This window comes from Algicola sagamiensis DSM 14643 (genome assembly GCF_000374485.1).
Classification (GTDB): Bacteria; Pseudomonadota; Gammaproteobacteria; order Enterobacterales; family Alteromonadaceae; genus Algicola; species Algicola sagamiensis.
The window spans coordinates 115,344-346,029 of record NZ_KB894493.1 but is presented as its reverse complement, the minus strand read 5'-3'; the positions used below and the strand labels follow the sequence as shown (position 1 = coordinate 346,029).

Here is a 230,686-nt window from a genome sequence, read left to right as displayed (position 1 = left end):
AAGATAATCAGGTAAAAATTAATGGCTATCGTGTTGAGCTTGGAGAAATCGAAGCGTGTCTTCTTGACCACGAACAAACATGCCATGTTGTGATGGATGCACCCATGCATCCCAAAACAGGTCAGCGGCATATTGTTGCTTATATCCTTCCTGAAGAGTCGAATGAAGCAGTGAATGAAGATGTACTGCAAACTCAGTTGAAAGACATTGTTCAGGATAAACTTCCTTCGTATATGTTGCCAAGTTACTACGTATTTTTGTCTCATATGCCATTGACAAGTAATGGAAAAATTGACCGGGCAGGATTGCCAACACCTTGGCCGGAAGGGGGAGTAGAGCGTGGTGGGCGTGTAGAGCCTGAGAACGACATTCAAAGGAAATTACTCCAAATATGGTGCGATCAACTGGAACACGATGACTTTGATGTGACCAGTGGTTTCTTCGATATTGGTGGGGACTCACTACATGCAGTTGCTTTATTGGGTGCGCTTCGTGAGGCATTTGATGTCACACCAGCTCAGGAGCAGGACATGATTGAAGGCTTGTTTATGAATGCAAGCATTCAAACCTTCTCCCAAATCATAGAAGCGCTGGTTGAAAGTGAGTCAGCAGAAGCAAAGCTAGCGGAGGTGGTATGAGCACAGCTGCTGGGAACAAACACTTTGATTATATCGTTGTTGGGGCGGGTTCATCAGGCTGTGTGATGGCCGCCCGGCTCTCAGAAGATACAACAAAGTCTGTCTTACTCATAGAAGCGGGTCCTGCTTCTGATGTGCATGATCCGAAAAGTCCGTTACGAGACGCCTCGCGTTTAGTGCTTGAGGGGTATAACTGGGACTATCAAGCTAATTTAACTCGAGAAGATCGACTGACCAACTTATATAACGGTCCGAAAGTAGACCAGCCTAACCCGACCGGACGTAAGTTATTCGGGTATAAAGTTGGTAAGGTTGTTGGTGGATCGTCAGCAGTCAATGGGGCGGTTGCATTGCGAACTTTCCCCAGTGACTTTGAAAAGTGGGCATCCATGGGGTGTCCACAGTGGTCTTGGGAGAATGTCCTTCCATGGTTTCGTCACCTGGAAACGGATGTAGATTTCCCTGAGCATCCAGCGCATGGCCAACAAGGTCCCATGCGTTTAAGGCGTCCATCGGATGAAGAGTTACACTCGCTCGATGCAGCATTTTCTCAAGCCTGTCAAGACGAAGGGATCCCCTATACCGATGACTTGAATCAAGGGGAAGCGCAAGGTGTTGGGCTTGTACCTGCCAATGTTGGTGATAAAGCTGAGCGGTTCGATGTCAATCGTTCCTACCTCGAAGAAGCCAGAGAACGCGCAAATTTAGCCCTCATTACAGAGGGGCAAGTTGCCAAAATTTTATTCGACGGTAAAACAGCGACAGGCGTTCAAATCGTTCGGGAAAACGAAACCGAAGAATTCCATTCTCCACAAGTGATCTTGTGTGCTGGAGCAATTGGGACAGCAGCTATTTTGCAACGCTCTGGAATTGGTGATGCAAAACACTTAAATGCACTCAATATCCCCGTCATTGCTGACTTGCCAGCCGTTGGAAAGAATTTGATGGATCATGTATCTGTCGTGTTATGGGCGCTCCCAAAAGCGGGTGTGTGTACACATGGTTTGCCATGGCGTCAGGTTGCAGCGCGAATCGACAGTGGTTATGACAACCAAGTCGATGTGCAAATTGGACTACTGAATAATATGGATAGTGCAACCGTCCCGAGTTTCCGTGACCGAGTGGCCTATCCAATGCTCGTTGGGGCCTCTGCAATGCTGATGAGGCCTGAAGTCAGAGGTAATGTTTTTATTGATTCACAAGACTCACAGTCCCTTGCACAAATTGACTTACCGTTGCGAGAGAACGAAGCAGATATTGCGCGGCTCGTTGGTGCAGTCCGAAAAATGTGGCGTGTTTTAAAGCACCCTGAAGTGAGTGTATTTCTTGATGGAGTCCAATTTTGGACAGATGCGATGATTGACAATGATGTGGTGATGCACAATGCCATTAAGAATCTCGTGAATCCAGGTTGGCATGCATCGGGAACTGTACGAATGGGGCAACCTGAAGACCCACAAACCGCAGCACACCAAGATGGGCGGGTACAAGGTATCGACGGTGTAACGGTTGCAGATGCTTCTTTATTTCCTGCAATTCCATCTATGCCGACCAATCTCACTACCATCATGATGGCAGAAAAGGTCGCAAATATGCTCATCGAGAGGGGGAATCAATGAGTTCACCAACGTGCGTCATTTACGCATTTCCGCATGCTGGTGCAGGTGCGGGCGTTTATCGACCTTGGCAAAACAAAGCGAAAGATCATGCTTCTTTTGTTTTTCAACCCGTAGAAATACCAGGAAGAGGGAGTTTAGGCAATCAAAGCAGTATTCAAGACTTAACCTTACTTGCTGAAGTTTTGGCAGAAAACATTGTTGCGGACTTTCGACGCCAACAAGAAAAAGGGATCACTAAATGGATGACATTCGGTCATAGTTTTGGTGGGGTGATCAGTGCTGTCGTCACGGAAGTGCTGCACAGAAAGTACCAAATGCTGCCTATGCGAAGTGTGATCTCAGGCGCGATTGCACCGTGTGTTCAAGATTTGGATGATTTACACACTTGGTCTGATGCACAGATCCTGCAAAAAATGAAAGATGATCAGGCAACCCCTTTAGCAATACTCAATGAACCTGCGCTCTCTCGTCGTTTAGTGGCACAGTTGCGTGATGACTATATCGTGCGGAGTCAGTTTGTGACGATGGGTCAACTTCAGGTTGCACAACCACTCACATTGATTTCTGCAACACAAGATGTCCACATCCCGTTAGAAAAGATGACCGCTTGGGAAAATCATACTTCTGCAACGGCAACATTAGTCAGAATCGATGGTGATCATTTCGCGATTTATCAACACTGGCATGTTGCCGAACAAGCATTTATTCAACCGAAGGAGTAACAGATTGTGAAAACGACTCAGGATCAATTTTCCGATTTTCGAGCGACATGCCGAGAATTTCTTGAGCGAGAGGGGGCACCCCATCAAGCTGATTGGGAAGAAAAAGGACTCGTCGATCGAAGTTTTTGGGAAAAAGTAGGTCGTGCAGGACTATTGGGCATGGGGGTTTCGCCAGCACTTGGCGGTCAAGATAAAACTGACTTCCGATATGCACAAGTCTTCACGGAAGAAATGATCCGTGCGGGGATCACAGCACCCATCATTATTTCTCATAACGATGTCATTGCAAGTTATCTCAACGCTTTTGGTACACAAGAACAACAGGAGCGATGGTTGCCTGATTTGTGTGCTGGGCGAAGAATTGCAGCCATTGCAATCACGGAGCCAAGCGGTGGCTCTGATTCTACCGAGATCAAAACAACGGCGGTGCGTGAAGGAGATTATTATCGTTTAAATGGTAGTAAAACTTATATCACCAATGGGATTAATGCCGATTTGGTTTTGGTGGCAGTGAAAACAGATGCAGGACAACGCGGCCAAAATATCAGCTTATTTGTTGTTGAGCGAGAAATGGAAGGATTCACCCGTGGGGACGCACTGAAAAAACTAGGCTGGCATGCCAGTGATACAGCTGAGCTTTATTTCAATGACTGTCTCGTTCCGAAAGAAAACCTATTGGGCCGTGAGAATCTAGGTAGTTTCTACTTTATGACGGGCATGACCCGCGAACGTATGAGTATTTCAACCGTTGCGGTTGCCAGCGCCGAAATGGCGATGCAAGAAACAGTGAAGTACGTCAAAGAGCGAAAAGCATTCGGCCAAGCCATTGGCTCCTTTCAATACAACCGTTTCGTCCTTGCTCAGCTGGATACCGAAGTCAAAATTGCTCGCGTATATCTGGATGACGCCATCCAAAAGCTCAATCAAGGTAAGTTGAGTTTGGAAGATGCCGCCCGCGTAAAGTGGTGGACGACTGAGTTACAAGTCAAGGTGGCAGATCGTTGTTTACAGTTGCACGGTGGTTCTGCCTATATGAGTGATTCAAAGATAGGAAAAAACTGGGTGAATAGCCGAGTGCAGAAGATCTATGGCGGAACCAGTGAGATCCTGCAAGAAGTGATCAGTAAATCAATGGGCCTATAGCCCCTAAGGAGAAATCGTGGAAGGTTTGATTGAAGAAGTAAGTATGCTTGAAAATAATGAAATAACCAAAGATCAATGGCGAATCGAAACTGCCACGCTCAACCAATGGCAGTATGTTACAGAATGGGCAACATTAGAGGGATGGGATATTGGACTAGATGATGCCAGCAACTTTTTTAATGTGGATCCAGAAGGATTCTTTATTGGCTTTTTGAATGGAAAGCCTGTTGCTGCGGTATCGGTTGTCAATTTTGGTGAAGATTATGCGCATATTGGACACTATCTCGTCGATAAAAATATGCGAGGTAAAAGCTGGGGTCCAAAATTATGGAAAGAAGCGCTAAAACATGCAGGCGATCGTCCAAAAGGAGGGGATGGAAACCTCCAATACGAACGAAGTTATGGTAAATGGGGGTTTGTGACCCATTACCAGTCACTGAGGATGATTGGCATTATTGAGGAGGAAGTAACTGCAAAGGACAATACAAATATTGAGCGTATTGATATTGAGAACCTCAATGCTGTTGTTGCATACGATCAGGATACAGTTGGTTATTCACGTCGCTCATTACTGCAAGACTGGTTTACCGGAGAAGGGCGAGTTGGTTATTTGATGCGTTCTGAAGATGGCTTATCTGGATTAGTTGGGCTTCGAAAATCTACAGATGGTTATCGTGCTGGACCCTTGTATGCAGATAACTTAGAAACACTCCAAGTTTTATTTCAGCAAATACTTTCAGAGCTTCCTGCTGGCGCACAGTTGACCGTCGATGCACCCGAGACCGATGGTGGAGAGTTTATACAACTTGCAGAAAGTTATGGTCTTAGAGAAGTATTCCGTACAAACCGAATGTACGAAGGTGACATCGTGGAAGCGAAAGTTCAGCGTATTCGTGCCATTGGTTCATTGGAGCTTGGTTGATCTGAACCCATAAAGCTATGCCATCGCAATCCATACGGTGACAGTTGATCGCGCACATTGAATGGAAAATAAAGTTGGGAAAGATTTAACTTGCTGATATTAAAATAAATAGCCGCAAATAAGTTAGGTGTTTTAATCAATTTTCGCATGTTAGTTTGGATAATTCAGCTTGATGTGAAAGCAGATAAGTTGATTGACAAAATATCGTGAAAAAACATTGCGTGAATACTGTCGATTTGTCGATTGTATCTCGCAATCACTTTTTAGAAATTCAATGGGCGTATCGCCCTTTAAGGAGAAATTTTGGAAGATTTGATTGAAGAAGTTTCTGTGCCTGAAAGTGAAGCTATAAACAAAGACCTATTTCGGATAGAAAATGCGTCGCTAGCTCAATGGCAATATGTGATTGAGTGGGCAGCCAAAGAGGGATGGAATATCGGTTTGGGTGATGCTGAACACTTTTTCAAAGTTGATCCAGCAGGCTTTTTTATTGGCTTTTTAAACGATAAACCCGTATCTGCAGTTTCGTTTGTCAATTTTGATGAAAGCTACTCGCATTGGGGGCACTTTATTGTGGATCCCAAATTAAGAGGACGAAACTATGGTATCAAGTTGCTGGATAAAGGGTTAACACATGCAGGAAGCCGAAGTATTGGTGGCGATGGTAATGTGCAGTATGAACGTGGTTACGGTCGATGGGGTGCAAAAACGCATTATCAAACGTTAAGGCTGGTTGGTGTCATTGATAAAAATCAGCTCTTTTTTGAAGATAATTTCGAGTGCATCACATCGGATAACCTTGAGGAAGTGATTGACTACGACAAGCAATGTCTTGGTTATTCAAGAAGAGCTTTACTCAATCAGTGGTTCTTTGGAGAAGGACGACATGGGTTTTTAGCACGTTCGGGGGAAAATATTGTCGGGATCCTGGGTGTAAGAAAATCCATTGAAGGGTACCGAATAGGCCCATTCTATACAGAAAACGATACTCTGATGAAATCACTGTTCCAAAAAGGGATCAATTCGTTACCAGAAGGCTCACAATTAACGGTTGATGCCCCACAAGCGAATGATGGGACATTTATCCAATTTGCCACAAGCCTTGGCATGAAGGAGGTTTTTCGTACAAATCGAATGTTTATTGGCACTGAGCTACCGCAATCAAGACTAGAATCCATCCATGCGATTGCAACCTTGGAGCTTGGTTAAATAGATAGGTTATCTCGCTCATCCGAATGATATTTTGATGAGCTATGAAGAGGAAATCAAAATGGAAAACGAAACACCAACCATCTTTGAATGGATGGGAGGCCGGCCTGTTCTTCGGCGTTTATTGAAGAAGTTTTATGCAAAAGTAGAAGTTGATGAAATGCTAGCGCCTTTATTTAAGCATATGCCCCCTGACCATCATGAGCATGTCGCGATGTGGTTTGAAGAAGTCCTTGGTGGGGAGCCACTCTACACTGAGGAGCGGGGTGGTTTTAAAAATATGATTAAAATGCACCGAGGTCGGGCGATCAAACCAGAACAACGTGACCGTTGGGTTGAATTAATGATGGAAACGGTCGAGGAAGTTGACTTACCTCAGGATCCAGAATTCCGAGCGGCATTTGTCGGCTATATTGAATTTGGCTCCCGTCGCGCACTGAGTAACTCACAACCTGGTGCACCAATGCCAACACGAGAGACGATATTGAAATGGGGCTGGGGAGTTGCACCTCCGGGTACACCTTAACAAATCAAATGGAAGCGCTGCATGTTATTTGCTGTGAGTGATTTACATGTATCTCATGCCGGAAATCGCGCTGTTGTATCTGCGTTTTGGCCTGAGACGGAACATGACTGGCTGATCCTGGCAGGCGATATCGCTGAACAAGAGTCAGATTTTGAGTGGGCGATCAGCTTACTGGCTGATCGGTTTGAAAAAGTGATATGGACACCTGGAAATCATGAGCTTTGGAGTACACCCAATGATAAGTTGAAATTACCAGGAGAGCTCAGATACAAGCACTTGGTCAAGATTTGTCGACGATATGGTGTTGCGACACCAGAAGATCCATTCCTGCGTTATACCTGTCAGGATGGCTCCCACGTCACAATTGCCCCTATTTTTACTTTATATGATTACTCATTTAGAAATGCAGCCGATCATACTGCGTTGCAAGCAGTGGAAAGAGCAAGGCGTTCAGGTGCGATGAGTTCTGATGAGTTTTTCTTAAAAGCATTTCCATACCAAAGTGTAATGAATTGGTGTGATGAAAGAGTTGCTTATACAGACGAGCGGCTTCGCCAGCTCGACTCGGAAGAACCAATTGTTCTTGTCAGTCATTTCCCCTTAATCAAAGAGGCGACGAATGGACTGAAAAACCCTGACTTTGCAATTTGGTGTGGGACGAATAAAACGCGTAAAATGGTAGAGCAGCTGAATGCAAAACTCGTGATATATGGTCATTTGCACCTCCCGAGCGTGGATATATATGAAGGTGTGATCCATGCTGAGGTTTCTTTAGGCTATCCGAAGGAGCGTGAGAATCAGCCACCCAACTCATTTTTGGTTGAGTTGGAAACGCTTTTGTATGATGCAAAGGGTGAGAACTATTCACCTCAAATGGACCATCTGCGAAGTGTTGGTTTATAACCGCTGCTTCTACAAAGATGCAGATATAATAAAACAAACGAATAGAGTCACTTGATGATGAACGAAGAAAAAACTCAACAAAAACCTCGTATCCTAATTGGTGTAACCGGATCCGTCGATATTGCATTATTACCCCGATACTTGATGGCCATTAAATCAAATATCAATTGTACGTTAACGGTCTTGATGACACCCAATGCAGGGACCTTCATTCCACCAGAAACTCTGGCGCTTTACGCGGACAGAGTGATCAGTGGTGAAAATCCGAAGGACTGGCCGACAGATAAACCATCACGAATTGTCGCTGATCACGATATTGTTGCGGTCATGCCCGCGACGGCAAATACGCTTTCAACGGTTGCACATGGTGGTGCCACGAATCGTTTAACAACAGTGATTATGGCTGCGGGTTATTCAGTATTATTCTTCCCGGTCATGGGGGCTGTGATGTGGGAAAAACCAGCCGTTAAAAGAAATATCGCTCAGCTCAAAGAGGACGGTTATCATGTGATTGAGCCACTTTGGCATGAAAATTTTGACGCATCACTCCAGAAGATGGTTGGCCATCCATCCTTACCAGAGCCAGAAACCGTCATTGCACTCATTCGAGATCATTTGAAGTAATTTCTATAGGGGAAAGAAAAACGGTCTTGGTGATGAAGTTCATTTTGAGCAGCTAAAATCGTGATGTGCAGGTGTCCTTGTTTGTTTTTTGAGGTAAGATAGTGCGGAAAGTTAAAATCGTGAACGACAAGGCACGAATACAGGCATCTGGCAGTGAGTACACTCAGCTCAGGTGACTGACTTTAAACGATATTGTGTTGCAGTAATCTACTCTGTTCGCACGGCCTCTCTGTCGCGTGATCCGAGTAGATTTTATGAATGAAAGGATAATGTCCCATCATGCAAGCTTCTGATGCTTCGATAACCCAAGTTAATTTCCAACAGGCATGCCAACAATTGAACACGGTTCAAGACTTTGTTCGCTGGACTGCATCTCGCCTCTCAGAATATGGTGCCTATTTTGGGCATGGGACTGATAATCCATGGGATGAAGCAATCTACTTAGTCACTCATGCGATTCATCTCAACGATGCATTATATCCTGCCATCCAAAATTCGAAGGTCACTGAGGATGAAAAATCAACACTGGCAGCGCTCATCGAGCAGCGTGTTGTCGGACGTGTTCCTACGGCTTACTTGGTGAACCAAGCTTATTTTATGGGTTTACCATTCTATGTTGACGAGCGTGTTTTGGTGCCACGTTCACCCATTGCTGAATTATTAGAAAATCAACTGGAGCCTTGGTTGAAAGGACGCTTTGTCCATCATGTTCTTGATCTTTGCACAGGCTCGGGTTGTATTGCTATTGCAGCTGCACATGTTTTCGAAGATGCGATAGTGGATGCTGTGGATTTATCTCCAGAAGCATTAACCGTTGCAGAAATGAATATTCACTCCTTAGGAGTCTCTGACCGAGTTTTCCCCATGCTGTCTGACGGTTTTGATGCACTAGGTGAGCAGAAATATGACGTGATCCTCTCAAACCCGCCTTATGTCGATGAAGAAGACATGGAGAGCCTGCCGGATGAATACCGACACGAGCCAGAAATGGGGTTGGCGAGTGGAGCGGATGGGTTGGAGTTACCTCGCCGAATTTTAGCGCAAGCAGCAGATCATATGACGGATGACGGGGTGATGATCTTGGAAGTTGGAAACAGTGAAGTGCACCTTCGTGCACAATATCCGGATGTTCCATTTGAATGGGTAGAGTTTCAAAAAGGCGGTCATGGTGTGCTTGTGATCACAAAGGCTCAACTAGAACAACATCGTCATCTTTTTCAAGGAGCATAATCATGGCTGGTAATACAATTGGTAAAGTATTTCGCGTTTCTACATTTGGAGAGAGTCACGGGCCAGCGCTAGGTGGTGTCATCGATGGTTGCCCTCCAGGGCTGGATATTTCTGAGTCAGACTTACAATATGACTTAGACCGCCGCAAACCAGGCACTTCACGGTATACGACAAAACGCCGTGAGGCCGATGAGGTCCGCATTCTTTCTGGCGTATTTGAAGGAAAAACCACAGGAACATCGATAGGCGTTCTTATTGAGAATACTGACCAGCGTTCAAAAGATTACTCTGCTATTCAGGACTTATTCCGTCCAGGCCATGCAGATTATACCTACCATCAAAAATATGGTCATCGCGATTATCGTGGGGGTGGTCGTTCCTCTGCCCGAGAGACCGCGATCCGAGTTGCAGCTGGCGCAATTGCAAAAAAATATTTGAAAGAAACCCTTGGTATAGAGATTCGGGCTTGCTTAACCCAGCTCGGCCCAGTTCAAGCAGAACAACTTAATTGGTCACAAGTCGAGGAAAATGCATTTTTCTTCCCAGATAAAGATAAATTAGATGATTTGGATACCTATATGCGAGATCTGATGAAAGCAGGGGACTCTGTTGGCGCGAAGATCCAGGTGGTTGCATCAGGTGTCCCAGTTGGCTTAGGTGAGCCAGTTTTTGATCGACTTGATGCGGATCTTGCGCATGCACTCATGAGCATTAATGCCGTCAAAGGGGTTGAAATTGGAGATGGGTTCGATGTTGTTTCACAAAAAGGAAGTGAACACCGAGATGAAATGACACAGGATGGTTTTCAATCCAATCATGCGGGTGGAGTTCTTGGGGGGATCTCAACTGGACAAGATGTCATTGCTTCCATTGCCCTCAAGCCAACTTCCAGCATTACTGTGCCTGGAAAAACAATGACGAAAACGGGTGAATCAGCGGAAGTTATCACGAAAGGACGTCATGACCCATGTGTTGGTATCCGTGCAGTGCCCATAGCAGAGGCGATGATGGCGATTGTTCTCATGGATCATTATTTAAGAAATATGGCACAAAATCACCAAGTCAAAACAGATACGCCTATTCTAAAATAATGATACTTGAAAGCAGTGCTTAACAGCGCTGCTTTCAATACTAGGTGATGGGAGGGTGTATGTTGAGTGCTGATCAACGTCAATTTTGGATGGTCAGTTCAGTATATTTCTTCTTCTTTTCTGTTTTAGGTGTTGTTTCTCCTTACTTGAGTATCTTTTTAAGTGGTGAAGGGTTCTCTTCGGAAGATATTGGGATCCTGCTTGGTGTCGCGACGCTCATGCGTGTGATTGGTCCTTCACTTTGGGCGCAAATTGCGGATAAAAAAGGACAGTTACATCGCCTGATTCAAATTGGTGGAATGCTTGCAGTCATCAGTTTTGGCTTTATTTTTTTCTTCAAAGATTTTTGGCCGCTCTTGATTATCTTAGCCTTGGTGAATTTATTTTGGACTGCAATTTTACCGCAGATGGAAGTCATTTCACTTGGGATCACACAAGGTACTGATCGAAATTACAGCCAGATCCGCTTATGGGGATCGCTCGGTTTTATTGTTGCTGTTCTCCTTGCTGGTGTCTGGCTGGAATGGTTTGGCTCGCATCGATTGCCAGAGCTGATCATGTTGCTCATGATTTGTTTGATTCTCAACGCCTTTTTTTTGCGTTCTAGCCCTGTTACACCTCAAAGTACTTCTAAGAAAAACTCTCTGATTAAAAGAATGTGCACGACGCCATTCATCATTTTCTTTTGTTATGCTTTTTGCTTGCAACTCAGTACTGCGCCTTTCAATAGTTTCTTTGGGTTATTGCTGACTGAGCACCTGAATTTTTCGGGATATTGGGTCGGTGCTTTAATTACTGTCGGTGTTTTCGCGGAAATCGTCGCTTTTCTATATGCGAGTCGATTTTTTAGTCTCTGGTCAGTGAAATCAATATTGATAGTTTGTGTTTTCTTTACCATATTACGGTGGTGTATTCTTGGCTTTGTGCCGCATATCATCCCATTGCTAGTCTTCAGCCAGTTGATCCATGCACTCAGTTTTGCCATGACCCATGCAGCCGCAATTCAGTTTATTCATGACTATTTTGAACCCCATCAACTCAGTCGTGCACAGGCATTTTATGCTGGTCTTGTCTATTCTGGAGCGGGAGCTATTGGCGCTTATTTGGCTGGCATGACTTGGCAAAATGGGGCAGGGGCCCTTTGGACATACCAATGGGCCGCTCTTGTTGCGCTTGTTTCGCTGCTCTTTGTACTGATGATGTCCAAAGAACAGCCTGAGCCAGATTCAACGCATAAAGGCTTTCAAGACGAGGCTCAGTAATGAACGTCGATAGGGTGGGTAGACAAACTGGCCGCTATTAATCTTGCCTTTTTGGTGAATGGGTTTCGCTTTACTGAATGTTAAAAAGCCTTCATGTCCATGGTAGTGGCCCATACCAGATGCACCGATACCGCCAAAGGGAAGATCTTCCTGACCGACATGCATCATCGTGTCATTGATGGTCACCCCACCACTGTGAGAATTTTCCATCCAACGTTGAATGGTTGAGTTATCATTTGAAAAAAGATACAAAGCAAGTGGTTTCGGACGAGTTGCAACATATTGCAATGCTTGCTTTGTGGATTCGTAAGGGACGATTGGTAGAATAGGGCCAAATATTTCGTCTTTCATGAGCTTTAATGATTCGCCAGCATTTACAATCAACTGTAAAGGGAGTTTTTGTTTTTCACGATAGGCGGAATAGTCATCCTCAAGGCATGAAATAATGATGGCATCGGTTTGACTAGCTTCATCTAGACAGTCGAACAATCGCTTTCGTTGTCTATCATTGATGATGCTTGTGTAATCCGGGTTATCTTCAACGGTTGGATAAAACCGCTGAAAATTAGCTTGAATTTCTTTGACAAGATGATCAATTTTGTTTGCTGGACAAAGAATATAGTCAGGCGCAACACAAGTTTGCCCTGCGTTTGCACACTTGCCAAACAAGATCCTTGGAACCGCTTCTTTGAGGTTGGCATCTGGTGCGATAATTGTGGGTGATTTTCCGCCTAACTCTAATGTGACAGGAGTCAGGTTTTCGGATGCCGCTCGCATGACATGTCGGCCAACTGAGGTTGCACCCGTAAATAGTAAGTGATCAAATGGCAGTGTTGAAAACGCAACACCCACATCTGCTTCCCCTTGGATCACTCTTACGTAATGTTCACCAATCGTATCATGAATGATCCGTTTAAGAACTGCATTAAAGTTCGGGGTATATTCAGATAGTTTCATCATCACCTTATTGCCGGCTGCGATTGCGGAAATTAATGGACCGACGGATAGCAATAGTGGGTAGTTCCAAGGAACGATGATGCCGACAACCCCAAGCGGTTGATACATGATTTTGTTCTTGGCAGGTTGAAAAAGCAGGTGAACTGGGCGCTTTTGAGGCTTGACCCATGATTTGAGGTGCTTCACCGTATGTTTGATGCTGTTGATTGCAGTCATCAATTCTAGTAATCGAGTTTCATGATGGCTTCGATGGCCAAAATCCTGGCTAATCGCTTCACAGATTTCGTCTTGATGACGCAAAAGCCCATCTTTAAGCTCTAGAAGAATTGCTTTTCGTTTTTGATGGCAGGGGTAGGACTCTTTCTGGAAGTCCTCTCTTAATTTATCCAATTTATGTAGTAGTTTGCTTTGGATTGGATCATTCGTCATCGCGGGTTCGGCATGCATAGTTAGTCTCCTCAAGCGTGCTCAAATTTTATAACCCAGCATTGATAAAAGAACAAGCGGGATAAGGATTTTTATAAGATTTTTAAATCAATGTCGTGGCTATCGAACTAGACTCGACTGACTTTTTACTTTCTACCGATAAACCAGTAAAATGCGGTCGTTTTGTAGTGAATAGATGTCTACCCCATGCAGCATAAAATTGAAGAGATTATTCATCTGTTTAATCAGACTTTTGAGTCAACCTTTCAGACACGGTTAGTCAAAGGAGATGATGAACCAATATATTTACCAGCAGATGAAAGCAATTGCTATCACCGTGTGGTGTTTGCGCATGGTTATTATGCCAGTGCACTCCATGAGATTGCGCATTGGTGTATTGCTGGGGCTGCGAGGCGACTATTGGAAGACTATGGGTATTGGTATTGTCCAGATGGCCGTGATGAAACTCAGCAAGCCAAATTTGAAGTTGTTGAAGTCAAGCCACAGGCTGTGGAGTGGGGGCTGGCTGTTGCTGCTGGATTTCCATTTCAAGTCAGCTGTGACAACCTAAACGGTGTAGAGCCTGATCGCTTGGCATTTCAAAAGAAAGTTTACGACCAAGTGGGCATCTACCTCAGTCAAGGCTTTCCGCCTCGCGCAGAGACGTTGATGAAGGCGCTCGCAAAACACTATGGCATATCGATGCCGTTATCAATCAAAGATTTCGAATTTAAAGGTCGAGTTGAGGATGCAGAAATTACGTGTCGGCTTCATCGTTAATCCAATCGCAGGTTTAGGTGGGAGTGTAGCGCTCAAGGGGACGGATGGTGAATCTATCCTACAACAGGCAAAAGCGTTGGGGGCACAACCAATGTCTCCTCATCGTGCGAGTAAAGCACTCTCGGTACTTTTGCCTTATCAAGCTCAGATGGAAGTTTTTAGCGCTTCCTCTGGAATGGGATATGAACTTGCCAAGGAAATGGGCTTTATTTCCCATGAAGTCTATCGACCAGCCAGTGATGAGACTTGCCCAAGCGATACAGAATCCGCAATTAGAGCAATGGCAGGATTGGTTGATCTGATTTTATTTGCAGGGGGTGATGGCACAGCAAGAAACATTTGTCATCAACTGGAAGAGTTGGAAATTGAAGTTCCTGTGATTGGCATTCCCGCTGGTTGTAAAATTCATTCAGGTGTTTATGCGATCACACCAAAAGCAGCAGGGCTTGTTGTTGAAAAGATGCTGAAAGGTGAGTTGGTTTCTATCCAGCAAGCCGATGTCATGGATATTGATGAATCTCAGTTTCGAGATGGCATTGTGAAAGCAAAACGATACGGTGAAATGACAACACCGTGTGAGCTTCAATATATTCAGCAAGTTAAAATGGGTGGTAAAGAATCAGAAGAGCTGGTCTTAGATGATTTAGCTGCATTTATTGTCGATGAAATGGAGGTAGGGACCCGCTATGTGATGGGGTCAGGCTCAACCGTTGCTGCCGTTATGGAAACACTTGGTGTTGAGAATACGCTTTTAGGTGTAGATATCATTGAAGATGAACAACTAGTCGCCAGTGATGTGACCGCAAGTCAATTAATTGAACTTACGCAAGGTCGCCCTACGAAACTGATCATCACACTCATTGGTGGACAGGGGCATATTTTTGGCCGTGGAAACCAACAGCTTAGTCCTTCGTTTATCCGACAAATCGGCAAGGAAAACATAATGATCCTTGCAACAAAACAAAAAATTCAGGCATTAGAGGGAAGACCCCTCATTGCGGATACAGGTGACGAACAACTTGATCAGGCATTATCTGGATTGATGAAAGTTGTCACAGGTTATCAAGATTACGTCATGTACCATGTAGGGATGGGAGAAAAAGGTTGTTAGATACATTTATTGAAAAAACGAATCAAGTATTTGATGCATTAGTTGAAAACGGAACGGATGATGAGTTGTTTGCAGGCGGTTATTTAAGAGGTCACTTTGATTTGGCACTTGGTCAACTTCAAATCACAGCGGAAGATTTTACAATCGAAACTTTGCTTTCGGATGTTGAGCAAAGCTTGTTGAAGGCGATCGACCAAGGGGAACTCAATGCGCAAGACATTGTGCTTGTCAGAAGCCTGATGGATAAAATTACAGCATTGACTCCTGCATAAGCAGGAGTCTAACTCGATTCTTTAATCTCGAAAGTGAATCGTTCCTTTCGCAATCTCATATCTTTCTTAGTTTCAATAAACGCCAGCTAAAAACAGTGATAAAAGCTGCTGCATAGCCTAAGAAGATAACGCTCATCCAGCCTGGCATCGACAGCCCAATAAACTGCCAATCAATATTGCCGCAATCACCCGTTGGATTAAATACTTGTGGGAACCATTCATGAAGTGGCATCCAGCTTGGATAATTAGGCAGAAAATCGCAAGTTAAAAAGAAGTGATCTTCTGGATTTGCCTGAATATCTGCATGTTCCTGCGCAATTAAAAAGCCCCAAATTGCAGAAACGCCCCAAGAAACCCAGGCAACAACGCGAACAATAAAGTTTTTTGGCATAGTCATGCCGACCAGTCCGGCAAAGATCAACCCCATGACTGCGGTGCGCTGATAAACGCACATAATGCATGGTTTTAAATCCATGCCATATTGAAAAAATAAAGCAGCAGCTTCCAGGGTAAAGGCGGTGATAAACAAGGCAAACCAAGCGAGGCGGTAGGTAGGCCACTTTTCGAGAGATAGGTTCATTTTATACATCCCCAAACAACACGGCAAGGGCGTTGTCCCTTGCCGCATATTCATTGATTTCTATTAATGGTGTGCGTCTGTTTTGACTTCTGCAGCAGGTAGACTACTTGCATGTTCAATCCAGCCCCAATCATAGAAATTCTGAGTCCAAGACTCAAGTGATGTATAGGTGAAAATCATCCCGACAATGGTTAAGACGATTGTATATGGGAAAGCCATAATCACCATTCGCCCATAAGAAAGCCGGATGAGTGGTGCAATCGATGATGTTAACAAGAATAAGAAGGCAGCCTGTCCATTTGGTGTTGCAACACTGGGTAAGTTCGTGCCTGTATTAATTGCTACAGCAAGCATATCAAACTGATCACGTGTGATCTGTCCATCAGCAAGCGCTTTATATACTTCATTGATGTAAACCGTCCCGACGAAAACATTGTCAGAAACCATTGATAAGACACCATTGGCAATAAAGAACATCAGCAGCTGCATCTTCCCATCGTATTGCAGCACAGCTGTAATGACAGGTTTAAAGAGTCCTTGGTCAACAATAACCGCAACAATGGCGAAGAATACACAAAGAAGTGCGGTGAAGGGGAGTGCCTCTTCAAATGCTTTTCCGATTTGGTGCTCATCCGTGATGCCAGCTGTTGTCGTCGCCAAGATAATGACGGATAGTCCAATTAAGCCAACCGCAGCTAAATGGAATGCAAGTGCAACGACAAGCCATAAAGCGATCAGGCACTGAACGAACAGGTTTACTTTTTCACGAATACAACGCTGTTTATCTTCCTCTTTATCGTATTCTTCCAGTATGTGCCTGACGGACTCAGGGAGCTGAGCACCGTAGCCAAAGACCTTAGTTTTTTCTAGAAAGAAGGTTGTTAAGAGGCCCGCAAAAAATACAGGGAACGTAATCGGAGACATTCGAATAACGAATTCGATGAATTCCCAACCTGCTTTTTGCGCAATAATCAGGTTTTGTGGTTCACCAACCATTGTACATACGCCACCCAATGCGGTACCAATCCCTGCATGCATCATCAGATTTCGCAGGAAAGCACGGAAGCCATCAAGATCTTCTCGCTTCATACTTTCTACTTGATCGTCGTTACTCAAGTCATGATCACCGCCACCGGCTTTCATTCCAGAGACAACTTTGTGGTAAATCGAGTAGAAACCAACAGAAACACTGATGATGACTGCGATCACAGTCAACGCATCAAGGAATGCGGATAAAAACGCAGAAAAGAAGGTAAATGCAACGGATAGTGCAACTTTGGAGCGCAATCGGATCAAGAGCTTCGTGAAGGTAAATAACAAGAGGTTCTTCATAAAGTAAATCCCTGCGACCATGAAGATCAACAGGAGGAGAACTTCCAGGTTTTCCGTAATTTCGTGTTTAACATGCCCCGGGGTCGTCATACCAATGAGTAAGGCTTCAAATGCGAGTAAACCACCGGGTTGCAGTGGATAACATTTGAGTGCCATGGCGAGCGTAAAAATAAACTCGAGTACGAGTACCCAGCCTGCCAAATAAGGATTGAAATAAAAAAGAATGGGGTTTATCACCAAAAACGCGAAAATCGTATTCTTATACCATTCTGGGGCATTCCCCATAAAGTTCTTATAGAAAGCTGCGGGGATTGAATATTGCATGATGATATTGATACCTTCCTGCACACATATTATTTAGATGGTGGAACCATACACTCTGCATGTCATGTTTTTCAAGTAAAAAACGAATAATTCTCTATGCTTAACTCGATATTAAAAAATTAGGTACGACATAATTGTAGAGAATTTTTTCGGTTTGTAGGAAGTTTCTTGCGAAAATTAAAGGAAAAGAATAAAAATAGTACTTTAGTTTTAAGCTCTGAGTGCTTGAGCAAGCGCTATCATCTGGTACAATCAGTGAAGGTGAATGAATCATTCGAAAACGAGTTACAACGTAAATGAATATAATTAAAGCACAAAGTCCAGCAGGGTTTGCCGAAGAATATATCGTAGAGTCGATATGGAATGGAAAATTTGCCCCGGGCTCTATTTTACCTGCTGAGCGCGAGCTTTCTGAGTTAATTGGTGTTACACGGACAACGTTACGTGAAGTTCTTCAACGTTTGGCCCGTGATGGATGGTTAACGATTCAGCATGGGAAACCGACAAAGGTCAATAACTTCTGGGAAACTTCTGGGCTGAATATCTTAGAGACACTGGCTCGTTTAGATCAGGACAGAATGCCTGAATTAGTTGATCAGCTTTTATCCGCAAAAACAAATATCAGCGCAGTTTATATCCGTGCGGCGATCAAAAATAATCAAGAAAAAGTACTTGAAGCATTGAGTAAAGTTGAGCACATGGGTGATGACCCGGTTGATTTTGCACATCGAGATTATCAGTTGAATCATGATTTGGCCCTTGCTTCAGGCAATGCTATCTATGTCTTGACGCTGAATGGGTTTCGCAGTTTATATAGTAAGATTGCATCTTTTTACTTTAGTAACCCGGAAGCAAGAAAAATCGCAAATAATTTCTATCACAAGTTGAAAGATTATGCGAAGCAAGGCAAACATGATGAAGCCGTTATTTTTGTCAGAAAATACGGATTAGAAAGTGGTGGTGTTTGGAACAGTATGCGCAAGGATATTCCAGCAGATTTAATGGAAAGATAAAATCCAGGTGTATTGATACATAAAGGTTGAAGAGATCAATACACCTTGACTGAATCTGGTAACATGCCAATTTGCTGTGAGCCAATTAAAAAGCCCAGCATGACAGAACATACTGGGCTTTTTATGCGCCAAGCTTGAAAAAAATTGAGCTAGAAACTTGATGTATCTTTAAACAGACCAACTTTTAAATCTGTTGCGGTATAAATGACACGGCCATCGACTTCTACAAACCCATCGGCAATGCCCATAAAGAGTTTGCGTTTGATGACACGTTTCATATCAATCTTATAGCGTACACGTGTAGCACTAGGGAGGATTTGGCCAGTAAATTTCACCTCACCAACACCGAGCGCTCGACCTCTTCCTTCACCACCTGACCAGCCAAGGAAGAAGCCAACCAACTGCCACATTGCATCGAGGCCAAGGCAGCCAGGCATGACAGGGTCACCAATAAAATGACAATCAAAAAACCAGAGATCAGGTGAAATATCTAATTCAGCAATAATTTCTCCTTTATCGTACTCTCCACCAACATCAGCGATATGGGAGATACGATCCAGCATGAGCATATTTGGTGCTGGAAGCCGACTATTACCTTCCCCAAATAATTCCCCTCGGCTACATGCAAGAATTTCTTCTTTATTAAATTGATTTTTGGTATTAAACATTGAATTTCGTCCTGATCGATAAGCAGGGATACTTTAGCGTACACGTGTTAGCTTAACAACTCTGACGAGTGAATTTTTTATGAAATTAAATAAGTTGGGTACAAAGGTGCTTTCATGCACTGACAAAGCATAGCTGTTTGTAGAAAAGCTGCGTGGAGAATTCAATGATGTTTTGATGAAATGATAAAAAGAATAGATCACAGTATGGATATCAAGAGGGGCGATCAACGACAACCCCCATCATCATGCTTATCTGGTACTATTCGTATCGAACAGAGAAAATATTTTCCCCACGAAAAATAAAGTCTTGTTCCAAATCAGCAATCATTTTTAGAAATAGCTTTGCTGTCCCTTCTGTAGGAAGCATCCAGTCGTGCAACTCAACGATTGAGAGGAAAAACAGATCAAACCAGGATGTATCTCCAGTGAATAGATCTTTTTCTCCACCTTCGATATCAACTTTGAGTAGAAATGGTTTTAGTTTTTTATCGGTGGTACTATCCAGTAAGTCAGTCATTGAAATGACATTCACAACTTCACCTTCATCACTGTCATCACCAAGTCGATATGCCCATTCTCCATCACCTGGATCCACGAGCTTTTGCTGACCAGATTGATTCGATATCGCATATTGCACGTATTCAGTATTCAGATCTGCGGTATTTTCCTTCAGTAGAGAAAAGTTCTCTGGATCGGGTTCTACGTGATGATTTTTGCATCTGGGAACATGCACTAAAACTCAGCGCTGATGCACCAATACTTGCACCGCAATCAACAATGAGTGGAATGTACCCTTCGTCAAGGATGGTCTGATATTGCTCGAAAACCTGATTACTTCGCTTTAAAAATGATAAGTCGTAGTCATGCTGTTTGAAAGTTTGCTGAATAACGCCTTCATCAGCAAAGCTGTCTCGATACACAAAAATTCTGCTTTCGACCTGTGGACGTAAGAATTCAAACTTTTTAGTTTTTTTGATGGTGTATTTTTTTCTTCTTCTTTGAGGGTAAGTTCTATTTTTTTAGGGTTTATTGGCCATAAGCGACTCAGGTTTTTCTTTTTATTGTGGGATCTTATCATGTCATGAATGACTATTTAAGTTGTGATAAGAAGTAAAAACCCCCAACCAGGAACTGGCAGAGGGTTTGTTGGATGATTGATGGACCGAGATTAGAAGTAAGTTGCGTACAGCTCAAGACCTTCTGCATACTGATCAGAAGTCAGCATCAAATAAACGTAACCACTTTGAGAAACAGGTAGCTCAATATATTCATGGCTATCAGAGCTTTCTGATTTTGCACCATATGTTGATGTGCTTGGCCAGTTTCCTTCAGAGACATATAGATTGACATTCGCATTTGTTTCAGACTGAGGAGTTAACCATACTCGGACAGTGCTATAGCCTTCCGGAACATAGAAATCAACATAACGTCTTTGATGAATATCAAGGCGTATTGGTGCTCTATCTTCAACTCTGACAGGTGATAAATCGTCTTGGCCAGATGGTGAAGTATTTGTTTGATCTGAATTTCCGTGATCTGTCGGCTCATCTGGTGTAACGGTTGTATCTGGCTCCTGTGGCGTCGTTGTCACTGGCTCAGTTGTTCCAGTGGATTGAACGTTTGCAATAAGTTGAACGTTATTAAACGCGCCTCGTCCTGCAACACTGATGTAATAGCGTCCTGGTTGAATAGAATCAATTTTCACAGTTTCATGACTGCTACCAACTGATGGGCTAGAGTATTGAGCATCATAGTAATGAGCCTTTCTCTCATGGCTGATATATAAATCAGCATCACCATCACCAGCTATTGTAAATGATAATGAAGTCGCATTCTCAGGTACATCAACGAAATAGTACTTTTGGCTATATGGTTCGCCAGATAAACGAACTGGGTGGTTTGCAAGTAGGGCAGTGACGTTTTCATTATTACCTTGATCCGGTTGCCCTGTATTTTGATCCGGAACTGTTGGTGCAGGTGTCGGTGGCTGTTGAACAGAACTATCAGAAGAGACGCTCTCAAGCCATGCGCTAAACTCATTATCATAGCGGGATGCTACACGTTTGATCTGTGATGCCCAACCTTTGTAATTTCCAGAGCGACTCAATGCAAGTAATGGTTGAACTTCTTCAGGATGCTTCTCAAATAAGAAACGAACACCAAGATAACCCCAGCGGTAAATACGATTGATGTCATTGTTATATGAAGTTGCAACCACTTGAGAAAGTGTATATGTCTTCTCTTTCGCTAGGCGGACAGCCTCCGGGTAGTCTTGTTGGTGGGCCATGTACTCGGCAAATCCTTCTAACCACCACACGATATAGCCTTCTTTTAAGTTATGGCTAAATCCACCCTTTTGGTTATATCGACCATCTAGGTAATGGACATATTCATGCTCAAGATTCCAAACGGCGAAGCCGTGATGGTTGTCCTGGCGGTATGCAACAAATCGAGCTTGATTTCCATCTTTTGCTGGATCGCCTTCCAGATATTGACCACCATTATTCGTTGTATTTCCAAATAGGAAGCTCGAATAAGTGACATAATCCTTATTGGAGTCAAATACTGCAACTTCAACGGTTTTGTTTTTATCGTTCGCCACGGGTGCATGGTTGGTTTGGACAAGCTGGTGGAATCGTGATTCCTGCTTGGTCAGTTTTTCACAGCTGTCCATTGCTTGCTGCTTCGTCATGTTTTGTGCTCTGACGATTGCAGGTCCATGACAACGATGTCGTAATGTCATGACCTTGGATTCAAGCTTTTGTTTGGCATCAGAAAGCCCAAGACCTGCCGCTTTATCACGAGCGTAGTAGGTCACCATTTCTGCTATACCGACCCAAACTTTGTCACTTTTACCTCCAAGTGGATATCGTGTCAGGAGATCTTGATAGATTTTCAGAACAGTATCCTTGGTACGCTGATCTCCGATCCCCATAAGGCGACCTAATTCTCGAGATGCATTTGCAACGATGAATTCCGCATCCGTACCAATCGCCCAATCGTTTTTCAAAACAAATTGATAGATTGAATTCACATAGCGTGGGTTTGCCGCAACGTGATCATAGTATGCTTGTCGCCCTGAATGACCAGCCATTGCGCGGAAAAGGTTATTCAATGCACCAACATATTGGGTTTCTTTCGCGGTATCCTGATTAAAGCTATCCAGTAAACGAACCATACGAGCCATATTATCTTGTAGTCGTTTCACGTTATCTGTCATGATCGTCATACTATTTAAAGCTGCAACCTGATCACGACCAAGATTTTTTGCGTGTAGATTGTTTAAAAAAGCAGTAATGTTTTTGGAAATCGCGATATCTAATTCTTTCGGATAATCTCCAACTTCATTTTTGATACTATAGCGGACATAGTATGCTGCACGAATAAACTCACCTAAGTTTGTGATCTGCTTCGCTTGTTCATCTTCTCCACGATAGGATGCAATGAGCCGTTTTAGCTCTTGATTCACTTCAATGACTTGCTGATCGGTATATAGCTTTTCGAATATTTCTTTATTTGCACCGAACCAGCTACCATAGCAGCTATTATCTGCTGTTTTGATTGCTGCAAGTTGTGAAGCGCCAGAAGCACCAGCAATTGTTTGAGCATCACATTGACCAGCAGCTTGTGCGTTCATGAAAGGAAAGCCAAGCGAAACGAGAAGAGAAAGCTGCGTCAATCGGAAATACTTTTTCATTATACGTACCTCTAAGGTAAACTTTGTGTTAATTCCGAGGGCATTTATACAGGAGTGAAATGTGAATTCAAAGTAAATATTTACATAATTTACATTTATTTTGTTTTTTCGAAACGAAGATCGGTAAAATTGCGTATAAAATCGCAAGGTTAGAATATTCACTCTAAATAATATATTTGAGCGCATCCATGCGCATTTTTCTTGAAATGGTTATTCTTGGACATTTTGGGAGTGTTTTAGCCACCACTGTATTGATCAAATTTCCATCTTCCTTCAATGCTAAAGTCTGAGTAATTCAGCCATAATTGATGTCCTTCTCTATCTATTTGCTGTCTCAATTGAAGTAATTCTATGAGTTGAGGTGCAGTATGAGGTACAGAGAAAGCGTAATCACTCCCAAATGATGCCTGACAAATTTGCTGACCTGTTTGGAAAGTGCCTTTTTGTGTTGTGATTTTCCAAGTATTTTCTGAGAAGTGATAACATGCATAAGCAAATTGCTTGTCGCAGGATATATCATTAAAACGACCGTCTTGATTCAGCACGGCACAATGTTCGCGACCGCCTGTATTATTTGGCTCGCCTTCAGCCCAACTCCAAATCATTGCTTTCATTCGGCTATCATAGAATCTTAATGGTTCGACACCTATGATCCCAAGTCCACACTGTATTGCCTCTTGTGCAAATGAATCTGTGATGGGATGATTCTTACCAAACCAATCTGTTAATCGCGTTGCATCTTCATAAATACGCACGAGACGTGTTTTAACTTGCTGGGCTGTTAAGCCATTGACCGTACATTCGGGAAAGCCAGAAAAGGAGCCATTTTTGGTGGTCCAAAGGTAATCATGAACATAAGAAGACCAAAGATGATTCTCGCAATCTCCACCAATCAGCAGGATTTGCTTCCCTGTTTGTAGGATGGCTTCTTTAGATAAGTGCAGAGGGAAACGATTACATCCGTCTGGACGATATACCCATTGGCCAATTCGATTTTCAATAAGTTTGATCGCTTCTCGGTAGTGCCCATCTAAATGATCTTCCATGTAAATCGTCAGTAGCGCATTGCGATGTTGTGGCTGTTTTAACCAGTTCGCGATTTCTTTTAAGGCATCATCTAAACGGCGATCAAAGACACTACAACCGATATGTTTATCGGTCCCATGGCATAGTAAGACTTCTTTCTTAAATCGAGTCCCTAATGTCCAGTGGATATCAAGCTCTAAGGCACGAACGCCCATATTCAGCTGTTGGGTCAGACTCAGTTCATGATTGGGATCCCAATAACTGCCAAGATTCGCGTAGGCATCTGAGTTATAACTATTATGGGTATACAAAAAGCTTGCCTGACTGATGGGGAGTTGGAAATCGAGTTGACTTTGCAGGGTGATCGCACGGTGCATCCAACTCTGATAATAATCGTTGGCTGCTGCATATGATGTCATAGAAACGACGAGCAATAATAAATTAAGAATTTTGTGTTGATTGAAGTGATGTTGAATCGTTTTATATCGATAGTGCATGTGGGGTGTTCCTACATTTGTTTATTATTATGTATGCGAGAACAGCTTGCCCACTCAGTGTAACGAGAATGTAATTTATAAAATATGAACTTTTTTTGAACATGCCGATGTCAAGGTGTGAAAGAAAAAATAAGGTTCCACGTTCTTGATCACAATAGACCCATGTGCGCTAAAAGAGGCAATATGATGATCCGAGTTCTATTTATAATGTTGTTTTTGTGCTCCTGCACGATGGAAGCCTTACCGAGCTTAAAGCTCTCCAAGGAGCTGGAGTGGCTCAATGTTTCTCGTCCACTGACTGAAAAAGACCTACAAGGTAAAGTCGTTCTTCTGGATTTTTGGACCTATGGCTGCGTCAACTGTATTCATGTCATTCCGGATCTTCATCGATTAGAAGAGGAGTTTGGGGAACACCTGGCCGTTATTTCTGTTCATTCTCCAAAGTTTGATAATGAAAAAAATACAGCACTATTGAAGCGTGTTGTGCGTCGTTATGAGATCCAGCATGCGGTTGCAAATGATATTGAGTTTAAATTATGGCGGCGTTATCAGGCCCGAGCTTGGCCAACGTTTGTGCTGTTTGACCCCAATGGCGAACATGTAGGAAACTTATCAGGCGAAGGGCATTACGAGACATTACATAAGGCGATTACAATCTTGCTGGAAGAGCACAAGTACCGTTTATCCAGTAAACCACTCCCGATAGATCTAGAAAGCAAGCCGGATACTTTTTTGGATTCACCGGGTAAAATTACGTCTGATGGGCAACGTGTCGTTATTGCAGATTCACTCAATCATCGGATTGTGATCACAGACAAACAGGGTAAAGTGACTGACTTGATTGGCGGCACAGGATCTGGCTTTACGGATGGTAGCTACCAGAAAGTGAAGTTCAATTCACCTCAGGGGGTCACTCTGGATGGGGAAATGTTGTTTGTCGCAGATACGAACAACCATGCTATCCGCCAAATTGATTTGAAGAAAAGGACAGTCACAACGATTGCTGGAACGGGTAAATTGGGCCGTGGTTATGGGATTTACGCCGACCCTAAAAGAACAGATCTCCGCTCCCCTTGGGGACTCGCCAAGCGTGGGCAGGACTTATATATTGCGATGGCAGGAACGCATCAGATCTGGAAGCTATCTCTTTCAGAAAATAAATTAAGTGTCTATGCAGGAAGTGGTTATGAAGATATTACCGATGGTAAGTTAGATAAAGCGGCTTTCAGTCAACCGTCGGGGTTGAGCTTTGCGGGTGATTTGCTGCTCATCGCTGACTCAGAAGATTCTGCGGTTCGCGCGATTAATGTCAAGGAAAAAAGAGTGAAGACATGGATTGGTACGGGGTTGTTTGATTTTGGAGATAAAGACGGCTATTGGCAAAAAGCACAACTTCAACATCCGCTTGGTGTCTATGCGGTTTCACCTCAAGAGGTCTGGATCTTGGATACCTATAATCATAAGCTCAAATATATTGACGCCAATGACAGAACGGTGAAGAGTATTACTCAAGATGGATTCACACTGTCTGAGCCTGGAGGTTTGACTCGCTTAGGCGATAAGCTATTGATTGCAGATACCAATCATCACCGGATTGTTGCCTATGACATGAAAAAGAAGATATTCCGCGAGTGGTCAATTCAACACACAAAATGAGAAGATAATATCTAATAAATTTAAGCGATTAACTTGATAGAGGTTAATCGCTTTTGATATTGCAAAGAAACGTCTATTCTTATCTTAAGTTTTTAGCCTAAGTTTTGAAATGCAAACAAATTTAGATTTATAAAGGGGAAACAATGGAAGCTTTAAGTCAAATCGGTTTAGAAAAAGAAGGCTCAGATAATCTTGCAGAAAAACTCAATGAGCTTCTGGCAAACTATCAAATTTTGTATATGAATGTTCGTGGTTTTCATTGGAATATTCGTGGTGAATCATTCTTCGAGTTGCATGCAAAGTTCGAAGAAACTTACAATGACTTGTTAATGAAAGTCGATGAAATTGCAGAACGTGTATTAACACTAGGCTCTGTGCCAGTCCATGCTTACTCAGATTACATTAAAGACAGCACGATTGAAGAGTCGGAAAACCTGACTAATGGCGCTGAATGTGTGAGCTCGCTCCTCAAGAGCTTCCAAATTTTATTACGTATGCAACGTGAGATCTTGGATGATGCAGCTGAGCTTTCCGATGAAGGAACAGCATCTTTGATGAGTGATTACATCAAAGAGCAAGAAAAGTCGATTTGGATGCTCAACGCTTACCTTGGGCACTAAAGATTAATGTGAAGCACTTTCTTCCTGCAGCAATGGCCAAGGATTGGTAAATTGCTCATTGGTGAGGAAGTCTTCGTCCGTTAAACTATCTAAAAATGCCAATAAATCTGACTTTTGTTCATCAGTCAGAATAAGCCCCACCACAAACTCACTTTTATAAGGGTTTGCTGAGCCAAAGCCTTTATTTGGTCCTTCAAGAATGGTTCTGCCACCATCCACATAATGCTCAAGTACATCTTCCAAAGTCGCGATTGAACCATCATGCATGTAAGGGGCTGTGACACGTATATTGCGCAGCGTTGGCGCCCTGAATTTTCCCATATCGGATGCGTTCAACGTAAATGTATATAAGCCACGGTTGTCTTTTGGGTAGCTGCCTTTTCCATCGAGGTTATATAGGCCGTTGTTGTGAAACTCAGAAGGAACAGTACGCGAGTTCGCATGGACACTACTGTCCGAAAAATTAAACCCACCGTGGCAATGAAAACATTCAGTTTTTTCAGAAAAAAACAGTTTCATCCCGCGTTTCGCACTATCAGAAATGGCTTGATGCTCCCCTTGAAGATATTGATCATATGGGGAATTAAATGACAACAAGGTGCGCTGAAAACTACTAATCGCTTTGATCATATTATTGATTGATATTGGGTTATCTTCATTCGGGAATGCTTTTGAGAAATAAGATTGATAGATAGGTACCTGTTGCAATCGTTCCACAAGCTCCTTTTCCTGACCAGCCATACCCATCTCAGGTGGTTCTTCGCCGAATAAAGGGATCAGCATTTGATGTTCAAGTTGTGTGAGTAGTGGGTTCGCCCAGGTAAAATTTGGGTTGTAAGCAACATTGGTTAAAGACATCGCATTTCGAGGAGTGAGATTACCATGTAGACCCTGGCTTAATGTTCGTGGTTCACTAAATGCCAATTTTTGAATATGACAGGTTGCACAGGAGATCTGCTGATTTTGAGACAAGCGTGTGTCGTAAAATAAAAATCGGCCCAAGTTGACTTTCGCTGGATGCATTGGGTTATCTTCAGGAACAGGTGGTGGCGGGATTTCTTTTGGTAAATCCCAGGTAAAACTCTGATGTTGCCAAACATGATAGGCTGCAATCCCACCAACAAAAAGACTGGACATGAAAGCCAAGAGGATCGTAATGAAACGCATAGAAAGCCTATATTTTGGTTGATTGAAGTGCAGGGTGAACGGGTGTTTTTGTTTTTAACCAGGACAATGCCTTTAACCAAGACAGCGTCGTTTGGCACCAGCGCGGCTCCATATCTTCGGCACAAGTTCGTTGAGGGGGCGCAATCGATAGTGTCTGCTTGAGTAAATGTGCAATATCAATTGTTAAAACATCGTTTTTTGGTGAAAACTGATCAAGCTGAACTTGGATCCGATTGGGGACGCGACAATGGTTGATTTGGCCGATTTCTCCTTCACAGCCAAGACTACCTAGATGAAATCGATAAGATTTTTGATTTGATTTTAACTCTAACCGCATAAACTTATAACCACCATTCCAGTGCCAGTGCATGCTGGTATCATCGAGTGGTGCTGTCGCCAGCAATGGATCCGCATGATTTTCTTGAAAAGGGACGCCAAGGTTAAATCGAATTGACTGGTAATTGTTTTTCGGCAGGGAGCCTATGATCGCAGGTGTATTCTCGGATTGTTGCTCACAAGAGGTCATTGCTTGGCGAAAGTCGAGTAATGCAACGGCACGATTTTGATGAGTGACCTCTGGATTGAATTGCAAATCATGCCATTTTCCAGAAAAGTCCTGAAGGGCTACTTGATGAATAAAAAGCCGAAGATCAGTCAGGTGAAATTGACTGTTACGACAAAAATCAGCGAGATGTACTTGTGTCTTGATATGGTACTCTTCATCCTGCTGAAGACACCCGGTTAGAAAAAAAACACTGATAACAAAAATCAATGTGTAATAAAATAGGTGCATATTCTATCGTATTCTTAGAATTTTATATGATCTTTCTTATTGAAATATAAGCGGAAAATATTTGTTCAATCTAGGTATAGTGCAAGATAGCAGCCTGGTCAATCCCACCAAACATCGACAATAAAATTCTAAATGGTTCTATTTTCCTATTTAAGTGCATGGATTTTCGACAATAAAAATTAACTTTTCATTATCATGTAAAAAACAGTTTTTGGTTGCTATTTCGTCTTAATTTTCTTTGTTTTCATAATGAAAAATAAAAAAACATAGTGAATAGAAAAAAAGACAGAATTGTTAATTTGAGATGAGTGTATTTGAAAAAATATTGTTAATTGCCTAAACCTAAAACCACTCACTCATAAATAATGGTGAGAATTTTGATTAGCAAAAGGAAATTAATGATGAAAACGGTTTCTTTAACAACATTCGGTTGTGTTTCTACCCTTTCTTTTATATCTCTCAGTGTTTCAGCTGCAATTGAGCTTTTACATTATCAAACAAAAGCAGAAAAATCAGACCTGCAACGTTATATAGTTCAATTTGCTGAGCCTAAAGTTGCTTTAGCGCAAGGTGAGTTACAAGTGATGTCTCAGGGGCAGCTTTCACCTATGGCCATTGAAGCATTTGCACAATCAGTTCAAGGTCAAGTAGAACTGATCCTTCCCAGTATTGGTGGTGCAGCGATATCCATGAAGCCAACTGAAATCCAGTCTTTATCAAAGAATGCACAAATTAAGCTGATTGAAGTCGATCCAAAACGTTACTTATTAGCGGAAGAAACACCCTATGGGATCACGATGGTTCAAGCACCTGAGGTGAGTGATGCGAACGCAAGTAATAAAAAAGTGTGCATCATGGATACGGGTTATGATCTGGAACACGAAGATTTGATGAACAGTGGCATAACCGGTGATGATGGATACGGTAGTCATGATACAGGCGATTGGTTCAACGATGGACATGGTCATGGAACGCATGTTGCTGGAACAATCGCAGCGGTTGGGAATAACAATAAAGGTGTCGTTGGTGTTAACCCCAGTGGCACTGTTGGTCTGCACATTGTGAAAGTGTTTGATGATGATGGCCGCTGGGCATATGGCTCAAACCTAATTGCAGCCATTGACCAATGTAAAGCAGCAGGGTCGGATGTGATCAGCATGAGTCTTGGTGGTAGTGGATCAAGTCAGGCAGAAGGGGGCGCATTCCAACAAGCGCTTGATGCAGGTATCTTGTCGATTGCGGCAGCAGGCAACAGTGGAAATAGCAATAAATCCTACCCAGCATCCTACGACGCGGTCATGTCCGTGGCTGCGGTGGATAGCTCAGAAAAAGTCGCTAGCTTTTCGCAATATAACAATCAAGTTGAAATTGCAGCCCCGGGTGTTAGTGTAAAATCTACATTGCCAAATAATCGTTATGCGGCTTGGAGCGGTACATCCATGGCAACGCCACATGTCTCAGGAGTTGCTGCACTGGTTTGGTCAAACTTTTCTGAGTGCTCGGTCGGCGATATTCGCCAAGCGCTTAACACCACAGCCAAGGATAAAGGTGACGCTGGCCGTGACAACAAATACGGCTGGGGGATTGTTCAAGCGAAATCCGCCTATGACCACTTAAGTGCTACCACAGACTGCGGCGAGCCACCAAATGATGACGATATCTTGAAAAACGGCAAGCCAGTCCGTGATTTAGCGGGTGATTATGACAGTATGCGGTATTGGAAAATGGCAGTTCCAGCAGGCGCAACGTCACTCAGCTTCGAGACCGCAGGTGGGGAAGGGGACGTTGATCTCTATGTGAAACGCGGGAGCAAACCCACACTCATGGACTACGATTGCCGTCCATTCCAAAAAGGCAACGACGAGACCTGTAACTTCACGGATCCACAATCAGGAGACTGGTATGTGATGTTACGTGGTTATCGCGATTATAAGAGTGTGACTTTAGTCGGTAAGCACGATGCGGATGGTGATGACCGGGGTGGAGAAACCCATACGGATGTCTCTGGTGCCAAGGATGGATGGGTTCGCTATGAAGTCACGATCCCAGCTGGGGCAACCTCATTCAATATTGAAACAAAAGACGGTACAGGCGACGCGGACCTCTATGTTAGAAAAGGCGCAGAACCCACCACTGGCGAATACGATTGCCGCCCATATAAATGGGGCAATGCAGAGCAGTGCTCCTTTAGCAACCCAGATGCTGGCAAATGGTACATCGGTGTCCGTGGCTATGCGGCATTTGAAGGACTCACTGTCAGCTGGACATACGAATAATCATCATTAACGATTATTTTTCACGACTTAGACCCAGAGCCTGCTTGATAGCAGGCTCGACATTTTATGTGTGGCGTGTCTTTATTTTCTATAACAAGAGATCAAAATAGCTGCTTGATGTCGAACAAGTGACAGAAAGTGTGTACTAGCGGTATTGTAATCCCCCCATTTTTAGCAGTAGTTTTTCGTATATATGCTTAAGCTACGTTTGTATAGATCTTTATTTAGAAAGGTTTTGCATGCCCTTTGGGAATAGCAAACAAATTCATATCGTATTTCTGCAAGATTCAAGCAATAGGATCTTCGAAAAAAATATGTATACTTCCTTCTACCGAAAGAAGGCTGGTATATTTTGAAAATGGGTTGACTGATATTTGAGCTGGTAGTGCCAGGTTAGTGTGGATAGCTGCCTGTATTCATACAGATTAAACCTGAATGAGGAAGTAAAGGAGAAGTTTTGGTTGATGTAATTTTATGGGGTTTAATGATTTTTAAGGTAGTTTTTGTTTTGGCGTATGTTGCATTAGGGTTGACACATAGCCATGAGCTAAAAAAGGAAATCAATTATCAAGGAAGCACGATGCAATTATTGTCTGTTATTCAAAATGATGCTATTTCCATATTGGGGAGTAAGTCAGTCGATTTTACAACAAGCTATAGCTTTGATAAGTATATAAAAATAAAACGATATTCTAGAATTACTTTTATGTTTATTTCGATTTCAATGGCTTTCTCTATCTCTACTATTCGTCTCGGTTAATTCTTGAAAAATGACACCATATGACAATATTTATGTCGCAGCCTTTTAAAGGTTGCGGTTATCTTTATTTCTTTATCAAAAAATTAATCTTTGAGTTTAGCTGTTTTATGGATATTATTATTTTTCGTCGCTAATGAATAAAGAGAAGAAAGTACGTTTGGCAGTTGCTTTCTTTTTAAGAAAAAAAGTATTTCAATTCTTTGAATAGGGGTTGTTTATGAACTGCCATGGGGTAAAACTCTTTTGTCTGTTTTCAGTCGTGTTTTCCTTGTTATTCACTTTTTCTCCCAATCTTACCGCATCTTCTCCCACACCTGCACAGTTGCAAAAATTTCGCTCTCTTTCTAAACAGCAACAACAAGAGTTAATGAAGCAAATGGGCTATTCGGAAAAAAGCGGATCAATTGGTCAGCGCTTCCAAAAGAAGTTAAAGCCTTCTCCGATGGACCCGAAGTTTTTAAATGAAGATCAGCTCGAGGATGATCAGCTACACAAGCAAGATGCAAAAAAGGAGCTTTTGCCTTTTGGTTATAGCATTTTCAATGGGCAAGGGAAGCCGTCCTTTCAGATTCCTGAAAATATCCCCGTACCAGATGATTATATTGTGGGTCCAGGGGATGTGTTTCAGCTGTATGTTTATGGAAAAGATGCAGATGAGTTTGAGCTAATTGTCAGTGGGAGCGGCAGTATCGCAATCCCTAATTTGAAGCCGATATCGGTCAGTGGCATGTCATTTAAAGACGCGAAGGCTTTGATTTCTTCATTTTACGAAAAGCAACACTTAGGTGAGAAGGCTTATGTGTCTCTCTTGGAACGGCGCAGTGTCCAAGTTTATGTGGTGGGTGAAGTAAAGCGACCTGGGACTTATGAGCTCAGTTCATTGTCGACGGTCACCCACGCTTTATTCTCCAGTGGTGGGCCGACTAAGGTTGGGTCACTGCGCAAAATCACCGTCAAAAGACATGGAAAGGTTGTCGCAAGATATGACTTTTACGACTTCTTGCTCAATGGTGTCGTTAAAAATGACATTCGTCTGGAGCCAGGCGATGTGATCCATATCCCAGTCGCTAAGCGTCAGGTGATCCTCGATGGCGCATTTAAGCGGCCAGCCATTTATGAAGTCAATGAAGAAACACACCTCAGTGAGTTGATCCAATTGGCTGGCGGCTCTAGCCAAAACAATCAAGGGGCGAACTTATTTATCAGCCGCTATTTAGAAAATGGTGCGCAGGAGAGTTTTCAAATCCAGTTGAAAGATTCACCACGCTTTGCTGTTCAGTCCGGTGATTATGTGGTTGCTTCAGAAAAATCCAATATCATCAAACAGTCAGTTTGGGTGTTCGGCCATGTCCAGAACCCTGGGTTTTATCAATGGCGCCCCAATCTCACCTTTCAAGAGCTTCTTAAAGAGGTCTCATTACTTTCAACAACCGACGAACAGTATGTTGTCGTTATTAATGAAAAAAATGGCTTAAGACATATTGGGTTAAAAGCGATTGATCTGACAAAAAAAGAGGCTTTCCTCTCTCAACTCTTACCAAATGACAAGGTGATTTTCTTTAGTGCAGTGGAAGGGCAAATCCCACAAGAATTGAAAGGCCTTGGAAAGTTGGAGGAGGACGACGCTAAAGCTGATCTTCACTCAGAAGACAAGGAAAAGAAACAAAAAAAGAATAAGAAGAAAATCCAGAAATCGAAGAATAAAGAAGAAGATGAAGAAGAGGTAGAGCCAGTTGATAACTATATAGTTTCAATGAGCTTTTTGGAACCTAAGCAACGTTTTGAACTCTTTGAGAAAACCAAATTTTACACCCGTGAACAGCTGATTTATCCAATTCTAAAACTCATTGAAATTCAATCGTCACCAATGGAACGACTAAAAACATTTGAAGTAAGAGGCTCTGTGAAGTACCCCGGTTTTTATCCCTTAACTGAAAATGCAACAATTGATGTGGCACTTCGAGCAGCGGGTGGGTTGATAGATGGGGCTTACATTCCAAAAGGTCACTTAAACAGAATGTATTTTTCCCGTGAAAACAGTAATGCTGTCCGGAAATATCTGGAAGTGAGTCTACAGGTTGGGACTCCGGGGCGAGAAGAAGTGCTCCAGCCGAAGGATGTTTTAAATATCTTCAACACGCCAAATTATGTGAAAGAGCATTCTGTGACGCTTCAGGGAGAGGTGAAGTTTCCTGGTGTATATACTATTTCTCCCGGTGATGGACTGAGAGAAGCCGTTTTGAGAGCTGGGGGTTTTAATGACGCAGCATCATTAAATGGCGCTGTATTTACGAGGAAACGACTCATTGAAAAAGAAGAAAAATATACTCGAAAAATGGCAAATACCCTCAGCAAAGAGTTGGCATTGATCTCGATGCAACCCGATTACTCTTCGTTACAGATCGGTCAAATCAAGGAACTAGTGGATAGCTTAAATGATTTGGAAGCGGTGGGGCGACTCGTTATCAATCTGGATTTACTGATGGCTCAGGAAGCCCCCGATATTGTTTTGGAAGATGGGGATGTACTTTATATACCTTCTGTCACCAGTGAAGTGAATGTGATTGGGGAAGTACAGGTTTCCACTGCTCACTTATATCATCAGAAGTGGTCTGTAGATGAATACATTCAAAATAGTGGTGGATTACGTTCTCAGGCAGACAGCGAACGGATTTACGTGATTAAACGCAATGGTTTGGTTGTGTTACCAGAAAAGTCGAATTGGTTTAGCTATGGTAAACGCTTGGAAGTTTCTGCTGGGGATACCATTGTTGTTCCACTCGATGCGGGACATTTACCAAGCCTGACCTTATGGCAAAAGGCGACACAGATTATTTATCAATCTGCGGTCGCTGTTGCAGCAATCTCGAATCTGTAAGCTGAGGGAGACGGAGCGTGTTCTTGAAATTCAGGTTGATACAGACAACGATTGTTCTTATTGGGCCGATGGTAGGAAGTTGTTTTGCATCGCCATTTATCGAAACTGATGAAATGAGGCTCAGACATGCGATCGATGTCCTATCCAGTCGTGGGCTCATCAATATGCCGACGAACACTTATCCGCTTAATTGGGGGGAAGTGAAAAAACAACTTGATTCAATAGAGTTGAAAGAGCCAGCAGGTGTGGTTCGTGCTGCAATGCATACGCTAAAATCTCGGTTCCATTATGAGCAGCAACATCATTTCCAAAAAGGATTTCTACTCCAATCCGGTGATCGTGGTTATCATTTTCAAGGCTTTGGCCCTAGAAAAAGTGTCAAACAGTCACTGACTGCTTTTACCGAGTACACTTGGGAAAACTTCTCTGGTCGTTTATCAGTCACTTGGAATAACGGGGATGAACTCCCAAACCATAAGCGCACATTTGATGGAAGCTTCTTGGCGATGAACTCAGGCAACTGGATATTATCGGTTGACCAAATGTCTCGCTGGTGGGGACCCGGGAATGATAGTGCATTACTTCTGAGTAATAATGCTCGGCCATTGCCTGTGGTGAGCATCACTAGGCGAGAAAATTTACCCTTTGAGAGCAGTTTTCTCCGGTGGGTGGGTTCATGGAGGTTGACGACTTTTTTGGGGAGAGCGGAGAACAGTGGCTTTGTACCAAATACACTTGTATGGGGGATGCGGTTTGGTTTTCGTCCCATTCCCTCACTAGAGATCGGTTTAAACAGGATTGCACAATGGGGTGGTGATGATCGCTCTCAAAACATGAGTACATTTACGAAGGTCCTGCTAGGTCAAGACAATGATGGGGGGGAGCAACCAGGTAATCAGCTTGCTTCGATGGATGTCGTATTTCATGGTTATCCGTGGTTTGAAATTCCGATTTCTGCATATATTGAATTGGCAGGTGAAGATGAGTCTGGGTTTGCACCTTCAAAGAAGTTCTTTTTATATGGCTTAAATTACACACCAAATTGGCTCAATAGTTCGGTCACCAAGTTCTTTATTGAAGCCTCGGATACCGTCGCTTCACAATATGATGTGGCCTATGAGCACCATATATTTAAAAGTGGATATCGTCGCTATGGACGTGCATTAGGCAGTACATATGACAGTGACAGTCAGTCCGTTGTTTTTGGAATGAACCAAAGCCTCGAGTCAGATCTGACTTACTGGGCAAAACTTCGCTGGATAAAACTAAACCAGGGGAGTGGTGATCGCGACCATCACGGTATCACGAAATTGCCCGTTGATTCCAAAGGAATAGAGCTTGGTCTTGAATACCCAGTCTTTAATGGATTGCTTCATATGAACCTCAGTTACCAAACAGAAGAAATTAACCCAATCGACAGTCGCTTTTTGTATTTTTTGAAGTATGAGTACCATTTCTAGCCTTGATTCATAACGTGAGGAAGGATGAAGCGTACATGAGGATCGTGGGCAAAAAAAAAGCCCACTCAAATTGAGTGGGCAGAAACCAATAACAAGTTGAAGGAAGGAAGTTAATCCAAGGAGGTGATACAGGACCACACTCCATGTAATCTGTGCCGAGTTAAGAAATCTCTTAACCATTGCGCTAGCTCAGAGTACGGTGCGTATATTAGAAGGAATTTAACGAACCGACAAACGAAAAAAATTATGGTTTTGCATAAGAAAAACTAATGTATTGTTTGTCCTTGATACTTTCTCCCGAATTTCATTCCTTTTAGTTGAACCCTTATATCACGTGTGATTTAGGGTATTGCTACTTTTTCATTCTTTATTTTGACAAATTAATGACTGTTTAATTTAATTTTTGTGATTAATATTTTTTGTGCGGCATTGTTTGCCCTTTGAGGAAGGAATAAATCGCTTAATCAAGCTTCAATATGGAAAAAGTGCATAATCAGAACCACAATAGGACGAGATATTTGCTTGACTCAGGAAAATGACCATTGCGAATAAAGTGCCTGATTATTTTCATTATTTCACTTTACTTTCAATCTATGCCTGTCAATGGGAAGGAGATCCGTTTGGCAAATGGGGAGTGGCCACCATATCTTGGAAAAGGGCTACCAAAGTATGGTGCCATTTCGCATATTGTCACAGAGGCTTTTCATCGTGTAGGGTTGAATGTGCGCTATGAATTCTTTCCTTGGGTGAGGGCGCTGCATGTTGCGCATGAATCATTTGATGGCACGCTTGTTTGGGCGAAAACACCTCAACGTCAGCAAAACTTCTTTTATTCTGAGCCTGTGATGATTGATAAAGTCGCGATTTTTTATCACAAAGACAAGCCCATCCGCTGGAATGACATTGAAGACTTAAAGCCCTATCGTGTTGCAATTATGCGAGGCTATAACAACGGAAATGAAATGGCTAAAGCAGAAGCCTCTGGAGAATATAATTTTGTCACTGTAACCAGCGAGACTCATGCGCTAAAGATGTTGTTTCACCGTAGAATCGATATTGCCGTGATTGATAATACTGTTGGCCTTGAGTTGATCCGTAAAGACTATTCAAAGAAAGAGCAGTCTTTATTTATCGCCCACCCGAAGAGTGTGGTTGCAAGACCGCTCCATGTTTTGCTCTCTCGAAAGTTTGCGATTAATGAACTTTATATCAGCAAATTTAATGTGGCATTGCAGGAAATGAAAAAAGATGGAACATATGATGTGATTTATCAAAATATGCTGAGCGGTAAATATAAGCCACTTTCAGCAAAGGATTGATGACACAATATACCTACGGATGAGTATTCTGTGGGTTAGATCAAACAGTGCATCGATCGAACCCACACAAAAACGACAGCAATATTTACTGATAGTTTTTCATCAATACAGCTTGCGTATCTTGTGCAAGTGTATTCAAGCCAAGTTCCGTATAACTATGGACCATGATTTCCAACGCTTTTTTGGCATAGATACTGTTTGGGTAATATTCGACGATATATTTGCCGCGATTCGCTGCAGCTAGATATGCGCCTCGACGGATATAGTAATCTGCAACTTTGAGCTCGTAGCTGGCAAGTTTATTTTTCAAAAAGACCATACGCTGTTTGGCATCTTTGGCATATTTACTTTTTGGATACTCTGTTACAAGACGCTTAAAGTCATCAAAAGCCTGACGTGTCACTTTGACATCACGATCAGCGCGGTCGATATCAAATATGTCTTGCACAAAATCGTCAGTAGCTTGAATATTCGTCAATCCACGCATGTAAATGACATAATCTACATTGGGATGATTTGGATTAAGTCGAATAAAACGATCAATAAATGCGAGCGCTTGCGCGGTTTCGCCTGTTTTGTAGTAGGAATAAATCAGATCCATTTGCACTTGTTTACTGACTGCACCATACGGAAAACGTCTATCAATTGCACTTAAAATCTCGATTGCCCGCGAGTAAAGGCCAGAATTCATTGCCTTTTTCGCGTCCTGATACAGGTTTTCTGCCGCTTTACGAGCAACTTTATCTTCTTCATTATTGTTTGAGCTACATGCAGTCAGGCCAAGTGTGCCTAAGACGATAGCGATAATCAATGTACTGCGATTAATGAATTTCATAGTTTTCCTGTGTTAGTTAGGACCTGCTTTGCATTCACAAGTCAAATCCAGCGAATAAGGAATCTGTGTTCCTTATAACACTTCTGTGAATTTTTCCTGTAGACTATCTAGCAGTGAAGTTTACCCAGATAATATGCTCGCATAAAGATTAAATTGTAGTTATGAGCCAACAATTTCAACTGACAGGCATTGTGCCTGAAGAATTAACCGGCAAGCGCTTAGATCAAGCAATTGCAGAAATGTTCCCTGAATATTCGAGAAGTCGTCTAAAAGAGTGGATTTTAGACGATCGGGTATGGGTTAATGATAACCTGCTTAATATACCTAAAACGAAAATGATGGGTGGTGAGTCGGTCCGCATTGAAGCAGAGATCGAGGCAGAACAGCGATGGGAAGCCCAAGATATTCCATTGGATATTATTTACGAGGATGAAGATATCCTTGTCATTAATAAACCCGTTGGTTTAGTGGTTCACCCTGGCGCAGGCATTGCAGATGGAACATTGCTTAATGCTTTGTTGCATCATGACCCTGCATTAAGTGAGGTGCCGAGGGCAGGGATCATTCATCGCCTGGACAAAGAAACAACGGGCTTGATGGTTGTGGCTAAAACTGTGCCAGCACAAACGCAACTCGTGGCGATGCTCCAAGATCGTGAGATAACCAGAGAATATGAAGCTGTTGCAATTGGCACGATTGCGGCGGGTGGTTCAGTCGATCAGCCAATCGGTCGTCATCCAACAAAACGGACGCATATGGCGGTGATCGAAACAGGAAAACCTGCAAAAACTCACTACCGTGTTGCTGAGCGCTTTCGCCATTACACGCGCCTTCGCTTAAGGTTGGAGTCCGGCCGTACACACCAGATACGCGTCCATATGGCACACCTGAAACATCCATTGGTGGGTGATCCGCTTTATGGTGGATTGCGCCGTTTACCGAAAAAAGCGACTGATGAGTTGATTGAGCAAATCAAATCATTTAAACGGCAAGCATTGCACGCGGTTCGTCTCCAATTTCATCACCCAATCCATGGCGACTGGATGGAGTTCGAAGCCCCTGTCCCTGAGGATATGCAAACTTTAATTCAAACAATGCGAGAAGAAACAAAACTGTTTGGACTCGACGAAGAGTGACAGTATGACGCATGAATTGCGCTGGATTGTACCGAATTGGCCCGCTCATTTGCGGGTCAAAGCTCGTTCCACAACACGCGTTGGAGGGCAATCAGCGCCTCCGTTTGATGCTTTAAATTTAGCACACCATGTCAATGATAACGCGACTAATGTGGAGGAAAACCGCAAAATTTTATCCGAATATTTACCAGCAAAGCCGCTTTGGCTGAATCAAATCCATTCCACTCAGCTTGTTGAAAATAACGCGGCAGCATCACAAAATCAGGAAGCGGATGCGAGCTGGACAAACAGCCCCAATCAGGTTTGTGTTGTGATGACAGCCGACTGTTTACCTGTCTTGTTAACCGATGAAGGTGGACAAGTTGTTGCAGCGGTTCATGCGGGATGGCGAGGACTTGCAGATGGCATAGTTGAAAAGACGATTCAAGAAATATTACCAAATTCACAAGGAAAGTTGATGGCCTGGATGGGGCCAGCAATTAGCCAAAGGGCATTTCAGGTGGGGTCTGAAGTCAAAGCAGCCTTTGCACATATAGAAGACTTTGCTCATGCATTTATGCCTGATGAACAAGAAGCAGATAAGTTTTATTGCGATTTGTATGCTTTATGTCGCAAAGTTTTGAATGCTCATGGGGTAGAAGATGTATACGGCGGCGAGTATTGCACATATACGCAATCGGAACTTTTCTTTTCTTACCGTCGTGTTCATCAGACAGGTCGTATGGCAACGATGATCTGGATTGATCCAGCACAAACTTAACGACATTTTGTTTGAAATTTTTGTTTGAAAAGTAAAAAGTGCGTACCCATGAAATAGTTAGATGACTATTCGAGGTTTGATTATGCGACTTGACCGATTAACGACAAAATTTCAAATGGCGATTTCTGATGCACAATCGTTGGCATTAGGACGTGACCACCAATATATCGAGCCAATCCACCTCATGCAGGCTTTGCTGAATCAGGAAGGCGGTTCAACTCGTCAATTGCTCCAAGAAGCCCAAATTCCAATTCATGAGCTGAGATCTAAGGTTTCAGAAGCTTTGGACAAAGTGCCATCTGTCAGTGGTATCGGTGCAGATGTTCAACTTTCTAAAGAAATGGTGACGCTGTTTAACCTGTCAGATAAAGCGGCACAAAAAAGAAAAGATGAATATATTTCCAGCGAAATTTTCATCCTGTGTGCTATTGAAGATAAAAGCCGACTTGGAGAGATCCTTCGTGAATTGGGTGGTAGAAAAGAGAAATTGGAAGCATCACTCGAAAAAATACGTGGTGGGGAGCAAGTCAAAGATCAAAATGCAGAAGATGTCCGACAAGCATTAGAGAAATTTACGATTGACCTCACTGCAAGAGCAGAGCAAGGAAAACTTGACCCTGTGATCGGTAGAGATGATGAGATCAGACGTACAATTCAGGTCCTGCAACGCCGTACGAAGAATAATCCAGTCCTCATTGGTGAACCGGGTGTTGGAAAGACTGCAATTGCTGAAGGTCTCGCGCAACGGATCATTAATGGGGAGGTGCCGGAAGGCTTGAAGGACAAACGTGTTTTATCGCTGGATATGGGGGCCTTGGTTGCAGGTGCGAAATATCGCGGTGAATTTGAAGAGCGCCTTAAGTCAGTCCTTAAAGAGCTAGCGAAGCAGGAAGGACAAGTGATTTTGTTCATCGACGAGATCCATACGATGGTTGGCGCCGGAAAAACCGAAGGTGCAATGGATGCAGGGAATATGCTCAAGCCTGCTTTAGCCCGTGGTGAGCTTCACTGTGTTGGTGCGACGACTTTAAATGAGTATCGTCAATATATTGAAAAAGATGCAGCTTTGGAACGACGCTTTCAAAAAGTACTTGTTGATGAGCCGTCTGTTGAAGATACAATTGCCATCCTTCGTGGCCTAAAAGAGCGGTATGAGCTGCATCATTCAGTAGAAATTACGGATCCAGCCATCGTGGCCGCAGCTTCTTTATCTCATCGTTACATTAGTGATCGTCAGCTACCCGATAAAGCGATTGATCTGATTGATGAAGCAGCATCCAGCATTCGGATGGAAATTGATTCCAAGCCGGAAGTGATGGATAAGCTGGAGCGTCGGATCATCCAGTTAAAGTTAGAAGACAACGCGCTGGATAAAGAAACCGATGAATCAAGCCAAAAACGTCGTTCACTCATTCGAGATGAAATCCGAGAGCTTGATCTGAAGTACAATGAACTGGAGGAAGTCTGGAATGCAGAAAAAGCAGCGCTACACGGGACTCAGCATATCAAGGGTGAATTAGAGCAAGCCCGGTTAGATCTTGAAATTGCAAGGCGAGCGGGTGATTTGCAACGGATGAGCGAATTACAATATGGCCGAATCCCAGAGTTGGAAAAACGACTCGATTTAGCATCTCAAGCAGAGATGCAAGACATGAGCCTGTTAAAACACCGAGTGACGAACAATGAAATCGCTGACATTCTCTCTCGCTGGACTGGGATCCCCGTGAGCAAAATGCTTGAAAGCGAAAAAGATAAGCTACTTCGTCTTGAACAAGAATTGCATAAACGCGTTGTGGGCCAGGAAGAAGCAGTCGCGGCAGTGTCGAATGCAATCCGGCGCTCCCGGGCTGGGCTGTCCGATCCAAACCGGCCAAATGGTTCATTCTTATTTTTAGGGCCTACAGGCGTTGGTAAAACAGAATTGACGAAAGCGTTGGCATCATTCCTTTTTGATACGGAGGATGCACTTGTCCGGATTGATATGTCCGAGTATATGGAGAAACATGCCGTGGCTCGTTTAATCGGTGCACCGCCTGGATATGTTGGCTACGAGGAGGGCGGCTATCTAACAGAGTCTGTGAGAAGGCGACCTTACTCAGTCATTTTGCTTGATGAAGTGGAAAAAGCCCATCCAGACGTTTTCAATGTTTTGCTGCAAGTATTGGATGACGGCCGGTTGACTGACGGGCAGGGGAGAACGGTTGATTTTCGAAATACCGTGATCATTATGACTTCAAACATTGGCTCTGAACTTATCCACGAAGGGATTCAAAATAATCATTTTGATGAGATCAAAGGAACCGTGATGGAGTCGGTCCTACAGCATTTTCGACCAGAGTTTGTGAATCGAATCGATGATACAGTGATTTTTCATCCGCTTGCTCAGAAAAATATTCGTCAGATTGCGAATATCCAATTACAAAGCTTATTTGCGCGTCTTGCCGAGAAAGGGTTTGATATGACGTTGACAGATATTGCATTGGATAGACTGGCAGAAGCAGGATTTGATCCAGTCTTCGGTGCAAGGCCATTAAGAAGAGTGATCCAGCAACAAATAGAAAACGCGTTGGCACAATATATGTTGTCCGGAGATATCGTGCCAGGACAGGCCTTTGTCGTTGATGTGGATGAAAGTGGGTTTTGCATCAAGCAATAGTTTAAAATTAAGTCAATGGGTCTGTATGAATGATGGAAGTGATTTCTGGGGATTGGAAATTATGTTATCTTTCATGCAGACAATGAATCGAATAGATAAGAAAGGGTTGTATGACGGAGCACAAACTGACAGCACGAGCAAAGAGAAAGGGGATCTATATTCTTCCAAACTTGCTCACGACAGCTGGATTACTTTCTGGTTTTTATGCCATCGTTGCCTCCATGAATGGTCACTATGAAAAAGCAGCGATTGCTATTTTCGTAGCAATGATTTTTGATGGCCTAGATGGACGTGTTGCACGTTTGACCAATACACAAAGTGCCTTTGGGGCAGAATATGACAGTATGGCAGATATTGTATCTTTCGGGATCGCGCCAGCTTTGGTGACCTATAATTGGGCCTTAAGTGAAACGGGTAAATTTGGTTGGGTTGCCGCTTTTGTCTTTCTTGTATGTGGTGCATTACGTTTAGCGCGCTTTAACACCATGACGGAAACCGCAGATAAACGTTTTTTCCAAGGTCTCAATATTCCTTCCGCAGCAGCAATTCCGGCGAGCTTAGTCTGGCTCAGCGCTGAGTATGGATTGAATGGGCATGACTTCGCTTACATCATTGGTGTGATGTCGATCGTGATTGGTATCTTGATGGTGAGCAACTTTAAATATCACTCCTTTAAACAAGTCAATTGGCGTGAAAAAGTAAGCTTCCTGACAATCTTGCTTGTTGTTTTGACGTTGATCGTCATCGTGTCGAAACCAGCGGAAAGCTTATTTATCATCTTTGTTGCTTATGCGATCTCTGGCCCAATCACGACATTCCGCTCAGTGAAAAAGTTAAAGCTAGAGCATGTGGTTGGTGATAGTGAAGTGACTGATGAACATGACGATGAACATGAGTCAGAAAAACAGTCGCCCGACACTGACCAGCCGTCACGCGAGAAGAATCAAGAATCATAACAAACAACGCCGCATTTCGCGGCGTTTTTTTTAGGAGAAAAAAATGGATAAAAAAGACCTGCTGATACCACAATTTCTTCATGAATATTTACTCAAAGCATCCCTTCGAGAACCTGAAATCTTACAAGAACTTCGTCTGGAAACAGCCAGAGATCCAGCCGCTGTGATGCAAATTCCTCCTGAGCAAGGGCAACTACTCAGCTTTTTGGTACAACTGATAGGTGCTAAGAAGACGTTGGAGCTGGGAACGTTTACTGGCTACAGTACTTTGAGTGTTGCATTAGCAATGCCAGAGGATAGCTTAACAATCGCATGTGATCTGAGTGAAGAATGGACTGCAATGGCAAAAAGGTACTGGGAAAGAGCCGGTGTCAGCCATAAAATCGATTTACGCATCGCGCCAGCATTGGAAACGCTGGATAACTTATTGGAAACAGGACATCAAGATAGTTTTGACTTTACATTTATCGATGCAGATAAACAAAGTTATATTGCCTATTATGAGCGTGTATTGCGCCTTACTCGGCCAGGCGGATTAATTGCGATTGATAATGTCTTTCTATTTGGGGAAGTTGCCCGTGATATTCCGAAATATCAAGATGAGCAGAATGGCTTCACTTCTGAGCAAATCCAGACTGTGCGTCAGCTTAATCGAATGATCTTAGATGATCCAAATGTGACGCTGACCATGCTGCCCATTGCAGACGGTTTAACGCTGGTGAGAAAAAATTTATGATAAATTAAAGCCTTGATTAACTTTTCTTCGGGTTTATTATCCTTTCGGAAATTCGCCATTCAGCCTTTTCTGAAGTGTGCTTTCATAGAAACTAGAAAAGGCTGGGCAAAAATTAGGTATCTATTTACAGTTGAAGCGCATTAAACTCATTGAATGAAGAATATCTCTTGTTATCTTCTTAACCTGAAACACGTTTTTTGGTATAAATACCGCCAATCTAGATTAATAAGAAGGGGATACCCCGTGGAATTTCTTTACGAGTATGGTTTGTTTCTCGCTAAAGCAGTAACAATCGTAATTGCTATCGCGGCCGTGATTGGTCTTGCTGCTGGCGCAGCAATGAAACCAAAAGCCAAAAAAGGTGAGCTAGAGCTAACCAATTTATCTGACGAAATGCGTGATACTGCACAATCACTGACATTGGAGCTTGCGCCTAAATCACAACAAAAGCAGATCAAGAAAGAACAAAAAAAGCAAGAAAAAGAACGGGAAGAGTCAGAAAAACACCGATTATTTGTACTGGACTTTAAAGCGGGTATTCAAGCAAGTGAAGTCGATAACTTGCGCGAAGAAGTCACGGCACTTCTGAGTGTCGCGACAGAGAACGACCAAGTACTTGTTCGGTTAGAAAGTGGCGGTGGCGTTGTTCATGGTTATGGATTGGCAGCTTCTCAGCTTCAGCGGATCAGAGATAAGAAGATCCCTTTAACGGTTGCAGTAGATAAGGTTGCAGCGAGTGGAGGCTATATGATGGCTTGTGTCGCTGATAAAATCATTGCTGCACCTTTTGCTATTATCGGTTCAATTGGCGTCCTTGCACAAATCCCCAATTTTCATAAGTTACTTAAGAAGCATGACATTGATTTTGAACAGGTCACAGCAGGTGAGTTTAAACGGACACTCACCATGTTTGGTAAAAATACAGAGAAGGGCCGTGAGAAGTTTCAGGAAGAATTAGAAGAAGTACATACGTTATTCAAGCAACATATTATTGAAAACCGGGAACTCGATATTGATGATGTTGCAACAGGCGAGCATTGGATGGCAACACAAGCTTATCAAAAGGGATTGGTGGATGAGCTGATGACGTCGGATGAATGGCTTCTTAGTCAAGTCGAAGAACGCGAAATCTTTAGCCTGCATTACACCAAAAAGAAAGGGGTTGCAGAAAAAGTAGGCCTGGCAGCTTCTGTCATGGTTGAAAGCAGTATGGACCACCTCAGTAAAATCTATTCTCGCTACTCTTCTCGATAAACCCTATCACACCTCCCTGATCTCATATCAGGGAGGTGGTTATTGATAACCGCTTTTATGGTAATGATTAGGGTCTGTTGATCTATCCATGAAAACTAGTCGTTCTTATTACCCCCATGAAGGGACTATTTCCTATCTTTTCTATTTAACTCCTCCTTTATCATTTGTTTTTTAAGACTTTTTTACACGTCATTGGATTGGGAATGACACAGATCCTCGATATGATGCTTGTGAGAGAAATGGGCGGCGGGAATAGATCAGACTGTCATGAGCAGGCATCTACTGATTTTTTGGGAGCAATCGCCCAGTCGGGATGTGTTGTATTGAACACAAGGTGAAGTGTATGCAGGTGAATCACAAAGACAATTATCGACTTATCTTTGCGGTTCAGTATACAAACTCGAGTTCATGGATCCAGTGCATGTTCATTCCTGTCGTTCAAATGGCTTTGAAGTATGCAGTAAAGAGAAGTGACCCACCAACTTGTTTCTTTCCCAAAAAGTTAATGAAAACAGTGTGCTAAATGCCTGTTAGAAAATAAAAACTTACCTTTATTCAGGGTATTTTTGTTCACATATTCGTGACGGGACCGTCTTTCCTCTGCCGCTATGCACAGCTAATGGAGGAAAGATGACTTTTACCCACGCAAACCAACCAGAACATCAGCAGCACTATCGTAAGGAATTTTGGCAGATTTGGATTGATCATCATCAAAAAGTACGTGCTTGTTGTTTTCAGTGGTTGAAAGGGAATCATAGTCTCATTGACGAAGCAATGGCTCAAGCTGGTGAAAAAGCCTATCGCTATTTTGTAGAAGAAAGAGAAGAAGTACACAACCCTTTTGCTTGGCTTTGTAAACTCACTTATCACATCTGTATTGATATCTATCGTGATTACCAACAACAACGTTTTATTGTTGAACATGTGAGTGCACTTCCGGACACATTTTACTTTGCTGCGAATCAAAGTGAAGCCATGGAAGATCAAATTGAACGGGAAAATTTACTGGAAGACTTGCTGAACCAAATCGGTCACTTACCACTGGATATGAGACAGGCATTACAGTTTCGTTGCCTGGAAGGCATGGATTATGAAGAGATGTCCCAACATCTTGATATGAATCAGGCGAACTTAAGAAAACGTGTTCAGCTTGCCAGAGAACGGTTGAAGGAACAATTTCACTTATTAATCAAATAAAACGTTCACAAAAATTAGATAGTGACGTCTTACAAAAAATAGAGGCAATCACGCCAAAACTAAACCCCATCAGCACTCTCTGGGACTGATGGGGCGGAGCCTGCCTAATGATTGAAAACATAAAGCAATGGTTTGTTGTGTATACCCATGCGAATGCAGAAAAAAAATTCAGTGAAGCGGTCACTCAACTTGGGTTGGAGTCGTATTTACCCCTCACGGAAGAAGTGCATATCTGGAGTGATCGGAAGAAAAAAGTCACCGTACCTGTTTTTAAATCTTATGTCTTTATTCAAGTCGATTTACATGGATTACATCAAGTGAAACGACTCCCGGGCTTTTCTCATTTGATCCGTTTTGGTGAATATCCAACGGCGATCCCAGCAGATGAAATTGAAAAAATGAAAACGATCCTGGCCCATCAATCCGCAGTTCAATCGAATACAACCCGTTTAGTGAAAGGCGATCGTGTTCGTATCTTCAAAGGACCAATGTCGGGCCTTGAGGGAGTGTTAACCGAAGACCAAGGGACCCAGAAAGTTGCGATTGCCATTGAAAAGCTAAATCAATCCATTTTATTCCAGATCCCAACAGATTCAGTATTGAAAATCGAGGAGGCTGCATGAGCATATTAACCAAATCACTCAAAGAAAAACTCAAAAAACAGCTCGTTCATCATGAAGGACTCAAAACAGACCTTTATCTTTGCCCTGCCGAAAAGTGGACAATTGGCGTCGGACGAAACCTATCAGACTGTGGGATCAGTCAACACGAAGCATTGTATTTATTGGATAACGACATTATCTGGATTGCAAATAAGTTGTGTCAGGAAGTGTCATGGATTCCCACACTGACAGAAGCGCGGCAGATTGTCCTACTAAATATGGCTTTTAACCTTGGTGTGCAGGGATTGTTAGATTTCAAGCAAATGTTCGCTGCTTTAGAGGTTGAAGATTATGACACTGCAGCAGATGAAATGTTGGATTCTCGATGGGCTGTGCAAGTCGGGAAAAGAGCATTAGAGCTGTCGGAAATTATGCGTACAAATATTCTCTAAGGTGCTGATATGACACTTCAAGTCACAAAGCAGACTGAAATTGAGCAACAGCTGGCTCATGCTGTATTTCAACTGGGTTGTTATTTGCAGGAGGAAACTGATCGAAGTGTATTGGAATCGGCTATGGAAGCACTTCTTACAAAGCTCGATCAATTATTACAACGCCCTCAATTTCGCCTAATTCGGTCTCTCTTTGAGCTATCTAAAGAAGAAATGCGGTTGTTGGCTTTCGTATATATTGAAACATTAGAGCCAGAGTGTATCGGGCCTTATTTTCAACTGAGCTGGATTGAGCGAAGTGGCATGCTTTCTTTAGAACGCTGTTTTCAATTGATATGGAGTCAGCATTTTGAGAAGTCAACAAAACTAGATCAATTACAGCGTGACTCTTCGCTTTTGAAGTGGCGTTTATTACTTCAATCGAAATCAACAATGCCATTGTTAGAGCCTGTATTTCTTGCACCCGATGTTTTTCACTTCTTGCTCTCAGATCGAGCTTGCGAAACATCTGTTGCATCCTTCGATACAAGTGTAATGATGGATCCACTTAGCAAGCAATGCGTCCATTCAGTGCCATTGAAGATGTCGATGTTTCTTGCCTTGTTTCAGTTGCCTAAACAACCCCTCATCATGCTGAGCGGTGCAAACAAAGTCGATCAAAAAGCTTGGGTCCAACTATTTGTTGATGAGAAGACACAGAACGGTCATTGGTTTCATATTGAGAGAAACATTGAAGATCCTGATTTACTCAGAGATATTTTCCGACAGGCTTTACTGAGCGAACAAACAGAGCCAATCGTGTTAGATTGGCCAAGCCTCATTGATGACTGTAGGCATCACCCACGTTGTAAAGAAGTATTGTTCGATTTTTTACATTTCAGGCAAGTGACTGTGATCACGCGGGAGCTTGAACAATCACAACCTGACTTTCAAGGACCGATAAAAACAGATCTTGTCACACTGGATGCGTTATCAACAAAGCAGCTAGCATCATTTTGGGAATTGTGCGCAACACATGGTGCCCCACTGGCAAAACAGTCCTGCGTCGAATTAGCGCATCTGTATCCTTTGCAATTATCGCAATGTCTTCGGGTGTATCAGGAAGCAATTAAACTGCCTACCTATGAGTCAATGAAAGCATTGTGTTTACAACAGCTTTCGAAGAATATCGGGCCACTTGCATCATTGGCTCGCCCTCAAGGAAAGTTGTCGCAAATGGTCTTGGCGAGTGAGACAAAGGAACAGTTGATTGAAGTGATCGATCGGGTCATGTTAAGCCCGATCCTCAAAAATGAAGTCGTGAATGCAGCCTCAGGTTTGCAAGGCTTATTTTGGGGAAAGCCAGGTACCGGAAAAACGATGGCCGCAGAAGCAATTGCGGCGCAACTTCAGCTTCCGCTTTATAAGGTCAATTTGGCAAATATAGCGAGTAAATGGATTGGTGAAACAGAAAAACACTTAGCGCACCTATTTGATACAGCTGAGCGGCAAAATGCAGTACTTCTTTTTGATGAAGCAGATGCCATATTTGCGAAACGTAGTGAAGTGTCTTCCAGCCAAGATAAAAATGCAAACATGGGGGTGAGTTTTCTTCTGCAACGAATGGAGACTTACACCGGATTATTACTGCTCAGCACAAATATAAAGAATAATTTGGACGAGGCTTTTCTTCGTCGTTTTCATGCAGTTATCGAGTTTCCGATGCCGAAGGTACAAGAGCGTGAAGCGCTTTGGCAAATGGCCTGCATTGGTAAAATTCGTTTTGGACCTGATGTAAGCGTCCATCATCTTGCTGAGTTATTTGAATTTAGTCCTTCGCAAATCCGCAATATTACTGAGCGTGCCATTTTGTTCGCACTCGTTGCACAAGAGCCTGTGATCTCAAAGCAACATCTAGCACGCGCCATCCGCCGAGAGTTGGATAAGCAAAGTGCAGGCTTTATGGCTTCGCAGAAACTGTCCAGTTGGATCGCGTCTTAAAAGCAGCAACATTGAATTCTTAATAGTGAGTAAAACTATGGACCCTTGTATTCTTTTTCACCTGAAAGATTGTCTTAAAAAAATGATCCAGGAGCGTGTGCTTTCTTTAGAGTGTGAGCAGGATGTTTCAAAAGTTCAGTTAAAGTTTGTGGCGCCAGATAGCAAATTTGTCGATGGACTCACAAGTGATCCTGCAATTAACTGTTATTTAATCGGTTTGTCAGAGGATATGCAGCGGCGTCAATCAGAGCCACATCGTTCCACACTTCATTTGAATAAAACAATGCGCGTTTGGAAAAAGGAGCCTCGATTTGTTGAAGTGCACTACATGATCACGGTTTGGAATAAAGACCCGGGGAGTAGTGCGGATATTGAACATATTATTCTTGGTTACTTAATCAGTGGATTAGGCAGCTTGGATTTTATCCCAGATGATTTATTGGATGAATTTGATTTAAATGTACAACCTTACGGGATCCGGATGACTCTCTTCGGTTCCACAAATAGCGAAAAAATCGGGGGGCAAGTCTGGCAGGCCATGGAGTCAACGCCAAAACCTGTCCTCATGCTCACGCTTTCTGTGCCTGTCTCAGTGAGCCCACTCAAATTGGTCCCTGTTGTCCGTGAAATTGAACGCGCAGTCAACCCAACGACTGAAGAAAACAAATAGGCTTTTTTTCTTACGATTTTCATTCACAAAAATTGGGTCTATCCGTCTATTTCGTAGATAGATAAACAGACATCATCGCATTGGGGCTGATGGGGCGGAGCCTGAAAGAATTTTAGGGTCGAAGTTTGGAAGTAATCATTATGCAACAGGCAAATCGAAGAGTGGCTTACTTAGCGTTGAGGCAAGAGCAATATGATACGTTCTACCTTTGCCCACACGCAAAATATCATTCTATCGGGGAAGACCCGAGCGCCCATCAATTAAAAGTTGGATTGTTAAAAGGGCATCTGGACATTTCGGATGATTTTGATGCACCACTTGCCGAAGATTTGATCTCGGCATTTGAGGGAGGCGAATGCGAATACTTTTAGATACGCATGTGGTTTTGTGGACATTGGCTGGTGCCGATCGGATCCAAGCGATTCAGCCCATATTACAATCGCCACATAATGATATCTATGTCAGCGTTGCTTCCTGGTGGGAGATCGCGATAAAAATCGGGATCGGGAAGTTGAATGCTGATCTTCAACACCTCCGTCAGGCATCCGAAGAAAGTGGCATGATTGAGCTGCCGGTGAAAGGTGAACACTCGGAAGCACTTTTAACACTTCCCCCGATTCATAAAGACCCATTCGATCGAATACTTGTCGCCCAAGCGATGACAGAGCCAATGAAACTCATGACCGCCGATAATCAGCTCGACAATTACAGCGAGTTGGTTTGGAAGATTTGAAAAAACGAAAGCGAGATAATTGATGGAAACGAATGACAGAATTAAAGAACTTGAACTTGCCTTTTCCAGTGGGAAAAAACCAACGCAAACAGATTTTGGAAACCTCATTGACGGTTTAACGGATGCGGACTTGTTGGATAAAGGGACAATTAAAGTGGCGCAGTTACCTGAAGCTTCAACAAGTGAGAAGGGGACTGTAAAGCTGGCTGAAAACGATGTGAAAGATGAAGATATTGATGCCCTAAAAACAGTCACCAACTCAGCGCTATACCAGGAAAGTAATGGGAAAACGACAGGGAAATTGAAAATAGACCGATTACCTGATGCAAAAACGGATTCGAAAGGTGCTGTTTTTTTCTCAGAAAATAGTGTTATTGAAGAAGACTTTCATTCACCAAGAGCGATCTCAAACTCTGCTTTATATCAACAAAAAGATGGTGAACTAGACAAAACTACTGGCATCGTAAAAATTGAGCGCTTACCCGATGCAAGTCAGGATGCCAAAGGCATCGTTCGATTTGCAGATAATGGGGAGCTGATTTCAGCAACAGCCAATTTATCGATTTCTCCAGATACTCTGATCAATAGTGGGAAAGTCAAAGAAGGGCTATTACCCGTTGCTTCCGACTCTACCTTAGGATTGACCGAATATGCAACCCAAGATGAGCTAGAAGCAGCAACAGCCAATTTATCGATTTCTCCAGATACCCTGATCAATAGTGGGAAAGTCAAAGAAGGGCTTTTACCAGTCGCTACAGGTTCTACCTTAGGATTGACCGAATATGCGACCCAAAGTGAGTTAGAGTCAGGAACTGCAAATTTATCGATTTCTCCAGATACTTTGATCAATGCTGGAAAAGTGAAAGAAGGGCTTTTACCTGTTGCTTCAGATATTGCTCAAGGGATCACGCGATTTGCAACAGCGGATGAGCTAACAAGAGTCGATGCAGGTTTGGCAGTATCGTCTGATAAGTTAATGGATAACTTAACTAAAAAAGTAAAGCAGGGGCTTTTACCTGAAGCATCTGATGTGATGAAAGGGGTTACTCGCTTTGCAACAGCGGGAGAGTTAATAAGAGTCGATGCGGGCTTGGCGGTATCGTCAGATAAGTTAATGGATAACTTGACCAAAAAAGTTAGGCAGGAACTTTTACCTGAAGCATCTGATGTGATGAAAGGGATCACTCGCTTTGCAACAGCGGGAGAGTTAACAAGAGTCGATGCAGGTTTGGCGGTTTCGTCAGATCAATTAATGGATAACTTGACTAAAAAGGTAAAACAGGGGCTTTTACCTGAAGCATCTGATGTGACGAAAGGGATCACTCGCTTTGCAACAGGTGTAGAAGTCAGCTTAGGCACAGATGATGTTGTTTTAACGCCTGCAAATATTCAAGGAAAAGTCATGGATATGTGTTTTACATTTGTTGAAGATACGGGACAGGAAATCAGTTTAGGTGACATCGAAGATGGCAAGATCCTGGCGACTTTTGTTAACGTCTAACTGAGGTGGCATATGCTTTATTACAAACATAATGGCCGTGTTAGGAAAATAACCAGACTTTATACCAAAGAAGGCGGTCATTTAAAGCGGTTGTTGGGCTTGTATACTCGATCGGGTACAGGACAAGTGCGTTGGCTTGGAACAGGGGAAGTTGAAGTCCCGAATAATACGCACATCACACTACTCACGGATAATCAGTTTGTCGATTATGATCCAAATCATACCGATAAAGATAAGGAAGCGAGCAATCTTTATCGGTTATTGGAAGACAATGGTCTTTCATTCACGGCATTAGATTCTCTCAATCAACACACTCTTGAGCGGCGCTTGAACTTATCAAGCCGATTTATCTTTCCTAATTATGAAAAGAATAATGATTTGGATGAATCATCACAAACCCTACTCAGAAAGTTTGTGAGTCAAGGTGGGAAACTTTTTGTGTTCTCAAACGAGCTTTCTTTGAATCAGAACTTTCTCAGCGCATGTTTTGGATGGAGCCTTAGCTTTTCGCAAAACAATAGTATTTCTATTCCTCGGGTTATGACTGGTGGTTTTTACAACAGTATGCCAGGAAATATACCAGGGCAGAATGACACGTTTTTACTCAGTAGTGCAAGTTTACCAGCGGGGAGTCAACCCATCTATCAAGTTGATATTAGCACTCAACTCTATAGTGCAGTTGTCAAAATTCCATATGGCACTGGAGAAGTCTGCTACTTCGGTTGGGATTGGTTTAACGCGCTTCCCGTTGGAACCGAAGATGGTGGCTGGGGAACGGTTCTTGATCTTCTTTTGAGAAATTAGCGACTGTTTATTTTTCATCAGCAGCGAGGATCTTAGAAAGGTAAACAAGCCCTACTATGATTGAGAGGAAGACATGATTTCAAACGAAGAGTCTTACTTCAATATTGCAACTTTGTTTCCATCACCGAGAAGTTGTTGGACCGATACAGAGCGAGCAAAGCAAAACATAATCCCACTTCCGTTGTTACCTCCGATACCCGAAGAAGGAAATATCCACAGTATTTTGACCATCAAGCGCTATATCCAAGTTATGCAAACGTACTTGATAGAGTGTGTAGCGTATGATGGGATTGATATCAATCAGCCGTTACCTGTCATGATCTTGGCTGGGGTACCTGGAGATGCAATCCGGATGCTTCGGATGTTACAAGGATTGAGAGAATATCCGCAGTTTGAGGATATATCGATGCACTTCTTGATTGTTGCTCCGACTTCAAATAAATCAGCGAGAGGTGAATCGACGATAGATGAAATTGCAAGACACCCAGAAGTTCTTCCTCTTGTTGAAGCGAAACAGTGCTCCATCAGTAGTACAATCACTGATTTTATAGCCGATCATGTCCCTGGTAACAATCCGATGGTTGTACTTGAGTTGAACTGGTTGGCTCAATATCCTCAGACTTTGATGTTTATGCATTATGGGGAGATTTATCAAGGAACTGCTTTTCAGACAGCGACAGCTGACGAAAATGTTTTTTCTTTGGATCACTGGCCACAATGGCGAAAACCACTTGCAGCAAAACAACCAAAGTTGGGTTCTCAGTGGTCTCTTATCGAGGACTTGGAGCAATGGCTACAATCCTTTCAGGCTGAAATACAACCCCAGTTAAAACAGCAGATTCATGCCTATCAACGCTATCTGCATCACCAACCGATTATGCTTCCCATCGAAGCAATGCAACAGGTTCAACTTTTGTCCTCCTGGCATAGGCAGGGGTTATGGCTCTCTAGTGGTCAGGGATGCCAAAACCCCGACGCCTATTTACAAACAGAAGAACCCAAAGACTGGGCAGAAATGTTCAACTGGGAACCGATACAAAACGTTCTAGGTGAACAGGCTAAGGTTTTATCTCATCAAGAAAGATCACCTGAAGGGGTGAACACTTCTATTGAAACATTTGGGGTATTTACACAAGAGGCGACAGAAGAAGAACGATTCAAAATGACGGAACATGCGTTCTATCATCACCAATGTCTTCATTCGGCAGGGATACAAACTCAATTATTGTCACCTTGGCTTCACGATATCAAGTCGATGAACTCCGCAACAGCCCGTTTTGTGTTAGACCAAAGCGGCTTTGCACCCTGTATTCTTCAGGCATATCTACCGACTTTACAAAGCGAAGGTATCCCAGTTCGAGAACGAAGCCTTTGGTGCCAAACCTTAGATCAAGTCTGGGAAAATTATGTTCCACTTCAGCAAAACCTGAGCTTTGCAGCAAGTATTGCTGAGTTAAGTCTGCAATGGTGTCACTGGCCCCTTGCAAAACGGGCATTACTGACATTGATGATGGCGATGCCATCTCATGTCGAACTTCTTTCCGACCTACTTGATACTGCGATAGCAACGGCGGATCGTGATTTGGTAGGACTGGTCAAGCAGGCTTTATCACTGCATGAAGCTAGCGAAGACATTCTATCACTTCAAACGAAAGTGAATGACTGGCACGACATGAGCCGAGGTTTTGCTTGGGAAGAAATGTTGCACCTAGAGCCGCTTGATATCCGGCATACGCGAGCATTTTGGCTACAATATGCAGATCCAGATATACCAACGCTGACGAGAACTTATGTGATCGATGGCCTCTCTGAGGTGAGGCAGCTCATTGAGTCGATGCGGCAGGATAAAGCGCGTGATGATTTTGCTGTGATCCATCCATGCTTTGGTTTCATCGGTGTGACGAGCCTTGAGCGCTTTGAAGAGGAATCGGCACACTTTTCTTTTTGGATTGGTAAGGATTTTCAAAATCAGGGTTATGGCACTGATGCAGCAAGGTTGTGTATCGAGCAAGCCCAAAAACTCGGCTTTATTGAAATCAATACCTCTGCTTGGCAGCATAATCACCGTTCGAGGCATGTGCTGAAACAGCTTGGTTTTGTGAAATCGGCTGAGCAAGGAGAGGGGATTGAGAGAGAAGTCATATACCAACTATTTATCGAAACGAAGGTATTCTTATGACACAGACATCCCAACAATTAGATGATTTGAACCAATTGATTACGATAGAAAAAGACAATCAAGCCGAGGGTGTGACTATCCGAGGCTCCTTGCGCGTCAAAGGGGATTTAACGACGGAAGGAAAGTATATTGGGTTAGAAACAGCAACGGAAGAAAAAGAAGGCGTCGTGAAATTTGCAAACCCGGATGATATTGATTCTGGTGCAAACTTTCGAGTAGTCTCCGCAAATCACCTAAAGATAACAGAAGAAACAGCAAAAGCTTACACGGATGAGCAAGTCGGAAACATCTCCGGCGGAAATTATGAGGCAGGAGAAGGGATCAATATTCAAGAAAGTACGATCTCTGTTGACCAAAGTTGGCTTCATCAAAAAATCCGTGAGACATTGCGTAATCTTGGGCTGGAGTTTCCCTATCGTGTAACAGTACCGGGCATGAAGCCAACTTCTTCTGATAGCCGATATGGATCCTTTGAGCTGGGTGACTATCTTTATTTAACCGTGAATGTCGGGAATGAACGTAGACTGATCCGACTACAAAGTGGTTCATTGGATGAAGGTTTTGCTGGCCAAGGTTTCTTTACTTTACCTGTTGGTTTGAAGTTTGTTGTCGCACAAGGAAAAGTATTTGGTTTTCTCTTTAACCGTCAATCCAGTCGATATGAAGTTTATAAACTGAATTTATCTGGTCCCGTCAGTGTTGATAAAGTCGCAACAAATGACTCTTTGACTAGTACAGGTAACGGTGTTCATGAAGTATTTGCGTATGGTGATAAGATCTATATTTCTCTGATTGATAACGGTAGTCCTGCAACTGGAACAGGGATCATGCTGTTTAATGCGGTCACAGAAACAATCGAAGTGGATATCAAAGTCTATGATAACGGCAAACAAATGTATGGCGTTGTTCAGGATAGCGAAAGCAATATCTGGGCGGTTGGATCTGGGACTTTGCTAAAGCTGGACGCTGTATTAGATATCGTTGAACAATATCCTCTTTCTCATTATTTGACCGGTGTTTATCAGTACCAAGCAAATAGAATTTTGAATTATATGGATCGAGATGGTGCGACAGGTGTGAAAGTCTATATGGGAGATGTAGATACATTCATCAATGATTTAAAAGCGAATGGTCAACTCAGTCAGACAGTGACTTTACCATTGATCAATGCATTGACAGGTTTATCTGTTTACGGGGCAACAAGGCTAGGCCAGAAGGTTGGTGTTGCTTATTACATCACTGATAACACAACTTATGAGCATTACTTTGCACTCTATGATTTGGCAACGGGCCAACTAGATACCAGCTTTAATGATGGTCAGCCTTTGTCTTTAGATAAATCGATATACTCAAGCTACTGGCAACGTAGTTATACCCATATTATTGCAACCAATCGCGAATTAGTTTACGCCTATCAACCAAACGCATCTGATATGTCACTTGAAATCATCATGTAAATCCACCTCCTAACTTATCAATAATGAGGCGTTGTAGATATCCCCCAAGTGTTGTTCCTCATCGAACTAAAATATAAGGAAAAAAAATGAGTACACTTGCAAAAGAATCCGACAAAGTCATCTCTGAAACCAAAAAATATGGTTATAAAAAGTCCACAGCCAAATGGCTCTACGGCAAATTAGCGACGACACCAGAACCAAAACCTGATTCTTACTTTGCCGTTGGTGGTTCGGCTTTTACGGATTATAACTGGCGTGCTGAAGGAAATGGCATTATAGGTGAAGTACCAAAACAACTGGAAAATGATTGTGGTGTTTATGCGACGACCTTGATTGCACAAAAGTTTAAGGATGATTCAGGTATTAATGCAACTGCAAGGACGGAAACAAACTTGGGGGATAAAACGACCTCGCTCAATGTTGGAGAAGCTTATTTTATTGAAGCAGGTCCGACAGTGAAGAAGAAAAGCCAAACCGTCTTTAAAATCCATGCACCTTGGGATAATAAAACCTGGGTGAAGAAGAACCTCACCAACTTCCACGTCGCAGCCGTTGTTGCAAAAGATGGCGATAGTGTCATCACCTCAGAAGTGAACGCAGCCTTTAGCGGACAAAACAAACCTTGGTTCCAAATGTACGATAAGAGCAAGAGCTTCTATCGCACCTTCAAGTCGGAATACAGCGGCCTAGATAAGCTGGGTAAGAAGGTGGATCCGGTGGTGAAGCGCTTTACGGTGAGTTGAAATACGCTAAATCTTGTAAATCAAACAGCGATTTCACTAAGGTAATATAACATGCAGAAATATATTCAAGATGAAGATGCAATTGAAGATGCTAGGGTTGAAAACTCTATCAATGTTAAAGCCCGATTTCGTCCTGTTAATAAAAGCGCTACGGGAAGCCCAGGAAAAAATACCCTTGATGAAGGAGGCAATGAGGGGGTCCCTTTAGGAAGCCACAATCTGGCCGGGAGTATTCAAAGGGTTGGTCGATTGCTCAAAGCAGCCTCTGATAATAATTATCAGAAAATATTAAGAACAGCTCAGGATTCAGATACAGCTTCCTTTGTTAAACCATGGAATGCACATCAGCTAAGAGATAATTGGGGAGGGCTTGGAACATATGAAAATGTTACGCATTGGTCTGAAGATTATGAAACAGGAGACTGGAATGGCGGTGTTGAAAAAAGGCTTGATGGCATTAGAAAGGAAGTCAGTATAAGAAACTTGGATCAACCACCAAGATCTGCACCAGTTCCAAAAGCTTGGAATAATAGGCATCGGCTAGAAGTTCAATATAATGTCGAGTATAAAAAGCATGACGATATCCGAGCAGGCCTACCCAAATTGAATACTTTGAATGTTGCAGACCAAAATAATCTCATCAAATTAATGTCCTTTCTGCCTGTAAAAAGTAGTTATAAGTTTTTGACATCAAAGGTAGATGATAAAGAAACATTGGAAACACGTGAAACCAAGGAAAAAGTTCACAGTATGATTAATACATAGTTTTTATCTGTCTTGAGATTCTTGATAGATAAAGCGAGCTTTAACTGGATGTAACCAACCGATTAAGACTATTTGATCGCAGCACATTTCTAATGAACAAGAGGCCTATCAATGCTCAGCCCAATGCACGCGCAATTAAATAAATCCGGTAAAAAACCCACAGAGGCGGGCGCACATGGTGATTGGAAACAACAATTTGCAGGAAAGAATACGAAAATCCCGAATGGGTTGGGAGGGCATATTATTGGTACGGAAGCGGATTTAGCGGCAACTTATGTCACCCCTGTAAATTATAATTCAGGAACCTCAACAACGAATGCTGTTCGTCCGCTTGGTCAAGCAATGTCGAAAGTGTGTGGTTATCGGCATGTTGCTGGGCATATGGTGAATAATCACTTGGGTGGCTCAGGTTCCAAGATGGAAAATATCACGACGTTCAGTCATCAAGATAATATGGACCATAAGATGATTGAGGCGCCAGCGAAAAATGCGGTCAGTGCATCAGGTCATAATATTGTGTATTGGACAGCAGTCACAAAGCGCGCTGACTTTGATGTTGGTGTACATAAAGTTGAAAATATGGCGTCCGAAATAGTCGCTGGGTTTTACGATGAAAGTACAGCGACTTTGACCTCCGCCGCAATCTCAGTCGGGCCAGCTGGCAATACCGGCGCTTGGGTCACGAAGCCGACAAACGTGAAAATGAAAACAACGCCGATGACAGGCACAGTTTGGGCAACCGGAAAAGTAGGAAGAAAACCAGCAACACCACCAGCCGAGACATTCTTGGGGGCCGCGGATAACGGTGTCAACATCACCATCGATGATTGGGAAACGGCACTGAATACCCTAGGAGCAAATGGTTGGGATGACTTCTTGGATGATCTCAATACTGCCTATAGAAATAGTTTTAATCAACCAATGCTAGGCGCTCAAAAAAGTGACTTTATGACCTTAGTGAATGCTGAAGTGGACCTGATTGCCAATGTTGCTACAGGAGCGACGCCATATGGGACTTGGTTTAACCAGTTGATTTTTGATCTTGGGTTTTAAGTATTTTGTGTCTCTTGTGAATACCAAATCCCACGAGCTTCAAAGGCATATGCCCAGAGTAATCCGTAATGGGTAAAGAGGAGCGTATTATAGAATGCATAATGGTAAATGATGTCGGAGTGAAGGAAGGCCGTTTCCGGATCTGCAAAATAGATATCTTCCCACTGGTAATACATTGTATGGAGAAGATCGATAAAAAAAGGATATTTCCAGAACGACTGTTTGCCAAATTTGATCCCAAAGATGAATGCGATCATGCCGAGAAATCCGAAATATTGCATTACCCAAAATCCATAATCCCATAGGGCATAAGAATGGGCAATTTCCCCAGAAAGCGTGTCCTCGATATCAAAAGCGATAACCACCGTCCAAAAAGGGATCATGCCAAATAACCAGAGTAATCGCCACGGCTTAAAATCAGTGACTTTTAACATATTTTTCTTTTTTTACTGCAAGAGAAGAAAAAAACAACACTGGCATCATCTCAAAGTCTCCTTCATAGAACAAGGTATTCATTCTCCTGATATTGCTTCGCTAAAGCGGTGCTGACTACAAATTGAGTGTAGCAACGATATCTTCTGTATAAGTTAGGTTTTTGAAGGTGAGAGAAAAAGCTCAAAAAATTGAGTCACAAAATATCAAGTTGTACGTCATACCATTGACAACAAGAATGAAGCAAAACACATCAACTGGGACTGATGTGGCGGAGCTTGGAAAATTTATTCACAACCAACTTTGAGGTGTGGGCACAGCCCGCTGATATTTCTCACTCCAGGCACAGCACAGTGGGTATTTCCCGACCAAATTGTGACCCACACCTCATCCAACTCCAACCTTTTTTAAAGCGAAATAAGCAACATAAAACGGGTTGATTTTTCATCGGTGACCCATAGGCCCTGTTTGTTACACGATAAGCATACCTGCCTTCGTCACCACTTCATCTCATTTACAAATCTTTGTAAGGAAGATCTATGGCACAGAAGAAAACGCCAGGTGTTTATGTCGAAGAAAAATCACTTTTGCCTCCATCGGTGGCAGAAGTTGCGACGGCAATTCCGGCATTTATTGGGTATACCGAATTGAGAACGCTTGATAAGGATGATCAACCGGAAGTTCGACCCACACGGATCACAAGTATGGTGGAGTATGAAGCGGTATTTGGTGGCCCATATCATGAAACTTTTAACATTTTGGAAAATGGGGAAACGAAAGAGCTTTATATTGAAAATGCTCAGTCCACCATGCCAAAAATATTTCTGTATCAATCGATTCAGCACTTTTTTGCAAATGGCGGTGGTGCCTGTTACGTATTGAGCATTGGTGCTTATCCTAGTGCAGGCTCAGCGGCAGACCTTGTGAAAAAGGACTACGAAGCTGCGATTGATATTTTAGAAGAAGTGGACGAAGTCACATTAATCTCAACACCAGAAACAATCGGAATGACGGATGTTGATCACTATAGTATCCATGATAAGTCACTCGCGCATAGTGAAAAAATGATGGATCGTTTTTCGCTTGTTGACACGATGCATATCTCGGAAGATGCAACAAAAGATGATATTACCGAATCTGCTGAAGTCATGCGTGAGAAGGTCACTCAGGGCTTAAAGTATGGTGCAGCTTATTATCCTTACATGCGCACAACAATGGCAAGAAGCTATGTAGACAGTGGCGTAAGTTTGGGATTTGCCGTGTTGGGACAAAAGTTACTGTCTGATTACGCGGATAAGCTACAAAGCATCTTCGGTGGTGAGTTGAATCAAGGTGGCTTTCTTGTGACGGATGGGACACCAAACTACGGCCGATCATTTCCAATCTATATTCAGCTTTCTGAGACTTTGTTAGTCGATACGCAAGGCTTTAAAGTCGATGAATATGGAAATCGTGTTGCAGGTGAAGATCCTTATGGCATTTTTGATGATGGCGCTGGTAATCCGTTGGATTATCAAGGCTATTTGATGAATGCTGTTGGTAGCAATGTCAAAGTTGATCCAAACGAAACCAAAACGATTGCAATGGAAGAGCACTCTGGTCTGACACTCAGCGATATTGGTTCATCTCACTCACGACTGAATGGTGCTGAACAGTACACAATGATTGTTGCATTACTGAATCAAAACTACCTGATCTTACCGCCAAGTCCTGCAATTGCCGGTGTGATGGCGAAAGTGGATGCGGATCGTGGTGTCTGGAAAGCTCCTGCAAATATTGCTTTAGCAAGTGTGCTTGAGCCGACAGTAAAAATTGATCACGGTGAGCAAGAAGCACTCAATGTCCATGAGTCAGGAAAGTCCATTAATGCAATTCGTTCTTTCACAGGAAAAGGCACTTTGGTTTGGGGGGCGAGAACACTTGATGGGAATAGTAATGAATGGCGCTATGTTCCTGTCCGCCGTCTTTTCAATATGGTGGAAGAATCAGTTCAAAAGTCGACTCACTTTGCTGTATTTGAGCCAAATACGCCGTTTACCTGGTTGAAGATCAAAACCATGATCGAAAGTTATCTGGAAAACCTTTGGAGACAAGGCGCATTGTTTGGTGAATCCGCTGCACAAGCGTTTTTCGTGAATGTCGGTCTTGGTCAAACAATGACGGAAGATGATATCAATAATGGTTACCTCAAGATAGAAATCGGTCTGGCAGCTGTTCGCCCAGCAGAATTTATAATCCTGACGTTCTCACACAAAAGTTTGGAAGGCTAACTCTTCTTCACTCCATGAAACTCATTCTATGAGTCCTTTTATGCTCATTATTTATAGGAAAACATATGGCTCAGAAAAAGACACCCGGTGTGTATGTCGAAGAGAAGTCTCTTCTACCGCCATCGGTCACTGAGGTTGCGACTGCCATTCCGGCATTTGTTGGGTACACCAACATTACGAAAGATTCAGAAGATCAGGACATCACCAATAAACCTGTTCGTATCACAAGTATGGCTGAATTTAATGCAATATTTGGGAGTCGTGCAGCAGAAACATTTATCGTGAAAGCACCTGTTGACGGGAATTATTCAGTCTTACGTAAAATAGAACAGATTGATGCGACAGATGATAGTACAGCTAATGCAACAGACGTTGATCCGCAAGATGGTGCGAGACTGAAGCCGCAATATCTCCTGGCATTTGCAGTTGAACACTATTTTGCGAATGGTGGTGGTGCTTGTTATATCATTTCAACAGGCGCAACGACTGCAACACCATCGAAAGATGATTTTATTGATGCATTGGCGGTGATTAAGAAAGTTGATGAAGTGACGCTGATTCATTTTGTGGATGCCCACGGCATCGAAAGCAATGGAAAAACGGATCTTGTTGCTTACTACGACTTACAATCTCAGGCAATTTCGCAATGTAGCATGCTGAAAGATCGTTTTACGCTGATTGATGTTGTCGAACAGGCGGATGGCGCGTTAGCTTCAGAGAAAATCAGCAAAGATGTTGAAGCAATGCGTAATTCGGTAATAGGGGATTTAAAATATGCGGGGAGTTATTACCCCAATGTTCTCAGTACATACGCAAGGCACTATGAGTTAGATACAGTTACTGTTTATGTCGAAAACCCGGAAAAACAGGGGATTTATGAAGCCATTGAGTTGTACAAGCTAGGTGGATTGGATGCGAATGGTGACGCAAACCCATCTGAGCCTAAAACGAATACAGATATTTTCAACAAAGTTCTTCAAGTCCTTGGTAAAAACTATGTTATTTTGCCGCCTTGCGCAGGCATTGCAGGGGTAATGGCAAAAGTGGATGCTTCTCGTGGTGTTTGGAAAGCGCCGGCGAATGTTGCAATGACTTCTGTTCAAATGCCAATGAAGAATATCAAGAACTCAGACCAAGAAAGCCTCAACGTCGATACGAATGGTGGTAAATCTGTCAATGCGATCCGTTATTTCACGGGTAAAGGAAATCTGGTTTGGGGTGCGCGTACACTCGCGGGCAACGATAATGAGTGGCGTTATGTGTCCGTTCGCCGTTTCTTCAATATGGTCGAAGAGTCGATTCAAAAGTCCACTCAGTTCGCAGTTTTTGAGCCGAATACACCATTCACATGGCTGAAAATCAGAACCATGATTGAAAGCTACCTGGAAGGCTTATGGCGTCAAGGTGCACTGTTTGGTGAATCTGCGTCACAGGCATTTTTCGTCAATGTTGGACTGGGTCAGACGATGACCGAAGATGATATCAATAATGGGTATCTCAAAATTGAAGTGGGTCTGGCAGCCGTTCGTCCTGCTGAGTTTATCATTCTTACATTCTCACATAAGAGTATCGAAGGTTAAGCCTTCTTTATCTTTCATTTCTTCTTTATTTAATCAACTGATGGAGCAATCCGAATGGCAACAACTGCTGATGAAATTGCAAATGAATACCCGATCCCCGTCTACCGCTTTGTGGTGAACTTCGGCGAAGAAAGTATTCCATTTTCTGAAGTCTCAGGTTTAGACATTGGCGTCGAAACAATCACTTATAAAGATGGGTTGGGTAAGAAACATATGCCAGGTCAACCCACAGATGTGAATATCACGCTCAAACGTGGTCTGGTTCGCAAGAAAAGCCAATTCTATGATTGGATCTCGTCGATTAGCCTCAATTTGGTCAACAAAAAAGACATTACGATCTCATTGACCAATGAGACAGGAGATGAGCCGCTTGTGACTTGGAAAGTGATCAACGCATTTCCGAAAAAGCTGACTGCACCAAGCATCAATGGCGGCTCGAACGAAGCAAGTGTTGAGTCTCTTGAGATGATGGCGGACGATATCAAAATCGAATTCCACTAATTTGATCTCTACTGAATCAAATTCAGCTGAGTTGAATTTTAAGATTATCTCCGTGGCTGTCCTCCGGTGTTTTGCTGTCGCCGGAGTGTTTATGACCAAACAACAGATGAGGCGGAATGATGCTGATCGATCCTGGCCTGCCTTTACCAAATTACCGATTTATTGTCTCAATTACCTCTGCTGGTATTCCCAATCTGATTGATATGCAATTTCAAGAAGTGAGTGGGCTCAAAATGACACGGTCCATTACAGAAAATGGCAGCATGACGAGTTTATCAAACCAGCAAACCAAACAAACACTGACGCTCAAACGCGGTGTATTTACTGCCCCCAGCCCGCTGATGCTTGGCAATGTTGCTGAGTCCTTGTTCTGGGATACCCGACTGCTCCGTAAAGATATCTTGGTCAGTATATTGGATGAATCTGATACGCCCGTGAATGCTTGGCTCGTGACGAACGCTTATCTGGAGTCTTGGACCTGGGATAGCCTGAATGCAGATAGCGGCAAGCTTCTGATGGAATCCATGGAATTTAAATACAGTGGGCTCAAATATATACCGATCAAACTCACGAAGACTGGATAAAGGAGGGAAGCGTGAATATCTGCTGCGATGAAGTCAAAGTGAAAGCCAAAATTGAAAAGAAGGAACTTAAAGGGGAGCCTGTAGAAGATATGGAAACGATGCAAGGTGATATGGTCGCGCTCTCCAAGGAAATGCAAAAGCAATCGGAAGACTGGCAGACGATCATCAATGAAAAAATAGAAGCAATGAAAGATTACATTGATGACGCAATTGAGCGCAATGAACTGAAAAAGAGGCCCTAAGTATGTCTATTGTGAACGACCCAACCCGATTGTTTTTACCCATGATGAAAGTCACAGGTTATAGCAAGATTGAACGGGGAGTTGGCGATGCGATTGGCAGCGTTACACTGCCTTATGACCCCAAAAATATGGAATCTGAGTTCGTAAATTGTATCTGTGACCACAACACGATTGGTGGTGAGAGTGGGGAAAGTAGCTTTAAAAAGTCAAATTCATCTGAGATTGAAGTGACCTTTTTATTGGACGATACAACCTTTTCCAATATCGTTGCATTTGGGCTTCCTAATAATTTGATCCCGGATAGTGTTGATAAAAGCATTAAATCATTGCTGAAAATATGTCACTCCGTCGATGGAAAAATTCATGAGCCACCTTATTTGACACTCAAACCGCTCAGCATGCCACTTGTGAATACTGCGGCAGGTGGTTTTAGTGGACGCCTGATGAGTTTGAAAATCCAAAATGAAATCGTGGATGTGCTTGGGAACCGGATCAAGGCGCAGGTGAAGTGCCGATTTAAAGAATGCTTGTCTGACAAACAGATTAAAAGTATTACAGGGAAGTCATCCCCAGATTTAACTCATGTATTTCAAGTAAAAACAGGTGATCGTTTAACTTCAATCGCAAATAACATTTACGGAGATGCAGAATTTGTATCCAGTGTTGCGGAGTTTAATGAATTGGATACTATCCGCAAAATGAATGTTGGTGCTTTCATGAAATATCCCCCAATGGAGAGGTGATCCCCGATGAGTGTCATGAATGAAGTGAAAGTCCTTGTGGGAGGCAAAGATCTAACACCAGAAATTAGCATTATTTCCGTTAAAACCGATTATCAGGTGAATGGGATCCCGGCTTTACATATAAAAATCAAAGATGGCGATTTTACCAAACAAACGTTTGAACTGGCAGATGGGGGAAAGTTTGAGCCGGGTAAAACGATTGAGGTCAAAGCCGGGTTTGTCACAAAAGTCGAAACAATTTTTGAAGGGATCATCACTGGTCAACGAATGGGCTGGGAGCAACGAACCTTTCTGGAAGTCATTGCCCATGGTGATGCGATCAAAATGACAGAAGGACCAAGGACTTACCTTGTCAATGCAAAGACCAAAGATAACGACTTAATCAAAAAACTGATCGATACAAGCAAAGCGAAGTCCGGGAATATCGCGAAAAGTGATATCGAGCATTACCAATTTTTTAGCTATCAGCAAACGCTGTGGCGAACCATGATGGCACGAGTACTGACCAATGGTTTTGTATTTGTACCAACTTTTAAAGACAATCAGGTCGTTGATCTCAAAGGGTATAAACCCAAAGCACACGAGATCAAAGTCGGCCTCGATAATATCAAATCCTATGATCTCAATCTGGATACATGCTCGCATATTAAAACAATTGAGTCGAAAGGTTGGGATATTTCGAAACAGGATTATCATCCAAAGGCAAAAGGTGCACCAGATGGATTTAAGTCTTTTTCAAAAGCAGACAAAGTCTTATCAATCCCTGATGTTTTGTTACAGCCAGCAATCCCTGTACCACAAAAAGAGCTCGCAGCGCGGGCAAAAGCCCAGGCAAATTATCGACGATTGGATCAGTATCAGGGGCAAGTTGTGTGTGTTCCCTCTAAAGATAACCCCTTTACCGATATCAAACTCATGGAAGCATTGAAGCTTCAGGGAATTGGGAAAACTTATGCAGGCGAATATCTGATCACCGGGATCCGACATACGTACAATAAAGATCAATGGCTCATCACTTTTATACTTGGCTTACCCTTGCGGAAAACACTGCTATCTGGCTGGGATGATGTGCCACCAATCCCAACGATGGTCGGAAAAGTTGCAGACTATAAAGATGACCCTGAAAAATTACAGCGAATTCCTGTGATGCTCAAGACCTTCTCCGAGGATAAACATGTCTGGGCACGATTATTGACGACATCCACCGGAAAGCCCGGGAAAAAAGAGGGCTTTTTCTTCCCACCCAAAAAAGATGAAGAAGTACTCGTCGGGTTTATTGGCCAGGATAGCCGCCAGCCTGTCATTTTAGGCAGTATGCATAATCCGAAAACTGAGCCGCCATATCAATTCGACAAGAATAATTTCAAGCAAGGAATTTATTTTAAAGAAAAAAATATGTCCGTGGAGTTTGATCAAGAAAAATCCACGATGCACGTGGTGAGCGGTAAGAAAACCACAGCGGATATCAATGATGAGAAAGGGTTCGTATTCACTCAAGATAAAACGACATTGACACTGCATCAGGATGTGACCTTGAAGAGCGGTGGAAAGGTGATCCAGGAAAGCAAAGCGGACTATCAAGTGAAAGCCAGCGGTAAAGCCAAAATCAAAGCAAGCAAAACGGAGATTGAATAATGAGCCAAACAGAATTTATCGGCCAGGGGTGGCAGTTTCCACCCACTTTTAAAAGTGCGAAAACAGGGCCGCAGATGGCCACAGGAGAATCGTTGCTTCAGCAGTCAATCTATCTGCTATTACATACTTTGGTTGGTGAAAGGCCATTGCAACCAACATTTGGTTGTGGCTTGAACAACTTTCTTTTTCAATCTGGCGATCCATCAATCCTGGCGGATTTAAAGGAAGAAATTGCCAATACAGTGTTATTGGGTGAGCCGAGGATCACTTTGTTGGAGATTATGTTTGATAGCAGCGAATTGAATGAAGGGATCCTCAATATTGAGCTGGAATACGAAATCAAGGAAACAAACAGCAGAAGCAATATGGTCTTTCCTTTCTATCTCAATGAGAAATCAATATGAGTGCCAACCTTCCCATTGTGGATAATGACATGGTGACTTTTCTCCCTGTTTTTGGCAAAGCGATTGCGGTCGTACCACCCGGACAAATTAAAGCGTCTGGCACCATGACAATCATGGGGAAGAAGGTATGTATCGAAGGGGATGAGAAAAGTGTCAAGGTAAGCAACTGTATGTATATGGCACCGCCGTTTGTTGTTCCTGGCATGGGTGAGGTAACGATTAAGTTAAAGCCGAATAATTTGACAAAAAAAGGGCTGCACAAAAAGAAGCTCATCTTGAAAGGGAGTATGTTCGACGCAACCTTTAAGGTTACATCCCCTGCAAAGCAACCACCGCCACCCGCAGGGAGTGGCGCACCAGATCCATCACCGCAATATAAAGGCCAAGCGCAGTTCGTGCCTTCTCAATTTATCTGTACATCTAAGTAGAGGTGGACGATCCGTCCAGAATATGGTCATGAAGCAAGACGATTCTAATCCAATGGGAAGTCAGAGCTCGCTCGGGCATACCCAACAGACACGGGGCAGTGACACGCTGTTACCGAGTTATTTTTCAGTCGAAGAACGCTCCCTAACGGGTTGGTTCGACTATCTCAGAGAATATTCCGATCACATTCGCTTTTATGATGGGCAAACAGGTCAATCGCAAGGAAGTTGGCAAAGTGGGATCCCAAGCCAAGAGGAAGTCAAGGAACTTGAAAAACTCCTTCACGGAGAAGTTGTAGATGAATCCATCATAAGACTGGCTTCCAGAGCGGATATTGCATCAATGTTGGCATTCTTCGAAATGATGAAGAGTCCATGGGGACAATTTGATGAATATACGGATCGACATCTATCGCATTATTATCGCGATGTCCTGGGATTTACAGAGCAACCCCCAAGGCCGGATAAGGCCCATCTAGTCTTAACATTGGAAGATGATGTGCCCTCGATGACGCTTAAAGAAGGAACCCAGTTTTTTGGTGGCGAAGATGCATCAGGGAAGGAGCTGATCTATGAGACGAAAAGCAACGCTGTGTTAAATCATACGTTAATCGAAAGGGTCTTATCCATGTCCTTAGTGGATGTGAAGATCCAAAGCGATGAAACAGGGCTTGAAACAAGTTACGCGAGGTATCTACTGTCTCGCTGCTTTGACTCTGATGCTGAATTGAGTTTCCCAGAAGAAGGGTGTTTGACCTTTGGAGAATCCGAAATTGATGACTCTGGACGTGGTGTCTATCCGGAGATTGGATTTTTAATCACCTCAACGGCGCTCAACTTGGTTGGCGGAGAACGTGAAATAAAATTACGCTGGGTACTGACGAATAGTGCAGCTTTTCAGTCTGAACAAATGGCTCAGTGGTTTCATGTCTATATCTCTACGGCTGAAGGTTTCCAACTCATCGACTCGAGCTTAATCAGCAAAGCAACAGATGGTGATTTATTGATAAAGCTTGATGCACTGTTTCCATCAATAATGCAATATATTGATGAAAATACGCCGCATTTACCGACGATGCCCTCACTGATCTTCAGACTAAAAGCGCAGTATTATGAAGAAGTTTTTCGTGGTTCGGACACGTCAGAAAGCCCATCGGAGCAGACATTTCAGCCAAGCGATTTGGTGCGGCCAATGTTCTCTTCAGTTCTGATGAATATCAGTGCAAAAAAAGTTCCAGGTTTGTTGATTGAAAATGACCTTGGGCCGCTTGATGCCAGTAAACCTTTTGAGCCTTTTGGGCCAACCCCAAAACTGACCTCCAAGTTCCATTTCACACATCCTGAGCTGTTAGTCAAAGACGTTTCCAAAGTGTATTTAAACTTTGAGTGGACAGGTCGGCCACTCAGCTTCGACAATTTTTATAAACCTTATAGCTTTTATCGTTATTTTTCACTCAGCCAGGAAGGGTATATCCATACTGATGGTCTATGTAAACCAACAGTTACTGAGCCAAATGACATCACCTGTAGTGAACTCATTCCAGATAAAGAAAAAGGTGAAACGATAAAATTACCGGACAATTTTGAAAAGTTGTTTGAGCATTATTGCAATTGTTTAGCTTGGCCTGAAAATCAAGTTGATATTCATACATCTGATCATAAAGAAGGATTGAAGGAAAAGCAGTCCATCTTTACTCAATATGCGACTTTATCTGGTAGCCATCATCCAGATGACAGTTATGCAGATAATATCGACCAATATGGTTTGTCGCTTCTCAATGATCAACAAACGATGTTGATGTATTGTCGCTATGATCAACTTTCATTCGAAGCGGATGGTGCAACCGAGTGGCCGAAGTACTTTTCACTAACACTTACAAATAATGATTTTGGTCATGCAGATTACCCACTCGTTCAACAATATATCAGTTTTGTTACTGCGAATATGGCGGAGCCAGAACTGATCCAGGTTCCGGAACCTTACACGCCGACGTTGGCAACGGTCAGTATCGACTACGAATCAACAGTCGAAGTGAAAGCCAATATGACAGAACAAGATCATCATGCAATTCAACAAATCCATCCGCTTGGCCGTAGAGATGTAAAAGAAACGAGTGAAGACAGTATTGCCTTGCTCCCTCGGTTTTTAGACAACGGGTGCTTATATATAGGAATTGCAGGGTTAGAAACCCCAAGCCATATTCGTTTGTACTTTGAGATGGATCCGGTTGATGGGAGTAATACCAGTGATGAAGTGGTGATCGATTGGCAATATTTGTACAGTGGGAATTGGAACTTCTTTGGCAAAGGCCAAAGTGATGGCACCAAAGCACGGATCACGGAAGACTCAACGCTCAATCTTCTCGACTCAGGGATCGTTGATTTTGAAATTCCCAAAATTGATTATCAGGAACACTTTATCCGTGATGGACGCTTCTGGATCAAGATTTCTTTGACGGATGAATCCTTGAATACAGCAGTTGCATTGTATTCAAGGATCCGCCATATCGAAGCGCAAGGTGTGATGGTTGAGTTAGTGGATGTGGATCACGATGCATCTCATTTTGAACAACCACTCGCTGCTCAAAGTATTGCAACCATGGTGCCACCAGATCCGCGTATTCAAGAAATCAAACAAAGTTATCCGTCATTTAGCGGTCGGATCCAAGAGCAGTCCAGAGATTTGAATATTCGCTCAAGTGAACGGTTACGTCATAAAAATCGAGCGTTAACAGCCTGGGATTATGAACACCTGGTTTTGGCTGAGTTTCCAGAAGTGTATTTGACACGATGTTTCCGTGAATCAGATGTGCTGCCACAAGGTCAAGTCAGTGATAATGTTTGTTTGGTCGTCGTTCCTGTCAATCATAATCCGGATGTGATCCAACCAAAGGTACCTCTGTATCTGAAGCGCAGAATACAAAGTTATATCAATCGGGTTTCCCCACCCAGTGTTCCTGTCAAAATTGTGGATCCAGTATATGAAGAGGTTCAATTCGAAATCACCATGAGTATTTCTTCTGATTACGATATTGATAGTGTGCTGGGTCAGCTGACGGGGGCAATTAATGCCTTCTTGACGCCTTGGAGCCAAAGGAATCTGCAACAGATGGGACAGGCTCCCCAGAAAGTCTACTTTTCTGAAATTGCGCAGCTATTAGAAAAACACCCAGCAGCAGAGATGATATATGACATCAAGCGCTTGGGTGATAACGAAGATCGGGCATATATCGAACCGGATAGACCGAGCAAGATCCTTGTCCCTTCTGCACATCACAATATTACGCTTTTGACAGGGTCAAAAGATATCTACGAAGGGATTGGAAAGTGGCGTATCGAGGTTGATTTCAAAGTCTCCTAATCTTTTCTCATCTTCAAAAAGCACAGCGTTCTCATTTCTTCATTCTTAAGCAGGATCACGATGACTACAGAAAATTCGAATATGCTTGCCCCGGCACCAGCGTATGGGGACGGCCGAAATATGGAATATCTTAAGGATCAGGCGATATCCATTCTTCAAAAAGTGACTGGGGATTCTTGGACAGATCATAATCTGCCAGACCCGGGGATCACCTTTATTGAAGTGCTGGCGTTTGTCATTGCAGATTTAGGTTACCGTTTATCGTTTCCAATGACCGATTTGCTGGCACCAAACCCAGAAAATGAAGACGATAAAGCGAGAACGCCTTTCTTTATGTCTTCGGCGCTGTTACCGAGCAACCCAGTCACAACGGCAGATCACCGACGGATGCTCATGGATGTACCCGGTGTTCGTAATGTATTTTTAAATTGGAAAAAACAACAGGTGAAACCTTCGGAAGAGGCAGAACTTGTTCAGGTATTGACAGGCTGTTGTCATGTGCAGGTGGATTTAGAGCCAGGTGCCGATAAGGCCAGTGTTTATCAAAATATCCGCAATCGTTTTCTAGATAGCCGTAACGTTAATGAAGACCTCTTGACGATCCATGCCTTTCATAAACAAACAATTGGTGTGAATTTACATTTGTCTTTTTCTGAAATCGAGAATATTCCAGAGACAATCTCGGAGCTTTATTTTCAGATTTATCAGGAAGTTTGTCCACCTGTTCCACGATACACTTATGATGAATTAGAAGCACAATCCATCCATCGTGACCAGATCTTCGAAGGGCCAATGCTGGAAAATGGTTTGATCAAAGAAGATGATGTGGATGCCATTTTGGTGCCTGACTATATCTATGCATCAGATGTGCTGGCTAGAATCGAGTCGATCAAAGGACTAGAAAAAGTTTTATCTTTCAAATTCCGAAAATATGCGGTGGATGATGATACGACAGGTTCGGACGAAGATTTTCGTTGGCGGGTGCTAATTAATCCATCGGATGAAGAAAATCAGGAGGTTCCTGATCCGGTTCGAGATGAGGATGCGCTTCATAAAAAAGTTGCACAATTGGATTATATTTTTGGGCTACTTACGCCTGATAGTATTTCTCACTTCAAGCATGGTTTTTTAAAACCAGGCCGATTGGATATCGAGATTGGTGGGCAAACCCATATTCTGACCGAAGAAGAAATCGACAGTATTTGTTCACGTCTTAAGGAAAAAGTAGAAGCTTCCATTAATACCAGCTCTGAACTGCCTGGACATATTACTGAGTATATTTCGGGACGATATCGGCACTTATCGCAGTATTTATCAATTCAACATGAATTCCCAACCTTATATAAATTGGCAGAACGCCGTCTGGATGGCGTAATCGAAGGGAATGAACTTGCTCAGATCATCCAATTTAAAGGCTTTTTATCCTTGTTCGATCAAGTGTTGGCTGATGAGTTTGCGCAGCTTGAGCAACTCAAAGTCATGCTGGCATTACCAGAAAAGCAAGACTTCCATCGACTCGGTATGATTTATGAAAAAATGCTATCCGGTATCGGCTTGCTAGAGAAAGACGTGGATCTGTTTTGGCTTGGGATCAATCAATTACCTTTGACAAAACGAAGCCAACCCATTCTAGATATCAGCGGGACGAAAAACCTTTTGGGGCAGTATTTTGGACAATATGAAGCAGAAGGTTTCCAATCCATAGCTGAACCCTTATTTAGCACAAATCAACTCGATCGTTTAAAGCGATCTTGCAACCACTTGGTGAGTCGGTTCGCAGAGCAGTCGGTCGACGCCAACATTCTGAAATATTTTACGTTATTTCAAAAGTATATTGGCACGCTAAAAAATAGCCGCTTTGAGATTCAACAGGAAAATGATGACATCTTGTTGGAAAAAATCGTTTGCTTGAAGCAAGTGATTGATCAGGTCATGACCTTGTGGGACTACCCCAAGATCAGCCAGTTTCGATCGGGGGGGTTTAATTATCTTCGACCCAATCCACAAGTCAACCAACTCTGTCATCTTTCACTGCGTATTCAACGTCAACTTGGTATTTTTACACCAGGGAGAATGCCTTTATCAACGAATAACTACGAGGGCTTTTATCTCCTTGAAAGCGAGCTAATTCGCCATCGAAAATTACAAGATGAAGAGCCAGATGCTCCACCATCGTTTGATCCTGTAGAGATCCCGACAGCCATATTACCGAATCACATTTATTTTGTTGTACCGAACTGGATTGCAAGAAGAAAGCAGTCTCATTTTTCTGAATATATGCAAGAAACAATGTTACAGCAAAGCCCGGTTCATCAAAGCGTGAGGGTACTGTCATTGGAAAGAGAGCAGATGAATTCATTTGAACTGCTTTTTTATGCCTGGCTTAACGCAATGACACATCGACCATTGTTCAATGTGCCAGCGAGTGATCGGGAAAGATTCCAACTAGAACGCATAGAAGAACTTTCTGAATTACTCCGCCAGTTTTGCAAGGATCCTAGCACTATCGATTCAGTGCCAGAAAAGCTTGCTGCTATCCGGGCTAGGAATGCAATTGGTCATGCCACAATCAATCAAAATTTTCATGTTGCTTTTGAGCAGATTGAAAGCCTCAAAGCAACGTATCCGATTTCTCAGGCAACAATCCAGCCTCAATGTCCGGATACACCGATAGCCAAGCCATTTACCGTAAAAGTTCAAAATCCACTCTAGAGAAGGCAATGTAATGAGCAATATTCATGATGATCAAACAAGATCCAAGTTAAAAGAAAAGTTTGAGGATAACAAAACCCCCACTGGTGAAGATTTTGCCAATTTGATAGAAGGCGCACTGAACTTAAAGGATGATGGTGTTGCGATTGAAGAAAGTAAAATCACAATGGAGAAATCACTTGAGGTCAATGAGGGGGATTTGATTGTAAGTGGTAGCCAAAGCCTTGGTGGGGAGTTAACGGTTGACAGTCACTTGATGGCTTCAAAGTGTTTTGAAGTCAGGACGGAAGGAAAAGCAACGCTTGATGGAAAAATGCATATCAAAATGCCAGCAGGCCCCCAAGCATTTGATGGCGATCCATTATTATTTCATGTGGAAGGTGATACACAAATCGACGGTGATGCACAAATAAAAGGCAATACACAATTCGATGGTGATACACAAATTGATGGCAATGCGACGATTGGGGGGAGGTTGAATGTAGGAGATGTATCTTCACTGAAGCACGCCCTACAACTGGATATAGATGGTGGTGATCACGAGACACCTTTTTTAATCAAAGAAGGCGAAGCACAACTTGTGACAATGACGGATGCCGGCAAAGTTGGCATAGGTGATATCACGCCTGAAGCATTACTACATCTCAGCCAAGACGGCGGAATTGATGAGCCATTACTTCGCGTTGATGAAAAAGGGAATGATGATAGGCCTTCTTTATTTGTTGCCGGAGATGGTCTAGTAGGGATTGGGAAGTTACACCCCGAAGCACATCTAGATGTTTCAAGTACACATGGGGATCTCACAGATAAAGATATCTTTCGCGCCTCGAATGGTGGGGCGACACAATTGGCGGTCGCGAAAGGTGGACAGGATGAAATTCAGCTGAAATCTGATCATATTCATATTGCCGGCGACACTCAAGTGGATGACAACCTGACCGTTGAGGGCTACCTTCAGTCGCTGACTGGGGCGGATGTCATTCAAACGGGAGCCGATGTCAATCAGACCGCGACCACAATCCGCTCGAATAATACGAATGCATCCCTAAAAGTACAGCATCAAGTTGATTCGGAAACCACCAACACACTGCTCATGGCAAACCAAAATAAGGTTGGTGTTCACACAGATACGCCAGAGGCTGCTTTCCATGTTGCAAGCGAAGCGCAAATGGATGGGGATGTGCATACGAAATCAGCGCTGCGAGTTGATGGTGATTCACAACTGACTAGCCTGACAGCAAGCCAAAATGTTTCGATGCAACAAACCTTGTCAGTGCAAGGAGCAACCGATCTTCAGAGCACTTTAAATGTGACGGATACGACGACATTGTCAGGTACTTTGAATGTTGCCCAGTCAGCCCATCTTCAGTCTGGGTTAATTGCTGATGGTGGCACCGATTTAAATGCGGGTTTGGATGTTCAAGGTTTGACGACAATGACGCAAACGGATGGTCCGTCAGATGATGGTGTGTTGACAGTCACCGCTTCTGAGGCTGCGAACCGGGCATTGAGAGTTCAACATGATCTTGGTGATGGGGGATTTGAAACGATCCTTACAACAAAAGATGGTCGTGTTGGCGTACGCACTGATATGCCAGCAGTTGATTTACATGTCAATGGGCAGTTACAAGTCGACGCGCATGCAGCAATGAAAAGCACAATGCAGGTCGATGGAAAGGTAACACTTGCGGATCAGCTAGAGGTGATGGGAACGTCACAACTAAGTCAAACACTCCATGTGACTGGTGCAACTCACTTATCCGATACTTTACAAGTGGATAACGCAACAACACTTGCAGATACATTCAATGTGCAAGGTGAATCTAACTTTGGCCAGGATGTAGGTGTTCAAGGGCATGTGATGATCACACAGGAAGACGAAGGTGTTGCTTTGACAGCTGTTTATCGTCCAGCCCCAGAAGGTGATCCAGAAACATTCTTCACTGCAAAATCAGGTCAGGTCGGGATCTGCACGGATTCCCCTGAAGCAGCTCTGCATGTTGCAGATGATCTCCAAGTGGACGGAGAAACAACCCTCAAAGAAAAACTCTATGTTGAGAAGACTTCTGACTTTGCTGGTACCAGTATGATGTCTGATGTACAAGTCAGAAAGACGCTGGATGTCGTTGAGAGTACGAGATTGCAAGCGACATTAGATGTGCAAGGAGCAGCTCAGTTTCATTCACCGGTCCAGTTTGATGCGGGCATCTCAATCGAAAACGGTGCGCGACTTAATTCACCAGAACACCAAGAATATGTGGACATGCATATTCGTCAGTCTCATCCGCACTTTTGGGGACTCCGTGTTGACCAAAGTAATGAAGGGATGGCCAGTTTTGTCGTTCAGCATAATAAAGTGGGCGTGAATACAGATTCGCCGCAGTTTCATTTAGATGTGAATGGTGAAACTCAATTGATGGAGACGTTGTGGACGAGAGCCGATGTCTACCATAATGCGCCAGTGTATGCGCAAGATAATATCTATTGCGAGCAATCGATAGGGTTTTCGATGAATAACCCAACCGCGCGTATTCATATCCGTGAAGGTGCCAGTGAAATCGCTTTACGCATTGATAGTGGTGTGGAAGAAATGTTACGCCATGTGGTTATTCGTCAAGGAAAAGTCGGTATCGGCAGACTTATCCCAACCAAGGATTTGGATGTGGGTGGTGATGTGGAAATTTCTGATGAACTCGATGTATTTGGCCGTGTTCACTTCCATGCAACGTTAGATGTTGACCGTGATGTTCAGTTAAAAGAAGATCTAACGGTTCGAGATACAACGAAGTTATATGGCCAAACGACCGTTGGTCATGTGGATGAGCTGGGTAGTGAACTTTATCCAAAAGCAGAGCTATTCATTGCCAACACACGTATGAGCGAAGCTTTCCGTATTCAATCCAAAAATGACCCAGGCTTGGTATTCAAAAATGGTTATTTAGGCTTAGGCATTGATGACCCAACGGTCACTTTGGATGTTGATGGTGCGACCCACTTGCATGGTAGTGTTCGCATGGATGAAGGAGCAGAAATCAACGGTTACTTCAAAGTCCACGGTGATAGCGCTAAAGCAGAGTTCTTTTGTGATGCGGAAGTGTGGGAGGATATGATCCTGCATGGAGATCTGACGGCCAAAGATGATGTTGAAATTCATGAAGATCTGATGGTTCAGGGCGATACAGAGCTGCTTGCTGATCTGCGTGTGGATAAGAATACGAAACTACTTGGCAACTTGACGGTTGGCTATGAAGACAGTCACATTGAGTTGAACGCACCGACGAAAGTGACTGAAGATCTGGAAATTAAAGGGAAAACAGCGATTCAGAAGAGCCTGCGTGTCGCGGAAGACTTCAGTACAGGAATGGGTCCTGGTGATGCACACTGTCATTTGAGAAATCGTAAAGATCAAGATGCGTTTGTTGTGGATCAACAAACCCCCACGGATACGTCTCGCTTATTCACATTAAATAAAACAGGCCAACTTGGCTTAGGAACGGTAACACCGCAATCTACGTTAGATATTGTTGGGGATGGGTCTTTGAGTGGTGACCTTACTGTTCAAGGGCAATTAATGGTGGGTCAGTCTTTATCCGTTGATCACCATTTAGATGTGGAATCTCTTGCTATAGCGGAGCATTTTACGCTGAATGATGGGCCAACTATCTACAATATTTCAACAGCAGATAACCTTGGTGGTGATAGTGCTCAAGATGGCATTTTACCGACTCAGGCTGCTGTAAAGTCTTACGTTGATCAGATGGTACTGCCATTTGGACGTGGTGGAAAAACACATATCATCACAAATCAGGATGAGTTTGATACAGTATTTCATGGGATTGAAGATAAAGTGATCACAGAAGACACAACCATTATCCTGCTTCCCTTTAAAACTTTTGACTTCGAGGTTGGGGCTTATCAGCTAAGAAATTCGGTTCGCTTAAAATCTGGTGTATCCATTATCGGATTTAATGAAAAATCGACCATCATTGAAAAAGCAGGTAAAAATCATCGCTTTAAATTGATGGGGCAATCCGATGCACCAGTCCGTCAAGTTCACCTTTCTGGTTTCACATTTAATGGGAATGGTCATCGCGATGGTTTTCAGGCAACACATGACGGTGGTGCGTTTTATCTTGAGCACGCCCAACATTGTCAGCTGAATTGCTTGATTGATAATCATCAGACCTGGGGTAGTGGTGGTGCAATTTATGCTGCACTGCAAACCGGTGATTTTCCTTATACAGCGAGTCACATTGAGGCCAAACATATTCATCGTTGTTATTCGCTTGATCAAGGTTCTGGTTCGAATACACAACTCAATGAAGGTGGTGCAGCCTTTGGCTTATATCGCTCGGTTATCCACGCCTATAACTGCTCAGCTGAATTAGGAGGAGGTTTATCTCGCTGCAAAGAATGTGTCGCAGAAACAACTAGCTGTATGGCAAGCCGTGGTGGTGGTGGTGCTTATCGTTGTCCTCAATTACAACTCAAAGCAGTGGACTGTAAAGTGTCACTGACCAATTCCAATGGTCGAGGTGGTGCAGCCTATTATTGCAGTGACCTGATTTGTGAAGGTTTGTGGATGGGTAATAATGCTGCTGATGGTCCACACATTTATGCATCGAACAGCTTGACTGGTGATTTGGAAGAACGTCATTACTGGAAAGGTGACTTCGTAGGGCGACGTATCGACAATACGGCAAGTGTATGGCGCTCACATAACGAATAATCCGATTCCTTTTTCATAATTTATACGAATCAAAGTCAAAATATCAATATCTAACAAACTTCAACTCTTTCAAATCTAAAGTGTGTTCTATGAACTTCCATATCCGTCAATTGTGTTTTGATTTATGCCTGTCCTATGTTCAGGATGAGCCTGAGCTGGTGGACAGACAATTTCAGCAGTTTGTGATGAATGAACTGGCGTCTTTGGATTTGGAAAAGGTTGAGGAATTTTGTCGAACCCAGGAAATGGAACTTCCTGCTGACATGGTTATTCCATCTTTGGAAGTCGAATTACCAGATGTTCATCTCGAAGAGGCTGGTATGTCTTTACTCATCCTGATCCGTCAATACATTATTCCAGCATTAAAGCAGGCATTGCAGCAAGCGATCCTTCAAAAACTCTTTGAAGTGTTCTCGCGTCGTAGAAATCAGTCCAGTCAACCTGACAGCAGTCAAGCAAATCATCTTGCTGTTCCAGAGCAAAATATGAAACATAAGGTGGATACAAAGCCGAATGTTTTACCAGATGCTTCACGCCAAAATCTATTCGAGTTGCTTAAATCTCAGCTGTTATATGGTCGCTCAGCCAATCCAGATCACCCATTTGGGGAGGTTAATTATCAGCAGTTTTCCTACTTACTCGATCAATCATTGCAGCAAAATGGACTACCTTTGCCAATGTTAAGACAGTGGTTAGGGTTGCCACATGTACAACGCCGAATTTGGTCCTGGATACACCAAAGTGAATCATTTTACTTATTACCAACATTGCTCAAGCGGATTTTTCCCCATTCAGTCGTGAATCAGTGGATGTTGTATCTTGGAAATTCAGCAATGGGACAGTCACTGAAAGGGAAGATCTGGCGTGCAGGACTGACATTCTTATTGCGAACATATTTCTGCACATCCACATTCGAGCGCTGGGGGTTATTTTTGCGAAGTTTTACTTTGGAAGCCGGAGCTGATGTGACCCAGCAAGAACTCATGGAGGCAATGCGAGCGCTTCGTGCTTGTTTAACTGAGTTAGATATGGCGCAGCAACAATGTGTGCGAACGCAAGAAGCACTCCAGTCCTGGTTTACGATTGTCACAATGCAACATGTGTCGCAAAAAGACCTGTTGAGTCTTCGCCGGATCATCATTCCAAACAGTTCTGATGTTTTGTTGCATGGGATTGAAGTATCGAAGAAGTACCTTAAGCCGCATTTTAATTTCGAATTGATCAGACATGCACTCGCACAGGTTTCTGCACCATTAACTGTTCTTAGTCAGTTGAACTGTATGCCTGAAACCTTTATCAAGCACCTTCAAGCTTTTTATATCCTTGCGATAAAAACGGCTGTTTTTCCAGCTGATCTAAAACAATTGATCGAATCAAAGTGCCAATCATGGTTAGCAAGCGCATTGAGACCACATGCAGAAGCACAAAAGATACTCTTAAAAATACGAGCGTGTTTGTACTCGATTGAGTCTTCGCCGCAAGACAACATTCATATCGAAGAACTTTCCAGCCATATCACTGAGCTGAAAGAAAATCGAGCCGCTGGCTTCGAAACGAAGCAATTTTTAACACAATTGTATAGTGCCATTGCACAGCAACAATGGGAAAAAATTGGGTCACTTCAACAAGTCATTGATACGTATATCGCACAGCTGACAGCCATTCAAGAGGAAGAGGCGCGCAAAGCACAAAGAAGCACGCCATTCGTTTCTATTGAGTTCAAAGATATCTATGTTGCCTGTGATGAGCAATCACCAAATGCAATGTCGAAGGCAGCTGCGCAAGCATTGATTCATTTTTATCAGTTACTCTGTAGACCGACTTTAACTCATACGCAGCTTCAAACTTGGAAACAAAAAAGGTACACATGGTCTCAAGATGTCATACTTCCTTCTTTGCCAGTTATGATGATGGATGCACCATCTGGAGTTGTTATTCAAGAAAATATTGAACAACAAGAACAAGTATTCAAACAGCGGCAGGAGCAAGCGGTTTGTGAGGCAATATGGGTAACATTTGTTGAAGCCACGCAGCACTTGTTACAACATGTGATAAAAGAAAGTCACCCAGTATTGATGAATAAAATGATGCCATCAATTCAGTCACTCAACCAGGATCGAGTCATTGAAGTAAATCGGCTTTCTGTTTATCTCAAAGAGATATTGATGGCTTGCCTATTTTGGCAAAAACAAGAAAGCAGAGCAGAGTCAGGGAGTGCAGTTCGGTTGCTCCACTTCTCTCGGTATATCGAGAAATTGGAGTCGATGATCCAGCAATTGTTTGAACTGGGACAAAATGATCCAATTACATACCAAATGACGCAGCAGTGGTGGTGGCCAATCTTCCATGCTGTCCGTTCTCAAGACAAACAAGTTCAGCAAGAAGCAAATATGATTGAAGCGATACATGCTTGGGCATTTTCACCTGTACTGCCAACAAAAAGTGAAGTATTAGAGACTTGCCAAACATGGGTATCAGAATGTCATGAACAATCGATACAGCAAAGTTTAAAACGAATGAGTGATGTGCGTCTTCAAACGAAAAAGCAATGGTCTCAGCTTGATTTACAGTCAATCCGAGACAAAATAAACGCACGACTTGCTCAGGTACGTCAATGGGAATCAGAGCAATACACAGGCTTACCCACAAAAGATGCCGGGCTTGTGATCCTCTGGCCATTTCTACAATTGTTCTTTCAGCGAAATAATTTGTTAAATATCGAATCAGATACAACAGCAGACACCGATAAGATCGGCCATTTTATGGATGAGCAAACACAAGAAAAAGCATTCGCATATCTCGTTGAAATGTCTGGTTTGGTATTTGAAGAACAAGAAGTGATGGGCACGGCGAATTTAATGTTGGGCTTGCCACCAGAAACCAGCCATGAAGCACTCATAGAATTGTCTAACGAAGAAAAAGAAAGCGTAACCGCATTCCTGCAATCCGTGATCGGCCACTGGCAAGCATTAAAAAATATGCCAGTTGGTTCGTTTCAACAGATGTTTATACAAAGACATGGTTTGTGTATTCAAACCCAGCACGGCTTTGCAATTGAAGTCGAGCGGCAGTCGATGGATATTCTTCTAACCAAACTCCCCTGGGGCCTTGGAACAATCACAATGCCATGGCTGGATCATCAACTCCTAGAAATCCACTGGCCGTACGGTTTTGACTGAAAAAACCTCACTCTTTGTTACTCGCCGTTCATTTGAAATAAATACGCGATAACCCAAATTCACTTCTCGCATCGTGATGGAAATGTTTACTGCCAAACCGCGAGAGCTTCCGAAAGATTAACACGCGCAATCAGGGTTTAAACCCGCGCGGATAGAATCATAGAGGATACTTATGTCTCAATTGACTCATCTAGCAGATATCATTACAAAGCATGAAATCATCAAAACTTACTATGACTCAATCAAACAACAGGTGAAGTCCAACCAATTTGAAGAAGATAAAGCAATTCTAGAAAGCCTGGATCACAAGTTTCGCCATCAAATTCAAGCCTTTTTAGAGGAAGTTCAGCAAGTCCTGACAGAGAAGAACTATCAACATGGTCTAACGCAAGAAACGGTTACTTTATCGGATGAGCCTGAGAAAGAATACATTATTCGGATGGATCTTGCTGTCTCAGATATGAAGATACCATCAAGAAGTATCAATCAACCTGTGTTTTCCAACAATGTGATCAGCTTCCAGCGCATTGGCCAGACCGATCATATCAGCTGCCAATTTTCGAATCATTTTGCAGAAAGTGATGTATTCCAACTCATCCTAGAAGAAGGGGAGTCCTTCTGCCATTGCCATGATGATCATGCTGATTACGAAGAAGAGTTATGCAACAAAATGGACGATTTTATGACATTCATATTATTAAGTCGCCGCTCTGGGTTGCATGTACCGACTTAGTGTCTTATAAATCAATGATTTACATACTTTCGGTTAGGGGGTGTGGTAAAATTTAAAAACATGAAAATGTGTACCAAAAAACCGATTTGTGTACAAAATTTTACTTGATATGTGTACTTTGAGTTGGAATAGGTATTTTAAATACAACCTTTTTATTAGTTTGGTTACTAAAAAATCATATAGCATCTGTCGTTGTGGTTTTTTATGTTAAGTGAAATTCTTAAAGAGCTTTCAAATTCTCTCAGCATTGAGCCTTTAACTATCAATAGCGAAGGCTTTTGCTCGATAGTCATCGATGAGAAAGTCGCAATATTCCTCCAAGTCAACAGTGCTCAGGAAGTTATTCTTTATTCGAACTTAACGCTGAATGCATTGGAAGACACAAGTCTACTCAACCAAGCAATATTAGAAGCAAACTTTTTTGGGTTAGGGGCCAACGGATTCACAATTGGTATGAACCCCAAAAACCAGCAATACATTATATACCGTCGTATCTATGAATCTGGGTTGAATGTAGAGCGCCTTGAGCTGCTGCTTAACCAATTGGTTATAGCAATTGAGTTTTGGCAAAATATTCTCAACCAACCGGAAGAATTTTTATCTTCCTATCAGACGCAATCAGATAGTGAGTCACACATCACGCCATTTAATCGAGTGTAGAAAATAGGAGTTAAGTTGTCCCTATGACAAATACAATTTCATCGAATCAATATCAACTCAAAGATTTCTTTGATATTGCAGCATCATCCGACAATCGCGTTATCGCGAAAGAAGGTCAGGTCAAAGTCGCTTCGACAATGGATAAAGGAGCCGTGATAAGTTCAATGTGTAATCTTGTTGATGGAAAGTCAACAGATGCTTTTTTGAATGAAAACCTGAAAACAGGTGAAGAATTGGGTGCCGCATTGCGACATGAATTTGGCCAATGGGGAGCGCGTGCATCCACTTTGATTCAGTCGAAAACAGAAACGGGAACACCGATCACTCAAAGGGATATTGCAGATATCAAAAAACTATTACCTCAGCTGATGAACAATCATGAACGATTTGAAAATCTCAGCCGTTTGTTAAATGAAGTTGCAAAAGATGATCGCTTTATTGAAACGTTAAGAGAAGTGGCCCCAGGAGAGATAGAAGGCGGTGCAGAAGGCTTGGGCAAGTATTACCTCAATAGTTGGGTCCAGTCCATCCGAAGAGCATCCAGTGATTCAGACCCTATGGTCCAACAACTCGCTTCGAATAACAATCTAGCCAATGCAAAATTAATTAGCAAAGCTGCTGCAAGCTTACTCGTGATCCCAGGTATTGTGTTTGCAATGAAAAATATTGCGAATGTAACAGATAAAGAGGCTTCGCATGGTGCTATCTTGTCGGTAACTGGTGATCAAAATTCAAAATATTCAAATGATATTGCAAGTATTATTTCTAATGCACTGTACTCAGGTCATGATGTGGATGCAACATATCAAGCTGTCCATCTAACGACCTATACTGCTGCATTACCGCTTAGCCAAGTATTGCCATTTTCTGGCCTGGGCGTCGCACCTGCCGTCAATGAAGCTATCGCTCAGCAAACCTCAAATATCGCATTGCAAAATTCCTATGGTGTTTCACTGAGTGGAACAAGGTTTGGAGGCGCATTTTTATCTGGCGTCGCAGCTTCCGAAACAAATAGGCAACATACGATCCGCCAAGATTTAGATGTTATGCCAAAAATGCTTGTTGGCTATAAGGAACATGAACAAGTGTTTGACTTACAGACAAATGAAAGAGTCGTTCGTGCATTATTACTCTATCTAGGCCCAGCAGAAAACAGGAACATGAGTCATGAAGACGCTCCGGTTATTGAGCAGCACTTTGAGAGAACACGCATGGCTTTGAAAAAAGAATTTGGCTCTTTGCCAAGTGAGGATCTCAAACAACATGTGAAAAGTCCAAAAGAAGGACTGCGTAAAAATGACAAAGCTCTGATTGAATCTCTCAGTTATGGTGCAATGCACAACCCAAATCTAGGGAATATTCAAGTACATTCTCAGCTAAAAGAAGACTTAACACGGGACTTATCCAAAGAGCAAGTGACGAAAAATATGCTTCCAAAAGATGTAAGAGCGATTGAACGTTCTGAACTTCTTCAAGGTTATCCTCAGGAAGATGGCAGTCTGGGCGCACCAAGTGTTTTGCGTATGCTTTATGCAGCAGAAGGCTGGCTAGGTTAAATTTTACCTTTCTAAAGGAGAGAGACAAGGATGTTTAGTTCTCTCCAAAGCGAACAATTTCCCTAAAGTACTGAACGAATTTACTGAAGCATGCCGTTGGGTGCTTGAGTCATTATTGTTCAAGGACGATGTGCTTCGTGTGCAACTCTTGTGATGAGTTCAGATATACTCGCTTGAGGTGCTTAAAAAAACAATTCACAAGTCGAGCATATCATCGTCATTCATCACGGATTATAGGTACATATATTATTATTGGCTCAATGATTCTATCAGGGTATTTATGAGCTTAATCGTGTACCAACTGAAATTTTGACCTCCTATTCCCATCCAACCACTATCTTTTCAAAGTTTTCTAACAACCACTGACAAAGTCAGCACATCAATACTTGTTTATTGAATTCATCGATTAGATAGCTGCCAGAATCGGGTGCGCGATGCGTGCCCGCCTTCCTTACCCATTGAATCAGCATGAAACAAAATCATAAGATGAGTTCAGAATGACGTCCAAGATCGCAAAAGGTGTATATAACACTTAGACAGTTCGCTTATCTATTTGTGAAAGAGTCGTGGCATGAAAAAAGGGTGACCAAGAGGCCACCCTTTTTATTGAACAGAATAGTGAGTTGTTCAATTAAGAGGCTTGTGTTTTTGCACTGCTACTGCCATTTTCTGCGGCATAAAAGACTTCTTCATCAAGTTCGCCTTCCGTTTTCGCAACAACACAGGAAACCATACAGTCACCGGTAACATTAACTGCTGTTCTTGTCATATCCAGCAAGCGGTCAACACCGATAATCAACGCGATCCCTTCAACAGGTAGATTGACTTGTTGCAGGACCATGGTGAGCATGATCAGACCTACACCAGGAACACCAGCTGTACCAACCGATGATAGGGTGGCTGTAAGGACAACCATGAGGTAATCGGTGAGCGTCAGATCAACATTAAATGCCTGCGCGATAAACACGGTTGCAACACCTTGCATAATAGCAGTTCCGTCCATATTAATCGTTGTTCCCAATGGGACGGTAAAGGATGCAATCGTATTGCGAACACCCATTTTTTCCGTTGCTGTTTCCATAGTAACTGGCATCGTTGCACCAGAGCTTGATGTACTAAACGCAAACAGTGCGGCATCTTTCATCTTCATGAGGAAAACAAGCGGATTGAGCTTTGCAATAGTCTTTAAAATGGTTGGATAAACAACAAACGCATGAACGAACAGGACGCCAATGACAAGGAAGAAATACTTCATAATGCCAGCAATTGCATCTAGGCCAACTGTTGAGAATACACGGGCAACAAGTGCAAATACACCGTAAGGTGCTAAGTACATCAGGATGCGAACGAGCTTAATGATGACTTCGTTCAGATCTTCAAAGATATTGGCAATGCGTTGTCCTCTCTCCCCAGATAGGGCAATCGCTAAGCCAAATAAGATTGAAAATACAATGACCTGAAGCATTTTGCCTTCTGCCATTGCTTTGACCGGGTTGGTCGGGAACATATCAATGATCGTCTGCACGAGTGATGGGGCTTCTTTCGCCGCAAATGTTGTTTTTGCAACATCAACATGCACATCAGCGCCTGGCATGACAACCAAAGCCGCCGCGACAGCAATTGAAATTGCAACCGCAGTCGTCAACAAATACAAACCAACAGCTTTGCCACCAAGCCGACCAAGTTTGGATGTATCTGTCAGCCCACAAATCCCGCATACAAGAGAGACAAAGACTAACGGTACGACGATGAGTTTCAAGCTGGCGACAAAAACAGCAGCAATGATTTTCAGTATCCCTTCAAACAGGGCACTGTTGATTACACTCTGTACGTTTGTGTAATTAGCCGGATCCGCGCCGAACATTTGCAATATTGCGCCATGCTCGAACGTTAAATTGTATAGTAACCCTATTGCCGCGCCGAGAAACATGCCAATCAAAATTTTGACCGTCAAGCTCATCGTTGGCTTGGGCATGCTGCGCGTTAATTCTTGATTCATTTCATCTGTCATAGTGAAAATTATCTTTCTAGATTTTCTTAAAACGGCGTTCAGGGTATCAGGTCATGAAGCAGAAATAAAATTTTCGCATAAAAATGCATAAATTCTAGTCAGTATTGGCTGGTTTTTGCGTGATTTGATTTTCTTTTACACATTTGAGACCCAAGCAAAAGTCGGTCAAAAGCTTGAATTTGGCTTTTTGTTAAAGTTCATTTGATTACAAAGGGTTGCAAAAAAGTAAAATATTAGTTTATTTGCTAATTTTACGCTCATATAAAAGAGGTAGAATGAAGGATTTAAGCTAGGCTTAAAACAGCTAATTAAAGCTAGAATATTTTCATCATTAGTATGACTATTCATGAAAATCATTCATGCTCAACATCGTCGTTTTATTTTTGAATATTTGGCTTGGAAGCATGCAACACAAGGGGGCCTTATGGAGTCTCTAAAAATTAGTGATTATATGAATCACAGACCAGTCACGTTTACATTAGATATGCCTGTAGAAGAAGCGGTTGAACGATTGTTGCAGAGTCACCAAACAGGTGGGCCTGTCATTGATCAGTCAAAAAAAGTCGTTGGGTTTTTATCTGAACAGGACTGTATGGAAAAAATGCTGGAGTCCACTTATCACAATGAACTCACAGCAAAGGTGTCAGAAATCATGTATTCGGAAGTACTGGCTGTCAAGCCGTACAACAATATCATCGAGCTATCTCAGATGATGTTGCAAAATAAACCGAAGATTTATCCTGTCACCGATGATGACGGTTATCTTGTCGGCGTAATCACGCGATCGGATGTATTAAAGGCAATCGACATACACCTGCATGCCTGCTTTAAAAACGCGGTTTAAGTTGATTTGAAAATTAATGGTCAGCTATGGCTTTTTCTATCACTTGATTTTGAGTGCATGATGAAGCCATCATTTCTTTTTAAAAATATCCTGAACTGATACCCTGTCACGGTATGTATATTCAGTTGTGAACCAATGCGATCTAATATTAGACAACGACTGCGCGACCGTATAAATCAATTCTGTACTCTTTTGTAATTAACTTTCCTCAATCATTGATACAAATCACGATGATCAAACAATTTATGTACCTAAATTGACTAATGTTTGTAGCTGACTTACTGTAGCCGAGCTGTATTGAGTTCTCATATTCAAAAAAGCACATCTACTACTATAAAAACAACGAAACGAGTATGACGCCATGAATAATATTAAGAAACAAGCACTTTGTTTACTTGCGACAACTTCTATTCTATCTAGTACCGCGATTGCGGATAATTACATTACGTCCATTGAATATTTGAGAGACTCAGGGAAATATCCTCCAAAAATCTGTGAGATGGACTTATTTACGATGGCTGGGTTAGTACAAGTCGAATTTCTTTTATCAGACTTATGGCTACCTAAAGAGGTATGTGACCGAGCAAAACAAATTGGTCGAAAGTTTGAAAAAGACCTTTCACGTTGGAATGTTGATACTTTATGCGGATATGTTGTTGTCGGAACAGGGAACGACCGCTCCACAGGCGATCTGGCGCCTGGGTGCAATAAAACATCCCGTATTAAGAAAAATTACCAACTAGACAGACGAGGCAATACCTGGGAATGCGATGGCTCCGTCAGCACTAGCACACCAACAGATGGTCGTTATCCGCTACATATCACAACACAAACACACTTTTCTTGCCAACTGGTTGACTATGGTGTGATTTTTACTTCTGAGGAGTTTTAAGATTCTTGAAGGACGGTCTATGAAAAGACTGTCCTCGCTCTATTTTTGCCTAAAAAGATTCTGTTGAAAGCGCATATTTCAGAGAACTCCAGAATAAAACCCCTAAAGTTTCAATTAGTTGTTAACGATATAGTTGTGATTGTAGGCTAAGCGCAGTAAAATGGCGGGCTTCAATTGGATGGGGACGTGGTAGTCATGAGTATTTCTGTCAGTGTGCTGGCTTTAAAAATTAAAAATGCATTAAAAAAAGACCAGTTTCGTTTTCAGCGAAAGCTTAATGATTTAAAAAAACAACAAGATGCTGACAAACAGGCTCAGGCGCTGGCTTCTCTTTCCTCGCAAATAGAAAAGTCAGTTGCACTTTGTGAGCAACGCGCGTCTTCCATTCCAAAAGTCACTTATCCTCAACAACTCCCTGTTTCTCAGAAAAAAGATGAAATTGCTGAGGCAATTCGCGATCATCAGGTCGTCATTATTGCAGGTGAAACCGGCTCAGGGAAAACAACCCAAATTCCAAAAATATGCATGGAAGTTGGGCGCGGTATCTCTGGTTTTATCGGGCATACACAGCCGAGAAGAATCGCCGCACGTTCAGTTGCAACCCGTATCGCAGAAGAGATGAACTGTGAATTAGGCTCTCATGTCGGCTATAAAGTCCGTTTTACAGATAAAGTAAAGTCAGACAGCTTGATTAAATTGATGACAGATGGGATTTTATTGGCCGAGATCCAGCAAGATAAGTTTTTGGATCAGTACGATACCATTATCATTGATGAAGCCCACGAAAGAAGCTTAAATATCGATTTTATCCTTGGCTATCTTAAACGATTACTGCCAAAACGTCCTGACTTAAAAGTGATCATCACTTCCGCAACCATTGATCCGGAGCGGTTTTCAAAGCATTTTGATGATGCGCCTATTATTGAAGTCTCTGGCCGGACTTATCCAGTTGAGGTTCGTTATCATCCGATGATTGATGAAGAAAAGGATGAAGAGCGGGATCAACTGCAAGCCATCTTCGATGCTGTGGATGAGCTAATGGCTGAAGGGCCTGGTGATATTCTTATTTTCATGAATGGCGAACGTGAAATACGTGACACCGCAGAAGTGTTGGAAAAACGTCGATTGCGAGATACTGAGATATTACCGTTATTTGCTCGACTCTCTGCTGCGGAGCAAAACAGAGTATTTCATCCCCACGGTGGTCGCCGGATCATTCTATCCACGAACGTTGCAGAAACCTCTTTGACAGTCCCGGGTATTCGTTATGTGATTGACCCAGGGACAGCGCGGATCTCAAGATATAGTTATCGTACGAAGGTGCAACGCTTGCCGATTGAGCCAATTTCTCAAGCAAGTGCAAATCAGCGAATGGGACGCTGTGGCCGGGTTGAGGCGGGGATCTGTATCCGTTTGTATTCTGAAGAAGATTTCTTACAACGCCCAGAGTTTACCGATCCAGAAATCTTAAGAACAAACCTGGCATCCGTAATCTTACAGATGTTGGCATTAGGTCTGGGTGATATTCAGCGATTCCCATTTGTCGAGCCGCCAGATAATCGACATATTAATGATGGCTTACGCTTGCTTGAAGAGCTGCGCGCTGTTCAACCTCAAAAGAAACAACAAAACCGACGATTAACGCAGGAAGGGAAGCGCTTATCTCGATTACCGATAGACCCACGTTTGGCAAAGATGGTACTGACTGGTGCTCAGTTTGGCGCCCTTGAAGAAGTAATGATTATTGTTAGTGCACTAAGTATTCAGGATCCAAGAGAGCGTCCATTAGACAAGCAGCAAGCATCTGATGAAGCGCATCGCCGATTTTTTGATGACCGATCAGACTTTCTTGCCTTTCTCAATCTTTGGCAATATCTTGGCGAGAAGATGGACAGTCTGAGCCGATCTCAGTTTCGTAAGTTATGTCGAACGGAATATTTAAATTACATTCGTATCCGTGAGTGGCAGGATATTTATAGCCAACTTTCTCAGTCGGCACAGGAGTTATCTCTCAAGGTCAATCAGGAGCCTGCGGATGAGGATTCAATTCACCGTGCATTACTGTCTGGCTTACTCAGTCATATCGGATTTAAATATAAACAGGGTGAATATCTTGGCGCGCGGAATAGTAAATTCTTTATCTTCCCGGGTTCTGGCCTGTTTAAAAGTCAACCGAAATGGTTGATGTCTGCGGAATTGGTGGAAACATCAAAACTCTTTGCCAGAATGAATGCACGCTTTAAACCAGAGTGGGTTGAGCCTTTGGCTGATCATTTGGTGAAGCGTCATTATAGTGAGCCACACTGGGAAAAGAAAAAGGGCAGTGTTGTTGCCTTTGAACAAGTCAGCCTCTACGGCATCGTGGTTGTTCCAAAGCGCTCCGCTGTGTATACGCGGATTGACCCCCATGCATGTCGAGAGATTTTTATTCGAGAAGCACTGGTGAACGGTCAGTTGAGTGGACGCTATCCATTTTTAAAACATAATCAGTCACTTGTTGCGAAAGTCCACGAAATGGAAGATAAAATTCGTCGTCGGGATATCTTGGTGGATGAAGAGAGCCTTGCTGAATTTTATGACACGCGGGTTCCGGCAGACATCTGTGATCAGGCTGACTTCAACCATTGGTGGAAAAAGCAAAGTAAACAACAGCCAAATTACTTGGACTTTTCTTTGGAAGAGCTCATGAAACGGGATTCAGCTGAAGTCACATCGGATGCGTATCCTGAAGTGTGGCAGCAAGGCAACCTGCGTCTGCCGCTGGTGTATACTTTCGAACCTGGTAGGCAGGCTGATGGCGTTTCGGTTAAAATCCCACTGGGGTTACTCAATCAAGTGAAAGAAGATGGTTTTGATTGGGGTATTCCAGCACAGCGTCAAGAATTAATTATTGCACTGATCAAGTCGCTGCCTAAACCCATTCGCCGTAACTTTGTCCCGGCACCTAACTATGCGGATGCAGTATTACAAAAACTGTCAGAACAACCTTATCAAGGGAAATTGTTAGAGCAGGTCGCCAACCATTTAAGACGAATGACAGGCGTGAGCATTCCTGAAGATGCTTGGGATTGGTCTCAAGTTCCAGAACACCTTAAAATCAATTTCCATGTTGTGGATGATAAGAAAACAATCGTTGGGCAGGGGCGTCACCTTTCTATTTTGCAACAATCTCTAGAGGGGCAGGTTCAGCAGACGATTAAAGATGTCGCGAATGACAGTATTGAGCGCGCTGATATTATTGACTGGGATTTTGGAGCATTACCAGAGTCTTTTTCACAAGTTCAAGCTGGGTACGAGATCAAAGCATTCCCAGCATTAATTGATCAGAAGAAGTCAGTCTCGATTGAGCTGATGGATGCGCAAGATAAGGCTGAATTGGCTCATCGGCATGGCCTAGTACGCTTAATTTTAATCAATACACAGTCACCCATCCGCTATTTACAAGCAAATTTGCCGAACAAATCAAAATTAGGATTGTATTTTAACCCTTTCGGGAATGTGAATGATCTGCTCGATGATTGTATATTTGCTTCAGCACTTTCACTACTGGCTGATACGGCTCCTGCACGAGATGAACAATCCTACCAGCAGCAAAGGGATATGATCCGGATGCACTTGGCTGATCATATGCTCGTGGTTGCCCAAAAAGTGGAACAGGTATTGTCATTAGCGCATGGGATCCGTAAAAAGATGAAAGGACGTGTCGACTTAACAATGATCCAGGCGCATGGTGATATCAATCATCAGATTGATGCGTTCATTTTTAAAGGGTTTGTGACATCAGTTGGACCAGAGCGATTGGATGACATATTGCGGTATTTTCAGGCAATCGAACGTCGATTTGAAAAGTTGCCTGTTGACCCCAATCGTGATCGATTACAAATGATCGAAATTGAAAAGGTGATGGCAGCTTATGAAAAGCTGGCTAGTCAATATTCCCATTTACCTCAATTACCATCTGATGTGACTGAGATCAGATGGATGATTGAAGAATTAAGAGTGAGTTTATTTGCTCAGGTTCTCGGAACAAAATATCCGATATCGGCAAAACGGATATTCAATGCAATTCAGGATGTGAAAGCATGAAAAGGGGCTTGAAACTCAGCGAATTTATTGCTATTCGTTGAGCACATGGGGGAGATGAGCAGTGACGCCGCTGCTTATACAATCAGAAGGTCGTGAATGACGGCCTTACTTTGAAGTCAGTTACATAGAGCAGAAAGAAGGATGGGACATATGGACCCTTCATCAAAGGAATATTCAGAATCGCTCACAAGCGTTCTTGTTGTTGATGATGAGTATTTCAATTTTGAAATGCTGAGCGCATCATTCAGTCCTCGGTTTGATTTAAATTACGTTGATTCTGGCGCTGCTTGTTTAGAGTATGCCGTCGCTCATCAACCTGATGTGATTTTGCTGGATGTCTGTATGCCTGGATTAAATGGCTACGATATTTGCCGATTATTGAAAAACACACCTGAGACGAAACACATCCCAATTATCATGGTATCTGGACTTGATACAGATGCTGAAAAGCAAACAGCCTTTGAGGCCGGATGCGATGAGTACATCACAAAACCATTCTCAATCTCAGACTTGATCGATTTGATAGATTATTTTGTTCGCCAAAGTCAGAGGAGTCCGCAGCTATAATTGAAGTGGTGCATAGTCATAAATTTAAATGGTGTTTCATCCTTTTTTGAAAACATATGTCTATGGGGATTGAAACGCTTTTATGAAAGAATACTGCACTGACTACTTTTCAGGAACGAATTTTCATGTCATCATCGCCTATGAGATCTGTGATTAGCGGAGAAAAGCATGCTGCACTTGGATGATAAAAGAGATTTTTTTCGAATGATCGTCAATACCGATCTTGAATTATATGTGATGGACTCCGAAGCAGGCAGGAAGCTTGATGGTATTTGTCGCGATTTGAGTGCAACAGGTATGTCGATAGAAATAGATGAGCCACTGGAGCTGGGTACCTGCCTCCGTGCAAAACTAGAGTCTTCTATTGATAGTGTGCCTGCATTGGATGCTGTGATCAAAGTGATCCGTTGTGGAAAAGAGAGCGAGGATTGCTTTATTATCGGCGCTGAAATTATGGAAATGAATGAATAACCACCGCTAAACGCCAGATTGGTCTACACTTTCCAATACGAGTTTTTCATGGTTTTTCGGCTCGCTGGATGATCCATATCAGACACAATTTGGCATTTAGACTAATCTCTTTGACGATAGTACTTACATCTATCGTGTTTTCTGCGTTCGCCTATATTTCATTCCATCGAGCAAAGCTAGAACTTTATGAAGGAAAAAACCGTGCAGTTGAAGATATTCAAGCACGGGTCCAACTTGCTGTTCCATCCGCCCTTTGGGAGTTTTCCCACGAGCTTGTTGAAGAGGTACTTCGATCTGAGATCACGAGCCCTTATCTAGAAGGAATTAGCATTCTCGATATTGATGGGGGCGTACTATTTACTATCCGGAAAGAAAGTAACCGTCTAAAGAAAGACAGATCGGAATTAAAAGTCTCTGATTCGCAAACTGCAGATCCCGAATTGACTATCAAAACGCTTTACTTCAAACGAGAAAATAAATCTGACAAGAAAGTTGGGACTCTGATCTTACAAACAACGAATGCCCATATCTCTGAGCGCCTGGATGAGAAGCGTAATGACGCAATTATTGAAGCGTTATTTCTTGATATCTTCTTAATCATTACTTTATTGCTTATGATCCAGCTTGTGATAATTCGACCTTTGTATAAGGCGATCGAGATTATATCGAAAGTAGCAGATGGAAACCTGAATGTTTCTGCAAAATCAACGAGAAAGGATGAGTTTGGACGCCTGCTCTCTGCGATTAATGATATGATCACACAATTAAAGAACTCGATTCTACTCGTACAAACGAATGCAGAAGCACTCACATCAGCCTCGCAGGATGTTGCCAGTACAGCTCAGTCCCTTAGCCATGGGGCGAATACCATTTCAAGTAATATCGAACATACCTCGTCCTCTTTAGAAGAAATTCGAGCCACAATATCTGCAAATTCAGATAATGCGAAAAAAACTAATGTGATTGCTTCGAATGCAGCACAGAAGGCAGTGAACGGGAAGAAGTCTGTCACAGAGACAACCAATGCAATCAAGAAAATTAGCGATCGAATCGAGTTGATTGATGATATTGCCTACAAAACGAATTTATTAGCCCTAAATGCAGCAATTGAGGCAGCACGGGCAGGAGAGCAAGGGAAAGGATTTGCGGTGGTTGCAGATGAAGTGAGAAAGTTGGCTGAGCGAAGCCAAGCATCCAGCCAAGAGATCGGAGAACTAGCAACAATTGTTGTCAATCTGGCAGAGCAAGCAGGGATAGGATTCGAAAAAATGCTGCCAGAGATCCAAGAAACGGCGCAATTGGTCGAAGAAATTACCTTGGCTTCAGAAGAGCAAACATCAGGTGTTATTGCAATTGCGGACTCGATTGATGACCTCACGCAAGTTTCTCATCAAAGTGCATCTGCCTCAGAAGAGCTGGCAGCGACATCGGATACTCTGACACAACAGGCGCGGCAGTTAACTGACTCCATGAAGTTCTTCAAAACTTAATGCTGGGGCTATTTTTCCACGTTACTGCCTTGTCTCTCTTGTAGCTCCAACTACACGGCGTTCCATCCGGCCTGAAATCGCGAAAAATAGGCCGCTAGCAGCGACATTCATGAAAGAGTAAAAGACCCTAATTGACCTGACAGACAATGCCTTTTAAGTAATGCCCTTCAGGGTAAAAGCTTGCAACAGGGTGATCGGGGGCTTGATTTAAAAATTCAACAAAAGAAACATCACGCCCTGCATCTAAAGCAGCATCAGCAACGATTTTTTGGAATAACCCAGGCTCCATGAGTCCAGAGCAAGAAAAAGTGAGGAGGTACCCACCTGGCTTTAGCAATTGCATGGCAAGTAGATTAATATCTTTATATCCACGACAAGCACCATTGAGTTGTGCTTTTGAGTCAGCAAATTTCGGTGGATCCATGATGATCATATCGAATGTTTTGCCTTGATCCCGATATTCGCGCAACAGTTTAAATACATCTTTTTTATGAAACTGGACGTGTTGTTCATCGTGTTCATTCAGGTGATGATTTTGTGCGGCTAATTCGAGTGCTTTGTCAGAAACATCCACGTTTTCGACATGACTTGCACCACCTTTTAAGGCATGTAATGAGAAGGTTCCGGTATAGCTGAAACAATTGAGAACGGATTTACCTTGCGCATAGATCCCGCTTACTCGTCGACTTTCTCGCTGATCGAGATAGAACCCCGTCTTATGACCTTCTTCGACATTCACTTGAATGCGTACACCATATTCGGATATTTCCTGAATTGGCGCGTGCCCTTGATCAACAAGCCAGCCCTTCGACAGGGTTAAGCCTTCTTTTTTACGTACTTCAACATCTGAACGATCGTAGATTGAGAGCTCAGGAAACTCTGTTTGTAATGCTGCGACGATATCCGCTTTGAATAGCTCCGACCCTGCGCTCAAAAGCTGTGTCACCAACACTTGGTTATATCGGTCAATTGTGATGCCGGGTAGGCCATCTGATTCTGCTGCTACGACGCGGTATCCCGTCAAGTCACCTCGTTCGATGAAATCCTTACGTGCAAGATGCGCTTGGCGTACTTTACGGATAAAGAAATCACGGTCAATCATTTCTGATTGCTCAAAGCTCCATACACGGACACGGATTTGTGAATCAGGGGAATAAGCGCCTTTTGCTAACCAGCGACCATCCGCATCATAAATATCAACTGTTTCACCCAGGCGAGGTTTCCCTTTCACCTGTTTGATCGCACGCGAGAACACCCAGGGATGCTTGCGTAGTAGAGATTTCTCTCGACCTTTGTTGAGATAGATGACAGCTGGCATAGAATTTCCTAAATTTACAAAAGGGCGGTATTTTAGCGCAATTCATCCATTTGAAGGAAGCACAGGATGCGAATATCAAAGCAAACATACAATCGACTCGTTAAATTTGCACATCGTTTGGGCCAATTAACGTCAGGGGATCATATTCATTATCAAGATCTGCATGAACGTACTCCAATGGCGATGGCCAACCAAAACGTTAAAATGCTTCAAATATTGTTTGAATATGGTGCGGTTCCACAAACGCCATGAGCATGATTTTTAGCTGGATTGGTATTCTATATTGTGACAACTACACTTATTAGAATGTTACAAGGTTTCAATCCATGCCTGCACAGCCATCTTTCATTGCTTGCAGAAACAACCCGACAATAGGTGAACTATTTGCCTGATGAAATAAGAGTTGCTGCCTATGTGCACAATTAGCTGGCTCGCCTCTCAGGAAGAGATGTTAATTTGTTTTAGTCGTGATGAGCGCAATGAGCGAGCACAAGCAACGAAGCCTGAGCTTTTTTCAACAAAGCGCGGCGAATCACTTCATCCCATCGATCCTGATGGCGGGGGCACTTGGCTGGCAGTCACAGAGTATGGGGAAGTCTTTGCTCTCCTCAATGAATATCCAAAGTCCGGTTCTTTTGATAAAGATGGCCTGACAACGCGTGGACAAATTATTCAAATGCTGCTCAATCAGGAAAAGGACATCGACCTAGATGCATTCTTTGACCAAGAGCAACTGACCATCTATCCCCCTTTCTCATTTTTTTATCTTTCACTGGATACTCAAAGGCAGTGGCGATGGGATGGAGAACATGTGCTTCAAAGACAAGCGCCGAATATGTATACCTCTTCTCCTATTTGTGAGGTTGTTGAAAAGCGGGAGCGCTTGTTCGAACAATTAGCCCCGAGTAGTTTTTCTGAACTGAATTTATTTCATCAGGGACATTGGCCGGAACCAAGTGTTGAGTCAATTTGTATGCATCATGATATTGCGCATACGGTGAGTTTAAGCAAAGTACACATAAAGAAAGATGAAGTGATCTTTGAGTATCTTGATGGACAACCGTGTACGACACGGGATATTACGACACTGACAATTCCTCGAAAATAATGACTTCTAAGTAAATTCCATCCTAACTCCACTTCAACCTGATAGAGACTATTTTTTTCCCGGTATGTTTGAGCATCGATGTTTTATCATAGGTACGATTATCAAATATTTTGAATACCGATGCTTTTCTGGCATTGCGTTTGTCCACTGAATAAAAATTGTAAAATATCTAGTATTAATTTTTATCTATATCACTCACTCTTTTGTATTGATTATTATATTTCATTACGCTAGTTCGCGTTTAATAAGAAGATATTCGGCTTTAATTAGTTAAAATTAATACGATTTTTGTAATGAAATTGTACTAATGATGAAATATACTTCTGCGCGTCATAAATGACCTGAAAGATATAAAAATGAAAAAAATAATCTACGTGTTACCCTCACTTTTTCTTTCAACACAAGTACAGGCCCACGCAGGAAGACTGGATGCACAAGGAGGGCACACTTATCGGGATACAGGCATTTATCATTGCCATAAAGAACCTTGTTTTTCACTGATGAAAAAAAAGTACAGCAGGAAGAACTGGCGACATTGGCTGGATGCTGATAAGGATTGTCAGAATACCCGAGTCGAAGTGTTATTGCGGGATGCGAAACATGAAGTATCCAGTTGGCAAACAAAACGATGCAAAGTGAAAACTGGTGCGTGGCAGTGTCCATACACCGGACGGTTATTCACAGACTCATCGGAATTAGATATTGACCATATTGTTCCGCTAAAAGAAGCATTTATCAGTGGTGCGAATCGTTGGAACAAATCCGAAAAAACAGCCTTTGCGAATGATATGGATAATTTGCTCGTTGTTGAAGCCTTGGAAAACAGACAAAAAGGCTCAAAAGATCCAGCACAGTGGTTACCTGAGAATGTGAACTACCATTGTACTTACATTAAAAAGTGGGTGGCAGTGAAAGAAAAATATCAACTTGTCATTGATGAACAGGAAAAAAGGGCTATCGATGCGATATTACAAAATTGCTCATGATTGGAGACTCACCGCGACAGAGTTCGCGGTGTAAGAGATCTCTCTCAAAATGTACTTACATCCTTAACATACCTTTCAACCTCAACCTCAACCTCAACCTCAACCTCCTTTCTTTGACAGTTATCGATCATTTTAAACCCTCATTTCAAACTATTTGACTTAAAAGGACTTTATCTTAGAGGTTGCTTGATTGTTAAAATAAAAGTAAGCCTAACTAACTTTATTCAGCTTTGGTTAATACTTCAACAATTATAATGAACCTCATATGAATCGAATATGAAAGTTAATCACGGTTATTTATATGAATTTATTTAATAAAGTGCTCTTAGCTACATCAGTTAGCAGTTTATGTTTTATCGCGAATGCGGATGATGAAAGGTTTGTGGATCATTTAACACAACCACATGGATCACTGATAGGTTTATTGCATCATAAGGTGATGAAAACACCTTATTCAAAAGATGAATTCGACATTCAATCTACAATTTATCCAGGAAGTAAAATTGATATACCTGTTGGACTTAAAAATACGTCTGATAAAGTCGTAAAAAATGGGATGGTTTATTTAGATGCTTCAACCAATCAAGAGAAACACTATCTGTTCAGGTACCGGAAGAGTTTTATTGTGGGTTACCGAGCGAAGTAGAACCCATCAACATCAAATTGATAGCTAGCGGGATGATTGATGGAAAAAAGTATTATGTAGAAAATAAAATGACTCGATATGTTGGTCAACCAATTTATCATAGAGCAGCTTTGTCTGGAGATTTCAGAAGTGATGAACAAGTCATTGAGGAAGACATCATTGGACTTGGGAAGATTGAGCTTTTTGAGCCCGTCATTCTGGCAAAGTACTTTAATGATGAATTGGACACTCTCAATGGCTTAAAGCTAACATTGAAGACCCCGTCAGGAGAATCACTCACGTTACTTGATCAACTCGATAAGAAGATCACTTTAAAAGATGGTACTGTGAAGTTTCGATTCCCGAATAGTGAGCAGCAAAGAAAAGAATTTTCCGAAAAACTAAATGGCATTGATATTCGAGATGGGTTCAAGATAGTTCGTGAAACGAGGGAGGATAAAGTATCTGGTGTAGTCAGTATTCAGATCATGAATGTTTTAAAGTATGAGTGTCCAGAAAAACCAATGATCCAAGAGACAACTGACAAGCTTAGTATTGAAGAGGGTGAGCAGTTTTACTTTAGCCCAAAAGTAGCGACAAATGAACTTTCTGAGGGAAAAACGACTTATAAATGGTCGTTGACCAAAGACAGCGGTATCGCGGTTCATTTTAAAGCAGATGATGACACTTTAAAATTCATAGCACCGTCTGTGACCGAAGATACAAAAGTTCAATTTGAACTTGTTGTAGAAAATAATTTTGGACAGACATCAACGAAAACCTATGATGTAGAAATTTGTAATTGACCTAACCCGACAGATGCTACAAAACCAAAAAAAGACAGCGGTGGTAGTTTGTTCTATTTGATCTCTGCATTACTAAGCCTTCTTTACATCAGAGTACGTGCATAACCTGAGGATTAAGCAGAAGGGCTCTTAAAGAGCCCTTCTCAAAATTTTTCACTCCTTTAATTTGACTCCATAAGTAAGTTGTAAATCAGTCTTTTCTATTAAGAATAGTGAATCTGATCCATTGATATGGTGGATTCTGCCGCGAAACTTTAAAAAAGGAGAAGTAATGAACAAAGACAGGATGAAAATATCAGTAAATTCCTGAGTATGATCCTACGTCATCACCCACAAAAAATAGGTCTTGAGCTAGATCAACAAGGCTGGGCAGATAATGATGATATGATGCAGAAGTCACAGTCACTCTCGCCAATCCTCGAACAATGTATACAGCCACAAAACCATCAACATGTACACCTATCTCGAGATATTGTCACGGCAAAGCAGGTTGGTGGGCGTCATGTAAAGCCTGTGATCTTGCAGGTTGACTCACAGAAAATGCACCAAGCTGGTTTTTCTTTTTTTATCTCGGAAAATGGTGTTTGGTTGACAGATACTGTGCCAGCAGCGTTTTTGTTTCTATACAAACACAATAATAAATACTGACAATAAAAAACTCATCCTTATTTCCAGATTGATAGAACGATACATACACAGATAGAATACCGATTAATGGTACGTTTAATGATGTGTTTCGATACAGCGGTACATTTCGATATTTGTAATGAGGCCTCAATGAAGTCAGAAATACAGGATAAAAAAATACGTTTGAGAGACCATTATCAGGGAATTGAGATGGTCACTGAAGTTGAAAAGGCGAACGAAATTCTTAGGTATGATAATCGTCATTTTCAGAAGGGGCCTGGAACAGAATTGGTGAAAATGCTTGCTGGAGAGGGCTTGCTTGTCAGCTCTGGCGCGCTTTGGAAAAAGCAACGCAAGGCGGTTCAACGTTATTTTAAATCGGACGAAAACGGCTTTTTTTCAACGTCCATCAGGCAATCAACCCAAGAAATACTCGGAAATCTCAAGTCAAACGACGAACCATTTTCAATTTCCCCGCTTTCATTGACAACCCATTACACACTGGATGTCTTTCTCAGGGCGTTATTTGGGGTTGAATTCTTAAACATTCAGGATCCGGATAATCCCATGAATTGGCTGCTTGAGGCACAAGATCGAGACTTAAATTTTGCAAAACGGTTTCGCGCATTAAGAGCGAGCATTCTGCCAATATTGGAAAGAAAGGTCTTATCGTTCACAACTGATGGACCGAATGATTTATGCGATGTTGTTCTTTTTGCGTATTTAAAGGAGCAAAATTCAGATGATTTAACACCCGTATTAGACCAAATGATGAACCTTTTGATTGGAGGGATAGAAACCAGTTCATACAGCCTTGTCGCGGCACTTTACCATTTAGCAAAGGATCCAGAGTTGGTTGCTGATATCCGGCAGCAAGTGGGGGAGGCAGGTCATCAAAAATGTCCATATTATCAAGGTGAAAATAAAGGTTTATTTCAGGAGCAACTCCTTGAGGATCATCTCGCAAGTTTTATTTTTGAAGTATTGCGTCTGTATCCGCCAGTTTGGATACTGCCCAGAACCAAAATGGATACAGCTCCAGAGCAGTTCAGTGAAGCGCACGTATGGATATCGGTTTTTGACTTGCATCGTGACGCAACTCACTGGGAAAATGAGCATGAATTTTCTCCTTCTCGTTTCAGTTATTTTAAGGGAAATAAGCCGCATTATATGCCATTTGGAAAGGGGCCAAGGCAATGTGTTGCGAAAAACCTCGCCTTAGCTGAGATATACGCTTTTCTTGAGATGATTGTTCGGCATTTTGATTTGGAACTTCCAGAAAATACACATGCATCCATCGATGCAAAGGTGAACTTACTGCTTCATTTCGAAACCCTGAATTTAATACCAAGAGTGTCATGCGAATGAGTTCATTTCAAATGGTCAGTAAAATGAAAGAGATACATGCTTTGATTAAGCCGTTTTCAGTGGAAGATGAAGGAAAGTCCAAGCGTCTGCTTTGGAATACGCTATTCATACTTGGGGCATTAGTCACCGTTCAAGTTTATATTGACTTCCTGTTACTCAATATATTGGTTGCGGTGGCGATTGGTTTGGTGATTGTTCGTTTATTTGCCTTTTACCATGATACGATGCATAAGGCGATTTTTCGCCAATCCATCTTTCATCAAAATTTAATGAAACTCTACGGATTCGTTACGCTGAGTCCCCCAAAAGGTTGGACGTATGGTCATGGAACACATCATAAGTACAATGGTGCCTTGAATCGTACCATATCTGGAGAGTTTCCAATCGTGGATAAACAAACCTGGATAGCGATGACACCGTTGCATAGACGGGCTTATCGGTTGATACGTCACCCAGTCCTCATGATCTTTGGTTATGTCTTTCAGTTTTTATTGATGAATTGTTTGAAACCGATGTTTCAAATTCCACAGCGCTTTTTGATGCAAGGGCTACTTTCCTTAACCATTCATTTTTCCATCATTTTCATCCTGACTTATTTCTTGGGATTTCAAAAAGCTGGCATGCTTTTTATCTTACCTATGTTCATATCGTCGGCTGTTGGAACCTACTTGTTTTATGTTCAACATAATACGCCAGAGATCTTATTCCCCAAGGAAAAAGAGCGTGATCAGCTATTTTCCGCAGTATACGGCACATCCTATTTTGAGATGTCAGCACTTGGTCACTGGTTGAGTGGGAATATTGGTTTTCATCCCGTACATCATATTTTACCTACGGTACCATTTTATCACTTACCGGAAGCGTTTAATGCAGTACCTGTATTTCAACAATCTCCGAAAACCAGTTGGCGATTTCAAGACATCATAGCGTGTTTTTCATACCACATCTGGGATCAAGAAGAAGAAAAAATGATCCGCTATCAAGAAATTAAGGAGTACAAGTCATGTCCGTCAGTCAGTTGATAAATGATGAAAGGGGACCTTCTGATTATTCACAGCTTTTTCACCTGACCAAGTGTCAACTGGGTATGAATTTTTCAACGGCAAATTTACTTGATGATGAATTGTCGCCTCAAGATAAGCACTTGATACAGGAAATATGCGAGATTGCGTTGGCGCATGCATTGGGAAATGGAAATGAATATGTTGATTATTTACAAAGCTTTACGCGTATGTGCAAGGAGTTCCTCAAGGAACAAATGTATTTAGAGCGTACAGGACAATACCGTTACCAAAGTGCTGTGGAAGCATTCGAGAAAACACTCAGCAGTCCAGATGAAGCGAAACAATATTTGCAAGCATTACTCATGAGTCAGGCGTTTTGGCGAAACCACCGGCAGATCATTTACTTTTTTCGTGATCAATTTCTTGCTGGAGCACCTGAAAATGGCAGGGTCTTAGAGGTTCCTTCTGGTACAGGCTTTTTCTTGTCTGATTTCATGAGAAAAATGAAACATTGGGAAGGACTCAGTCTCGACCTGAGTTCGGTGGCGATTGAGTTTGCGGGGATGACGCATGCCTTGTTGAATGCGCCTGATGCCACATTCCAAAATAAAAATCTATTCGATTTGTCGGAAGGTGAGCCATTCGATCGGATCATTTGCGGTGAATTGATTGAACATGTGAATCACCCAGATGAGGTCCTTCGGATCTTGAAGCAACATTTAACAACGAACGGTCAGGTATTTATCACGACAGCGATATGGGCTGCAAGTACGGACCATGTCTATCTTTTTCGCAATGCAGAAGATGTGAGAAAGCTCCTTAGAGAAGAATTTCAAATCGTTGATGAGCTTGTCTTACCGATTGATAGAAGTGTTTCTATTGATTCAGAAAAAAATGCCATGAACTACGCCGCAATCTTAATGAGGTAAAATATGAACGATAAAATAAAAAATGAAATTTTGCAGTTGTTTCGATCTCAAATCAACGAGCCAGACTTTGAAATTACAGATGAGATGATCCTCACCGATGTGGTCAGCTCTTCATTAAAAATGCTGAAAATCATCGCATCAATTGAAAAGTGTTACGGTGTCACAATTTCTGAAGAACAAATCTTTGAGTTAGAAACATTTTCTGATTTATTTGCATATATAGCCAGCCAATACGTTGAAGAAGAATCACTTTGATCCAAAATACTCTTTGTTTTCAGGTATACAATGCGCTGAAGGAAACTCCGGATGCGCAACTATTATCATTTTATCGTAGTGAGTCTATTCGGTTCGAAGCGCTAAGAACAGCGATATTCAATGCAGTGAGCATCCTGCACGCGAATCATATATACCCCGGAAAGCGTGTTGCTGTGGTCTGTCCTGCGACACCAGAAGGAGTCATTGGCCTTTTATCCGTGATCCTTTCGGGGGCAACTTTGGTTCCCTTACCTTCTCCAGAATTTGGTCGTCAAAAGCAACGTTCTATTGAACGCCTCCGCGCTATCACCCAAGATGCGCATGTCGATCTCGTCCTTGGTGGGCCAGCATATCAGCGCTATTTTGAGCAGGGTGAAGAACAGGACAGTCATATTAATTATTTATGTATCTCGGAACTCATGGATGATACGGTTTCATTTCCTTACCAAATGCCAGCTATTGGGGAAGATGACATTGCAGTTTTACAATATACATCTGGATCCACGGCTCATCCGAAAGGTGTGATATTAACGCAAAGTCAGGTTTTGTCAGGCTGCCAAGCTATTCAAGACTCTGCATTGTTTTCTTCTAGTGACTGTTACTTTAGCTGGCTGCCACTTTCCCATGATATGGGGCTGATCGCATTTCTTGTAGGGATCATCTGTCAGAGCAAAATGGTGCTGTCTACGCCAGCTGAATTTGTAAAGTCACCAGTAAGATGGCTAAAAGCAATAAAATCTTATCATGCGACGGTTTATGTTGGTCCAAATTTTTCGTATCAATATATGTTAGATACGGTCAGGGAGAAGGATGCTTTTGAAATTGACTTGAGTTCGATTCGGGTCATGCTCAATGGCTCAGAACAAGTGAGTGCTGAGTTGATTGAGCAGTTTCAAGCATACTTCTCGCCCATGCAGTTAAAACCAAATGTTATTCTTCCTGTCTATGGCATGGCAGAAGCGACACTTGCTGTCAGTTTTCCTAAACTGGATCAATCATTAAATCAAGTCAGATCATACGAAGGGCGGCAAATTGTTTCTGTTGGTTTTCCAGTCTCAGGAATGTCAATCAAAGTTGGAAAATACCTCCTTACACCAGAGCAGGATCAACTTTCTCCAGTCGATGAAATAGAAATATCAGGTCCATCAGTGATTAGAGGCTATTGGCGGGATGGACAAATTGATTTGTCATCCACCTATCAGGATGAATATGGTCGAATTTGGGTCAAGACTGGTGATCTTGGATTTATTGATGGTGGTGAGCTTTATATCGTCGGACGTAAAAAGGAACTGCTTATTGTCAATGGAATGAACTTGTTTCCTGAGGATGTTGAAGCACAAATCAAACTTTGTGATGAGGTTTACAGAGGACGGTGTATTGCGACGAATATGCTTTTGAATGGGAAAGAACAGCTTTTCCTGCTGGTTGAAATGCGCCAGCCAACGATGGAGAAGTGTATCCAGCTTCAGGCAAGAATGAACCGGATTGTTGAACAACTTGGATTTGTGGATTGGGTTGGAGGTGTGTGTTATGCAAATCGTCTGCTACGAACACCGAGCGGAAAGTTTCAAAGAAAAAAAATGGCTGAGGAGTTTGCACAAGGCTGTTTTCAGGACGAGCTTTTCTTTGTGTTTGGTGATGAATTAGAGGTGACGGAATGAGACATCGAGTTGCTTTGACACCCGATCAGCAAATTGAATATGAGCTATTCCAACAGTGTGAAAACAAACGGTTTTCAAACTATTGTTTTACGATCTCAGTCAATCGAGTGATTTCACAAGAATACCTCATTCAAGCACTTCAACAGTGCATTTATAAGCAGCCGACTCTTAGAATGATTTTCCCTGAATCCATGATGCCAAACAAATCACTCTGCTTCGCTGCTGAGGAAGTTGCAATTGATTTTACATATATGCCATATTCTTGTGCATCAGATAGGGAAGCTTTGGTTGAACAGAAAACGCAGCAGCCTTTTGTGCTTGAAAAAACACCTCCATGGCGTCTGATTGCTTTTCCACTTGATGAAGAAACTCAGTTAAGCCTTGTCATGCATCATGTGATCTGTGATGTTCGTTCGTTTGTCGTATTTTTTCGTGAATTGACACAAGGATTAAGCTTGAAACACCAAGAACGAAGTGTTTCAAGTGGATTCGAAAAACTTCAGAACAGATTTTTGCCGCAAACATGCTGCGAAGAGTTTTGGCGAACACAATTATCATTCTGCCAACCTGCAAGTCTCTCGGTGGAGCCTATCAATCAAGCGCCTTGTTATCGAATTGAAAAGCGACTGCATGGGATGAGTTATAAGCAGCTCACGGAAAAGGCAATGCAGATGGAAGCTGGAGTGGCTGCGGTGTTTCTCAGTATTTTTCAACTCGCTTATACTCAGCAAAGCCAACGGGAACACTTTTTGATCGGCATGCCAGTTGATTTAACTTACCAATATGGAAGAAAAACAATTGGCTATTATGCAGCGCAGCGACCAGTTCGCTACGAAGGCCATCGAACATTTGCGGATTTATGTCGGTTTAATGAACAACAATTACAGCAAATTAATGAAAATTATGCTGTCGATTTGCGTCAAGTGATCCCGAAAGAACAGTCATTGAAAGCGATCAGCCAAATGCCGATCGTACTCAGTGTGGTTAAACTATCATCTTTGAGTTCACAAGCTGACATAGGAATAAAATCGTACCCGGTCACAAAAGCAGTTCAAGATCGTCACCTGCAATTGACGATTATCTGTGAAGCAGATACGGGGTCACTCTCAATTCAAGCATTGACAATGGATCATCCAAATTATGTCGAGGCTTCCCATCAACTTATCGAACTTTTTGTCGAAAGATATAGAAAGTTTGAAAATGAGGATATTTCTGTCACTCGTTAATCGTAAACACTGTTCTCCTGGAGAGAAGTCATTCGATTGAGCGAACTTATTCTCAAAGGGCGTGTCCATTGATGACATGATCAAGAAACATTCCCATGAGGTAACCACAAATGACGCCAACGTCACATTTGTTGATGAGCTGGCTATGTACAGTCCCTAAGATTTCAGCGCCCCGAGAGCGCCGCTTGATTGCTCTATCAGGTGTTGCTCCTGATTTGGATGGGATAGGGATCATCTGGGACTGGATATCAGGGAAGACACACTATTACTCAGATTATCACCATGTGCTTGGTCATGGGTTTATTGCTTCTATTTTCATTGCCACTCTTGCGACCGCTTTTGCAGCACAGCAAAGAGGTAAAGTTTTTATTTTGAGTCTATTCGTTGTTCATCTGCACATTTTGTGTGATGTGATTGGTTCGAAAGGAGAAGATGGTTATACATGGCCAATCAGTTACTTCTATCCATTCAATGAAGTGTTCCTCCTTTCTTGGTCTAGGCAGTGGCTTCTGAACGGCTGGCAAAACTTACTAATTTTTTGCGGACTCTTAATTATATCTGCGTATGTTTTCAAAAAACAAAAAGTGACTGTCCTGGAAGTTTTTCATGAACGTCTTGATGAGAGCCTGCGTCGGAAATAGCGCTGATGGTTGGTCAATGGTCTGGATTTCAATGATTTCCGTGAAAATAATACCAATGGCTCATTGCTAAAAACTTTTCTTGAAATTAGCCTTACGGAGCGTGTCACATGTCGTATGCGCATGTGGGGTGGGAGAAAAGAAAAAACTTGTTTTAGAAACCGGTGCACATATTGGGTGTTGCCGCGTTCGCTTTTGTACAGAGTTTCGCTGGCTGTGTGATGCCGGGGTCTGTCCGTTCCTTTCTCACCAACCCTATTCCTTTGGATTCGATTGCAACGTTCAATCATCAAGTCCATATACCTTGATGGGTACCATCATTGGCAATGAGGAATAGCAGTATTTCGTTTACTTAGCATAAGCAATAAAGCACTGGAAGTGCCGCGTGCCAAGTCACAATTCAATTTATAGACAGGAGAGTCTCCGACATGTTAAAGCTACTATGTTTTGGTGAAGTGATCATTCATTTTTTGGTGAATCAGGATAAGCCGGATTTATATATCCGTCACCCCGGAGGAGGGCCGGCTAATGTTGCAGTCGCATTTTCTCAACTCGGTGGTACGAGTGCATTCACAGGGATGATTGGGAATGACCCTTTTGGGGAATATATTTTTCAATCGTTAGAAGACTTTGGTGTGATAACGGATTACATTGTTCGAACGAGTGAAGCAAATACAGGCCTTGTTTTTACGACACAACATCAAGGAGGTTTGTTGAGAAGTCATGATTATCGAACACCATCAGCAGATCTGCTGTTTGAGCAGGATAACTTCCAAATAGAAGCTTTTCAGCAAAGCGATATTTTCCATTTTTGCTCTAGCACACTCTCGGAAAAAAACATCTCTGATGCCACTGAAACAGGGGTCATGCTTGCCAAGGACTTTAGGTCGATCATTAGTTTTGATGTCAGCTTCAATGAAAGCCAATGGGATGAACAACGAAACCCAAGGGCGGAAATTCTCAAGTTTTGCTATCAGTCAGATATTGTGAAGTTTACGCAAAAAGAGCTTGCTTATTTCTCGGAGTTTTCTGATGAAGAAGAGCTATTTCAGACTTGTTTTAATTCAGGTGTCAAACTGATTCTGGTGACTCACAACGGACTAACAATTCGATACATGACACCGAATTACCAAGGAATGATCCCAATTCCACAGACAGAATCTGTTGGCATGTCAGCCTCTGGAGATGCGTTTATAGCCGGTCTGCTTTTTTCGTTTTCTTTGCGGGAAATATCTCTCCAATATCTCACGACATTTTTGATGTGCCGAGCAGAACTTGAAGACTGTTTAGATTTGGCAATTCGTTGTGGTGTGAGAGCTGCGCATTCGCCAGGTGCATTTACTTCTATGAGGCAACTGGAAGACCTCGCGAGTTAGTCTGAATTCATAGTTAAACTCTCAATCATTTGTTTAGGTTTTGGTTATAAGGAGCCGATCTTAAAAGATTACATTTAGATGAATTTCATATAACTGAAAAATATAAATACAAATATTCATTGACTTAGAACAAACAAGGAAATTGTGGGTCAAAAAAACTGTTGCAATGCAATTTGTACTGGTAAATAGTTTATATAGACAGATAAGCAAGTTTTTATTCACACAGTTTTTTAAGCGATAGTTTTTTTAAAGCAATAGTTTTTTAAAGCAATAGTAACAAGGTGAGGAAGTTGCCTATGAAACGTCAAAAAAGAGACCGTTTGGAAAGAGCCCATAGTCAAGGGTACAAAGCAGGAGCAAGTGGACGTTCAAAAGAGATGTGTCCATACCATAGTTCAGAAACAAAGTCAGAGTGGTTAGGGGGATGGCGAGAAGCGATTGACGCGAGAGCCACGGGGTATTACAACAAACTATAACAAAGTTACATTACATATTTAACCATACAGCATGAAGCCCCGAAAGGGGCTTCGTGCTTTGTGCCTCATACTATTTTGTATGAAGGAGTATGACAACACTATTTGTCTTGAGCATAAGCATCCATGTGAACACTGACCATTGCACGGCCACTTGGGTCTGCGTTATTTTGGAATGATTCATCCCATTTGAGAGCTTCAGGTGTACTACAAGCGACGGACTTTCCGCCTGGTACACATTCAACAGCAGCAGCTTGTGGAAAGTGCTCTTCAAAAATAGTGCGATATAAATACGCTTCTTTTGTTTCTGGCGTGTTATGCGTAAAGCGAAATGCAGCAGATTCGAGTTGCTGATCAGAGACCTTGTCCTCGGCGTATTCTTTTAGGTTATCAATCCAGGAATAGCCAACGCCATCAGAGAATTGCTCCTTTTGCCTCCAAAGAACTTCGTCTGGAATCTCGCCATCAAATGCTTCCCGGAGGATGTGTTTTTCCATTTTGCCATCAACACACATTTTTGCTTGCGGATTGATAGACATCGCGACGTCCAGAAATTCTTTATCGAGGAATGGAACTCGTGCTTCGACACCCCAAGCTGACATCGATTTGTTGGCACGTAGGCAATCAAACATATGCAGACGTTTGAGTTTACGAATTGTTTCTTCATGCAACTCTTGTGCATTTGGTGCCTTATGGAAGTAAAGGTAACCACCAAATATTTCGTCCGAACCCTCTCCAGATAATACCATTTTGATTCCCATCGCACGGATTTTTCTAGCCATTAAATACATTGGTGTGGAGGCGCGAATGGTCGTGACATCGTAGGTCTCTAAGAAATAGATGACGTCTCTGACAGCATCGATCCCTTCCTGAACCGTAAAATTGATCTCATGGTGGATTGTACCAATCGCATCCGCTACCTTTTGTGCAGCAATCAAATCGGGTGAGCCTTTCAAGCCAACAGCAAAAGAGTGCAACTGTGGCCACCAAGCTTTTTCTTGATCTTCTTCTTCAATCCGCTTCGCTGCAAATTTTTGCGCAATTGCTGAAATCACTGATGAATCCAGACCACCAGATAACAAAACGCCATAAGGGACGTCTGACATCAAATGACGCTTGGTTGCAGCTTCGAGTGCTTCACGAATATCTTTTGGATCAGCTGCATTGTTTTCGACTGCAGAATATTCCATCCAGTCACGCTGGTAATATGGTTTGATTTCACCTTGTAGACTATCCAGGAAATGCCCAGGGGGGAATTCTTTGATCTGTTTGCAAACAGGCGTGAGTGCTTTCATTTCTGATGCGACATAAAAATTTCCGTGCTCATCGTAGCCATAATATAGCGGGATAATCCCCATATGATCGCGAGCGATGAGGTAGCGGTTTTTTGATTCATCATAAAGAATGAATGCAAACATCCCGTTCAACTTGTCGATAAAAGCTTCACCTTCTTGCTCGTACAAAGCTAAAATGACTTCACAATCTGACTCTGTTTGGAATTTGTAATCAACTTCTAACGCACTTTCGAGCGCTTTGTGATTATAAATTTCGCCATTAACTGCAAGGATGTGATTTCGATTGTGATTGAATAACGGTTGTGCGCCATTGTTGATATCAACAATTGCTAAACGCTCATGAGCCAAAATCGCGTTAGAATTATTCCAGATGCCAGACCAATCTGGTCCGCGGTGACGCAAAAGTTTTGAGAGTTGCAACGCTTGCTCGCGCAATGCAGAGACATCAGTCTTGATGTCCAATATTCCAAAAATAGCACACATAGTATTTTTACTCCTTTCGTGTTATTCAATCAAAATATACTGACGATTTGGCTCCCTCGAATGTGCAAAAATATGTGGGCGATTGCAAGTTATTTTTCAAAAAAAGGGAAAAGTAGCCGATTTCCTCAACAATGATATAAAAGTTTACAAATAACGGGTTTACGAATGCTGACGGATCCAGTAAAAAGGTGTGTTCTATTTTGAGAGGTCCCATGACACAGCAGCGTTTTCAACCGTTAACCGAGTGGTCAACATACTTTTTAGACCAATTTGGCTTATTTCGCGACTTAAAGTCACTTTTTCCATGGGAGCATTGGAAAAGCTGGCCCCGTGGGCAGGAGTTAACCCGTTGTTTACCAGAAGGTGTGGTCAATTCGAACGGTGAATCAATTCGCTTTATTGATCAATTCCCGGGAGAAGATTTTCATGGAAGATATTATGAGCAAATCATCTTTGAAGATGGCACGATTCCCACTCGGGTGGATAATTGGCATGATCTATTTGGCGCATTGATTTGGTGCCTTTTCCCAAAAACAAAAGCGTTATTGAATCAATTGCATATTCAGGATATCAAAGCATATGGTCATTCGGTGCGGACGGATCGTAGAAACGCCATTACACTGTTTGATGAATGTGGTGTTGTGATGGCGATTTCGGAGCCAGATTGGCGCGATAAGCTTCAGGCCCATGAATGGCATCAGGCTTTTTGGCAGTCTCGTGATGCTTGGGGGGAAAGTATCCACCCGTTTATGTTTGGTCATGCGAACTATGAAATGGCAACAAAACCTTATCTTGGATTGACAGGAAAAGCGCTGTTTGTTCCAGTTGCGTCATCATTCTTCTCATTGCCATTATGGCAAGTATATCAACAACTGGATGCTCAACTAGAGACACTCATACAATCAGAGGACCTATTGAATAATAACAAGATAATGTCACCCATCCCGTTTTTAGGGATTCCTGGCTGGTATGATGACAATCAACAGGAATTATTTTACGCCAATACAGCGTATTTCAGGCCGAAAAGGAGGAAGCCTTAGATGTTGGAAGTCATGGGACTTGCGAAAGCATTTCAAATTAAAAAAAAGAGTTTATCTGATTCAGAAAAATCTGACCCTCGATATAGTGAAACTGCTTTTCACTCTGTACGTCATGTATCTTTCCATTGTGATCCGGGTGAAGTTATTGGGGTTTTAGGTCCTAATGGCGCAGGAAAAACGACAACACTTCGGATGCTCTCTACAGCGTTAAAACCCGATCAAGGCACCATTCGGATTGCAGGTCAGGATGTCTTACAAAAACCAATCGAAGCACGTCGTCGCATCGGTTTTCTTTCTTCCAGTACAGGTCTTTATGATCGTTTAACAACGCAAGAAAACATCGAATTCAACGCAAAGCTATTCGGCATGTCTCAGCAAGCCGTAACGCAAAAAAGCCATGCGCTGATGAGCGAATTAAACATGTTGGAGTTTGCGGATAAACGAGCAGGCTCTCTTTCAACAGGAATGAAGCAAAAAACGGCCATTGCACGCGCCCTGATGCATGACCCAGATGTTGTCATTTTGGATGAACCAACCAGTGGTCTTGATATTTTAGCAAAGCAGACAGTCCTCCATTTTATTGATGGGTTGAAGCAAAAAGGGACGCCGGTTCTATTTTCTACACATCATATGGATGAAGTAGATCGATTGTGCGATCGCGTGGTGATCATTGCGTATGGCGAAACTATTTTTGAAGGGACACTTGCTGCAATGCGTGAATTTGGCCGTGATGATGATTTAAATAACGCATTTTTGAATATTTTAGCGGATAAGGGAGCTTCGTATGTGGCAGATATTTAAAAAGGAAATTTTAGAATTACAACGCGACAGAAAAACCCTCATCATGGTTGTGCTTCTTCCTATGATCATTATGCCGATTATTCTCGGTTTGATAGCGGCATTTGCGGGGCAACAACAAGCCAAGGCGCAACAAAAAGAATTTGTTTATCAAATTATTTCTCAAGGGGGATTCGAAGACTTTGAGAAAAAAATGTTTTATCACAAACGGTTCAAAAAATCCGATTTACAGCTCTCAAGTGAAGATGAGGCAAAAACAGCAATTCGAGAAGGGAAAATTGACTTAGTATTATTTATACCCAAGAAGAAGACTGGAACACAGCATCAATGGAAAATTTTTCGAGATGAATCGAGCACCTACGAATTATACCTCAGTAAAGAGTTGCATACTGCACTAAAAGGTTTCGAACAAAAGCTTACTCAATCGCTCCTTCTTGCTCAGGGGATTGATGAAAAAGAGCATCACGCGATCCTTGACCCAATTGTGATTGAAGAAGTAGATATGTCTGAGGGGCGAGAATTGTTTGGTCAGCTTGCAGGGCCTGTGATTGCAATGCTACTTATTTCTTCCTGCTTTATGGGTGCATCTTACCCTGCGTTGGACATCGGGGCAGGGGAGAAAGAAAGAGGAACATTGGAAACGCTCCTGATTTCACCCACTTCAAGGACTGCAATCGTGATGGGGAAATTCATGACAGTGATGTTTACTGGTCTCATTTCGACTACGCTGACTATTTTGAATATGTTATTTTGGTCAAATATCGCTGCGTCTGTATTTGATATACAAAAGGTCCAAGTGATTTTGACCCAATTTTCTGCAAGTGATGTGATTCAGCTTTACGTGCTGATGCTTCCATTAGCTGCAGTCTTTGCAAGTATTCTTTGCGCACTGTCTATTTACGCGAAGAATTACAAAGAGGCACAAAACTATCATAGCAATGTTGCTTTGCCGATTTTGTTCTTACCCTATGTGGCGATGATCCCAGGTTTTGAAATGGATGCATCCTCGGCCATGGTCCCTATTCTTAACACTGCCCTTGCAACGAAGGAGCTGATGAAGGGCACACTTGAAATGAATATGATGATGCTGATTTTTAGCTCTACATTGGCATTAGCTGTAGCATCGGTGTTCTTTTGTGTTCGACTGTTCCAGAAAGAGAGTGTGTTGTTTCGGACTTAAGGGCATTTGACAGTGGTATATGGCAAAGGAATGATTGTTGAAACTAACAATTGATGACTGTTCTAAAAGTAGTGTACTAAAAGTAAATATCCCCCCGATGAGAATCAGGGGGGATAGAGAGGAAAGTTCTTAGAACTTACGGCGACGTAGACCAATAAGTATGAACAAGCCTGCAATCATGTGGAACAATGCACCACCACCGTCATCTTTCTTTGCCTTTGCCTTTGGCGTTTCAGTATTGTCTGTACCAGGAGTATTTGTTCCATAAGAAATGATCTTTGATTGATATCAACATTCATACTGGATGTAAAACCATTATTATTTGTTGCTGCAATTTTCATTTTCGCAGTGGTTGTTTTTTCCGTTGTATCTGCGTCAATACGAACCCAATCCAAGAACCGCACTGTGCAATAATAGATCATTCTATTTATATAGTAATTAAGTATTATTAACATTCATTTTCTTGTGTCAAATTACGGGGACGTAACGGAATGTAGGGTCTACTTTTCTTTCGAAAATGCTTGCGGGTCGCGACATTCACGAAGGGGACTCTAATGAATTCACGGTTTAATGGAGAAAAGAAATGAAACGTATCACACTCAACTCTATTGCATGTAGTTTATTATTTTCGGCACATGTCTTTTCCAGTCAGGCTTTGGCTGTTTCTCAGGACGATCCCTGTTTGGAAAAGTCACCGCCACCCAAACATCACCACAAAGGGTTTGGTGTCCGCTTTGCGGATGTCAATGGTGATGGTGCTCAGGACTTGATCAAATGGAACCATAACGCTGCTTCAAAAACGTTTTTAGGTCGTGGAGATGGATCATTTGCAGATGAAGGACTGGCACATAAAGTCGTAGGACTTCCCAAACACTCCCGCCGTAGTGCTCATTTTGTCGATGTCACAAGTGATAATCGTGCTGATAAAGTTGTCCATGTTATCGCAAAGCGTCCAAAGGATGATGATCCTCGTTGTCTCAATCAAGCTGAAAGAAAAGACAAAGATGATCGTCCGTATATTGAATTACTATTGATTTATGTTGGTCTGGAAGATGGCCGGTTTGCAGAAGCACCGCTTGGTGATTCGCCAGAAGAATAGGGCGTTGAATATTTACTTGTAGAAAAAAAGAAATGCCAATCGCAGTTGGATTGGCATTTCACAAATTCAATTAGTGCAATTGGTATTGATTAATAACCAACAGTCATTGAGCCTGAACGACGTGGATCAGACGCACCGAATAAACCTTGCTCTGTCACCATAATCGACTGTGTACTCCCCATTGCAGCTTTCACCTTGACGTTTTGGCCTTTTGCTTTCAAAAGTTTAAGTGTGTCAGGGCTAATGCCTTTTTCAACACGGATTTCATCCGGTAACCACTGGTGATGAATACGTGAAGCTTGCGTTGCTTCAGAAACATTCATTTGATGGTCAATGACGTTGAGGATCATTTGCAAGGTTGTTGTGATAATACGTGAACCACCTGGGCTTCCTGTGACAAGGAATGGCTGGTTGTTTTTCACTACAATCGTTGGACTCATTGAGCTAAGAGGGCGCTTCTTGGGGCCAACTGCGTTTGCATCACCGCCAATCAGGCCGTAAGCATTTGGAACGCCAGGTTTTGCAGAGAAGTCATCCATTTCGTTGTTCAATAGGAAGCCTGCACCATCAGCAACCAAACCAGAGCCGTAGCTGAAGTTTAGCGTGTAAGTGTTGGATACAGCGTTACCAAAACGGTCAACAACAGAGTAGTGTGTTGTCTCGTTACTTTCGTATGGTGCTGGGTTGCCATGACGAATGTCTTTACTTGGCGTCGCTTTATCTTGGCTGATTGTCTTGCGAAGAGAGTCAGCATACTTCTGAGAAGTTAAACCAGTCACTGGAACTTTTGTGAAGTCTGGATCACCAAGATATTCACTACGGTCTGCATAAGCACGCTTCATGACTTCTGCCATTGTATGAATACTTTGCGCGCTGTTGTGACCATAATCTGAAAGTGGATATGCTTTAAGCATATTCAGCATCTGAATAATATGGATACCACCAGAAGATGGTGGTGGCATAGAGATGACACGATGCCCTTTGTATTCGCCTTCAACCGGAGCACGTTCTTTGACTTGGTAAGTAGCCAAGTCTTTCATTGACATTAAACCGCCAGCCTCAGTGACTGATTTCACGATTTTCTCTGCAACTTCACCTTCATAAAAAGCTTTGCTACCGTTCTTCGCGATTTTCTTCATTGTTTTTGCAAGCTCTGGTTGTTTCCAGATCTCACCTGCTTCATAGAAGCTGCCGTCTTTCTTGTAGAATATGCGCTTTGCTGATGGGAATTTTGTGAGGCGCTTGTGCAACCCTTTTAGAGAGTTGGACAGGTCGCTGGTCATTGGGAAACCTTCTTCAGCAAGCTTGATTGCTGGTGCCATGACTTGTGCTAGGGTCATGGTGCCGTATTTCTTTAGCGCATGTTCCATACCCATGACTGTTCCAGGGACGCCAACTGCAAGGCCATGATAACGAGAAAGCACAGAATCTGGGTTGCCATCTTTATCGAGGAAAATATCACGGTGAGCAGTTAGTGGTGCAACTTCACGGTAGTCAATTGCAACAGCTTTATTTTCTTTTTTCAGGTAAACCATCATGAAGCCGCCGCCTCCCAGGTTTCCTGCACGTGGTAGTGTTACAGCAAGGGTAAAGCCGACAGCGACAGCCGCATCGACAGCATTACCACCTTGCTTCAGGATATCCAGACCGACTTTTGAAGCTGTTGCTTCCTGGCTGGCCACCATGCCTTTTTTCGCCCAAATTGGCTGGCTGATGTCCATCTGACTGAAGATTGCGCTTTCAGTCGCCATCGCATATGGATTCATCCACATGGAGAGGGTAATTAATAGTACGGTTATTTTTTTCAAAATACAGTCCTTCACTTATTGTTGTTCATGAGCGTACCGATTATTGGTGTATAAGTACGCAGTATAACTCGACAAACATAATTTAACGGCGAAGAAAAGCCAAATTATTTATGAAAAAGTGCGATTATTTGCGTGCACAATAGCCGATTAGAGTGCTTGCTCGACGAAATGAAGGGCAGTTTGAGTGAAAATAGAGCTGCGGTTCCTATTTATGTTCCTTGTATCTTCACATCTCGATTATACTGAAGGTGAAGGGGAGATAGAGTCATGAGTGATAAATCTCGCGTCTTTAATGCATATTTAAGTGTTTCGGACTTAAATTCACAATTTTATGCGAATCATCATTTGAAGCTTTCTCGGCATCCGTCTGAGACAGATACTCATTTTGTGACACGTTTACTTGGCTTTTCTATTATCTGTCAATTCCATGGTCACTTTAATTCAGTTTGTCATGGCAACGAACCAGCGGTTGCAGTAAATAATATGATCGACGATCAATATGAATATAAAGTTTGGTTAGAAGTTGGTATTCCTAATTTGAAGCATATCAAGCGTGCGAAACGTCTCTCTGAATTTTTTGTCATCCTGATCCATGAGGCGAACGACGAAGGGTTAGCCGAAATGAATCAATTGCTCCAAAACCAAAATGTTGGGGTGAATGCTTTCTTTGTTGATATGTTGTTAGTTCAGGAACTTGCAGCGCATCTTGAAAAACGCATTGACTGGCAAATTACCTTAGATGGTGACGAATTATCTGTGCATTCACATGATTTGACCCATTCCGGGCAATTACTTGCGCTATATCAAACACAAAACCTACCCACCTTTACCTCCGAAGAAGTTTATGTATAATGTGCCGACTTTATTCATCCCCATGAATTCTTTATGGGGGTAGTTTCTGGCATTGGATTTACGATCCAACCGTATCTGGAGTAAAAGATGAATTTTGTAGTTGCTGCTTTATATAAGTTTGTTCGTTTAGAAGATTATGTCGCTTTACGTGACCCTTTGTATCAAACAATGGCTGATAACGAAGTAAAAGGTACTTTATTATTGGCTGAAGAAGGGATCAACGGGACTATTTGTGGTCCTCGTGCTGGCATTGATGCTGTACTTGCATGGTTAAAAAGTGACGCCCGCTTAGCTGATTTAACTCATAAAGAATCCCACAGTGATGAACAAGCCTTCTACCGCACGAAAGTAAAACTTAAAAAAGAAATCGTGACCATGGGTGTGGAAGGTATCGATCCAAACCTTATTGTTGGGACGTATATTAAACCGGACGAATGGAATGATTTAATTTCTGACCCTGAAGTCGTGCTTGTTGACACCCGTAACGACTACGAAGTGGCAATCGGTACATTTAAAGGTGCAGTTGATCCACTGACAACAAACTTCCGTGAATTCCCAGACTGGGTAGATGAAAACCTAGATACGAAAAAGCACAAGAAAGTTGCCATGTACTGTACAGGCGGTATCCGTTGTGAAAAGTCCACAGCTTTACTCAAAGAAAAAGGCTTCGAAGAGGTATATCACCTTGAAGGCGGAATTCTGAAGTATCTTGAAGAAGTACCAGAAGAAGACAGTATGTGGGAAGGCGAGTGTTTTGTCTTCGATCAGCGTGTTTCTGTAAAGCACGGCTTAGAGCAGGGCAGCTACGATCAATGCTATGCATGCCGTATGCCACTCACTGAAGAAGAAATGCAAGCGGATTCTTATCTGAAGGGTGTGAGTTGTCCGCATTGTATTGAGAAGACAACGGAAGCACAAAAAGCAAACTTTGCTGAGCGTGAAAAACAAATGGAGCTTGCCAAAAAGCGTGGTACGCAACATATCCGCGATGGCAAGCGCGCATCATAAGCATCTTTAAATTTGCCCCTGTAACAATGTTACAGGGGACATCATATTCGAGTCTATCCAATCGAAAACAACTCATATTTGGTTCTGGATCTGCGTGAAGACATAGTCAACAAACAAAAATGTGTTTCTCTTCATGGTAAGTACAAGTCGATAGCAACAGGTATACTGAGTAGTATCTCTATTGGCCATTAAAGGCTTGCATTCATCGTCAGCATCGTTCTATGGAGCGATGTCATCATCGCACTTTATGCTCCTGTATTTGGTAAAGGGAGTTCGACCCATTTTTATGGATACAGCAAAGTCCTGAATGTTGAACTAACCTCCTAATAACGAATAGTCCATCATAGAATCGCCAAGTTGCTACATATAAAAGCTTTTCTTATTTATACGATGATTGTTTTCCTGGTCACTTGCGAGGCATTGGCTCAAGGAAAAGTTAAGATTGCTTCCATTGAAAGAGAACCTTATCTAGGCGCACAATTGCCCGGCAATGGGTATGTGATTGAGGTCATCAAAGAAGCATTTCAACGCGTAAATTACGAAGTTAAAATTGAGTTTGTGACTTTGGCAAGAGCACAACGACTTGTCAAACAAGGAGCGATGGACGGTTTTGTGCCATCCTATGATCGAAAAACGGATATGAAGCATTATTTACTTTCTTCACCATTTCCTGGTGATCATATTGGCCTTCTGAAAAAAAAATCTCTGGATATCTCTTTTACAAACCACACATCAAACTCTTTCGATAGCTACTTGAAGCAGTTAAAGCAATATAAATTTGGGATTATCCGAGGTGACCCAATTACTCAGCGGTTTGATTACTTTCAATATACGAAGAATGAGTTTGTGACAAATGACGTGCAAAATATTGATAACCTTGAAAAAGAAGCTGTTGATTTTATCGTGATTGATAAATATTCAGCTGGAGACATTATTACGAACCAGCGGCCGCACTTGATTGGCCATTTTGATTTTATTGAACCAATTGATGCTCAAAATTCATTTTATGTCGCTTTTTCGAAGCATACGCAGAGCCACCCATCCATCAACAAAGACTTTAATCAAGGGCTAGCAGAGATGAGAAGGGATGGTACACTCAGAAAGATTATTGAGAAGCATGGTTTTTATCCCTTCAGAGCGCAGAAAAAAGATAAGAAAAAGCTGATTATTGGCACTGTTAATAATCGAGAAATGCTGCGTTTACAAGAATTATCCGAAGTTTTTGAAGCGGATAATCCGCATATTGAGATCGATTGGCGCATCATGAATGAGAGTACGCTTCGAAAACGACTACTCAGTGACTTAGCAATCTCTGATGGGCAGTTTGACATCATGACAATCGGTATGTTGGAAGTCCCAGTTTGGTCAAAAAACAATTGGCTTACACCCCTCTCAAATTTACCAAAAAGCTATGATTTAAATGATATTTTTGACAAAATCAAGCACTCTCTTTCATTTCAAAATAAACTCTATGCACTCCCATTTTATGCAGAAAGCTCCATGACATATTATCGAAAGGACCTCTTTAAGAAAGCAGGAATAAGAATGAGCTCAGAGCCCACTTATTGGGAAATCTTGAGTTATGCAGATACAATCCATCAACCAGAAAAAGAGATCTATGGGGTGTGCTTAAGAGGGAAAGCGGGTTGGGGTGAGAATATGGGGTTTTTTACAACGATGGTGAATACATTTGGTGGTCAATGGTTCAATCAAAAGTGGCAGCCTCAAATTGATTCTGATGCATGGAAAAAAGCCTTAAAAATCTATAAAACAATGATTACGAAATATGGCCCACCTAATCCAGAAAATAATGGGTACAATGAAAATTTGGCACTTTTTTTGAGTGGCAAATGTGGAATTTGGATAGATGCTACAGTCGCAGCAGGGACATTGTTTCATAAAAACAAGTCTCAAGTCAGTCAAGATGTTGCGGTTGTAAAAGCCCCAGTTGCAGTGACTACAGAAGGGGCAAATTGGTTATGGTCTTGGGCACTTGCGATCCCGATGTCTTCCAATCATAAAACGATCGCTCAACAGTTTATTTCCTGGGCTACTTCGAAAAATTATATTGAACTTGTTGCGAGCAATGATGGATGGGCTTCTGTACCACCGGGGACCAGAAAATCTACCTACAAAAATAAAGCATATATTGAAGCTTCACCTTTTGCCCCTCTTGTTTTTGACTCTATTGTTGATACGAATAAGCAAGGTGGACAAAAGAGGGATGTTCCATATTCAGGGATACAGTTTGTCGAAATACCAGAATTTCCAGCAATTGGCAATTATGTTGGACAGCAAATTTCAGAAGTGATCCAAGGGAAGGTTGCAGCAGATGTTGCGCTGAAGAAAGCACAGAAGCACGTTGAATTGCAAATGAGGCTATCTGGGTATTATGATGAATAAAGCAAGCAAAGGGAAACACGTTTATGCTTGGTATTCAAAGTGGCCAGGATCAAGGTGTATACAGGATAGCGCATGCTTTTTTAATTGTACCGCAGTCTTTTCATTCTAGCGATACAAATCTTAAATATCTCGGGTAAAATCAGCCACTAATGGCGTGACCTAGTCACAAAATGTATTTCCATCAAATTCTGTGTACTGTCCACCATCTTGTATTAATCCATAATCATCAGCAAACATATATGAACTTAGATTCCAGCCCCAAGCCGGTCTTGGGAGGACGGCTTCTGGGATATTACCTAACCAGGCAGCATATTCACACATTTCTTTTAAATGGGTGTAGTCGTCTCTGGATACGCGAAGATATTTGATAAATGTTCCAGTCATATTTTGTGTGGATCCTTTTCTGCCTTGAACGGTGTACTTACGCTGATCAGGATATCGAAGCCAGCCCCAGGTGTCACCATTCGAATCGGTGCAATAGACTTCGCTTGTTTGTGTCGAGGACTCTTCACAGCTGGCAAGAGTATTGGGGCTGAATGTCACGCTGGCGATGGCTAAAATTCCACCAATCAAGGTTTTTTTTGAACGAATGGTGTTGATTGGGATGTTGTTTATTTCAAGTTTCATTGTGATAAATCAATTTAGTTATAAATTTTCATGTTGTTTTTGTATTTTATCAGTAGAACTTCATCCCATAACAGCATGAAATAGAAAATATTATTCTGCCTAATTCAATGGTTGGTCACTGGGCGAGTGTCACTACTCGAGCTTTCGGCTTCGATGTGACTGTTGGCATTGTTAAATCTCGCAGCAATGTCATGTGGTAAGGCGGAAAGTAGCTGTTCTCGCTGCCTTTGACGGCTTTACAGTTGTTCCTGTTTTTGAACAATAAAAATGATCTTGTCGTACAAAGGGTTGCATTCTATTTTTATATTTAGAATTTATGGATACAGACGTGCATCACGTTTGGTAAGAACGAAATCGAGCACATGATAAGAACGAGTCCTGTTTTTCTATTATTAATGTTAATAAGTCACTCTATCTGGGCACAAGAATGTACAACTATTTCGATGACTGGCAATCCTGAATTTCCCCCAGTAACCTGGAATCAAAAAGATGGGACACTCACAGGTGCATACGTTGAGTATGCATCTACAGTCATGAAGGAACTCGGGGTGAAGCCAGAAATTGAGCCAAGTGGGAATTGGGCTCGCGCACAGCTGCGGGTTAAAAGGGGAGAAGTCGATTTGCTGCTTGCACCATATTACAACAAGCATAGAGCGTTATGGCTACATTTTATTCACCCCTCAGTCTCACTCGATCCTGCGGTCGTTTTTGTCAAAAAGGGGAATCAGTTTCGTTATCGTCAATTTGCTGATTTAAAGGCAAAGAAAGGAGTATTGCAGCGGGGATATAGCCTTGGTGTTCAATTTGATGAGTATGCAAAAAAGAACTTGAGTATTGTCTGGGTGAATAGTTGGGATTCAGCTTTCCAGATGTTGATGATGAAAAGGGTGGATTATTTACCACATAGTTATTACGCAGGGCTGCTTCAAGTGAAAAAGTTGGGGCTTGAAAACGATGTAGAAACGCTGGAGCCACCTATTCTGGAAGACAAGATGTACTTGGCAATCTCAATCAAGTCACCTTGTGTTTCAATCATCAAACGATTATCTACGGTTGTTGAACGTTTAAAACAGACCAAGTACATGGAAGAATTAATGGAAACGTATATAAAAATTTACAACAAAGGGAACCAACGTACATGAGGTCATTTGTCTGGACCCGAATTGAGCCCGTTTTTGGTTCCGTCATTTGCGGCAGAGTTCCAATATAAAAGACAGTCTGACCTAAAATTAGAATAACTTATTCTGGACAATTAAATCCTCTAATCGAACCCATCAGCAACAATACTGAGAATAGGAAAAAAGATTTAATTCCGATACTCTTCATTGACTTACATTTCTTGTGGGCATATAAATGTCGCTCGAGAGGAAGGCTTGCCATATGGGCATGTATCCCCTTTTTGTAAAGAAAATTAGGCCAATATCATTTCACTCCCAGGATGATTCTTTGGTACCAATTTTTGGTCGCAAAAAGGGTTCTTCGACTCTCGATAAACTTTAGAGAAAGATAGGAGTTTCTCATGAAAACTACACCATTCTTTGCAAATCTACTTGCTTCACAAACACGTGAATTGACTGAAAACGAATTAGAAATGACTGCTGGTGGTACAGCATCTCAACAATCTCCAGTTCAAGAAGTACCAGAGCAGCCATTTGCAACAATGCGTTATCCGTCAGATTCTGATGAGGATGGTTTTAATTTTCCAGTTTAATGGATGATGAAATCGATTGCCGGAGAAGCGTAATGCTTCTCCGGATTTATTTGAGTGATAGAAAGAGGTTAAAGTGGCAGCAAATACAGTACTCATCGTCACGCAGAGCCGAGATAATGAATGCATTGACAGTGTAAGTGACTCAATACGAGAACTAGGTGGCGAAGTATTTCGCTTGAATTCTGATGAATACCCAACCAAGATTCAACTTGCTGGGCTACACGGACAAAAATTTCCCCATACACATCAACTCATCAATGAGCATGGCCAGACTGTAAATTCTGAGCAAATTCGATCACTTTGGTATCGACGATTTTTACCAGGCGGGCAGCTCCCCAAAGATATGGATCTTCAGTATAAGCGCGCTTGTATGGATGAATCGAAACGAACCTTGCTTGGTTTCATGGATAGTTTGGATGTGTTTAAAATGGATGATTATTGGCATGTTCGCCGAGCATCCAACAAAGAATTACAACTCATTCTTGCAAGAAACGCAGGGTTGCATGTTCCCGATACACTCATCACGAATCAACCTGAAGCTGTGAAAGTGTTTTTTCAGAAGCACAACGGCGAAGTGGTCACGAAAATGCAAGCCGCTTTTTCTGTTTGGCGTGGCTCTCAAGAACAGGTTGTTTTTACCAGCAAATTAGAAGCCTCCCATTTAGCAGAATTGGATGGCCTTGCATTGAGCCCGATGATTTTCCAAGAAAAAATAGATAAAGAACTGGAAATGCGAGTCACAATCGTTGGGAATAAGGTATTCACCGCGGCAATTGATCCAAAAATTCATGATGATATGGAGTGTGACTGGCGTCGGCAGGGTTTGGAGATGATGGATAAGTGGTTTATCTATGACTTACCGAGTCAAATAGCACAGCAGCTCTTAACGCTGACAAGATCGCTCAACCTGAATTATGGCGCAGTTGATCTCATATTAGATAAAAAAGGGCAATATCATTTTCTTGAAATCAACCCATGCGGCGAATTCTTCTGGCTGGATCACTTCGCAGGTTTGGACATTTGCCAAGAAATTGCAAGATTATTATATGAAGGCGTGGCTTAAGGGTCATCAAACTTCTCCCTATAGTCAGCATTTCTCTCTAGTCCTGAAATAAGAAATGCTGATGATACTTCAATGCAAAGCTACTTCTCTTCCTCCCATATTCCCTCAGATTCATAAGCATATAAGTAAATCATGGCGTAACAACAGTAAGTGAGTGTGACTTGTAAAATCAGCCAGAAGCCTGTTTCTGTGGAGATCATCGGTGCCTGGAGACCTTCATAGAAAAAGCGAATAAAATCTACAATTGCAAGAATGAGGACCAGTTTCCAAAATGACTTGTTCAATAAGCGAACACCCAAGATGTAACAGAGACAACCAGAGACCTCCAGAACACTTGCCATTGTAATTAAGATATTGAAAAACGTGAGTAACTCCGTTCCATCTGATAGCGTATCTATTGCTGAAATCAGGTAATTTGGGATCAGTATCAACAACCAAGTGAGCTTAAATGGCTGAAAATTTACAAATCGAGGAATGTAAGAAAGATTCTGCATAACTTCTCAACTCAAACAAAAAGGCACGGAGGAAAAGCCTCAGTCAATTGAATTAGATGATACGTAAGGCAATGTGAATGTAGTATGAATGAGTTATTTAATTTAAGAAAAAATCATTATATGTGAATAAACGACTGATTTATCGTTCTTAATGCTGGAGTTAAAAACGGATGACACGAAAAAACTGAACCTCAGGCGAGGTTCAAGTTTTGCCATTTAAGTATGATTGGAAGGTTTGTAACAATTCGCTGAGTACAAAAGGATCTGCATTTGCGTGGTCCATATTCACACTCAATGGTGCAGTATATTCTTCATTAACCCATTTACGCTTACCGAAATAAAAATAGGGCCTACCGGAGAGTTTTTTTGCGCGATGGATTTGAAAAGCTGAGAAATCCAAATCAGGTAAGTTTCCAATAAAGGATGAAATCGACCAAATCAATGGATCCATAGTACCTGTTAAGTCCGCTGGTTCAGTGATCGTTTTTCGATATTGCATGACAAACTCTGGCCACTCCATTTGAACGACATTTTCAATCAATGCGTCTTTGAACCGGGCATCGCCACCAATTGCAATTGGAAAATACACAGGTAGGTTTTTAAAAACGTACCAATCGTTTCCAATTTTTCGGGTACTAAAAGTCCATTCCTGATGGAGAGCTTTCATTAACTGCCAGACTATATAGGCTTGAAAAGAAGCGCCTGGAACCTCCTGGAAATCTTGTTCATAGACTTGGCGGGCAGTTGTGAGGTTAACATCTAACGTGATGGACAAATAGGGGTTAGCGACCATGTTTTCTTGATGAAAAAAAGGCAAAGCCCATTGTTCATATTGGCTGAGTTTCTGTAGATCGAGCTTCTCTCCTTGGTATTTTTCTAATACTTCTTGTAGCTGCAAGTGTATTCCTCCTGTCTTGTGCGGATAATAATGAGCGGAAAGTATCATGTGAATCTATCTTATTCAATAATGGGTCGTATTTTTAACTCAGTGAGGAGAATGCTAACGTATGGATTAGAAATTTGTTTGCTATACTGATCAATCTGTTCAACTCATCCTTACCTCTTGTGTGATTCAAATTCTAATTAAAAGAAACCAATTTGACTATTACGCTTTTAATACCGCTGATGAGCTGGTCGCTACTGCGAAGAATGCTTCACGCCCTAGAAATTTCAACATCGCCATGAAGTTGCTTACCAATGAGCTGAGCCCTTATCGTTATGAAGTTTTTGTTCAAGACATTGGGATCACTTCTAGAAAAACGATGTTAGGCGGGATCATGGATAAAAGAGAAATAATTTCTTTATACGACGAAAGGCCTTGTATCGGTGAATATAAGTTTCGTATGGATAAAGGGGAATACCGTTATACGATTTTTGATGATAACTCGCATGGTGCAATTATCCAGGCTGATAATCCTTATATGTATGATTTATATATTAATGATGATAAAGTTGGGGAATGTAAACTCGGCGGGAATATCTTGAGAAAGCTTTTTTTAAGTGCTGAAATCGAAGCGTTTACTTTTTCATCGCTTCCATCCGAGGCGCATTTTGCAACAATGTTTTTGATTGCAAGTACAAGGCTTGTTTAGGCAAGAAAGCCAATGAAGTCTATCTAATATCAAATTGGCTTTCGCTTACTAGAAATTCATCATCAAAGCTATTGCGAATCATGGTATGTCCGTCCTTGGTTTGAGTAATACACCCATTGTCTATTTTTGGAGAGTAAGACGGAATTGTGACCTCCTTACTATTGTGACCGCCTTACTTTAAAAGTTATCTATTCTCTGACGAAGCAGCTCAATGAGCGCTTGCTTATCTTGTTTTGCCATTTCAAGAAAATCATCCGGAATAGCTAACTTTTCTGGTGAGTATTTCTCACTCCAAAGTAGCATCTCAATGAGAACTGGTAATAGATCCTTCCCAGCTTCAGTGAGACGATAAATATTTCTTCGACCGTCACTTGGATCTGGTTTCCTCATTATAATGCCACTTTTTTCGAGACTACTGAGCCGACTCGAGAGAATATTGGTTGCAATTTGCTCAGCGGATTGTTGCAGCGAGCTATAGGACTGTTTTCCAAATAAAGCCAAATCACGAATAATCAACAATGTCCATCGATCTCCAAAATGATCGAGCGCGTTGGCAATCGGACAATCTGAACGACGCATTTTTTATTCCTCAAAAATAACTTGCAAAATAAAAGATATCGTAGTAGCTTGCATAATGCAAGTTAATTTTTTTTGTATTAGTTCAATCACCCAAAAATCATAGAAGGGAGAGTCATGATGACAACAAAGGCCATCAATAAGCATGTATTCATGAAGCAGCATTGGAGTAACCAAGACAAGCAAAATGCTGAAGTTGTCCTTGATTTTGTTCAGCTATTAATGAATAACCATGACTTAGATCTGATTGAAAAAAAATATGCTTCTTCTCAGTATATCCAGCACAATCGTAATATTGGAGATGGGATCACGGGCCTTGTTCAATACTTCCGAAGCCTCTCCAAGCAGTTTCCTGAGTTTTCTTATGATGTTAAAAATATCATGGTGGATGGTGATCTCGTGACGCTTCACTCTCATGCAACCGTGAAAAAAGCACATCGAGGCAATGATCGCAAAGGATTCAATATCGTTGATACATGGCGCATTGAAGAGGGTGAGTTAGTTGAGCACTGGGACTCGATCCAGCCACTCGATAACGTGATGCGCTTTTACTATTGGATAACGGGTGGAAAAATTAGAAACCAAAATGGTGTTTTCAAAGTGAATTGATCACTCAATTGGGCGTTTTCTTAACCCAAAGAATCTCTGATTGCAGATCTGAGCGACGAGAAAATCAAAGTGTATAAAAATTGTAAATTTTTATACACTTGTTCAGCTTCGATTCAGATTAAGGTGTGTAAAATTCATTCAACTTATTTGTGTTGTTTAAATGAAGTTCGAGGAAGTTATGAAGAGTCTTGTTGTCCCAGTATTTTGTCTTTCTTTGGTTGCTTGTGGTGGTGAAGGAGACTCTCATTCCTCGAATAATCAATCGAATAACGATTCAATTCATACACCTCCTGTTGTTGTACCACCTGTAACAGAACCTGAGCCGCCTGTGGCACCAGCAGCAAAAGTTGATGTCAAGTTTAATGCAATTAAAATCGTTGATCAAAAGTTGCAGATCAGTTGGAAAGCATCCAATAGAGCGGATAGCTACACGTTATATGGCATTGAGGATCTAAAGGGTAGAAATGGCCTTGAGATCCTCAAATCAGGTATTGCAAAAGATAAAACAATGATTGAGCTTCCTTTAACTTGGGATCTCTGGCGATATTATCGCTTTAAAATTGAAGCAGTCCAAGCTGGGAAAGAAACCAGCAGTGATATTGCCTATCAATCTGTAAAAGACGCAGCTGAGTCAGCAAGCTTGTTCCAGTCGATCGAATCTGAGTCATCTATTGATAATTTTGGTGAGTCGATGTTCTTGAGTGATACAGGAAAAACACTTCTTGTCACGAACCAAGATAATGCAGTGATTTTTTATCAAAAAGAAAAGGTATCAGATACAAATTTCAACAAGATCCAAACCATTGAACCTTCAAAGCCAGTTGTTGCTGACGAATTTGGTCACCAGATTGCTGCAACAAAAGATGGGAAGCGGTTTGTTGCATCATATCAGCGAGATGCATCACTTGTTTCTTTTGAGATGGAAGATGGAAAATATGTAGAGAAGCAAACCATCAGTGGTAAGCGTGCTCCAGGTATTCTGACGATGAGTCAAGATGGGCAAAAGTTATTTAGCTTTGAAGATAAATCGATCGCTGTTTACCAATATCAAGAGGACCCATCGACCAAGTTGTCTTCATGGGTTAAACACCAAGATATCCTTGTTAAAGATTTCTATACAGGTGATAAAGCGCTTACAGTGAATGCAGCCGGAAACCTTATTGCTTTTACTAATCGTAATCATATGGAAATTGAAATCTATGGCTTAGATAGCTCAAGCAATGAGTGGAAGTCTGTCCAGCAGTTACCAAAAGAGAATAGTGATCTGAGGCTCTCATTCTCGCCAACTGAAGATGAACTTGTCGTCGCTTATCCACGTAACGAGGTTATGTTTGAATCTGTTGATCTTAGGCTTGCAGGTGAAGTAAAAATATTCCGAAATATTTCTGGGACCTGGACAGAGCAAGATGATGCAGCACCTACTTTTCCTGGTTTCTTAATTGAAGAGAACAAGGAAAAGGCTGAGTTCATGAAACTAGAAATCGGATATTTTGGTCATCATGTTCGATTTAGCCCGGATGGCCAAATTCTTGCTATCACAAACCATGCGCATATTACGGATGATAAAGCGGAAGTTCTTTTCTACAAAAAGAACGCGGATGGAAAATGGACTTATATGGATGGATATTATCCACAAGGAATAGAAACATCTTTAGTTGATGAAAAAGCGATTAACTTTGAACTGACGAATAACGCTGACGCGATGGTCATCGGTTTAAACCATCAATTCTATAGCTTGAAAATGAAGTAATCATACAATTTCAAACAGTCTAAAAAGAGACGCAATTATTGCGTCTCTTTTTTACCTGAAACTTCTTTTTCATGAGTGACGTCACAGAGCACATATCAGAAAAACCTGCCTTTAATCGACAGAAGCGTCGTGATGTATAATGAAAGGACCTCCTTAAAAATAGAATGTTTCAGATGGCTCGAGTTTTCCTATGTATCATCGTTGTGAGCATACTCTCTATATTCACGCTTCAAGCAAAGGAGGTAAAGCGTGTCACCATCGCACTCGGAGAATTTGCTCCGTTTACGGGGAAAGAATTACCCGGGTATGGCTGTTCCGCGACTTTATATCAGGATATTTTTCGCGCTCGTGGGTATAAGACAAAAATCCTATTTATGCCTTGGGAAAGAGCTTATATGGAATCGAAACAAGGTGCTTTTGACGCGACAGGGCATTGGCTTGATAAACCTCAAAGACGTAAAGACTTCAACTTTCCAAATCACCATGTTGCTATAGAAAAACTCTATTTTTATTATGATGTAAACAAGCCTTTTGATTGGAAATCTTATGCTGATTTAATCGGGCGAGAATTGATAATCAATAAAGGGTACACCTACAGCGATGATTTTTATCAGGCTTTAAAAAAATACAATATTCAGCACCAAATCGTGATAGAAGCTGAATTGAATCTTAAAATGATTATCAAACAAAGAGCTGATATTACAATCATGGAAAAAAAACTGGCTGATTACCATTTAAATCAATTGCATTATGCGAAACGTCAGTTGATCAAAATGCATCCTGATCCAGCAATTGTCAGCAGGGGATATCTACTTTTTTCTAAAAACATCAAGAATAGTGAGGAGTTGATACGAGATTTTGACTCAGGCTTCAAGCAAGTCATGTTAGATAAATCTTATCTTGACCAATATTTAAAGAATTGCAGTGAGTTATAGTCTTCACAGTGATTTTCGGTCCGCCTTAGTCCACATGGTTCAGAGTTCCTAATGAGAGGAGCAATCAATACATTTCACCCATTCACACACTCTTTTAACGACTTCCCAGCCGAAAAGCTTCGCTTGTTTGTGGTTTACATTGAGTGCTTAACTATCCGTAACACTTTTTAGTTAAATAATTTTTACCTATCTTCACAGCCTGTTGATTTAATGGAATAATACGGACTCAAATCAAAAGGAAGAGGTCAGAATAAGATGGGAAAACCCGCCGCAACACTCACACATATGCACGTTTGCCCCAAAGTTGAACCAGGACCCGTCCCCCATGTCGGTGGGCCAATCGTACAAGGTTCACCGAATGTTTCTATTGGTGGTCTTCCTGCTGCGCGTAAAGGGGATAAGGTCGTTTGTGTTGGCCCGCCAGATACAATCAATAGTGGTTCCTCGGGTGTCTTTATCAATGGAAAGCCTGCTGCCAGAATGGGCGACTCGACAGAGCATGGCGGCAAGATCATTGTTGGTAACACGACGGTGATCATCGGTGAAAAAGGTATTGTCTCATCGGTGAATACCGCTGCAATGGAACTAAAAAAGGTTGAGCCGACAGGCCTTACAGACGCGAAAAAAAACTTGCACAGTCAAGAGAGAAAATCAAAGAAGAAGGGTACAGCCCAAAATACTCCGATGAAGAACTAGAACATCAAGTCACCTTCTGTGATGTCGCCAGTGAGCGATATCATGTTCGGTTTATGGAATCTAAATTCCTTGTGAATGACAATACGCCCGATCAACCACTGAGTGGCGGTATGGGAGGCCCGGTTTACTTAAGAGAGGGAACTGGAGTCAAGTACTGGTCCACGACTTTCGATCAGTTAGAAGATGCAGATACATGCCCAGAGATCATCTGCAAAAAACTCGGTTTAACTTACAACCCTGAGGAAACCTATAGTCTTCTCATTGTGGATACTCAGAAAGCCAAAGAAATCTCAGGCACGGTGAGTTTTGTGCCAACCTTCGAAAATATGACGGAATTCGCGGATGAGAAGTTGGAGCATCGCTTTGATGAAGGTATCGTTGAGGAGATCATGACGCCTGAATATCAGGATGAATTTAACGAGCATTATGTGAGGTCAGAAGAAGAGAATATGAACCTATGGAATGAAAAAGGATTTGAGGCCTATGTTCTACAAAATGATTTGTCACCTGAAGAAGCAAAACTATTAAACAATCGGATATCAGTTTATGGAAACACTGGTGCAAATGAAGACTTTCTGGGAACTGGTATTACGAAAAACAATAACCCGGATGTAGATCAAGATTTAGGTGTTGTAGAAACGTTTAATGTTGACCACTCACCTAAGAAATTATCCCAGTTGCAAAAAGCTGGCGCCATTGAAGTATTTAAGAAAATTAAACCAGTAGGGTAGCAACATAAATGGAAAACGAGATCATTCAAATACCACAGATAAATCATCATACTAGTATCCCACAAGGCTTTGTATTTATTGGGGAGTATCCGAGTTTTCATGAACCAAGTGAAAAGGAGTACTTCTTTAGGTATAAAGAGTCACACTTGGTCATTTGGAGTTATTCTGAAACTAAGTTTGGTTATCTAACTTATCAAAAAGAGTTCCCTTTAAAAGTTCTACCTTGGGTTGTTGTTCAGCTCGATCGATTTGAGAAGCCGGAATCAGTAGGTGGTATTCCCTCAGATGAGGTATCGAATACGATCGATATGGGGGGAGAAATAATAGGTATAGCTTGTGGCTCCTGTATCGGAGGCCCAAATATACATGGGTATGAAATATGGAATAAAGCGAGAAGGAACAAATACGATAATTTTCAAGACTTCAAGATGCCATCCCCATGGCTAGACTCTGGATTCCGCGACTTCTGGAAATCAATGTCAGACAAGTTCTTTCCCCAAGGTTGGGTCTAACCCTATTTGCCGCAGTTAACCCTGCGGCTCACACCTCACCCATTCACAAATTCTTTCAACGACTTCCCAGCCGAGAAGCTTGGTACTTTCGCCGCTGCGATTTTCATTGATTCACATGTCTGCGGATTACGTCCCAGGCGTTACTTTCTCTCATTCACTTTGAATGTACCAAAACCGACTAGAGAAACCTGAACACCTTCCTCAAGCGCTGAGCTGATGGATTCCAGAATGCCGTTGAGGGCTTTGTTTGCTGTTGTTTTTGGCATGTTTGCTTCGTGGCAATTTTGGCGATGAGCTCTGATTTGTCCATTTGGAGTGACCTTGTTTTTATCGTTGAACAATAAATAGGGCATTTATTGGGAAGGGGTAGAAAAGGGGCAAAGCCGCTTTGAGGCGGCTTTGATGATTATTCTAATCTATAGTTTTTTCTTTAAACTCACACAGGTCTTCAATGATACACGAACTGCATTTTGGCTTACGTGCAGTACATACATATCGACCATGAAGAATAAACCAATGGTGTAGATTAAACATAAACTCTGTTTTGTTTGGGGTATTTTTTATAATCGCTTGTTCTGTTTGTTCAACCGTTTTGCCTTTTGCATAGCCTGTACGGTTTGCCAGCCGCTGGATGTGAGTATCTACAGCTAAAAAGTAGTTCCCTTCATTGTCTTTTAACTGACTGAAGGCAGTGTTTAACACAACATTCGCAGTTTTTCTGCCGACGCCAGGGAGGGCTTCTAAGGCTTCCCGGTTTTCTGGGACTTGTGAATTGTGCTTCTCAATTAGAATTTGGCAAGTTTTATAGGTATTTTCTGCTTTTGAATTAAAAAGTCCAATTGTCTTGATGTACTCCTTGATGCCATCAACACCCAGTGCGGCCATCGCTTCTGGAGTGTTTGCAACTGGAAATAGCTTGCGAGTCGCTTTATTGACACCAACATCAGTTGCTTGTGCGGATAGGAGGACAGCAATGAGCAACTCGAAAGGGGAGTTATATTCAAGCTCGGTTGTTGGGTGCGGGTTGTCTGTCCGCAATCGCTCTAAGATCTGGCGTCTTTTTTCTTTATTCATTTCAACTTCTCAAGTGAACATTTAAATGGCACTGACAGGTCACATTATTGGCTGGTGACGCGTGCACGCTCAATTGTCTTTTTGGGCTCAGCGGCTTTTTTGGCGTTTTCTCGCTGTTCATCAATTTTATTTTTGATTGCAATAAGAAAACCCATTGCCATAAATGCCCCAGGTGGAAGAATGGCAAGCAAAAAGTGACTGTCAAATTTAAAGATCTCAAGTCGTAGTACGGTTGCCCAATCACCGAGTAACAGTTCCATACCATGGAATAATGTTCCTTCACCAAGCAACTCACGGATTGCACCGAGTATCAGCAACACGGCCATAAAGCCAAGCCCCATCATTAAGCCATCAAATGCAGCTAATCCCGGGGTGTTTTTTGATGCAAATGCCTCTGCTCGTCCGATAATTGCACAGTTGGTCACAATCAAGGGGATGAAAATACCTAAGGATAAATACAAACCATAGGTATAGGCATTCATCAAAAGTTCTACAGCAGTCACAAATGAGGCGATGATCAGGACGAAGACCGGAATCCGAATTTCTTTTGGTACCCAGAGGCGAACAATGGATACAGTGACATTTGAACATATGAGAACGAGTGTTGTGGCGATGCCTAAGCCAAGTGCATTGGCAACAGATGAAGTCACAGCTAGGAGTGGGCATAAGCCAAGAAGTTGAACAAGCGCTGGGTTATTTTCCCATAAGCCTTTGTGCAGGATCTCTTTGTACATTAGCTTTTTTCTCCACACTGACTATTGGCTGATAGAAGAGACTCTTGGTGGAAAGAAGCATACAGAGCCGCATCTTTGACTGCTTTGGTTACTGCTCTTGGGGTAATCGTAGCGCCAGTAAATTGATCAAACATGCCTCCATCTTTTTTGACGGCCCAGCGTTTGTCTTTATCGCCTTCTACAACTTGATCATTGAATTCCAGGATCCAATTACTTTTACGAAGTTCAATTTTGTCACCAAGTCCTGGTGTTTCTTTATGAGTCAGAACACGAGAGCCAGTAATCTTACCTTGTAAGTCAACACCAACCACTAGGTCAATCGCACCACTGTAGCCGTTAGGTGCTGTGGTTTCGATAACCAGTGCGCTCACTTTTCCTTGCTTTCTGGCTCTGTATACCGCGTGCTTTTCTTGGTTACCTAAGAATTGCTCGTTGATCACATAGACGCAATCTTGATAGGGTTGATTGTCATAGTAACTTTGCGGTAGCACATCCGAGAGTAGTTGAATCAAATCTGCTTTCTTCTGCATCTCAATTCTGTCTTTAGTCAATGCGTGTGTAACAGCGAGTAACCCAGTACTGACAAGCGCAAAGCTACTTAAAATCAGTGCGTTTTTCGAGATGGATTTGATCATGATGAACTTCCTTGAGAATAACCGTAGGTTCTTGGTCTCGTATAATAATCAATGAGTGGCACACACATATTCGCGAGTAATACCGCAAATGCAAAAGCATCAGGATAGCCACCCCAAGTTCGGATCACAAAAACCATCAAGCCAATGAATGCGCCATAGATAAGTCGACCCAAGTTTGTGGTTGAGGCAGATACAGGATCCGTTGCAATAAAGAAAGCGCCAAGCATGGTTGCGCCGGTCAACATATGAAATAGAGGCCCCGCAGAGCTGTCTGGTAAAATCATGTAGCCTAATAATCCCATGAGAAACAGACTTCCCAGAGTTGCAATTGGGATTTGCCAGCGGATCACATTCATCTTTAATAGAAATAAACCTCCGGCTAAATACGCGAGGTTCACCCACTCCCAGCCAAGTGCATACCAGCTACCAAAAACGGGGTTTGTGGTGATTTCATCGCTTGTCAGGCCCAATGTAAAGCCAGTTTTTAAGGTATCTAATGGCGTAGCCATTGTCATTCCGTCAATGGTTGTTCTCAGTTGAGCTACGCTATAGCCATCTAGGGTGTACCCAGTAAAGATCGCAGCGAATGCGTCGCCAATGTTCACTTGGTGATGAACGATACTTTGCGGTGGTAGCCAAGCGGTCATTTCAACGGGAAATGAAATGAGTAACAGAACGTATCCTGCCATGGCTGGGTTAAACAGGTTAAAGCCCAATCCTCCATAAAGCTGTTTGACCACAAGAATAGCAAAACCAGTACCAATCACAGTGATCCACCAAGGTGCAAATGTTGGGACACTTGTTCCAATCAGAACAGCAGTGAGTAATGCACTAAAATCCATCAATACAGGCTTGATAGGGCGGCTTCTCAGGTGAAGGATCAGTGCTTCTGCCATCAGAGCCGTCACGATAGCAATGGCAATATGAACGAGATTCCCCCAACCAAAGAAAAACGCTTGGACGAGTATTCCTGGAATACAAGCTAATATTACAAGCTGCATGATGTCATGCGTACTTCTTCGAATATGAAGGTGGGGAGAGCTTGCTATCTTAAAAGTCATTTAGTTCTTACCTTGATCATTATCTTTTTGCGCTTTTTTGGCCTTAGCACGTGCGACTGCCGCTGCAATTTTTGCTTTACGCTCTTCTTCTGGAGAAAGATCGGACGCCTGGGTTTCAGCTTCTCCTTGAGCGTTTGCCTCAGCTTCTTTTGCGGCCTTTTTGGTTTTTGCTCTTTCAATTGCAGCGGCTACCTTGGCCTTTTTATCATCAGTTGCGTTACTTTTGGGTTCAACATTTTCTTCACCAAGTGATTCAGCATCTTCTTGTTGTGCCTTTTTTGCCTTTGCTCGGGCAATGGCTGCCGCGATTTTTGCTTTTCTATCGTCTTGTTCGGAGGCGTTTTCAGATGAATTATCCTTGCTCTGCTCTGTGGCTTCCGATTGTTCCGCTAGCTTCGCCTTTTTTGCTTTCGCTCTTGCGATAGCTGCGGCAACCGCAGCCTTTTTATCTGTTGGTGAACTTTCTGGCTCTGTGCCAGTTTGTTTTGACTCTTTATAATCACGAGCTTGTTGCTTTCTTGCTTCTCTTGCTGCAATAACTTCTGAGTTATCTGGTGATTCATCTTCTGTGGGTTGGCGCTTGGCTTTTGCTCTCGCAATCGCAGCGGCTACTTTATCGGTTGCGCTTTCTTTGACTCGGGAAATCGCAGCTTCAATCTTATTACTGTCCTCAGAAGTTGATTGTCTAGCCTCAGATGCTTTTCGTTGTTTTTCCAAGCGCTCTTGTTTATCGCGCTCTAATCTTGCTTTTCTTGCCTCAAAACGTAGTTTTGCTTGTTCTGCTTTTTGTTTTTCTTGTTGCTGGGTTTTAATTTCTGCTTTGGCGACGCGATAGTATTGTACAAGTGGGATATCGCTTGGACAGACATATGAACAGGCCCCACATTCAATACAGTCTGCGAGGTTGTAGCTTTCCAGCTTTTCATAATCTTTTGCTTTGGCATACCACTGGAGTTGCTGCGGTAAAAGTGTCGCAGGACAAACGATGGCGCATTCGCCACAACGAATACAAGGCATCTCTGGGCTTTCTGGCGGGAGTTCTTGATTCGATGGTGCCAAAATGCAGTTACTAATTTTAGTGATAGGCACATCAGGAGATGGAAGCGTAAATCCCATCATCGGGCCACCCATAATCAGGCGTTGATTCAGACCAGGTCGAAAATCGACATGGTCAAGTAAGTGCGATACCGGTGTTCCCAATAACGCCCAGACGTTTTTGGGCTGGTGGATGCTTTCACCAGTCATTGTCACGACACGATGAATGAGTGGTTGATCGGCAACAATTGCGCGTGATACTGCATATGCTGTCCCAACATTTTGCATGACAATCCCAATATCGGCTGGAATACCACCTTTAGGAACTTCTCTGCCCGTGAGTATTTGGACAAGTTGTTTTTCGCCACCTGATGGATATTGAGTAGGGAGTTCACAGACATGAAAACCTCGTTCCACCCCCACAGCGGCTTTAATTGCGGTGACCGCAAGTGGCTTGTCATCCTCGATACCGATTAAGACATGCTTTGCCCCAGTCATATGTTGCAGAATTTCAATTCCCTGAATGATAGCCTCGGGATATTCCTGCATGAGCAAATCATCTGCTGTAATGTAAGGTTCACATTCAACGGCGTTGATAATGAGAAACTCAATTTCAGCATTCGTTGCAGATTTAATATGCGTCGGGAAACCTGCACCACCAAGACCAGCAACGCCATTGAGCTGTAATCGACGAAGGAGTTGCTCCTTCGAATAGTTTAGATAATCCGCCCAAGGCTCCCGCTCACGCCACTCATCCAGTCCATCGGGTTGGATACAGATACAGAGTTCAGGCAGGGCAGACGGATGTGCTGAAATATGTTCTTTGATTTCCTGAACAACACCTGATGTTGGTGCATGAACTGCAACATCCAAATGATTGAGTCCATTGGTTAAAGCTTGGCCCTTTTTCACATGTTCGCCTTTGGAGACAAGGATCTGTCCAATCGTACCAATATGCTGCTTGATGGGAACATAGAGTACAGGCGGTAATGGCACCTCAGCAATAGGATGTTGGCTTGTGAGTTCTTTTCGTGTGGGTGGATGAATTCCGCCAGGAAAATCCCAGAAATGCCCCTGTTGAATTCTTTCAAGTAATGTTTCCATGGGTAACTTCTACTCCACAACCTTAACCGGAATACTTTCTAAATCCCATTTCCAACTTTCGGCTTTGGGCTTGAGTGGGACCATATCGATACAGTCAACGGGGCAAGGATCGACACAAAGATCACAGCCCGTACATTCATCAATAATAATGGTGTGCATTTGACGCGTCGCACCAACAATGGCATCAACAGGACAGGCATGGATACACTTGGTGCAACCGATGCATTCATCCTCACGAATGTAAGCAACTTTTTTTACATCTTCTTGCCCATGTGCATCATCTAAGGGTTTTGGCTCAACACCCATTAAATTAGCAAGCTCTTTGATGGTTGACTCACCCCCTGGCGGGCATTTATTAATCTCGTCGCCATTCGCAATGGCTTCCGCGTAGGGACGACAACCAGGGTAACCACATTGTCCGCATTGTGTTTGTGGTAAAATTGCGTCGATTTGTTCAACAAGTGGGTCTGCTTCGACTTTAAATCGAACGGCAGCAAATCCTAAGACTGCGCCAAAAACTAGGGCAAGAACACCTAAAGCAATTAAGGCATAAATAATTGTCATTAACTCACCTTCACCAAGCCAGTAAACCCTAAAAATGCCAGGGACATCAGTCCGGCGGTGATCATTGCAATTGATGCACCTTGAAAAGGTTTCGGAATGTCGGAGCCTACCAGCTTTTCACGCATTGCTGAAAATAAAATAAGTACAAGTGAGAAGCCGACCGCAGCACCAAAGCCATAGACTAATGATTGCATAAAGCTATGGTGCGCGTTGACATTCAGTAAAGCAACACCGAGAACTGCGCAATTCGTTGTAATCAGTGGTAGAAATATTCCGAGTAAGCGGTATAGCGTCGGGCTTGTTTTTTGGACAACCATTTCGGTAAATTGTACAACGACGGCAATCACTAAGATAAAACTCAGTGTTCTTAAATAAGTGAGTTCTAAGGGAACAAGAACCCAAGCATTGACCATATAACTAGTGGCAGAAGCCAGTGTCAGTACGAATGTTGTGGCTAAAGACATCCCAATTGATGTTTCGAGTTTGTTGGAAACGCCCATAAATGGGCAAAGCCCAAGAAACCTCACGAGTACAAAGTTATTGACAAGGACTGTACTCATCAGGAGCAATACATATTCTTTCATTAAGCTACCTTCGAAAGATGCGTCTTGATTGCGGCAAAGAGAGAGTCTTACGCATCATTATGTTACTCATTATAAGCTAAGCTATTATCCGACTTTATCTCGTGTTAGACAATATTGTTTGATGATTGAAAAACGTGATTGGTGAAGTTCTGTTCAAATTAGTTTCAATTTTTCTGATATTGCATACTCAGAGCTCAAGGAATAATACTTTCACAAGAGAGTTCGTGATCGATGTCGCCATTGAATGGTGTGGAACCTAATGTTGATTGAGGGTTTATACTTTCAGTGATACCGCAAAACAGAGTGGACTATGAACCAATATACAAACATCCTGTTGGGCTGCTGTTTTCTGCAAACGACATTCGCTCTCGGAGCGGAGAAACAGGTTGTACTCGCAAATGATGAGGCAAAACCTTTTATTGCAAAAGAGTATCATCACTTTGGTGTGATTGGACATATACTGACACAGGCTTTTCTTTCTCAAGGGATCAAGCCACGTTATGAATGGATGACATGGAAGCGGGCTTACCAGCAAACTCTGGCAGGAAAATATGATGCGACCTCAATGTGGATACCGACTGAAGAGCGCATGAAGCATTTTTTATATAGCGATATTTTGCTTGAAAATGAGAAAGTTTTTTTTCATTTGAAGTCATACCCATTTGAATGGAAAACAATTGAAGATTTAAAACATATACGTATTGGTGCAGTGCTCGGTTTTACATATGGACCAGAGTTCGACAAAGCTGTGAAAGAGAAACACCTGATGGTGGAGCGTGTCGCGACAGAAAAGCAAAACTTTGAGTTGCTTCTCAAGGGAAGAACGCAGATATACCCGCAGGAACTGGCAATTGGTCAGATGTATATCAGCTTATACCCCGAAGAGATACAAAAACAGTTTACCTATCACCACAGACCAATTATGCGAACAACACACCATTTGTTGTTTTCAAAAAAGATCCCCAATGCGGAACAATTGCTTGAAGCCTTTAATCGAGGGCTAAAACAGTTAAAGGACACAGGAAAGCTTAAGAAAATGCTACAAGATCATCAATCAGGCGATTATCAAAAGCCTAAGGAGAGCCAATAAGTGTGGGTACTACTCTTCACCTAAAGCTTGCATTTGCTGGTTTGCCCACTGCGCTGCATCATGATAAACGTCAGGGACTTTCTCTTTATCCAATGACAATTTTTCGATCAATGTGTTGGCTGCATCCCACTCTGCTTTCTCGTAGACAATAATCAACTCAATCAATTCTGCGAGTTTGCCTTCCCCTTTCACAAGAGCATCTTTGATATCGTCTGCCAAAGGGAGCCGCTCCATAATATTCTCAATCGATTCATCTAAAATTGCATCAATGAGAGAGAGCAGTCCGGTCAAGAATGCTTTCGAGGAATCTTCATTTGGTGCCATCAGTTCAGATAACCCCTCTGAAAACTTCGCTCTTGTCATGGATAGACGCATGAGTTCTGCTGGTTTATCGGTTGATACCTGTGCGGTGAATAAAACGGATAAGAAGCGTTTTAATTCTTTTTGCCCAAGCACAATGAGTGCCTGTTTGATGGTTGAGATCTCTGCGCGTCTTCTAAAAATGGAAGAGTTTGAATAACGCAGCAATTTATATGAGAGATTGACATCTCGCTCGAAGATCTTTGTGATTGACGGGAGGTCGGGTTCTGTTTTTGAGGTTTCATAAAGAAGCTCAGCCAGCGTCATTTGAGCAGGTGACAGCGCTTTACTTTTAACAACTTCTGGTTTGGAGAAGAAAAATCCTTGAAAATAAGTAAAGCCGAGTTCAACTGCTTCTTGAAACTGCTCATTCGTTTCGACTTTTTCTGCAAGCAACTTGATTTGTGGAAAGGGTTCAATTTCTTTTTTCAAAAACTCAATGTCTTCGCGAGTAGACACCTGTACATCTATTTTGATGATATCAATGTAAGGGAAAAAATGTTTCCACACAGATTTATGCTCGTAGTCATCTAGCGCCAGCATATAACCACTTTCTTTGAGTTCCTTGACCTCTTCTAAAAGCCGTTTGCCGGGTTGGACGGTTTCAAGGATCTCTACGACAAGATGCTCATGAGAGAGCATAAAAGGGTACTTCTTTAGAATAGTATCCAGCGTAAAGTTGATAAACGCAGGTTTTGAGCCAGTAAAGTCGTCAATACCAAGAGTGAACTGGCTACCTTCGATCATACGAGAGGTAGCCTCATCTTCGTCTATATCTGGGAATACATTTACCAAACTATCCCGAAACAATAACTCATAGCCATATAAGGACTTTTCAGCATCTAATATCGGCTGACGAGCGGCGTAAAAATACATAGAGTGAGATCCTGTTTCAGTGATTCATTCATCTATTTACTCAAACGTCTTTCTTAAGGCTAGCGGAAGATTTCCAAACTTGTCACTGTTTAAATCGAAGATGTTTTGTTGTTTAGACTAAGATCTTGAAAAATCTCGTCATATTCACTTGTATCTTCAATTAGTGAAACCACTACAGCAACTATTGTTGAAAGAATGAATCCTGGTACCATTGCATAAATGTTTAAGAAACTCTCTTTCTCGATTGGGCCAAATACGCCACTTTGGATCATGATCCATACGAGAACAGTTGCTCCACCAGTGATCATTGCGGCAACCGCAGCTGACTTAGTAAGCTTAGACCAATATAGAGAAAGTAAGATGACAGGTCCGAATGCACATCCAAATCCAGCCCATGCATGACTCACAAGTTTAAGGATTGAACTGTCTTTATCTAGCGCGATGACAATGGCGATGGCGCCAACAATAACAAGTGATAGACGGCTCAACCAGACAAGCTGCTGCTCAGTTGGTTTTTTCTTACTCGTTGATTTGTAGATATCTTCAACCATGACACTTGAACAAACAAGTAACTGGGAGTCGATGGTACTCATGATTGCAGACATAATTGCGGCAATGAGTAATCCAGCAACCCAAGGGTTGAGTAAGGCACTGACGAGGTGAAGGAAGACGGTTTCTGTCTGATCTTTGCCAAGCGGTGCATCAGCAAAATAGGCAATACCGGCATAACCAACGCCGATGGCACCAATGAGAGACATGATCATCCATCCCATTGCCACACGTCTTGCTGTAGGGACATGATCTGCAGATTCGATTGCCATAAAACGGGAAAGAATATGTGGTTGACCAAAGTAACCTAAGCCCCAGGCCATTGCTGATACAATGCCAATCAAAGGCAGCCCTTCAGCAAGTGCGTTAAACTGAGGGTTGATGTTCTGAACAACTTCCGTTGTTGGGTCAACGCCACCAAGTGCATTGAATGCAACAATCGGCACAATTAATAGTGCAAGAAGCATTAAACAGCCTTGGATAAAGTCAGTCCAGCTGACGGCAAGAAATCCACCAAAGCATGTGTAGGCAATGATCACCGCAGCACCGGAGAATAGTGCAATGTAATAATCCATTTGGAACACTTGTTGGAATAATTTCGCACCGCTTACAAGACCTGAGGCAACATAAACTGTAAAGAATACAAGAATAATAACCGCAGAGGTTAAACGAATGATATTTGCATTATCTTTGAAGCGAACCCCGAAGTATTCTGGGAGCGTGAGTGCATTGTTCGCTTGCTCCGTATGAATACGGAGTCTCTTGGCGACGAGCAACCAGTTGAGGTATGCACCGATGACCAAACCAATTCCAATCCAGATTTCACCTAAACCTGAAAGGTAGATTGCGCCAGGTAAACCAAGCAATAGCCAACCACTCATATCTGATGCACCGACACTCAGTGCGGTCACACCAGGCCCTAATTTTCTGCCACCTAAAATGTAATCACTCAGATTATCCGTTTTTTTATAAGCCCAATAGCCTACAGCAAAGATGACTGCCATATAGGCGATGAGCATGACAATTGTTTCTGATCCAAATTTCATAATCGTTATCGCATTTTACATGAAGTTTTCGACACTATAAAAAGTATGAACTTTCCAAAAGAGAGGAAATCCTCGGAATTAAATGTGTGAGATATCTTACACCGTCGTAAGAAATAGTTGTATTCTAAGTTTGGAAATATTATTAAATGCATATAGATCAGTTGGTTATGCATTAATCCACATTATGGAAACACAGTTTTATGATTGTTTAGTGACATTTTATCTTTATAATTTTCTTCGTCGCTAAACAATTTTCAGGATGCTGAGTACGGAAATTAGGCACCTGAATGACACCATATCATGATTTTTTGTGATACACGACGAGAGAGAAAGGGGCAATGTCCCCTTTCTTTTTACACTTCTTTATGTACGAATTGTTTTATTGTTCTGCCCCAAAACTTTGTCGAATGGCTTAATTTTGTCTATGTTAAATCAGAAGCAGCTTATGAATACGGCTACCTTTTAGTAAAGAAGTCTCTGTTGCTCAAGACCAAAGGCAAATTGGTTGAGTGAATCAATTCATTCTGACCTTTCATGAATAAATAAGGAAAAGCTAAGTTATGTTTGGCGACTTATTAAAACCTAAGCTCCCTGAAGGTAAGTTATTGATAGATAGGGATGAGCTACAAATGTTGCGAGATAAAGCTGAATCTTATGATAAGTTTCGTGAAGATCAGCCCGAGATGAAAATCAGTGAGATAGCAAGCCTTGCCAGAGATGTAAATGATTCGATTACCAAAAAATTAGGTACAATTGAGCATAGTTTTGATCTTGTACGACACTTTATCGATCAATCGCAGGAGATACAGTCAATCTCTGAAAGCTCATTCGAATCCGCTTCGGAAACCGCGAGTACGAGTGAGGATTGTATAGAGCAGTTAGCAAGCCTGGTTGAAAATATTAAAGCCTCAGCGCAATTTATTTCTGAGTTTACCGACTTACTTTCCAGTCTTGATGAAAACAGTAAAAACATTGACCACCTTGTTGAAGCAATTAAAGGGATTGCGGAGCAGACAAATTTACTTGCACTGAATGCAGCAATTGAGGCAGCTAGGGCAGGTGAACATGGTAGAGGGTTCGCGGTTGTCGCAGATGAAGTCCGTTCTTTGGCAAATACAGCGAATGGGTCTGCTGATCAGATCCAGACTGAAATGAAAAAAATTATGGATATTTCAGGCTCTATCATTCTTAAACAAAAAGAAGTTCAGGAGCTGATTGATAAAAGTGTTGAAATAGCTGATGTGACATCAGAACAACTTGACTCACTTGTTGGGATGGCGAAAGCAAGCTCTCAATCTGTTGAGCAAACGATTGATCAGATCAGAATGCAACTGGGTTCATCTTCTGAAATTGTTTCTAATATGGAAAACCTAGTCGACGATACCAGACGAACCATTGATGATGTTTCACGTAATGTTGAATTAGGAGAGGAATTACAAGATCAATCTAACATGTGGTCTTAAAATGCTCTGATACGCCAAAGGTTTGCTGGTTTTTTGCTCGTTTATCCTTGGTGATGAATACTGAAGGGGACAAACCGAAAATATTCTTGGTTTGTCCCCTTGGTTTTTTTAATCTGACCTATATAATTCCTGCGTGAGACTCGCGATCTTAGGGTATGTTTATCTTTTATGAATGTCGCTTTGATGGATATTTTTCGCTAAACACGCCCTGAGTCTTGAGGCAAGATAATAAAACCATCAATGGAGAAATTCATGAGCGTATTAGTTGGCCGCAAGGCACCTGATTTTACTGCCGCTGCTGTTCTAGGTTCTGGCGAGATTGTTGATAACTATAACTTGAGCCATGCTATCGAGGGTAAGAAGGCAGTGATCTTCTTCTACCCACTTGATTTCACATTTGTTTGTCCTTCGGAACTTATCGCTTTTGATAAGAGATTTGAAGAATTCAAAAAGCGTGGTGTTGAAGTGATTGGTGTCTCAATTGACTCCCAGTTTAGCCATAACGCATGGCGTAACACGTCTGTTAACGATGGTGGTATTGGTCAAGTTCAATATACACTTGTTGCTGACGTGAAACACGAAATCTGCCAAGCATTCGATGTTGAACATCCAGAAGCAGGTGTTGCTTTCCGTGGCTCATTCCTTATCGATGAACAAGGTATGGTCCGTCACCAAGTTGTCAACGATTTACCACTTGGTCGTAATGTTGACGAAATGCTACGTATGGTTGACGCGCTTGCGTTCCATCAGGAGCACGGTGAAGTTTGCCCAGCAGGCTGGAACGAAGGCGACAAAGGCATGAATGCAAGCCCAGAAGGCGTTGCTGCATACCTTTCTGAAAATGCGGACAAGCTGTAAGCTTTTTCAGATTCGAAGCCGCTGCTTGATGAGCGGCTTCAATTTCATGTCTTACAGTAGTAGAGCTTCAATCCGTTAAAGACGGATTCCAGATATAGACAACCTTGATCGACTTCATGGATTTCAATATCTTTGTCTTGTGTCAACCCCCCGCCTAAATATCCGATTGTCATTGAGTCACTATCTTGATTGACGACACGGTAATGATGTGAGTCGACATGTCCTTTTACTCTAGTTTTAAAAGCACCATTTTTAAACTCAATGCTGGAACCGGAATAAAGTTCAAAAAGCTCTTTTTTATCTTTATTCGTCAAGGTTCTGTTTTTGAGCAATGCCTGTGTTGTCAGGGACTCATTAAATATCCACTTTCCATCAATAGAAAATGCAGTGGCCTTTTTGTAGATCAAACTGGATGTAATGATAACGACCAAAATGACAGCCTTGTAGATGAACTTCTCCATATAACTCCACACTCTATATTAATAATCAAATCGTCTAAATAACAACCGATTTTAAATATACTTTAATGGAATGTAAATAAGTTTCCTTTTTTAGGGTCGTGGTCGACCATCAAATCGTCTGAGTTATCGTGATGGGGATACAATTGAGAAGTAAAATGGTTATAAAAGAGCCATCGTATTTCTGGCTCTTTCTATTGATGAAAAATCGTGTGATGTGTGAGGCTTACTTGCCACCATTTTGTAAAATTTCAAGGGCAAGTTCATCCGCAACTACATTGGTTGGTCGCCCCGTTGATGCTGAACGTTGGAAAATTTCTGTAAGCGTATGATAGATTTCGTTGACTTTTTCTGTAGATTTCTCTGCATCATAACCACCAGGGACAGACTCAAAAGAAACGTTAATGATGCCACCTGCGTTAATCACATAATCTGGTGCATAAAGAATACCTTGATCGAGCAGCGCCTGGCCATGACGGCTTTCTGCAAGCTGGTTATTTGCACAACCCGCAACAATCGACACTTTGAGTTGTTCAATGGTATGATCATTAATTGTGGCACCAAGCGCACATGGTGCGTAGATATCTGCTTCTTGGCTATAAATGTCATCTAAGGCAACGGCTTCGGCACCATATTCTTCAACACAACGTTTGATTGCGCCTTCATTGATATCCGTGACAATGAGTTTTGCGCCTTCATTGTGGAGTCGATCACATAAATAATGCCCCACATTACCCAGTCCCTGAATCGCAATTCGAACGTCTTTCAGGCTTTCTGTACCCAGCTTATGCTTTGCTGCTGCTTTCATCCCTAAATAGGTTCCAAGGGCAGTGAATGGGGCAGGGTTACCACTTTTACCTTCCAAGCCAGTTACATATGGTGTCTCTTGATTGACAACCATGATGTCGCCAGTGGTGATATTGACATCTTCTGCGCTGATATAACGGCCGCCGAGGGAGTGAATAAATCGGCCAAATGCGCGGAAGAGTTCGTCTGATTTGATCGTTTTAGCATCCCCGATGATGACTGACTTTCCACCACCAAATGGTAATCCCGTAATCGCATTTTTGTATGTCATCCCGCGAGATAAACGCAGTACATCTTCCAGCGCATCTTCATCACTGGCATAATTCCAGAGTCGGCACCCACCGACCGCCGGACCCAGTTTTGTACTATGCACCGCAATGATTGCTTTTAGACCGGATGCATCGTCAGAACAAAATAGGACCTGCTCATGGTTATCGAAATCTTTCTGATTAAACACTGCCACTATGATCGCCTCCAATTCATTTGTATTTTTTATTGTAGGGTCTGTTTATCTTTCTTTATATTTCCATCAAAAGTTGCAGACCTAAGCGAAAGCCAGGCTTACTCGCTATCCGTATTGGCCTCGGAAATGTAACACTATCACTTTCATTCCGCCAGCACTTCACATGATTGCCAACTGGTATTACCAGTAAAAAGCGCACATTCTCCCCTCATGTGAATAAATGCTTGATACCGTCTGAATTCCCTTTTAGAGTATGGTACTCAATGAGATGAAATGAGTAGTAAATATGACAGAAACACTGCAAAAGTCCCCAAATGAATTCAGTGAATGGGTAAGAAAGGAATTTCAAAATGCGAATAAATATCTGGCATCCAAAGGACTGATTTCCAATGAGGTTTCGCCACAAAATTCACGTTATTTGGCACCAATGGTTGCGGTGTGGCAGTTAAAAACAACAACAAATGAGCAGCTTTGGGTGATCACCGGAGATGTGCCTTCTGATCATTTTGCACTCAGTGCAGCGGTAAACGCTCGAGAAGCAATGCGAGCATTTTCATTTCGTTGGCAGATGAATGCAGAAAACCTACTTCGTGCACCTCAAAAAACAAAAGCACAGATAGAATATGCACAATATCTGATTGCCAGTGCAGAGCGTTTATATCAAGTTTTTGAAGATGAAAAGCTTTGGCAGGAAGTTAGTTAACGAAAAATCATTATTTTCCGGTGATTGAGTCTGCTTTCCAATCCACCTTGAGGGTCGGTATGATGCAGATGAAAACACTTGATGAATGGTTCGAAGAGTACGCTCAAAGCCATCAAAATCCAACCAATAAAAAAATCCACTTTGTGGCTGTGCCAATCATTTATGCAACTGTGATTGGCATTTTTTGGAGCCTCCCTACGCCTTGGAATGCTTCGTTAAACTGGAGTATCTTGATGACGCTGCCTGTCCTCGTCTTTTACTTTTTTCTTTCGCCTCGTGTTGCGCTTGGGATGGGGTGTTTAAGCATGCTTATCATTTTGTTTTGTTTTTGGTTAGAGCAATTCCTTGGCGTCAATATTCTATGGTTGTCCGTGATTACCTTCGTCATTGCATGGATATTTCAATTTATCGGTCACCATATTGAAGGTAAAAAACCCTCCTTTCTCAAAGATATCTTCTTTTTACTTATCGGTCCTGCTTGGGTGCTTTGTTATGCATACCGACGTTGGGGAATTCGATATTAAAGTCTGTTGATTTTTTACTGAAAAGCAGGTGTTTTTTTAGGCGCCGCCATAGTTTGATCGTTCTTAGGTTGACTTCTACCGATTTTTGTAAATAAATTCGGTCCAAACTTCCCTTTTTTACTGTATAATCCCGCAGAAATTCCGAGTAAATTCATAATATTAGGAATTTATTCTTAATTTCTGATGCTTCATTCATTGTTCAGCCGGATTGAAAACGATGTTTGTTTGCCCAGTATGCTGAACATTGTTCAGTTATTTCCCAATCTTTTCTTTTTTATTAATTTTTTTGAATATGACTCAATTTTTTTTACATCAAAATCTTTTAATCTGTTCCTTATGTAAATCCAATCATCTTTTATATCAAAACTCGGAGGTCAAATGAGCGCAGAAGGTTTATCGATAGCTGTTGCTGAATCTCAACATATCGAGGGGATCCTTCAATTATATTTACAAGCATATGGAACGAGTTATCCACTGAAATTTGGGACTGACCGAGAAGTCATGGCGGACGCAATTACTTCGAATTCGTTTTTTTGGCCAATCATGGTTGATGATAATACGGGGAAGGTTGTCGGTTCTTGCATTTTTGAACTGGATTTAACGCATCGTATTGGCAAACTTTCTGGTGTTGTTGTTCATCCAGACTATCGTAAGCAGAATATTGCCTCTGACTTGATTGCTTATGGATGTTCTTTATTTTTAGAGCAAGAGACATCGGAAGAATACATTCAGCTGAATTCAATTTATACAACCACCCGGACGGTCAGTCTCGGTCCACAACTGATGTGTTTAAAGAACAAATTTATCCCCCTTGGCATCTTTCCAAATGCGCATAAATTAGAAGAATATGAGACTGTCACTCTGCTGGGACGCTATCGCAACGGCATCCTTGAGCGTAGAACACCCATCACATCAGTTCCTGAAAAAATAATGAAAATTCTTAAAATTCAGGATAAAAATTTAGGAGTTCAAACAGAATATACGCCGTATCAACTGAAAGCACATGAGTCAATCACATCCAAACCACTTCAATTTGAAGTGATCCATGCTCCAAATTATGTAAAGCATCTATTTGAACACAAGCAGCTGACGGAATACGAGCGCTTTTACCCGTTTCATGAACCAAATACCTTGATTGTGTCTGCGGATGGCCAGTTAGAGGTCTTCGCATACATGAATAAAAAAGATCGATATATGGTGATCATTTCGCTCAGCCAACCTTTATACACTTTAAAGGGGTGTTTTGAGCGGCTTCTTTTTCAGCTGGAGTCCATAGGCGTTTCTTATATTGAACTCATGATTGGCTGCGAACACTCCGCTTCGATCCAAATGGTTTTAGACGCCAACTTCCAACCTTCTGCTGTGTATCCTGCAATGAAAGTTGATGACGATCATTGTCAGGATTTTGTTTTTCTAAGCCGAAGTTTGTACCCACTTGATTTTCGAAAAATAAAATTAAACGCCGATTTCCATCCCTATTTAAAGCAATACATGGAGTTATGGAAAGAAATGAACTTAGATTCTCTCGAGGTATTTGATGGCACTTATTAAATTGACGCCCCCAAAGGACAACGACTTAACGTTGGAAAATCTGTATCAACTTGTTTCTTTGAACAATCCATATCAATCGGATGAACACAGCGATCAGCTTTTTTATCAAGCAATGAAAGAAGTGATCCAATGGCACCAAAAAAAGTCGAACTACTATCAAGCACTATGTCAGCAAGAAAGCTACACAGAATGCACGATTACATCAAAAGAAGATTTAGGAAAAATTCCTTATTTAATGGCACACCTCTTAAAGCGACATGAAATTTTGTCGATTGACGTGGATGAGGTTGATGTTCACTTAACTTCTTCCGGCACAACAGGGCAAAAGTCACAGATGTTTTTTGATGCTTGGTCGCTTGGAAGTGCACAAGTGATGGTCGACAATATTTTTGATTATTACGGTTGGAATACCCCAGAGCAGGAAGTCGATTACCTCTTGTATTCCTACGAGCCGATGCCGGGCTTTAAGGTTGGGACTTCATATACGGATAACTTTTTGTGTAAATATGCGCCTGCAAGGAACGTGACTTATGCGTTGAAAAATATGGGGGATGGTCATGAGTTTGATTTGTTTGGCTGTATTCGAGCTATTGAAAAATCAGCACAAGATCAGGTGCCCCTTCGGATCTTTGGTTTCCCTTCATTTTTGTTTTTTACTTTGGAGAAAATTCAAAACCTGAGCCTGAAATTCTCACTACATCCTGAGTCATTTGTTTTTCTTGGGGGCGGTTGGAAAGGCCACCAAGATAAGGTGATTGAAAAGTCAGCTTTTTACCCGATGGTGACAGACTTGATTGGTATTCCCGATCATCGTTTACGGGATGGTTTTGGGAGTGTGGAGCACTGCGTTCCTTATGTTGAATGTGAACATCATCAATTTCATATACCGACTTATGCCAGAGTACTGATTCGTGATGTGATGAGTTTTTCTCCGCTGGGTTATGGAGAAGTGGGGTTATTGAACTTTGTTTCTCCTTACATTACTTCATCACCTGCACATTCTATCGTGATGGGAGACTTAGCAAAACTCCACCCTGGGGATAGCTGTCCTTGTGGTATTCAAACAGATTTTTTCCAGATTATTGGACGGGCAGGTAACAGTAAATCAAAAAGCTGTGCCGTTGCTGCGAATGAATTTTTAAAGGAGTCTCAACATGTCTAATTTATCTCATTTTGCTGAAATTAGGACAGATGCTGACATTGAGACAATGTATCAAGCAATCGCATCAGTGCAGACGGAGCGTTTTCCTCTCGAAACCCTCTACCAAGGCTGCCAGCATTTATCAGAATTATTATTCGAGCAATCGGATTTCTACCAATCTTGTTTTGATGCCTTGCTTGGGACAAGAAAATTTAGTGAAAAAGAAGTACATGAGGCACTTGCGGGTCTGCAATTCTTTTTGCAAGCTGATGCATTAAAAGAAAAAGTCAAGCGTGAGTACGGTACAACTTCGCCATTTTGTGCGAAACGAGTCTCTTTTGAAGAGAACCATTTTGAAGCATTTCAACCTTTAGGTTTACTTGGACATATTTTGCCGAGTAATGATCCCGTTGTTGGGGTGCTCAGCATTATCGAAGGTCTTTTGTCACAGAATATCAACGTGGTGAAACTAAGCAGCCAAGCAGGTGCGTTTCCATTTCTATTTTTTACTGAACTCAATCAGACAATGACAGATGTGCAGCTCAACCATTGGGTGTATTTGTTATGTTTATCTTCCAAACAAACTAATTTATTAAAGTACGCATTCCACGGCTGTGATGCGATGGCTGTTTGGGGTGGTGAAGCTGCTGTAGAAGGTGCGCGAAAGATCCTTCCGAAACATGCAGAGCTTATCGATTGGGGACCAAAAATATCGTTTGCATATATCGCTGATCTTGGTCAAATGACACAAAGTCAGCAAATTTCGCTCATGGAAAAACTCAGTGAAGAAATCTGCTTAAATGACCAGCGCGCATGTTCAGCGCCACAATGCATTTTTATTGATACGGATAATGAAGAAATGCTTTTAGAATTTGCTCAGCTGTTTTCCAAGTCTTTAGATAAAGTCAGCTTAGCCACGCCACCACAAAGCCCGGATGAGGCAGAAAAAGCTGAAATCAGTATCCAGACACGTTTACTTGAGTTGGAAAAACCATTTGGCAATACAACCGTTATCAAAGGTGAGCAGGCAGACTGGCGGATTTTTGTTGATACGCGTGAATTGTTGGAAACATCGCCTTTGTATCGAACGATCTGGATCCGCCCTTTACAGCAAAAAAAGATAGTGACTGTCCTAAAACCATTCCGCGCTTACCTGCAAACGGTGGGGCTTGTCTGTCAGTTGGACTCATTTTCGAATATTAGTCAACGGATGTTGGCAGCGGGTGTCACGCGCGTGAATGCTGTTGGACAAATGCAGGAAGCTTATATGGGGGCGCCGCATGATGGCCGATATGCGTTACGTGCTTATACACGTCGGGTGAGTTATCAACTTGGAGACGATTTTTCTGGCATGGGCGATTTGGTAATGCTGCAACCTCAATTGAAAAAAGACCGTAAAGGGCAACCCATTCTCACGAAAGAAGGTTTTCAATCACTCCAGATCGAAAAAGTACACCAGCAATTAGTCTTTAAAAGTGGCGGTAGCACAGGTCAGTCTAAGTTCTCATATTTCACTTATGATGATTACTACGCACAGATGGAAGCAGCAGGGATGGGCTTGCTCGCGAGTGGGTTTGAACCGACGAAAGATCATGCGATGAACCTGTTTTATGGTGGTGCACTCTATGGTGGGTTTATCAGCTTTTTTACGATATTGGAACAGTTAAATGCAAAGCAATACCCGATGACAGCCCATGAAGATTTTGAATTTGTTGCAGACTGCATCATTGAATTTGAAATCAATACGCTCCTCGGAATGCCCTCTTATTTGATGCAGTTATTACAGTCCCAAAAAGAGAAGCTTCAGGCTTATGGTGGTCTTCAAAAGGTATTCTATGGTGGGGAGCACTTTAATCAACAGCAACGACAATGGCTTCAGGATACATTTGGGATTTCATTGATCCGCTCTGCGACCTATGGGAGTGTTGATGCAGGGCCACTCGGGTACCAGTGTGGGCACTGTGAAGGAGGAGAGCATCATCTGCATCAACAACTTCATGATTTAGAAATTTTGGATCTTGAGGAAGACAAATCTGTATCAGCAGGTGAAATTGGACGATTGATAGTTTCATCCAAATGCCGAACGGGGCAACGCATTGAACGCTATGATATCGGTGATTTAGGTCGCTTCGTTAATACGCCGTGTGCTTGTGGTCGAGCCGCGCCAAAGTTTGAATTGTTAGGGCGTCATGGTGATGTTTTTCGAATTGCGACCTATTTCATTAATTATCAGAAAATTGCACAAATCCTTGAAAAAATGGATTATCCGTTTGAGTTTCAGATGGTTCTCGAAACACGAGCGGATATGGAATCTATCGAAGTCCACCTAGATGAGCATTCACCCATAGAAAAAGAAACGGTAAAAACTGCCATTTTTGAACAGTATGAAGAACTCAATTCAGCTTGTAATCAAGAAAACATGCTGAAATTGAGCGTTGAAAAAGTCAATCCATTGAATTTTCAGCGGACGGCAGGTAGTGGCAAGCTTCAGCGTGTTGTTGATCTTCGGGAGCACGCAAAATGAAAGTTTACACACTGAATGAGCTTGTGGATTATGCCAAGACTCACTCTGAATATTACCGTGTCCTCTATCAAGATGTTCGCCCTGATTTTCAATCCATCGCTGAATTACCTGTTGTGGAGTCAAACTCATTCTGGCAGGCGAATAGTTCATCGACAAACACGTTATTAACGGGGCATCCTACAGGTGTCGTCTTTAAGTCAGGAGGCACAACTGGTGTACCGAAAGTTTCCTACTATACCCAACAAGAGTGGGATAGTTTTTGTCAGGCGTTTGGGCATGGGCTTGTTCGAGGAGGGCTAGTGGATGGTGAGCGTATTGCTAATCTGTTCTATGCAGGTGACCTTTACGCATCATTTTTATTTATTCATCACTCAATTGAACAATCTACAGTTCAACCGTTGCAATTTCCAATTGCTGGCTCGGTGGGACCAGAATCAACGATCAAAACACTCTGTGACTTTGGGATTGAAACTTTAGTGGGTTTACCAACAAGTGTGATGGCCCTCGTAAATGCGATTCAGATGGGTACAGTAGAAGCGAGTCAACTCAACCTGAAAAAAATACTCTTTGGCGGGGAACCATTCTTTGAAAGCCAAAGGAAAACTCTAAGAGACTTCATCCCTGAGATCCATATTCAATCCATAGGATATGCCAGTGTTGACGCAGGTTTACTGGGTTTTGCGACACCAGATTGTGATATCAATGAGCATGTTGCATTTGATGAAAGTATTCTTGAGATATTGGACGAAGAGACGTTAGAACCGATCACACAAGTAAATTGCCCAGGTAAAGTCTATATTACCAATCTGACGCGCAAGCTGATGCCGATTATTCGTTATCCAGCAGGCGATCGGGCAATGTGGACGACTTCTCCACTATCGAAAAAACCTAGATTTCAACTCCTTGGACGCTCAGATGAAGCGGCGCGAGTTGGCCCCGTGACTGTGTATACATCAGATATTCAAAAGCTTCTCGAGGAATTTCAGTCTCAGTATGCGATTACGGATTTCCAATTATTGGTTCAAAGGGAGGAGGATAAAGACTTTCTAACGTTAAGATTAGTCAGTCTAAAGGGGCAGGAAACGCATGGGGGAACCCAAGCAATTCAAGATGCGTTTTATACATTCCGGCCACTTTATCTGGACTTTGTACGAGAAGATCAGCTTGGACCACTACAAGTCGAATGGATCACAGCTGAAGCGTTGATTTGTAACTCAAGGACAGGCAAACAGCTTAAAGTGATTGACCGACGAATCACAGGATAGCGATTTGAGAATAATGGTCCGCCTTTTTATGGAAAAGCGATTTGAAGTTTTGAAAGATAAAGGCGGCCTATGTATAATCCACCATTCATTTTTGTGGTAACCCTGAAGGCGAATGCATGCGGATTGCATTAGGTATTGAATATGACGGCTGTCAGTATTTTGGCTGGCAGCGACAAAGAGAAGTTGATAGTGTTCAGGAACGTATTGAAACAGCTTTAAGCACAATAGCCGATCACCCTGTGGAGGTGTTTTGTGCAGGAAGAACGGATGCAGGTGTACATGCGACTAATCAGGTGATCCACTTCGATACGACCAGTGAAAGAAATATCCGTGCTTGGACATTGGGTATGAATTCTAACTTGCCTGATGGTATTGCTGTGAAATGGGCGAAACCGGTCGATGATGATTTTCATGCGCGCTTCTCTGCAACAGCACGGCGATATCGCTACATTATTTATAACCACCCTTTGAGACCTGGTATCCATCAACATGGCCTGAGCCATTATCATTATCCCCTTGATGCAGAGAGAATGCATGAAGCTGCCCAGTGTTTAATTGGAGAACACGACTTCTCAGCATTTCGAGCAGTACAATGCCAATCAAAAAGTAAATTTCGTAATATGATCCATTTACGTGTAGAGCGCTTAAATGACTTTGTCATCATCGATATAAAAGCGAATGCATTTTTGCATCACATGGTCCGAAATATTACAGGTAGTTTGATTGAAGTTGGCAAAGGAAAACAGGATATTTCTTGGATCAAAGCGCTACTTGATGGAAAGGATAGAAACCTTGCTGCTGCGACTGCAAAAGCGGGCGGACTTTATTTAGTCAGTGTCGATTACCCAGAAGAATGTGGTATTCCTATGGAAGCACTGGGGCCACTATTTTTACCGAACAATTGATCTTTTACTGAATAATTGACCACCGTTCGCACTAGAAAAACAGTTAAGACCAGTTTTTGCTATTGTTTCCGGGCTTGATTATGTTTTAATTGGCCCCAAGAGTTTTGATCGCTTACAAAAAATTATTTTAAATCTACAATTGATGCAATAAATCCCTGTTTTGGTTCTGTTTTAATGACAAGAGCTTTTGTATAGTATGTTTGGGATCGAATACTGCACATGTATTTGGCTGATCATACTTCATGTACATTCATATATGCTGAATGTTCAAGGGTAGCAGGGGAGCTAACCAGAGAGAAATCAATGAACTGGATTGAGAAAATTCTACCAAAAACCAAGTCATCTCGTCGTCGTAATATTCCTGAAGGGGTTTGGACTCAATGTAAGTCCTGTAACGCGACTATCTATCATCAAGAGATGCAGAAATTACTCGGGGTGTGCCCAAAGTGTGAGCATCATAACAAAGTTTCTGCAAGAGAGCGTTTGACTTTCTTTTTGGACGAGGGGATTGAGGCTGAGCTAGGAGAAGAGCTGGAGCCACAAGATGTCTTAAAGTTTAAAGATATCAAAAAGTATAAAGATAAAATCTCGATTGCTCAGAAAAAAACTAAGGAAAAAGACGCGCTTGTTGTCATGAAGGGAAAAGTGAAGGGTGCTCCCGTAGTTGCCTGTGCATTTGAATATGGCTTTATGGGTGGTTCAATGGGCGCAGTAGTGGGGGCTAGATTCATCAAAGCTGTAGAAGCATGCCTTGAAGAAAATATCCCGCTTGTATGCTTTGCCGCCAGTGGTGGTGCGCGAATGCAAGAGGCACTCATGTCTTTGATGCAAATGGCGAAGACAAGTGCTGGTCTTGCGAAGATGCGAGAAAAGGGGTTACCGTATATTTCTGTCATGACTCATCCAACATATGGTGGTGTTTCAGCAAGTTTGGCCATGTTGGGAGATGTGAACATTGCAGAGCCAAAAGCCCTGATTGGTTTTGCCGGACCACGAGTGATTGAGCAGACGATTCGTCAAACTTTACCGGAAGGTTTTCAGCGCAGTGAGTTCCTATTAGAACATGGTGCAATTGATATGATTGTTGACCGCAGAGAAATGCGCGATACAATTGCGAGATTGATTCAAAAATTTATGTACCATGTATCCGATGAGAAGTCGGCTACTGCCTAGGAAATGCAAAAAAACAATAATTTACTGAGCCATCCAATGGACTTGGATGGCTGGCTATCACACCTCGAATCTATACATCCAATTGAAATTGATCTCAGCCTAGATCGCATCCAATGCGTATTTGATAAAATGGCACTCAATTTTGGTGGAAGCATAATCATCCTCGTTTCTGGAACAAACGGTAAAGGAACGACGATTAGAGCGATGGAGCAGTTACTTCATGCTCAAGGTATTTCGACAGGTGTATATTCATCACCACATATTCAGTGCTATACCGAACGTGTTCGGTTAAACGGCAACAACCCGTCCCCACAGACATTTATTGACTCATTTGAGTGGGTTGAGCAAATGCGGGATGACGCAACCCTGACTTACTTTGAGTTTGGCACTTTATCTGCATTTAAACTATTTGCGGATGCATCTCCAGAAGTTTTGTTGATTGAAGTAGGTTTAGGCGGTCGATTTGATGCAACAAACATTATTTCCCCTGATGTCAGCATTCTCACTTCTGTCAGCCTGGATCATGAGCGCTGGTTTGGCACAGACCTCTCTGCGATCGGTTACGAAAAAGCAGGTATCGCTCGGTTGAATCGCCCCTTTATTATTGGACAACCAGATGCCCCAGAGCGCGTTCGTGAAGCTGCAGCAGAGATAGGAGCTTCAGTATATTGGGCGGGAGAAGACTTTTTGATCCAACACGATAATACGACAGTAACGTTAGGTATTGGTGGTGAGCTTTATCAAGTTCCAAACGTCTCATTTCATCCTCACAATGTTGCATGTGCCATGCTAGCGCTTAAACAAATTGGCTACCTCCCATCCCCGGCACAACTCGCGAGTATGGATATCAGTTTTTCTTTACTTGGACGGCTTCAGATCTTATCAACTCAGCCCATGATACTCATGGATGTTGGTCATAATGAAGATGCAGCACGATTTCTAAATAAAAAAATTAAGCTGCATTACCCTGATAAGAAAATTTCGGCTGTTTGTGGCATGATGAAAGACAAAGCGATTCAAAAGACTTTGGCCCACCTCAATCTGACAATTAGCAATTGGTATTTTGCCCCATTACAGACTGAGCGAAGCGCAACAACACAGCAACTATTGGATGCACTAACCCTTAGCAGCAAAGAGAATGAGCAAATCTCAGATGCAACATGCATTGATAAGGCATGTTTTGAAGTGAATTGCTTTGATACATTAGCTGAGGCATGTGAAACTGCCGTTGAATCTCTACGTGATTCAGATGTCCTACTAATTTTTGGTTCCTTTTTTACTGTTTCCGAGGCGATGACCTGGTGGCAGGGGAGTGAAACATGAATGACTCATACCGAAACCGACTGATTGGCCTGATTGTCATTGTTCTAGTCAGTGTTGTTTTTCTTCCAGATATTTTCGATGGTGAAAAAGTCAGTTACCAGGATGACTTTAAGACTGTTCCAGAGCAGCCGGAAATTAAAACTGTGCCACTTAATCCAACAGTGACTCAAGCAGAGGTGAAGAAAAAACTGAGTGATTCCTCGGATCCAGAATTTGTGATGGAAGAAAAAGACCCCGTGACAGTAACTATTGGTGCGGCGCCTCATGTCAACGACAAAGCGCCCCGCATTCCTGTTCCGGAAAAAAAATCGGCTGAAAAAGAAACGCAGTCAAAGCCTCCTTCGCGAACAACTCCGACACCTACAGCAAAGAAAGAATCGAAAACAACGGTCAATAAGAAAGAAACAACCAAGACACAAGCTTCTAAAAAAGAGCCAGTGAAAAAGCCTGAAAGCCAGCAAGTGGCTCAGAAGAAGCCACTTACGAAGCCTAAACAAGAACCACCGAAGAAAAAGCCGAAGCCTGTTGAAAAAAACAAAGCAGATAAAATTGCTTGGGTGATCCAACTCGGTAGTTTTAAAAATAAGACGAATGTTGATAATTTGGTGAAAAAGCTCAGAAAGGCAGGGTTCGTTGTGTTTACGCGTCCTGTAAAAACTGCTTCAGGTCAATTAACCAAAGTATTTGTTGGACCAGATATGAATGCCAGCCGATTGGAAAAGTCTATTCCAAAACTCGAAAAAATGACGAAGCTGAAGGGAAAACTCTCACCATACTCTCCAACAGCGATTTAAAAAGCCGTGTTTCAAAATGCTGTACGTGGCAGCAGGCCTCTCATTTGTTGCCACGTAGCTGATGCATATCGTCGAATTCAGCTTGGATTTCCGAAAGATCACCAGACATTGATAAGCTCTAGAACATTGATTAAAAAAGTCATGCATTTAGCGGGTTGATTTGGTAGAATCTGCGCGTCTTTTTATTACGTGAAAAAAATATGACTTGGCTTGATATTGCGATTATTGGAGTCATTGGGCTTTCAACCCTAATCAGCTTGGTTAGGGGCTTCACAAAGGAAGCGATTTCTCTTGTCACCTGGATCACTGCGTTTTTCATCTCTTCGACCTTTCACAAAGATCTTGCTGTTTTTATGACATTTGTCGCTGATCCCACTGCGCGTAAAGCAGCGGCGATTGTCAGCTTGTTTCTTCTAACACTGGTCTTGGGCGCAATGGTCAACTACATTTTTAACAAAATGATTTCTAAGGTCGGTTTGTCGAGTACAGATCGTGCACTTGGGATGATTTTTGGTGGCTTAAGAGGCGTCTTTATTGTGAGTGCGGTGCTTTTTGCTTTGGATGCATTTACGCCATTGCCGAATCATGCGGCTTGGCAGGGATCGAAACTAATCCCTGAATTTAAGTTCATTATCCAATGGTTTTTCAATTATTTGCAGACAAATTCAAGCTTTTTAACACAATAAAATAAACTGCCAGCAAGCAACTCTGATACCCTACGTCAGAATGCCTGGAAGACGTCAAAGAAGGAAATGCTGGCAACATTTCAAAGGTTTGGTGAGGACACATTATGTGTGGTATTGTCGGAATACTTGGCAAAGAGGATGTTAACCAAGCGCTGTATGACAGCTTAACTGTTTTACAGCATCGGGGACAGGATGCATCAGGCATCTTGACGATCGATAACAGTACGTTTCGATTAAGGAAGTCAAATGGTCTCGTCAGGGATGTATTTCATACCCGCCACATGCAAGGGTTGAAAGGACAAGTTGGTATTGGGCACACAAGATACCCAACCGCAGGGACTTCCAACTGCGCTGAGGCGCAACCTTTTTACGTAAACTCTCCCTTCGGAATTGGCTTTGCTCACAATGGAAATCTAACAAACACGGAAGAGTTGACCCAATATCTCCATCATCAAGCAAAACGTCACGTCAACACCTCTTCAGACTCTGAAGTTCTTCTTAATATACTCGCCCACGAACTCCAACAATTTGGCCTCTTGGAGCTCTCTCCGAAAGAGATATTTCAAGCTGTCAGTAATGTCCACCGTCGAGTAAGAGGCGCTTATGCTGTTGTTTCGCTCGTTGTCGATCATGGTTTATTAGCATTTCGTGATCCGAATGCGATCCGTCCATTAGTCTTGGGTAAGCGTGAGACGGAGAAAGGGATGGAGTATATGGTGGCGTCTGAGAGCGTGGCTTTGGATGTGAACGGATTTCAACTTGTGCGTGATGTTGCCCCGGGTGAAGCGATTTATATCACACTCGATGGCGAGTTATTTACACAGCAATGTGCAGAAAATCCGACTTATTCTCCTTGTATTTTTGAATATGTTTACTTTGCACGCCCAGACTCAACCCTGGATAAGATCTCCGTGTATGATGCGCGAGTAAATATGGGCGTGAAGCTCGGTAAAAAAATTGCAGGCGAATGGGGAGAGCATGATATCGATGTGGTTATTCCTGTTCCCGAGACAAGCTGTGATATCGCATTGAGGATTGCTCAAGAGCTGAACTTACCATACCGTCAGGGGTTTGTGAAAAACCGCTATGTTGGGCGGACATTCATTATGGCAGGCCAATCTGAGCGGAAAAAGTCAGTGCGACGGAAGCTGAACCCAATTCCTGCAGAGTTCCGAGGGAAGCGGGTCTTACTTGTCGATGATTCTATTGTTCGTGGGACGACGTCGAAACAGATCGTAGAGCTTGCAAGAGAAGCTGGTGCGGAAAAAGTCTACTTTGCTTCCGCTGCACCTGAAGTTCGTTTTCCGAATGTCTATGGAATTGATATGCCGTCCTCATCTGAGTTGATTGCTCATGGTCGAGATGTTGATGATATCGCAAAAATGCTTGGTGCAGATGGACTGATTTACCAGTCACTCAGTGACTTAGTGGCCGCGGTTGGTGCTTCAAATCAAGATATCAAGCATTTTGAAACCTCGGTATTTGATGGTGATTATATAACCAACGATGTTGATCAACAGTATCTCAATCAACTGGATGCGAAGCGTAATGATCTGGCGAAGTCATCGCAGGAAGAAAATTCAGATAGCTTAGATATTCATAACGAAGATATAGCATCTTGACTTTCAGCTGTATTGTTCGCGCTTTTCAATGAGATCACTGGATGGAATAAACTTCCAATTAGAGCGGCATAAAGAAGCGAATGAAATTCAGATAAAAAAAGGGGGAGCTCTCGTCTCCCCAAACTCTCCTGCCTATTGCCTGGTAGGCCAATAAGTCACCTTATTTTATTCGTTAACTGGTGACGACTGGACCCAATCCTGATGTCCATAGAATTGCTGTCGCAGCAAGAATACAGACAAGTAAAATCAATCCACAAGTGACGACCGAGCTAGCATAAATAAAGCCGCGATCATCAGGGATATGCATGAGTATTGGAACTCCTGTGTATAACAAGTACACCGAGTAAGCGACTCCAACACAACCGACTAAAGTGATGAACCATAGTTCTGGATATAATGCAGCAAAGCCGGACATAAAAATTGGTGTTGCTGTATACGCTGCTAACTCCAATGTTTGTGTAAATGTCGGTTCTGCCCCAAATGTATGTGCCATCCAATATGCAAGATATGCCAACATAAATACGCCGACAATTAGAGCAAAATACATGGCAACTGCAAGCCAAGCTGCATTGGTCGCGGGCAGTGTGATTACTTCACTGGTATCAGTCAGTTGCCAACCAATGTGAGCAGCTGAGTAATAGCCACAAAGCGACGGAATTAAAGCGATTATCAGTATGTGAGACATACTGTATTTGAAGCTTTCATGTCGCGCATCAATTGTATGCCACTCCTCTTTTGGGTGAGCATACAGTCCCCATAAGTGATTTAATATCATTGTTGTATTCCTCACAAAAACTGACGCAAGGGGATGATTTTTTTCATCCGTATTATTTTTTTATGGACAAAGTATTGGTTTTCGTCAAGTTCTTCGTGACAGCTTTTTGCCATCTGATATAATCTTTCGTCCTCCGTGGGCTTGGTCTCGTTAAAAGCTATTTTCCTTGTTTTGTTGCAAATTAAAAATGACATTTTCATGATATTTTAGCGTTAATTTCATGAAATATGAGGAAAAATTGATGTGATCTCGTTCCATAGACTGAATCTAAAATTTAAAATGAGCCAAAGGATAGACGTTTCAAAGTCATCGTTATAAAAGGTGTATGCATGTTAGAAGAATATCAGCAGCTGCTGGAACCCATTGGAAACTTTCTCCATTGTGAAACTCCGCAGAGTTGGATTGATGTTGCGAAGCAACCAGAACAATTACCAGCATTGTTGATTGATCATGCAAATTGCGAAATGAAGGCGGCCATGAGTGCTCATAGTCTTGTACGCCGATATTGTTTGTCAAAAGAAAAGCGGCATTTGCTCCCAAATCTAGACTTTTATCGTGATGTGGCCGAACTCCCCGAAAAAGCTGAAATCCTGGGTAAACATACGATCTCAGATGATCAAATGCCCGTTTATCAGGCATTGGAAAAAAATAAATTACTCGTCAGAATGGTGTTGCTGATTCAAGAAGAGCTTCATCATTTTGAACAAGTCTTGGGAATTATGGAAAAGCGCGGGATTGAGTATGACGTTTTAACTGCCTCAAGGTATGCAAAAGGGATGCTAAAACATGTTCGTCACCACGAACCTGCTGCAATCGTCGATCGCTTGATTATTGGTGCATACATTGAAGCGCGTTCTTGCGAGCGATTTGCGAAGCTTGCGCCTTATCTTGATGATGAGCTGACACGATTTTATATCTCACTATTGCGCTCAGAAGCACGCCACTATGCAGATTATTTACAGCTTGCAGAAGAATATGCCCAGGCATCAATTCATGAGCGTGTGACCTATTTTGGCGAGATTGAGGCGCAGCTTATACTGGAGCATGATCCCGAATTTCGTTTTCACAGCGGCCAGCCTAAGGTTGAAGTCTAGGCACTGATGGCGAAGTTTTAAATTGTATAAGAGATTTCGCCCGCTCTGTATATATCGAGCTGACAAACTAGAAGCAATTCACGTTATACTGGCAGGAAAGAAAGGAGTAATATCTTGAGATTGATCCGACTATTAAAACGTGAAATAGCTCAGGAAAACCAACGCTGGGTCGATGAAGGGATTATTTCTAAAGCGCAATCTCGCAAGATCTGTGCGCTCTATGGTGTCGACCCAGATGCAATGGCTCAACATTCTCTTGGCTACACCATTCTGGTTGTCCTTGGTTACCTTTTTATTGGCCTATCCCTATTTTCTATCATCAGTGCAAACTGGGAAACCTTATCTCGTGAAGTAAGAACAATAGGGTTATTCTCACTGACGACTTTAACGCATGTCGTTGCTTTATATCAATATAACCAAGGCAAGGTGAAAGCGGCTACTGGGTTATTCTTCTTAGGCAGTATTTTCTACGGTGGCTCAATTATGCTCATCGCGCAGATCTTTCATATTGGTGAGCACTATCCAGATGGAATTTACTGGTGGGCTTTGGGAATATTACCGTTCGCCATACTTCTGAAAAGCTTTATTCTCATGGCTTTTTCTTTCTTTTTGGCTGTGATTTGGTTTTTTACAGAAACCAGTATGGGTTTTCACCCGGCTTCTTTTCCGCTCTTTTTATTGGCAACTGGCTACTTGCTTGCAAGAGGCACTTCAAGTTATATCCTCATGATTTGCTTTGGGGTGATGTCAGGTGTGTGGATTGAATACGAGTATGCTTGGTGGCTTGGGGAAAGGTTTGCATTTAATATCGGCGTTGACCTTGTTTTCGTTATTGGTGGTTATTTTATTTTGCTCCATGGACTAGGGAAGTGGCTTTTGCATCAATCAAAGGCGCATTTCCAAGATTTTGGTACCCTTTTAAATGTGTGGAGCATCCGGTTTCTGGTCTTTATTTTGCTGATCTACAGCTATGAAAGTACTTGGCGAGGAATGTTACATGAGCCATGGATTTCTCCAACAGCAGGGATCATTTTGCCCATTCTATTCTCCGTATTGTCTTTAGCTCTGATACTTCGCTATGAAAGACCTTCCTATGGGTTTCTTGCTGTGATCGTTGGTTTAATCGTTAGTATTGGGCTGACGAGGGTGGAATTGCTCCATGCACTTCACCTACAAGTATTGACCAATATTCTCCTGTTAGGTGTTGGGATTGGTTTAATTATTAAAGGGATACAAAGAAATGTAACCCACTATTTTTACTTGGGAATTTTCTCAATCATGATGATGGGGCTTTTACGCTATTTTGATTTAATTGGGGATTACCTCGGGACTAGTATCCTTTTTATCTTATGTGCATGTGTCTTGTTACTAAGTGCCCGATTTTGGAAAAAACACCAGGATAAGCGGGTACAGCAGAAGGGGAAGGCATGAATAACTTGGAAAACAAACGCTACATCATGATCGGCCTCGGTTTAACAATATGCACACAATTACTGGTTATGACGGGGGTATTGATGAAAGCGTATTACCCCATATGGGTTGGACAAGAGATCAAAGTCAAAACACAGCCTATTGATCCAAGAGATATTTTTCGTGGAAATTACGCGCAGTTGAGATATGACTTCTCAGACTTATTTGTAACTGAGACTGATAAGGCCATTCGTGAGAATGAAATTGTCTATGTGCAATTAAAACCACAAGGCGAAGTGTATATTTATGATAACTATACTTTTAAACCGCCAGAGTCTGGGATATACCTGAAAGGGAGGTTGGGTAATCAACACTGGAATCGTAAATCATATCGCGCAACCTTCGGAATAGAAGCTTTCTTTGCTGAAAAAGAAGAAGCGCTGCGACTTGAGCGAGAGCTACGCAATCGTGCTGTTGCAGTACTCCGAGTTGCTAAAAATGGTCAGGCTGCTTTAGTTCGAGTCGAAACAGCAAAGGATTAGTTGTCGGATACTTTTGGTATTACCTATTGTTTTGTCTAGTCTTTTATTCATCACTTGAATAAAAGACTGGCACCATGATCCTACAAACAAAAAACAAACGTGAACTTATCTTTTTTTTACTGCTTTCCTTGACGCCACTCGTTGGCATTTTGATTTTGATTTGGCCAATGATCTCAACAAATGATGTGAATGGTGGAAATCATGTTGCTCGTTGGTCACTAACATTTCTTTTTGTTTTGTTCTACTTTGTCTTTTGCCGAGCGATTCTACGAGATGAGGTTCGTAGAAAACTCGATACGACAGTGAATGCCATTATATTTATTTGTCTAGCCAGCTTCTTTGGCTATGTCGCATTTTTTACTCACTCGGATTATTTGAGCCAACGTATTGTTGAAAATGTGACACAGTTGCGCGTAGAAAACTCTGTCTTGACGCGAGATTTTGAACGACAATTGTTTTCACTCAAGCTTGAGAAGCAGGATGATAGTATTGCTTGGCCAGAAACCTTATCTCCAGAAAGTTATGAAGCATGGTTAAGTGCTCATTTTCATTTGCAAAAAGAAGACACACGTTTTCAAAAACTTTTAAAAATGGCGACTCAGATGCAAGAACGCTCTTTGCTGATTATTGAGTTAGAGGATCGGTTGAATGATGTTGAAAAAAGTGGTTTTTATCAGGATAACTATGTTTTTATTCGCGCAGTGACACTTGGTGCGTTGGGTGCGATGCTCTCTCTCATCATTTTGACGGCAAAGAACCACGATGAATCACGTGCACATTTATTTTCATCAGAAAAGTTTTGGATTGTTTTGATCTCAGATATCTTTGCTGGCGCAGCAATTGCTGTGATAGTACTTTCTGTATTCCAAACAAAACAACTCACCATTTTTGATGAGTTGACCGGTAATCAGCAAGTGGTTGCTGAAGCGGCAGCAGGTGCCATGATGCCAAGCTTTTGGCGGGTGACATTGTTGTGTTTTATTGCGGGTGCTTTTGCTAATAAAATATTTAACCTTGTTGCAGATAAAGTTGATCGTTATACAGGTGCGACTGACTTGCCGACTATTAATCTACCAATGGATGAGCAAGAGGATAGAAATCGCAGACCTCATCAGGAAAGTCAACCGAACGTCATCCCTGAAAACAACGAGATTCAGTCATGGCGTGAAACAGAAAATAGAGAATATGGCTCTTATGCTGAGCAAGAGCCAATGTCACAAAATCGCCAAAAAGACATCGTCTAAATAACGAAGTGTTTGACTAAATGCATTTTGCAGGCTTCGGTAACCCAGCTATTTTCGTGGCCTGCTTTGCTGGACCTTTTGGGAACAGCTTATAGAGATATTTGCTATTCCCTTTATCTTCACCAAGTTTCTGAGCCATGGCTTTGACAAGGGCTCGGATTGCAGGAGATGTTTTAAATTCAAGATAAAAATTTCTGACAAAATGGATCACTTCCCAGTGGTTATCGGTCAGTTGAATTTTTTCTTCTTCAGCCAGAAGAGGAGCAAGCTCCACAGACCAATCCTCTAAATTGATTAAGTAGCCTTCTTTATCTCGTTCGATATGACTTCCGTCGAATTCAATAGTGTTGCTCATACAGTTACCAGGTCAAGCTATTCCCAAAATCAAAAGTCAGTTGCACAAATTGTGCGTATGTGATGCATTGTATCTCTGAGACGGGCTGAATGCCACGTGCGGCTGCATCATCATGCAAAACGAACAGCTGTTTCGTTGGTAAATCACGCAAAGAGTGATTTGCACGATACGCCGCATCTTGAGTTAATAAAATGGCATCCTGTTGAGTCACGTAGGATAGAAGCGGGGTATGCTGGTCCAGCTGTTCTGGCTTTGTCAGTATATGTAGCGTTGTCATCGTTAAAATGAATAAATCTCGTCAAATTGAGTCATGAGTTCAGAAATTTCTTCCTGTGTTTTGCTTGTTACGTCATCAATTAGTTGCTCTGTATTGAGATGACGGGAATGGAGAGAATGTTCGCAGACAAATAGTTTTTCTACCTCATAGAAGGGCAGTGCTTGAATTGTCGAAAGGTAGTCTTTTGCCTGGATTGCCTCGGGGTTTTGGCCCCGCATCACCTGAAAAACACCATCGCCAATAAATAATACAGTGATATCTTGCTCAAAGGCACTCATCACCATGGCTAAGTCGAGCGCTTCTTTTCCATGTGATGTATTGAATGCAGATGTTTGATGAATAATGCCAATCTTTTTCATGTCATCAAGTGCCTACTTAAATTGGATAACGCGATCGGCTTCAATCGCCAAGCTAGCAAACTCGGCCATACCGGTGACTTGAAAGCCATCTGCAATATTCATCGATGCTTGTGGATGAGTATCAGGACCAATGATACCTCGCTTTTCTGCTGCAGTGATGCACAGAAGGAGTGGTACCTGGTGTTCTTGGGCCAGTGTTTGCCATGCCTGCGTGATGTTTGGCTCATCAGATGGAGGATGATTGTATCGGTTTGCAGTCGTCACTGCTTCTTGATAAAAAAATATGCCGTTAATTGCATGACTTTCCGCAATGACTGCCTGCGCAAAGCGGAGTGCGGATTGGTTGCTTTGGTTTGCGTAGTGAGAAGCACAGACCATGATAGAAAAAGTTGCCAAAGGTGAAGCTCCATCAAAATGAAAAAGCCCCGCAAATGCGAGGCTTTGACGAATTGTATCGACTGGTTAGTCGTCTCCTGAGAAAGCTCCCAAGATGTTGAGTAGGCTGACAAAAATATTGTAGATAGAAACATACAAAGTAATTGTCGCTAAGATGTAATTTTTCTCACCGCCGTGAATGATTTCACTTGTCTGGTACAAGATTGCAGCAGACGAGAAAAGAATAAACATCGCTGAAATTGCTAGAGATAGTGCTGGCAGCTGAAGGAAGAGGTTCGCAATCACTGCAACAAGAAGCACTACAAAACCAGCAACCATCATCCCACTTAGGAATGACATGTCTTTCTTCGTCGTTAAGACATATGCTGATAAGCCGAAGAAAGTCATGGCCGTTCCACCTAGAGCCAGAACAATAACATCACCAGCTCCGTTGCTGATAAACATGTTCAGTATAGGCCCCAGGGTGTAACCTAAGAATCCTGTGAAGGCAAAGGTTAATACAAGGCCTAATGGGCTATTTGCTGTTTTATGAATAGCAAACAATAAGCCATAGAAACCGACCAGCATGATGATGATGCCCGGGTGAGGCAAATTGAGTGCCATTGAAACGCCAGCGACAGCTGCACTGAATGCAAGCGTCATTGCTAAAAGAAAATAGGTATTTTTAAGTACCTTGTTCGTTTCGATAATCGACGTGGACGTCGATTCAAAAGCACTTCTCGTTTCCATAGAATATCTCCAGAGTAAATTTAATCGTTTAGAAACTCATATCGCAAAAAAGTTTCATATCACGAGTGAACAGCTCATAGCATATAGATAGGGGCAACTATACCATTATTCAAGAAAAATGGGCTAGTGATATGAATAGAAAACATGAAACTTTATTTTTACCTGCGGATTATTTATCCAGATCGGAAGCTATTTCTTTGAGTTGCTGGACAAATTTATCGGCAAAACTGTGATGCGGGTAGTGATGCTCAATATCTCGGATCAACTGTGCTCGAACTGACTTGTCATCTGTATTCTGTTCTAGAGTGTATTGACAATCATTTAAATGAATTGTTGGATGAGTATCTCCCGAGAAAATAATCGCTAACATTTCAGATAAGTTCTGTTGGATCAAAGAAAAGTTCTCGAAATCTCTTTGAAGCTGAACTTTCATTTCAGATGGAGTTGGTTGGTTTTCCATTGAGATGCCAATATGAAGTGTTCCTTCTCCTGATCTAAGCGTTCCGTCCTGTGTTGTTTGAGTTTTTGGCTGATGCCCATTGGGAGTGATCGATGGAACCGGGGGTTGATATGATTGAATTTTATTACCTGACATCTCACTCCCCTTATACTCTAATCGTTTGTTTAAACATCGGCGGACTATCTGAAGACTGATCAAATTGGCCTGAGAGCATTTCCTGCCAACGAACAAGACTGTGATAAAACTCCGTTAAATGTGTTTCTAAAGCCGCAGGTGTGAGCCTATCCAGGTTAATAATCCGGTAAAGCATTGGTTGCCATGTATTGGAGTCGACAGCAAAAAGCTCTTTTGTTGATGGCCAGCAGGCATTAGAGGCAAGCAACATGGCTGCATATTCGTTATCGAGTTTTTCACTGATGGCTAATGTACTACTGAGCTTTAGAAATCCTTCTGTTAAATTCAAGTCGAGTCGAAGCTCAAAGTCGTTCTCAAAGCGAACCACCATGCGCCCGTTTTGTGGCATTGAGAGTGGGGAGATCCCAATTCTTTGGCTGAAATCAGCCAATATATGATTAAACCGTTTTAATTCCATAGGCAAAGCCTTATTCGTGCGTTACCGGGTCTCTAGCGTATCATTTTCTCATCCTTAAGTGCTACAAAAAAGAGCCTCTATCTTTTAATCTTAATGATGAATTCTATTTTGGGCATTTCTCATCGTATCTTCCTGAAGCGTTATCATGAAAGAGTATTCAGAAAAGCTGGATAAGTGTTTAAAAAAAAGACGCCCTAATCTAACACAAATTTAAATGAAAGTGCTAGTAGAGGCTCTGTTGATCATTCATTAATGTCGCTGCTGGTTGCTATGCGCCGTGATTAATGCCTTTTCAGGGGTAACAGCGTGGATTGATGAAAGAAAAGCAGACCCCAGTTGGTTGTGCAGAGATGAGCTTTTATTTTTAAAGGTACGTTGGATGGATTTGAGAAAAACACTGGAGGTATATCCATACCTGAATAGACCTCCTCATGCAAGACCGCAGGGTTTTAGCGAACAAAAGTCATCGGTTGACCTTTTTGTGAGTCGTCAAATTTACCATCTTGGTAAACAGCATGGCCATTGACAAAAGTTGTCTTCACTGTTGAATGGAAGTGATATCCATTAAATGGTGACCAACCGCATTGATAATAAATATTCTCATCAGAGCAGGTAAAACCTTGCTTCAAGTCAACGAGAACCAAGTCAGCGAAATAGCCTTCGCGAATATAACCGCGTTCTACGACAGTGTAGCGCTCAGCAACAGCGTGGCTTGTTTTTTGTACAATCTTTTCTAAAGAAAAAACGCCTTTATGGTAAAACTCTAAAGTACTTAGAAGGGCATGTTGTACCAGAGGAACACCCGCTGGTGCTGCAAAATAGTTGCCTTGCTTCTCATCCCAGGTATGCGGTGCATGATCGGTCGCAATCACATCAATAACGTCATCATTGACTGCATTAATTAATGCTTGTTGATCGGATGGGAATTTTACAGCTGGGTTGCACTTGATTTGGCTGCCAAGCTTTTCGTAATCATCTGAATTGAAGAATAAGTGATGGACACACACTTCAACAGAGATGTTTTCATCTGCAAGTGACTTGTAGTCAGGTTTTTTCTTAAAAAGCGAGAGTTCTTTTTCTGTTGTTAAATGCAGAACATGCAAGCGGCTATTGTATTTTCTAGCGAGTTCAACTGCCATTGTTGAGGATTTATAGCATGCATCAGCGCTACGGATCTCAGGGTGGCAGACCATGGGCACATCATCACCGTATTTTTCACGGTAGGCTTGCTCATTATCTAAGATCATCGGTGTATCTTCGCAATGCGTGACAATGAGTGTTGGTGCTTCTTTAAAGATATTTGCCAGGGTTTCTTGGTTATCAACAAGCATATTTCCTGTTGAAGCTCCCATGAATACTTTGATGCCGCAAACTTTTGTTGGGTCGAGGGTTTTAATTACCTCTAGGTTGTCATTTGTTGCGCCCATGTAAAAGCTAAAGTTTGCTAAAGATGATTTGCTAGCTCGGTCCAACTTATCATCAATGGCTTCATGTGTGACGGTGGCTGGTTTTACATTTGGCATTTCCATGTATGAGGTGATCCCACCTGCAACTGCGGCTCTGGACTCTGTTGCGATTGTTCCCTTGGTTGGGAATCCTGGCTCACGGAAATGGACCTGATCATCAATCATCCCAGGTAGAAGGTGAAGACCAGTAGCATCGATTACCTCGGCATCGGGTACATTGATGTTTGAAGCGACTTTGGCAATTCGCTCGCCTTCAATCAGGACATCTTGCGCCAGGATCTGGTTTTCGTTCACAACTTGAGCATTTTTTATCAATATTTTTTTCATGGAGGCTTCCGCATCTCTGTGAAGTTAGGTCAATGTGAAATATAATACCCTATTCATTAGACATTCTCATAAGGTAGTACAGGTTTTTTATGATCTTATTTGTGAAAGATCTCACCGTGATAGATTTCTCCTATCTTGACACGGTGCGAGGCATAGTGGGCGATAGTTGGATAGTTGACTTGGAACTGCACGGTGATCTCGACCACCAAAGCATGGTTCTTGACTTTGGGTTGGTAAAAAAACAAATCAAGAAAGTGATTGACGCGACAGTAGATCATAAACTTGCTGTACCTACCAAAGCCTCAGATGTTGAAATCCAGCGTACAGAAGATGGCACGACCATTCAATTTAAAGATGTGCATGGACGATTAACCGCTGTATTTGGCCCCGATGAAGCATTTGTGGCGATTGAAAACGAACAGGTTGACTTCGAGAGTACGATTACATTCTTGCAAAAAGAAATTCAGCAGGTATTACCTGAGAATGTTCAATCTGTCGTATTGACGCTGCGCTCTGAAGCAATTAATGGTTTCTCTTACCATTATTCTCATGGGTTGAAAAAACATGATGGAAACTGTCAACGTATTGTTCATGGACACCGTTCATTAATTTCTATATATGAAGATGGTATGCGTAGTCTTCGCTTGGAAAAGGAGTGGGCAGGGCGTTGGGAAGATATCTATCTAGGTTCTGAAGAAGATATGGTGTCGTTTTCTGATTTAAAGCACCTGACTTTAGATATTTCTTCGGATGACTATTTTGCTTTTCAATATACATCTTCTCAAGGCGAATTCGAACTTGTGACAGCAAAAGCGGTCACAGAGATTATTCCACATGATACAACCGTTGAATTACTTGCGCAGTATATTGCAAATGAACTTAAGCAACAAAATTCAGAGAAGGAAATAAAAATTGAAGCCTACGAAGGTGTTGGCAAAGGTGCCATCGCAATTTCTTAAATCATCTCTTGTTGCTGGTATCGTATTTTCGATGCCAGCATTCGCTAAACCAGACAACCTCACATTAACAGGTGACTTTCGACAAGGTCATTTAATCCAAGGGAAGGTACAGCCCGGGTCACAAGTCTCGCTTGATGGAAAATCCGTTTATGTCGGTCCAAAAGGGCAGTTTGTTTTTGGATTTGGGCGGGATGCAAAACCCACGAGCCAGGTGAAGGTTATCCTTCCGAACAACCAAACCATTACGAAAACACTGAACGTTCAACAGCGCAGCTATAAAGAACAAAAAATTAATGGTGTTGAGAAAAAATATGTCTCACCGCCCAAGTCGACACTCGCAAGAATCAAAAAAGATAATGCCCGCATCAAGGATGCACGAAGTGTTGTCGATATGCGATATGATTTCCAAGAACAAGCAATCATACCGACTAAAGGTCCCATTAGTGGTGTATACGGCAGTCGTCGAATTTTTAATGGTGTGCCAAAATGGCCTCATTTCGGACTTGATATAGCAGCAAAAACGGGAAGTAAAGTTGTTGCGCCATTACCAGGAAAAGTCACACTCGCGGATCCAGATTTGTACTATTCTGGTGGAACCATTGTCGTTGATCATGGGTTTGGCATTACAACGACATATCTTCATCTCAGCAAATTGAAAGTGAAAGAAGGACAATGGGTTAAAAAAGGAGATTTGATTGGGCTTGTTGGTGCAACAGGCCGAGTGACTGGACCGCATTTAGATATTCGTTTGAACTGGCAACAAGTACGCTTGGATCCTGCCATACTATTTCCGAGTTTGGCAACGAAATAAACAATGAATTGTGATAAAAAAGACCGCAATTGCGGTCTTTTTTTGTTCTATACGGACTGTGTTGATGTACAGGGTACCTTATGGCTTTTGCTGTTGGAGCATGTCCTTCAGAGATGCGATTTCATCTCGCAGGGCATTGACTTGTGCAACAGTCGCAGGAGTATCGTCTTCCGTTTGCTCTTGCTTTTTCTTTTCTGCGCGGTGTGCTTCCTGCTCTTGTGCCATCACATCAAGAATTGTACCCACCATCATATTCAAGAAGACAAATGCCGTGAGGAAAATAAAACTGATGTAAAAGGTCCAACTGAGAGGGAGAACCGCCATCGTTTCATACATCACATCAGTCCAGTCTTCAAAAGTTGCTACTCGGAACAAGGTGAGCATTGAAATGCTAACATCGCCCCACAAAACAGGATTAATTTTGCTAAAAAGGATGCTGCCAATTGCGGCATAAATATAGAAAATGACAAACATAAGAAGCGCAATGTAACCCATTCGAGGCATTGCTTTAATCAACGAGTTTACAAGTACCTTGAGTTCAGGGACCATGGAGACGAGTCGTAGGACTCGGAATATTCTCAGTAATCTTGCAAGGAGGACCGTAGAACCAGTAGCTGGGATCAGGCTGCCGATGACAATGAGCGTATCAAAAATATTCCAGCCACTCTTAAAAAAGTCTTTTGGTCCGTTACTGCTAAAATAGCGGATCACGAGCTCAAAAAGAAAAAACACAGTGATCATGATGTCGAATGTATTGAGGGTTTTGACAGCCCAGACTGGGAGGTTGTATGTATGAGCACCAATCGACAACGCAGAAAGGATGATAACGGCCACGACAAAAGATTGAAAAGCTTTACTGTCGTTCATGCGTTTTAATTGTGATTGAATACTAGACAAACTCAAGATCACGCTTCTATTCTCCTATGATTTCGTTTGAGTTGTGTGAAAAACGAACGAATTCTATCATATCTTAGGCTGGATTTTCATTCTTTTTTATTGAATGAAGTGTCTATATGCTGATGAAATGAGCAAGATTTTATAAGATGGATCCTTTTGTTGACCAGTTACACATGATGCTATTTTCAAAATGACTAGTTAATTTTCATGCAGATCGCTATGCAAAAAATAGTGGTCTGTTTATGCTTAAGTGAAATGGTTCATTCGCTCTGGTACATTTGAGAGGGTTGATCTGTAAACCAACGGTCTTCGTTCATTCTGCTCATGGAGGGTCACTGTGAACATTTTTCGATTTTTTGAAGCGGTCTTTGCAGCAATTTCTTTTCCAGTGTTGGCGGTCAGTTTGTATTGTTTGATAGGGGCGAATATTCAATCTGATGAATTTTGGCCTCAAGCTGAACGTGTTCTATCCATCACGCTATTGCTGAGCTTTCTTCATGTGATTATCCTCAGCATTCCGATTTTTATACTTCTAGAGTTGAAAAGTGCGATTCACTTATGGTCATCCATGCTTGCAGGGCTCTTTGTTGGCCTGCTCCCAATTTGTTATTACTGGCTACTATGGCACATTGTTGGTGAGCAATTTGGACATGGGCATATTTCAGATCATACCGTTCATTTCCAACCGCCAGTATTTTACGCCAATATGGGTTTTATTGAGGCATCACTCGTGATGGGAGGGTTGGGTATCTGTAATGGTTTAGGATTTTGGTGTGTGTTGGGAAACAAAAAACAGAAAATACGAGAAACGGAAAACGAAATTGAGGTTAGCGACTGAATCATTGTAAAATTGGTTGCGGGAGCCGGATTTGAACCGACGACCTTCGGGTTATGAGCCCGACGAGCTACCAGGCTGCTCCATCCCGCGACCGTGTATACTCATTTTCACATGTTGATCTGGTAGCATCAAAATGTGGTTGCGGGGGCCGGATTTGAACCGACGACCTTCGGGTTATGAGCCCGACGAGCTACCAAGCTGCTCCACCCCGCGTCCGTGAGTATTTTTACTAATGACTCATTTTGAGTTGAAAATAGCTTTCAAGACAAAGCTGTTCAAAAAAAGTGTGGTTGCGGGGGCCGGATTTGAACCGACGACCTTCGGGTTATGAGCCCGACGAGCTACCAGGCTGCTCCACCCCGCGTCCGTATGTACTTCTTTTTTTACTATTCATCTCAATATGAGAATTTGGTTGCGGGAGCCGGATTTGAACCGACGACCTTCGGGTTATGAGCCCGACGAGCTACCAGGCTGCTCCATCCCGCGACCGATTGCATTTCAGAGTTTTGGTTGCGGGAGCCGGATTTGAACCGACGACCTTCGGGTTATGAGCCCGACGAGCTACCAGGCTGCTCCATCCCGCGTCCTCTGAAAGCGGGGCGAATCTTATTACTATTCCCTAAGGGGCGCAAGCTTTTTTATAAAATTACTTTCTAACTGGTTGTTTCATCATCAAATCAGGCCGAATTGTTGATAGAAAGCACAATTTTGAGTGGTATGGAAGATATTGAGAAGGGGTGGTGACGATTTACTGACAAAAAACAACCAATACTTTACGTCATTCAGGAAGAATCAAGGCATATTACCGCGTATGTTTAAGATTTGATTAATGATAAGAGGAACAATATGCTTTATTTTCAGGCGGGTACATTTCAACAAATTCGTAGGGGTTATCATTTCTTACTATTTATCGTATCAACCTTGTCACCAAACTTGTTTGCACTTGAGGTGTTGACACATAAACAGATGTATATCGACCAATTGATGTACCAATCATCTTCAATTTTTACCGAAATGAATCTCGTGGAGTCTGCACAAGTTGTTTCTTGTGAATTGCGTAATGGTCAACACAGTTGGTGCTACCAACTCAAGTTTCATGCAAATCAAATTGAGGATGGTCCATATTGTTTTGAAAACTCGCAGGGAGAAGTCGGACTCTATTATTATGATGGTGTCACCAACCCAGGACTAAAAACACTGATCCCTGCTTTTTTCGAAGATATGGAAAAAGATGGTTACGATATCTTAGATGAACAGGGAAAAGTACGATTCGTCATGCTAGGGGGAGGTGGAGATCCGATTGATCCCAAATTTAAGTATTGTCTCGAGGCGAAAAGAGATGATGCGTTGATAACTGTCTATCAAATACCGATTTTCCCTCGTTATGCCAAAGCCCCAACACCAATCGATGATGCGGGGATCGTTTTTGCGGTTTCTGCAAATGGGATCCCACTGAATGGCCCACCACCATCAGTCGTTCTTGGCCCTGGGAAAGATAGAGGTCCTGCTTCAGGCAATGTTCCTGCGGTTGATCACTGTGGTGGTCATGTTCAACCGGCTGGTTTTTATCACTTTCATTATTATCCCCAAACAATGAACCGCTACTTACAAAAGAATGGTATTTATACGGTCACTTGTGATGAAGTGAAGCAAAGAAAGAACATGCCGTTAGGTATTGCGCTTGATGGATATCCGATTTATGCAGAGCGTGATATCTTTGGTAAACGTCCTGAAGGGCTCGATGAGTGCCACGGCCACTTCGGTGCAACACGATTGCAACCACTTGGTGTGTATCATTACCATGCAGTGAATACGGCGATCCCGAATACCGTTCCTTGTCTTAAAGGGGAATTATCGACAGCTTCTTTTTCACTAGAATAAGTCATTGCCAGGCAGAAGGACTTGCTATTTTCACTATGGTTTATTTCAATATGGCTTATTTTTGACCCTTTTTTCGTTCATCTTTGCTTTTCTAAATCTTCTGGAGAGAATAACGCTTGCATATCAGTCCCTTATAACGGTAATTTAAAATAAAAATAATCATGTATCTCACTTGAATGGTTGAAGTGTAAGTCTGAGGTAACCTGTTGTTGAGCAGAGCGATACATAAAAATCTTTAGGGGAAAGATTGTATGGTGCACTTCAATTGGGGGCGTGTAGTTTGTCGCTTATCATGTTGTTTGGTTTTCGTTTCATTTCAACCCATTGCCCAGGAAGCCGAGGAGGATGGGTTAGAAGTCATCAAAGTTACGGCACAACGCCGGGTTGAAAATATTCAAGAAGTTCCGATTAGCATTGCTTCGTTCTCGGAAGATTTACTCGATCGGATTGGCGCTCAGAATATAGATGATCTCGGCTTATACACACCCGGTTTGGAAACGAATAACACAATGATCACGCAGCCGAAGTTTACCATTCGTGGGATCACGACAAATGACTTTGGTGCAGGTGCTGAACCCGCTGTTGCTGTTTATCTGGATGGTGTCTATGTGGGCCGTAGCGGGAGTGCTTTAACAAACTTTATCGATATTGAGCGGGTAGAGGTATTAAAAGGTCCACAAGGGACGTTATTTGGAAGAAATAGCGCAGCAGGTGCGATTCATATTATCAGTAAAAAACCAATAGCCGAGCAAGAAGGAAAAGCACGAGTTACGGTTGGAAACTATGGTAAAAGAAAATTAGAAGGGGTATGGAATACACCAATTTCAAATGATGTATTGATTCGACTCAATGCCAGTATCAATGATATGGATGGATACATTGATGCTCGGTATTTCTCCCCTGAGGGAAACGTTGAGAATATTCAACTTGGCCAAGAAGATGATGACGTAATTCGATTCAACTTGCTTTGGGATATATCGGCGGATTCGAAGATGATCTTAAGAACAGAATACTCTCGGGTTTCACAAGATGCTCGACCGATTTATGGACTTAACAAAAGCTATTATCGAGAAGGCAACGATGGTGGCAGCGACCCATTTGGCGTCTATGAAACGGATATGCTGTCTGAAGAGTCTCGACGTTTGTTTGGAGCATCAATTGAGTTTCAGGTTTTATTTGATGATGTCGAGTTTTTATCGCTGACGGCGCTGCGTCGCTTTGAAACACAGAATTTTGAAGAAGAGGATGGAGCGGCATTCTCAAGAGCATTTTTTGCAACAACAAACCGGGAGCATCAAGACCAAGCCAGCCAAGAGTTTCGATGGACTGGTATCTCATATGAGAGGTTAAAGTGGACGATTGGAGCGACTTATTTTCAGGAGCAAATCCGCCAAAATCATGAAGTCCAGATGACGACCAATGCACTGGATACTTTTGCGTTGATCCAGGCAGGTATCAATCCAATTGATATCCCTTCTATCCCGATTGGGAGCGGCTTAACGGGGTTTTTTACCACCGCGATGCATACGGAATTTGAGCAGCTGGCTGGCATGTCTAGCCTGTCCTTAGAAGAGTTTGCTGCACAAACGGCGAGTATGAATTTAAACCGGGACTGGTTTGAGGTCACGAAAGATCGTGGTGACTTTTATAGCTTTGCCTTATACGGGGATGCGACCTATTCAGTTACAGACGCATTTGATATGACCTTTGGTTTGCGATATACCCTTGACCGTAAGTCATTTGAAATCAATTCAAATTTTCAAAACCATCTCTTATTGCCGTTACCCATGCTACCAGCGATTCCAGTTGGGCTTGTTTTTGCTCAAGAATATGACACATTCCAGAAAAAAAGCTGGCATAAGTGGACGCCAAGATTGGTACTCGATTACCAATTTGATACAGATTTGATGGGGTATATCAGCTATGCACAAGGATTTAAAGCGGGTGGATTTAATTCGTTAGGCCTCGCTCAACCCTTTGATGAAGAGGAAGTCACGAATGTTGAGCTTGGCGTTAAATCAATGTGGTTTGAGAATCATATCAAAGCAAACGCATCTATATTCTCATATCGTTATGATGATCTGCAAATCCTAAAGCTCACGCAAAATCCAGGTGCATTGCCAACATATAATGTGCGAAATGTTGATGCAAAAGGGGAAGGGTTTGAGCTGGACTTGCAATGGATGGTGAACGATTGGCTGACCCTCATCGCGAATTATGGTTATTTAGATACAGAATATACACGATACATGTTGTTTCCTGGAGAAACGGCCAAAGATGATTTAACTGGCCGAGCACTTTCTGGTGTGCCAAAGCATCAAGGCTATATCGCAGGGGAGTACCTTATCGAACTGGAGATGGGGGACTTATTGCTCCACCTGGATGCAACTTATGTATCGAAAAGAAACAACACAACAACGGATATATCCAAATTATCCTATATTCCTGCAGAAATCCCTGGCTTATCAGCAGATAATGCTGTGGAAGGGTATTGGCTTGCGAATACACAAGTGACTTTCGAGAGTCATGAACTGTGGCAGGTGAGTTTGTACATGCGAAATTTAATGAATGAAAAATATTTGGTCGAGTCGTTATCTCAAGGACGTGAAGTGGGGTCAACTGGTATTGCGAGAGGACGACCACGCACATTAGGCCTCATTTTCCAGTATGCTTTCTAGGACCTGTTGCGCTTGAGGAGATACGTGATGTTATCGCTCAAAGATCAACAGACTCAATGCTCGGCTTAGATGGCTCGAATAATGATAAAAACCAGTCGAGAATGAGCTAAATTGAATAGGAAGAACATGATTTTATTATCAACTGATTCATGATGAAAGTATTGATTCTCTTTTTGAACTTATTCACGGTTTTTGCAATGGCAGAAACTGTGATTGTTCTTTCCAGTGAATATCCACCTTGGGCTGGGCAAAAGCTATATCAACTCGGTTATGTGAATCATGTTGTGAAAGAATCCTATCAACAAGTTTCTGTGACGGCTGAGTTTCGTTTTGTACCTTGGGACACACTCAAAGATGAGTTGACCGATAAAGAATATGATGCTGTTTCGTTTGGATTGAAGTTAAAAGGGGAGCATGCTGACGAATTTCTCATGACACTCCCAGTGATGCATGAGGAAGTACGTTTTTTAACACTGGCTCAACACTCCTTGTTAAAGTGGAATACGTTTGAGGATCTAAAGAAATATCGTATTGGTGCTACTCGGGGGATCCCTTATATGTTGGGGTTCTGGGAGGCAAAAGAAGCAGGTGTGCTCAACGTTGAATTGGCAGAATCTGATTTTGAAAACATGAATAAATTACTCTTAGGAACAATTGATTTATTTCCAATGGGTAAAACAGTGGGTGGTTTACAAATCAACCGACACCTCCATCAAATGCGTTCGCAGTTTAAGTGGGTCAGGAAGCCACTTTATAAATTTGCAGGCCATGTCTACTACCCAAAAGAAAAACCGCAAAGCCACCTCTGGCTACGTTTGTTTAATGAAGGGTATCGAAAACTTACGAAATCAGGAAAGTTGGATATGATGAAACGTCACTTTCTTGCTGGAAAATATGATCATAAGGAAGAGTGATTTTTGGAATTTCTTAACTTTATTTGAAACTAATTAAAAAGTATTGGTTACATACTGGGTGAGGTTGGTTGTTTATTCATTTTTAATGAATATTAAATGCGCTGGTAATCATGAAATAAATTTCAAATAAATTAACAGTTTATAAATAATAATCAACTTCAGATATCATTTATTTCGATAAGCAATTATAAAAATAATACATAAGAATTGTTTTTTTAATGCACTTTATAAGAAAGGGTATGCAATTCATTCATGATTATGTATGATGCATAAAGACAAGAAGTTGACATTAAGTAAAATCAATCACTTAATATTGCGCACCAGTGTTTGATTTTAACGACAAAAGTAATAACAAAAACAACAGGCGCACAGCTTTGCTTTCAGTCATGAACGATAACATTGACTATCCAAAGAGATAGACCTGGTTGAATAATTTTTCATAGCTGTGTGATTTTTTAGAAACACAATAACTCGTTGAGGTGATTATGGGTACGCATGCGATCGATAGTCGGGTACCGCAATGGCAAGGTACGACGGATGTAACGCAGCACACGAATACCGCTGAGACATCTAATTCCAATCAGCTTCGCCAACGGAGCGGAGTTTCATTAACACAGCGTCAGGGGCAGTCGCTTGAAAGGGTCGGTGAAACGTCAGTTTTACCAATTAAACTCAGTACGTTAGCCTCAAACGAATCATCTACGCCAGGTAAGCGGCTCATTGCTCAAGATTTCCAAAAAATTTACAATGCGCTGTACGATCAAATTAAAGAAAAAAGTGATCATAGTTTTCAGCAAGCTCAAGATAAGGAATTGAGTCCAGCCGAAAGAAAACGAGCGGAAGTTACCTTTACCAAACATAACCAAGCAGTGAATACGCTTGTCAAAGAACTTGCCCCTGCACTGGAAAAGTATCAGGGCAAAAATGGCATTGTATCGATAGAAGATACCGCAACACTCTCTTTGGGACTTGATACTTTGGCGAAGCAACTGCCAAAAGGGGGGCTGAAAGAGCTCAGCCGTCTGCTTGCTTTGCATGTTAAAAGTGACTGGATGCAGATGGAAAAAGATCAACTGCGTGATGTCCAGTTGGAGAAACTTGCACCTTTGGGTAAGCCAGGTGCTGGTATGGCAACAACCTACAAGATTGGTCTGAATGCAGGCGGAAGTTTACTTTCCGTACCAGGAACAGAAGCAAAGGTCGGCCCTTATGGTGATGCTTCGTTGACAGCTTCTCATGAAGTCAGACTCAATCCAGATGATGAAGGGTTGTTCTTTAAAGAAAAAAGTGAAGGCATTAATTTTGGTGTAAAGGGGGGCGTGGAAGCCAGCGTTGTGAAAGATGTAGGACTGAAGGCTGAGTTAGGTGGCCAAGTTCAATATAACCGCACGACATTTAAAGAATGGAATAATGTTGAAGGGTATGTAGATAAAGAAGGACATAAACTCGATATTTCAGAGCGAGAGCAATATGGTAAAAAGTCGCTAGGCCATCGGATCTGGTTAGCAATTAAAAACCATCTTCCATTTAAACCGGGTTCAGAATTAAAGCGATATCAGGAAGTTCAGCAGCAAGCTGCAAATAGCCAGCATCGCTTAAACGATCTGATACACAGTGAGCTGAGTTTTGATGCGAATGTCAATGCGCCAAGCCCGAAACGAACAAAGCCTTTGATGGGGGTTTACCACACATGGACAGGTGCGGCGAGCTTAACAGCGAAGGCTGGGGCAACATTTGAAGTTGGTGCTTTGGATGTAAAAGGCGGGGCTGCGCTAGGTGCGACACGCCAAAAAAGTGTCACAAACATATACGAGTTTGTTCCTAGCCAACTCTCTGATGTGATACAAAAAAATGCAAGCCGATTAAAAGAGCTACCAGGAAACTTCACACAACACGCACGAGCAATCACACAAGGTTCTTCTGATCCTCGCGCTTCTATTGGTGGTTTGAAATTACTTGAGCAGGATGTTGAGCAATATTATGAAGTCACACAACGCTATGATGACTTGAAGTCATCTCCAGATGCGGATAGAGCAGCATTAAAATTATTACAGCAGCAAAAGCATCAGATTGAAAATCGCTGGGGTGCGATAGGCCGCCACCAATTTTTGCAGTTTGCTTCTGCTTCTCATGCTTATTTTGCTGATCAAATCATGCCAGAAGGTAAGTTTTCGGACGCGATAGCCGCTGAAAGGCAAAAGGAAATGACGGACTTAATTGGTCAAACGGCCGTGAAGATCCAAAACCCGGAAATTGATTATTCGAAGAAACGCCTAGATAAAATCGCATCATTTGAACAAGTCATTTATTTACAGGTTTCCGATGTTAAAACAAGTATTAATTTGACGATCGGCCCATTTTCTGGCCAACTTGATATCTTGCAACGTGATCGAATTCATCCTAGCCGTATTCGGGAAGGACGATACATGGATATTACCCTAACAGGTAAGGTATCTGGCTCAGTGCAAAGCTTGGTTGATAAGGCAACCATCACGGCTAAAATCAAAGAGGCAGCAGCCAAAGAAGGCATCGAATTACCAGGTGATTTAAATATTTCTCCCGATTTAGGTGGCGGTGCATCAATATCGCGGATGGTGCGTTACTTTGAGCCTAAATACAGTCAGACTGATGATTTTACAGGCGAGAAAGGCTGGCGGAAGCAATTAGTTCGAGATACAGGTGGCCTTTCAAGCAATTTCAATCTTGGCTTATCTGGTACAGTTGCAGCTGGCGCTCATGCAGGTGCCAATATAGGTGTCAGCCATAATCTATCGACTGTGTTTGGCGAAACAATGGGAACTGAGGATATCACCTACACGATCACTCGATTTAACCGTTTCTTTCGTGATGCTGGTCTCAATTCACAAAATGAGGCCTGGAAAGACTTCTTCCAAGCACATAAAAACGAGTTTCGCGATATCTTTAAAAATTTAGGCGATAGCCAGCATCCGATGACTCAGGAAGTTCAGTACTTCTTCAAAGAGCTGATCACACGTGCGCAAAATGATTCAGAAAAGGCAGCAATCGAGCAGTCAAAGGTTGAATTTAACCAAATCATGGAAGATGTAAAAACAGACCCTGCGAATACGCAAAATTTTGCCAAAGCACAACAACACTTAGAGTCTTTCCTTGAAAAGCTAACCGCACCATGGTGGGAAGCACATACAGGACAATGGAAAGATTTAGAATTTAAGCAAAGTTCAGACTCTGGGCTTAATCTTGGAACTCGCGTAGCTAAAGGACTAGGAATTCACCCTCGGGCGAATTCATAAACAGTACGTGGTGCTGAGCTGCATTGGCTTAGTGCCCCGTGATAGATTTATAAGAGGTATTTTGTGAGTGAAGAAGTAATTGAGCAAGTCAATCAGTGGCTCAACGCTTTTGGCCAGGAACATCAGGCTGCCTTCCAATTGGAAGAAGGTGTCTGTGCGATTTGTTGCCCACATGGTAATGTTGTTGCGGTGATAGAAGTTCCCCCCCATAGCGATATATTGGTTTTACACAGTCAAGTTGCCGACTTGCGTACAACCTCGGAACCGGGGATCTATTCTGCTTTATTAACCATGAATTTCCAGATGGATGTCATGAAAGGGAATTGGTTTTCACTTCATGAAGGGCAAGTGTATTTATGTACACAACGTGCATTGAAAGACTTGGATGAGGTTCGTTTTAGCCATGTGTTAACTGGTTTTATCAACGAGTCGGAATTGTGGCGTGAAAAAGTTTTAGAGAGACTCCAACAAAGCTCTGGTCCTGCAACTTTGGATAAACCAGCCCAATGGACAAGCTTTGTTTAAGGCTTAAGCCCTGATACTCTTCAGTTGAGTGGAAAAGGCGTGAACAGTGAAATTTTCCACTAAATTTGTTTTCACTATATGCATCAAGAGCCCCCACCACTTTCAAATGGTTTTGAATGTTAGTACAGTTGAATATGCTCAATGAGCTTATCAATCAAAAGAAACTCATCCTGATCATTGGACCAAAAGCCTGATTTCTCTCTCTGTTTTTTGGCATGAGTTTGGCAATCAAGTATTCAATATATACAAACAAAAAGTTGGTCTCTCAAACAATGTGAAATTGTGTATGTAAAGCACAACGAAGCATGGGATAAAGAAGATAAAATGAGTTCATTCGCATATAACTCACGCATTTGACTGATTCTGTTTCCATCATGGGTTCTTTATAATTCGCGCTTTTAAATGATAAAGTGCCCAAGATGAAGTCTATTTTTTCAATTCTGATACTTATTCTATGCTGTACTACCGTATCGGCTCAGCCAAACCAATCAAAACTGACCCTTTATTATGGCGGTGAGATCATCACCATGCGGGATGATAAACCGACGACCAATGCGGTGTTAGTGAAGGATGGTCAGATCATTGCCCTTGGGGGAAAATCACAGTTGCTTCGTTCAATTCGTTCCCAGGCGATTGAGCTGAAAAACTTACAGGGGAAAACCTTATTGCCCGCATTTATTGATGCGCATGGTCATTTTTTAAATGTGGGTATATTCGCGCAATCAGCAAATCTGTTACCACGTCCCGATAGCTTAGTTCATGACTTTTCATCAATGAGAACAATGCTTCGGAGTCACTTAAATAGTCCCCAAATGATAGAAACTGGGTGGGTGATTGGAATGGGTTATGACAATGCACAACTTGCAGAATTACGTCATCCAACAGCACAAGATCTCGATAAAATGATCGCGGATAAGCCTGTGATGGTGATCCATCAATCTGGGCATCTTGGTGTTGTGAACACGAAAGGGTTGGAAGTGCTGGGAATTAATGCAAATACACCGAACCCGCCAGGTGGTGTGATCCGAAGAATTGAAGGTACGCATAAGCCAAATGGGATCTTGGAAGAAGCAGCATTTTTTCAAGTGGTCTTTCAATTACCGATTGGAAAAACTCAAGAGAGCCTCATGGCGATGGTTAAAGCGGGTCAGGATGCATATCTTGCCGCAGGATTTGCGACAGCGCAGGAGGGCCGGGCAACCCAAGCAAACATCTTAGGATTGAACTTAGCTGCTCAAAAACAAAAACTATTGATTGATGTGGTAAGTTACCCTGATCCAACGTTTTTCGGTAGCGATGATGCATTTGCGACGATGATGCAACAACAACCAACAAATTATCAAAACAATTATCGAGTTGGTGGTATCAAATTATCGTTGGATGGTTCACCCCAAGCGAAAACAGCTTGGTTGGTCCACCCATATCATATACCCCCTGAAGGTCAGGATGATACTTATCATGGCTATCCAGCGATGGAAACTACACAGGTTGCAAAATATGTCGACTTTGCATTTGCAAATCGCTGGCAAATATTGGCGCACACGAATGGTGATGCTGCATCTGATCAGTTGTTATTCGTGATGAAACCACAGATACAGAAGGCACAAAACTATGATCACCGAACAGTGTTGATCCATGCTCAAGTGTTACGAGATGACCAACTCGATCGAATGAAGCGATTGAACATGATCCCATCCTTTATGTCTGTTCATACGTTCTATTGGGGAGATTGGCATCGCGACTCTGTCCTTGGAGAAGCAAGAGCGAAGCGGATCTCGCCAGCCCAGTCTGCTTTAGATCGCGGGATTTTATATACAAGCCATAATGATGCGCCCGTTACATTACCCAATGCCATGATGATTCTGTCGAGCCAGGTGAATCGAACGACAAGAAGTGGGGCAGTATTGGGCAGTGCACAACGGGTTTCTGTGTGGAATGCATTAAAAGCAATCACGACGAACGCGGCATATCAGTATGGTGAAGAAGATAAAAAAGGAAGTATTGCTGTTGGGAAGAATGCCGATTTTGTGATCCTAGACCGGAATCCATTGAAGGTAGATCCAAGCCAGCTCAGTAAGATCAAAGTGATTGAGACAATTAAATCCGATCGCCGATTATTTCGAGCAGGAACGGAATAACACACTTTACGTGGATTGATTTGAATAAATCGACTATGCATGATGTGGACTGATGTTGTTGAACTGAATAGAGATAATAGAGGATTTATCATGCAGATGAAACTTTCAAATGTTCTTCAATCTTTTGATTCTTATAGCACTGAAGAATTACAGCAGTTTGTACAAACGTTATGGGAGCAAGGTCGGCATTTTGAACAAGTACCAGTAAATGTGCTTCCGGAGCTGAAGAAGTATACTCATATTCCCTGGATGAAAGTCGACTGTATGCTCACTAAAGTGGTGAGTAAAAAACAGGACGGTGTCACGTTTGCTTTTGATATGTTTCCACCACAGTCCGCAGCAAAAGCGGAGCTTCATGTTCATCCATTAAGTGATCGTATGATTACAGTCGTGGAAGGAACAGGCCATGCTTTCGTAAAAACAGCCACAGGAGACGTTGCAACAAAGTCTGTGGGTGCAGGAGATGTGATCGTATTTCCAAGAGGTGTTCCCCATGCATTTTGGGGAAGTGAAGAAGCACCGATGTCGGTCAATGTCATACTCAATCCATATATTGAACTCGAAAATCCACTCCATACGGTTTGCCCTGTCAAAGCAAGAAAACTGTCCCATGATCCAGCACTAAAAGCATTGTGTGATGCGGGAGATCTGGAACGACTATCCTTGATGGTTCAACAACTTGTTGCAACTGGTGATATTGCCCTTGGCGAGCGGGAAACCATGGAGTGGGGAGATGATATTGTCGAAGCTTCCAGAAAAGTAATGGATCCAGAAAAGACCAACTGGGAGTGTCAAATCTAAGACTTAAAAAATAACATGTTGGGCGGAAACGCCCACGATTAGGAAATTAGGAATGCGAGAAACCACAACATCGATTTCAACACCTGACTCACCGAAACCTCAGTTGAAGCAGCTTGCCTTGATCCATTTAAGTTTGATTTTGGTTCAGCTTGGCTTTGCTTCATTACATGTTGAAGGGAAGTGGGTGATGGGGCCGGACTTCCAAGTCACGCCATTTGCACTTGCAATGATGCGGATAGGCGGGGCGGCTTTGATTTTCATTCCCCTCCACTTGATGTTAAAAACCCCGAAAGTGTCTTCGTGGAAGGAAGTTCGACTTCTCTTTATTCTTTCCATCCTTGGTATTGTTAATAATCAAGCTTTGTACTTGGCAGGATTGAATATCACTTCAGCTATTTCAGCAACCTTGCTCATTGCGTTGATCCCTGTGTTTACCGTCATGATTTTATTCGCAACCGGAAAAATGAAGCTCTCCATTCAACATTTAGGTGGGGTGATGGTGGCGTTGCTCGGTATTGGTATTCTCATCGGTTTTGCACTTCCGCAACTTGGGGATACGCTTGTCTTGCTGAATGCGATTTCGTTTGCGCTATATGTGATTTATTCGAAGGACCTACTGGAACGCTTAGGTGCGCTCACTGTGATGGCTTGGGTTTTTGGGATTGGAACGATTATTTTTTTACCCTTTGGAATTTCACCTTTGGTTCAGGAAGCACCACATTGGTCCACTGGTGCATGGTGGCTTGTGGTTTATATAGTACTGGTGCCTTCTGTATTGGTTTATATGCTGAATGGTTGGGCGCTTAAACGTGCCAGTGCTGATCAAGTAACAACCTATATTTTTCTTCAACCTCTTGGTGTGGTTTTACTCAGTTGGCTTCAGTTTGATATGGTTCCTACGACACAAGCAATGATTGCAGCAGTTGTTGTTGTCGTTGGTGTTTCTATGGTGCTTACAGCCAAGCGATAACGAAATTTTTTTCTTGGATGTTGGGTCATAAGAAACATAAGGACTTTGTAGGAGAAGGGTGTTGATTAAAAATATTAGTGTTTTTTTTATTTTGTTTTTTTGTATCTTCTTTTTGGGAAGCTGGCTCAGAGAAGCAAATATGTTATCCACGGGACCAGATGTGAGCGCTCCGCCATTTGAGTTGCAATCACTTGCGGGTATTCCCGTCAGTTCGGATTCGTTACGTGGTAAAAAAACACTGATTTACTTCTTTGCACCTTGGTGTCCAATTTGCCGGATAAGTATGCCTAACCTTGAAGATTTTCATCATGAAAAGGGCCGGGAAGTGAATGTTGTTGCTATCGCATTGGACTATGAAAGTCATGAAGAGTTGCTGGCATTTAAAGAAGAATATGCACTGACCTTCCCCATTCTAGAAGGTACAAAAGTGACTCAGGAAGCGTATCGTATTCAAGGCTATCCAAGTTATTATATTCTTGATGAAAATGGGATGGTCACCCATAAGTCCATGGGCTACTCGACAGAAATAGGAATGGTTTTACGAAGCCAGAACTGGAGTTTGTAATTGCTGGCTTTTAAGGAAAGCAAAACACCCCCTATACTCAGTGAAGAATTGATGCTCAGTCGGGTGGTGGTGTTGTGGCAGAAAACCTCGTCAAAAATCCAATCCAAATTCCTGCTTCTTACGGGGAGCCATTAAAAGATGATTTTTTGGACGATATCGCTCGCATGGAAGATTACCTCAAATATTATAAATGCTTTGATTTCATATGTGATACCCGGTTTCTGGTGAAGCCCGTTGAAAACCCCAGACGAAAAGTGACCATTGCACTTCGAGATATGTTGCTGTCGCTTTCGGTGGTTTTTGGTCTTGCGATTCTGATCATGATGGTGATGAACTTCGAACCAGGCCAAGGGTTTCCGATGTGGTTTATCATCAGTGGAAATGGTGTATTGTTCATGTTTATTTTTGGTTTAGGCTTACATTGGCTGACCAAAACAGATACTGCGGAGTCTTGGATTATTTTCGATCGACAAAGAGGACTGGTCCGACTTCCAAGTTATTCCTTTCAAAAAGCTTTTTATCTTCCCGTTACCGACCTAGTTTGCTTTAGTTATGACGAAATAGTGAAAGGAAAAAGAGTTGAGAAACTTGAAATTGTTCCAAGAGAGTGCCCTGCCAGTTACAAAAAACCACCTAGCTACCGTTGTATCGTTGGCAAAAACAGAGACTTAAATCAAATGGCTTGGATCATGATTAATCAGTATATGGATCGAGGCAAACCAATCCCTTCTATTTTTATGCCTGCAATTCAAAAGTGTGTCGACAGTAAACGCTCTGCAATAAGACGATTACCTTTACCTGAGGATACATCTAAGCAAGCGCCTTTTTTTGATTGGGAAAATGAACAGGTGATCAACCCAAAGGTCTATTAGGTAAAAATGATGAGTTAAAATTAACCGCCATTCAGTTTATGTTCATTTATCGATGCATATAATGTGTCTCAGATGTAAATTTAATGTTGTTTATCTGAGGTTCCCATGGCTATATCTGATGTTTTCGAAGAGAAAGAAACCACGCAGACAAAAAACACAAATACGGCCTTGCCTCTAAAACGTCATATCCAGCGTGACTTTCAAATTGCTTTCGGTTTTATTTCCATTGGCTTGCTCATTCTTGGCGGACTAATAGGCTATTCCGTGTGCAATGGTTAGGTAAATAAAGCAACATAGCAAGCAATATCAAAAATCTTCATTTCACCTCTTAAGCCATAGAGGTCATTTATCTATCAGTCATAGTGCTTCGGGTTGGGATTATGAAGACAAGCTATTGCCTTGTCGACGCTGACGTCGGCTGGCCACACACCGCTCAATCTTTCCTTAGATCGTGAAATTACCTTAGATCGAAAAAATAGCAGCGACCAGTCGCATTGATGAGAGGTGAACAGTTCCTTGTTTTCAATGTAAACAGCGACTGTATTCAACCTTAAAGGTCATGATTGAATTTGGTCATCATATCGCCGTTCTCAAGGATTGCTTTGATACTTCAATGATGTAAAGAGTAAATAATTTCTGACAACTCTTAAGTATGAGTCTTATCATTAAGTGTTGAAATACAGTTGACGTAAAGGTAAAGTCTTGGTGCGTTATCAGGATAAAAATGTGCCGGAAATGCATAAAATTCTCAAATAAATCGCCGGCTATTTCATTAGAAACAATGGGGTAGACTTTTATGAGTAAACCTGACCTTGCGACGATTCAAGCTGTACCTGATCCGTTGTTCATTCATGAAGATGCGTTGAAGATATCAACGTTTCAAGTACTTGATGAAACGGGAAATGTGATTCAGGGTATTCACGAGCCACACCTTGAAAAGGATGTCGCACTAAGGATTTATCACACGATGCAGTTTGTTCGCGTTTTGGATGAACGCATGGTTGCCGCACAGCGACAAGGGCGGATCAGCTTTTATATGCAGTGCCTGGGTGAAGAAGCAGCGATCATCGCTTCAGCAGCAGGGTTATCTGATACCGATATGATCATGTCGCAATATCGTGAGCATGGTGCGCTTGCCTATCGTGGATTTACGTTGGAAGAATTTATGAACCAGATGTTCTCCAACGAATGTGACCTTGGTAAAGGTCGACAGATGCCAATTCATTATGGCAGCCAACGATGCCATTTCATGACGGTTAGTTCACCGTTAGCGACACAGATCCCACAGGCTGCGGGTTATGCTTATGGACAAAAGCTCAAAGGCGCTGACGCTTGCACCCTCTGTTATTTTGGTGAAGGTGCTGCATCCGAGGGAGATTTTCACGCTGGTATGAATATGGCCGCAGTTCTGAAAACACCAACAATATTCTTTTGTCGAAACAATGGTTATGCTATTTCGACAGCGGCAGATGAGCAATATGTTGGTGATGGCATTGCTTGTCGTGGTGTTGGCTATGGAATGAAAACAATCCGTGTGGATGGCTTTGATGCTTTGGCTGTCTATGAAGCAACACGAGTTGCTCGAGAGCATGCTTGTCAGCACAATGAGCCTGTTTTGATTGAAGCCATTGCCTACCGTGTAGGTGCTCATTCAACATCGGATGATCCTTCAGGATATCGTACGAAAGATGAAGAGGAAAAATGGCAGAAAATGGATCCCGTCAAACGGTTTGAAGATTACTTACTTCAAAAAGGTTGGATCAATTTGTCTGAAGAAGAAAAACGAATTGAGGCGCTCAAAAAGGATGTCCTCCAAGCTGTCAAAAAAGCAGAGAAAATTGATAAGCCAGATCTCGACCAGCTCATAGAAGATGTTTACCAAACCCCACCGAAGCACCTTAAACAGCAATTACAGCATCTCAAAGACCACATCAAAAAATACCCGCGACATTACCCAACGACTGCAAGTAGGCTCGACTAATATGGCACAGATGAACTTATTACAAGCAATTAATAGCGCACTGGATATTGCCATGGCACACAATGATGGTGTCGTTGTATTTGGCGAAGATGTCGGTCAATTTGGGGGTGTTTTTCGAGCAACCAGCCATCTTCAAGAAAAGTATGGGAAGGGACGCTGTTTTAATACCCCTTTAACAGAGCAGGGGATTGCTGGCTTTGCGAATGGACTGGCGGCACAAGGTTGTTATCCAGTTGCGGAAATGCAATTTGCAGATTATATCTTTCCGGCATTTGACCAAATCGTCAATGAAAGCGCGAAGTTCCGCTATCGTTCTGGCAATGAGTTTCATGTAGGTGGTTTAACAATCCGTTCACCTTATGGTGGGGGCATTGCAGGTGGGCTTTATCATTCTCAGTCCCCAGAAGGATATTTTACGCATACACCTGGATTGAAAGTCGTGATCCCCAGCAACCCTTATCAGGCAAAAGGGTTACTTTTGTCCTCGATCTTTGACGATGATCCAGTGATATTTTTTGAGCCAAAACGACTTTATCGTGCTGCGGTTGGGGAAGTACCAGAAGACGAATATCGTTTGCCATTAGGGCAAGCGCAAGTCCTTGAAGAAGGGCAAGACATCACACTATTGGCCTGGGGTGCACAAGTTGAAGTGATCCAAAAGGCTGCGCAACTTGCAAAGGATGAAGGTATGTCCTGTGAAGTGATAGATTTATGTTCGCTACTCCCTTGGGATCAGGAAACGGTGGTTCAGTCTGTGATCAAAACAGGGCGGCTTTTGGTCAGTCATGAAGCCCCGCTGACAAGTGGATTTGGTGCGGAAATTGCCGCAACAGTTCAAGAACATGCTTTTTTGCATCTAGAAGCCCCGATTGCACGTGTTTGTGGTTTGGATACACCATTCCCACTTGTTCATGAAAAAGAATATCTGCCAGATCACCTCAAAGTGTTCGAAGCGATTAAATATAGTCTCAATTATTAGGAGCGATGGTTTGATTAAAGATTTCTTATTGCCTGATATCGGGGAAGGGGTTGTGGAATGTGAGATCATGGAGTGGTTGGTCAGAGAAGGTGACTTTGTAGAAGAGGATCAACCGATTGCGGATGTGATGACCGATAAAGTGACTGTGCAGATCCCATCACTTTACCCAGGTATCGTAGATAAGCTCTATTATAAAAAAGGGCAAATTGCAAAAGTTCATCAGCCACTATTTGCCCTTAAATTAGAAAGCGAGATCCAGTTGTCAAACGAAACAACAGCTGAGCTGCCGATGAAGGAAGATGCCGAAGAAAGTCAAATAACAGAGAGTGAAGTCGTTACTGAATTTATTCTCCCTGATATTGGTGAAGGGATCGTTGAGTGTGAAGTTACAGAATGGCTTGTTCAGGAAGGCGACGAGGTTGAAGAAGATCAGCCCGTCTGCAGTGTGATGACGGATAAAGCAACAGTGGAAATACCAGCCATGCACGCAGGTAAAATCGTCAGAATTTATCATCCAGTTGGCGATATTGCGAAAGTGCATCAACCACTGTATTCGCAAACTTATGAAGCAAATGAACAATCACTCGCTACACCCTCCCATAGTCATTCTCCAAAAACGAATGGTCACCAGAAACCTAAAAAAGTGCCTGAAACAAAGGCAATGGAAAGCCAAAACATGGAATGTACCAAAAAAGCAGTTGCCAGCCCAGCGGTAAGGCGCGTTGCTAGAGAGTTACAGGTCGATATCACACAAGTACCAGGAAGTGGAAAAAAAGGGCGTGTTTTTAAAGATGACGTTTTGAAATATCACGATTCGCTTCATTCTACAACCAAGACCAGTCGATTGTCTGAATCACAAGTGCGAGTGGAAAAGTTAACTGGAATTCAGGCCGTCATGGCGAAGCGTATGGCAGAGGCTGTTCGTCAAATTCCGCACTTTACATATTCCGAGGAGCTGGATTTAACAACGCTGATCGCACTGAAGAAGTCGTTGATTGAGAAAAATAGCTTAGATGGTGAAAAGCTGACTCTCATGCCATTTTTCATGAAAGCATTATCCATTGCATTACAAGAATTTCCGATTTTGAATAGTCAATTGAATGAAGAATGCACTGAAGTGACCTATTTTGATGCACACAATATCGGTATGGCGGTGGATTCCAAACTAGGGTTGGTGGTGCCAAATGTCAAAAATGTACAGCATTTAAGCTTATTGGAGTTGACTCAGGAAGTGAATCGTCTAAGTCAGCAGGCAAGGGAAGGGAAGCTTTCTCAACACGAAATGAAAGGCGGGACAATCACGATCTCCAATATTGGTACTATTGGAGGAACAGTTGCAACGCCAATTATCAATATGCCAGAGGTTGCGATTGTTGCACTTGGGCGAATACAGACATTACCTCGATTTAATGAAAGTGGTGATGTAGAAGCGCGTTCCATCATGCAAGTCAGTTGGTCTGGCGATCATCGATTATTAGATGGAGCAACAATGGCCCGATTTAATCAACGCTGGAAATCATTACTGGAAAATCCGCAAGAAATGCTACTTTCAATGCGATAGCTCAGTTTGAATAGCTCAAATTATTGAAATCATGTAGCAATACCAACCGGCTTTATATCCATAAGGAGAGATGCGCCAATGCAAAATATGGTTGGCGCATGATGTTTTTCTATTTCATCACACTATTTCGTCCTATGCTTGAAAGCATATTGTCAAATTTTTTACGAAGTTATTGGTTGTTATATACGAAATAATCCGTAGAATTCGTGTCTTCATGACGAAAAATTTAGAACTAAACATGAATTTATATCGTAAAACTATATTTGTTTTGTTTCTTGGCGCTTTTCAAGTAGAAGCAGCGAATCTTGCGCAGTATAACGAGTGTATTCTTGAACAGGTCGAAAAAGCTGAACCGAATACGACAATCGAAACCTTACAGGCTTGGTGCAAGCAGTTTATTGCAGCAGGTAAAGAAGACTTATCTGATGTAGAACGTCGCATTGATGAACTCGAATCACTTGATGAGTCTGTTGCGAAGTCGCTCTCTGAAGATAGTTTGTTGGGAAAACGATTACGGCGTGAAGCATGGACTGCTGGGAATCGAAACGTGATCACCCCCCATAAGAAGAACTACCTATTACCGGTTAGTTATGTTTCTCATCCAAATGATGAACCTCAGCCAAATCAAACAACAGAAGCTGTCGATTTGGACAATATGGAATCGAAATTTCAGTTCAGTATTAAAGTTCCCGTATTCTCAAAGCTATTTGCTGAAGATGATGCATTGTTTTTCGCATTTACTTCTGTGTCCTATTGGCAGGTGTATAACAATGATATTTCATCACCCTTTCGTGAAACAAATTATGAGCCTGAGATTTTCTGGGTCAAGCCGGTTCAGCTGGATTGGTTAGGTTTGGATTGGCTTGGTTTGGATGCGAGCCTCTTAGTACTTGGAATCAATCATCAATCCAACGGACAAAATGTACCATTTTCCAGAAGTTGGAATCGAATTTACGCTGATGTTATCTGGGAAAAGAATGGCTGGGTGTTTAGCTTCAAACCTTGGTGGCGTATCCCTGAGAAAAGTAAACAGCATTCCTTGGATCCAGAAGGGGATGACAACCCGGATATTGGTCGGTATATGGGCCACTTTGAGTTAAATGGTGTTTACCGCCTTGAAGGGGATCGAGAGTTTTCTTGGATGCTACGGAATAACTTAAGGAAGGATAACCGAGGCGCGTTACAAATTGATTATTCATTTCCACTGTGGGGGCGAATGAAAGGCTATGTACAATACTTTCAGGGCTATGGTGAAAGCCTCATTGATTACAATGAATCAATTCAGCGCGTTGGTATTGGTGTCCTGCTCACAGAGTCACTCTAATCATTGATAAAGAAAAAAGGCCCTAATAAAATGTATCGATGCTATTTGTAGTTGCACAACATAGTGGCATAACGCTCTATCTCCTATTTTCCTTTTATTGAGAATTCCTTCTATATGTTTGTGAACGAAAATCAGTGAATAAGTTGTGTTTTGAATTCATCGACAACGAACATTGGCACAAGTGATTTGATGCTGTACACATGAATTTATTTGACTGAATGAGCCTTTGCGGAATAAGTGTTCCTCAGCTATAGGTATGAGATGGAGTGTGTTCGAAGTGATCGAAGATCGAAATGAAAAAGTTAAAAGCTGTACCTCAAATACTGATTGGATCGAGCCTTATTTTTGCAGTATTTAGTGAAGCAAAAGAACCCTCCTTTGCTGTTGGACCAGGTTTTTACTTACCCGCTCAACCTTATCAAATGACTGACTATCGAGGCCATTTCATTCCATATGTTTACATGCGGTATCAGCACTTTTATGTTGATGGGGTTGAGATGGGGTCATATCTCCATGATGCGCTGAAAAATAAATACAAAGTTTTTGTTCGTCCTAGTCGTTATCAGCTGGACCTTGACCATAGTGATTTACCTGAAAGAACGGGAAATCGTCAATTAGGTACTATGTTGGGGTTGAGTGGTAAACACTATGTTCGATATGGCATTTGGACTTGGTCAATCGCCCATGATGTTCTTGGGAGAAATGATGGGATTGAAGCAGATCTGTATTATGGTTTTACATTGATGCAAAAGGGAGACCCTTGGGATTTTGCGATTTTGGCAGGATTGGAGTATCAGAATCAGAACTATAATGACTATTATTTTGGGATCCGCACACATCAAAGCTCGGTTACTTTGCCGCAAACTTATCATCCAACTCAGACAATTTCACCAGCACTGCGTGTGAGAGCAAATTTTCAAATCACCCATCAATGGTTACTCAGGATGCAATGGCAGATCGAAGCTGTTCCATCAGAAATTAGAGATAGCGGCCTAGTAGAAGAAAGTGCAGCGCACAGCGGAACATTTGGATTTATTTATAAATTTCAGTAAAATACCATTAGTGTAAATATTTTTATACAAAAATAGTCAACTCAATACACCAACTCAGAAATATTCAATTTTGTCTGGTGCTTGTATCAAAATCAATGTACAGGCAGAATGCGCGCGCTTTTAAAGTACGAAAAAGTTCTATAGTAAATTATTATGGGTTTTTGAATGAAGCAATATGCATTGAAGTGGTATGCAATATTTGAAGGGTGCTTGTTAATTGCACTTGGTGTTAGTTTTCTAGGGGCTGCTGAGTTATTGATTGGTGGCACAGCTGGACTTTCTTTGGTTGTGAACCAATGGTTGCCGGCTAGCTTTGGCGTTTGGTTTTTTTGTATTAATTTGCCATTTTTTATCTTATCGCTGAAGCAGATGGGCCGAGCATTCACGCTAAAAACGCTCATTTGTATTGCGTTGGTCTCTGTTTTATCAGACGTATTAAAACTGATTGTTCATTTTGAACACTTACCGGAATGGTTTGCTGCCTTTGTCGGCGGTAGCTTGATTGGTGCAGGCCTTGTCATGTTATTTCGAAACAATGCATCACTTGGTGGGATAAATGTTTTAGCCTTATATTTTGAGAATCGATTTGGTGTGAGCTCTGGTAAAGTTATCCTGGCACTCGACTTGATTGTCTTCAGCTTTGGGCTCATGATATTTCCATTAGAGAAAGCGCTCATTTCTTTACTTGGTTTTGTTGCGATCACGTCGATATTAGAGCGTTATCATAAGAAAAAGGCACCAAAAATACAGACAGTGCCTTCTTCGCAAGCGGTCGTTACAAGTTCTTAAATTTGGTTCCAGTTGATTTGTTGTGAGGGTATGAACACCCTCACTTTGGGGCCTGTTGTTCTTCCATCATTGTCGCTGTTGACGGTTATTTTTTGTGAAAGAAGACCCTATTCAAACTCAACAGGGTTACCACCTTTACGCGGTCTCACGACAATGGTTGAGCCGATTTTGTCATGGAAACCTTGTTTTCTTTTATCCCAGCCTATCCACATGTACCCAAGAAAGATTGGGATTGCTGAAACAATATAACCCACATAACGTAAGCAAAGTGACATTACGGATGGCTTTTCCCCGGTTTTAGCATTGATGACTTTCATGCCCAGTGCCATCTTGCCTGGTGTTGCGCCTTTCATATGCCAAAATACGACATAATAAACACCAGTTAAGAAAAAGCTCACGAAGCTAAACTGTCCATAATATGAATAGAATGCTTGAAAGTCAGCTTCTGTTTGCATATTCATATTAGGCTGTCCAAGAATAAACGACAGTGGGAGAGTAATAATAAAATAGATGATAATACTATCAATAATATAAGATACTAGCCTGAGCCAAAACCCGGTGTATTCATACTCTGTTTCTGCCAATGAGCCGACATCAGAGGCTGGCGCGGCATATGGGTTCGTTGCTGAGGTCGACTCTGGGTTATCCATGGGTTGTGACTCACTCTCAGCTTTTTCAGCTACAGTCGATTGACCTTGCGCCGTTTCTGTCTGTACTTTAGGTTCTTCCGGTTCACTATCTGGTTTTGGTGTTGTTTCGTCGTTCATCTTTATGTCTCATTTAGACAAATTTATTCGAGCATCATTTTCTATCCTAACGAGGGAAGGCTCGTTAGATAGAAGTGTCTTCTAATTCTGGCGCAATTTCGGTTTTTTACATAAATTTTGCTTATTTTTGAACTCTAGAAGGCAATAGCACGTCTGATTGATATCATGCTGAAAGGAGGTGTGAATGAAAAAACAATGCTTAATGGTCGGGGTTCTAATGACTTTGAGTCAATCCGTTATGGCTCAAGTGAACCTTGTCAAAGTCGATAAATCTGAGCGGAAAATGTACCTCCTTGAATCAGGAAAAGTACTCCGAACTTACCATATTACTTTAGGTGAGAATCCAAAAGGGCATAAACAACAGGAAGGGGATGAAAAAACACCAGAGGGGACATATACCCTCGATTATAAAAAAGAAGACTCAGCTTATTATCGTTCAATGCACATCAGTTACCCAAATAAGCAAGATAGGCTAGCTGCCAAAAAACGTGGTGTCAGTCCAGGTGGATTTATTATGATCCATGGACAAAAGAATGGGTTTGGTTATTTGGCTTCTGTGACCCAAAAGTATGATTGGACTGATGGATGCATCGCAATAACAAACGAAGAAATGGATGAATTTATGGCGCTTGTTGAGGTTGGGACCAAAATTCAGATAGAGTGGTAGCTCTCTCCAAAAAAACAAAAATAAAATGATAAAACAAAAATTAAAATCCGTGATCCTTCTGTTTGTGTTCAATTTGAGTTGTTACTCGTGGGCTGGTGGTGATGCATGGCCCATGACTGTCACAGGAGATATCTCTCAAGAGCCGCCATATCGTTTTACCCTCATTCCTTTGAGAGAAAACGGGGCTTTTCCATCCTGCAAGCAGATTCAATTTCAGGTCGATCCACCTTGGTGGGCAGGCCTGACAATGATCGGAGATGAATTGCCCACACACTCAGAGACACAATTAGCAATTAAAGCACTAAGATATGTCAGCCAGACTGGCGAAATGATTCAGTTTGGCTTTATCGGGAGAGGTTGGGTGAATGGGGAAACGGCTTGTTCTTATATCAGTCGTGGGTTGTATATTGCTCCTGAATCAGATAATTATTCAGGAGCAGTGATCTTATCGAGATACTTTGAACATCGCTTCTTTCATTAGCTCTGATATGAATATCGGCCGATGAAAGACTGATCACCATTTGTCGTCATGGCTGGAATTGTACACTCCAGCTCGTAGAGCGTACCAGTCATGACGCGTACCTGCTCAGAAATCGATATGTTTTTCATATCAAACTGCAGTCCATCATTTGATAAGTACTTGGTAAACGAATCCTGAGAAGTTGGACGTCCGTCTCCACGTCGCCAATCTGTCCGACGAACGAAACAGCGAATTGTTGGCGCAGAGGAAAACCAAATTGAAACATTGCGTAGTCTATTTGGCCCTTCTTTTAGATGGATTGGGCAGCTGACGGTCAATGGTTCAGTTGATGAAAGGTTGGTGATCCCTTGTCGTGTATATCCAAGGTTCCCTGATTTTCCAATGTTGACACATTGGGTCGGGCTAGCTGTAAAGTCACCTTCATAGGCATAGGCAAATATTGGGATGAATGTAAGAGTAAGGATTGAGTTTAGGATTATTTTTTTCATTTACTTCTTAATTTCTAGTTGATTGAATGAGGTCAGTAGCGTTCGCGAGCAATTGTACCTATAACGAGTAAATTAGACAATTATAAATCACTCTTTTTTGTAGGGAAACTTGAATGGTCAGATGAGTAGATAATCTATTTATCGTAATAATTAGTAAATAATCGAGACGGAATAAATCTTTATAATTATTTTTCGAACTCGTGAACAATCCGTTCTCGCTCTCAATAATAAGACTTTTGAATGAATGATGTTGAGTGGCCCTTCGAGAAAAGTATGCTTGGGTATATTGATACCAACCACTTCGTTATCTTGGATAAATTCAAAGGGTAGAAATGCTTCTCCAACGACAAGAAGAGGACGTTTTTGTGGCTGTTTAGTTTTCGCGTGATCGCACACATGGACATCAGATCACGCAATTCATCATGATTGAATAGCAGAGTTTGAGCGCTTGAGGGAAAGCGGCTTTACAATAGTACGATCTAAAATATATTTCTAATCACCGATATCGACCAGGAGCAGGACCGCTGCATTTCCCCCCCATTCTTTTGGCGCTTGGTGAAAGGCAATCACAGCAGGGTGTTGAACAAGCCAATGTGGGAGCTTTTGTTTTAAAATTCCTTGTCCATGTCCATGCATGACAGAGGCACAGCGGAGCCTGTCTTTTTGGCAAGCTTGGATCAATGCCGCAAGTTCCAGTTTTGCATCTGCCTGGGTCAGTCCATGTAAATCGAGCATGATTTCGGGATAAAAATCACCACGACGAAGCTGTTTGGCTAAATAGGAGTTTTGGCCTTCTGCAACATAAGAAAGAGGGCCTTCTGAAGACAAATGTGGGATAAATTCATCAGAAAAATAGAAGTTCGCTTCCCGTTGTGTTCTGGACGTTTCAACAGTGAGGGATTTCTTTTTACTGACATCAATAGGTGTACGCACTTTATCCTGTTTGATCGGCGAGATACCAGATACGACATCTCGAAAAAGTGCTTTTTCTTCTTCGCTAATTGCTTGTTTTCTTTTACTCATAACGGCGCAAGTCTAAAGGATCTCCTTTGAAAAAGATAGTTGAGAGAAGTGCTCCAAGCGTAATCTTCCTCTATTTGCAGCCTCTCAATAACTCGTTGTGATTAGGTTGGCTGATAAACACGAAAAAGTGCTTCCTCAGTTTGAGCCAAGTACTTGATCCCAAACTCAGGTTCGTCTAATTCAGCGAGTAAATGCGCTGGCAGATCATTGGTATATTCTCGAAAACAAGAAGTCAGTTTCATTTAAAAGTGTCTTTGGTCGTTTGATTTCCATTTGATACGAAAGTGTGCCCATAATAGGCTCTTCGTTGTGAGGAATAGTTCACTTTACTCGTTTCATTGATAAAACAAGGGCTGTATCAGATGAGTGACATCCATGATCTCTATGACTTTCTGAAAAAACTAGATTACTTTGATATTGGGACAAATGAAAACAAAAATAAGATTACTCTCCAGCATGTATCTCCACCATTTCATGAAAAAACTTCAATTTATCAAGAGCCCGCTTTTTTAGCCGTAAGCTTAGAAAGTTTGGCATTTCTGAATAAGAAGTTTGCTGCCATCATGAAATATTTGGGCAAATTTCCTGATATCGCTTTATATATTGTGGATAGTCCTTACCGATACACAATTCAGATTAAATACGATGTATCAGAAGAGGAAGCAACAAAGCTTTCACAAGTGGTTGCGGCTCAAACAGTCGCACATCAAAGAGAAGTTTGCCGAATGATTGGATGTTCTGAGCCTAGATTTGTTCACCATTCAACGTTAGAAACCAGAGCTGATTATGTTCATTTGCAACAACGACTGGAAAGGTTTTTTGAGGTCGAGCCAGCTTTTCAGTCAGTTGTTCAGCATTTCTGCGAATTCTACCTGACTCGTATTCGTGATGAAATGAAGTGTTCTGTGGACAAGGCAGTCAATTTATCTCGCCAATACCTGCTGGCAGAGTTAACCGCGGTTGGTATTTTAAACGGATTGGATTATCCAGCGATGCTGTACCCAGGAAAAATCGACTCTATCTCTGGTTTTCTTGAGCTTGAGCTTCCAGAAGACATTGCGACTTACTACCGAGACTTTAAGTTTGCTTCTTTGAGGAATAATCGCCGAAAAAAGAAATAAGCAATTTGAAGCATTTTGTCATGCCAATTAAATTTCTGGCATGACAGCTTTATCCTGATAAACAATTTGCCCATTCACTATGGTTAATACAGACTTAAGTGTGCGTATATTTTGCTCTGGTATGTTGAGGTAATCTTTATCTAATATGACTATATCTGCGAACTTACCTGGTTCAATACTTCCTGATTGATTGCATATGATTTACCGAAGCCGACAAGCAATAAAAGGCATGTCGTCGGAAAAAAAGTTTTCACGTTGTGCATGACTCACTGTGCCTATTGATGAAATTCGAAAGCATGATCTTCCAGTCAATAATTGCTGAAATATGAACCAGTTAAACTATATTGGCTTTTACAGATGACATAAATAGAATAGTATTCAACTCATTGTTTCCAAGCGATTTCTAATGGGTTTCTTATGAAGATATTAATGTTGATCGAAGCTTTTGCGACTGTGGTTGAATGTGGTAGCTTTACGACAGCAGCAGAGCGGCTCAATTTATCCAAGTCTTTTGTGAGTAAACAGGTGACTCAATTGGAAGGGGAGCTTGGTGTCAAACTACTTTACCGGACAACAAGAAAGCTGAGTTTAACTGAGGAAGGTCAACAATATTATGAGCACTGTCGATCCATTATTGGGGAAGCGGAAAAAGCGACATCAGAGATTTTAGACAGTCATACAAACCCAAAAGGTAAAATCCGCTTGACGGTCCCACAAAGCCTACTCATTTCTGGGCTTGGACATTTACTCTTAAATTTTCAGAAACAATACCCTGAGATTGAACTTGATATCAAATCTAGTGGAAAAATCGAGGACCTATACGATCAAAATATTGATTTAGCGCTTCGGGTAGGTAAATTGGAGGATTCAAATTTAAAAAGCCATACGCTCTCTACAAGCACTTTTGTTCTGGTTGCTTCACCTGAGTATATTCAAGTAAATGGGGAACCAACTGAGCCGAAAGAGCTGATACACCATAACTGCATCATCTACGGTGAGTCCAGACTCGGTCAAAATTGGCCATTTTATTTGAAAAATGGTGAGAAGGTGGTTGTTAAAGTCAATGGTAACCTCACCAGTAATGACGGTCACATCATTCTAGAGTCAGCACTGAGTGGCCATGGCATTTGCTACGGTCCAGACTACTTTTACGCACCATATATCAAACAAGGTAAGTTGAAAGTGATGCTGGTCGACTTTCAAGAGCCAACAACGATTACTGCACTTTATCCTTTCAATAAAACACCAACCAGACGATTGAGGCTGTTGTTGGATCATATGGTGGAAAGTTTTAACGGGAAAATGATTGAAAGTAACTTTTCAGAAGTGTGAAGAATAATTTTGTTAATTTGCAGAATTATTTCTGAGAATAACTTTTTAAATTGCGGGTTCTTATGTCCAATTATTTTCATTAGACAGAGGTGCTAAAACTTGAAGCAACCTCTGTCTCAGTCTATTACAACTTATTTGAGTTTGTATTTTTCAAGTATTTTTTGAAGTGTCCCATCGCTCTTAATCGCTTTAAAGCCGGCATTAAACTGATCGATAAGTTGTTTATGGTTTGGGTGCTTTAATCCTGTCCCAAAATAGAGTTTGTTGATGGATAGAGAATTCTGAGTAAACTCAATGTTGTCGATAATTGTTGTATCTTCTTGGTTAGCTATCAAACTTCTCGTCACAATTTCGTCCCCAAGCGTCAGGTCAATTCTTCCTGAAATGAGCTTCTTCACATTTTTCATAATACCGGAAGCGATCGGTCTTGAAAAAAGATCTGATTTTAAAAATTTGTCTCCATACCCGTAGTCACGAACAATCCCAACTTTTTTCCCTTTTAGACTTTCAAGTCCATTGTATTCAAAATTATCGCCTTTCTTTTTGATAAACTTGATACTGTTTTCAAGATAATGCTCACTAAATAATAAGAACTTCTCTCTTTCCTTTGTCTTCCAAACACCAACTAGCGCTTCAAACTTTCCATCTTTGACACCATCCACTGCTCTTGCCCAAGGCAGGTACTTCATTTCCATTTCAATGCCTTGCTGTTTTAAGGCGGTTTCAACGATCTCAACTGCAACCCCTTTATTGGTTTTATCTTGGATAAAAAAAGGAGGCCAAACAACGCCAACACCAACAATCTTTTGAGCGAAAGCAAGTGGGGTGAATAATACTGTCAGAATGAAAATGAATTTCTTCATAGCTTTACAATTAATCATGAGGTTGAGTAATCATAGTATTTTTGAAATTCTCAAATTTGCAATGTTTCTGAATCAGAGTTTTCGTACTGGTTGTGCTATTCAATCGACAGGGATGTATTTGCGAAATATTTACTCTTTGAAATAAAACTAGAAAAATGCATGTCTTCATTTATATATGATCATGATAACAAATGAGAGAATCGGTCATGAAAACAGAACGCTTAGAATTTACAGGCCATGATGGCTCAACATTAGCAGCTCGGCTGGATTTGCCAGTGGGAACACCAGCTGCCTATGCGTTGTTTGCCCATTGTTTTACCTGCTCTAAGGATATTCCCGCAGCGAGAAGAATTTCACAGCGACTCGCTTCTTTAGGGATCGCTGTTTTACGGTTTGACTTTACTGGCTTAGGGCACTCAGAAGGAGAGTTTGAAAACACGGGGTTTAGCTCAAATATGCAAGATTTGCTGCTTGCAGCGAATTACCTGCGTGAACACCATCAAGCACCTCAGCTGCTGATTGGCCACTCTCTTGGCGGCGCTGCAACTTTAGCTGCTGCTGGACAGGTGCCAGAGGCAAAAGCTGTGATCACCATTGGTTCCCCCGCAGAGCCAGAGCATGTCACGCATAATTTTGGTCAGCAACTCGAATCAATTTATACGGATGGGCAAGCTGATGTGCAGCTTGGGGGACGGAAGTTTACGATTAAACGGGAATTTCTGGAAGATATTGCACAAGTCAATTTAGAAGAGCGGGTCGGCTCACTTAAAAAAGCATTGCTTGTTTTACATGCGCCTTTAGATGAAACAGTCGAGCTAGACAATGCAGCACGTATTTTTAAGATGGCAAAGCACCCGAAAAGCTTTATCACACTCGATGATGCTGATCACTTGTTAACAAAGGCTGAAGATGCTGATTATGCCGCAGAGTTAATTGCGACTTGGGTTCAGCGCTATATCGACGTCAATTTACTTCCTAAGTCGATGAATGCCCCCGAAGGGGTTGTTCGGGTCAGTGAAGCGGATCCAACGAGTTTTACCCAGGATATCAGCGCAACTGGCCATCACTTGGTTGCTGATGAACCCGCAGATTATGGCGGAAAATATCTTGGCCCTACGCCTTATCAACTTGTCAGTGCTGGACTGGGTGCATGTACGTCCATGACGATCCGTATGTATGCGAATCGAAAAAAAATACCGCTGGAGCATGTGCAGGTTGATTTGATCCATGACAAAGTGCATGCCGAAGATTGCCACTCATGCGAACAAAAAGAGGGCAAAATAGACCAATTTGAACGGAAAATCACCCTCACTGGGGATTTGACCAATGATGATCGCCAACGTCTTTTGGAGATTGCAAATCGCTGTCCAGTCCATCGAACACTAGAGAGTGAAATTCATATAAAGACAGAGCTAGTGAAGTGAATACGCAAGACGAACACTCACGTTAATGTCTCTCTGTCATGAGGCGCATGAAAATCAAGGATTGGCCCTGTGGGTACTATCCTTGTGGGATTAATCAACTCATGACTCATGTAATAGTGGGCTTTGATATATTCAAAATCAACGGTTTCAGCAATGCCTGGGTGTTGATATAAATCTCGGACATAACCCCATAAGTTTGGGTAATCAATCAGGCGCTTTCGATTACATTTAAAGTGCCCAACATACACAGGATCAAAGCGGACCAGCGTTGTAAATAATCGCCAATCTGCTTCTGTCGCTTTATTTCCAGTGAGAAACCGCTGTGTCGAGAGGATATTTTCAAGCTTATCGAGGGCATGAAACACATCGTTTACCGCTTCATCATACGCTTGTTGCTCCGTTGCAAATCCTGCACGATAAACCCCATTATTGATATTTGGATAAATAAAGTCGTTGAGGGATTCTATTTTATCAATCAGTTCAGGAGGCGAAAAGTCACCTGGTATTGCACCAACATCATCAAAGGCGGAGTTCAACATACGGATAATTTCCGAAGATTCATTATTCACAATCGTCTTTGTTTTTTTGTCCCATAACACTGGGACAGTCACTCTTCCGGTATAATCTGGCTGCGCTTTTGTATAAATCTGGTGTAAATAATCAACCTGATTAATCGTATCTGGTACAACACCTGGCCCTGGCGCAAAGTGCCACCCATCTTTTCCCATAAAAGCATTGACGACGGACATCGATATCATCTTCTCCAGTCCTTTTAACTTTCGGTAAATAATTGCACGATGTGCCCAGGGACAAGCGAGTGAAACATATAAATGATACCGATTTGGCTCAGCCTGGAAACCATCGCTCCCGCTTCGGCACGCCTGACCATCCTTGGTGACCCAGTTGCGAAAGCTTGATGCTTTGCGCTCAAACTTTCCGCCTGTCGATTTTGTATCGTACCAGTCTGTATGCCATTTTCCGTCGATTAAAAGTCCCATATGCTTTCGCCTCTAGTCTTCATCAGGTTGAGTGTCACCGCCAAAAGGAATGCCACTCAAACGGTGCATTTGCCAGCTCCAAGTCGTGAGGTCATTGATGTTTAAATCATGGAGTGAATGATGACCACAAGCCCTTGCCAGTATCTTCATGAGATCGGTTGATGCATTGAAGAAGTTGGCTAACCCTTCAGATGCACTATCCACCTTTAGCTGCTGACGTAATTCAGGATCTTGAGTTGCAATACCAACAGGGCAGGTATTCGTGTTACATGCTCGCATGCCAATACAACCAATCGCCTGCATCGCGGCATTTGAGACTGCAATCGCATCCGCACCGAGTGAGAGCGCTTTTGCAAAGTCCGCAGGTGTACGAAGCCCACCTGTGATGACCAATGTGACATCATTTCGTCCACGTCTATCGAGATGGCGTCTTGCTCTGGCGAGTGCTGGGATTGTTGGTACCGAAATATTGTCTCGGAAAATCAAGGGAGCTGCGCCCGTACCACCACCTCGACCATCCAAAATGATGTAATCAACGCCGATTTCTAGTGCAGCATCGATATCTGCTTCGATATGTTGTGCGGATAGTTTAAAGCCAATTGGGATCCCTCCTGTGACTTCTCGAACCTCAGCAGCAATCCGCTGAAAGTCTTCCAAACCATATTCAGGAAAAGTTGCTGGAGAAACTGCATCTTCACCAGGCGATAGTCCTCTTACTTCGGCGATTTTATCTGTAACTTTGTTTCCTGGCAGGTGTCCACCAGTCCCAGTTTTGGCTGCTTGACCACCTTTAAAATGGAAAGCCTGGCATAGTTTGACTTTGTCGAGCGAAAACCCAAACTCCGCAGAAGCAAGTTCATAGAAATAGCGCGAATTTGCAGCTTGTTCCTCTGGCAGCATCCCGCCTTCGCCACTACAAACCCCAGTCCCAGCAAGTTCGGCTCCTCTTGCTAAAGCAGTTTTGGCTTCCTCTGATAAGGCACCAAAACTCATATCAGAGACAAATAACGGGATATCTAGGATTAAAGGCTTTTTTGCACTTGGTCCAATTACCGTTTTACTGCCCACTTCTGCATCATCTAATAATGGTTTTTTTGCAAGCTGTGCAGTCACGAACTGGATATCATCCCACTGAGGTAAATCTTTCCTTGGAACACCCATTGCATCCATTGGACCGTGGTGGCCAAGTTTACTTAAACCATGCTTTGCGAGGTGTTGAATAAACTCGACATAAGGTTCAATTGGTTCACTTTTTTCTGAGGACGGTAAAGAAGACACAGGGATCGTTTGGTCATCTTTTAGATTTTTGTGTGAACCATCGCAATAAGGCCGATTACCAGATTGCATACAACCACAAGCATAAATGGTTTTGTCTTCTTCAAACGTCACAACCTTTGGTGTGATGTTAGTGGTTTTGTGGGAGCCATCGCAATAAGGGCCGTTTTTTGAAAGACCACACATGCAAAATACTTTCTTTTCGCCTTTAGTCACTTCGATGGCAAAAGGCTTTGTCTGCCAAGGCTTCATTTCTTACCTCTACTTCTCTACGACGTCTGGTGTGGGCCACCAGAACATGAATGCATTGACCAAATTATAGTCACTCATGGTGTTAATTCTTTGAAGGCAGCATCCGATGAAGGACATCTGCACCTTCCGCATCAAAAAATCGGTGTTTCAAAGCGCCAGCGACATGTAAAAATACAGCGCCGAGTGATACGTAAACGAGCACCATATGAAGCGTTTTCGCGGTGTCGACCATCTGTAAGTTTTTATCAAAAATTGCAGGGAATTTGAACAAACCAAAGAAGCTCACGGGTGCGCCATAGAAGTTAGAGATTGCAATGCCACTAATAGGGATTGCAATGAGCAGCATATAAAGGGAAGCAATCACTGTTTTTGAAAGTAACTTTTCCCATGAAGATAGCTGGCCTGGTAATTGGGGGGGACGGCTATAGCGAACCCACATGATCCGAATGATAGCCATTTGAAGAAATAACGCGCCGAATGATTTATGTAGACTGTATAAGAGGTCCCTTGGTGGGTCGGTGCGTTCTAATCCAGCCATGTAAGTCCCGATAATTACGAGTGCAAACAAGATGAATGCCATAAGCCAATGGAGTGCTTTGGAGAGAAGGCCATAGCCGGTTTGATGATTCTTAATATTTGTCATATCTGTACTCAATCATTTGTTGAAACGCTTGAATTCAGATCGTAACTGTTTCCTTTTGTGTTATATATACCGTATAAATAAACTTATTGTTTCTTAAAAAGTTCTAGTTAGAAGGGTTTTAACCTTGATATTTTTCGATATGTTTAGCCTATCAATTTGATATTGAACCATTTTGATTTGCAATGGCTTTTGAAACGTGTTCGTCATTGATAAATTGCTGATGAAACTGCTGAGCATCTTCAAACGGAGAACCTGTGATATGACTTACGGAAATGCGGGCATATTTTTTTCTTATTTTGGGAGTGATGTAATAGTAGAAGTATAAAAATTCAGACTTTTTCTTTATATTTAATAGGTTATATAAAGGTTGGTTGAGTTTGAATACTATAAAATGACCGAGTTCACTGTCGCCGTATTTTAATTCGATTTCACTGACTGCTGACCAAGGAATAAATATCTTTTCTGCAAACTTATAAGAGCGAATTGAAATTCCTTTTCCATCCATACGTAATTCAAATGCTCCCTCTTTTCTATATTGCAGACAACTATGTATTGTGATGGACATTATCATTCGAAATATTGTAGTTACACAAAATGGAAAGAGGAGAATTGGATCAAAAAAATTTACTGGGTTACTCTTTTAAACAAGTATAGATAAGAAAGTGTATGGGTTCGTAGGATGGATTCAGTCATCTAACCGGGTCAAAAATAACCCCAAATGGGTATTTTTGGCTCGAATCAGTTTTTATATCACTCAAACTTTTCTCTTGAGTTTGCGTTATCAAATTAGGTACATATAATTAAGTTTGGGTCATCCGTCATTTGGGTGACTGTGCGCTTTTCAATAATAATCCCTTTCTACTGATAAATAAGGGAATTGTGTATAATTTAGGGATATTCCAATCGGTGAAATCACCTTGCTTGTGATTGAGTTTCAATTGTTCTAGTAATAAATGGATAAAGATATGCCTGTAATAATCATGATTTAGAGTGATTGTGGCGCAATTGCTGCATAGGCATTAATTCGTAATATTTGTAAATCGTCTCTTTATGAAAAACCCGTAGTAGACATGTGAGCTAGACAAGTCGTTGTTTGATGATGTTCGGCCTGATTTTGGGCAATCCGATGAGTGATGGGGATGAAGATGCTATGAACGACATGATTGAGCACAATATACTCGGGCGGTCTGCTGCGATCCAGCAGGTGATCAAAACCATTCGTGTGCAGTCTAAATATCCGACTCCTGTTCTGATTAGTGGTGAAACAGGAACGGGTAAAGAGTTAGCTGCTCGTGGATTACATTATTCAGGCCCATTTGCTTCCATGCCGTTTATTCCTCTCAATTGCTCGACGTTCAATGATGAATTATTTACGAGTGAACTGTTTGGTTATAAAAAAGGTGCATTTACAGATGCGAAAAAAGATCAGGTTGGACTGCTCACAGCCGCTGAAGGTGGCTCACTGTTTTTAGATGAAATTGATAGTCTGTCATTAAAATCACAAGCTGCACTGCTGCGGGTCATACAAGAAAAAGAATACCGTCCGATTGGCTCCAATGAAATAAAAAAGACGAATGTTCGCCTGATCACAGCAACAAACCGTGACCTACCTAAGCTAATCGAAGAAGGTAAATTTCGAGAAGATCTGTATTATCGATTACTGATATTGACGTTAGAAATGCCGCCATTACGGTCACGTCCAGAAGATATTCATTTACTGGTTGATCATTTTATTCATAAGTTGAATCAACAGTATGAACTGGATGTGCAAGGCATGAGTGAACAAGCACTAGAAAGACTTTATCAACACGACTGGCCTGGTAATGTTCGAGAACTTGAAAACACGATCCATCGATTATATTTGACTTGTGAATCTTCCGAGATCTCACAAGTTGATATTCCTGGGGTAGAGTTAGCGAAAAAAGATAACTCAGTTCATCCAAGTTATGCCATGCCTTGTGATGTACAACGACTCGCCGAAGGGAAAGTGACATTTTCTGAAGAGAAAAAGCGCGCAGTTGAAGCTTTCGAGCAATCTTTTATAGAACAGGTGCTTAATCATACAAATGGAAATATCACCCGGGCTGCTAACCTCTGTGGGAAAGAGCGCCGAGCATTTGGGAAACTTGTTAAAAAATACAATATTCATAAATATGTAGAAGTGCGATCTGGGTAGTTCTGTTCAATTTCTCACAAGTTTCAATCAATTGGCTTTACTGAGTAATACGGTTATTCTTAACTCCACTCCTCTTTCCGTTCTGTTCCAGTTTAATAAGAAGACACCGCCAGGAATGTAAAGGTGGGTCAGTTTTGACTCACTTTGTTTTATTTTTATATATTGCCGAATGTAATCAATTGAAAAATAAACAAATAAAAAGTTGGTATGTGCATTGCTTAACAATAATCCAAAATGCCACAAAGAGAAGCAATGACGATGACGCAAGCCCAGTCAGCAGAAGAACTGATCACATTGATTCTGAAGTATTTGCATCAACATCCGAATTCGGAAGATACCCTTGAGGGGATCACCGAGTGGTGGGTTAGAAAGCAACGAATTGATGACTCTCGAGTCGCTGTTGATGAGGCATTGCAGAGATTGACCTCATTATCATTAATTTCTGCAACCACGCGAAACAACATCACTTACTACAAATTGAAGTAAGTTGCTTCGCATTGTGATGAGCTAAAGAAACGACGGGGGTGTTATTTTGGAAAGTTTGCAAAAGAAACTGTCACGCGTGCGCTCTCCAAGAGTCCATATCACCTATGATGTGGAAATTGGAGACGCCATCGAACAGAGAGAGCTGCCACTTGTGGTTGCAATCCTCTCTGATTTGTCTGGTCATCCGAAAGACGCACCGCCGCCGTTAAAAGACCGTGAGTTCGTCGATATTGACCGAGATAACTTCAACGAAGTCTTGATTGGTAGCGCTGTCCGTTTAGCAATGAAGATTGATAATGTCCTGGAAGAAAAGGGTGGTAAGACGAATATCGAATTATTATTCGAAACCATCGATGACTTTTCACCGCTTAATTTGGTCATGAAAATCCCGGCAACAGCGGCACTTTATCAAGCGCGATGCCATTTGCGAGATTTTCTGGGTAAGTTAGATGGAAATGATCCACTGGATTCATTACTTGAGCAGCTACTCGAAGATGAGAAACTGCAAAAAGAGCTGATAGGTGCTTTTGAAAAAGCAGAAGACTTCTCAGCGGTGAAGCCCACGGACTTTATCACCAAGCTATTGACCGAAGGTGGGATGGCGCTGGATGAGTCACAGCAACCCTATGCGCTGCAACTCATTGGCCAATTTACCGTTGATATCTTGATCAATGGACCAGAAAACCCTGCTCCGTTTGCAGCCGATCGCATGGTCGACCGAATTGCCACAATCGACAATTTACTCACGCGACAAATTAATCTTGTCTTGCACGAGCCTGATTTTCAGGCGCTTGAGGCAACTTGGCGAGGCATGCATTATCTCGTGATGAATACAGAGACAGGTACACAGTTAAAACTTCGTGTGATGAATGTCTCAAAAGCAGACTTACTCAAAGATTTGCAAAAGGCGGTTGAGTTCGATCAGAGTGCGCTGTTTAAGAAAGTGTATGAAGAAGAATTTGGCACCTACGGGGGCGACCCGTTCAGCTTTATGATCGGCGATTATGAGTTTGGTCGTCATCCTGAGGATATCGAATTACTTGAGAAAATTTCCGGTGTTGCAGCAGCCGCTCACGCACCGTTTATCTCTGCGGCATACGCTAAATTATTCGATATGAAGGACTTCTTCTCGTTAGCCCAGCCGAGGGACTTAAGCAAAATCTTCGAAAGTGCTGAGCTGATCAAATGGCGTAGTTTCCGTGAAAGTGATGATTCCCGATATGTCACGCTCACCTTACCAAAAGTCTTACTTCGGTTGCCTTACGGCCCAGATACAGTCACGGTTGAAGGGTTCGATTTTAAAGAAGATGTCGATGGTAGTGATGCTTCCAGATATCTTTGGGGTAATCCAGCTTATGTTTTATCGCAGCGGATCACCAATGCATTCAGCAAATATGGTTGGTTAGCGGCGATCCGCGGTGTTGAAGGGGGTGGGCTTGTTGAAGGATTACCTGCACATACCTTTAAGACACCTTCAGGGGATATCAAACTGACTTGTCCGACACAGGTCACGATCAGTGATCGCCGTGAAAAGGAACTCAATGACCTTGGATTTATGGCAATTCTACATCGCAAAGGCTCGGATAAAGCGGCATTTTTCGGTGGACAGTCAACAAATCTACCGAAAAAGTACAACACAGATGCAGCGAATGCGAATGCGCGGATCTCCAGCATGCTGCCCTATGTGTTGAATGCTTCCCGTTTTGCCCATTACATCAAAGTGATCATGCGTGACAAAATCGGTAGCTTCCTCACGAAGGACAATGCGGCTGACTTTTTAAATAATTGGGTCGCCAATTATGTGCTGGTTGATGATGCAGCCCCGCAGGAAATGAAAGCGAGTTATCCATTGCGTGATGCGCGTATCACTGTGGCGGATGTTCCGGGAGCACCGGGTAAATATCGTGCGGTAGTCTTTTTACGGCCGCATTTCCAACTGGAAGAACTGTCGACATCAATTCGATTGGTTGCAGAACTTCCTTGATGAGATGAACTGATAAAGAGACAACGATTATGGACTTGATACTACTTCAATTTGGTGATGACAGTTTTACAAAACCACAAGATCCATCCAGCAGTAGCTTTCTTGACCCATCAGGCGGTTCACTCATTGATGGTGCTGCGGATGGCGATAGTTGGACAGCGTTAACCGATAATGCTGGTGGCGCGGGATTCGATCCAGCGAAATGTGTCGAACTGGTGTCGATTAACCAAGGGTTACAACAACAGGTCACGACAGATGTGAGTAACAGCGCACGAACATCGGGTCGGCCTGTGATCACCGATTTCACCTGTGTGAAATACGTGGATGTATCTTCACCGAAGATGTACGACTATTGTTTGCGAGCGAAAACACTGGATTCGGAAAATACCAGTCCGACAATCATCTATGTCCTGAGAAACTCTGGCGATCAACTCAATATCATCATGCGCTTTGAGCTACGCCTAACCTTGATCAGCGAAATTCAGTTTCAGTCTCATCCAAATGATATGGCGACCGAGCAGTTTAAGCTGAATTTCACTGAAATTACTTGGCACCATCAGTTGCAAGGTCCAGGTATGCAAAACAAAGGCACGATGGCTGCTGGTTGGAGTGTTGCGAAGAATCGTCCAATTGGTGCGCTGAGTTCTTAATCATTGCGAAAGGGTAGCGGCGACTGATGCATGCAAAGTCATTATTCGACAAGTTGATGTATCCAGGGAAAGTGATGTCTGTTGAAGAGTCAGTCCGCCGTAATATCCAAATGCTACTCAATTCGGGTCGCATTTTGGATGGGGATTTATCAAAGCAGTCGGAGGAAGATATCCCTGCCATTGTCGACCAAATAGCGCATAGCGAAGGAGCAATGCAATCCTATGAAGTCAAGTTAGCGGCATTAATCTTACGACACGAACCACGTTTGGATATGGTTGAAGTGGAAACAATTGAGATTACGAATCAAGGGGAAGCCCGCTGCGAATTACGCCTGACAATCGGGGCTTTGGAAACATCTTGTCATTTTGTATTTTAGGTCAATTAAGCTTCGTTTTTCGAGCAAGTATTTGAATGATGTCTTGTCCTAACTGAGCTGAATGGGGGAAGAAGCAACTATGGATCACTTTGAAGCATTTCAACAAGAACTTACATTTCTACGGAATTCAGTTGAAAAATTCGGAGAGACATATCCTGCCGTGGCTTCAGAATTAAAGTTGAGTGCTGGACGGTCAAGTGATCCTCATGTTGAACAACTACTACAATCATTTGCCTTTTTGACTGGAAAACTGCGCTCGGATATGGATTTACAGCGCAGTGAAATCTCCAATCAAATGCTGCAAGCACTCTACCCAAGTTTGATCCAGTCTCAACCTTGTATGACAGTACTTCAAGCGAATGTTGAGGCGGATGGCGCAAACTTTGTTAATGGTTATTCGTTAGAAAAAGGCACGCAATTTTATGCGAATGCCCAAATGATCGGTCAGGAGCAGTCTCATACCTGTCAAATGCAGTGCTGTTATCAGACACCATTGTGGCCCCTTAAAATTAACCAGGTAAAAATATCCCCAAAAAATCAATACCCATGTTTGTCCAAACGGACAGATGTACAAGCGGTTCTGTCCATTCAAATTGATAGCTACGGGATGGATCCATTGTACGAATACCCGATGGATAAACTACGTTTCTATTTAAAAAATACGTCAAATCGCCCTCAGTTATATCGTGTACTGATGGATCGTTTACGCGGAATTGCTGTTCAAACTCAAGATAGCTTGATGAATTTAGAAAGTAGTGAAATTTACTGGTTAGGTTTTGAAGAAAACGAACATGTACTGCCCAATGATCAGGGAGGACAACGGGCATACCGCCTGCTTCAAGAGTATTTTGCTTTTCCGGATAAATTCTACTTTTTTGATGTGACCCAGTTGCAGTTAGGGACGGCAACTCAGTCTTTTGAGATCCTTTTTTTGCTCGATTTGCCCGAAGCCGCTTTTCAAATTCCATCAGATTCTTTTGCGCTCAATTGCTTTCCTGTGATTAATCTCTATCAAAAGACGTTTAAACCTGTTCAACTTGAGCAAACTACCCACGAGTACCGCTTAATTGCGGACGAAACACAACCAAGGATGAGTGAGGTTCAATCTCTCAATCAGGTCAAAAGTATTAGCTTTCATGGGGATAGCAAAGAGGTGGTTTCTTGGCTTGGTGGTCGTGAAGATAAACGAGCGACGACTTACTTTGTGACGCGTTTAGAGCCTGTGAAAGATCCAGATATTACAGGCTGTGATACGATTTTAAGCTTATTTGATGCAACTTTTGATCGTCACCAGCCAATCGATCAGACCTTGATGATAAAAGGTTGGTGCAATAACCGACGTTTGCCAGAATGGTTTCGTGTTGGTGATAAAATTCAACCCATAGGAAGCAGTGCCATGCTGGATGCTGTTGTGATGGAACAGCCAACACGTTTTCGTGGGGCGACATTAGATGGTTCTAAAAACATTCAACTCATCTCTCAGCTGACACTCAACCACTTTTCTATGGGGGCTGATGGCCTCGGATTGCTCAAACAGATCCTGATGCTCTATGCCGATCCACATTCACCAACCCATCGTCGCCAAATCGATGGGCTTATTGACTGGCAAACAGAATCAAAAGTGAAGCGGTTGGGTAAAGTTTCCTGGCGTGGACACTGTCGCGGTACATTGCTCACACTCAAAGTTGATGAAGATTTCTTTCGGGAGGCAAATCCGTTGCTATTTGGACAAGTACTGAGTCATTTCTTTGCGCTATATACGACACTGAACCATTTTGTACAGTTGCAATTGACCAGCCACCAACAAGAAGGGGTTTGGAAAACATGGCCACCGCTCATTGGCGAACAGGTCATACTGTAAATGATCTGATAAAAGCAGAGGATGCGGGCTGGTCTTTTCTTCAGCTCGTCAGAGTCCTATTGTCAGAAAAACAATTAGCTGAACAACAGCCACCTAAAAAGCAACAGTCAGGCAGCCATGCCCATCTTCAGGCATGTGAAGTAGAACTGTCAGATGATCAGGTGCATACATTTGTCCCACAATTATTAGAAAAACATTTTCGTTTTACGGCTTCCCATCGAACTGATTTCCCTCCAAATGAAGTTTGCGGCATCCGAACGCTTTCTTCGCACCATCTTTCTTCGCACAATCGAAGTCGAACTGATCATGAGCGGGGTGTTGAAAGAGGTTTGGGTCAAACGGAAAAAATCTACGAAATAGAAAGCATCGGCAATCACTTGAATGGCTTTGGCGGCCCATTACCCGAAGGTGTGAATGAGTTGATTGCAGAGGATAAAAAACTCGGTGAAGGTGCGCTGAGCGATTTTATGGATTTATTTAACCATCGGTTTCAAGCGTTACGATATTTACTTCGTGCGATGACGGACCAGGGCCTCACAAATACGCCAATTGAAGGAACACAGCTTGGGCATCTCTGCCTCGCACTATCCGGAAACATCGAGCCTGAGCATTTACATTTTATTCGACAAAGAACATCTCTATTGATAAGCCTTGCGGGCAGTTTGGCCAATCGGAGAATGAATGTCACGATGATCCAAACCTTATTTCGTGAAGTACTCGACGTTGAGGTGATCCAAATTGATAATCTGCTCGGACGCTGGCTAACCGTTGATGAAGCTGATTATAGCTTATTGGGTCATTGTAACCATCGGCTGGGTGATCAAGCGACCTTGGGTACACGATATTGGGACCAACAAGCCATGATTGGTGTGGTGCTTGGGCCACTTGCCCAAGAACGACTCAATGATTTGCTTCCCGACGCAACAGGACATTCTGCATTAAAGCATCTACTTCGCTGGATCACGGATGAACGTTGTGATTGTGAGGTCACGCTTGTGGCAAAAGAAGATATCCATGCCTCAGCAAAATTGGGGAAAACACATCGCACAGGGAATCGACTCAATATGCTGAGTTTCCTTCAAGGTAATATCGAGAAGAAGCAGGTGACCTTTCGTATTTTATGGGAGGAAGCGCAATGAAATTGTTAAACCTCATACTTTTAATCTGTGTATCACTGGTGTTGAACATGGGGTGTAGCACCGCAAAGTGGCTTGGCAGTTACGTTGGCTTGTACTCTGAAAATGATTTAGAAACGATTTTGGTCCAAAGCGAAAATATGACCAACCCAATTGCATATGATGTTGTTTTTATCTATGACGAGACACTGACAAATACGCTCACCGAATTTTCAGGACCCCAATGGTTTATCCAAAAAGATGAGGTCTTACTCAAATATGGACAGTCATTGTCAGTGATCAGCAATGATGTTGTGAAAAATATGCCGCCAACCCCTTTAACATTGCCAAGTAATGCTCAGGATGCAAAGGCTATCCTTTTGTTTGCAAATTATCCGGAAAAACAAGGACAAACAGTCGCAATCTTAAGCGGTTATGAGGCATTAAAAGTTTTGTTCAAACAAGGTGCATACGAAATCAAAGGAGGTGATGAATGACAAGTCAAATGGTTCGTCAATTACCTGAAGCCCTGTGTTGGCACGAAGGGATGTTGCTGTCACCCCAGCATTTTCAGCAAGAACAAATTTACTGGGGATCCCAGCTGCAAATGCTTCGTCAAACAATGTCACCCAATAGCTGGGGAATAGTTGATATTCGATTTGATAAAAATGCGCTTGTTGAAGGACAGGTGAGAGTCCAGTCTTTGCTCGCTGTGATGCCTGATGGAATGGTGGTCCACTTTGAAGAACATGATGGACATACACTGACATTAGATTTATCTGAGAATGAAGCGTTGAATCAAGATCGCCATGTCATTGTGTCCATTGTTGTCCCCATTCGTGTCCCTGGAAGTGCCAGCGAAAATGCAACCATCCAGCGTTATGATAGCTTTGAAAGCCAGCCTGTGATGGATGAAAACACAGGAGACAATGCACTAGTGCTGCATCGTTTGCAACCTAAATATGAGTTAATGGCGGTTCGCCAAGTGAGTGAAAAGTATGTCAGTTGTCCAATATTGGAAGTGACGCAGCCAGATGATGGGAATTATCAACTGGGTCGTTATTGCCCTCCATTGGTGCATCTTCATGCACACGAGTATTGGTATGAAGAAGGACAGTCACAACAATATCAGCCACTGATGAGAAGAGCGCAGCAGTTGGCACTTCAAATGCGTAAAAAAGCACGGCACCTTGCTGGATATACCCAAAGTGATGACGACCGTTTAGGGATTGTGATTAATGATGTGCATCAAACCTGGATCAAGGTGCTGACAAAAAATCTAGTAGAGCTGGAATTACTGGCTGACGATCCATTCACCCATCCACAACGCCTTTATCAATTGTTGTCGCGCTTAGTTGGCAGTTTCACCGAGCTGAATTTGAGTTGTATTCCACCGAAGCTGCCTGCCTACCATCATCGTGATCTATTTACTGGGCTGGACCAAGCATTTTCATTTTTGTATCAGCAAATGGCTTTCGTTAATTTGAACTATACCAGTATTCATTTCGAAGAAAGCCGTTCTGGTGTTTTTACACTGCACTTTGACAAGGCATGGTCAGGCCGAGATTTATTGGTCGAATTGACCGCAAAAGAGGGGGACACCACCGAACAAGTCGCAGATTGGTTTAAATCTTGTCGGATTGCTTCAAGAAGATACTTAGAAGCGCTGAATGACAAGCGTTTATTGGGTGTTGCTGTGGAAGAAATACAAAGTGACCCTCAGACAGGTATTTCTGTGACCGCTGGTCATGCGCTATTTCGGGTCAAATACGATCCAAAATTGATTGCTTCTGGGCAGCAGCTTGTTGTGATCTGTACAAGTGGTGACATGAAGGAATTTAAACCAAAACGGATCACGGTTCATTTGCCACACGAACTGGATGCCTCCCATGTTTGAACAAAATCAAACGCTCAACTTGTTGGCACTTACCACACAATTTTATGAACAAATTGCCATGGTGAAACGACTACATCAAGAGGGGGGACTAAAGTCTTCGGTCATGCAGCAATTAGATATGAATGAAGAACCCACATCGCAGGACTTTGCTTATGGGATTGCGCTACGATTTCAGCACTGGTTTGAAAATACACGTCAGCGATACGATAAGGTATTGACTGAAAAAGAAAAAGGGTGGTTAGAGCGGACTTTCTACGCTTTAGCTGCCCTTGCAGATGAAATCTTTTTGATTGAGCTAGACTGGCCTGGGCAAAAAGGATGGCGAACGGAATTACTGGAAGAAACGCTCTTTCAAAGTTGTCGGGCGGGCACGCAGGTTTTCCAAGATATTGAACAGTTACTGAAAGCCAAGTCTCTGGCACAAACAGAGCGTCAATTGGCTGGTGTTTACCTCTTAAGCCTCCGGCTGGGTTTTTTAGGACAATGTCGACAGGATGAAGCGCAACTGCTCACCTATCGACAGCGGCTATTTCGTGTGATGAGCCATCAAATGGGCGATGAAGATGCACATTATTGTGAGCAGGCTTATGCCCATTTATTGTCATCAAAAGTCCCTCAACAACTTGCTCCGGTTTCTGTGTGGATGAAGCGTTTCTTTTTAACGGGTTTTGCATTTTTCATCATGAGCAGCATGATATGGGGTTGGCAAAGTTGGCAGTTTGATCAGTGGCTGCACGCACAAGAAGCTCGGATCCAAACCTTTCTTCATTCGGAGGAGCCAGCCCCTTGAATAAACAACAATGGCTCGACTGGCTGCTTCAACAATGGTCTGCGTTTATGACGTGGCTAGCAACTTTATTTTCTCAACTTGAGGAAAGGTTAGCGCCATTGTTTGAAAAGCTTCAGCCATTATGGACGGATCCAATCTGGCAGGCGTTGTTGATTATCCTTATCTTGATGATTGGCTCATTGATTTTCTTCGCCATGATCCAGTGGGGGTATATGCTCATCAATACCATGCTTAAGTACGTGAAAAAGGGGCTGAAGAAAATAGCAGAAGGGATAAAACGGGTTCTGCTCATTTTCATATCACCTTTGATGATACTCTCATCAGTGATTAAAAAACAATGGCGCTATCGTGTTGTGCTTCAACAACGCATTGCACATGTCATGGATGCACTCCGTTACTTAACGACATCTCGTAATTGGCGTTATCAAAGCCCATGGTTTTTAGTCCTTGGTGAAAAAGGGACACATAAAGAAGCGCTTATCTCTGGCGTGATGCAAGGAAAGCGAAGTGCACTCCTTCGCAAAGAAAAACGCCTCCGTGCCGCAGGGAGTCAATGGCACTTTTTTGATGAAGGTGTGTTGATTGATGTAGAAGATCACTTACTTGATGTGGATGAGGGCGATGATTGGAAGGCTGTTGAGCTTCGGTTCGAAAGTCTTTTGGACTTGATTTTAAGTTACCGCCCTGAGCGACCGATTGATGGGATCATCTTCGCGATTTCTGCCCAATCATTGTTATCAGCAGATTCTGATGAACAAAGAGAAAAGTTAATTGAACCGCTGTATCGTCAGCTTTGGCATGTCCAAAAGAAAACAGGTTTCCGACTACCAGTCTATGTTGTGGTAAACGGGTGTGAATCAATCCGAGGATTTGAATCATTTTGGCAAACGCAACAAGAAAGCCGTTATCAGGAAATGTTGGGTTGGTCGAATGAGAATCGATTAGAGTCAGAATTTAAACCGGATTGGCTGGACGATGTATTTCAAACCGTCATCGCAGGATTACAGCAAGCCCAGTTGACGACTGCGGCTTCAAATCAAGATATAGCAGATGTTGATAACTTTGTATTGCATCATCAATATTTCCAACGACTTTATGAACCACTCAAAACGGTCATTTCTGGGCTGTTTACTCGAAGTCGCTTTCATGTGCCAATGCCACTGCGTGGTATTTATTTTAGTGGTCAGCTTTACGGTCAAACAACGGGGATGGAACACCTCCTTCACCACAAGATTTTCCGAGAACATCACTTAGCTTCTCCTATTGAGTATCGCCATCTTTCTACCCAAAGTACCCTAAGGCAGTTTCAATTTGCAACGATTGGGGTCGGGATTTTTTCGTTAGTTTGGCTTGGGGTTGATATTTCTCGCATGTATTTAAACAATGAAGATGCAAGGCGAGTCATAGGGCAAGTTGTCAAGCGACAAGCTTCTATTGAACCAGATTGCAGCGCAATGGGAATAGAAGCGTATAGTCTACTGACCCATTTAAATGAAGTTGGAGAAGACCCTATCTATCCAAGCATGATCTTGTCTTACTTCGATATTCAATACTTCCGAAATCAGAAATTTGTTGCAGATTATTTATTGGCACCTCGGTTATTTAAGGGAATGGAGTGTCGTTTAAATATCCGCGCCCAGCAACTGAGAGACGAACAGAAAAAGCTGATTGCTCAGGATGCAAGTATTCGGTCACTTTCAACATCATTACAGTCTTTTGGAGAGTCTCTAGCACAATTCCAAGCGAAACATGATGACTTTTTAGAGTTATCAGGCCCAATGGGGTCAGTAAGACAGATCCCGAAAAAGCTAAAAGGGCTGCTTGATTACCTTTATGATGCGCCAACGCCAGAGAGTGCAATCCCACGACAGCCGCTGATCACCGGAGCTGTCAAAATGATGGAGTATGCGAATAATCTGGAGGTGCATACGCATCAATTGGTTTCATCGGATGAAAGTATTGATTTCTTAGAAAACGTTGCACAGCAACTCCATAAAACACTACTGGCAGAAGCTTCGCCGAATTTAAATACCGATTTATCGCGAGAGCCAGGCGACAAAGCCATTCTGGCATTGGTTGAGAATATTAGCACTTGGATCACAGGGATGTTGTCTCGTTGGGGAGTGCCTTATTCAGTGAGCCCTTGCGGTCATATTTATGAGGCTTTAGATGGACCGTTGAGTTATTTAGCGTCTTCTGGTGTTTATCTTCATTCACGCCTTCAGCATGTTCAGCAACTGTTTTCCAAACAACAGTGCTATGATGTGTTGCGAGCCGATTTAGCAAAGTTACAGCTTGGACAATTTGGCAGTCCATTTGAACTCAAAGATAATATTCTCGGCTTATCAGAAAAAGTAATTAGTCTTATTCCTGCTATCACCCGATTGGCTAGTTTATCTTTTGTCAGTAATCCAATTCATGATCACCCAATGGGTAAGGGAGAAACGGTTGGGTGGAAGTTCCCAGAGTTTCAACTCATCATTCAACAATTGGTCGAATATCAAAACTTTATCGATTTGTTTTGGCCTGATCAGGAAGAACCTTTTTATGGTCCTGCTTTGCGTGGCGCACTATTGAGTAGCGTAGGTCATCATATACAAGATGCGATGATCAAGCAGACGCAATCTCGAGAGGTGATTGAAAATGTGACGGAAGAGGTAAGGCCTGAAGCTGTTCTCTCCAGACGTGTAGATGAATTTGTTCGAGTTGAGTCAGTCATTTTACGTGTGGATGAATTACTGACACAACTTGGTGAAAATCGTCATCGGATCTATCTCAAGCAAGCCGTTCGGGACTATATCCTTGCTCAGCTTGGTGCGCTGGATGAAATCATCTATCTAGAAAGACTTTATGAGCCCATTCAAGATCCAGTTTGGCAACGACCAAATCTTGCATTTGCTCTATATGATGTGAAGACAGAAAAACAACTCTATACGCAACTAGATGCACAGCGAGAGCGGTTTAATTTCTTAGCTTTGAGTTATGCCGATCCTTTGATCCGTTATCTCATTAACAATGAGTCACTCAATACCGTTGTGGCAAAGCGTTGGCGCTCAACACTCGTTGCGATTTATCAGTTTCAACATGCAAACCATCAGAATGACTTAAGTGCTTTAGAAGGGCTTGTGAAGCAGCGCTTAGTGAATACTGATTTATCGAATTGTGCTGAAGTAAAACAAATCGACCCATTGCTGAATCGGAGTTGGTTTGCTGATCGATATCTTGAACTCCATCAGGTTGTGAAACAGCATTGCAAACAACAGAATCAAAATAATGTCCTTGAATTATTCAAAGGGTTAGCAAAGCGGTTTAATGAACAGCTTGCTGGACGATACCCATTTGCAGATGTGAAATATGCAGGAAAAGATGAGCTGACGATAGACGTTGCGATCCAATTTTTTGAAGAACCAGAAAATGATCCGAAAGTACTCCTTGATTCTTTGACTCAGCTTCAACAAAAAGATCCAAGTCAAGTGCCACAAAGCTGGATATCATTTGTGAGTCAATTGAGTCAGTTTCAGCAATGGATAAAAATAGGGAAGCTCAAAGGAAAACCCGATTGGGCGATTGATTTGTCTGTGACTTTTGATGCGATGCCACAAGGACAAGGAGCTGATCAAATTATTTCTTGGCAGTTGAGTGACGGTGACTCGAAGATTGGTTTCCCAAATCAAGGTAATGCGATTTCCTGGGGGATTGGTGAGCCATTGGCACTGCAACTGACTTGGGCGAATAGCTCTGCATTCCAACCGTTTCCTGGTGCGGTGATCCCTAATGCGGTTATCGGTAAAAACAAACAGCAAGTGACATTCCAATCCCAAGGTTCGTGGGGTATGTTTGAGTGGCTGTCCCAATATGCGACGGTTGGTGTGAGTCAGCAAAGCCTTGCACAGAGTTCTGGTCAAATGTTTACCTTTGCAGTGCCTGTTGGCTTAAAGCAGGTCATCCCACTGCAAAAACAAATTTCGTATATCAGCCAACCAAGTATTGCAATTCAGGCAAATTATTTAGATAAAAATGGTCGTCGGCAATCAGTTCAGTGGCCATTTAACCTTCCTCACCAAGCACCGAGGGGGATCCAATAATGAATGATTTCATACGGTTACCCTCTCAAGGAGAATCGAGACAGTCCTATATCGAACACTATTTTAATGTGCCCTATGATTCGCTGATGGCTCCAATTGGTGCAGATGCAGTTGGAGAGTCGGTGCGTCAAAACGGCGTTTACTTCCAAATTAAGCAGGCACGCCAATCTGATGATCCTTCTTTGCCGGTGGGGGTTTGGAGCCACGAGTTAAGAACTGCGGATTGGGCTGAGGTAAGAAAGCTCGCGATTGATGCTTTATGTCATAAGTGCAAAGATTTACAGCTCGGGGTCTGGTTGTTTGAATCAAATATCCACTTGCATGGTCTGGCCGGTATTGCGCCTGCAACGGCTCTGCTCCATTCGCTTTGCGAAACATATTGGGAAACCATGCACCCTCAAATGGTGGATGGTGATATGGAATATCGGACAAACCCGATTAATTGGATAAACGACAAACTCACGCCACGCTTACGCTTGCTCCCATTAACACAGACGGTATTGGATGGTGAAGAATACTGCTGGGATGATTGGGAAAATGCCATTCGCTATGAACAACTCCGTGATCAGAAAAAACACTCGGGTGATTGGGAAGGCCCGACACCAAAACTATTCAAACAACGCGTGGCTGCCACATCAACCGAGTTTTATCAGCAGTGCTTAGCGGAAATTGAAGATGCTGGCCAAGCAATCAGTGGTTTTCAAGATTGGCTGGATGATACGTGTGGCAATGAAGCGCCAAGTTTTGCTGATCTGTCTCGACTCCTTAAAGCAATGCATGATTTGGTTTCGACGGAATTACAAAAGCGTGGTGTTTCACTAGCACCCAAAAAGGATAGCGATGACGATGGTCAATCGGGTGATGATGAACAAAGCAAACCACCCCCTGGTGGGCAAGGTGGTGGATCGGGTCCATTGACCAGCAGAGAAGATGCATTTGTCCTATTGCGCCAAGCCGCGGAATACCTGATGGAAGATGACCCTCACAGTCCAGTACCTTACCTAGTTTACACTGCTTGTAAGTGGGGAGAAAAAAGTGCACCAGAGTTATATCAAGAACTGTTTTTAAACCAAGGAGGGCAACTTAATATCTTTGAGATCATGGGACTTGATGTAGAAAGAAGAAGCTAGATTAGACCGACAGCATAATGCAAGACGATGCACATAATTCAAGTTGTTTAAAATAGACCAACATTGAAGGAGGTGAGATGATATGAGTAGCAAGTCAAAGAGAGAAGCTGTGCAGAAAGGGCTCTCAGGAGGGGCACTCTATTCCAGTGTCAAAGATCATCTCGACAAAGTATCACAACGGCAGTTTACGCCACCAGATAAGGTACAAGGGCAGCCGAATCATGTCCACCAAGAAGCTGTGGATATGCGTAAAAAGCTCAAGGCACCACCTGAATTTCAACAGCGTTACATTGTGTCACCACATGATAATGTTCAAAATCTATTTTTTAATTCGTTTGGCATGGGGCGTCATGCCATTGATGGAAAAAGGCCAGCGGTTCGTCCTGTCTTTAAAGATGATGATCAACGTAAAAACTTTCATGCCTTTGCAAATCACTTTTTATCTCAAATGGGCAGTGGGAGTTTATCGGATAGTGACCAACTCAATAAAAGTACACTTCAGCAGCTTCATGACTGGTCTCAATCCGGTTCTGCGATGATGGACTTCAAAGGATTGGATAAGGGCCAACACCCTGTTGTTTATACACAAGGGCATGGTTCAGCAGGGGATGCGAACATATATTCTGATACCCACCAAAAAGTTCATGCAAGGGAAGTTGCATCCATGCTAAACAAGATGGATTTACCTGAATCAGCACAAGTCAGGGCAAATTCTTGTTTTAGTGGTACAGCAAAAGATTTAACCAATGAGCCGAGGGGAACCTTAGATCAACACCTCAAAGATCACACATTAGATATGAAAATGGCTGGTCAATGGGATGATACATTCGCTGGAACATTACAAAGTGAGCTGCATAGCGACACAAACAAGAGAAATAAAAATGGTTCAATGAAGCAGCGGCATAATCAAGTCATTGGCTATATGGGACCAACAGGACAGGGTGCATGGGATAACGTACAAAGTTTAGAATTTGGAATGATCAAGGATAAAAAGTCACGCCATATGCCAACGGTCATTGGCGATCAAAAAGATCCCAAATCGCATTTTAAACGCAGTGATACGAAGCGCTCTAAAACTGATTTTAATGATCCATAAAATACAGATTGATACTGGCATGTCCCTTGCTTTTACCAGTTGGAATCAGGGTTCACAAATAGGTTGTGTCAATGAGTAGTGTATCTGAACGAAGAGCGGTGCTTGTCGGGGAAGGAAGCTTCTCCGAAAGCCCAATGAAAGAATTAGTTCGTCAAAGAAAAGCGAAAAAGGCAGAGATGGAATCTCAAGCATCGACTTCCATTGAACAGCCTCAGGGAACACAACTAAACCAACCAACTTCATCATCAACTCAAGCAAAAAGCGAAGCTTATCAGGCAAAACGCGACCGGATCAAAAAGCAGCTTGAACAAGGGCATACGCTACCCTCTAGTTCCGATGTATTCGTTGCAACCGGAAAAGACAGACCTGAGCTAGATATTGGAGGCAAAAAAATCGCAGATCCAACTTTTGGATTTGGCAATGGGCATTCAACTTTTTCTGATGGTAGTTCTGATTTCACCAATACCGTATTCACGCCAAAAAGTAAGGAATGGCAACGGACCAAATACGGGAGCCATTCTGAATTTCAAGAAGCTTCAAAAGCTGTGCAAACAGAAAACGCCTCGGATGGCCATGCACTATTCCGCGCAGATAGTAGTGGTGCTGGGCATCTCGGAAAACATGATCCGGTATTGACGATGTCACAACTTCAAGAACGAATTGATACAGGGAAGATGCTAGGTGTGAATTCTGGCGCAAAAACTAAAGTTTCTTCGAAATTCAGTTCCTACGAAGCCTATAATCGCTCTGTAGAAATGGCGAGAACAACAGCTAGCACATTAACATCTGGTGATAAAAGCCAAATCGGTGACTTTAAAGGTTCTGCATCATTAAAGTTAAAACAAGATATGGGTGGGGATGTTGGGGTTTCTCGTAAAAAGACAGGTTCGACTTATACAGACTCAACAGTACAACACACCCAAGTAACCCTCAATGCGACGGAATCTCAAAGTCAGGTCAAAACTCGTTTAGATAAAGGGGAGTCCGCTAAAGTGAACTGGAGTATCGCGCAGCACTTCCCAACGAAAGGGTGAGGTGGGTTTATCCAACCCCGATTTGGGTCAAAAAGAATACAGAAATCCGGGTTTTTGATTGTAATTTGTTCAATTGAATTTAAATTTCCCCATCTTTTGGTTTGATTCATGTTCCGTTAAGTTTCGCTTCTCTAGAATGACGCTTCAAGTGATTGAAGGAATACATATGTCAATTTTTAAACAACTGATTTCAATAACATGTCTAACTCTTTTTTCTTATCAAGCATGTGCGACGAATGGTTTAAAGGTCGAAGAAGATGAAGGTGGTTACGTCGTCACTTTTTCTAACCTACCTGAGGATTTTAATATCACAGGTCAATCAAATTTACGAAACAAAAAAGATGGCCAGTTGTATTTTCAAGGGCGTGTTGAATTACAAGTTGAGAATAAACGTTACCCTGAAGAGTTGAAGGAATACTTCAGCTATTGTGGTTGGCACGGTGGTAAGGAAAAGCACGGTGACAAGAAAAAAGTAGAGAAATTCATTTGTCTATATTACTAGGGTATCAGCGTAAATTTCCAAACGGTCAATAAGCCCTTTCCTTCGATCAAAGGCAACAGACGTTAAAATAATCCTTGAAAAGCCATCAAAAATTTGTTGGTTGTCATTGTATTAATAATACGGCTATTGGTTTAAAGGGCTTTTCGCAATCAGTGCGTAAAATACTCTTTTATAAATCACTGGTGCGAGACTCGTGATACTCAATACCAATTATTTCCGATGAACAGTACACGTTTCTTTGTGTTTTCCTGGGCCAAAAAAAGCTTCCAACTTATCACCATCATGAAGAGGGCCAACTCCCTCAGGTGTCCCCGTAAGAATAATATCGCCAGATTTGATGGGAATATTCAGTTGAATAAAATGGATCAGCTGGTGGATATCGAAAATCATGTCCTTTGTATTTCCGTGTTGCCTGATTTCACCATTTATCTTCAATGTAAAAGAAATATCATCTAAGTGGACATTTGCTGCATCATGGAAATCACCAAGAATGCAGGCATTTGGAAAGCTTTTTGCCAAGGTCCAGGGCAGTTTTTGTGACTTCAACTCAGACTGCTTTTCTCTTCGTGTTAAGTCTAATGCAAGTGCTAAGTGAGAAACTGTTGTCTGACAAACCGACATGGGTTGTTGATATAAATCTTGATTGATTTGAACAGCAATTTCCAGCTCATGGTCACATCGGCCAAGTGATAAAGGAATTGATGTATTTTCATGAAATTTTGTCACGGATGAGGCGGTCTTGGTAAAAATAACGGGTTCTTGTGAAATTGGATTATTGAGTTCTTTGGCGTGATCGACATAATTACGCCCAACACAGTAAATTGTATGAGAAAAAGTCATTGATACATCACCCATTCGCAGAAAACATAAACCCTATCAGCACCTTTGAAAGAAGGGAAGTAATATTCTTGCGGGTTTGATATAGTGCTGACGAGAGCAAGCCCATTGAAAAAGATCAACTGTTCGATGGGATTTAGAACTAAAATAAGAATTTATTATGATATTTACTTGTCTACCCTGTGTGCCATTTAAATATTGAGAAAAAACGACAGGATTATCATGAAAGCCATCGTTGTTGCATTCGTCGCGGCAGGCGTACTTCTGGGCTGTACCAAACCAGTACAAGTTTCCCCAATTGAACCTCAGGAGACCGCTGAACTTGTTGAATCTGTGGAAAAACAGAATGATCTTCAAATCCCATATCGGAAATTTAAACTACAAAATGGTCTAACTGTCATCTTACATCAAGACCATTCTGACCCAGCAGTCCATGTCGGTATGACTTATAAAGTTGGCTCAGCAGATGAAGAAATTGGAAAAACTGGTTTTGCACATTTGTTTGAGCATATGATGTTTAAAGGTTCTAAGCATATTCCTCAGGCATTATATGAGCGACTACAACAGCAAACGGGAGGGGACTTCAATGGGGCAACTAGTTCAGATCAAACGAATTACTACCATACGGTTCCTAATGGCCACTTAGAACGAATTTTATGGATTGAAGCCGATCGAATGGGCTTTTTGCTTGAGTCGTTGAACCAAGATAAGTTCGATAAAGAAAGAGAAGTTGTTAAAAATGAACGGCGAATGCGAATAGAAAATCGCCCGTACGGCCGTATCCATGA

The 230,686-nt window shown here is 42.2% G+C and carries 207 protein-coding genes, 5 tRNA genes and 2 pseudogenes (2 of these 214 only partly in view); 157 read left to right on the top strand and 57 right to left on the bottom strand.

Annotation, left to right across the window (positions count from 1 at the left end):
• The 12 genes from C505_RS0107365 to C505_RS21720 form a co-directional block, all read left to right on the top strand.
• Window positions 1-638: the final stretch of a non-ribosomal peptide synthetase gene (locus C505_RS0107365; protein WP_018691954.1), read on the top strand. 2,773 nt of this gene lie to the left of the window's left edge; the window shows 638 of its 3,411 coding nt (coding positions 2,774-3,411); its start codon lies off the left edge, out of view; its stop codon occupies window positions 636-638.
• Complete coding sequence (locus C505_RS0107360) at window positions 635-2,257, top strand: GMC family oxidoreductase (protein WP_018691953.1); 1,623 nt, start codon at window positions 635-637, stop codon at window positions 2,255-2,257. The genes C505_RS0107365 and C505_RS0107360 overlap by 4 nt, the downstream gene beginning before the upstream one ends.
• Window positions 2,254-2,979: a thioesterase II family protein gene (locus C505_RS0107355; protein ID WP_018691952.1), complete on the top strand. Its 726-nt coding sequence runs from the start codon at window positions 2,254-2,256 to the stop codon at window positions 2,977-2,979. Before C505_RS0107360 ends, C505_RS0107355 begins: the two co-directional genes overlap by 4 nt.
• Before the next feature lie 6 nt (window positions 2,980-2,985).
• Window positions 2,986-4,122, top strand: a complete 1,137-nt coding sequence (locus C505_RS0107350) for an acyl-CoA dehydrogenase family protein (protein ID WP_018691951.1) — start codon at window positions 2,986-2,988, stop codon at window positions 4,120-4,122.
• 16 nt (window positions 4,123-4,138) lie between these two features.
• Entirely contained in the window at window positions 4,139-5,044 is a 906-nt protein-coding gene (locus C505_RS0107345; protein WP_018691950.1) for a GNAT family N-acetyltransferase, read from the top strand.
• Between the two features lie 303 nt (window positions 5,045-5,347).
• Window positions 5,348-6,253 carry a GNAT family N-acetyltransferase gene (locus C505_RS0107340; protein WP_018691949.1) on the top strand — a complete coding sequence of 302 codons (906 nt, stop codon included), beginning with the start codon at window positions 5,348-5,350 and terminating at the stop codon, window positions 6,251-6,253.
• Between the two features lie 61 nt (window positions 6,254-6,314).
• Window positions 6,315-6,779 carry a group II truncated hemoglobin gene (locus C505_RS0107335; protein ID WP_018691948.1) on the top strand — a complete coding sequence of 155 codons (465 nt, stop codon included), beginning with the start codon at window positions 6,315-6,317 and terminating at the stop codon, window positions 6,777-6,779.
• Between the two features lie 21 nt (window positions 6,780-6,800).
• On the top strand, window positions 6,801-7,682 hold the full coding sequence (locus C505_RS0107330) for a metallophosphoesterase family protein (RefSeq protein WP_018691947.1): 882 nt from the start codon (window positions 6,801-6,803) through the stop codon (window positions 7,680-7,682).
• 54 nt (window positions 7,683-7,736) lie between these two features.
• On the top strand, window positions 7,737-8,306 hold the full coding sequence (locus tag C505_RS0107325; protein ID WP_018691946.1) for a flavoprotein: 570 nt from the start codon (window positions 7,737-7,739) through the stop codon (window positions 8,304-8,306).
• 300 nt (window positions 8,307-8,606) lie between these two features.
• Entirely contained in the window at window positions 8,607-9,536 is a 930-nt protein-coding gene (prmB, locus tag C505_RS0107320) for a 50S ribosomal protein L3 N(5)-glutamine methyltransferase (protein ID WP_026317811.1), read from the top strand.
• Between the two features lie 2 nt (window positions 9,537-9,538).
• A complete protein-coding gene (gene aroC / locus C505_RS0107315; protein WP_018691944.1) occupies window positions 9,539-10,627 on the top strand; it encodes a chorismate synthase in 1,089 nt (362 codons plus the stop codon).
• A 59-nt stretch (window positions 10,628-10,686) separates the two neighbouring features.
• Window positions 10,687-11,889: an MFS transporter gene (locus C505_RS21720; protein WP_018691943.1), complete on the top strand. Its 1,203-nt coding sequence runs from the start codon at window positions 10,687-10,689 to the stop codon at window positions 11,887-11,889.
• Here the strand turns inward: C505_RS21720 and C505_RS0107305 are convergent.
• Window positions 11,854-13,293 carry a coniferyl aldehyde dehydrogenase gene (locus C505_RS0107305; RefSeq protein WP_018691942.1) on the bottom strand — a complete coding sequence of 480 codons (1,440 nt, stop codon included), beginning with the start codon at window positions 13,291-13,293 and terminating at the stop codon, window positions 11,854-11,856. The two genes, C505_RS21720 and C505_RS0107305, sit on opposite strands and share 36 nt — an antisense overlap.
• Window positions 13,294-13,479: 186 nt before the next feature.
• Here C505_RS0107305 and C505_RS0107300 point away from each other — a divergent pair, with 186 nt between their 5' ends.
• The 3 genes from C505_RS0107300 to C505_RS0107290 are packed head-to-tail and all read left to right on the top strand — an operon-like array spanning window position 13,480 to window position 15,435.
• Window positions 13,480-14,052: an elongation factor P hydroxylase gene (locus tag C505_RS0107300; protein ID WP_018691941.1), complete on the top strand. Its 573-nt coding sequence runs from the start codon at window positions 13,480-13,482 to the stop codon at window positions 14,050-14,052.
• On the top strand, window positions 14,021-15,163 hold the full coding sequence (locus C505_RS0107295; RefSeq protein WP_018691940.1) for an ATP-NAD kinase family protein: 1,143 nt from the start codon (window positions 14,021-14,023) through the stop codon (window positions 15,161-15,163). The genes C505_RS0107300 and C505_RS0107295 overlap by 32 nt, the downstream gene beginning before the upstream one ends.
• Window positions 15,157-15,435, top strand: coding sequence for a YfcL family protein (locus tag C505_RS0107290; protein WP_018691939.1), 279 nt, complete (start codon window positions 15,157-15,159; stop codon window positions 15,433-15,435). Before C505_RS0107295 ends, C505_RS0107290 begins: the two co-directional genes overlap by 7 nt.
• Window positions 15,436-15,490: 55 nt before the next feature.
• Here C505_RS0107290 and dsbB read toward each other — a convergent pair whose 3' ends face one another.
• On the bottom strand, window positions 15,491-16,015 hold the full coding sequence (gene dsbB, locus C505_RS0107285) for a disulfide bond formation protein DsbB (protein ID WP_018691938.1): 525 nt from the start codon (window positions 16,013-16,015) through the stop codon (window positions 15,491-15,493).
• Window positions 16,016-16,078: 63 nt separating this feature from the next.
• The gene (nhaB, locus tag C505_RS0107280) at window positions 16,079-17,671 is read right to left on the bottom strand and encodes a sodium/proton antiporter NhaB (RefSeq protein WP_026317810.1); all 1,593 of its coding nucleotides are present in this window, start codon (window positions 17,669-17,671) and stop codon (window positions 16,079-16,081) included.
• A 296-nt stretch (window positions 17,672-17,967) separates the two neighbouring features.
• On the opposite strand from nhaB, the gene fadR reads away from it, so the two are divergent.
• The gene (gene fadR / locus C505_RS0107275) at window positions 17,968-18,684 is read left to right on the top strand and encodes a fatty acid metabolism transcriptional regulator FadR (RefSeq protein ID WP_018691936.1); all 717 of its coding nucleotides are present in this window, start codon (window positions 17,968-17,970) and stop codon (window positions 18,682-18,684) included.
• A gap of 149 nt (window positions 18,685-18,833) precedes the next feature.
• On the opposite strand, the gene fabA is transcribed toward fadR, so the two are convergent.
• From fabA to C505_RS21715, 4 genes are all read right to left on the bottom strand, one after another.
• Window positions 18,834-19,352, bottom strand: a complete 519-nt coding sequence (gene fabA / locus C505_RS0107270; protein WP_018691935.1) for a 3-hydroxyacyl-[acyl-carrier-protein] dehydratase FabA — start codon at window positions 19,350-19,352, stop codon at window positions 18,834-18,836.
• Between the two features lie 259 nt (window positions 19,353-19,611).
• Window positions 19,612-20,085: an FkbM family methyltransferase gene (locus C505_RS0107265; protein ID WP_083938292.1), complete on the bottom strand. Its 474-nt coding sequence runs from the start codon at window positions 20,083-20,085 to the stop codon at window positions 19,612-19,614.
• Window positions 20,086-20,520: 435 nt separating this feature from the next.
• Window positions 20,521-23,049: a M9 family metallopeptidase gene (locus C505_RS0107255; RefSeq protein WP_018691932.1), complete on the bottom strand. Its 2,529-nt coding sequence runs from the start codon at window positions 23,047-23,049 to the stop codon at window positions 20,521-20,523.
• Window positions 23,050-23,285: 236 nt separating this feature from the next.
• Window positions 23,286-24,572 (bottom strand): hypothetical protein, encoded by a 1,287-nt coding sequence (locus tag C505_RS21715; RefSeq protein ID WP_018691931.1) that lies wholly within the window; start codon window positions 24,570-24,572, stop codon window positions 23,286-23,288.
• Window positions 24,573-24,758: 186 nt separating this feature from the next.
• Between C505_RS21715 and C505_RS0107245 the strand changes: the two genes are divergently transcribed.
• Both C505_RS0107245 and C505_RS0107240 read left to right on the top strand, forming a co-directional pair.
• Window positions 24,759-26,228, top strand: coding sequence for a thioredoxin-like domain-containing protein (locus C505_RS0107245; protein ID WP_211215060.1), 1,470 nt, complete (start codon window positions 24,759-24,761; stop codon window positions 26,226-26,228).
• A 143-nt stretch (window positions 26,229-26,371) separates the two neighbouring features.
• The gene (locus C505_RS0107240) at window positions 26,372-26,848 is read left to right on the top strand and encodes a Dps family protein (RefSeq protein WP_018691929.1); all 477 of its coding nucleotides are present in this window, start codon (window positions 26,372-26,374) and stop codon (window positions 26,846-26,848) included.
• Between the two features lie 3 nt (window positions 26,849-26,851).
• On the opposite strand, the gene C505_RS0107235 is transcribed toward C505_RS0107240, so the two are convergent.
• Both C505_RS0107235 and C505_RS0107230 read right to left on the bottom strand, forming a co-directional pair.
• Complete coding sequence (locus tag C505_RS0107235) at window positions 26,852-28,015, bottom strand: methanobactin export MATE transporter MbnM (RefSeq protein WP_018691928.1); 1,164 nt, start codon at window positions 28,013-28,015, stop codon at window positions 26,852-26,854.
• A gap of 7 nt (window positions 28,016-28,022) precedes the next feature.
• Entirely contained in the window at window positions 28,023-28,808 is a 786-nt protein-coding gene (locus C505_RS0107230) for an MbnP family copper-binding protein (RefSeq protein WP_018691927.1), read from the bottom strand.
• A 401-nt stretch (window positions 28,809-29,209) separates the two neighbouring features.
• Between C505_RS0107230 and C505_RS0107225 the strand changes: the two genes are divergently transcribed.
• From C505_RS0107225 to C505_RS0107205, 5 genes are all read left to right on the top strand, one after another.
• Window positions 29,210-31,084 carry a S8 family serine peptidase gene (locus C505_RS0107225; RefSeq protein ID WP_018691926.1) on the top strand — a complete coding sequence of 625 codons (1,875 nt, stop codon included), beginning with the start codon at window positions 29,210-29,212 and terminating at the stop codon, window positions 31,082-31,084.
• Window positions 31,085-31,541: 457 nt separating this feature from the next.
• Window positions 31,542-31,844 (top strand): hypothetical protein, encoded by a 303-nt coding sequence (locus C505_RS0107220; protein WP_157368875.1) that lies wholly within the window; start codon window positions 31,542-31,544, stop codon window positions 31,842-31,844.
• A 217-nt stretch (window positions 31,845-32,061) separates the two neighbouring features.
• Entirely contained in the window at window positions 32,062-34,722 is a 2,661-nt protein-coding gene (locus C505_RS0107215; protein ID WP_018691924.1) for a polysaccharide biosynthesis/export family protein, read from the top strand.
• A 17-nt stretch (window positions 34,723-34,739) separates the two neighbouring features.
• Window positions 34,740-36,182 carry a capsule assembly Wzi family protein gene (locus C505_RS0107210; RefSeq protein ID WP_157368873.1) on the top strand — a complete coding sequence of 481 codons (1,443 nt, stop codon included), beginning with the start codon at window positions 34,740-34,742 and terminating at the stop codon, window positions 36,180-36,182.
• Between the two features lie 542 nt (window positions 36,183-36,724).
• Window positions 36,725-37,501, top strand: a complete 777-nt coding sequence (locus tag C505_RS0107205) for a substrate-binding periplasmic protein (protein WP_157368871.1) — start codon at window positions 36,725-36,727, stop codon at window positions 37,499-37,501.
• Between the two features lie 85 nt (window positions 37,502-37,586).
• Here the strand turns inward: C505_RS0107205 and C505_RS0107200 are convergent, their stop codons facing one another.
• Complete coding sequence (locus tag C505_RS0107200; RefSeq protein ID WP_018691921.1) at window positions 37,587-38,336, bottom strand: outer membrane protein assembly factor BamD; 750 nt, start codon at window positions 38,334-38,336, stop codon at window positions 37,587-37,589.
• Between the two features lie 161 nt (window positions 38,337-38,497).
• On the opposite strand from C505_RS0107200, the gene rluD reads away from it, so the two are divergent.
• The 20 genes from rluD (at window position 38,498) to C505_RS0107100 (ending at window position 59,970) form a co-directional block, all read left to right on the top strand.
• Window positions 38,498-39,472 (top strand): 23S rRNA pseudouridine(1911/1915/1917) synthase RluD, encoded by a 975-nt coding sequence (gene rluD / locus C505_RS0107195; protein WP_018691920.1) that lies wholly within the window; start codon window positions 38,498-38,500, stop codon window positions 39,470-39,472.
• Window positions 39,473-39,476: 4 nt separating this feature from the next.
• Window positions 39,477-40,232 (top strand): peptidoglycan editing factor PgeF, encoded by a 756-nt coding sequence (gene pgeF / locus C505_RS0107190; protein ID WP_018691919.1) that lies wholly within the window; start codon window positions 39,477-39,479, stop codon window positions 40,230-40,232.
• Window positions 40,233-40,314: 82 nt separating this feature from the next.
• Window positions 40,315-42,888: an ATP-dependent chaperone ClpB gene (gene clpB / locus C505_RS0107185; protein ID WP_026317806.1), complete on the top strand. Its 2,574-nt coding sequence runs from the start codon at window positions 40,315-40,317 to the stop codon at window positions 42,886-42,888.
• A 110-nt stretch (window positions 42,889-42,998) separates the two neighbouring features.
• Entirely contained in the window at window positions 42,999-43,844 is an 846-nt protein-coding gene (gene pssA / locus C505_RS0107180; protein ID WP_018691917.1) for a CDP-diacylglycerol--serine O-phosphatidyltransferase, read from the top strand.
• A 43-nt stretch (window positions 43,845-43,887) separates the two neighbouring features.
• Window positions 43,888-44,580, top strand: a complete 693-nt coding sequence (locus C505_RS0107175; protein WP_018691916.1) for a class I SAM-dependent methyltransferase — start codon at window positions 43,888-43,890, stop codon at window positions 44,578-44,580.
• Window positions 44,581-44,823: 243 nt separating this feature from the next.
• Complete coding sequence (gene sohB, locus C505_RS0107170; protein WP_018691915.1) at window positions 44,824-45,834, top strand: protease SohB; 1,011 nt, start codon at window positions 44,824-44,826, stop codon at window positions 45,832-45,834.
• A 630-nt stretch (window positions 45,835-46,464) separates the two neighbouring features.
• The gene (locus C505_RS0107165; RefSeq protein WP_018691914.1) at window positions 46,465-47,031 is read left to right on the top strand and encodes an RNA polymerase sigma factor; all 567 of its coding nucleotides are present in this window, start codon (window positions 46,465-46,467) and stop codon (window positions 47,029-47,031) included.
• A 107-nt stretch (window positions 47,032-47,138) separates the two neighbouring features.
• Window positions 47,139-47,654, top strand: coding sequence for a UpxY family transcription antiterminator (locus C505_RS21710; protein ID WP_018691913.1), 516 nt, complete (start codon window positions 47,139-47,141; stop codon window positions 47,652-47,654).
• Entirely contained in the window at window positions 47,651-48,085 is a 435-nt protein-coding gene (locus tag C505_RS0107155; protein ID WP_018691912.1) for a glycoside hydrolase family protein, read from the top strand. Before C505_RS21710 ends, C505_RS0107155 begins: the two co-directional genes overlap by 4 nt.
• A gap of 9 nt (window positions 48,086-48,094) precedes the next feature.
• Entirely contained in the window at window positions 48,095-50,065 is a 1,971-nt protein-coding gene (locus C505_RS23535; RefSeq protein ID WP_018691911.1) for an ATP-binding protein, read from the top strand.
• Window positions 50,066-50,102: 37 nt separating this feature from the next.
• Window positions 50,103-50,735: a Pvc16 family protein gene (locus C505_RS0107145; RefSeq protein ID WP_018691910.1), complete on the top strand. Its 633-nt coding sequence runs from the start codon at window positions 50,103-50,105 to the stop codon at window positions 50,733-50,735.
• A gap of 140 nt (window positions 50,736-50,875) precedes the next feature.
• The gene (locus C505_RS21700) at window positions 50,876-51,106 is read left to right on the top strand and encodes a hypothetical protein (protein WP_018691909.1); all 231 of its coding nucleotides are present in this window, start codon (window positions 50,876-50,878) and stop codon (window positions 51,104-51,106) included.
• The gene (locus C505_RS0107135; protein ID WP_018691908.1) at window positions 51,091-51,468 is read left to right on the top strand and encodes a type II toxin-antitoxin system VapC family toxin; all 378 of its coding nucleotides are present in this window, start codon (window positions 51,091-51,093) and stop codon (window positions 51,466-51,468) included. The genes C505_RS21700 and C505_RS0107135 overlap by 16 nt, the downstream gene beginning before the upstream one ends.
• Before the next feature lie 22 nt (window positions 51,469-51,490).
• A complete protein-coding gene (locus C505_RS0107130; RefSeq protein WP_018691907.1) occupies window positions 51,491-52,969 on the top strand; it encodes a hypothetical protein in 1,479 nt (492 codons plus the stop codon).
• Window positions 52,970-52,981: 12 nt separating this feature from the next.
• The gene (locus C505_RS0107125) at window positions 52,982-53,773 is read left to right on the top strand and encodes a hypothetical protein (protein WP_018691906.1); all 792 of its coding nucleotides are present in this window, start codon (window positions 52,982-52,984) and stop codon (window positions 53,771-53,773) included.
• 73 nt (window positions 53,774-53,846) lie between these two features.
• On the top strand, window positions 53,847-55,952 hold the full coding sequence (locus tag C505_RS0107120; RefSeq protein WP_018691905.1) for a GNAT family N-acetyltransferase: 2,106 nt from the start codon (window positions 53,847-53,849) through the stop codon (window positions 55,950-55,952).
• Window positions 55,949-57,409 carry a hypothetical protein gene (locus tag C505_RS0107115; RefSeq protein WP_018691904.1) on the top strand — a complete coding sequence of 487 codons (1,461 nt, stop codon included), beginning with the start codon at window positions 55,949-55,951 and terminating at the stop codon, window positions 57,407-57,409. The genes C505_RS0107120 and C505_RS0107115 overlap by 4 nt, the downstream gene beginning before the upstream one ends.
• Before the next feature lie 86 nt (window positions 57,410-57,495).
• Window positions 57,496-58,152 (top strand): hypothetical protein, encoded by a 657-nt coding sequence (locus C505_RS0107110; RefSeq protein WP_018691903.1) that lies wholly within the window; start codon window positions 57,496-57,498, stop codon window positions 58,150-58,152.
• Between the two features lie 51 nt (window positions 58,153-58,203).
• Complete coding sequence (locus tag C505_RS0107105; RefSeq protein ID WP_018691902.1) at window positions 58,204-58,917, top strand: hypothetical protein; 714 nt, start codon at window positions 58,204-58,206, stop codon at window positions 58,915-58,917.
• 111 nt (window positions 58,918-59,028) lie between these two features.
• Complete coding sequence (locus tag C505_RS0107100; RefSeq protein WP_018691901.1) at window positions 59,029-59,970, top strand: hypothetical protein; 942 nt, start codon at window positions 59,029-59,031, stop codon at window positions 59,968-59,970.
• Here C505_RS0107100 and C505_RS0107095 read toward each other — a convergent pair.
• The gene (locus C505_RS0107095) at window positions 59,967-60,404 is read right to left on the bottom strand and encodes a hypothetical protein (RefSeq protein WP_018691900.1); all 438 of its coding nucleotides are present in this window, start codon (window positions 60,402-60,404) and stop codon (window positions 59,967-59,969) included. The genes C505_RS0107100 and C505_RS0107095 overlap by 4 nt on opposite strands.
• Before the next feature lie 537 nt (window positions 60,405-60,941).
• Here C505_RS0107095 and C505_RS0107085 point away from each other — a divergent pair.
• The 16 genes from C505_RS0107085 to C505_RS0107010 all read left to right on the top strand — a co-directional run bounded on the left by C505_RS0107085 (window position 60,942) and on the right by C505_RS0107010 (window position 85,716).
• Complete coding sequence (locus tag C505_RS0107085; protein ID WP_018691898.1) at window positions 60,942-62,672, top strand: phage tail sheath family protein; 1,731 nt, start codon at window positions 60,942-60,944, stop codon at window positions 62,670-62,672.
• A 65-nt stretch (window positions 62,673-62,737) separates the two neighbouring features.
• Window positions 62,738-64,252: a phage tail sheath family protein gene (locus C505_RS0107080; RefSeq protein WP_018691897.1), complete on the top strand. Its 1,515-nt coding sequence runs from the start codon at window positions 62,738-62,740 to the stop codon at window positions 64,250-64,252.
• A 54-nt stretch (window positions 64,253-64,306) separates the two neighbouring features.
• Window positions 64,307-64,753: a phage tail protein gene (locus tag C505_RS0107075; protein ID WP_018691896.1), complete on the top strand. Its 447-nt coding sequence runs from the start codon at window positions 64,307-64,309 to the stop codon at window positions 64,751-64,753.
• A gap of 116 nt (window positions 64,754-64,869) precedes the next feature.
• Entirely contained in the window at window positions 64,870-65,337 is a 468-nt protein-coding gene (locus C505_RS0107070) for a phage tail protein (RefSeq protein WP_083938291.1), read from the top strand.
• 11 nt (window positions 65,338-65,348) lie between these two features.
• Entirely contained in the window at window positions 65,349-65,579 is a 231-nt protein-coding gene (locus C505_RS0107065; protein ID WP_018691894.1) for a hypothetical protein, read from the top strand.
• Between the two features lie 2 nt (window positions 65,580-65,581).
• Entirely contained in the window at window positions 65,582-66,322 is a 741-nt protein-coding gene (locus C505_RS0107060; RefSeq protein ID WP_018691893.1) for a CIS tube protein, read from the top strand.
• Window positions 66,323-66,328: 6 nt separating this feature from the next.
• Window positions 66,329-67,957: a phage baseplate assembly protein V gene (locus C505_RS0107055; protein ID WP_018691892.1), complete on the top strand. Its 1,629-nt coding sequence runs from the start codon at window positions 66,329-66,331 to the stop codon at window positions 67,955-67,957.
• Window positions 67,957-68,361, top strand: coding sequence for a GPW/gp25 family protein (locus tag C505_RS0107050; RefSeq protein WP_018691891.1), 405 nt, complete (start codon window positions 67,957-67,959; stop codon window positions 68,359-68,361). The genes C505_RS0107055 and C505_RS0107050 overlap by 1 nt, the downstream gene beginning before the upstream one ends.
• Window positions 68,358-68,789 (top strand): hypothetical protein, encoded by a 432-nt coding sequence (locus C505_RS0107045; RefSeq protein ID WP_018691890.1) that lies wholly within the window; start codon window positions 68,358-68,360, stop codon window positions 68,787-68,789. The genes C505_RS0107050 and C505_RS0107045 overlap by 4 nt, the downstream gene beginning before the upstream one ends.
• A 28-nt stretch (window positions 68,790-68,817) precedes the next feature.
• Window positions 68,818-72,147 (top strand): baseplate J/gp47 family protein, encoded by a 3,330-nt coding sequence (locus tag C505_RS0107040; protein WP_157368869.1) that lies wholly within the window; start codon window positions 68,818-68,820, stop codon window positions 72,145-72,147.
• A 60-nt stretch (window positions 72,148-72,207) separates the two neighbouring features.
• On the top strand, window positions 72,208-74,859 hold the full coding sequence (locus C505_RS0107035) for a hypothetical protein (RefSeq protein WP_018691888.1): 2,652 nt from the start codon (window positions 72,208-72,210) through the stop codon (window positions 74,857-74,859).
• Window positions 74,860-74,872: 13 nt separating this feature from the next.
• The gene (locus tag C505_RS0107030) at window positions 74,873-79,588 is read left to right on the top strand and encodes a hypothetical protein (RefSeq protein ID WP_018691887.1); all 4,716 of its coding nucleotides are present in this window, start codon (window positions 74,873-74,875) and stop codon (window positions 79,586-79,588) included.
• 89 nt (window positions 79,589-79,677) lie between these two features.
• Window positions 79,678-82,767, top strand: a complete 3,090-nt coding sequence (locus tag C505_RS0107025; RefSeq protein ID WP_018691886.1) for a contractile injection system tape measure protein — start codon at window positions 79,678-79,680, stop codon at window positions 82,765-82,767.
• A gap of 172 nt (window positions 82,768-82,939) precedes the next feature.
• On the top strand, window positions 82,940-83,500 hold the full coding sequence (locus C505_RS0107020) for a hypothetical protein (protein ID WP_018691885.1): 561 nt from the start codon (window positions 82,940-82,942) through the stop codon (window positions 83,498-83,500).
• A gap of 204 nt (window positions 83,501-83,704) precedes the next feature.
• On the top strand, window positions 83,705-84,160 hold the full coding sequence (locus C505_RS0107015) for a type III secretion system chaperone (protein ID WP_018691884.1): 456 nt from the start codon (window positions 83,705-83,707) through the stop codon (window positions 84,158-84,160).
• Between the two features lie 23 nt (window positions 84,161-84,183).
• Window positions 84,184-85,716, top strand: coding sequence for a hypothetical protein (locus tag C505_RS0107010; RefSeq protein ID WP_018691883.1), 1,533 nt, complete (start codon window positions 84,184-84,186; stop codon window positions 85,714-85,716).
• A 631-nt stretch (window positions 85,717-86,347) separates the two neighbouring features.
• On the opposite strand, the gene C505_RS0107005 is transcribed toward C505_RS0107010, so the two are convergent.
• Complete coding sequence (locus tag C505_RS0107005) at window positions 86,348-87,715, bottom strand: dicarboxylate/amino acid:cation symporter (RefSeq protein ID WP_040439570.1); 1,368 nt, start codon at window positions 87,713-87,715, stop codon at window positions 86,348-86,350.
• A gap of 436 nt (window positions 87,716-88,151) precedes the next feature.
• Between C505_RS0107005 and C505_RS0107000 the strand changes: the two genes are divergently transcribed.
• The 6 genes from C505_RS0107000 to C505_RS21690 all read left to right on the top strand — a co-directional run bounded on the left by C505_RS0107000 (window position 88,152) and on the right by C505_RS21690 (window position 96,077).
• Entirely contained in the window at window positions 88,152-88,571 is a 420-nt protein-coding gene (locus C505_RS0107000; protein WP_026317804.1) for a CBS domain-containing protein, read from the top strand.
• 361 nt (window positions 88,572-88,932) lie between these two features.
• Window positions 88,933-89,463: a hypothetical protein gene (locus C505_RS0106995; protein ID WP_018691880.1), complete on the top strand. Its 531-nt coding sequence runs from the start codon at window positions 88,933-88,935 to the stop codon at window positions 89,461-89,463.
• Between the two features lie 195 nt (window positions 89,464-89,658).
• The gene (gene hrpA / locus C505_RS0106990) at window positions 89,659-93,549 is read left to right on the top strand and encodes an ATP-dependent RNA helicase HrpA (RefSeq protein WP_018691879.1); all 3,891 of its coding nucleotides are present in this window, start codon (window positions 89,659-89,661) and stop codon (window positions 93,547-93,549) included.
• Window positions 93,550-93,690: 141 nt separating this feature from the next.
• Complete coding sequence (locus C505_RS21695) at window positions 93,691-94,116, top strand: response regulator (protein ID WP_018691878.1); 426 nt, start codon at window positions 93,691-93,693, stop codon at window positions 94,114-94,116.
• Window positions 94,117-94,284: 168 nt separating this feature from the next.
• The gene (locus C505_RS0106980) at window positions 94,285-94,587 is read left to right on the top strand and encodes a PilZ domain-containing protein (RefSeq protein WP_018691877.1); all 303 of its coding nucleotides are present in this window, start codon (window positions 94,285-94,287) and stop codon (window positions 94,585-94,587) included.
• 110 nt (window positions 94,588-94,697) lie between these two features.
• Complete coding sequence (locus C505_RS21690; RefSeq protein ID WP_169337015.1) at window positions 94,698-96,077, top strand: methyl-accepting chemotaxis protein; 1,380 nt, start codon at window positions 94,698-94,700, stop codon at window positions 96,075-96,077.
• Between the two features lie 127 nt (window positions 96,078-96,204).
• On the opposite strand, the gene C505_RS0106970 is transcribed toward C505_RS21690, so the two are convergent.
• A complete protein-coding gene (locus C505_RS0106970; RefSeq protein ID WP_018691875.1) occupies window positions 96,205-97,395 on the bottom strand; it encodes a class I SAM-dependent methyltransferase in 1,191 nt (396 codons plus the stop codon).
• 66 nt (window positions 97,396-97,461) lie between these two features.
• Here C505_RS0106970 and C505_RS0106965 point away from each other — a divergent pair, with 66 nt between their 5' ends.
• From C505_RS0106965 to rmf, 15 genes are all read left to right on the top strand, one after another.
• Window positions 97,462-97,647, top strand: a complete 186-nt coding sequence (locus tag C505_RS0106965) for a hypothetical protein (protein WP_018691874.1) — start codon at window positions 97,462-97,464, stop codon at window positions 97,645-97,647.
• A gap of 160 nt (window positions 97,648-97,807) precedes the next feature.
• Window positions 97,808-98,503 (top strand): NRDE family protein, encoded by a 696-nt coding sequence (locus tag C505_RS0106960; protein ID WP_018691873.1) that lies wholly within the window; start codon window positions 97,808-97,810, stop codon window positions 98,501-98,503.
• A gap of 356 nt (window positions 98,504-98,859) precedes the next feature.
• Window positions 98,860-99,489: an HNH endonuclease gene (locus C505_RS0106955; RefSeq protein ID WP_018691872.1), complete on the top strand. Its 630-nt coding sequence runs from the start codon at window positions 98,860-98,862 to the stop codon at window positions 99,487-99,489.
• 301 nt (window positions 99,490-99,790) lie between these two features.
• The gene (locus tag C505_RS0106945; RefSeq protein WP_018691871.1) at window positions 99,791-100,135 is read left to right on the top strand and encodes a hypothetical protein; all 345 of its coding nucleotides are present in this window, start codon (window positions 99,791-99,793) and stop codon (window positions 100,133-100,135) included.
• A 68-nt stretch (window positions 100,136-100,203) separates the two neighbouring features.
• The gene (locus tag C505_RS0106940) at window positions 100,204-100,920 is read left to right on the top strand and encodes a hypothetical protein (protein WP_157368865.1); all 717 of its coding nucleotides are present in this window, start codon (window positions 100,204-100,206) and stop codon (window positions 100,918-100,920) included.
• Between the two features lie 294 nt (window positions 100,921-101,214).
• Window positions 101,215-101,568, top strand: a complete 354-nt coding sequence (locus tag C505_RS0106935) for an RNA 2'-phosphotransferase (protein ID WP_281167118.1) — start codon at window positions 101,215-101,217, stop codon at window positions 101,566-101,568.
• Between the two features lie 129 nt (window positions 101,569-101,697).
• Complete coding sequence (locus C505_RS0106930; RefSeq protein ID WP_018691868.1) at window positions 101,698-102,915, top strand: cytochrome P450; 1,218 nt, start codon at window positions 101,698-101,700, stop codon at window positions 102,913-102,915.
• A complete protein-coding gene (locus tag C505_RS0106925) occupies window positions 102,912-103,937 on the top strand; it encodes a fatty acid desaturase family protein (protein ID WP_018691867.1) in 1,026 nt (341 codons plus the stop codon). Before C505_RS0106930 ends, C505_RS0106925 begins: the two co-directional genes overlap by 4 nt.
• Window positions 103,919-104,848, top strand: a complete 930-nt coding sequence (locus C505_RS0106920; RefSeq protein WP_018691866.1) for a class I SAM-dependent methyltransferase — start codon at window positions 103,919-103,921, stop codon at window positions 104,846-104,848. The genes C505_RS0106925 and C505_RS0106920 overlap by 19 nt, the downstream gene beginning before the upstream one ends.
• A gap of 3 nt (window positions 104,849-104,851) precedes the next feature.
• On the top strand, window positions 104,852-105,103 hold the full coding sequence (locus C505_RS0106915; protein WP_018691865.1) for an acyl carrier protein: 252 nt from the start codon (window positions 104,852-104,854) through the stop codon (window positions 105,101-105,103).
• Entirely contained in the window at window positions 105,100-106,764 is a 1,665-nt protein-coding gene (locus C505_RS0106910; RefSeq protein ID WP_018691864.1) for an AMP-binding protein, read from the top strand. Before C505_RS0106915 ends, C505_RS0106910 begins: the two co-directional genes overlap by 4 nt.
• The gene (locus tag C505_RS0106905; RefSeq protein ID WP_018691863.1) at window positions 106,761-107,990 is read left to right on the top strand and encodes a condensation domain-containing protein; all 1,230 of its coding nucleotides are present in this window, start codon (window positions 106,761-106,763) and stop codon (window positions 107,988-107,990) included. Before C505_RS0106910 ends, C505_RS0106905 begins: the two co-directional genes overlap by 4 nt.
• Window positions 107,991-108,100: 110 nt before the next feature.
• Window positions 108,101-108,631 carry a metal-dependent hydrolase gene (locus C505_RS21685; RefSeq protein ID WP_018691862.1) on the top strand — a complete coding sequence of 177 codons (531 nt, stop codon included), beginning with the start codon at window positions 108,101-108,103 and terminating at the stop codon, window positions 108,629-108,631.
• Between the two features lie 425 nt (window positions 108,632-109,056).
• The gene (locus C505_RS0106895) at window positions 109,057-110,004 is read left to right on the top strand and encodes a carbohydrate kinase family protein (protein ID WP_018691861.1); all 948 of its coding nucleotides are present in this window, start codon (window positions 109,057-109,059) and stop codon (window positions 110,002-110,004) included.
• Window positions 110,005-110,300: 296 nt separating this feature from the next.
• Window positions 110,301-110,480, top strand: a complete 180-nt coding sequence (gene rmf, locus C505_RS0106890; RefSeq protein WP_018691860.1) for a ribosome modulation factor — start codon at window positions 110,301-110,303, stop codon at window positions 110,478-110,480.
• A 98-nt stretch (window positions 110,481-110,578) separates the two neighbouring features.
• Here the strand turns inward: rmf and asnB are convergent, their stop codons facing one another.
• Window positions 110,579-112,255, bottom strand: coding sequence for an asparagine synthase B (asnB, locus tag C505_RS0106885; RefSeq protein ID WP_018691859.1), 1,677 nt, complete (start codon window positions 112,253-112,255; stop codon window positions 110,579-110,581).
• Window positions 112,256-112,467: 212 nt separating this feature from the next.
• Here asnB and C505_RS0106875 point away from each other — a divergent pair, with 212 nt between their 5' ends.
• From C505_RS0106875 to C505_RS0106855, 4 genes are all read left to right on the top strand, one after another.
• Window positions 112,468-113,295, top strand: coding sequence for a DUF3025 domain-containing protein (locus tag C505_RS0106875; protein ID WP_018691857.1), 828 nt, complete (start codon window positions 112,468-112,470; stop codon window positions 113,293-113,295).
• Complete coding sequence (locus tag C505_RS0106870) at window positions 113,296-114,096, top strand: ABC transporter ATP-binding protein (RefSeq protein WP_018691856.1); 801 nt, start codon at window positions 113,296-113,298, stop codon at window positions 114,094-114,096.
• A complete protein-coding gene (locus C505_RS0106865) occupies window positions 114,080-115,273 on the top strand; it encodes an ABC transporter permease (protein ID WP_018691855.1) in 1,194 nt (397 codons plus the stop codon). Before C505_RS0106870 ends, C505_RS0106865 begins: the two co-directional genes overlap by 17 nt.
• Window positions 115,274-115,856: 583 nt before the next feature.
• Complete coding sequence (locus C505_RS0106855) at window positions 115,857-116,372, top strand: FG-GAP repeat domain-containing protein (protein ID WP_018691853.1); 516 nt, start codon at window positions 115,857-115,859, stop codon at window positions 116,370-116,372.
• Window positions 116,373-116,461: 89 nt separating this feature from the next.
• Here C505_RS0106855 and ggt read toward each other — a convergent pair whose 3' ends face one another.
• A complete protein-coding gene (gene ggt, locus C505_RS0106850) occupies window positions 116,462-118,144 on the bottom strand; it encodes a gamma-glutamyltransferase (RefSeq protein ID WP_018691852.1) in 1,683 nt (560 codons plus the stop codon).
• Window positions 118,145-118,447: 303 nt separating this feature from the next.
• Here ggt and C505_RS0106845 point away from each other — a divergent pair, with 303 nt between their 5' ends.
• From C505_RS0106845 to C505_RS0106835, 3 genes are all read left to right on the top strand, one after another.
• Window positions 118,448-119,032: a YaeQ family protein gene (locus tag C505_RS0106845; protein ID WP_018691851.1), complete on the top strand. Its 585-nt coding sequence runs from the start codon at window positions 118,448-118,450 to the stop codon at window positions 119,030-119,032.
• Window positions 119,033-119,119: 87 nt separating this feature from the next.
• On the top strand, window positions 119,120-120,040 hold the full coding sequence (gene trhO / locus C505_RS0106840; protein ID WP_018691850.1) for an oxygen-dependent tRNA uridine(34) hydroxylase TrhO: 921 nt from the start codon (window positions 119,120-119,122) through the stop codon (window positions 120,038-120,040).
• Window positions 120,041-120,397: 357 nt separating this feature from the next.
• Complete coding sequence (locus tag C505_RS0106835; protein WP_157368863.1) at window positions 120,398-122,443, top strand: extracellular solute-binding protein; 2,046 nt, start codon at window positions 120,398-120,400, stop codon at window positions 122,441-122,443.
• A 159-nt stretch (window positions 122,444-122,602) separates the two neighbouring features.
• Here the strand turns inward: C505_RS0106835 and C505_RS0106830 are convergent, their stop codons facing one another.
• Window positions 122,603-123,070 carry a hypothetical protein gene (locus tag C505_RS0106830; RefSeq protein ID WP_018691848.1) on the bottom strand — a complete coding sequence of 156 codons (468 nt, stop codon included), beginning with the start codon at window positions 123,068-123,070 and terminating at the stop codon, window positions 122,603-122,605.
• 362 nt (window positions 123,071-123,432) lie between these two features.
• On the opposite strand from C505_RS0106830, the gene C505_RS0106825 reads away from it, so the two are divergent.
• The 3 genes from C505_RS0106825 (at window position 123,433) to C505_RS0106815 (ending at window position 125,844) form a co-directional block, all read left to right on the top strand.
• Window positions 123,433-124,212, top strand: coding sequence for a substrate-binding periplasmic protein (locus C505_RS0106825; protein ID WP_083938286.1), 780 nt, complete (start codon window positions 123,433-123,435; stop codon window positions 124,210-124,212).
• Between the two features lie 377 nt (window positions 124,213-124,589).
• Window positions 124,590-124,781: a microviridin/marinostatin family tricyclic proteinase inhibitor gene (locus tag C505_RS0106820; protein WP_018691846.1), complete on the top strand. Its 192-nt coding sequence runs from the start codon at window positions 124,590-124,592 to the stop codon at window positions 124,779-124,781.
• Window positions 124,782-124,854: 73 nt separating this feature from the next.
• Entirely contained in the window at window positions 124,855-125,844 is a 990-nt protein-coding gene (locus tag C505_RS0106815; RefSeq protein WP_018691845.1) for an MvdC/MvdD family ATP grasp protein, read from the top strand.
• Window positions 125,845-125,924: 80 nt separating this feature from the next.
• Here the strand turns inward: C505_RS0106815 and C505_RS0106810 are convergent, their stop codons facing one another.
• Window positions 125,925-126,338, bottom strand: a complete 414-nt coding sequence (locus C505_RS0106810) for a hypothetical protein (RefSeq protein WP_018691844.1) — start codon at window positions 126,336-126,338, stop codon at window positions 125,925-125,927.
• Window positions 126,339-126,540: 202 nt separating this feature from the next.
• Complete coding sequence (locus C505_RS0106805; RefSeq protein ID WP_018691843.1) at window positions 126,541-127,236, bottom strand: hypothetical protein; 696 nt, start codon at window positions 127,234-127,236, stop codon at window positions 126,541-126,543.
• A gap of 283 nt (window positions 127,237-127,519) precedes the next feature.
• Here C505_RS0106805 and C505_RS21680 point away from each other — a divergent pair, with 283 nt between their 5' ends.
• On the top strand, window positions 127,520-127,930 hold the full coding sequence (locus tag C505_RS21680; protein WP_018691842.1) for a hypothetical protein: 411 nt from the start codon (window positions 127,520-127,522) through the stop codon (window positions 127,928-127,930).
• Window positions 127,931-128,107: 177 nt separating this feature from the next.
• On the opposite strand, the gene C505_RS0106795 is transcribed toward C505_RS21680, so the two are convergent.
• Complete coding sequence (locus C505_RS0106795) at window positions 128,108-128,509, bottom strand: winged helix-turn-helix transcriptional regulator (protein WP_018691841.1); 402 nt, start codon at window positions 128,507-128,509, stop codon at window positions 128,108-128,110.
• A 114-nt stretch (window positions 128,510-128,623) separates the two neighbouring features.
• Between C505_RS0106795 and C505_RS0106790 the strand changes: the two genes are divergently transcribed.
• The 6 genes and pseudogenes from C505_RS0106790 (at window position 128,624) to C505_RS0106765 (ending at window position 133,739) form a co-directional block, all read left to right on the top strand.
• Window positions 128,624-129,115, top strand: a complete 492-nt coding sequence (locus C505_RS0106790; protein WP_018691840.1) for a nuclear transport factor 2 family protein — start codon at window positions 128,624-128,626, stop codon at window positions 129,113-129,115.
• 178 nt (window positions 129,116-129,293) lie between these two features.
• Complete coding sequence (locus C505_RS0106785; protein WP_018691839.1) at window positions 129,294-130,865, top strand: YncE family protein; 1,572 nt, start codon at window positions 129,294-129,296, stop codon at window positions 130,863-130,865.
• Window positions 130,866-131,260: 395 nt separating this feature from the next.
• The gene (locus C505_RS0106780; protein WP_407636613.1) at window positions 131,261-131,800 is read left to right on the top strand and encodes a hypothetical protein; all 540 of its coding nucleotides are present in this window, start codon (window positions 131,261-131,263) and stop codon (window positions 131,798-131,800) included.
• A gap of 255 nt (window positions 131,801-132,055) precedes the next feature.
• Window positions 132,056-132,343, top strand: a pseudogene (locus tag C505_RS21675) (PAAR domain-containing protein); the annotation flags it as partial.
• A gap of 206 nt (window positions 132,344-132,549) precedes the next feature.
• The gene (locus tag C505_RS0106770) at window positions 132,550-133,227 is read left to right on the top strand and encodes a hypothetical protein (protein WP_157368861.1); all 678 of its coding nucleotides are present in this window, start codon (window positions 132,550-132,552) and stop codon (window positions 133,225-133,227) included.
• A gap of 8 nt (window positions 133,228-133,235) precedes the next feature.
• Window positions 133,236-133,739, top strand: a complete 504-nt coding sequence (locus tag C505_RS0106765; RefSeq protein ID WP_018691835.1) for a hypothetical protein — start codon at window positions 133,236-133,238, stop codon at window positions 133,737-133,739.
• 35 nt (window positions 133,740-133,774) lie between these two features.
• Here the strand turns inward: C505_RS0106765 and C505_RS21670 are convergent.
• The 8 genes and pseudogenes from C505_RS21670 to rsxA all read right to left on the bottom strand — a co-directional run bounded on the left by C505_RS21670 (window position 133,775) and on the right by rsxA (window position 140,530).
• Window positions 133,775-134,049, bottom strand: a pseudogene (locus tag C505_RS21670) (HU family DNA-binding protein).
• 101 nt (window positions 134,050-134,150) lie between these two features.
• Complete coding sequence (gene nth, locus C505_RS0106755; RefSeq protein ID WP_018691834.1) at window positions 134,151-134,813, bottom strand: endonuclease III; 663 nt, start codon at window positions 134,811-134,813, stop codon at window positions 134,151-134,153.
• Between the two features lie 44 nt (window positions 134,814-134,857).
• Complete coding sequence (locus tag C505_RS0106750) at window positions 134,858-135,547, bottom strand: electron transport complex subunit E (protein WP_018691833.1); 690 nt, start codon at window positions 135,545-135,547, stop codon at window positions 134,858-134,860.
• The gene (rsxG, locus tag C505_RS0106745) at window positions 135,547-136,182 is read right to left on the bottom strand and encodes an electron transport complex subunit RsxG (protein WP_018691832.1); all 636 of its coding nucleotides are present in this window, start codon (window positions 136,180-136,182) and stop codon (window positions 135,547-135,549) included. Before rsxG ends, C505_RS0106750 begins: the two co-directional genes overlap by 1 nt.
• Window positions 136,179-137,243 (bottom strand): electron transport complex subunit RsxD, encoded by a 1,065-nt coding sequence (gene rsxD, locus C505_RS0106740; protein WP_026317799.1) that lies wholly within the window; start codon window positions 137,241-137,243, stop codon window positions 136,179-136,181. Before rsxD ends, rsxG begins: the two co-directional genes overlap by 4 nt.
• Complete coding sequence (gene rsxC, locus C505_RS0106735) at window positions 137,244-139,382, bottom strand: electron transport complex subunit RsxC (protein ID WP_018691830.1); 2,139 nt, start codon at window positions 139,380-139,382, stop codon at window positions 137,244-137,246.
• 9 nt (window positions 139,383-139,391) lie between these two features.
• Window positions 139,392-139,946 (bottom strand): electron transport complex subunit RsxB, encoded by a 555-nt coding sequence (gene rsxB / locus C505_RS0106730; RefSeq protein ID WP_018691829.1) that lies wholly within the window; start codon window positions 139,944-139,946, stop codon window positions 139,392-139,394.
• Complete coding sequence (rsxA, locus tag C505_RS0106725; RefSeq protein WP_018691828.1) at window positions 139,946-140,530, bottom strand: electron transport complex subunit RsxA; 585 nt, start codon at window positions 140,528-140,530, stop codon at window positions 139,946-139,948. The genes rsxB and rsxA overlap by 1 nt, the downstream gene beginning before the upstream one ends.
• A 310-nt stretch (window positions 140,531-140,840) precedes the next feature.
• Here rsxA and C505_RS0106720 point away from each other — a divergent pair, with 310 nt between their 5' ends.
• Complete coding sequence (locus C505_RS0106720; RefSeq protein WP_018691827.1) at window positions 140,841-141,620, top strand: substrate-binding periplasmic protein; 780 nt, start codon at window positions 140,841-140,843, stop codon at window positions 141,618-141,620.
• A gap of 9 nt (window positions 141,621-141,629) precedes the next feature.
• Here C505_RS0106720 and C505_RS0106715 read toward each other — a convergent pair whose 3' ends face one another.
• Together C505_RS0106715 and putP are read right to left on the bottom strand one after the other, a co-directional pair.
• On the bottom strand, window positions 141,630-142,856 hold the full coding sequence (locus C505_RS0106715) for an EAL and HDOD domain-containing protein (protein ID WP_018691826.1): 1,227 nt from the start codon (window positions 142,854-142,856) through the stop codon (window positions 141,630-141,632).
• A gap of 89 nt (window positions 142,857-142,945) precedes the next feature.
• A complete protein-coding gene (gene putP, locus C505_RS0106710; protein ID WP_018691825.1) occupies window positions 142,946-144,451 on the bottom strand; it encodes a sodium/proline symporter PutP in 1,506 nt (501 codons plus the stop codon).
• 560 nt (window positions 144,452-145,011) lie between these two features.
• Here putP and C505_RS0106705 point away from each other — a divergent pair.
• Both C505_RS0106705 and C505_RS0106700 read left to right on the top strand, forming a co-directional pair.
• Window positions 145,012-145,914 (top strand): methyl-accepting chemotaxis protein, encoded by a 903-nt coding sequence (locus tag C505_RS0106705; protein ID WP_018691824.1) that lies wholly within the window; start codon window positions 145,012-145,014, stop codon window positions 145,912-145,914.
• 252 nt (window positions 145,915-146,166) lie between these two features.
• Window positions 146,167-146,772, top strand: a complete 606-nt coding sequence (locus C505_RS0106700; RefSeq protein WP_026317798.1) for a peroxiredoxin — start codon at window positions 146,167-146,169, stop codon at window positions 146,770-146,772.
• A 44-nt stretch (window positions 146,773-146,816) separates the two neighbouring features.
• On the opposite strand, the gene C505_RS0106695 is transcribed toward C505_RS0106700, so the two are convergent.
• Window positions 146,817-147,233, bottom strand: coding sequence for a hypothetical protein (locus C505_RS0106695; protein ID WP_018691822.1), 417 nt, complete (start codon window positions 147,231-147,233; stop codon window positions 146,817-146,819).
• A 223-nt stretch (window positions 147,234-147,456) separates the two neighbouring features.
• On the bottom strand, window positions 147,457-148,500 hold the full coding sequence (locus tag C505_RS0106690) for a Glu/Leu/Phe/Val dehydrogenase dimerization domain-containing protein (RefSeq protein WP_018691821.1): 1,044 nt from the start codon (window positions 148,498-148,500) through the stop codon (window positions 147,457-147,459).
• 286 nt (window positions 148,501-148,786) lie between these two features.
• Between C505_RS0106690 and C505_RS0106685 the strand changes: the two genes are divergently transcribed.
• The 12 genes from C505_RS0106685 to purF all read left to right on the top strand — a co-directional run bounded on the left by C505_RS0106685 (window position 148,787) and on the right by purF (window position 162,711).
• Complete coding sequence (locus C505_RS0106685) at window positions 148,787-149,203, top strand: DUF4826 family protein (RefSeq protein ID WP_018691820.1); 417 nt, start codon at window positions 148,787-148,789, stop codon at window positions 149,201-149,203.
• A gap of 59 nt (window positions 149,204-149,262) precedes the next feature.
• Window positions 149,263-149,727, top strand: coding sequence for an Mpo1 family 2-hydroxy fatty acid dioxygenase (locus C505_RS0106680; protein ID WP_018691819.1), 465 nt, complete (start codon window positions 149,263-149,265; stop codon window positions 149,725-149,727).
• 378 nt (window positions 149,728-150,105) lie between these two features.
• Complete coding sequence (locus tag C505_RS0106670; protein WP_018691817.1) at window positions 150,106-151,278, top strand: GNAT family N-acetyltransferase; 1,173 nt, start codon at window positions 150,106-150,108, stop codon at window positions 151,276-151,278.
• Window positions 151,265-152,440, top strand: a complete 1,176-nt coding sequence (locus C505_RS0106665) for a LuxE/PaaK family acyltransferase (protein WP_018691816.1) — start codon at window positions 151,265-151,267, stop codon at window positions 152,438-152,440. Before C505_RS0106670 ends, C505_RS0106665 begins: the two co-directional genes overlap by 14 nt.
• Window positions 152,433-154,943: an acyl-CoA reductase gene (locus C505_RS21665; protein ID WP_018691815.1), complete on the top strand. Its 2,511-nt coding sequence runs from the start codon at window positions 152,433-152,435 to the stop codon at window positions 154,941-154,943. Before C505_RS0106665 ends, C505_RS21665 begins: the two co-directional genes overlap by 8 nt.
• Complete coding sequence (locus C505_RS0106655; RefSeq protein ID WP_018691814.1) at window positions 154,940-156,208, top strand: phenylacetate--CoA ligase family protein; 1,269 nt, start codon at window positions 154,940-154,942, stop codon at window positions 156,206-156,208. Before C505_RS21665 ends, C505_RS0106655 begins: the two co-directional genes overlap by 4 nt.
• 116 nt (window positions 156,209-156,324) lie before the next feature.
• Window positions 156,325-157,113, top strand: coding sequence for a tRNA pseudouridine(38-40) synthase TruA (gene truA, locus C505_RS0106650; protein ID WP_018691813.1), 789 nt, complete (start codon window positions 156,325-156,327; stop codon window positions 157,111-157,113).
• A 303-nt stretch (window positions 157,114-157,416) separates the two neighbouring features.
• Window positions 157,417-158,286, top strand: a complete 870-nt coding sequence (accD, locus tag C505_RS0106645) for an acetyl-CoA carboxylase, carboxyltransferase subunit beta (protein WP_018691812.1) — start codon at window positions 157,417-157,419, stop codon at window positions 158,284-158,286.
• A gap of 3 nt (window positions 158,287-158,289) precedes the next feature.
• A complete protein-coding gene (locus C505_RS0106640; protein ID WP_018691811.1) occupies window positions 158,290-159,609 on the top strand; it encodes a bifunctional folylpolyglutamate synthase/dihydrofolate synthase in 1,320 nt (439 codons plus the stop codon).
• Window positions 159,606-160,403: an SPOR domain-containing protein gene (locus C505_RS23530; RefSeq protein WP_018691810.1), complete on the top strand. Its 798-nt coding sequence runs from the start codon at window positions 159,606-159,608 to the stop codon at window positions 160,401-160,403. Before C505_RS0106640 ends, C505_RS23530 begins: the two co-directional genes overlap by 4 nt.
• A 200-nt stretch (window positions 160,404-160,603) precedes the next feature.
• Window positions 160,604-161,089, top strand: a complete 486-nt coding sequence (locus tag C505_RS0106630; RefSeq protein ID WP_018691809.1) for a CvpA family protein — start codon at window positions 160,604-160,606, stop codon at window positions 161,087-161,089.
• A gap of 104 nt (window positions 161,090-161,193) precedes the next feature.
• Window positions 161,194-162,711: an amidophosphoribosyltransferase gene (gene purF / locus C505_RS0106625; RefSeq protein ID WP_018691808.1), complete on the top strand. Its 1,518-nt coding sequence runs from the start codon at window positions 161,194-161,196 to the stop codon at window positions 162,709-162,711.
• Window positions 162,712-162,883: 172 nt separating this feature from the next.
• On the opposite strand, the gene C505_RS0106620 is transcribed toward purF, so the two are convergent.
• Window positions 162,884-163,486, bottom strand: coding sequence for a Yip1 family protein (locus C505_RS0106620; protein ID WP_018691807.1), 603 nt, complete (start codon window positions 163,484-163,486; stop codon window positions 162,884-162,886).
• A 329-nt stretch (window positions 163,487-163,815) separates the two neighbouring features.
• Here C505_RS0106620 and miaE point away from each other — a divergent pair, with 329 nt between their 5' ends.
• The 4 genes from miaE (at window position 163,816) to C505_RS0106595 (ending at window position 167,776) form a co-directional block, all read left to right on the top strand.
• Window positions 163,816-164,580 (top strand): tRNA isopentenyl-2-thiomethyl-A-37 hydroxylase MiaE, encoded by a 765-nt coding sequence (gene miaE, locus C505_RS0106610; RefSeq protein ID WP_018691805.1) that lies wholly within the window; start codon window positions 163,816-163,818, stop codon window positions 164,578-164,580.
• Between the two features lie 114 nt (window positions 164,581-164,694).
• A complete protein-coding gene (locus C505_RS21655; protein ID WP_169337013.1) occupies window positions 164,695-166,011 on the top strand; it encodes a DUF2157 domain-containing protein in 1,317 nt (438 codons plus the stop codon).
• Window positions 166,008-166,532 (top strand): GDYXXLXY domain-containing protein, encoded by a 525-nt coding sequence (locus C505_RS0106600; RefSeq protein ID WP_018691803.1) that lies wholly within the window; start codon window positions 166,008-166,010, stop codon window positions 166,530-166,532. The genes C505_RS21655 and C505_RS0106600 overlap by 4 nt, the downstream gene beginning before the upstream one ends.
• A gap of 74 nt (window positions 166,533-166,606) precedes the next feature.
• The gene (locus tag C505_RS0106595; protein WP_018691802.1) at window positions 166,607-167,776 is read left to right on the top strand and encodes a hypothetical protein; all 1,170 of its coding nucleotides are present in this window, start codon (window positions 166,607-166,609) and stop codon (window positions 167,774-167,776) included.
• Window positions 167,777-167,792: 16 nt separating this feature from the next.
• Here C505_RS0106595 and C505_RS0106590 read toward each other — a convergent pair whose 3' ends face one another.
• The 8 genes from C505_RS0106590 to C505_RS0106555 all read right to left on the bottom strand — a co-directional run bounded on the left by C505_RS0106590 (window position 167,793) and on the right by C505_RS0106555 (window position 172,737).
• Window positions 167,793-168,131 carry a TusE/DsrC/DsvC family sulfur relay protein gene (locus C505_RS0106590; RefSeq protein ID WP_018691801.1) on the bottom strand — a complete coding sequence of 113 codons (339 nt, stop codon included), beginning with the start codon at window positions 168,129-168,131 and terminating at the stop codon, window positions 167,793-167,795.
• 4 nt (window positions 168,132-168,135) lie between these two features.
• Window positions 168,136-168,408 (bottom strand): sulfurtransferase complex subunit TusB, encoded by a 273-nt coding sequence (tusB, locus tag C505_RS21650; protein WP_018691800.1) that lies wholly within the window; start codon window positions 168,406-168,408, stop codon window positions 168,136-168,138.
• Between the two features lie 2 nt (window positions 168,409-168,410).
• Window positions 168,411-168,767, bottom strand: a complete 357-nt coding sequence (gene tusC, locus C505_RS0106580) for a sulfurtransferase complex subunit TusC (RefSeq protein ID WP_018691799.1) — start codon at window positions 168,765-168,767, stop codon at window positions 168,411-168,413.
• Between the two features lie 12 nt (window positions 168,768-168,779).
• Entirely contained in the window at window positions 168,780-169,163 is a 384-nt protein-coding gene (tusD, locus tag C505_RS0106575; RefSeq protein ID WP_026317795.1) for a sulfurtransferase complex subunit TusD, read from the bottom strand.
• A gap of 66 nt (window positions 169,164-169,229) precedes the next feature.
• The gene (locus C505_RS0106570; RefSeq protein ID WP_018691797.1) at window positions 169,230-169,892 is read right to left on the bottom strand and encodes a Bax inhibitor-1/YccA family protein; all 663 of its coding nucleotides are present in this window, start codon (window positions 169,890-169,892) and stop codon (window positions 169,230-169,232) included.
• A 169-nt stretch (window positions 169,893-170,061) separates the two neighbouring features.
• Window positions 170,062-170,487: a hypothetical protein gene (locus C505_RS0106565; RefSeq protein ID WP_018691796.1), complete on the bottom strand. Its 426-nt coding sequence runs from the start codon at window positions 170,485-170,487 to the stop codon at window positions 170,062-170,064.
• A 10-nt stretch (window positions 170,488-170,497) separates the two neighbouring features.
• The gene (locus C505_RS0106560) at window positions 170,498-170,944 is read right to left on the bottom strand and encodes a CesT family type III secretion system chaperone (RefSeq protein WP_018691795.1); all 447 of its coding nucleotides are present in this window, start codon (window positions 170,942-170,944) and stop codon (window positions 170,498-170,500) included.
• A 449-nt stretch (window positions 170,945-171,393) separates the two neighbouring features.
• On the bottom strand, window positions 171,394-172,737 hold the full coding sequence (locus C505_RS0106555; protein WP_018691794.1) for a dihydroorotase: 1,344 nt from the start codon (window positions 172,735-172,737) through the stop codon (window positions 171,394-171,396).
• A gap of 89 nt (window positions 172,738-172,826) precedes the next feature.
• Here C505_RS0106555 and C505_RS0106550 point away from each other — a divergent pair, with 89 nt between their 5' ends.
• Both C505_RS0106550 and C505_RS0106545 read left to right on the top strand, forming a co-directional pair.
• Window positions 172,827-173,696, top strand: coding sequence for a 6-carboxytetrahydropterin synthase (locus C505_RS0106550; protein ID WP_018691793.1), 870 nt, complete (start codon window positions 172,827-172,829; stop codon window positions 173,694-173,696).
• Window positions 173,697-173,727: 31 nt separating this feature from the next.
• Complete coding sequence (locus C505_RS0106545) at window positions 173,728-174,507, top strand: M23 family metallopeptidase (protein ID WP_051090591.1); 780 nt, start codon at window positions 173,728-173,730, stop codon at window positions 174,505-174,507.
• Window positions 174,508-174,585: 78 nt separating this feature from the next.
• Here the strand turns inward: C505_RS0106545 and C505_RS0106540 are convergent, their stop codons facing one another.
• On the bottom strand, window positions 174,586-175,374 hold the full coding sequence (locus C505_RS0106540; RefSeq protein ID WP_018691791.1) for an ion transporter: 789 nt from the start codon (window positions 175,372-175,374) through the stop codon (window positions 174,586-174,588).
• A 367-nt stretch (window positions 175,375-175,741) separates the two neighbouring features.
• On the opposite strand from C505_RS0106540, the gene C505_RS0106535 reads away from it, so the two are divergent.
• Window positions 175,742-176,242 carry a hypothetical protein gene (locus tag C505_RS0106535; RefSeq protein ID WP_018691790.1) on the top strand — a complete coding sequence of 167 codons (501 nt, stop codon included), beginning with the start codon at window positions 175,742-175,744 and terminating at the stop codon, window positions 176,240-176,242.
• Window positions 176,243-176,255: 13 nt separating this feature from the next.
• Here C505_RS0106535 and C505_RS0106530 read toward each other — a convergent pair.
• The 5 genes from C505_RS0106530 to C505_RS0106510 all read right to left on the bottom strand — a co-directional run bounded on the left by C505_RS0106530 (window position 176,256) and on the right by C505_RS0106510 (window position 176,826).
• Window positions 176,256-176,332, bottom strand: a tRNA-Met gene (locus C505_RS0106530).
• Window positions 176,333-176,378: 46 nt separating this feature from the next.
• Window positions 176,379-176,455, bottom strand: a tRNA-Met gene (locus tag C505_RS0106525).
• Between the two features lie 74 nt (window positions 176,456-176,529).
• Window positions 176,530-176,606, bottom strand: a tRNA-Met gene (locus tag C505_RS0106520).
• Window positions 176,607-176,651: 45 nt separating this feature from the next.
• A tRNA-Met gene (locus C505_RS0106515) sits at window positions 176,652-176,728 on the bottom strand.
• Between the two features lie 21 nt (window positions 176,729-176,749).
• Window positions 176,750-176,826, bottom strand: a tRNA-Met gene (locus C505_RS0106510).
• A 262-nt stretch (window positions 176,827-177,088) separates the two neighbouring features.
• Between C505_RS0106510 and C505_RS21645 the strand changes: the two genes are divergently transcribed.
• The 17 genes from C505_RS21645 to C505_RS0106425 all read left to right on the top strand — a co-directional run bounded on the left by C505_RS21645 (window position 177,089) and on the right by C505_RS0106425 (window position 198,544).
• Entirely contained in the window at window positions 177,089-178,123 is a 1,035-nt protein-coding gene (locus C505_RS21645) for a YHYH protein (RefSeq protein WP_018691789.1), read from the top strand.
• A gap of 251 nt (window positions 178,124-178,374) precedes the next feature.
• Window positions 178,375-180,801: a TonB-dependent receptor gene (locus C505_RS0106500; protein ID WP_018691788.1), complete on the top strand. Its 2,427-nt coding sequence runs from the start codon at window positions 178,375-178,377 to the stop codon at window positions 180,799-180,801.
• Window positions 180,802-180,998: 197 nt separating this feature from the next.
• Window positions 180,999-181,715: a substrate-binding periplasmic protein gene (locus C505_RS0106495; RefSeq protein ID WP_169337012.1), complete on the top strand. Its 717-nt coding sequence runs from the start codon at window positions 180,999-181,001 to the stop codon at window positions 181,713-181,715.
• Between the two features lie 485 nt (window positions 181,716-182,200).
• Window positions 182,201-184,987, top strand: coding sequence for a hypothetical protein (locus tag C505_RS0106490; RefSeq protein ID WP_018691786.1), 2,787 nt, complete (start codon window positions 182,201-182,203; stop codon window positions 184,985-184,987).
• 63 nt (window positions 184,988-185,050) lie between these two features.
• The gene (locus tag C505_RS21640; RefSeq protein WP_018691785.1) at window positions 185,051-185,512 is read left to right on the top strand and encodes a type III secretion system chaperone; all 462 of its coding nucleotides are present in this window, start codon (window positions 185,051-185,053) and stop codon (window positions 185,510-185,512) included.
• A gap of 419 nt (window positions 185,513-185,931) precedes the next feature.
• Window positions 185,932-187,650 carry an amidohydrolase gene (locus tag C505_RS0106480; RefSeq protein ID WP_018691784.1) on the top strand — a complete coding sequence of 573 codons (1,719 nt, stop codon included), beginning with the start codon at window positions 185,932-185,934 and terminating at the stop codon, window positions 187,648-187,650.
• Window positions 187,651-187,740: 90 nt separating this feature from the next.
• Window positions 187,741-188,451: a cupin domain-containing protein gene (locus tag C505_RS0106475; protein ID WP_169337011.1), complete on the top strand. Its 711-nt coding sequence runs from the start codon at window positions 187,741-187,743 to the stop codon at window positions 188,449-188,451.
• Window positions 188,452-188,503: 52 nt separating this feature from the next.
• The gene (locus C505_RS0106470; protein WP_018691782.1) at window positions 188,504-189,421 is read left to right on the top strand and encodes a DMT family transporter; all 918 of its coding nucleotides are present in this window, start codon (window positions 188,504-188,506) and stop codon (window positions 189,419-189,421) included.
• 61 nt (window positions 189,422-189,482) lie between these two features.
• Window positions 189,483-189,986 (top strand): peroxiredoxin family protein, encoded by a 504-nt coding sequence (locus tag C505_RS0106465; RefSeq protein WP_026317792.1) that lies wholly within the window; start codon window positions 189,483-189,485, stop codon window positions 189,984-189,986.
• Window positions 189,987-190,060: 74 nt separating this feature from the next.
• Entirely contained in the window at window positions 190,061-190,858 is a 798-nt protein-coding gene (locus C505_RS0106460) for a hypothetical protein (protein WP_018691780.1), read from the top strand.
• A 105-nt stretch (window positions 190,859-190,963) separates the two neighbouring features.
• On the top strand, window positions 190,964-191,137 hold the full coding sequence (locus C505_RS24245; protein WP_018691779.1) for a hypothetical protein: 174 nt from the start codon (window positions 190,964-190,966) through the stop codon (window positions 191,135-191,137).
• A gap of 517 nt (window positions 191,138-191,654) precedes the next feature.
• Window positions 191,655-192,839 carry a thiamine pyrophosphate-dependent dehydrogenase E1 component subunit alpha gene (locus tag C505_RS0106450; protein WP_018691778.1) on the top strand — a complete coding sequence of 395 codons (1,185 nt, stop codon included), beginning with the start codon at window positions 191,655-191,657 and terminating at the stop codon, window positions 192,837-192,839.
• Window position 192,840: 1 nt separating this feature from the next.
• Window positions 192,841-193,818 carry a transketolase C-terminal domain-containing protein gene (locus C505_RS0106445; RefSeq protein ID WP_018691777.1) on the top strand — a complete coding sequence of 326 codons (978 nt, stop codon included), beginning with the start codon at window positions 192,841-192,843 and terminating at the stop codon, window positions 193,816-193,818.
• A 10-nt stretch (window positions 193,819-193,828) separates the two neighbouring features.
• Window positions 193,829-195,379, top strand: a complete 1,551-nt coding sequence (locus C505_RS0106440) for a dihydrolipoyllysine-residue acetyltransferase (RefSeq protein WP_018691776.1) — start codon at window positions 193,829-193,831, stop codon at window positions 195,377-195,379.
• Between the two features lie 238 nt (window positions 195,380-195,617).
• Complete coding sequence (locus C505_RS21635) at window positions 195,618-196,703, top strand: phospholipase A (protein ID WP_157368857.1); 1,086 nt, start codon at window positions 195,618-195,620, stop codon at window positions 196,701-196,703.
• 293 nt (window positions 196,704-196,996) lie between these two features.
• Window positions 196,997-197,755: a MipA/OmpV family protein gene (locus tag C505_RS0106430; protein ID WP_018691774.1), complete on the top strand. Its 759-nt coding sequence runs from the start codon at window positions 196,997-196,999 to the stop codon at window positions 197,753-197,755.
• A gap of 165 nt (window positions 197,756-197,920) precedes the next feature.
• Window positions 197,921-198,544: a YitT family protein gene (locus C505_RS0106425; protein WP_018691773.1), complete on the top strand. Its 624-nt coding sequence runs from the start codon at window positions 197,921-197,923 to the stop codon at window positions 198,542-198,544.
• A 107-nt stretch (window positions 198,545-198,651) separates the two neighbouring features.
• Here C505_RS0106425 and C505_RS0106420 read toward each other — a convergent pair whose 3' ends face one another.
• Entirely contained in the window at window positions 198,652-199,311 is a 660-nt protein-coding gene (locus C505_RS0106420) for an RDD family protein (protein ID WP_018691772.1), read from the bottom strand.
• A 184-nt stretch (window positions 199,312-199,495) separates the two neighbouring features.
• Here C505_RS0106420 and C505_RS0106415 point away from each other — a divergent pair, with 184 nt between their 5' ends.
• Together C505_RS0106415 and C505_RS0106410 are read left to right on the top strand one after the other, a co-directional pair.
• Window positions 199,496-199,978, top strand: coding sequence for a L,D-transpeptidase family protein (locus tag C505_RS0106415; RefSeq protein ID WP_018691771.1), 483 nt, complete (start codon window positions 199,496-199,498; stop codon window positions 199,976-199,978).
• A gap of 25 nt (window positions 199,979-200,003) precedes the next feature.
• The gene (locus tag C505_RS0106410; RefSeq protein WP_018691770.1) at window positions 200,004-200,459 is read left to right on the top strand and encodes a hypothetical protein; all 456 of its coding nucleotides are present in this window, start codon (window positions 200,004-200,006) and stop codon (window positions 200,457-200,459) included.
• On the opposite strand, the gene C505_RS0106405 is transcribed toward C505_RS0106410, so the two are convergent.
• From C505_RS0106405 to C505_RS24240, 3 genes are all read right to left on the bottom strand, one after another.
• Window positions 200,456-200,947: a hypothetical protein gene (locus C505_RS0106405; RefSeq protein ID WP_018691769.1), complete on the bottom strand. Its 492-nt coding sequence runs from the start codon at window positions 200,945-200,947 to the stop codon at window positions 200,456-200,458. The genes C505_RS0106410 and C505_RS0106405 overlap by 4 nt on opposite strands.
• A 492-nt stretch (window positions 200,948-201,439) precedes the next feature.
• On the bottom strand, window positions 201,440-201,970 hold the full coding sequence (smrB, locus tag C505_RS0106395) for an endonuclease SmrB (RefSeq protein WP_018691767.1): 531 nt from the start codon (window positions 201,968-201,970) through the stop codon (window positions 201,440-201,442).
• 101 nt (window positions 201,971-202,071) lie between these two features.
• Window positions 202,072-202,212: a hypothetical protein gene (locus C505_RS24240; protein ID WP_018691766.1), complete on the bottom strand. Its 141-nt coding sequence runs from the start codon at window positions 202,210-202,212 to the stop codon at window positions 202,072-202,074.
• 120 nt (window positions 202,213-202,332) lie between these two features.
• On the opposite strand from C505_RS24240, the gene C505_RS0106385 reads away from it, so the two are divergent.
• Window positions 202,333-203,091 (top strand): hypothetical protein, encoded by a 759-nt coding sequence (locus C505_RS0106385; RefSeq protein ID WP_018691765.1) that lies wholly within the window; start codon window positions 202,333-202,335, stop codon window positions 203,089-203,091.
• Window positions 203,092-203,118: 27 nt separating this feature from the next.
• Here C505_RS0106385 and C505_RS24950 read toward each other — a convergent pair whose 3' ends face one another.
• Window positions 203,119-203,268: an amidohydrolase family protein gene (locus C505_RS24950; protein WP_407636614.1), complete on the bottom strand. Its 150-nt coding sequence runs from the start codon at window positions 203,266-203,268 to the stop codon at window positions 203,119-203,121.
• A 240-nt stretch (window positions 203,269-203,508) separates the two neighbouring features.
• Here C505_RS24950 and C505_RS0106380 point away from each other — a divergent pair, with 240 nt between their 5' ends.
• Window positions 203,509-204,423, top strand: a complete 915-nt coding sequence (locus C505_RS0106380; protein ID WP_026317789.1) for a LysR family transcriptional regulator — start codon at window positions 203,509-203,511, stop codon at window positions 204,421-204,423.
• A gap of 131 nt (window positions 204,424-204,554) precedes the next feature.
• On the opposite strand, the gene C505_RS0106375 is transcribed toward C505_RS0106380, so the two are convergent.
• Window positions 204,555-205,286, bottom strand: a complete 732-nt coding sequence (locus C505_RS0106375) for a substrate-binding periplasmic protein (RefSeq protein WP_026317788.1) — start codon at window positions 205,284-205,286, stop codon at window positions 204,555-204,557.
• Window positions 205,287-205,492: 206 nt separating this feature from the next.
• Between C505_RS0106375 and C505_RS0106370 the strand changes: the two genes are divergently transcribed.
• A complete protein-coding gene (locus C505_RS0106370) occupies window positions 205,493-206,710 on the top strand; it encodes a bifunctional alpha/beta hydrolase/OsmC family protein (RefSeq protein ID WP_018691762.1) in 1,218 nt (405 codons plus the stop codon).
• Window positions 206,711-206,727: 17 nt separating this feature from the next.
• On the opposite strand, the gene C505_RS0106365 is transcribed toward C505_RS0106370, so the two are convergent.
• From C505_RS0106365 to C505_RS0106350, 4 genes are all read right to left on the bottom strand, one after another.
• Entirely contained in the window at window positions 206,728-207,708 is a 981-nt protein-coding gene (locus tag C505_RS0106365) for a glutathione S-transferase family protein (RefSeq protein ID WP_018691761.1), read from the bottom strand.
• A gap of 12 nt (window positions 207,709-207,720) precedes the next feature.
• Window positions 207,721-209,235 (bottom strand): glutamate synthase-related protein, encoded by a 1,515-nt coding sequence (locus C505_RS0106360; protein WP_018691760.1) that lies wholly within the window; start codon window positions 209,233-209,235, stop codon window positions 207,721-207,723.
• A gap of 82 nt (window positions 209,236-209,317) precedes the next feature.
• A complete protein-coding gene (locus C505_RS0106355) occupies window positions 209,318-209,878 on the bottom strand; it encodes a cytochrome b (protein ID WP_018691759.1) in 561 nt (186 codons plus the stop codon).
• Window positions 209,879-210,029: 151 nt separating this feature from the next.
• Window positions 210,030-210,443 (bottom strand): hypothetical protein, encoded by a 414-nt coding sequence (locus C505_RS0106350; protein ID WP_157368855.1) that lies wholly within the window; start codon window positions 210,441-210,443, stop codon window positions 210,030-210,032.
• Window positions 210,444-211,004: 561 nt separating this feature from the next.
• On the opposite strand from C505_RS0106350, the gene C505_RS0106345 reads away from it, so the two are divergent.
• The 15 genes from C505_RS0106345 (at window position 211,005) to C505_RS0106275 (ending at window position 229,061) form a co-directional block, all read left to right on the top strand.
• Window positions 211,005-212,054, top strand: coding sequence for a sigma-54 interaction domain-containing protein (locus C505_RS0106345; protein WP_018691757.1), 1,050 nt, complete (start codon window positions 211,005-211,007; stop codon window positions 212,052-212,054).
• A gap of 252 nt (window positions 212,055-212,306) precedes the next feature.
• Window positions 212,307-212,540, top strand: coding sequence for a hypothetical protein (locus C505_RS21630; protein ID WP_157368851.1), 234 nt, complete (start codon window positions 212,307-212,309; stop codon window positions 212,538-212,540).
• A 46-nt stretch (window positions 212,541-212,586) separates the two neighbouring features.
• Window positions 212,587-214,524: a type VI secretion system contractile sheath large subunit gene (gene tssC, locus C505_RS0106335; protein ID WP_083938283.1), complete on the top strand. Its 1,938-nt coding sequence runs from the start codon at window positions 212,587-212,589 to the stop codon at window positions 214,522-214,524.
• A gap of 29 nt (window positions 214,525-214,553) precedes the next feature.
• The gene (locus C505_RS0106330) at window positions 214,554-215,174 is read left to right on the top strand and encodes a type VI secretion system tube protein Hcp (RefSeq protein ID WP_018691754.1); all 621 of its coding nucleotides are present in this window, start codon (window positions 214,554-214,556) and stop codon (window positions 215,172-215,174) included.
• 26 nt (window positions 215,175-215,200) lie between these two features.
• Entirely contained in the window at window positions 215,201-215,551 is a 351-nt protein-coding gene (locus tag C505_RS0106325; RefSeq protein ID WP_018691753.1) for a GPW/gp25 family protein, read from the top strand.
• A 79-nt stretch (window positions 215,552-215,630) separates the two neighbouring features.
• On the top strand, window positions 215,631-217,412 hold the full coding sequence (gene tssF, locus C505_RS0106320) for a type VI secretion system baseplate subunit TssF (protein WP_169337010.1): 1,782 nt from the start codon (window positions 215,631-215,633) through the stop codon (window positions 217,410-217,412).
• Window positions 217,376-218,551, top strand: coding sequence for a type VI secretion system baseplate subunit TssG (gene tssG / locus C505_RS0106315; protein WP_018691751.1), 1,176 nt, complete (start codon window positions 217,376-217,378; stop codon window positions 218,549-218,551). The genes tssF and tssG overlap by 37 nt, the downstream gene beginning before the upstream one ends.
• A gap of 47 nt (window positions 218,552-218,598) precedes the next feature.
• A complete protein-coding gene (locus tag C505_RS0106310) occupies window positions 218,599-219,024 on the top strand; it encodes a hypothetical protein (RefSeq protein ID WP_157368849.1) in 426 nt (141 codons plus the stop codon).
• Entirely contained in the window at window positions 219,021-220,424 is a 1,404-nt protein-coding gene (gene tssK, locus C505_RS0106305; RefSeq protein ID WP_018691749.1) for a type VI secretion system baseplate subunit TssK, read from the top strand. The genes C505_RS0106310 and tssK overlap by 4 nt, the downstream gene beginning before the upstream one ends.
• Complete coding sequence (locus C505_RS23525) at window positions 220,417-221,214, top strand: DotU family type IV/VI secretion system protein (RefSeq protein ID WP_018691748.1); 798 nt, start codon at window positions 220,417-220,419, stop codon at window positions 221,212-221,214. The genes tssK and C505_RS23525 overlap by 8 nt, the downstream gene beginning before the upstream one ends.
• Window positions 221,211-225,299, top strand: coding sequence for a type VI secretion system protein (locus C505_RS0106295; RefSeq protein ID WP_018691747.1), 4,089 nt, complete (start codon window positions 221,211-221,213; stop codon window positions 225,297-225,299). Before C505_RS23525 ends, C505_RS0106295 begins: the two co-directional genes overlap by 4 nt.
• Window positions 225,299-226,429, top strand: a complete 1,131-nt coding sequence (gene tssA, locus C505_RS0106290; RefSeq protein ID WP_018691746.1) for a type VI secretion system protein TssA — start codon at window positions 225,299-225,301, stop codon at window positions 226,427-226,429. Before C505_RS0106295 ends, tssA begins: the two co-directional genes overlap by 1 nt.
• 82 nt (window positions 226,430-226,511) lie before the next feature.
• A complete protein-coding gene (locus C505_RS0106285; RefSeq protein ID WP_018691745.1) occupies window positions 226,512-227,525 on the top strand; it encodes a hypothetical protein in 1,014 nt (337 codons plus the stop codon).
• 71 nt (window positions 227,526-227,596) lie between these two features.
• Window positions 227,597-228,559: a hypothetical protein gene (locus C505_RS0106280; protein ID WP_018691744.1), complete on the top strand. Its 963-nt coding sequence runs from the start codon at window positions 227,597-227,599 to the stop codon at window positions 228,557-228,559.
• 166 nt (window positions 228,560-228,725) lie between these two features.
• Window positions 228,726-229,061, top strand: coding sequence for a hypothetical protein (locus C505_RS0106275; protein ID WP_018691743.1), 336 nt, complete (start codon window positions 228,726-228,728; stop codon window positions 229,059-229,061).
• Window positions 229,062-229,271: 210 nt separating this feature from the next.
• Here C505_RS0106275 and C505_RS21620 read toward each other — a convergent pair whose 3' ends face one another.
• The gene (locus C505_RS21620) at window positions 229,272-229,901 is read right to left on the bottom strand and encodes a fumarylacetoacetate hydrolase family protein (RefSeq protein WP_169337009.1); all 630 of its coding nucleotides are present in this window, start codon (window positions 229,899-229,901) and stop codon (window positions 229,272-229,274) included.
• Between the two features lie 219 nt (window positions 229,902-230,120).
• Between C505_RS21620 and C505_RS0106265 the strand changes: the two genes are divergently transcribed.
• Window positions 230,121-230,686: the beginning of a M16 family metallopeptidase gene (locus tag C505_RS0106265; RefSeq protein ID WP_018691741.1), read on the top strand. It continues 2,257 nt past the right edge of the window; 566 of the gene's 2,823 nt are visible here — the first part of the coding sequence; it begins with the start codon at window positions 230,121-230,123; its stop codon lies off the right edge, out of view.

Bases quoted from the DNA above. Each gene is read 5' to 3' on its own strand.
- C505_RS0107360 (WP_018691953.1), top strand. From the start codon at position 635: ATGAGCACAGCTGCTGGGAACAAACACTTTGATTATATCGTTGTTGGG.
- C505_RS0107355 (WP_018691952.1), top strand. From the start codon at position 2,254: ATGAGTTCACCAACGTGCGTCATTTACGCATTTCCGCATGCTGGTGCA.
- C505_RS0107335 (WP_018691948.1), top strand. From the start codon at position 6,315: ATGGAAAACGAAACACCAACCATCTTTGAATGGATGGGAGGCCGGCCT.
- C505_RS0107330 (WP_018691947.1), top strand. From the start codon at position 6,801: ATGTTATTTGCTGTGAGTGATTTACATGTATCTCATGCCGGAAATCGC.
- C505_RS0107325 (WP_018691946.1), top strand. From the start codon at position 7,737: ATGATGAACGAAGAAAAAACTCAACAAAAACCTCGTATCCTAATTGGT.
- aroC (WP_018691944.1), top strand. From the start codon at position 9,539: ATGGCTGGTAATACAATTGGTAAAGTATTTCGCGTTTCTACATTTGGA.
- C505_RS21720 (WP_018691943.1), top strand. From the start codon at position 10,687: ATGTTGAGTGCTGATCAACGTCAATTTTGGATGGTCAGTTCAGTATAT.
- C505_RS0107305 (WP_018691942.1), bottom strand. From the start codon at position 13,293: ATGCATGCCGAACCCGCGATGACGAATGATCCAATCCAAAGCAAACTA.
- C505_RS0107300 (WP_018691941.1), top strand. From the start codon at position 13,480: ATGCAGCATAAAATTGAAGAGATTATTCATCTGTTTAATCAGACTTTT.
- C505_RS0107295 (WP_018691940.1), top strand. From the start codon at position 14,021: ATGCAGAAATTACGTGTCGGCTTCATCGTTAATCCAATCGCAGGTTTA.
- dsbB (WP_018691938.1), bottom strand. From the start codon at position 16,015: ATGAACCTATCTCTCGAAAAGTGGCCTACCTACCGCCTCGCTTGGTTT.
- nhaB (WP_026317810.1), bottom strand. From the start codon at position 17,671: ATGCAATATTCAATCCCCGCAGCTTTCTATAAGAACTTTATGGGGAAT.
- fadR (WP_018691936.1), top strand. From the start codon at position 17,968: ATGAATATAATTAAAGCACAAAGTCCAGCAGGGTTTGCCGAAGAATAT.
- fabA (WP_018691935.1), bottom strand. From the start codon at position 19,352: ATGTTTAATACCAAAAATCAATTTAATAAAGAAGAAATTCTTGCATGT.
- C505_RS0107255 (WP_018691932.1), bottom strand. From the start codon at position 23,049: ATGAAAAAGTATTTCCGATTGACGCAGCTTTCTCTTCTCGTTTCGCTT.
- C505_RS21715 (WP_018691931.1), bottom strand. From the start codon at position 24,572: ATGCACTATCGATATAAAACGATTCAACATCACTTCAATCAACACAAA.
- C505_RS0107245 (WP_211215060.1), top strand. From the start codon at position 24,759: ATGATCCGAGTTCTATTTATAATGTTGTTTTTGTGCTCCTGCACGATG.
- C505_RS0107240 (WP_018691929.1), top strand. From the start codon at position 26,372: ATGGAAGCTTTAAGTCAAATCGGTTTAGAAAAAGAAGGCTCAGATAAT.
- C505_RS0107235 (WP_018691928.1), bottom strand. From the start codon at position 28,015: ATGCGTTTCATTACGATCCTCTTGGCTTTCATGTCCAGTCTTTTTGTT.
- C505_RS0107230 (WP_018691927.1), bottom strand. From the start codon at position 28,808: ATGCACCTATTTTATTACACATTGATTTTTGTTATCAGTGTTTTTTTT.
- C505_RS0107225 (WP_018691926.1), top strand. From the start codon at position 29,210: ATGAAAACGGTTTCTTTAACAACATTCGGTTGTGTTTCTACCCTTTCT.
- C505_RS0107215 (WP_018691924.1), top strand. From the start codon at position 32,062: ATGAACTGCCATGGGGTAAAACTCTTTTGTCTGTTTTCAGTCGTGTTT.
- C505_RS0107200 (WP_018691921.1), bottom strand. From the start codon at position 38,336: ATGAAATTCATTAATCGCAGTACATTGATTATCGCTATCGTCTTAGGC.
- rluD (WP_018691920.1), top strand. From the start codon at position 38,498: ATGAGCCAACAATTTCAACTGACAGGCATTGTGCCTGAAGAATTAACC.
- pgeF (WP_018691919.1), top strand. From the start codon at position 39,477: ATGACGCATGAATTGCGCTGGATTGTACCGAATTGGCCCGCTCATTTG.
- clpB (WP_026317806.1), top strand. From the start codon at position 40,315: ATGCGACTTGACCGATTAACGACAAAATTTCAAATGGCGATTTCTGAT.
- pssA (WP_018691917.1), top strand. From the start codon at position 42,999: ATGACGGAGCACAAACTGACAGCACGAGCAAAGAGAAAGGGGATCTAT.
- C505_RS0107175 (WP_018691916.1), top strand. From the start codon at position 43,888: ATGGATAAAAAAGACCTGCTGATACCACAATTTCTTCATGAATATTTA.
- C505_RS0107165 (WP_018691914.1), top strand. From the start codon at position 46,465: ATGACTTTTACCCACGCAAACCAACCAGAACATCAGCAGCACTATCGT.
- C505_RS21710 (WP_018691913.1), top strand. From the start codon at position 47,139: ATGATTGAAAACATAAAGCAATGGTTTGTTGTGTATACCCATGCGAAT.
- C505_RS0107155 (WP_018691912.1), top strand. From the start codon at position 47,651: ATGAGCATATTAACCAAATCACTCAAAGAAAAACTCAAAAAACAGCTC.
- C505_RS23535 (WP_018691911.1), top strand. From the start codon at position 48,095: ATGACACTTCAAGTCACAAAGCAGACTGAAATTGAGCAACAGCTGGCT.
- C505_RS0107145 (WP_018691910.1), top strand. From the start codon at position 50,103: ATGGACCCTTGTATTCTTTTTCACCTGAAAGATTGTCTTAAAAAAATG.
- C505_RS21700 (WP_018691909.1), top strand. From the start codon at position 50,876: ATGCAACAGGCAAATCGAAGAGTGGCTTACTTAGCGTTGAGGCAAGAG.
- C505_RS0107135 (WP_018691908.1), top strand. From the start codon at position 51,091: ATGCGAATACTTTTAGATACGCATGTGGTTTTGTGGACATTGGCTGGT.
- C505_RS0107130 (WP_018691907.1), top strand. From the start codon at position 51,491: ATGGAAACGAATGACAGAATTAAAGAACTTGAACTTGCCTTTTCCAGT.
- C505_RS0107125 (WP_018691906.1), top strand. From the start codon at position 52,982: ATGCTTTATTACAAACATAATGGCCGTGTTAGGAAAATAACCAGACTT.
- C505_RS0107120 (WP_018691905.1), top strand. From the start codon at position 53,847: ATGATTTCAAACGAAGAGTCTTACTTCAATATTGCAACTTTGTTTCCA.
- C505_RS0107115 (WP_018691904.1), top strand. From the start codon at position 55,949: ATGACACAGACATCCCAACAATTAGATGATTTGAACCAATTGATTACG.
- C505_RS0107110 (WP_018691903.1), top strand. From the start codon at position 57,496: ATGAGTACACTTGCAAAAGAATCCGACAAAGTCATCTCTGAAACCAAA.
- C505_RS0107105 (WP_018691902.1), top strand. From the start codon at position 58,204: ATGCAGAAATATATTCAAGATGAAGATGCAATTGAAGATGCTAGGGTT.
- C505_RS0107100 (WP_018691901.1), top strand. From the start codon at position 59,029: ATGCTCAGCCCAATGCACGCGCAATTAAATAAATCCGGTAAAAAACCC.
- C505_RS0107095 (WP_018691900.1), bottom strand. From the start codon at position 60,404: ATGTTAAAAGTCACTGATTTTAAGCCGTGGCGATTACTCTGGTTATTT.
- C505_RS0107085 (WP_018691898.1), top strand. From the start codon at position 60,942: ATGGCACAGAAGAAAACGCCAGGTGTTTATGTCGAAGAAAAATCACTT.
- C505_RS0107080 (WP_018691897.1), top strand. From the start codon at position 62,738: ATGGCTCAGAAAAAGACACCCGGTGTGTATGTCGAAGAGAAGTCTCTT.
- C505_RS0107075 (WP_018691896.1), top strand. From the start codon at position 64,307: ATGGCAACAACTGCTGATGAAATTGCAAATGAATACCCGATCCCCGTC.
- C505_RS0107070 (WP_083938291.1), top strand. From the start codon at position 64,870: ATGATGCTGATCGATCCTGGCCTGCCTTTACCAAATTACCGATTTATT.
- C505_RS0107060 (WP_018691893.1), top strand. From the start codon at position 65,582: ATGTCTATTGTGAACGACCCAACCCGATTGTTTTTACCCATGATGAAA.
- C505_RS0107055 (WP_018691892.1), top strand. From the start codon at position 66,329: ATGAGTGTCATGAATGAAGTGAAAGTCCTTGTGGGAGGCAAAGATCTA.
- C505_RS0107050 (WP_018691891.1), top strand. From the start codon at position 67,957: ATGAGCCAAACAGAATTTATCGGCCAGGGGTGGCAGTTTCCACCCACT.
- C505_RS0107045 (WP_018691890.1), top strand. From the start codon at position 68,358: ATGAGTGCCAACCTTCCCATTGTGGATAATGACATGGTGACTTTTCTC.
- C505_RS0107040 (WP_157368869.1), top strand. From the start codon at position 68,818: ATGAAGCAAGACGATTCTAATCCAATGGGAAGTCAGAGCTCGCTCGGG.
- C505_RS0107035 (WP_018691888.1), top strand. From the start codon at position 72,208: ATGACTACAGAAAATTCGAATATGCTTGCCCCGGCACCAGCGTATGGG.
- C505_RS0107030 (WP_018691887.1), top strand. From the start codon at position 74,873: ATGAGCAATATTCATGATGATCAAACAAGATCCAAGTTAAAAGAAAAG.
- C505_RS0107025 (WP_018691886.1), top strand. From the start codon at position 79,678: ATGAACTTCCATATCCGTCAATTGTGTTTTGATTTATGCCTGTCCTAT.
- C505_RS0107020 (WP_018691885.1), top strand. From the start codon at position 82,940: ATGTCTCAATTGACTCATCTAGCAGATATCATTACAAAGCATGAAATC.
- C505_RS0107015 (WP_018691884.1), top strand. From the start codon at position 83,705: ATGTTAAGTGAAATTCTTAAAGAGCTTTCAAATTCTCTCAGCATTGAG.
- C505_RS0107010 (WP_018691883.1), top strand. From the start codon at position 84,184: ATGACAAATACAATTTCATCGAATCAATATCAACTCAAAGATTTCTTT.
- C505_RS0107005 (WP_040439570.1), bottom strand. From the start codon at position 87,715: ATGAATCAAGAATTAACGCGCAGCATGCCCAAGCCAACGATGAGCTTG.
- C505_RS0107000 (WP_026317804.1), top strand. From the start codon at position 88,152: ATGGAGTCTCTAAAAATTAGTGATTATATGAATCACAGACCAGTCACG.
- C505_RS0106995 (WP_018691880.1), top strand. From the start codon at position 88,933: ATGAATAATATTAAGAAACAAGCACTTTGTTTACTTGCGACAACTTCT.
- hrpA (WP_018691879.1), top strand. From the start codon at position 89,659: ATGAGTATTTCTGTCAGTGTGCTGGCTTTAAAAATTAAAAATGCATTA.
- C505_RS21695 (WP_018691878.1), top strand. From the start codon at position 93,691: ATGGGACATATGGACCCTTCATCAAAGGAATATTCAGAATCGCTCACA.
- C505_RS0106980 (WP_018691877.1), top strand. From the start codon at position 94,285: ATGCTGCACTTGGATGATAAAAGAGATTTTTTTCGAATGATCGTCAAT.
- C505_RS0106970 (WP_018691875.1), bottom strand. From the start codon at position 97,395: ATGCCAGCTGTCATCTATCTCAACAAAGGTCGAGAGAAATCTCTACTA.
- C505_RS0106965 (WP_018691874.1), top strand. From the start codon at position 97,462: ATGCGAATATCAAAGCAAACATACAATCGACTCGTTAAATTTGCACAT.
- C505_RS0106960 (WP_018691873.1), top strand. From the start codon at position 97,808: ATGTGCACAATTAGCTGGCTCGCCTCTCAGGAAGAGATGTTAATTTGT.
- C505_RS0106955 (WP_018691872.1), top strand. From the start codon at position 98,860: ATGAAAAAAATAATCTACGTGTTACCCTCACTTTTTCTTTCAACACAA.
- C505_RS0106945 (WP_018691871.1), top strand. From the start codon at position 99,791: ATGAATTTATTTAATAAAGTGCTCTTAGCTACATCAGTTAGCAGTTTA.
- C505_RS0106940 (WP_157368865.1), top strand. From the start codon at position 100,204: ATGACTCGATATGTTGGTCAACCAATTTATCATAGAGCAGCTTTGTCT.
- C505_RS0106930 (WP_018691868.1), top strand. From the start codon at position 101,698: ATGAAGTCAGAAATACAGGATAAAAAAATACGTTTGAGAGACCATTAT.
- C505_RS0106925 (WP_018691867.1), top strand. From the start codon at position 102,912: ATGAGTTCATTTCAAATGGTCAGTAAAATGAAAGAGATACATGCTTTG.
- C505_RS0106920 (WP_018691866.1), top strand. From the start codon at position 103,919: ATGTCCGTCAGTCAGTTGATAAATGATGAAAGGGGACCTTCTGATTAT.
- C505_RS0106915 (WP_018691865.1), top strand. From the start codon at position 104,852: ATGAACGATAAAATAAAAAATGAAATTTTGCAGTTGTTTCGATCTCAA.
- C505_RS0106905 (WP_018691863.1), top strand. From the start codon at position 106,761: ATGAGACATCGAGTTGCTTTGACACCCGATCAGCAAATTGAATATGAG.
- C505_RS21685 (WP_018691862.1), top strand. From the start codon at position 108,101: ATGACGCCAACGTCACATTTGTTGATGAGCTGGCTATGTACAGTCCCT.
- C505_RS0106895 (WP_018691861.1), top strand. From the start codon at position 109,057: ATGTTAAAGCTACTATGTTTTGGTGAAGTGATCATTCATTTTTTGGTG.
- rmf (WP_018691860.1), top strand. From the start codon at position 110,301: ATGAAACGTCAAAAAAGAGACCGTTTGGAAAGAGCCCATAGTCAAGGG.
- asnB (WP_018691859.1), bottom strand. From the start codon at position 112,255: ATGTGTGCTATTTTTGGAATATTGGACATCAAGACTGATGTCTCTGCA.
- C505_RS0106875 (WP_018691857.1), top strand. From the start codon at position 112,468: ATGACACAGCAGCGTTTTCAACCGTTAACCGAGTGGTCAACATACTTT.
- C505_RS0106870 (WP_018691856.1), top strand. From the start codon at position 113,296: ATGTTGGAAGTCATGGGACTTGCGAAAGCATTTCAAATTAAAAAAAAG.
- C505_RS0106865 (WP_018691855.1), top strand. From the start codon at position 114,080: ATGTGGCAGATATTTAAAAAGGAAATTTTAGAATTACAACGCGACAGA.
- C505_RS0106855 (WP_018691853.1), top strand. From the start codon at position 115,857: ATGAAACGTATCACACTCAACTCTATTGCATGTAGTTTATTATTTTCG.
- ggt (WP_018691852.1), bottom strand. From the start codon at position 118,144: ATGTGGATGAATCCATATGCGATGGCGACTGAAAGCGCAATCTTCAGT.
- C505_RS0106845 (WP_018691851.1), top strand. From the start codon at position 118,448: ATGAGTGATAAATCTCGCGTCTTTAATGCATATTTAAGTGTTTCGGAC.
- trhO (WP_018691850.1), top strand. From the start codon at position 119,120: ATGAATTTTGTAGTTGCTGCTTTATATAAGTTTGTTCGTTTAGAAGAT.
- C505_RS0106830 (WP_018691848.1), bottom strand. From the start codon at position 123,070: ATGAAACTTGAAATAAACAACATCCCAATCAACACCATTCGTTCAAAA.
- C505_RS0106825 (WP_083938286.1), top strand. From the start codon at position 123,433: ATGATAAGAACGAGTCCTGTTTTTCTATTATTAATGTTAATAAGTCAC.
- C505_RS0106820 (WP_018691846.1), top strand. From the start codon at position 124,590: ATGAAAACTACACCATTCTTTGCAAATCTACTTGCTTCACAAACACGT.
- C505_RS0106810 (WP_018691844.1), bottom strand. From the start codon at position 126,338: ATGCAGAATCTTTCTTACATTCCTCGATTTGTAAATTTTCAGCCATTT.
- C505_RS21680 (WP_018691842.1), top strand. From the start codon at position 127,520: ATGAAGTTGCTTACCAATGAGCTGAGCCCTTATCGTTATGAAGTTTTT.
- C505_RS0106795 (WP_018691841.1), bottom strand. From the start codon at position 128,509: ATGCGTCGTTCAGATTGTCCGATTGCCAACGCGCTCGATCATTTTGGA.
- C505_RS0106790 (WP_018691840.1), top strand. From the start codon at position 128,624: ATGATGACAACAAAGGCCATCAATAAGCATGTATTCATGAAGCAGCAT.
- C505_RS0106785 (WP_018691839.1), top strand. From the start codon at position 129,294: ATGAAGAGTCTTGTTGTCCCAGTATTTTGTCTTTCTTTGGTTGCTTGT.
- C505_RS0106780 (WP_407636613.1), top strand. From the start codon at position 131,261: ATGGAATCGAAACAAGGTGCTTTTGACGCGACAGGGCATTGGCTTGAT.
- C505_RS0106770 (WP_157368861.1), top strand. From the start codon at position 132,550: ATGGAATCTAAATTCCTTGTGAATGACAATACGCCCGATCAACCACTG.
- C505_RS0106765 (WP_018691835.1), top strand. From the start codon at position 133,236: ATGGAAAACGAGATCATTCAAATACCACAGATAAATCATCATACTAGT.
- nth (WP_018691834.1), bottom strand. From the start codon at position 134,813: ATGAATAAAGAAAAAAGACGCCAGATCTTAGAGCGATTGCGGACAGAC.
- C505_RS0106750 (WP_018691833.1), bottom strand. From the start codon at position 135,547: ATGTACAAAGAGATCCTGCACAAAGGCTTATGGGAAAATAACCCAGCG.
- rsxG (WP_018691832.1), bottom strand. From the start codon at position 136,182: ATGATCAAATCCATCTCGAAAAACGCACTGATTTTAAGTAGCTTTGCG.
- rsxD (WP_026317799.1), bottom strand. From the start codon at position 137,243: ATGACTTTTAAGATAGCAAGCTCTCCCCACCTTCATATTCGAAGAAGT.
- rsxC (WP_018691830.1), bottom strand. From the start codon at position 139,382: ATGGAAACATTACTTGAAAGAATTCAACAGGGGCATTTCTGGGATTTT.
- rsxB (WP_018691829.1), bottom strand. From the start codon at position 139,946: ATGACAATTATTTATGCCTTAATTGCTTTAGGTGTTCTTGCCCTAGTT.
- rsxA (WP_018691828.1), bottom strand. From the start codon at position 140,530: ATGAAAGAATATGTATTGCTCCTGATGAGTACAGTCCTTGTCAATAAC.
- C505_RS0106720 (WP_018691827.1), top strand. From the start codon at position 140,841: ATGAACCAATATACAAACATCCTGTTGGGCTGCTGTTTTCTGCAAACG.
- C505_RS0106715 (WP_018691826.1), bottom strand. From the start codon at position 142,856: ATGTATTTTTACGCCGCTCGTCAGCCGATATTAGATGCTGAAAAGTCC.
- putP (WP_018691825.1), bottom strand. From the start codon at position 144,451: ATGAAATTTGGATCAGAAACAATTGTCATGCTCATCGCCTATATGGCA.
- C505_RS0106705 (WP_018691824.1), top strand. From the start codon at position 145,012: ATGTTTGGCGACTTATTAAAACCTAAGCTCCCTGAAGGTAAGTTATTG.
- C505_RS0106700 (WP_026317798.1), top strand. From the start codon at position 146,167: ATGAGCGTATTAGTTGGCCGCAAGGCACCTGATTTTACTGCCGCTGCT.
- C505_RS0106695 (WP_018691822.1), bottom strand. From the start codon at position 147,233: ATGGAGAAGTTCATCTACAAGGCTGTCATTTTGGTCGTTATCATTACA.
- C505_RS0106685 (WP_018691820.1), top strand. From the start codon at position 148,787: ATGACAGAAACACTGCAAAAGTCCCCAAATGAATTCAGTGAATGGGTA.
- C505_RS0106680 (WP_018691819.1), top strand. From the start codon at position 149,263: ATGATGCAGATGAAAACACTTGATGAATGGTTCGAAGAGTACGCTCAA.
- C505_RS0106670 (WP_018691817.1), top strand. From the start codon at position 150,106: ATGAGCGCAGAAGGTTTATCGATAGCTGTTGCTGAATCTCAACATATC.
- C505_RS0106665 (WP_018691816.1), top strand. From the start codon at position 151,265: ATGGCACTTATTAAATTGACGCCCCCAAAGGACAACGACTTAACGTTG.
- C505_RS21665 (WP_018691815.1), top strand. From the start codon at position 152,433: ATGTCTAATTTATCTCATTTTGCTGAAATTAGGACAGATGCTGACATT.
- C505_RS0106655 (WP_018691814.1), top strand. From the start codon at position 154,940: ATGAAAGTTTACACACTGAATGAGCTTGTGGATTATGCCAAGACTCAC.
- truA (WP_018691813.1), top strand. From the start codon at position 156,325: ATGCGGATTGCATTAGGTATTGAATATGACGGCTGTCAGTATTTTGGC.
- accD (WP_018691812.1), top strand. From the start codon at position 157,417: ATGAACTGGATTGAGAAAATTCTACCAAAAACCAAGTCATCTCGTCGT.
- C505_RS0106640 (WP_018691811.1), top strand. From the start codon at position 158,290: ATGCAAAAAAACAATAATTTACTGAGCCATCCAATGGACTTGGATGGC.
- C505_RS23530 (WP_018691810.1), top strand. From the start codon at position 159,606: ATGAATGACTCATACCGAAACCGACTGATTGGCCTGATTGTCATTGTT.
- C505_RS0106630 (WP_018691809.1), top strand. From the start codon at position 160,604: ATGACTTGGCTTGATATTGCGATTATTGGAGTCATTGGGCTTTCAACC.
- purF (WP_018691808.1), top strand. From the start codon at position 161,194: ATGTGTGGTATTGTCGGAATACTTGGCAAAGAGGATGTTAACCAAGCG.
- C505_RS0106620 (WP_018691807.1), bottom strand. From the start codon at position 163,486: ATGATATTAAATCACTTATGGGGACTGTATGCTCACCCAAAAGAGGAG.
- miaE (WP_018691805.1), top strand. From the start codon at position 163,816: ATGTTAGAAGAATATCAGCAGCTGCTGGAACCCATTGGAAACTTTCTC.
- C505_RS0106600 (WP_018691803.1), top strand. From the start codon at position 166,008: ATGAATAACTTGGAAAACAAACGCTACATCATGATCGGCCTCGGTTTA.
- C505_RS0106595 (WP_018691802.1), top strand. From the start codon at position 166,607: ATGATCCTACAAACAAAAAACAAACGTGAACTTATCTTTTTTTTACTG.
- C505_RS0106590 (WP_018691801.1), bottom strand. From the start codon at position 168,131: ATGAGCAACACTATTGAATTCGACGGAAGTCATATCGAACGAGATAAA.
- tusB (WP_018691800.1), bottom strand. From the start codon at position 168,408: ATGACAACGCTACATATACTGACAAAGCCAGAACAGCTGGACCAGCAT.
- tusC (WP_018691799.1), bottom strand. From the start codon at position 168,767: ATGAAAAAGATTGGCATTATTCATCAAACATCTGCATTCAATACATCA.
- C505_RS0106570 (WP_018691797.1), bottom strand. From the start codon at position 169,892: ATGGAAACGAGAAGTGCTTTTGAATCGACGTCCACGTCGATTATCGAA.
- C505_RS0106565 (WP_018691796.1), bottom strand. From the start codon at position 170,487: ATGTCAGGTAATAAAATTCAATCATATCAACCCCCGGTTCCATCGATC.
- C505_RS0106560 (WP_018691795.1), bottom strand. From the start codon at position 170,944: ATGGAATTAAAACGGTTTAATCATATATTGGCTGATTTCAGCCAAAGA.
- C505_RS0106555 (WP_018691794.1), bottom strand. From the start codon at position 172,737: ATGAAAAAAATATTGATAAAAAATGCTCAAGTTGTGAACGAAAACCAG.
- C505_RS0106550 (WP_018691793.1), top strand. From the start codon at position 172,827: ATGATCTTATTTGTGAAAGATCTCACCGTGATAGATTTCTCCTATCTT.
- C505_RS0106545 (WP_051090591.1), top strand. From the start codon at position 173,728: ATGCCAGCATTCGCTAAACCAGACAACCTCACATTAACAGGTGACTTT.
- C505_RS0106540 (WP_018691791.1), bottom strand. From the start codon at position 175,374: ATGAACGACAGTAAAGCTTTTCAATCTTTTGTCGTGGCCGTTATCATC.
- C505_RS21645 (WP_018691789.1), top strand. From the start codon at position 177,089: ATGCTTTATTTTCAGGCGGGTACATTTCAACAAATTCGTAGGGGTTAT.
- C505_RS0106500 (WP_018691788.1), top strand. From the start codon at position 178,375: ATGGTGCACTTCAATTGGGGGCGTGTAGTTTGTCGCTTATCATGTTGT.
- C505_RS0106495 (WP_169337012.1), top strand. From the start codon at position 180,999: ATGGCAGAAACTGTGATTGTTCTTTCCAGTGAATATCCACCTTGGGCT.
- C505_RS0106490 (WP_018691786.1), top strand. From the start codon at position 182,201: ATGGGTACGCATGCGATCGATAGTCGGGTACCGCAATGGCAAGGTACG.
- C505_RS0106480 (WP_018691784.1), top strand. From the start codon at position 185,932: ATGAAGTCTATTTTTTCAATTCTGATACTTATTCTATGCTGTACTACC.
- C505_RS0106475 (WP_169337011.1), top strand. From the start codon at position 187,741: ATGCAGATGAAACTTTCAAATGTTCTTCAATCTTTTGATTCTTATAGC.
- C505_RS0106470 (WP_018691782.1), top strand. From the start codon at position 188,504: ATGCGAGAAACCACAACATCGATTTCAACACCTGACTCACCGAAACCT.
- C505_RS24245 (WP_018691779.1), top strand. From the start codon at position 190,964: ATGGCTATATCTGATGTTTTCGAAGAGAAAGAAACCACGCAGACAAAA.
- C505_RS0106450 (WP_018691778.1), top strand. From the start codon at position 191,655: ATGAGTAAACCTGACCTTGCGACGATTCAAGCTGTACCTGATCCGTTG.
- C505_RS0106445 (WP_018691777.1), top strand. From the start codon at position 192,841: ATGGCACAGATGAACTTATTACAAGCAATTAATAGCGCACTGGATATT.
- C505_RS21635 (WP_157368857.1), top strand. From the start codon at position 195,618: ATGAATTTATATCGTAAAACTATATTTGTTTTGTTTCTTGGCGCTTTT.
- C505_RS0106430 (WP_018691774.1), top strand. From the start codon at position 196,997: ATGAAAAAGTTAAAAGCTGTACCTCAAATACTGATTGGATCGAGCCTT.
- C505_RS0106425 (WP_018691773.1), top strand. From the start codon at position 197,921: ATGAAGCAATATGCATTGAAGTGGTATGCAATATTTGAAGGGTGCTTG.
- C505_RS0106420 (WP_018691772.1), bottom strand. From the start codon at position 199,311: ATGAACGACGAAACAACACCAAAACCAGATAGTGAACCGGAAGAACCT.
- C505_RS0106415 (WP_018691771.1), top strand. From the start codon at position 199,496: ATGAAAAAACAATGCTTAATGGTCGGGGTTCTAATGACTTTGAGTCAA.
- C505_RS0106410 (WP_018691770.1), top strand. From the start codon at position 200,004: ATGATAAAACAAAAATTAAAATCCGTGATCCTTCTGTTTGTGTTCAAT.
- C505_RS0106405 (WP_018691769.1), bottom strand. From the start codon at position 200,947: ATGAAAAAAATAATCCTAAACTCAATCCTTACTCTTACATTCATCCCA.
- smrB (WP_018691767.1), bottom strand. From the start codon at position 201,970: ATGAGTAAAAGAAAACAAGCAATTAGCGAAGAAGAAAAAGCACTTTTT.
- C505_RS24240 (WP_018691766.1), bottom strand. From the start codon at position 202,212: ATGAAACTGACTTCTTGTTTTCGAGAATATACCAATGATCTGCCAGCG.
- C505_RS0106385 (WP_018691765.1), top strand. From the start codon at position 202,333: ATGAGTGACATCCATGATCTCTATGACTTTCTGAAAAAACTAGATTAC.
- C505_RS0106380 (WP_026317789.1), top strand. From the start codon at position 203,509: ATGAAGATATTAATGTTGATCGAAGCTTTTGCGACTGTGGTTGAATGT.
- C505_RS0106375 (WP_026317788.1), bottom strand. From the start codon at position 205,286: ATGAAGAAATTCATTTTCATTCTGACAGTATTATTCACCCCACTTGCT.
- C505_RS0106370 (WP_018691762.1), top strand. From the start codon at position 205,493: ATGAAAACAGAACGCTTAGAATTTACAGGCCATGATGGCTCAACATTA.
- C505_RS0106365 (WP_018691761.1), bottom strand. From the start codon at position 207,708: ATGGGACTTTTAATCGACGGAAAATGGCATACAGACTGGTACGATACA.
- C505_RS0106360 (WP_018691760.1), bottom strand. From the start codon at position 209,235: ATGAAGCCTTGGCAGACAAAGCCTTTTGCCATCGAAGTGACTAAAGGC.
- C505_RS0106355 (WP_018691759.1), bottom strand. From the start codon at position 209,878: ATGACAAATATTAAGAATCATCAAACCGGCTATGGCCTTCTCTCCAAA.
- C505_RS0106350 (WP_157368855.1), bottom strand. From the start codon at position 210,443: ATGTCCATCACAATACATAGTTGTCTGCAATATAGAAAAGAGGGAGCA.
- C505_RS0106345 (WP_018691757.1), top strand. From the start codon at position 211,005: ATGAGTGATGGGGATGAAGATGCTATGAACGACATGATTGAGCACAAT.
- C505_RS21630 (WP_157368851.1), top strand. From the start codon at position 212,307: ATGACGATGACGCAAGCCCAGTCAGCAGAAGAACTGATCACATTGATT.
- C505_RS0106330 (WP_018691754.1), top strand. From the start codon at position 214,554: ATGGACTTGATACTACTTCAATTTGGTGATGACAGTTTTACAAAACCA.
- C505_RS0106325 (WP_018691753.1), top strand. From the start codon at position 215,201: ATGCATGCAAAGTCATTATTCGACAAGTTGATGTATCCAGGGAAAGTG.
- tssF (WP_169337010.1), top strand. From the start codon at position 215,631: ATGGATCACTTTGAAGCATTTCAACAAGAACTTACATTTCTACGGAAT.
- tssG (WP_018691751.1), top strand. From the start codon at position 217,376: ATGGCCACCGCTCATTGGCGAACAGGTCATACTGTAAATGATCTGATA.
- C505_RS0106310 (WP_157368849.1), top strand. From the start codon at position 218,599: ATGGGGTGTAGCACCGCAAAGTGGCTTGGCAGTTACGTTGGCTTGTAC.
- tssK (WP_018691749.1), top strand. From the start codon at position 219,021: ATGACAAGTCAAATGGTTCGTCAATTACCTGAAGCCCTGTGTTGGCAC.
- C505_RS23525 (WP_018691748.1), top strand. From the start codon at position 220,417: ATGTTTGAACAAAATCAAACGCTCAACTTGTTGGCACTTACCACACAA.
- tssA (WP_018691746.1), top strand. From the start codon at position 225,299: ATGAATGATTTCATACGGTTACCCTCTCAAGGAGAATCGAGACAGTCC.
- C505_RS0106285 (WP_018691745.1), top strand. From the start codon at position 226,512: ATGAGTAGCAAGTCAAAGAGAGAAGCTGTGCAGAAAGGGCTCTCAGGA.
- C505_RS0106280 (WP_018691744.1), top strand. From the start codon at position 227,597: ATGAGTAGTGTATCTGAACGAAGAGCGGTGCTTGTCGGGGAAGGAAGC.
- C505_RS0106275 (WP_018691743.1), top strand. From the start codon at position 228,726: ATGTCAATTTTTAAACAACTGATTTCAATAACATGTCTAACTCTTTTT.
- C505_RS21620 (WP_169337009.1), bottom strand. From the start codon at position 229,901: ATGACTTTTTCTCATACAATTTACTGTGTTGGGCGTAATTATGTCGAT.